The organism is Mesorhizobium sp. SARCC-RB16n, from assembly GCF_008520305.1.
In the GTDB taxonomy this organism is placed as follows: domain Bacteria; phylum Pseudomonadota; class Alphaproteobacteria; order Rhizobiales; family Rhizobiaceae; genus Mesorhizobium.
In genome coordinates, this window is record NZ_ML703254.1 from 1 (window position 1) to 166,481 (window position 166,481).

At 60.5% G+C, this 166,481-nt stretch carries 169 protein-coding genes and 9 pseudogenes; 82 read left to right on the forward strand and 96 right to left on the reverse strand.

Annotated features, from left to right (window positions below; genetic code table 11):
- From C7I87_RS02020 to C7I87_RS02050, 6 genes and pseudogenes are all read right to left on the reverse strand, one after another.
- Positions 1 to 196: pseudogene (locus C7I87_RS02020) on the reverse strand (Na/Pi cotransporter family protein); the annotation flags it as partial.
- 536 nt (positions 197 to 732) lie between these two features.
- Positions 733 to 1,494 carry a CDP-diacylglycerol diphosphatase gene (locus C7I87_RS02025; RefSeq protein ID WP_188393690.1) on the reverse strand — a complete coding sequence of 254 codons (762 nt, stop codon included), beginning with the start codon at positions 1,492 to 1,494 and terminating at the stop codon, positions 733 to 735.
- A gap of 54 nt (positions 1,495 to 1,548) precedes the next feature.
- Positions 1,549 to 1,833 (reverse strand): IS66 family transposase, encoded by a 285-nt coding sequence (locus tag C7I87_RS02030; RefSeq protein WP_149902636.1) that lies wholly within the window; start codon positions 1,831 to 1,833, stop codon positions 1,549 to 1,551.
- Between the two features lie 261 nt (positions 1,834 to 2,094).
- Positions 2,095 to 2,408, reverse strand: a pseudogene (locus C7I87_RS02040) (IS5/IS1182 family transposase); the annotation flags it as partial.
- Between the two features lie 29 nt (positions 2,409 to 2,437).
- Positions 2,438 to 3,334 (reverse strand): alpha/beta fold hydrolase, encoded by an 897-nt coding sequence (locus tag C7I87_RS02045; RefSeq protein ID WP_149902637.1) that lies wholly within the window; start codon positions 3,332 to 3,334, stop codon positions 2,438 to 2,440.
- Positions 3,335 to 3,532: 198 nt separating this feature from the next.
- Positions 3,533 to 4,669: an epoxide hydrolase family protein gene (locus tag C7I87_RS02050; protein WP_149902638.1), complete on the reverse strand. Its 1,137-nt coding sequence runs from the start codon at positions 4,667 to 4,669 to the stop codon at positions 3,533 to 3,535.
- 160 nt (positions 4,670 to 4,829) lie between these two features.
- Between C7I87_RS02050 and C7I87_RS02055 the strand changes: the two genes are divergently transcribed.
- From C7I87_RS02055 to C7I87_RS02065, 3 genes are all read left to right on the forward strand, one after another.
- Positions 4,830 to 5,735: a LysR family transcriptional regulator gene (locus tag C7I87_RS02055; protein WP_149902639.1), complete on the forward strand. Its 906-nt coding sequence runs from the start codon at positions 4,830 to 4,832 to the stop codon at positions 5,733 to 5,735.
- A 1,126-nt stretch (positions 5,736 to 6,861) separates the two neighbouring features.
- Positions 6,862 to 7,155: a DUF1236 domain-containing protein gene (locus C7I87_RS02060; protein ID WP_149902640.1), complete on the forward strand. Its 294-nt coding sequence runs from the start codon at positions 6,862 to 6,864 to the stop codon at positions 7,153 to 7,155.
- Between the two features lie 374 nt (positions 7,156 to 7,529).
- Positions 7,530 to 7,916, forward strand: a complete 387-nt coding sequence (locus C7I87_RS02065) for a low affinity iron permease family protein (RefSeq protein ID WP_373424609.1) — start codon at positions 7,530 to 7,532, stop codon at positions 7,914 to 7,916.
- A 1,039-nt stretch (positions 7,917 to 8,955) separates the two neighbouring features.
- On the opposite strand, the gene C7I87_RS02075 is transcribed toward C7I87_RS02065, so the two are convergent.
- Genes C7I87_RS02075 through C7I87_RS02135 form a run of 13 tightly spaced genes read right to left on the reverse strand, consistent with a single transcriptional unit; the run spans position 8,956 to position 21,675 of the window.
- Positions 8,956 to 10,920: a type IV secretory system conjugative DNA transfer family protein gene (locus C7I87_RS02075; RefSeq protein ID WP_149902643.1), complete on the reverse strand. Its 1,965-nt coding sequence runs from the start codon at positions 10,918 to 10,920 to the stop codon at positions 8,956 to 8,958.
- 2 nt (positions 10,921 to 10,922) lie between these two features.
- On the reverse strand, positions 10,923 to 11,942 hold the full coding sequence (gene virB11, locus C7I87_RS02080) for a P-type DNA transfer ATPase VirB11 (protein ID WP_149902644.1): 1,020 nt from the start codon (positions 11,940 to 11,942) through the stop codon (positions 10,923 to 10,925).
- Positions 11,923 to 13,143 carry a type IV secretion system protein VirB10 gene (gene virB10 / locus C7I87_RS02085; RefSeq protein ID WP_149902774.1) on the reverse strand — a complete coding sequence of 407 codons (1,221 nt, stop codon included), beginning with the start codon at positions 13,141 to 13,143 and terminating at the stop codon, positions 11,923 to 11,925. The genes virB11 and virB10 overlap by 20 nt, the downstream gene beginning before the upstream one ends.
- Positions 13,143 to 13,955, reverse strand: coding sequence for a TrbG/VirB9 family P-type conjugative transfer protein (locus C7I87_RS02090; protein ID WP_149902645.1), 813 nt, complete (start codon positions 13,953 to 13,955; stop codon positions 13,143 to 13,145). Before C7I87_RS02090 ends, virB10 begins: the two co-directional genes overlap by 1 nt.
- Entirely contained in the window at positions 13,955 to 14,647 is a 693-nt protein-coding gene (locus C7I87_RS02095) for a VirB8 family type IV secretion system protein (RefSeq protein WP_149902646.1), read from the reverse strand. Before C7I87_RS02095 ends, C7I87_RS02090 begins: the two co-directional genes overlap by 1 nt.
- 47 nt (positions 14,648 to 14,694) lie before the next feature.
- The gene (locus tag C7I87_RS02100) at positions 14,695 to 15,696 is read right to left on the reverse strand and encodes a TrbL/VirB6 family protein (RefSeq protein WP_149902647.1); all 1,002 of its coding nucleotides are present in this window, start codon (positions 15,694 to 15,696) and stop codon (positions 14,695 to 14,697) included.
- A 9-nt stretch (positions 15,697 to 15,705) separates the two neighbouring features.
- The gene (locus tag C7I87_RS02105) at positions 15,706 to 15,903 is read right to left on the reverse strand and encodes a hypothetical protein (RefSeq protein ID WP_246696140.1); all 198 of its coding nucleotides are present in this window, start codon (positions 15,901 to 15,903) and stop codon (positions 15,706 to 15,708) included.
- Positions 15,904 to 15,926: 23 nt separating this feature from the next.
- Positions 15,927 to 16,625, reverse strand: coding sequence for a type IV secretion system protein (locus C7I87_RS02110; protein WP_149902649.1), 699 nt, complete (start codon positions 16,623 to 16,625; stop codon positions 15,927 to 15,929).
- 13 nt (positions 16,626 to 16,638) lie between these two features.
- Positions 16,639 to 17,706 (reverse strand): lytic transglycosylase domain-containing protein, encoded by a 1,068-nt coding sequence (locus C7I87_RS02115; protein WP_149902650.1) that lies wholly within the window; start codon positions 17,704 to 17,706, stop codon positions 16,639 to 16,641.
- Entirely contained in the window at positions 17,703 to 20,117 is a 2,415-nt protein-coding gene (locus C7I87_RS02120; protein WP_149902651.1) for a VirB4 family type IV secretion/conjugal transfer ATPase, read from the reverse strand. Before C7I87_RS02120 ends, C7I87_RS02115 begins: the two co-directional genes overlap by 4 nt.
- A gap of 2 nt (positions 20,118 to 20,119) precedes the next feature.
- Positions 20,120 to 20,422 carry a VirB3 family type IV secretion system protein gene (locus C7I87_RS02125; protein ID WP_149902652.1) on the reverse strand — a complete coding sequence of 101 codons (303 nt, stop codon included), beginning with the start codon at positions 20,420 to 20,422 and terminating at the stop codon, positions 20,120 to 20,122.
- 2 nt (positions 20,423 to 20,424) lie between these two features.
- Positions 20,425 to 20,727, reverse strand: a complete 303-nt coding sequence (locus C7I87_RS02130) for a TrbC/VirB2 family type IV secretion system protein (RefSeq protein ID WP_149902775.1) — start codon at positions 20,725 to 20,727, stop codon at positions 20,425 to 20,427.
- A 48-nt stretch (positions 20,728 to 20,775) separates the two neighbouring features.
- Positions 20,776 to 21,675, reverse strand: a complete 900-nt coding sequence (locus C7I87_RS02135) for a lytic transglycosylase domain-containing protein (RefSeq protein WP_246696141.1) — start codon at positions 21,673 to 21,675, stop codon at positions 20,776 to 20,778.
- Between the two features lie 150 nt (positions 21,676 to 21,825).
- On the opposite strand from C7I87_RS02135, the gene C7I87_RS02140 reads away from it, so the two are divergent.
- Positions 21,826 to 22,431: a hypothetical protein gene (locus C7I87_RS02140; RefSeq protein WP_149902777.1), complete on the forward strand. Its 606-nt coding sequence runs from the start codon at positions 21,826 to 21,828 to the stop codon at positions 22,429 to 22,431.
- Positions 22,428 to 22,958 carry a thermonuclease family protein gene (locus tag C7I87_RS02145; RefSeq protein WP_149902653.1) on the forward strand — a complete coding sequence of 177 codons (531 nt, stop codon included), beginning with the start codon at positions 22,428 to 22,430 and terminating at the stop codon, positions 22,956 to 22,958. Before C7I87_RS02140 ends, C7I87_RS02145 begins: the two co-directional genes overlap by 4 nt.
- 632 nt (positions 22,959 to 23,590) lie before the next feature.
- Here C7I87_RS02145 and C7I87_RS35050 read toward each other — a convergent pair.
- The 4 genes from C7I87_RS35050 to C7I87_RS02170 all read right to left on the reverse strand — a co-directional run bounded on the left by C7I87_RS35050 (position 23,591) and on the right by C7I87_RS02170 (position 26,493).
- On the reverse strand, positions 23,591 to 23,761 hold the full coding sequence (locus tag C7I87_RS35050; RefSeq protein ID WP_188393691.1) for a hypothetical protein: 171 nt from the start codon (positions 23,759 to 23,761) through the stop codon (positions 23,591 to 23,593).
- 901 nt (positions 23,762 to 24,662) lie between these two features.
- Complete coding sequence (locus tag C7I87_RS02160; protein WP_149902655.1) at positions 24,663 to 25,229, reverse strand: acyl-homoserine-lactone synthase; 567 nt, start codon at positions 25,227 to 25,229, stop codon at positions 24,663 to 24,665.
- An 88-nt stretch (positions 25,230 to 25,317) separates the two neighbouring features.
- On the reverse strand, positions 25,318 to 26,040 hold the full coding sequence (locus C7I87_RS02165; protein WP_188393693.1) for an autoinducer binding domain-containing protein: 723 nt from the start codon (positions 26,038 to 26,040) through the stop codon (positions 25,318 to 25,320).
- Between the two features lie 171 nt (positions 26,041 to 26,211).
- Entirely contained in the window at positions 26,212 to 26,493 is a 282-nt protein-coding gene (locus C7I87_RS02170; RefSeq protein ID WP_149902657.1) for a hypothetical protein, read from the reverse strand.
- A 413-nt stretch (positions 26,494 to 26,906) separates the two neighbouring features.
- On the opposite strand from C7I87_RS02170, the gene C7I87_RS02175 reads away from it, so the two are divergent.
- The 8 genes from C7I87_RS02175 (at position 26,907) to C7I87_RS02210 (ending at position 34,652) form a co-directional block, all read left to right on the forward strand.
- Positions 26,907 to 27,611 carry a response regulator transcription factor gene (locus C7I87_RS02175; RefSeq protein ID WP_246696142.1) on the forward strand — a complete coding sequence of 235 codons (705 nt, stop codon included), beginning with the start codon at positions 26,907 to 26,909 and terminating at the stop codon, positions 27,609 to 27,611.
- A gap of 150 nt (positions 27,612 to 27,761) precedes the next feature.
- A complete protein-coding gene (locus tag C7I87_RS02180; RefSeq protein WP_246696143.1) occupies positions 27,762 to 28,118 on the forward strand; it encodes a hypothetical protein in 357 nt (118 codons plus the stop codon).
- Between the two features lie 11 nt (positions 28,119 to 28,129).
- Positions 28,130 to 28,690: a type II toxin-antitoxin system VapC family toxin gene (locus C7I87_RS02185; RefSeq protein ID WP_149902659.1), complete on the forward strand. Its 561-nt coding sequence runs from the start codon at positions 28,130 to 28,132 to the stop codon at positions 28,688 to 28,690.
- A 310-nt stretch (positions 28,691 to 29,000) separates the two neighbouring features.
- Positions 29,001 to 30,257, forward strand: coding sequence for an aminotransferase class I/II-fold pyridoxal phosphate-dependent enzyme (locus C7I87_RS02190; protein ID WP_149902660.1), 1,257 nt, complete (start codon positions 29,001 to 29,003; stop codon positions 30,255 to 30,257).
- A 101-nt stretch (positions 30,258 to 30,358) separates the two neighbouring features.
- On the forward strand, positions 30,359 to 31,696 hold the full coding sequence (locus C7I87_RS02195) for an aspartate aminotransferase family protein (protein WP_149902661.1): 1,338 nt from the start codon (positions 30,359 to 30,361) through the stop codon (positions 31,694 to 31,696).
- Between the two features lie 9 nt (positions 31,697 to 31,705).
- Positions 31,706 to 32,632, forward strand: coding sequence for a DMT family transporter (locus C7I87_RS02200; RefSeq protein ID WP_149902662.1), 927 nt, complete (start codon positions 31,706 to 31,708; stop codon positions 32,630 to 32,632).
- Between the two features lie 23 nt (positions 32,633 to 32,655).
- A complete protein-coding gene (locus tag C7I87_RS02205) occupies positions 32,656 to 33,219 on the forward strand; it encodes a GNAT family N-acetyltransferase (protein ID WP_149902663.1) in 564 nt (187 codons plus the stop codon).
- 38 nt (positions 33,220 to 33,257) lie between these two features.
- The gene (locus tag C7I87_RS02210; RefSeq protein WP_149902664.1) at positions 33,258 to 34,652 is read left to right on the forward strand and encodes an amidohydrolase family protein; all 1,395 of its coding nucleotides are present in this window, start codon (positions 33,258 to 33,260) and stop codon (positions 34,650 to 34,652) included.
- Between the two features lie 8 nt (positions 34,653 to 34,660).
- On the opposite strand, the gene C7I87_RS02215 is transcribed toward C7I87_RS02210, so the two are convergent.
- The 5 genes from C7I87_RS02215 to C7I87_RS02235 form a co-directional block, all read right to left on the reverse strand.
- A complete protein-coding gene (locus tag C7I87_RS02215; protein WP_149902665.1) occupies positions 34,661 to 36,076 on the reverse strand; it encodes an amidohydrolase family protein in 1,416 nt (471 codons plus the stop codon).
- A gap of 48 nt (positions 36,077 to 36,124) precedes the next feature.
- Positions 36,125 to 36,904 (reverse strand): 3-oxoacyl-ACP reductase FabG, encoded by a 780-nt coding sequence (gene fabG / locus C7I87_RS02220; RefSeq protein WP_149902666.1) that lies wholly within the window; start codon positions 36,902 to 36,904, stop codon positions 36,125 to 36,127.
- Positions 36,904 to 38,640: an acetolactate synthase catalytic subunit gene (locus C7I87_RS02225; RefSeq protein ID WP_149902779.1), complete on the reverse strand. Its 1,737-nt coding sequence runs from the start codon at positions 38,638 to 38,640 to the stop codon at positions 36,904 to 36,906. The genes fabG and C7I87_RS02225 overlap by 1 nt, the downstream gene beginning before the upstream one ends.
- Positions 38,641 to 38,645: 5 nt before the next feature.
- The gene (locus tag C7I87_RS02230; protein ID WP_149902667.1) at positions 38,646 to 40,016 is read right to left on the reverse strand and encodes an aspartate aminotransferase family protein; all 1,371 of its coding nucleotides are present in this window, start codon (positions 40,014 to 40,016) and stop codon (positions 38,646 to 38,648) included.
- A gap of 96 nt (positions 40,017 to 40,112) precedes the next feature.
- Complete coding sequence (locus C7I87_RS02235) at positions 40,113 to 40,841, reverse strand: GntR family transcriptional regulator (RefSeq protein WP_149902668.1); 729 nt, start codon at positions 40,839 to 40,841, stop codon at positions 40,113 to 40,115.
- Between the two features lie 96 nt (positions 40,842 to 40,937).
- On the opposite strand from C7I87_RS02235, the gene C7I87_RS02240 reads away from it, so the two are divergent.
- From C7I87_RS02240 to C7I87_RS02260, 5 genes are all read left to right on the forward strand, one after another.
- A complete protein-coding gene (locus C7I87_RS02240; RefSeq protein WP_149902669.1) occupies positions 40,938 to 42,212 on the forward strand; it encodes an extracellular solute-binding protein in 1,275 nt (424 codons plus the stop codon).
- Positions 42,213 to 42,307: 95 nt separating this feature from the next.
- Positions 42,308 to 43,411 (forward strand): ABC transporter ATP-binding protein, encoded by a 1,104-nt coding sequence (locus C7I87_RS02245; protein ID WP_149902780.1) that lies wholly within the window; start codon positions 42,308 to 42,310, stop codon positions 43,409 to 43,411.
- Positions 43,412 to 43,413: 2 nt separating this feature from the next.
- Positions 43,414 to 44,301: an ABC transporter permease gene (locus tag C7I87_RS02250; protein WP_149902670.1), complete on the forward strand. Its 888-nt coding sequence runs from the start codon at positions 43,414 to 43,416 to the stop codon at positions 44,299 to 44,301.
- A 46-nt stretch (positions 44,302 to 44,347) separates the two neighbouring features.
- Complete coding sequence (locus C7I87_RS02255; RefSeq protein ID WP_246696158.1) at positions 44,348 to 45,145, forward strand: ABC transporter permease; 798 nt, start codon at positions 44,348 to 44,350, stop codon at positions 45,143 to 45,145.
- Between the two features lie 61 nt (positions 45,146 to 45,206).
- Complete coding sequence (locus C7I87_RS02260) at positions 45,207 to 46,766, forward strand: M81 family metallopeptidase (protein WP_149902671.1); 1,560 nt, start codon at positions 45,207 to 45,209, stop codon at positions 46,764 to 46,766.
- Between the two features lie 14 nt (positions 46,767 to 46,780).
- Here C7I87_RS02260 and C7I87_RS02265 read toward each other — a convergent pair whose 3' ends face one another.
- The 5 genes and pseudogenes from C7I87_RS02265 to C7I87_RS36675 all read right to left on the reverse strand — a co-directional run.
- Positions 46,781 to 47,689, reverse strand: coding sequence for a nucleotidyltransferase and HEPN domain-containing protein (locus tag C7I87_RS02265; protein WP_149902782.1), 909 nt, complete (start codon positions 47,687 to 47,689; stop codon positions 46,781 to 46,783).
- Complete coding sequence (locus C7I87_RS02270; RefSeq protein ID WP_149902672.1) at positions 47,661 to 47,891, reverse strand: hypothetical protein; 231 nt, start codon at positions 47,889 to 47,891, stop codon at positions 47,661 to 47,663. The genes C7I87_RS02265 and C7I87_RS02270 overlap by 29 nt, the downstream gene beginning before the upstream one ends.
- A gap of 249 nt (positions 47,892 to 48,140) precedes the next feature.
- A complete protein-coding gene (locus C7I87_RS02275; protein WP_149902673.1) occupies positions 48,141 to 50,969 on the reverse strand; it encodes a relaxase/mobilization nuclease domain-containing protein in 2,829 nt (942 codons plus the stop codon).
- Positions 50,969 to 51,151, reverse strand: a complete 183-nt coding sequence (locus C7I87_RS35765; RefSeq protein WP_246696145.1) for a plasmid mobilization relaxosome protein MobC — start codon at positions 51,149 to 51,151, stop codon at positions 50,969 to 50,971. Before C7I87_RS35765 ends, C7I87_RS02275 begins: the two co-directional genes overlap by 1 nt.
- Positions 51,152 to 51,261: 110 nt before the next feature.
- Positions 51,262 to 51,366: pseudogene (locus C7I87_RS36675) on the reverse strand (hypothetical protein); the annotation flags it as partial.
- Positions 51,367 to 51,630: 264 nt separating this feature from the next.
- On the opposite strand from C7I87_RS36675, the gene C7I87_RS02285 reads away from it, so the two are divergent.
- From C7I87_RS02285 to C7I87_RS02300, 4 genes are all read left to right on the forward strand, one after another.
- Positions 51,631 to 52,332, forward strand: a complete 702-nt coding sequence (locus tag C7I87_RS02285; RefSeq protein ID WP_149902674.1) for a ParA family protein — start codon at positions 51,631 to 51,633, stop codon at positions 52,330 to 52,332.
- A gap of 32 nt (positions 52,333 to 52,364) precedes the next feature.
- A complete protein-coding gene (locus tag C7I87_RS02290) occupies positions 52,365 to 52,670 on the forward strand; it encodes a hypothetical protein (RefSeq protein ID WP_246696146.1) in 306 nt (101 codons plus the stop codon).
- A 91-nt stretch (positions 52,671 to 52,761) separates the two neighbouring features.
- Positions 52,762 to 53,340 (forward strand): helix-turn-helix domain-containing protein, encoded by a 579-nt coding sequence (locus C7I87_RS02295; RefSeq protein ID WP_246696147.1) that lies wholly within the window; start codon positions 52,762 to 52,764, stop codon positions 53,338 to 53,340.
- A gap of 215 nt (positions 53,341 to 53,555) precedes the next feature.
- Positions 53,556 to 53,810: a WGR domain-containing protein gene (locus C7I87_RS02300; RefSeq protein ID WP_149902676.1), complete on the forward strand. Its 255-nt coding sequence runs from the start codon at positions 53,556 to 53,558 to the stop codon at positions 53,808 to 53,810.
- A 53-nt stretch (positions 53,811 to 53,863) separates the two neighbouring features.
- On the opposite strand, the gene C7I87_RS02305 is transcribed toward C7I87_RS02300, so the two are convergent.
- From C7I87_RS02305 to C7I87_RS35545, 3 genes are all read right to left on the reverse strand, one after another.
- Positions 53,864 to 54,190, reverse strand: a complete 327-nt coding sequence (locus C7I87_RS02305; RefSeq protein WP_149902677.1) for a hypothetical protein — start codon at positions 54,188 to 54,190, stop codon at positions 53,864 to 53,866.
- 68 nt (positions 54,191 to 54,258) lie between these two features.
- On the reverse strand, positions 54,259 to 54,582 hold the full coding sequence (locus C7I87_RS02310; RefSeq protein WP_149902678.1) for a DUF736 domain-containing protein: 324 nt from the start codon (positions 54,580 to 54,582) through the stop codon (positions 54,259 to 54,261).
- 96 nt (positions 54,583 to 54,678) lie between these two features.
- Positions 54,679 to 54,987, reverse strand: coding sequence for a hypothetical protein (locus C7I87_RS35545; protein WP_210250611.1), 309 nt, complete (start codon positions 54,985 to 54,987; stop codon positions 54,679 to 54,681).
- Between the two features lie 420 nt (positions 54,988 to 55,407).
- Here C7I87_RS35545 and C7I87_RS35060 point away from each other — a divergent pair, with 420 nt between their 5' ends.
- From C7I87_RS35060 to C7I87_RS02325, 3 genes are read left to right on the forward strand one after another with little or no spacing between them, the layout of a single operon-like run.
- Positions 55,408 to 55,623 carry a hypothetical protein gene (locus C7I87_RS35060; protein WP_188393694.1) on the forward strand — a complete coding sequence of 72 codons (216 nt, stop codon included), beginning with the start codon at positions 55,408 to 55,410 and terminating at the stop codon, positions 55,621 to 55,623.
- Between the two features lie 47 nt (positions 55,624 to 55,670).
- On the forward strand, positions 55,671 to 55,859 hold the full coding sequence (locus C7I87_RS02320; RefSeq protein WP_149902679.1) for a hypothetical protein: 189 nt from the start codon (positions 55,671 to 55,673) through the stop codon (positions 55,857 to 55,859).
- Between the two features lie 6 nt (positions 55,860 to 55,865).
- Positions 55,866 to 56,153: a hypothetical protein gene (locus tag C7I87_RS02325; RefSeq protein ID WP_188393695.1), complete on the forward strand. Its 288-nt coding sequence runs from the start codon at positions 55,866 to 55,868 to the stop codon at positions 56,151 to 56,153.
- On the opposite strand, the gene C7I87_RS02330 is transcribed toward C7I87_RS02325, so the two are convergent.
- Both C7I87_RS02330 and C7I87_RS02335 read right to left on the reverse strand, forming a co-directional pair.
- Positions 56,107 to 56,826 carry an SOS response-associated peptidase gene (locus C7I87_RS02330; RefSeq protein ID WP_149902680.1) on the reverse strand — a complete coding sequence of 240 codons (720 nt, stop codon included), beginning with the start codon at positions 56,824 to 56,826 and terminating at the stop codon, positions 56,107 to 56,109. The two genes, C7I87_RS02325 and C7I87_RS02330, sit on opposite strands and share 47 nt — an antisense overlap.
- Before the next feature lie 73 nt (positions 56,827 to 56,899).
- On the reverse strand, positions 56,900 to 57,121 hold the full coding sequence (locus tag C7I87_RS02335) for a DUF768 domain-containing protein (RefSeq protein ID WP_149902681.1): 222 nt from the start codon (positions 57,119 to 57,121) through the stop codon (positions 56,900 to 56,902).
- 97 nt (positions 57,122 to 57,218) lie between these two features.
- On the opposite strand from C7I87_RS02335, the gene C7I87_RS02340 reads away from it, so the two are divergent.
- The gene (locus C7I87_RS02340) at positions 57,219 to 57,461 is read left to right on the forward strand and encodes a DUF6894 family protein (protein ID WP_149902682.1); all 243 of its coding nucleotides are present in this window, start codon (positions 57,219 to 57,221) and stop codon (positions 57,459 to 57,461) included.
- A gap of 5 nt (positions 57,462 to 57,466) precedes the next feature.
- On the opposite strand, the gene C7I87_RS02345 is transcribed toward C7I87_RS02340, so the two are convergent.
- Entirely contained in the window at positions 57,467 to 58,345 is an 879-nt protein-coding gene (locus tag C7I87_RS02345) for an ATP-dependent DNA ligase (RefSeq protein WP_149902683.1), read from the reverse strand.
- A 189-nt stretch (positions 58,346 to 58,534) separates the two neighbouring features.
- Here C7I87_RS02345 and C7I87_RS36680 point away from each other — a divergent pair, with 189 nt between their 5' ends.
- From C7I87_RS36680 to C7I87_RS35065, 3 genes are all read left to right on the forward strand, one after another.
- Positions 58,535 to 58,714: a hypothetical protein gene (locus C7I87_RS36680; RefSeq protein ID WP_373424606.1), complete on the forward strand. Its 180-nt coding sequence runs from the start codon at positions 58,535 to 58,537 to the stop codon at positions 58,712 to 58,714.
- 456 nt (positions 58,715 to 59,170) lie between these two features.
- Positions 59,171 to 59,464, forward strand: coding sequence for a hypothetical protein (locus tag C7I87_RS02355; protein ID WP_246696148.1), 294 nt, complete (start codon positions 59,171 to 59,173; stop codon positions 59,462 to 59,464).
- 2,082 nt (positions 59,465 to 61,546) lie between these two features.
- Positions 61,547 to 61,717, forward strand: a complete 171-nt coding sequence (locus tag C7I87_RS35065; RefSeq protein WP_188393696.1) for a hypothetical protein — start codon at positions 61,547 to 61,549, stop codon at positions 61,715 to 61,717.
- A gap of 9 nt (positions 61,718 to 61,726) precedes the next feature.
- Here C7I87_RS35065 and C7I87_RS02365 read toward each other — a convergent pair whose 3' ends face one another.
- Positions 61,727 to 61,996, reverse strand: coding sequence for a hypothetical protein (locus C7I87_RS02365; RefSeq protein ID WP_149902684.1), 270 nt, complete (start codon positions 61,994 to 61,996; stop codon positions 61,727 to 61,729).
- Positions 61,997 to 62,286: 290 nt separating this feature from the next.
- Positions 62,287 to 63,177: an ATP-dependent DNA ligase gene (locus tag C7I87_RS02370; protein WP_149902685.1), complete on the reverse strand. Its 891-nt coding sequence runs from the start codon at positions 63,175 to 63,177 to the stop codon at positions 62,287 to 62,289.
- An 83-nt stretch (positions 63,178 to 63,260) separates the two neighbouring features.
- Between C7I87_RS02370 and C7I87_RS02375 the strand changes: the two genes are divergently transcribed.
- On the forward strand, positions 63,261 to 63,479 hold the full coding sequence (locus C7I87_RS02375) for a hypothetical protein (RefSeq protein ID WP_149902686.1): 219 nt from the start codon (positions 63,261 to 63,263) through the stop codon (positions 63,477 to 63,479).
- A gap of 395 nt (positions 63,480 to 63,874) precedes the next feature.
- Positions 63,875 to 64,243, forward strand: coding sequence for a hypothetical protein (locus tag C7I87_RS02380; protein ID WP_149902687.1), 369 nt, complete (start codon positions 63,875 to 63,877; stop codon positions 64,241 to 64,243).
- 42 nt (positions 64,244 to 64,285) lie between these two features.
- Here the strand turns inward: C7I87_RS02380 and C7I87_RS02385 are convergent, their stop codons facing one another.
- Both C7I87_RS02385 and C7I87_RS02390 read right to left on the reverse strand, forming a co-directional pair.
- Complete coding sequence (locus C7I87_RS02385) at positions 64,286 to 64,723, reverse strand: response regulator (protein ID WP_246696149.1); 438 nt, start codon at positions 64,721 to 64,723, stop codon at positions 64,286 to 64,288.
- Positions 64,724 to 65,068: 345 nt separating this feature from the next.
- Positions 65,069 to 65,288, reverse strand: a pseudogene (locus C7I87_RS02390) (hypothetical protein).
- Positions 65,289 to 65,952: 664 nt separating this feature from the next.
- Here C7I87_RS02390 and C7I87_RS02395 point away from each other — a divergent pair.
- Complete coding sequence (locus tag C7I87_RS02395; RefSeq protein WP_149902688.1) at positions 65,953 to 66,423, forward strand: hypothetical protein; 471 nt, start codon at positions 65,953 to 65,955, stop codon at positions 66,421 to 66,423.
- Positions 66,424 to 66,683: 260 nt separating this feature from the next.
- Here C7I87_RS02395 and C7I87_RS02400 read toward each other — a convergent pair whose 3' ends face one another.
- The 7 genes from C7I87_RS02400 to C7I87_RS02430 form a co-directional block, all read right to left on the reverse strand.
- Positions 66,684 to 66,974 carry a hypothetical protein gene (locus C7I87_RS02400; protein WP_149902689.1) on the reverse strand — a complete coding sequence of 97 codons (291 nt, stop codon included), beginning with the start codon at positions 66,972 to 66,974 and terminating at the stop codon, positions 66,684 to 66,686.
- A gap of 25 nt (positions 66,975 to 66,999) precedes the next feature.
- Positions 67,000 to 67,626 carry a hypothetical protein gene (locus tag C7I87_RS02405; RefSeq protein WP_149902690.1) on the reverse strand — a complete coding sequence of 209 codons (627 nt, stop codon included), beginning with the start codon at positions 67,624 to 67,626 and terminating at the stop codon, positions 67,000 to 67,002.
- A gap of 133 nt (positions 67,627 to 67,759) precedes the next feature.
- Complete coding sequence (locus C7I87_RS02410; protein WP_149902691.1) at positions 67,760 to 68,350, reverse strand: GNAT family N-acetyltransferase; 591 nt, start codon at positions 68,348 to 68,350, stop codon at positions 67,760 to 67,762.
- Positions 68,347 to 68,787 carry a GNAT family N-acetyltransferase gene (locus C7I87_RS02415; RefSeq protein ID WP_188393698.1) on the reverse strand — a complete coding sequence of 147 codons (441 nt, stop codon included), beginning with the start codon at positions 68,785 to 68,787 and terminating at the stop codon, positions 68,347 to 68,349. The genes C7I87_RS02410 and C7I87_RS02415 overlap by 4 nt, the downstream gene beginning before the upstream one ends.
- Positions 68,784 to 69,389 carry a DoxX family protein gene (locus C7I87_RS02420; protein WP_306440420.1) on the reverse strand — a complete coding sequence of 202 codons (606 nt, stop codon included), beginning with the start codon at positions 69,387 to 69,389 and terminating at the stop codon, positions 68,784 to 68,786. The genes C7I87_RS02415 and C7I87_RS02420 overlap by 4 nt, the downstream gene beginning before the upstream one ends.
- A 253-nt stretch (positions 69,390 to 69,642) precedes the next feature.
- Positions 69,643 to 70,254 carry an ATP-dependent DNA ligase gene (locus C7I87_RS02425; RefSeq protein ID WP_246696150.1) on the reverse strand — a complete coding sequence of 204 codons (612 nt, stop codon included), beginning with the start codon at positions 70,252 to 70,254 and terminating at the stop codon, positions 69,643 to 69,645.
- Between the two features lie 212 nt (positions 70,255 to 70,466).
- Positions 70,467 to 70,688, reverse strand: coding sequence for a hypothetical protein (locus tag C7I87_RS02430; RefSeq protein WP_149902693.1), 222 nt, complete (start codon positions 70,686 to 70,688; stop codon positions 70,467 to 70,469).
- Positions 70,689 to 71,034: 346 nt separating this feature from the next.
- Between C7I87_RS02430 and C7I87_RS02440 the strand changes: the two genes are divergently transcribed.
- Both C7I87_RS02440 and C7I87_RS02445 read left to right on the forward strand, forming a co-directional pair.
- The gene (locus tag C7I87_RS02440; RefSeq protein WP_140761770.1) at positions 71,035 to 71,238 is read left to right on the forward strand and encodes a CsbD family protein; all 204 of its coding nucleotides are present in this window, start codon (positions 71,035 to 71,037) and stop codon (positions 71,236 to 71,238) included.
- A gap of 72 nt (positions 71,239 to 71,310) precedes the next feature.
- A complete protein-coding gene (locus C7I87_RS02445; RefSeq protein WP_149902695.1) occupies positions 71,311 to 71,499 on the forward strand; it encodes a hypothetical protein in 189 nt (62 codons plus the stop codon).
- Positions 71,500 to 71,508: 9 nt separating this feature from the next.
- On the opposite strand, the gene C7I87_RS02450 is transcribed toward C7I87_RS02445, so the two are convergent.
- Complete coding sequence (locus C7I87_RS02450) at positions 71,509 to 71,691, reverse strand: DUF768 domain-containing protein (RefSeq protein WP_149902787.1); 183 nt, start codon at positions 71,689 to 71,691, stop codon at positions 71,509 to 71,511.
- Between the two features lie 140 nt (positions 71,692 to 71,831).
- Between C7I87_RS02450 and C7I87_RS02455 the strand changes: the two genes are divergently transcribed.
- Together C7I87_RS02455 and C7I87_RS02460 are read left to right on the forward strand one after the other, a co-directional pair.
- Entirely contained in the window at positions 71,832 to 72,035 is a 204-nt protein-coding gene (locus C7I87_RS02455) for a hypothetical protein (protein WP_149902696.1), read from the forward strand.
- A gap of 319 nt (positions 72,036 to 72,354) precedes the next feature.
- Positions 72,355 to 72,573 (forward strand): hypothetical protein, encoded by a 219-nt coding sequence (locus tag C7I87_RS02460; RefSeq protein WP_149902697.1) that lies wholly within the window; start codon positions 72,355 to 72,357, stop codon positions 72,571 to 72,573.
- Between the two features lie 199 nt (positions 72,574 to 72,772).
- Here C7I87_RS02460 and C7I87_RS36685 read toward each other — a convergent pair whose 3' ends face one another.
- Positions 72,773 to 73,003 (reverse strand): hypothetical protein, encoded by a 231-nt coding sequence (locus C7I87_RS36685; RefSeq protein ID WP_246696151.1) that lies wholly within the window; start codon positions 73,001 to 73,003, stop codon positions 72,773 to 72,775.
- A 47-nt stretch (positions 73,004 to 73,050) separates the two neighbouring features.
- Between C7I87_RS36685 and C7I87_RS02470 the strand changes: the two genes are divergently transcribed.
- The 3 genes and pseudogenes from C7I87_RS02470 (at position 73,051) to C7I87_RS02480 (ending at position 74,811) form a co-directional block, all read left to right on the forward strand.
- Positions 73,051 to 73,740, forward strand: coding sequence for a PIG-L deacetylase family protein (locus tag C7I87_RS02470; RefSeq protein WP_149902698.1), 690 nt, complete (start codon positions 73,051 to 73,053; stop codon positions 73,738 to 73,740).
- A gap of 493 nt (positions 73,741 to 74,233) precedes the next feature.
- Positions 74,234 to 74,509, forward strand: a pseudogene (locus C7I87_RS35775) (type II toxin-antitoxin system RelE/ParE family toxin).
- Between the two features lie 2 nt (positions 74,510 to 74,511).
- The gene (locus C7I87_RS02480) at positions 74,512 to 74,811 is read left to right on the forward strand and encodes an addiction module antidote protein (RefSeq protein WP_149902699.1); all 300 of its coding nucleotides are present in this window, start codon (positions 74,512 to 74,514) and stop codon (positions 74,809 to 74,811) included.
- 179 nt (positions 74,812 to 74,990) lie between these two features.
- Here the strand turns inward: C7I87_RS02480 and C7I87_RS02485 are convergent, their stop codons facing one another.
- Together C7I87_RS02485 and sbmA are read right to left on the reverse strand one after the other, a co-directional pair.
- Positions 74,991 to 75,524 (reverse strand): DUF1036 domain-containing protein, encoded by a 534-nt coding sequence (locus C7I87_RS02485; RefSeq protein ID WP_149902700.1) that lies wholly within the window; start codon positions 75,522 to 75,524, stop codon positions 74,991 to 74,993.
- A gap of 446 nt (positions 75,525 to 75,970) precedes the next feature.
- A complete protein-coding gene (gene sbmA, locus C7I87_RS02490; RefSeq protein ID WP_149902701.1) occupies positions 75,971 to 77,227 on the reverse strand; it encodes a peptide antibiotic transporter SbmA in 1,257 nt (418 codons plus the stop codon).
- Positions 77,228 to 77,936: 709 nt separating this feature from the next.
- Between sbmA and C7I87_RS02500 the strand changes: the two genes are divergently transcribed.
- A complete protein-coding gene (locus C7I87_RS02500) occupies positions 77,937 to 78,974 on the forward strand; it encodes an SDR family oxidoreductase (RefSeq protein WP_149902702.1) in 1,038 nt (345 codons plus the stop codon).
- A 25-nt stretch (positions 78,975 to 78,999) separates the two neighbouring features.
- Positions 79,000 to 80,781 (forward strand): thiamine pyrophosphate-requiring protein, encoded by a 1,782-nt coding sequence (locus tag C7I87_RS02505; RefSeq protein WP_149902703.1) that lies wholly within the window; start codon positions 79,000 to 79,002, stop codon positions 80,779 to 80,781.
- 932 nt (positions 80,782 to 81,713) lie between these two features.
- On the opposite strand, the gene C7I87_RS02515 is transcribed toward C7I87_RS02505, so the two are convergent.
- Entirely contained in the window at positions 81,714 to 82,253 is a 540-nt protein-coding gene (locus C7I87_RS02515; RefSeq protein ID WP_246696152.1) for a response regulator, read from the reverse strand.
- Positions 82,208 to 85,120, reverse strand: a complete 2,913-nt coding sequence (locus C7I87_RS02520) for a PAS domain S-box protein (protein WP_149902704.1) — start codon at positions 85,118 to 85,120, stop codon at positions 82,208 to 82,210. Before C7I87_RS02520 ends, C7I87_RS02515 begins: the two co-directional genes overlap by 46 nt.
- Before the next feature lie 338 nt (positions 85,121 to 85,458).
- Between C7I87_RS02520 and C7I87_RS02525 the strand changes: the two genes are divergently transcribed.
- From C7I87_RS02525 to C7I87_RS02550, 6 genes are all read left to right on the forward strand, one after another.
- On the forward strand, positions 85,459 to 86,208 hold the full coding sequence (locus tag C7I87_RS02525; protein WP_149902705.1) for a gluconate 2-dehydrogenase subunit 3 family protein: 750 nt from the start codon (positions 85,459 to 85,461) through the stop codon (positions 86,206 to 86,208).
- A gap of 5 nt (positions 86,209 to 86,213) precedes the next feature.
- The gene (locus C7I87_RS02530) at positions 86,214 to 87,980 is read left to right on the forward strand and encodes a GMC family oxidoreductase (protein ID WP_149902706.1); all 1,767 of its coding nucleotides are present in this window, start codon (positions 86,214 to 86,216) and stop codon (positions 87,978 to 87,980) included.
- Complete coding sequence (locus C7I87_RS02535) at positions 87,977 to 89,230, forward strand: c-type cytochrome (RefSeq protein WP_188393699.1); 1,254 nt, start codon at positions 87,977 to 87,979, stop codon at positions 89,228 to 89,230. The genes C7I87_RS02530 and C7I87_RS02535 overlap by 4 nt, the downstream gene beginning before the upstream one ends.
- A 128-nt stretch (positions 89,231 to 89,358) precedes the next feature.
- Positions 89,359 to 90,849, forward strand: a complete 1,491-nt coding sequence (locus tag C7I87_RS02540) for an ATPase domain-containing protein (protein WP_149902707.1) — start codon at positions 89,359 to 89,361, stop codon at positions 90,847 to 90,849.
- A complete protein-coding gene (locus C7I87_RS02545) occupies positions 90,849 to 91,889 on the forward strand; it encodes a sensor histidine kinase (RefSeq protein WP_373424607.1) in 1,041 nt (346 codons plus the stop codon). The genes C7I87_RS02540 and C7I87_RS02545 overlap by 1 nt, the downstream gene beginning before the upstream one ends.
- Positions 91,890 to 91,974: 85 nt before the next feature.
- Positions 91,975 to 93,057, forward strand: coding sequence for a sensor histidine kinase (locus C7I87_RS02550; RefSeq protein ID WP_149902709.1), 1,083 nt, complete (start codon positions 91,975 to 91,977; stop codon positions 93,055 to 93,057).
- A 123-nt stretch (positions 93,058 to 93,180) separates the two neighbouring features.
- Here C7I87_RS02550 and C7I87_RS02555 read toward each other — a convergent pair whose 3' ends face one another.
- From C7I87_RS02555 to C7I87_RS02575, 4 genes are all read right to left on the reverse strand, one after another.
- Positions 93,181 to 94,020, reverse strand: a complete 840-nt coding sequence (locus tag C7I87_RS02555) for a DUF3618 domain-containing protein (protein WP_149902710.1) — start codon at positions 94,018 to 94,020, stop codon at positions 93,181 to 93,183.
- Positions 94,017 to 94,409 carry a phage holin family protein gene (locus C7I87_RS02560; protein WP_149902711.1) on the reverse strand — a complete coding sequence of 131 codons (393 nt, stop codon included), beginning with the start codon at positions 94,407 to 94,409 and terminating at the stop codon, positions 94,017 to 94,019. Before C7I87_RS02560 ends, C7I87_RS02555 begins: the two co-directional genes overlap by 4 nt.
- Positions 94,406 to 95,017, reverse strand: coding sequence for a hypothetical protein (locus tag C7I87_RS02565; protein ID WP_149902712.1), 612 nt, complete (start codon positions 95,015 to 95,017; stop codon positions 94,406 to 94,408). The genes C7I87_RS02560 and C7I87_RS02565 overlap by 4 nt, the downstream gene beginning before the upstream one ends.
- A gap of 601 nt (positions 95,018 to 95,618) precedes the next feature.
- The gene (locus C7I87_RS02575) at positions 95,619 to 96,536 is read right to left on the reverse strand and encodes a glycoside hydrolase family protein (protein WP_188393700.1); all 918 of its coding nucleotides are present in this window, start codon (positions 96,534 to 96,536) and stop codon (positions 95,619 to 95,621) included.
- Positions 96,537 to 96,892: 356 nt separating this feature from the next.
- Between C7I87_RS02575 and C7I87_RS02580 the strand changes: the two genes are divergently transcribed.
- Both C7I87_RS02580 and glf read left to right on the forward strand, forming a co-directional pair.
- Positions 96,893 to 98,065 carry a glycosyltransferase gene (locus C7I87_RS02580; protein WP_149902714.1) on the forward strand — a complete coding sequence of 391 codons (1,173 nt, stop codon included), beginning with the start codon at positions 96,893 to 96,895 and terminating at the stop codon, positions 98,063 to 98,065.
- A 2-nt stretch (positions 98,066 to 98,067) separates the two neighbouring features.
- Positions 98,068 to 99,228, forward strand: a complete 1,161-nt coding sequence (gene glf, locus C7I87_RS02585) for a UDP-galactopyranose mutase (RefSeq protein WP_149902715.1) — start codon at positions 98,068 to 98,070, stop codon at positions 99,226 to 99,228.
- 86 nt (positions 99,229 to 99,314) lie between these two features.
- Here the strand turns inward: glf and C7I87_RS02590 are convergent, their stop codons facing one another.
- Positions 99,315 to 100,484: a glycoside hydrolase family 26 protein gene (locus C7I87_RS02590; protein WP_149902716.1), complete on the reverse strand. Its 1,170-nt coding sequence runs from the start codon at positions 100,482 to 100,484 to the stop codon at positions 99,315 to 99,317.
- Positions 100,485 to 100,794: 310 nt separating this feature from the next.
- Between C7I87_RS02590 and C7I87_RS02595 the strand changes: the two genes are divergently transcribed.
- The gene (locus C7I87_RS02595) at positions 100,795 to 101,664 is read left to right on the forward strand and encodes an MBL fold metallo-hydrolase (RefSeq protein WP_149902717.1); all 870 of its coding nucleotides are present in this window, start codon (positions 100,795 to 100,797) and stop codon (positions 101,662 to 101,664) included.
- A 304-nt stretch (positions 101,665 to 101,968) separates the two neighbouring features.
- A pseudogene (gene cyoD / locus C7I87_RS02600) lies at positions 101,969 to 102,370 on the forward strand (cytochrome o ubiquinol oxidase subunit IV).
- A 315-nt stretch (positions 102,371 to 102,685) separates the two neighbouring features.
- On the opposite strand, the gene C7I87_RS02605 reads toward cyoD, so the two are convergent.
- Positions 102,686 to 106,027: a DEAD/DEAH box helicase gene (locus tag C7I87_RS02605; protein ID WP_188393701.1), complete on the reverse strand. Its 3,342-nt coding sequence runs from the start codon at positions 106,025 to 106,027 to the stop codon at positions 102,686 to 102,688.
- Between the two features lie 336 nt (positions 106,028 to 106,363).
- On the opposite strand from C7I87_RS02605, the gene C7I87_RS02610 reads away from it, so the two are divergent.
- The 4 genes from C7I87_RS02610 to C7I87_RS02625 all read left to right on the forward strand — a co-directional run bounded on the left by C7I87_RS02610 (position 106,364) and on the right by C7I87_RS02625 (position 108,738).
- Positions 106,364 to 107,098 (forward strand): Crp/Fnr family transcriptional regulator, encoded by a 735-nt coding sequence (locus C7I87_RS02610; RefSeq protein ID WP_149902719.1) that lies wholly within the window; start codon positions 106,364 to 106,366, stop codon positions 107,096 to 107,098.
- 18 nt (positions 107,099 to 107,116) lie between these two features.
- Positions 107,117 to 107,353, forward strand: coding sequence for a DUF6894 family protein (locus C7I87_RS02615; protein ID WP_149902720.1), 237 nt, complete (start codon positions 107,117 to 107,119; stop codon positions 107,351 to 107,353).
- A 343-nt stretch (positions 107,354 to 107,696) separates the two neighbouring features.
- Entirely contained in the window at positions 107,697 to 108,290 is a 594-nt protein-coding gene (locus tag C7I87_RS02620; RefSeq protein ID WP_149902721.1) for a sigma factor, read from the forward strand.
- A gap of 193 nt (positions 108,291 to 108,483) precedes the next feature.
- Entirely contained in the window at positions 108,484 to 108,738 is a 255-nt protein-coding gene (locus C7I87_RS02625) for a hypothetical protein (RefSeq protein ID WP_149902722.1), read from the forward strand.
- Between the two features lie 17 nt (positions 108,739 to 108,755).
- Here the strand turns inward: C7I87_RS02625 and C7I87_RS02630 are convergent, their stop codons facing one another.
- The 4 genes from C7I87_RS02630 to C7I87_RS02645 form a co-directional block, all read right to left on the reverse strand.
- The gene (locus C7I87_RS02630) at positions 108,756 to 108,944 is read right to left on the reverse strand and encodes a hypothetical protein (RefSeq protein WP_149902723.1); all 189 of its coding nucleotides are present in this window, start codon (positions 108,942 to 108,944) and stop codon (positions 108,756 to 108,758) included.
- 501 nt (positions 108,945 to 109,445) lie between these two features.
- Positions 109,446 to 109,976, reverse strand: coding sequence for a DUF1003 domain-containing protein (locus tag C7I87_RS02635; RefSeq protein WP_149902724.1), 531 nt, complete (start codon positions 109,974 to 109,976; stop codon positions 109,446 to 109,448).
- A gap of 29 nt (positions 109,977 to 110,005) precedes the next feature.
- Positions 110,006 to 110,977, reverse strand: coding sequence for an alpha/beta fold hydrolase (locus tag C7I87_RS02640; protein ID WP_149902725.1), 972 nt, complete (start codon positions 110,975 to 110,977; stop codon positions 110,006 to 110,008).
- Between the two features lie 87 nt (positions 110,978 to 111,064).
- Positions 111,065 to 112,012, reverse strand: a complete 948-nt coding sequence (locus C7I87_RS02645; RefSeq protein ID WP_149902726.1) for an NAD(P)/FAD-dependent oxidoreductase — start codon at positions 112,010 to 112,012, stop codon at positions 111,065 to 111,067.
- A gap of 285 nt (positions 112,013 to 112,297) precedes the next feature.
- On the opposite strand from C7I87_RS02645, the pseudogene xth reads away from it, so the two are divergent.
- Positions 112,298 to 113,081: pseudogene (gene xth / locus C7I87_RS02650) on the forward strand (exodeoxyribonuclease III).
- A gap of 132 nt (positions 113,082 to 113,213) precedes the next feature.
- On the opposite strand, the gene C7I87_RS02655 reads toward xth, so the two are convergent.
- From C7I87_RS02655 to C7I87_RS02670, 4 genes are all read right to left on the reverse strand, one after another.
- On the reverse strand, positions 113,214 to 113,456 hold the full coding sequence (locus tag C7I87_RS02655) for a hypothetical protein (protein ID WP_149902727.1): 243 nt from the start codon (positions 113,454 to 113,456) through the stop codon (positions 113,214 to 113,216).
- 338 nt (positions 113,457 to 113,794) lie between these two features.
- On the reverse strand, positions 113,795 to 114,253 hold the full coding sequence (locus C7I87_RS36390; protein WP_306440417.1) for an ArsR/SmtB family transcription factor: 459 nt from the start codon (positions 114,251 to 114,253) through the stop codon (positions 113,795 to 113,797).
- A gap of 333 nt (positions 114,254 to 114,586) precedes the next feature.
- Positions 114,587 to 115,189 (reverse strand): general stress protein, encoded by a 603-nt coding sequence (locus C7I87_RS02665; RefSeq protein WP_149902729.1) that lies wholly within the window; start codon positions 115,187 to 115,189, stop codon positions 114,587 to 114,589.
- Between the two features lie 21 nt (positions 115,190 to 115,210).
- Positions 115,211 to 115,954: a DUF4142 domain-containing protein gene (locus C7I87_RS02670; RefSeq protein WP_149902730.1), complete on the reverse strand. Its 744-nt coding sequence runs from the start codon at positions 115,952 to 115,954 to the stop codon at positions 115,211 to 115,213.
- A 312-nt stretch (positions 115,955 to 116,266) separates the two neighbouring features.
- On the opposite strand from C7I87_RS02670, the gene C7I87_RS02675 reads away from it, so the two are divergent.
- A complete protein-coding gene (locus C7I87_RS02675) occupies positions 116,267 to 116,485 on the forward strand; it encodes a DUF982 domain-containing protein (RefSeq protein WP_246696162.1) in 219 nt (72 codons plus the stop codon).
- A 22-nt stretch (positions 116,486 to 116,507) separates the two neighbouring features.
- Positions 116,508 to 116,837 (forward strand): hypothetical protein, encoded by a 330-nt coding sequence (locus C7I87_RS02680; protein WP_149902732.1) that lies wholly within the window; start codon positions 116,508 to 116,510, stop codon positions 116,835 to 116,837.
- Between the two features lie 214 nt (positions 116,838 to 117,051).
- Here the strand turns inward: C7I87_RS02680 and C7I87_RS02685 are convergent, their stop codons facing one another.
- Entirely contained in the window at positions 117,052 to 117,279 is a 228-nt protein-coding gene (locus tag C7I87_RS02685) for a hypothetical protein (RefSeq protein ID WP_188393702.1), read from the reverse strand.
- 215 nt (positions 117,280 to 117,494) lie between these two features.
- Entirely contained in the window at positions 117,495 to 117,713 is a 219-nt protein-coding gene (locus C7I87_RS02690; protein WP_149902733.1) for a hypothetical protein, read from the reverse strand.
- Positions 117,714 to 117,924: 211 nt separating this feature from the next.
- Between C7I87_RS02690 and C7I87_RS02695 the strand changes: the two genes are divergently transcribed.
- Positions 117,925 to 120,225, forward strand: coding sequence for an FdhF/YdeP family oxidoreductase (locus C7I87_RS02695; RefSeq protein ID WP_149902734.1), 2,301 nt, complete (start codon positions 117,925 to 117,927; stop codon positions 120,223 to 120,225).
- 96 nt (positions 120,226 to 120,321) lie between these two features.
- Here the strand turns inward: C7I87_RS02695 and C7I87_RS02700 are convergent, their stop codons facing one another.
- From C7I87_RS02700 to C7I87_RS02715, 4 genes are all read right to left on the reverse strand, one after another.
- Complete coding sequence (locus tag C7I87_RS02700) at positions 120,322 to 120,546, reverse strand: hypothetical protein (protein WP_149902735.1); 225 nt, start codon at positions 120,544 to 120,546, stop codon at positions 120,322 to 120,324.
- Complete coding sequence (locus C7I87_RS02705) at positions 120,543 to 120,809, reverse strand: hypothetical protein (RefSeq protein ID WP_149902736.1); 267 nt, start codon at positions 120,807 to 120,809, stop codon at positions 120,543 to 120,545. Before C7I87_RS02705 ends, C7I87_RS02700 begins: the two co-directional genes overlap by 4 nt.
- 691 nt (positions 120,810 to 121,500) lie before the next feature.
- Positions 121,501 to 121,878: a response regulator gene (locus tag C7I87_RS02710; protein ID WP_149902737.1), complete on the reverse strand. Its 378-nt coding sequence runs from the start codon at positions 121,876 to 121,878 to the stop codon at positions 121,501 to 121,503.
- On the reverse strand, positions 121,875 to 125,018 hold the full coding sequence (locus C7I87_RS02715; protein WP_188393709.1) for a CheR family methyltransferase: 3,144 nt from the start codon (positions 125,016 to 125,018) through the stop codon (positions 121,875 to 121,877). The genes C7I87_RS02710 and C7I87_RS02715 overlap by 4 nt, the downstream gene beginning before the upstream one ends.
- 291 nt (positions 125,019 to 125,309) lie before the next feature.
- On the opposite strand from C7I87_RS02715, the gene C7I87_RS02720 reads away from it, so the two are divergent.
- Positions 125,310 to 125,903 carry a response regulator gene (locus C7I87_RS02720; RefSeq protein ID WP_188393703.1) on the forward strand — a complete coding sequence of 198 codons (594 nt, stop codon included), beginning with the start codon at positions 125,310 to 125,312 and terminating at the stop codon, positions 125,901 to 125,903.
- Positions 125,904 to 125,939: 36 nt separating this feature from the next.
- Here C7I87_RS02720 and C7I87_RS02725 read toward each other — a convergent pair whose 3' ends face one another.
- Both C7I87_RS02725 and C7I87_RS02730 read right to left on the reverse strand, forming a co-directional pair.
- Entirely contained in the window at positions 125,940 to 126,968 is a 1,029-nt protein-coding gene (locus tag C7I87_RS02725; protein ID WP_210250612.1) for an SDR family oxidoreductase, read from the reverse strand.
- Between the two features lie 137 nt (positions 126,969 to 127,105).
- Positions 127,106 to 127,378: a hypothetical protein gene (locus C7I87_RS02730; protein WP_149902739.1), complete on the reverse strand. Its 273-nt coding sequence runs from the start codon at positions 127,376 to 127,378 to the stop codon at positions 127,106 to 127,108.
- Positions 127,379 to 127,582: 204 nt separating this feature from the next.
- On the opposite strand from C7I87_RS02730, the gene C7I87_RS02735 reads away from it, so the two are divergent.
- The 9 genes from C7I87_RS02735 (at position 127,583) to C7I87_RS02775 (ending at position 136,789) form a co-directional block, all read left to right on the forward strand.
- Complete coding sequence (locus C7I87_RS02735; RefSeq protein ID WP_149902740.1) at positions 127,583 to 128,689, forward strand: NAD-dependent epimerase/dehydratase family protein; 1,107 nt, start codon at positions 127,583 to 127,585, stop codon at positions 128,687 to 128,689.
- The gene (locus C7I87_RS02740) at positions 128,686 to 129,765 is read left to right on the forward strand and encodes a GDP-mannose 4,6-dehydratase (RefSeq protein WP_149902741.1); all 1,080 of its coding nucleotides are present in this window, start codon (positions 128,686 to 128,688) and stop codon (positions 129,763 to 129,765) included. The genes C7I87_RS02735 and C7I87_RS02740 overlap by 4 nt, the downstream gene beginning before the upstream one ends.
- Positions 129,762 to 131,054: a TIGR04295 family B12-binding domain-containing radical SAM protein gene (locus tag C7I87_RS02745; protein ID WP_149902742.1), complete on the forward strand. Its 1,293-nt coding sequence runs from the start codon at positions 129,762 to 129,764 to the stop codon at positions 131,052 to 131,054. The genes C7I87_RS02740 and C7I87_RS02745 overlap by 4 nt, the downstream gene beginning before the upstream one ends.
- Positions 131,039 to 132,139 (forward strand): glycosyltransferase family 4 protein, encoded by a 1,101-nt coding sequence (locus C7I87_RS02750; protein ID WP_149902743.1) that lies wholly within the window; start codon positions 131,039 to 131,041, stop codon positions 132,137 to 132,139. Before C7I87_RS02745 ends, C7I87_RS02750 begins: the two co-directional genes overlap by 16 nt.
- Positions 132,140 to 132,141: 2 nt before the next feature.
- Entirely contained in the window at positions 132,142 to 133,272 is a 1,131-nt protein-coding gene (locus C7I87_RS02755; protein ID WP_149902744.1) for a CgeB family protein, read from the forward strand.
- On the forward strand, positions 133,269 to 134,363 hold the full coding sequence (locus tag C7I87_RS02760) for a CgeB family protein (protein ID WP_149902745.1): 1,095 nt from the start codon (positions 133,269 to 133,271) through the stop codon (positions 134,361 to 134,363). The genes C7I87_RS02755 and C7I87_RS02760 overlap by 4 nt, the downstream gene beginning before the upstream one ends.
- Positions 134,360 to 135,463, forward strand: a complete 1,104-nt coding sequence (locus C7I87_RS02765) for a CgeB family protein (protein WP_149902746.1) — start codon at positions 134,360 to 134,362, stop codon at positions 135,461 to 135,463. Before C7I87_RS02760 ends, C7I87_RS02765 begins: the two co-directional genes overlap by 4 nt.
- Positions 135,464 to 135,486: 23 nt before the next feature.
- A complete protein-coding gene (locus C7I87_RS02770; protein ID WP_149902747.1) occupies positions 135,487 to 136,533 on the forward strand; it encodes a UDP-glucuronic acid decarboxylase family protein in 1,047 nt (348 codons plus the stop codon).
- A gap of 70 nt (positions 136,534 to 136,603) precedes the next feature.
- Positions 136,604 to 136,789, forward strand: a complete 186-nt coding sequence (locus tag C7I87_RS02775; protein WP_149902748.1) for a hypothetical protein — start codon at positions 136,604 to 136,606, stop codon at positions 136,787 to 136,789.
- Between the two features lie 9 nt (positions 136,790 to 136,798).
- Here the strand turns inward: C7I87_RS02775 and C7I87_RS02780 are convergent, their stop codons facing one another.
- Positions 136,799 to 138,541 (reverse strand): hypothetical protein, encoded by a 1,743-nt coding sequence (locus tag C7I87_RS02780; RefSeq protein ID WP_149902749.1) that lies wholly within the window; start codon positions 138,539 to 138,541, stop codon positions 136,799 to 136,801.
- A gap of 176 nt (positions 138,542 to 138,717) precedes the next feature.
- Between C7I87_RS02780 and C7I87_RS02785 the strand changes: the two genes are divergently transcribed.
- From C7I87_RS02785 to C7I87_RS02835, 11 genes and pseudogenes are all read left to right on the forward strand, one after another.
- A complete protein-coding gene (locus tag C7I87_RS02785) occupies positions 138,718 to 139,821 on the forward strand; it encodes an inositol-3-phosphate synthase (protein ID WP_149902750.1) in 1,104 nt (367 codons plus the stop codon).
- Complete coding sequence (locus C7I87_RS02790) at positions 139,818 to 140,414, forward strand: histidine phosphatase family protein (RefSeq protein ID WP_149902751.1); 597 nt, start codon at positions 139,818 to 139,820, stop codon at positions 140,412 to 140,414. The genes C7I87_RS02785 and C7I87_RS02790 overlap by 4 nt, the downstream gene beginning before the upstream one ends.
- A gap of 14 nt (positions 140,415 to 140,428) precedes the next feature.
- Positions 140,429 to 141,529 (forward strand): CgeB family protein, encoded by a 1,101-nt coding sequence (locus tag C7I87_RS02795; RefSeq protein WP_149902752.1) that lies wholly within the window; start codon positions 140,429 to 140,431, stop codon positions 141,527 to 141,529.
- Positions 141,529 to 142,332 (forward strand): sugar phosphate nucleotidyltransferase, encoded by an 804-nt coding sequence (locus C7I87_RS02800; protein WP_149902753.1) that lies wholly within the window; start codon positions 141,529 to 141,531, stop codon positions 142,330 to 142,332. Before C7I87_RS02795 ends, C7I87_RS02800 begins: the two co-directional genes overlap by 1 nt.
- Before the next feature lie 2 nt (positions 142,333 to 142,334).
- Positions 142,335 to 143,093 (forward strand): TIGR04290 family methyltransferase, encoded by a 759-nt coding sequence (locus C7I87_RS02805; RefSeq protein ID WP_149902754.1) that lies wholly within the window; start codon positions 142,335 to 142,337, stop codon positions 143,091 to 143,093.
- Positions 143,086 to 144,018, forward strand: coding sequence for a glycoside hydrolase 5 family protein (locus tag C7I87_RS02810; protein WP_149902755.1), 933 nt, complete (start codon positions 143,086 to 143,088; stop codon positions 144,016 to 144,018). The genes C7I87_RS02805 and C7I87_RS02810 overlap by 8 nt, the downstream gene beginning before the upstream one ends.
- A gap of 105 nt (positions 144,019 to 144,123) precedes the next feature.
- Positions 144,124 to 145,185, forward strand: a complete 1,062-nt coding sequence (locus C7I87_RS02815; protein WP_149902756.1) for a glycosyltransferase family 4 protein — start codon at positions 144,124 to 144,126, stop codon at positions 145,183 to 145,185.
- An 8-nt stretch (positions 145,186 to 145,193) separates the two neighbouring features.
- The gene (locus C7I87_RS02820) at positions 145,194 to 146,174 is read left to right on the forward strand and encodes a GNAT family N-acetyltransferase (protein ID WP_246696153.1); all 981 of its coding nucleotides are present in this window, start codon (positions 145,194 to 145,196) and stop codon (positions 146,172 to 146,174) included.
- A 319-nt stretch (positions 146,175 to 146,493) separates the two neighbouring features.
- Positions 146,494 to 147,177 (forward strand): class I SAM-dependent methyltransferase, encoded by a 684-nt coding sequence (locus C7I87_RS02825; RefSeq protein WP_246696154.1) that lies wholly within the window; start codon positions 146,494 to 146,496, stop codon positions 147,175 to 147,177.
- 1 nt (position 147,178) lies between these two features.
- Positions 147,179 to 147,374 (forward strand): annotated as a pseudogene (locus C7I87_RS36690) (hypothetical protein).
- 159 nt (positions 147,375 to 147,533) lie between these two features.
- Positions 147,534 to 147,713 (forward strand): hypothetical protein, encoded by a 180-nt coding sequence (locus C7I87_RS02835; RefSeq protein WP_149902758.1) that lies wholly within the window; start codon positions 147,534 to 147,536, stop codon positions 147,711 to 147,713.
- On the opposite strand, the gene C7I87_RS02840 is transcribed toward C7I87_RS02835, so the two are convergent.
- The gene (locus C7I87_RS02840; protein ID WP_149902759.1) at positions 147,714 to 148,277 is read right to left on the reverse strand and encodes a sigma-70 family RNA polymerase sigma factor; all 564 of its coding nucleotides are present in this window, start codon (positions 148,275 to 148,277) and stop codon (positions 147,714 to 147,716) included.
- A gap of 141 nt (positions 148,278 to 148,418) precedes the next feature.
- The gene (locus C7I87_RS35075) at positions 148,419 to 148,562 is read right to left on the reverse strand and encodes a hypothetical protein (protein WP_188393704.1); all 144 of its coding nucleotides are present in this window, start codon (positions 148,560 to 148,562) and stop codon (positions 148,419 to 148,421) included.
- On the opposite strand from C7I87_RS35075, the gene C7I87_RS02845 reads away from it, so the two are divergent.
- Complete coding sequence (locus tag C7I87_RS02845) at positions 148,561 to 150,672, forward strand: catalase (RefSeq protein ID WP_149902760.1); 2,112 nt, start codon at positions 148,561 to 148,563, stop codon at positions 150,670 to 150,672. The two genes, C7I87_RS35075 and C7I87_RS02845, sit on opposite strands and share 2 nt — an antisense overlap.
- 72 nt (positions 150,673 to 150,744) lie before the next feature.
- On the opposite strand, the gene C7I87_RS02850 is transcribed toward C7I87_RS02845, so the two are convergent.
- The 11 genes from C7I87_RS02850 to iolE form a co-directional block, all read right to left on the reverse strand.
- Positions 150,745 to 151,239, reverse strand: coding sequence for a hypothetical protein (locus C7I87_RS02850; protein WP_149902761.1), 495 nt, complete (start codon positions 151,237 to 151,239; stop codon positions 150,745 to 150,747).
- Positions 151,240 to 151,967: 728 nt separating this feature from the next.
- Positions 151,968 to 152,288 (reverse strand): hypothetical protein, encoded by a 321-nt coding sequence (locus C7I87_RS02855; protein WP_149902762.1) that lies wholly within the window; start codon positions 152,286 to 152,288, stop codon positions 151,968 to 151,970.
- Positions 152,289 to 153,111: 823 nt separating this feature from the next.
- A complete protein-coding gene (locus C7I87_RS02860; protein WP_149902763.1) occupies positions 153,112 to 153,294 on the reverse strand; it encodes a CsbD family protein in 183 nt (60 codons plus the stop codon).
- Positions 153,295 to 153,777: 483 nt separating this feature from the next.
- Positions 153,778 to 154,053, reverse strand: a complete 276-nt coding sequence (locus C7I87_RS02865) for a DUF6894 family protein (RefSeq protein WP_149902764.1) — start codon at positions 154,051 to 154,053, stop codon at positions 153,778 to 153,780.
- A 227-nt stretch (positions 154,054 to 154,280) separates the two neighbouring features.
- A complete protein-coding gene (locus C7I87_RS02870) occupies positions 154,281 to 155,219 on the reverse strand; it encodes a sugar phosphate isomerase/epimerase family protein (protein ID WP_149902765.1) in 939 nt (312 codons plus the stop codon).
- A gap of 25 nt (positions 155,220 to 155,244) precedes the next feature.
- Positions 155,245 to 156,237, reverse strand: a complete 993-nt coding sequence (gene iolG, locus C7I87_RS02875) for an inositol 2-dehydrogenase (RefSeq protein WP_149902766.1) — start codon at positions 156,235 to 156,237, stop codon at positions 155,245 to 155,247.
- A 94-nt stretch (positions 156,238 to 156,331) separates the two neighbouring features.
- Positions 156,332 to 157,150 carry a carbohydrate ABC transporter permease gene (locus C7I87_RS02880; RefSeq protein ID WP_149902767.1) on the reverse strand — a complete coding sequence of 273 codons (819 nt, stop codon included), beginning with the start codon at positions 157,148 to 157,150 and terminating at the stop codon, positions 156,332 to 156,334.
- On the reverse strand, positions 157,147 to 158,040 hold the full coding sequence (locus C7I87_RS02885; RefSeq protein ID WP_149902768.1) for a carbohydrate ABC transporter permease: 894 nt from the start codon (positions 158,038 to 158,040) through the stop codon (positions 157,147 to 157,149). The genes C7I87_RS02880 and C7I87_RS02885 overlap by 4 nt, the downstream gene beginning before the upstream one ends.
- Positions 158,041 to 158,054: 14 nt before the next feature.
- Positions 158,055 to 159,374: an extracellular solute-binding protein gene (locus tag C7I87_RS02890; RefSeq protein WP_188393705.1), complete on the reverse strand. Its 1,320-nt coding sequence runs from the start codon at positions 159,372 to 159,374 to the stop codon at positions 158,055 to 158,057.
- Position 159,375: 1 nt separating this feature from the next.
- The gene (locus C7I87_RS02895) at positions 159,376 to 160,467 is read right to left on the reverse strand and encodes an ABC transporter ATP-binding protein (protein WP_149902770.1); all 1,092 of its coding nucleotides are present in this window, start codon (positions 160,465 to 160,467) and stop codon (positions 159,376 to 159,378) included.
- Positions 160,468 to 160,495: 28 nt separating this feature from the next.
- A complete protein-coding gene (gene iolE / locus C7I87_RS02900; RefSeq protein WP_149902771.1) occupies positions 160,496 to 161,404 on the reverse strand; it encodes a myo-inosose-2 dehydratase in 909 nt (302 codons plus the stop codon).
- 261 nt (positions 161,405 to 161,665) lie between these two features.
- On the opposite strand from iolE, the gene C7I87_RS02905 reads away from it, so the two are divergent.
- Positions 161,666 to 163,108, forward strand: a complete 1,443-nt coding sequence (locus tag C7I87_RS02905; RefSeq protein WP_246696155.1) for a rhizopine catabolism transcriptional regulator MocR — start codon at positions 161,666 to 161,668, stop codon at positions 163,106 to 163,108.
- 212 nt (positions 163,109 to 163,320) lie between these two features.
- On the opposite strand, the gene C7I87_RS02910 is transcribed toward C7I87_RS02905, so the two are convergent.
- The 4 genes and pseudogenes from C7I87_RS02910 to C7I87_RS02920 all read right to left on the reverse strand — a co-directional run bounded on the left by C7I87_RS02910 (position 163,321) and on the right by C7I87_RS02920 (position 166,248).
- Positions 163,321 to 164,142, reverse strand: a complete 822-nt coding sequence (locus C7I87_RS02910) for a non-homologous end joining protein Ku (RefSeq protein ID WP_149902795.1) — start codon at positions 164,140 to 164,142, stop codon at positions 163,321 to 163,323.
- A 556-nt stretch (positions 164,143 to 164,698) separates the two neighbouring features.
- Positions 164,699 to 164,848, reverse strand: coding sequence for a hypothetical protein (locus tag C7I87_RS35080; protein WP_188393706.1), 150 nt, complete (start codon positions 164,846 to 164,848; stop codon positions 164,699 to 164,701).
- Between the two features lie 468 nt (positions 164,849 to 165,316).
- Positions 165,317 to 165,445: pseudogene (locus C7I87_RS02915) on the reverse strand (IS5/IS1182 family transposase); the annotation flags it as partial.
- A 434-nt stretch (positions 165,446 to 165,879) separates the two neighbouring features.
- On the reverse strand, positions 165,880 to 166,248 hold the full coding sequence (locus tag C7I87_RS02920; protein ID WP_149902773.1) for a hypothetical protein: 369 nt from the start codon (positions 166,246 to 166,248) through the stop codon (positions 165,880 to 165,882).
- Positions 166,249 to 166,481 lie beyond the last annotated feature (233 nt).

The window sequence follows — 166,481 nt, forward strand, 5'->3', positions numbered from 1 at the left end:
CGGTCGAGCTTTGCAGCGCGATCGCGAGGCCCGTTCCAGCCAGCACCGCCATGACCGGATTGCGCATGGTGGCGCGGAGCCTGTGGCGCAGCACGTCGCCATAAGCGCGCTCGACGCCGGTCTTGACCATGCGGGTGGCAAACAGCATCAGCGCGACCGCGCCGGCCAGATGCAGAAGGACGACCGAGCCGCTCATGCCGGGCCACGCAGCCAGACAGCAGCCAGCGCCGTGGCCGCCATGACAGCAAAGGGGAAGATGACGGCGCGAGTCATGGACATTGCAAGCATCGACAATACCCCGATTACTTTTAGCCGGCCAATCAATTTTGTCCAATGCACGTGGTCAAATTCGTGATGCCGGATCAATCACGTGCGGAGCAACCGCAGATATAATCCGGCGCGATCAGCACCAACATTACGCAGAGTGTGAGTTTCAGCTTGTCCATGCTCGGTTAGGTAGGCGGTGAATGCCACGAGGTCCCAATTCCATGATCTCCGGTCCAAAATAATTGGAACTTTTGCTGAAGTAGCGTTCGGCAATTCGAGAGGATGCGATCGCACACCGTCGGCGAACGGCTAGACGAATCATTCATCGGCGCGACGATGCAATCTTTCGGGATGAGTAGGCCAATGTCGTCTTGTCAGCTGCACCGTCCCCCAGACCTACGTTGCCGCAAGGGATTCAGCTCAGCCCGGGAATACCCATGGTCGATCTCGTGCCGATGTCAAACATCAGCGCGAAGTGCATTTGTGATCGAGGAGGCGCTCGCCTGCCTGTCCTAAGTTCGCCAGAATGTAGAAGCCGGGCTTCGCGTCAGCAAGCGTTGCACCGACGACTATGACGTTCAAGTCCTCTATGGCGCGTAGCGCGTGAGGCAATCCGCTCACAACGAGGCCGACCACATTGGTAGTTCGCAGATCCGGCTTGTCGACTGCCATTATCCAATAAGGTCGCCCTTTCAACATGATAGGAGATGGTTGCCAAGGCGCGGCTGTCTTCGGCCCGCCCAGGGCAAGCGTCCTTTCCACGGACTTCGACAAGCAATCGACATGAATGTGCATTTGGTCCTGGGACCGCTCGGTTCGGGAATTCACCGCCAGGCCAATGGCTGATCGTGGCAGGCTATGTCCGAGTTTCGCTTCAACTTTCCATCGCGCTTCCCATGCCTCGCTCCAAAGTTGGGCGCCGGCAGTAGAACGGGCAAGTGGGCTCTCTAAGCCCGTGACCGCAGAAATCGGGGTCAGGAGAAACTCGGTTCGCTGCAGAGGTGATTTGATGAGGGTCCATCCAAACTCCCCGTCCTGGGGAAGGATGACCTCCTCGCAAGGAAAGGCCGCGCCATAATGCACACTTGTGAGGGCGCAGATGCGCACCGCCTCCCACAGCACCTCGCGTTTGAAGGAAGCGCAGGCGACTGTAGCTGACACTCCCATCAGCAATACCACCATCAGTCGAAGCCACCTGTCCCCGGCGAAGAAGCCCTGCATCGCCATTGATATCAATCCTGTACCTGAGCACGCGAGCATCCGTTACATTGGTTTGAGTCATCATACGATCGCTGGGCGCATGGCGCCAATGAGATGCAGCACTCGGCCGCAGCCCTTACAGGTTGTGTCATCGATATCGAGCCGAACATTCTCACGCGGCAGATGATCGGGCAGGGGTTTGTGGTCAGACGGCAGGTTGTGCTGCTGTCTCCCTACACGCGGACCGCGCTCCTCCTCGCGAGCGATATCGGCGTCAAGCTCTTCCAATGCGAGCGCCTGGTCGGGATCGAGCTGCTTGGAGCGGCGGCCGAACTGACGCTGCAGCTGCTTGATGATGAATTTCATTTGACCGATTTTGCCATCGCGGTGCTCAACGAGTGCCGTCGCGCACGAGATGCTGCAGAAGAGCCGGTTCGCTGGGCAGTTTGTGGAGGTCGAGCCGCATATCCAATTCTACTCGAATCGGCTGATTCGAAGAAGCGGCTTGGCCCGATTCAATGTAGATTTGTTGCACTTTTCAGCCGGCCAGAAGCGGTCGCCAGAAGCGCTCCGGCGCACGTCGGTCGATGCCTTCGATGAGCATCGCAAGTTGCGCCGGCGATAGCGTCACCGAGCCGAGCCGCCAGGCTCGGCCAGGCCGGCCACCTGCCCGGCGACCATGATCCATCCGAACACCTCCTCAATGCGTTTGCGGATGCGCTGGCTGACGGCATAGCCGCCGTGCCGCGTCGTGCCCCGTCGATCGCCGAACGACGGCCGTTGGTGTTCTGCGCCACGTGTGGCGTCACCTTCATCGCGCGCAACTCGTTGATGAAGTCCTCAATGTCATAGACCTTGTCGGCGCCGAGCGTGATTGCCTGCGGCCTGTCGGCATAGGCTTCGATCATGTGCAGCGCCGCCACCCGTTCGGCATGCCCGTTGCAAATCCCCGGTGTTGGAACCAAGGACTTTACAGCCAGCTGCGGAGCTTGATGATCGCATCGGCAAATTGCTCAGGCTCTTGCTGCGGCACGTTATGTCCTGCGGCCACGATGCGGTGCTCATGCATTCCGGCGAACAGTCCCGCATGGTCCGCGGTCCCGCCGGGTTTGAGCGGGTCGGCAGAACCGTCGATCGTCACCGCCGCTACAGTTATCGGGGGCTTCTGCGCCAGACGGGCTTCGAGAGTCTGCAGCGCCGAGTCGCCTTTCTCCAGGCCAAAGATCCACCGGTAGGCATGGATCACGACGTCAACGAAGTCGGGATTGTCGAAGGACACCGCCGATCGGTCGAATGTCGCCTCAGCGAAATGCCAGCCAGGTGACCATTCGTACCAAAGCAGCCTGCACAATTCGCGCCGATGCGCGGTCAGGCACTTGCGCCCGCGTTCGCTCTGAAAGAGATGTTGATACCAGAAGACGCGCTCAAGCGATGCGGAGACCGGATTGCGTTGTGCGTCCACGTCAATGATGTCGTAGCCCGCATAGCAGACGAGCCCGCCGACGCGTTCCGGCCAAAGCGCCGCCGCTACGCAGGAGGCGTTGCCGCCCCAATCAAAGCCGGCGAGGATCGGACGGTTCAGTTCGAGCACCTCGGCAAGCTGAATGACGTCGAGACCGCGCGCAGCCTGTTGCCCATTGCGCATGGTATTGGCGGAAATGAAGCTCGTCGATCCGAATCCTCGCGCGTAGGGGACAATAACCCTCGCGCCGGCACCGGCTAGGATCGGCGCCACTTGCTCGAAGGCATGCACGTCATATGGGAAGCCGTGCGACAGGATCACCGGCCAACCATTGGCCGGGCCCTGCTCGAAGTAGGCGATCCGCAGAGTTTCCGTCTGGGCGATTCTTGCCGGTTGCTCAGTCATTGAACTGTCCTTTCGAAGTGCGGGGGCGCCGGTCACCTCAGCGTCGGCCCGAGGTTTGGTGTCTCAAGGCGGGGTCGATCACAGCAACCGGGGCGCGGCGAGGTTCAACAATTTCAAACCACGAGGAGCTTCGAATTTGCGCCGGACCGGTGCGATTGCATCAGCCGTTACCTGCGCAGTCGGCGTGCAGTTCCGAACTCAGGACCGCCCTCGCATCACCTTGGCAATGAAGGCTCGAAGATCTGCCAACATCAGCGCAGGTTCTTCCAGAGCAGCGAAGTGGCCGCCTCTCGGCATATCGGTCCAATGAACGACGTTGTAGGTCTTCTCTACGAACGAGCGAGGCGTGGGCAGAAACACGGGGTCAGGAAATGCCGCGACACCCATCGGTGCTCGCACATGCGTGCCGGACGGAAGCCATTCCGATCCTTCGAGCCGCTTGCCGTGATAAATCCAAGTTGAGGTAACGACCGAGGGCGGTGCGACATAGAGCATTATGTTTGTGAGCAGTTGCTCTTCGGAAAATTTGCTCCAGATGTCCGGGCTGCCGTCGGCAAGCTTGGGCAGGTCCGCCCATTTACCGAATTTCTCGAGTATCCACCCGGCCGCGCCCACGGGACTGTCGGCCATCGCCACGCCCAGCGTTTGCGGACGTGTCTCCTGCTCATGATTGTAGCCGGTTTCCCAATCAAGGATTGCGGCGCGACGGGCCATAAAATCCCTTTCCTCGGCCGATGTCGCCGCGTCCTTGGGAAAGATGCTGACCATATTAATGTGGAAGCCGAGCAGCGCGTCAGGTCGCTCGTTGGCGATCCAGCTCGCGATATGCGCGCCCCAGTCACCGCCTTGGACAACATAGCGGGTTCGCCTGAACAACTGAACCATTAGCTGGTGCATGAGCTCAGCGGCCCGACGCGGGCCAATTACCTCGGTAATCGGGGTCGAGAATGCAAAGCCGGGGAGCGACGGGACGATTACATCGTGTCCGTCCGACGAAAGAGGATCCAGCAGTGGCTCGAACTCCAAGTAAGAGCCGGGCCACCCGTGGAGAAGTAGAACGGGCGGCTTCGAGCCGTCACCGCGCTTATGCAGGTAGTGAATGCGCTCGCCCTGGATTTCGGTCGTAAAGTTCGGCAAGCGGTTCAGGCGGCGCTCGACATCACGCCAGTCGAAATCGTTCTGCCAGTAGACGACGAGCCGCCTCAGGTCTTCGACGCCTACACCTGCCGACCATCCACCCGCGTCTGGAAGCTGATTCCAATCGTAGCCCGCAATCTTGGTCGCGATGGCAGCCAGCCTCTCCTCGGGTATGTTGATGGCGTAGGGGGCAACCATGGCGTTCTCCCGATCGCAGGTGTTCGGTGCCAAGGCCCGAGGAAATGGCTTTCCATACGGAAGAACTTGCACTGATTGATCCTTCCGCTGCAAAGATGGGGTATAGAATGCGAAAGTGTAGGGCCGGCTTCCGCAGAAGACCTTTGCATAGAGCGCACAAATGAGCTTTTCCCCGGATTGGGGCAGTGATCTGGAGCTGTTCACACTCGTGGTCGATGCCGGGAGTTTCTCCGCCGCGGCTCGGCGCCTCAACCTTGTGCCCTCGTCGGTTTCGCGAGCAATCGATCGGATAGAGACTCGGCTTGGGGTTCGGCTGCTACTCAGGACCACACGTTCTCTCACTGTCACGCCGGAGGGGGCGACGTATCTATCAGGCGCGCGAAGGATTCTCGCTGACTTCCGCGAAACCGAGGAGTTGGTGTCCAATCAAAGTTCACCGCGCGGGCGGCTGCGCGTGAGCACCTCTATTCTCTACGGCCGAATGTTCCTGGTGCCGGTTCTCGGCGACTTCATTCGGCGATATCCCGACATCTTGCTGGACGTTAGCCTGACCGATACAGTCGTCGACATTGCCGGAGGGCAAGCGGACGTGGGCGTTCGATTCGGTCCGCTTTCCGATGGAGCCCTGACGACGCGGAAACTCGGTGAGACCCATAAGGTAATCGTCGCCTCGCCTAATTACCTCTCGCGGCGCGGAACGCCCAAAGTTCCGGAAGATCTGCTTGAGCATGATTGTCTGGGATTCAATTTTAGACGCGCTGCACCCACTTGGCCCTTCCGCAAAAACGGCCGCGACTATTCACTGACGATCAAGGGGAGTGTCGAGTCGAACAATGGGGAAACGCTCGGTCAACTCGCGTCAGAGGGTGTTGGCATCACCCGGGTTGGGACCGAGACAGTTCAGGATCAAATTCGATCAGGCGCGCTCGTGCCACTGTTGGAAGAGTTCAATCCCGGTGACGTCGAGGAGATCAATGCGGTGTTTGTCGGCGGATCGCATACCCCGGTTCGCGTCCGTCGTTTCGTAGATTATCTGGTAGAAGCCTTGCGGCAGCCACCCATTTAATGTCAGCCATACAGGATGGCCTTTGCCGGTGCGTAACCCTGCTTTGCCGATCGTAGGTTCGCGGCGCGGACCAAGACTTCTTCTCGCGCACGGATGGCTTTGCCGTCCTGACCGCTCGCTTCCTACCCCATTCAGGCAGCCCTGTGATGATCTGAGGCACGGCACTCCCAGGGCTGACCAATCGGTGGCACTATCGCCGGTCAGGTGGATCACCGGCAAAATGGGACTGACGCTTCGCATGTGACGAGCGACTTCCCAGCCGGTAGGGCCATCTCCAAGTCTTGTGTCTGTTACGACGGCCGTAATCCGTTGGGGGCCACGATCAAGGGCCGCAAGGGCATCAACCCCTCTGGAGACACCAATCACCTCAAAACCGACTTCGACAAGCGAGGTTTCGACGTCAAGGAGGACGACGCTTGCGTCTTCTATCTTCTACAACCAGGATGAGCCCTGCCACTTGACCTCGGTCCAACTCTATCGACGGATTGGCCCAGCTGACGGGCGGAGCTTAAATTGGTTCCTCATCACGCGACGCGGGGCAGGACGCCCGCCACAGCGGCCTAGATCGTCGCCTTGTTGTGGGAGGCGATAGTCTCTTGTTATTTCAACGACTTACGGAAGTTCCATAAGATAGATTACGCAACATCGTCTTGTAGGAGCTAAGTTAAAATGTCCGGGTTTGGCAAAGTAGGAATGTCGCTCCTGCTTGTGCGCTGCCACTTAACATTGGTCGCCTCACCGAGGGTTGGTTAGAGGGCTCTCTCGCCACCTTGCGAGCAGCGGGAGAGCCCTATCGGCGCAGGAAGGGACATAGCTGCGCAGATATCGTTGGCAGCTCTCGTCAAACAAGAACCAAGCCGACAGGAAGTAGTCGCCACCGCGTATTCCGGTGCGAGCAACCAGCGTGCTGGCCAATGTTTTCCGTGAGCTTCCTCCTAAATTGCGACGATTAACGGCGCCAGTCGTCGGACGGTTCCTCGCCTTCACCAAAGCAAGACCTTTGCAGGTTGGTGCCTGGGTCCGAAGTCCGAGTTTGGTAAGGCCTAAGTCCCAGCCTCGGAACATCTCGGATTTGGACACGTTGGGTCCCGGGCAATTGTGCCCGAGCTCTCAGGAAGGTTTTCATATGAGAATGCATTTAATCGCTGCATCGTTTCTGCTCCTTGCCTCTGTCGGCGCGGCGGCGGCCCAGGACGTCGTTGTCGCCCCTGAGCAGGACACGGTCATTCAGGAGTACGTGCACAAGCAGCCCCTCGCTTCTGTGGAAGTTCCCGGCGTTGAACTCAACGTCGGCACTGCCCTTCCCGACACCGTCGAGCTTCGCGAAGTTCCCAACGTCAAGTACCGCTACGTCGTGGTCCACAACCGGACAGTTCTCGTGGACCCGGGCACCCGGAAAATCATAAAGGTCTATAACTGAGCAAAGTGTTGTAGGCCCGTCGCTGCCAAGGCGACGGGCCGCACCCAATTCAGGCGGTGAAGGCATTGGCAAAGACATTCTCACGGGCGATCGCCGATATGAGCTTCCTAGGGCGCGGGGCACCAGTGTTGTAATCCCCCCGGCACGTCAGCGCTCGGCCTGCCGACCATCAACGTTGGGCCCTAGGGCCGCGACTACCATTGCTCGAGCGGACGCACGCGCCTTACACGTTCAAAACTTTACCGAACCTTATCGACCGGATCAGCCGCAATATCAGCTAGCATAGGTTCTTTGGGCAGAAGTCTCTTTCGAGACACTGCAGGAACCAAAGGCGCTGCCGCAGATTGCGCTGAGACTGCAAACGCTTGATGAGGATGCCCATGGAGAAAACGTTCAATCACCTGGCCAGCGCGGTTGCTCATGCCACCGGCCGCCCATGGGCGTTCGCGCTGTGCCTCGCCTCGGTCATCGTCTGGGCGGGCACTGGCCCGATCTACCATTATTCCGAGACCTGGCAGTTGGTGATCAACACCGGTACCACGATTGTCACCTTCCTGATGGTGTTCCTCATCCAGAACACGCAAAACCGGGACGGCGCGGCCATTCAGGCCAAGCTTGATGAACTGATCCGTTCGGGTGCCGGAAAAAATGACTTTATCGGAATTGAGCATCTTACGGAAGCCGAGGTCGAGGAGTTTAGATCATTGTGCGCGCGTGCCAAGGACCTCAAGACCCGGGATACCAGCGCAGCAAACGCCTAATTCGCCTCCGTTATCCGATTTCAATGATCCGCCGTTTTCGGGCTTCGCGCGCTTTGGGACAGGCCTGGGCGCCTTCCGTGCGGCACCGGGCTTCGCTTGCCGTACGAGTACATCCGAAGTCCAGCGGGCTCGGGCGGAAGCCTGCGGCTAAGCCGGCGAAGAGCACAGGGAAAAAGCGCTCGACCCGGTGACTGCGCATCCCTGCCCATTTTGCACGAGCTCCGATGTAAGGCCATACGTGACAGTCGAGGCGCGAGTAGTGGTGAATGCGACCACGGTGGTGCATCCGGCCCTGTCTGCATCGACCAATTAAACGCGGTTAGAAGCTGGAATCGGCGTCCCGCCACACCTGATCAGGATAGGGATTGACGGCTGTGTCCAGCAAGCATTGTCAATCCGCCGAAACGTGATGTTGAGACTCGGGTGTGGAAGTGTATCATTTTAACACAATCGTCAATTTGTAGACTCCCGCGATGCATCGGCAGCTAGTGTCTCCGTCCAGGCTAAGGGCGGGAAAGCAGCGAACCCGGGAGGAAAACGATGTCTGTCCAAAAAGGCGACTTTCGAACGAACAGAGCCGACTATTTGATCGCCGCGACGAAAGGCCGATCGGCCGTTGAACTCGGCCGCGATGAGATACTGGAAAGGAAATCTTTGTGGCTACGAGATCCGCGTACCGCCAGATTCGGCGCGAATCCGCGTGATAGCGCTCCGGGGTCGAGAGCCAGACCCCGCGGCAATTAGCGGCTCTGGTACTTCCGACACACCCTGCCTTTGTGCAACCCAGCTTCGTCCTTATGGATGCCTGCCGATCATTCCGGCAGGGGCGTATATTTGTCGTCAGCCGGTGCCGTGTTTCGTTTCCGAGCCCCCGCCGGTTAGGCCAAGTGGCACGCCACCAAACCCGACGGCTACCGGGGCGCTCCCGTATCGGAACCAACTAGACCGCTTGCACGACACCCTAGCGCAATGAGGCGTGCACCATAGACCCTGCCGTGCATGCCATAGTACATGCTCCATCACCGAGGCCGGAAGGGGATTATCCCGTCTCCAGCCCGAGTTCCGGTCCGGCATCTGGTACCGTCTCGTCGAATATTGCCGACCAGTCCCTCCCTCCTCTCCGGAATTTGAGAGCTCTCGACCTGATAGCAAGAGTCTTCAATCTCCGCGCAGCCGAATCGAAGCGAGCTTCGATTGCCTGCACTGTCTGCACTCCGCGCACCAATCCCTCAGAGTTGCCATTTCCTTTTGATGCGTCAGCAGGCACGGTCGAATATCGTTGGCTGGATGAAACTTCGCCGGTCTCACCCGAATTCTCATATGTCTCGGTCGTCGCAGGAACGGCCCTTCGCGGAAGGAATTCCATTGCCGGCACGGAAGGAACGTGGCTGCGTGAGAAAGCCTCTATCTCGCGGAAAGGCTTCGTCGCGAAGAAGCGCAGCTTGTCAGCAAGGATCGGGTTCTGTCCCTCGACAAGCACGAGCATCTTATCGGAGGGGAGCTGACGGACTTCCTGCGGCATTAGCAAGTCCCGCTCTCTTAGCTGCTCCACCTTGGTGCGGCGATGAAGACCCATCAACTCGATCGTTCGCGACTCGGTCTTGTAGCGAACTGTGCGCCGACCAAGGCTTTTTGAGACGGCCTCGGCAGTCGCTTGATCGTTCGCACCAAGGACAAGCTGATAGCCGCAGTTTCCCATCAGGGAATGCCGCGCGGTCTCGCCGTAGATCTCGTCCAGGTTTTTCAGATCCTGGACGATGAAGGCCATCTTGATGTTGTAGCCGGCAACATAGGGCAGCTTGCTGGTGATCTCGCTGAGCTTCTTCAGTTGGCGGAACTCATCGAGGAGGAAATAGACCTGCAGCGGTCGCCGATCCTGCTCGAGCAGCAGTGTGTCGAGCGTCTGCTGGACGAAGAGCGCAAGCAAGGGCTTCAGCAATGTGACGTCGGTGATGTTCGGCGCCAGATAGATCGAGATAGGCCTGTACTTCAGGGCACGCAAATCCATATCTGTCACTGACGTCGCCGCGATCACGCGCTCGTTGCGGAAGGGCCGCAGGGCCTTCTGGATATCAAGCAAAGCGGACGCTGCGGTTCGCTCGGAAAGCGCAACATAGGCGTTGAAGCTCTCGACGGTGAAGCGAGAGAGGTTCGGCTCCTTTTCCTTGATGAGGGCCATGAGAGCCTGCAGGTTCGTTCCGCTGTTGAAGAAAGCCGTTACCTCGCCAAGATTGCGCCGGCCGCTGTAGAAGACGCTTTCGTTGATGTAGCTGATTGCGCCGGCCATTACCTGCTGGGCGGTCGCCTGCCAGATCGAATTTTCGGAGTCGACGCTTTCGGGAATCAGAATGTTGGCGATGTTTTGGATATCGGTCGTGCGGTCACCGCGGTCGGGGCGGATGAAATCGAGCGGATTGTAGCGGTGCGTGCGATCCGAACCAGGCGCGAAGAGGAAGACCTGGTTGCCTTTCGATTTTCGGTAGCCGGCCGTCGACCGGAAAATCTCCCCCTTGAGGTCGGTGACGATCATTGATCCTTCATGGGTGAGCGCGTTCGGAATGACGTAGCAAGCACCCTTCCCTGAGCGGGTCGGTCCGATGACCAGGTGATGCCGCTCGTCATCGACGCGCAGGATCTGGCGGCTGAAACGCCCGAGAATGTGCCCTCTGCGGCGAAACCATTTGCCGCGGCAAAGCGATGCTAAGTTCTGAAAATGCGCATCGCCAAGGGGGTTGGATACTGGCCGAAGACCGACATAGGCAACAATGAAAGCGATGAAAAGCGCGGGGACGGCGGCTCCGAGACCGACCCGCTGGAGCACCGGATTGTCGGCATAGAGCGCGAGCTGCTGAACAGGTGCCCACGGGTTCCTGGTGATCGTGGCCTCGATGACGCGAGCGTCGCCGTAGAGAAGCTTCAACGCCAGGCCATAGCCAAGCAGCCAGATGGCGAATGCGATCGCCAGACAAAACCCGAGATAGACGAGGCGCAGGGTGCCGGTCATGGTCATTCCATGCGCGCGAAGAAGATCTCTGACACGCCGCGGCGGCCGCCGTCGCGGCGAAGCTGAATGACGATCGGGATGACGCTTCGGATATAGGAGATCAGGTCAGCTTTTGGATAGGCGGCGGAAAGGCCCGACTGCATGACCATCATGGCAAGCTGCTCGTAAGCGCCGAGCGGGGTATCGGCATGCACCGTCGTCATCGAGCCTGGATGTCCGGTGTTGATTGCTCGAAGGAAAGAGAAGGCTTCCGATCCCCTCACCTCGCCGACGAACAAGCGATCCGGGCGCATGCGAAGCGAGGCCTCGAGCAGGCTCTGGATTGTCACACTGGCGGTGCCCTGGTCGCCCTTCGATGCCAAAAGATGTACCGAGTTGGCTTGGGGAGGAAACAACTCCCGCGTGTCTTCCAGCGTAACGATGCGTTCGCGGCTGTCGACTGACTTGAGGCAGGCATTGAGGAAGGTCGTCTTACCGCTCGAGGTGCCGCCGCTGATGAGGATCGAGACGCGATTGGCGATCGCTGACCGGACGAAGCCGTGGACATCCTCTGCGCGGAGGAGCCGGATCAGTTCGCGGTCGATATCACTCACACCACCGATGGCAACGGAAACCCGCTCGAACGCACCGTTATCGCGATAGTCGTCCAGGCTGAAATCGCTGACGACTTGCTTGCGCAGCGAGACGGCGCCGCCGTCGGGTGCCGCCGGCGGCAGCACGACCTGGATGCGCTCGCCCGTCGGCAAAGCAGCGCTCAAGATCGGGTTGGTGGGACTGATAAACTGGTTTGTCGAGGCCGCCACGCGCTCGCCGATGTTGACGATCTCTGCCGTCGTCAGCTCGGGAACGGAAAAGAACGCCATATGCTTGTCGCCTAGCCGCTCGACATAGACATGGCCCGGACGGTTGATCGAGACCTCCACGACACGAGGGTCATTGAGGAACGGCTTCAGCGGCTCCAGCGCGCGGTAGAGAAAATAATGGCGATCGTTGCGGCCGAACTCAGTTGAGACCACGTTCATGACGAATCTCCTTGAGCGCTTCGGATAAGGGGTCATCGTAGAGCGCCGAGAAGTCGAGGTCTTGGCGCGCGAATACGAATATGCGTTCGCCTTGAGCGACGCTGATGGTCGGCGGAATCTTGAGACTGTCGCTAAGCGCCTGATCGGCCATGTCGGAAAGGGTCTGGGCGAGCGTGGTGCGGGCGATGTCCTCGGCACGCTGACCGTCGTCGCTTTTATCGGTCGCGAATTGACTGCCGAAGCCGGTCAGATAGCTCGCGCCGCCACCGACGATCGAAAGCAGGATGGCGGCGCCGAAGCGCTCCCGGAACTTGTTGTCGATCCGTCCGGTCAGGCCGGAACGGCCGAGGCTGTCGGCACCGATGGAATCGAGGCGAACGCTGACGCCGTCATCGCGAAGCATGCGCGTCCAGATCACGAAGATCCGCTTCTGGCCGCGCACGATGTCCGACTGATATTCGCCGATGAGGCGCGTGCCGGTCGGAATGAGGACGCGCCTACCATCGAAGGAATAGATGTCCTGCGAGACGATGGCGCGGATCTGGCCGGGCAGGTCGCTGACGATCGCAGTCTCCAGGATGCCGGGGATCAGCGTTCCTTCCGGCACCAGGGCGTCGATGCGATCGATCTTCCGGGCCTTTGCCGCGCGGTCGCCGAGGCTGATCGCTGCCGCCAGGAATTTGCTGTTGCGATCCTCACCGGCGACGGTGGCGCCCTGCCCTTCCGTGGCTGCCGATCCGAGCTGGTCGCGGCTCGAACCATTGTTGTCGAAGACGACCATGTTCGAGCGGTAGCGCTTCGGGAATTGATCATCCGGCGGGACCGCTGCCGTTTCGGGGGTGCGTGTGGCCGCGGGCGGAGGCGGAACGTTGAACTCCGTGGTATCGGAATGCTTTTCCTCCTTCGCCGGTGGCGGAGGTGGCGGGGGCAGCTGAATGATCTGGGGCTCAATTGGCTTTGGCTGCGGCTCACCATCGCGAACAAACGATGGCGGCCGAAACGTTGTGGTGGAGAACTCCTCGTCACCGGCGAGAATGTCGCGCTGCTGCGGCCGCCCGCCGGCGACGACGAAGTAGCCTGCAATCATGCCGGCCAGGATGAGAGTACCACCGCCGATCAACTGCTTGCGCCGAACGGTTCTGTCGGAGATTGTCGGCTCATCACTGCTAGCCAAGGCCACAAGCTCGGGGCTGCGCTGGATCAATTGCCACTCCTGCTGCGCTTGATCGCGTGGGGATCCTCTTCCGGTCCAAGAACGTCAGGATCAGGGGCGCCAAAATCGGGTTTTCTGAGATTGAAGATGCAGACCCATTGGTCGCCGTCGCGCAGCGTGAACTGCGTAGCGGTCCCGTCGACGACGATGTAGTCGCCCTCCTTGCGGAAATTCTCGAGTGTCTCGGAGAAGTCCGAGTTGACGGCAAAGATCGCCGGCACGCGACGGTCGAACTTGAAGAAAGTCTTTGCGCCGTCGTCGAAGACCATCAGTGGCTTGAGCCGTCCATCGCCCGAGAAGGAATAGTCGATATTGACGTTGGCCTTGTCGATGCCGGCAATGTTCGGCCAGGCCGCGCGCTGCTCGGCTTCCTTGCGCAAGGAAACGTTGAGGTTCTTCTCAGCATAGATGAAGCGGATGCCGAAGACCTCCCTAGCCGCTTCCGGCGCGTTGTCGCGCAGCTCGAGATAGTAGATGCGCTTGGTTGTGACCACGTTCATGTTGGTGGTGGCGTTCTTTGCGATCGGCTTGACGAAAAGGATGTTGCCCTTCTCCGCGGGGACGACCTGCCAGCTGTCGGTGTCGCCAAGCGAGATCGTCTGGAACTTCTCGTCCTCGTCGAAAATGAGCATGGTGGAGATGCCATAGGTGGCAAGGACCTGGACGACGTTGTTCTCCTGATAGACGACGCTGGTGATACGCCGATCAAGGGCCCCGCCCTTCGGCATCTGCGCCGCATTTGCCACCGAGCCGAGTACTGAAAGACACAACGCCGTGGCGAGGATTATCTGCGTCCCCATCACTCGCTCCCCGGCGTCACGGTCTCCTGGTCGCGCCGGTAGCTGGTGACCTGGAAGCCGAGCGGGTTCTCGAAGCGCCACTCGTTCTTGATCGGCGTGTCGGTGTAGCGGAAGCGGACGACGGAGATCCAATGCCGGTCGATTGTCTCGGTCTCGCTCTTCTCGGTGGTGGAGAAGCGCACGATCGCCGTCGATCTGTTGGGGAAGCTGACCGATTTGATGTCGACCAGCACCCGCTTCAGCCTGCCATAAACCTTGGCAGGGTTGTGCGGACTGGCGGCGCTGTAGAGCGCTTGCAGCTCGCGCGCGGCATCGCCAGTCGAAAGAAGGGCGGCGATCCCGAAGTTTTCGTCTATCGCATATGGGTCGTAGGCTTCGCGGTTGCGGATATAGCGCACGACATTGGCCTGAGTTACCGCCTCCTGCTCGGTGAGGTTGGCGGGCCGCGTCAGGCCCGACTTCACCTCGATGAAGCCGGTGTTCTTGTCGACCTCTACCAAGTAAGGCTCGAAGCTCTTCAGCGGCAGCATCAGCACGACGGCGACGAGGCTGAACGCCGCGATACCCGCAAAAACCAGGGCGAAGAACCAGGCAACGCGGCTGGAGCGATTTGCCCGTTTGATGATCTCGGCCTCCCAGATCTCTCCTTCCTGGAAGTACGATCGTAGTCTGTCGTCGGTGCTGTCTGCCATGCTTTCCGTCGAGGTTGGTTCGGCGATCATCGGTATCGTTCGATAGTCTATCCGGGCGTTCCGGTGGCCATGATCGCCCGCTGCATCGCGTCGCGCGCAAGCGTGCGCGGCGGATGAAGTTGCGCCTGCACCCTGTGGACGGCGGCCTGCATCTGACGCGAGGACGTACCGATCGTCATGCGCCCGAGCATGATGCCGCGGTCGGTGATGGCGCGTGATCGATGGCCGATTGGTGGGGCCAGACCGCCGACTATGCCTTGGGCGAGCGACTGGATCTGGATGAGAACGAAGGAGCCTGCGAGACAAAGCATGATAAAGGCGGCGAAATCGCTGAGCTTCAGTTCCCGATTGCCGGAAATCGCGTTGATCTTCGTGAGTTCGGGCGCCATCGCCGCGATCAGGAAGGCGGCGATGACATAGACGAAGAGCGGGATCAGCGCATAAAGCAGTGACTGATTCAGCCAACCGATCGCGTAGTTGCGTGTCGGATTGAAGAACATGCAGGAGATGAAGATCGGTGCGGTGCCAAGCAACACCCACAGGATCACCTTGGCAAGGACCAGGACGCCGAGCGCGATAGCCACGAAGAGCCCGGCGAAGACCATGATCCCCATGCCGATCAGCGCCGGGAGCACCGAAAAATAGCCGGCCTGTTCGGAAAAGGTTGAGGCCGCAACATTGGCCGTCTTCCAAATCTGCGAAAGCCCGTTGGTCGGCTCCGTGACGCCGGTACCCGAGGCGGCCAGCACCGCGCGGCCGGCAGCCTCCGGCACCTTCGTCAGCCAGTCATAGATGAGTGCATCGAAATTGGACCAGGTGCCGACAAGGATGAATATGATGATGACGCGGGCTAGACGGCTGATAATCTCGACGACGCTCAGCCGGGAGGTTCCTAGAAAAAGTTGCGTTCCATAGAACAGAACGACTAGAACGAAGAGCAGCCTCAACAGCGGCTCGATGTCCTTGGCTAACGCCTCGTATGCGCGATGCGAAAAATTCTCGCCGGATGCATCGATGCGCTGCAGCAGCTCTCCAATAAAATCCTCCACCGCCCTGCCCTACTCCGGTTGATTTGCGCGACTATCGATCGCCGCAAGCGCAGCGGTGCCATCCGGGTTGACCAGTCGCATGGAACCACACTCGGTACGGGTATCCTCGGCATAGCCGGTGAGATTGGCCGGCCGCTTGCACGGCGCGGCCTTCTCCTTGGGCGTGCCGCAGCCTCCTGAGACAACTGTGATTGCGAGAACGATCATACCCGTCAAAATCCTCGCCTTGCTCATTTGTAGGTGAGCGCTTTTCTGGTGTTGGAGATGTCGGTGAGCTTGCGCTGATTGTCGGCCTGCAGCGACTGCACGGCGCCGTTCATGGTCCCGATCATCTCGTTAAGCGTGAGACCGGTCTGCACCTGGAGCTGCGTATTCTGATCGATCGAACCCTTGATGTCCTTCGAGCTGCCGATCCCCTGCCCCGCACTTTCGAGCGCCGACCGCCGGGTCTCGACCGCCTGCTGCGAGCCCGTGATCAGCGCCGAAACGCCAAGGACGGTCTTCACCAGCTCCTGATAGGACTTGTCGCTGGCGAACGAGCTGTCGTCCTTGCCCGAAAGCGACTTCACCAGCTGAAGCCCGTTCACGAAGAGCGTCGCCGCCTTGGCGATCTCAGGCCCCATCGAGCCGAAATTGGGCGTGCCGCTCTGCAGGAGGCTATCGAAGGACGGCATCGAGGTGACGCTGAAGCCCTTGCCGATCGCGATATCCTTCAGCGACGCGGCATCGCTGCCGCGGTCGCCGGTAACCGCCTGCAGCGTCTTATCGACCGTCGTCAGAATATCCCTGTTGGTGTCGAGGATCTTGGCGGTCTTCTCGGCAGTGTCCTTGGCGACCGCGTAATTTGTCTTGTCGATCACCGGAATGTCGGCATGCGCCACCGTCGTACCGATGGCGGTCGTGGCGACGAGAGCGAGAAAGCATTTCATAGAGGGCCTCCGATCATTGGGGGACGAGGAGCAGCTCGGCGTTTTTTTCGGTTTTCTTGACGCACGCCTTCGCCTTGGAATCCCAGAAGAGACCAGTGCGATCGTCACAGAAGCCTGTAACGTCTTGCGAACTTTCGCCGCCGCCGTCCTGATAGCGGCCCGAGCGGCTGGCTCCCGAAATGTCGCTCAGGGTAACCGCGTTTCTGGAATTGACGAGATCGGCGAAGATGGCCCCCAGCGCGACCAGACGGTTCAGCATGTCTATGTTGGCGTTGCGGGCGCCGGAGTTCTGGCCCCAGCTGTCCTGCACCGTGCCGGTTGCGGTTGCGCCGAACTGCTCGAACCAGGATGCGATATCACCTGACCCATCGCCTGTGGCCCTCGATAGACCCATGGCGTTGACGGTGCTTGAGCGCATGCCGTCATAGGCTGTGCTCGTACCGCCATAGTTCAGCGGAATGCCCGACTTGTCGGATCCGCCAAAGGCCGGCAGCCATTTCTGGGTAATGTTGCGGACATAATCCTGCGTTTCGCGAAACGGCGGGACGCCGCCATAGCTCTCGACATTGCCCGACCCGGAGTTATAGGCGGCAAGCGCCAAGAAGACGTTGCTATCGAAGCGTCGCAGCTGCTCCTTGAAGTAGCGCGCGCCACCGCGCAGGTTTTGCTCTATGTTGTAGGGATTGACGCCGAGATCCGCGGCTGTGCCCGGCATAAGCTGGGTTAGGCCGATCGCGCCGGCCCCGGATTTGGCGCAAGGGTTGAAGCGGCTCTCCTGATAGACCAGCGCCAGGAACTGGTTCTCGCCTATCCCCTCCTCCCGCGCCACGCGCCGCACCAGGCCGGCGATCGAGGGGTTGGCGTTGGCTGCCGCGACCGGGTCATCCTTGCGGCCGGGTCGATAGACCGCGCAGGTAACGCTCTCATTGTTCGTGTAGCGGTCACGGTCGACCTTGTCGATCTCGGTGGTCTTGTCGTTGTGATCCCGGCGTTCATCCAGCACGGTCCCGTCGATAGTCGGTATGTCGGCCGCAGTAGGTGTGCTCAGAAGGATAAGCATGAGAGGGAGACGTCGAATCATGTCGCTCTCCCCCAGCCGCAGAATTCGGAGAGCCATGCCCCCGGGTCCTCGCCTAAACGCGCCCTCAGCGCCGCGCAGGCCTCGATGGTGTCCTTGCGCCCGGACAGGACCTTGACGATGTCTGGCATCGCCGAGAGGTCCAACCGGGCGATGACGGAATCGTTGCCGTGCTTGATGAGGAAGGTCCGCCGCTCCGGCGGCGTGTTGCGGATAAAGGAGAATTCCTTGGCTGTCAGCCCGAAGCGACGGATGTAGCTTTCCTCATCCGCGCGCGGATTCGGAAAGTGCAGGTTTGTCGCGGATTGCTCGATCAGCGTATGTGACTGAGGCGCCTTCGCAATGTCGGCGGCGGATTGGGTGCCAAAGCCGACGATACCGTTCAGCTTGCGGATCGTCTTCATCTTATCGACGATGTAACTGGAGAAGGCTGGGTCCTGCAGCAGCTTCCAGCCCTCGTCCATGAAGATCAGGACAGGATTGCCGGTGAGCAACTCGTCGATGCGGTGAAAGAGGTACATCAGCGCCGGCGTGCGCACGTCGGCATTGTCGAGGACGTGCGTCGTGTCGAAGCCGAAGATGCGCCGGCCGGAAAAGGACAGCGCATCGCGCGGCGCGTTGAACAGCCAAGCCTTCTCGCCTTCGAACCAGGGCCTCAGCCGCGATTTCAGGTCGTTGGCCTCCGAGCGCGACCGCCCCATGAGAAGTCCGGAAAGATTGGCGAGGGTCCGCTGTTCAAGGGGCTCCTGGCAGATGCGGCCAATCGCCCGCTCGAGTGTGTCTTCCTCTTCCTGAGCGAAGCCGCGGCCGTCGGCGGGCTGCAGCATGGCCTTCAAAAGGCGGAGCAGGAACTCGCGGTTGGCGGCGGTGTTTTCCAGCTGAAGCGGATTGAAGCCGGTCGCCTGCCCCGGCTGCAGGACCTCGTAGTTGCCGCCGATGGCCCGTATGAAGATCGAGGCGCCTTCGTCCTTATCGAAGAAGACGGCTCTCGGCTCGGGCGCGACGCGAAACGCCTGCGCGAGCAGGAAGGTGAGCGCGACGGTCTTGCCAGACCCCGTCGGGCCGGTGACCAGGAAATGGCCGACGTCGCGCTGATGAAAGTTAAACCAGTAGGGCGTCTGCGACGTCGTCTCCAGGATCGAGATCGGCCGACCCCAATGCATGCCTGACGTCCTCCCTGTCGCAAAATTGTGGAGGGAAGAAAAGCCGGCGAAATTGGTGCTCGACAGCATGCAGGAGCGGGCTATGTAGGTGTGATTGCCGGGAAGCTGCGCCCAGAACGAGGCCTCCATGTTGAGGTCTTCGCGCAGCCAGTTGACGTTCATGTCGGTGAGGCAGGCGCCGAGTTCCGACACGGCTTTGTCCAGCCCGGTCAGATCGCCCGACAGGCAAAGCAGGCTGAAATGGTGGTAGCCGAAGACGGCCTCCTGGTTGAGGAGGCTATTCAGGGCAAAGTCGATGTCGGTCTCGACCGTGCTGCCCGCCTCATCGGAGGCGCGGATCTGCCGCTGCAGACGCGAGATCCGTTCCTGTGCGACCGGCTTGTCGGCCAGCGTGAAGGACTGGGTGAGGATGAACTCGTGGTTGACCTGCAGCAGCCCGTCGAGCATGCCAGGACCCGAAAACGGCGGATATTCCTTGATCGACAGCATGGCGCCGAAGCGATTGTCGGTCTCCGTCGGTCCTTGCGCTAGCAAGGTCCGCCTGGAGAAGTGCAGCCGCGATGTTCCGACGTAGCTCCGGATCCCCATCCGTGGCAGGCGCATCGGCCGCGACAGGCCGCAGGTCAGTATGGCGTTGAAGAAAGCGCATGGCTCTGAATAAGGCTCGCCGTCGCGATAGGTGATGCCAAGACCACGCGCACCGTATTTCTGCAACTCGCGCGTGACGTTGCCGATGACCTCTTCCAGTTCGTTTATGCGTTCATGCGTGCGCTGTTGACGAACTTCCGGTCTGGCAGATCGATCGAACAGCCGTGAAATCGCCTCGGCGCTTCCAAGCGGCCCGCGCATGCCGGCCCGCACGATTGTGAGGTACAGCTCGTTTGTGAACATGCGCTTCTCGCGAAGCGCCGCCATATAGCGTCCATTGAGAAGATCGCAGAAGGGATCGGGGAATGACCCACCAAGCTCCGGTTTGACTTGGCTGCGGATGACCGTCGACCAAAGGGAATAGCGGCTTGATCCGAGCGCCCTGATCAAGGTGTTCTGGACGCTGGCCCGCATATTGAGCTCGGCCTGGTCCTCGGTCTGGAAGAACAGACCATCGAGCTTAATCACGGAGAGCACCGAGCCGCTTTCGAGACCGATCACGGTGTCGGAGAGATGCCGCATATAGGGAATGTGCGTCGCGATCGACCGTTCACGCCGATGCTCGCGTCCAAAGCCCAGCTCATTCGCAACGACGCTCAACATGATCATGGTCCGTAGGAGTTCGTGCCCCAGAACAGCTTGTTCGGCGTGCGGGGTGTGCGGCGGCCGGCGACCTGGGCGAGGTCTAGGATACGGATGTCGCGGCTGGTGAGGGCAAAGAGCGCCAGATAGGCGACCGGCGCGATGGCCGCGGCCCAGAAGCTGGTCGTCACCAGGAATGCGATCAGGGTTACGCCAATGATGAGATAGAAGGCGGTGAGCGGAATGCCCCACATCATCGGCGGCCGCGTCAAGCCAATTACCAGCGGCGTCAGATAAGGCTTGTCGTCAGACGTCTCGTTGTTCATGCTCACTTCCCGACCGCCGAGATCATCTGGTCGACGATCGCCGGCGCGCCAAAGACCAGGCCGATGCCGATGACGACGGCGCCGGCGGTAAACCAGGAGAGGCGACCGGCGAAGGCGAGGAAGCCGAGACCGATGACCGCGATTATCGCGAGCAGCCGCCCGAATGGTCCGGTGATGAAATCCACGATCATCTGCACGGCGGTCTCGAGTGGTGCGAAAGCGCCTGACGTCTGGGCAACGGCCGGTTCAGCGGCCGTGACAGCCAGTGCCGCAACGATCAGCAGAAGAAATGCGGGCCGCGCCATTGGCGACGCGAAATTCGGGACGATCTGGTTCTTCATGTCGGCCTCCTTCTAGAATTGCATGACGCCGCCAACCCACCGGCGGTCTTCTCCGGTGGCCAGCACGCCGGTCTCCGCACTGTCGTCAGTCTTCGGGTACGAGGACACTTTCCTGCCACCGTCCTTCGGTCGCGGCGTTTGCAGACCGAGCTGGCGATTGACCACCTTGACGACGAAGCGGACGGTTTCCGGGAACGGCGGGATGCCGCCATATTTCTGCACGTTGGCTTCACCGGCGTTATAGGCGGCAGCCACGATCAGCGGATTGCGATAGGTCTCGAACAGCGATTTGAGGAACCGCACACCACCATCGATGTTCTCGGCAGGATCGCAGATGTCTGCCACGCCGAGAAACGCCGCCGTCGAGGGCATAAGCTGCATTGGTCCGCGCGCGCCCTTGGGCGAGTTGCGATCGCGGTCCAGCTGGCTCTCCGTTGTCGCGATCGCGAGCGCAAAGTCGGGATCCACCCCATGGCGTCGCGCCACCCCGACAACCAGCTGGGCGATCTGTGAAGTTGTCAGCGGTGAAGGGCCACAAGAGTATCCGGTTCCGGTCAATGAAAAGTCAAATTGACTATGTTCGTCAACGCTGCCATCGCTGCTTACGGCGACGTTTTCCCCTTCTGCACGGCGAACCGCTAGCGGAGTGTCGGACAGTTGGACGTTGCCATCGCTTCCGACGATATATTGCCTGCCCCTATCGACCCAACGGTTGCGAAAAACGGTGTCGACCGCGGCTGGAAAGGCGGCGGAATTCGCAAGCAGTTTCGAATGGCTGGGAGATTCTGCTTCCTTATCGAGTTGTCCGGCGGCTGAAGAAGCAGGCACGGCGAAATGCAAGTTCGCGACCGTGAGCAGGACCTGCGCCGCTGCGAGGCGCCATGCTTGGGAGTGAATGCGGGTGCGGGCCAATGCAGGTCATCCAAAGCTAACAGCGCCGAATAATGAATCGGTATGACAGAACAAAAAGAATGTCAATTTGCCCATGATTTTTTCTTGCAGCAAGCGTGCGAAAAGAGCAGATTGCGATCAGCGACTACGCGATTGCGGAGGATGGTTGGTATGAAACGATGCCTTTGCAGCCTTGGTCTTTCCTTGGCGATGGCTATGCCGGCTCTCGCAGCCGGACCTGTCGATCAGGCCTACATTCGCTCGCTTGCGGCACCGGGAAAGACGGTGCTGGTCATCGAGTACTATGACGGCACGGGCGGCGTGGGCGACCGCACGGGCTTCGCTTCAGCAAGCGGGTTCAAGGCGGTCTCGCCCACCGATTTCGCGGCCAACGACAAGATCACAATTCATCTCTTCGGCATCGACCCGTGCGACGGGAACATGGTGAACCGCCGTGAGAATTTCGCCGGCAGCTGCGCTGATTATGCCGAGCGTGGGCTCTCGACGCTGTTGAAGTCACCGAAGGTTATCTATTGCCGGGCCTTCGTCAGCGAAGCCAACGCCCCGGTCCAGGATGCGACCTGCTATGGCTACTACAACTACCCCGGCAGCCTCGACACGGTCGACATGTTCGAGGAGCAGCTCGTCTCGCTTGGTACGCATCGGATCGCAAAGAAGGCGGACGGCAGTCTCGCGCGGCCCGATCTCGAACAAGCCGAAAAGATCGGCCGCGGCGGGTACGGTATGTGGGCCGATCCCAGGATCAAAGCCCAATGAGGGTCCTTGCCGTCCTCATCGCCGTTTCCCTCTCGGGGCCTGCCGCCACCGCGCCGGCAGGGTATTTTGATCTGCGGCCCGGGGTGGCACTCGAAAGTGGCGACAGCTGGACGGATGGCGGCGTGAGATACCATCTCTACGGCGTCCAAGCCTGCCTGCGCGGCACGTTTTATACGGATCGATCCGGCCATCGCGCCGATTGCGGCGAAGCCTCTTTGGCCGTCCTGGCGGCATTCATTGCCGATACCAGGCCCGTTTGCGCACCCGTGGCCACCATCGGCAACGTCGCCCACGTTGTCTGCTACGCCTCGGTCGGCGCCGACCGGCTGGATCTCGGCAATCTGGTGGTTACGTCTGGCTACGCTTTTGCGGCACTGCAGCCAGACGGCCTGCCCTATTCTCCCGCCTATGCCGTTGCCGAGCAGGTCGCCCGCGAAAAACATGCCGGTCTCTGGCAGTTCAAGGATGTGCAATACCCCGCAATCTTGCTTGGCCGTGCCGCAGCGGGAAATTCGAGAGACCGATGAGAACCCGAACGACCTGGTTGGCTTGGCTGCTCGCGACGTCAGTCGCCTTACCCTCCCCTTGCTGGCCAGCCGACGCCGTTGGGCTGGAGACGGCGCCGCAGGCGATCAACGAGTCTGTTTCAAGAATGATCGTCGGTCGGGTGGCGGTGATCGATGGGCGCACTCTCTGGTTCCCGCGATCAGCGCAAAAAGTCCGCCTCGCCGGTATCGATGCCTGCGAACTGCCGCAATGGACCTTCGATCCTACGCGATACGGCAAGAGCACCCTCAAGCCCGTACCGTGCGGATCCCTCGCCAGAGCTTGGCTGAAACGCACGGTGAGCGATAGCCGGGTGACGTGCACGGCGAACGCTTTCGATTCAGACGGCGGCTATATGGGACTTGCTCCGCGCGTGGACACGACGTCGCTGTCGAAATGCTCCGTGTTGGCTGGGCACGGGTAAACTCCTCCTCCTCTCCGGGGTACGTCCGTTGGCAAAACTACGCGATGGCCGCTCGCCATGGCATGTGGGCCACCTACGTCCTCGACATGGATGAGTGGCGCGCCGGGGCAGTCGATCGAACGCTGCAAAGGCAACCGATCGCCGACTTCAATCTGCTGTCGGAACGAAAGCGCGAGATCGCTCCGCCGTTCATAGACGCGCGGAAACGACCGACGCAAACCGACCGGTAAATTGTGCATGTTCAGGAGGCAGGATCATGCGGCTCATCAAATCCATCACCACGGTCGCGGCGATGGCAGTCATTTCACCTTCAGTGGCTAGCGAATGGGGATGCGAAGTTTTGCTATGTGCATCGTCCACGAGTCCTTCCTGGCACGGGGTCCCCGCCTGCCACCCGCCAATGGAACGGCTTATTGCCGCCATGGCCAGTTGGGGGTTTTCGTGGCCGACCTGTCCCGAGGCTGGAACCGGCAAACCGGGCTATGAAAAATACGCCGATTGCCCGGCTGGTTGGATCGTGGGGCACAGCGAAGTCCGGCATGGAAGCCGCAGCGAGCCGAATCTCTGCGTCAAACACAGCGGGGATTGCGGTCGACGCGACGGATGCCGCGAGACGGCCTCGATCGTGAGGCCAGTACGTGACGACCCCTATTATTTCGACATTCCGGCCGATAGCGGGCCGGCAGCGAGACATTGGTTCAATCTACGGCACTAGCCATCGATCCCAATCCGAGCGCACTTCGATCGCAACTACGAAGTTGAGGCGGCCGGTTCGCAGTGCTATCGGCCAACTTTTCCTAGCAATTCACCGAGTCGCCCTTTGAACTTGGCCACGCTAGCGACGATTTCGGAGACATCGCCGTCCTGCATTGTTTTTGGTCGCGCGAATATCGCAGCGATCACGTAGAGGGATTTTTGCTCAGCCTCTAACATGGTGCGAGCCTGACGCTGAGCCAGATGTCGCCACGCGGTCCGTTCGAGAAACCGACTAATCTTTAACCCGGTCAAGATCGCAATGTTATGCAGGGCGCTGGTGCCGAGCCTATCCCTTCGCCTGGAGAACCAACTTGCACTTAGCAGCGAGCGTCGATGCAGCTCGATACACCAAGCCATGCCACCAAGTCTGCCAAGACGTCTGAACAAAGTCTGTATTTTGAATTGCTGGTTCATTCACGAATAGGCGATCTCGCGACAATCGATCGCGACCGAACATAGATCATTGGTTGCGTGGCAGGTCGCGCTGGTCTGTTTCGCATGAATGTCAGCTGTCCCAGCCGATTGCGCGGCCCGACGCCGAAGCCTCCTGAATGTCGATCTGCGCTGCGGCGAGTTGCATGCCGGCGGTTTCGACAAACGACCCAAGCAGTTGGTAGCGAAAGCGGGCGGCGTCGAAGCGTGACAGCCATTCAGGCTCAATGACGCTGGTGAGACTGGTTATGCCAAGGAGCTGGCACGCCCCTGGGACGGAGCCGATCAATTGCCGGAAGAGACTTCCTCCGCGATAGCCCTCTCTTATGAAGAACCGCGACCATTCGTGGATCTCGCGCCCACGCGGCACCGGTCCGTCGACCAGATGTGAAAAACGATCCTGCAGAAGGTGGGGGGCGGTCGTCGGCAATAATCTGTATCCGCCGACGACGCCACCGTCGTCGAGCGCGAGCACGTAAATGGTCTGCGGCGTATCATAAGCGTCGATCTCGCGCCTGTCGGGTCGGGCGATCGCTGACCACCCGCGTTCGCCAACAAATATCTCGTGACGCAACCTGTAGTGCTCTTCAAGGAGATCCTGATGGCGGGGGTCGGCGCTCCCGGTGATGAGGCGAATCATGATGGCTGCCACTCCTGTTGGAGCGACATTCACCGTGAGGCACCTGCGCCGCCATGGCCATCCTTAGCCATTGACGCACAGGCTCCGTTCAGCCGGCTATCTCCATCGCGGTTAAAGCCCTGGCGACGGCCTGTGTGCGGGTGACAGAGCCCGTTTTCCGCATGGCGCCGGCGATGTGCTTGTTGACAGTGGAGTCGGATATCCCGAGGATCCGGGAAATCTCCCATGCCGTCTTGCCCTCTGACACCCACATCAGAACTTCACGTTCTCGCTCCGAAAGCATCAAACCTTTAGGCCGGCGCTTATGGTCGACCAGCAACTGGAGCCTGCTTGCGAAGGTAAGAGAAAGAACGTTCAGGGGTCCGATGGCATTTGTCTCGGTGATCGGCACTTCTCCTGCGAGCGAAATGCAGCCGGCGAGCGCGTTGCGCACAGGAATGGGTACACATACGCCGTCCCTGAGGCCGGCATCGGCTGCTTCCATCATGATGCGGTCGCTGGCGGGGCCTAACGCACTGGCGCGTAGCCTAGCCTCGTTCCAGGTGAAGGGCGTGCTGAGCACATTGGAAGCAATCGCGACCGGATCGCGCTTGATATAATCGCGCGAGACATAGTGCGACATCCAGTCTTCAGGCCAGAAGCGCTCTAGAACCAGATTTTCGAAACGCTGCCCGCGGCCCGGCAAGCCCGTGACTATGAAGTGGCTGAACCCGAAATGGTCGATTGCCGTGCGATAAAGGCCGACTAGTGCCTCCATGCTGGTGGCGTTAGCCAGCTGCAGTGCGTTGTGAAGCACTTGCGCGGTATTCATTGCCTCGCTCCCTCGCATGAACGCCACGGAAACTACGGGAGCTTTGTTATGTAAGCCCGCTGGAATTATTTTTAGCCTATGGAAGCTATGACGCAAGCTGAAGTTGCACAGGCCTCGATGCTGCAACAATAATCGGGCGAGATGCGTCTTTAGTCTTCCTTGCCGCAGTGGTTACGGAGCGGCCGGCCCAACATCATCCGACCGGCGAGCTTTCTGCATTGGAGGCTCATCTCTCTCCTGCTGTCTTAGTTGCGAAAAGACAGTGAACCAAAATTGAAAATCGTCCTCGCGACCGGCATAGCGCGCGGTAAAGGCCGCGGACGCGGCTGCGAGCGATGCCTTCGAACCGTAAAGGCCAACAGCCGCATCTACAGCTTCAGAGGGACTGCCGAAATGCCACAATGTCAACGGATTGCCGCCTGCCAGTATGTCCTCGTAATCGTTCTGTGCCATGCCAAAATCTCCCGCGGGTTGCGTCCGGCGCGGGCGGAGGGAGCCTTAAGGCCGGACGTTGAAACCCACGGAAATGAGCCACAGTCTCGGGCGTTTGCCCGGACGTTTCGTGCCGTCCCTGGCCTTGCGATTGAGGCGCGGCATCGATGCCGTTAAGCCCCACTGGCGTCAGTGACTATTTCAGATCGATGCTGCAAAGGCAAATCGCAGGTAGTGTTCCGGACCCGGAAAATCGTTCCGAGAAGGTGGTAATTCTACCACCTATGCCGCTGCCGCCGATTGCGCTAACCGTGGGCGCTGACTGTGTCATCTATTAGCTGGTTAACCAGAGAGGGTGGCAGAGTTCCGGCGAGAAGAGAACGCCCGTGCGCTCTCGCATGTCAGGACCCGCTCGCCTTCGACTGGGAGCGGGCATGCCGATGGAACCTGTGGCGATTATCTGCTCACAAGACGCAGAACTCTATATTATCCTCGATTACATCCTAAGTCTCGACGGATACAAAACCGTTCTCGCCGGCAATGTCGAGGAGGCGGCGGAACGGACCAGGGAAACGTCGCCCGCAGCCATCATTTTAGACTGTCGCCGAGGCGGGCTTCCGGTTGCCGCGTTGTGCGATCGACTGAAGCAGGACCCGGCGACCCGCGCTGTATTGACTATCGCGCTAATCGCACCGGGCGCGGAAGACCAGCATATCGCGCTTTTGAAAGCAGGCGTGGACGACAGCCTCGTGCGGCCTTTGGTACCGGCAAAGCTGATTGCCTCCCTGCGCTCGAAGCGAACGGCGGAGGCTCGCAGCAATGTCGGCCACCGCGTTCTCATCTTCGGCGACATGGAGATGCGCTCCGAAAGCTTTCGTGTCCGGCGTGGTGAAAGCGAAATCCAGCTCGGCGCGATCGAATTCCGTTTGTTGCGACACCTGCTCGAAAATCCAGGCGGAACTTTCAGTCGCGAGGACCTGATCGCCGTTGCCTGGCCAAACAATATTCATGTCAGCGCCCGTACGGTAGACGTGCATGTAAGCCGGCTGCGCAAATCGCTGCTGAGGCTTAGCCTTGGTGGGGTCATCCGGACGGTCCGGTCCGCAGGCTACATGCTTGATTACAAGAACGGTCCCTGAGCGACAGAACCGTTGTCGCGTTGGGGGCGACCGGAGGTAAGCGCCTGCTGGCGCTTCAGCGATCAAAACGAGTTCGCAAGTGACACGGCTGCTCGCATCTGTTATGTTCGACAAAATAACGAAAATGGCTAACAACGGGGAGATAGTGGTATGACCAAGACGCTGAAAAGGCCGTCGTCATCGACGGCTCCGCAGCAGCGCCTCGTCGCGAAAAAGAAGCGCACCCGGAGTCTCGCCAACAACGACATGCCGCGCGAGCAGAAGTTTGTCGTTCGGCAGACGCTTCGTGCTGCCATTCGCAAAGGCCTGATCGGCTCTAAGGACGAGCGGATCACCGCGCGTTTGAGCCATGCCCTCATCGAGCAGGCCAAGCGCCAGACGGGTATTGAGGGCGACACCGAGCTGCTTGAATTCGCTCTCGCGAATGTTGCGCTCGAGGACAACTTTCCCGCAACCATGAACAAGCTCGCGGGAACCATCGATCCAGACATCAAGCTCGGCTTCTGATTGAGGTTTGAGTGTCAGAATTCGATGTTGAAGCAGCCCTTCGCTCGCTGCGTGGCTTTCCAACCAAAACACTTGCTCGCCGACCTGATGATCAACTGCCCTTCGTGAACGAGGGCGAGCTCGGTGGGCAGACCCTCTTGCTCGACACCTGTGTGTACATCGACAGGCTCCAAGGCAGAGCCCCTGCGTTGGTTAAGCAGATCATGGACGCTCGGCACAATAACCATTCATCTGTCTGCATCCAGGAGTTGGCCCATACGCTTGGTGTCCTGAAGCCCGACGATCCCCGCACCGCAGCCGTGCATAAGGCCCTGTCCGAGCTCATCCGATCGATGCCCGGGCACCGAATCCTTACGCCCGATGCCGACGTCCTAGGCCGCGCTGCTATTATGAGTGGGGTGCTCTGTCGCCTGCAAGGCTACCAAAACGACCGGAAGCTGCGCTGCCTGCATGACTGCACTCTTTATCTGCAGGCATCGAAATCGGGGCTGGTCCTGTTGACTCGGAACATCGCCGACTACGACTTCTGCCGACAACTCGTCCCTACTGGCAAGGTCCTTTTCTACAGATAGCGCCACATCTGCGTTCGCACCCCAAGATCTCGAAATAGCCATTCGCCGTAAACGGCTGAATGGGATGGTGGTCTGCTGCCAAAATCGTGATGGTTTGTTTTGATGGATGGCCCGCCCTCAAGCCTTTTCCAGCGCAATTGTGACGCCTGCCGCCACAATTATTCAACGATCACGCAAAAACTCTTAATATTAATTCACGCACAAAATACAGATTTTAGCGTATTACCAGCTTTAACAAAGATTTTTCAATAAACCGACTGGATTGACTAGCCTCCTTCTACAATTTCTAATTTGTGAAAGGAAATTTTCGATGAAAACAACAGAGGCTTCAGGCGGTGGGCGCACCGGTCGTTTCCGCAACACCGCTTCGGTGATCGATCGGACGCGATTGTATTTCGAAGAGGCTCACCGCCGCGGGCTCATGGCCGTTTATGGCCGCTCTGTGCCGGGGAGGGCTATATCGCTGACGGGAGGGGAGCGCAGAGGCAATACCATCACAGACTACGTGCGTTGTTCCTACCTCGGCCTGGACAATCATCCAGCCATCGTCGCCGGCGCAATTGGCGCAATAGAACAGTATGGAGCACTCCACTGGTCGTGTGCGCGTACGCGGCTGAACTTCGCACTCATAGGCGATCTTGAGGAGACGCTTTCCCAACTTTTTCGGGCACGCGTCATTGCGTATTCAACGGTCATGGTCGCCAATATGGGCGCGCTGCCTATCATTGCCTCCGGCCATCTGACGCGCGGGCAGAGACCCGTGATGGTCTTCGACCGCCTTGCCCATGCCTCGCTTGCCTTCCACAAGCCAGTGGTGGCGGAGGAGACGCAAGTCGAGGCAATTTCTCACAACGATCTCGATGCCTTGGAGCAGATTTGCCGTAAGCATCCGGTCGTCGCCTATGTGTGCGACGGCGTCTATTCGATGGGCGGCTTCGCGCCGATCGGAGGGCTTCTTCAATTGCAGGAGAAGTACGGGCTTTTTCTCTACATCGATGACGCGCACGGAATTTCGCTGTTTGGCGACAATGGTGAAGGCTTTGCGCGCTCGCTATTGCCGCGTGACCTCGGCGAGCGGACCATCGTCGCGGCCTCGCTCGGCAAGGGCTTCGGCGCGTCGGGTGGCATGCTCATGCTTGGAACGGCGCGTCAGGAAACTCTGTTTCGCCGCTACTCGATGCCACATGCGTTCTCGGCTTCGCCGAACGTCGCAGCCATCGGCGCCGCCCTCGCCTCGGCCGACATTCACCGCACCACCGAGCTCCAGACGCGCCAAGGCCGTTTGGCAGAGCGCATTGCCTTCTTCGACGAGCGCATCGATACGGATCAGCGCAACACACCCTTGCCCATTCGTATGATCAAGGTGGGCGACGAACTCGCCTCCATCGATTTCGCCGAGCGGCTGCTCGATGAGGGCTACTACACCTCCGTGACATTCTTCCCGACGGTTGCCCACGGCCACGCCGGCATACGGATCTGCCTGACCGCAAGCCATGACCTGACGGACTTAGAACGGCTCTGCGCCAAGATCCTGAGCTACGGACAACAAACACTGACTGCGGCCTGAGCCACCCACATCATCGAAGCCGACAACTCGGCTCACATCGAGGCAGCTCTTCTCCGAACGAAGTCTCATCCGGACGACACTGACTACTGGAGGTTCGAATCATGGCCAGCCATGACAAACTTGCGATCTCCCGCCTTGCGCATGAGCGTGCCAAGAAGGTCATGCCAGGAGGCAACACGCGCAGCAGCGTCTATGAGACGCCCTTTCCGCTTTATCTGGCAGCAGGAAAGGGAGCGTATGTGACCGACATCGACGGGAACTCCTACCTGGATTTCCAGAACAATTTCACGGCGCTGATCCACGGTTATGGCCACAGCGATGTCAATGCGGCCCTCGCGGCGCAAATCGGCAAGGGGCTCAGTTTCGCCAATCCGACTGAGTGCGAGATCGATCTCGCCGAGATCGTTTGCGCAAGAGTGCCCTTCTTCGAGCAGGTGCGCTTTACAAACACCGGATCGGAAGCGGTGATGATGGCCATCAAGGCAGCACGCGCCATCACCGGGCGCCCGAAGATCGCCAAGTGTGAAGGCGCCTATCACGGCAATCACGACTTTGTGGAAACGAGTTTGGATCCCGCTCCTGCCGACTGGCAAACGAGAGCCGCAGAAGCAAAGGCATACAACCGAGGGACCCCGGAGTCCGTCTTGGGCGAAGTGATTGTCATTCCGTTCAACGACGTTGTTGCGACGAAGCTGGTCCTGGAGCGCCACAAGCAGACGCTGGCATGCGTTATCATCGATCCGCTTCCATCGCGGGTCGGGCTTGTGCCCGCTGATCTCGCATATCTGCGTTTTCTGCGCGAGTTCACGGACCGCCACGGAATTCTGCTCATTTCGGATGAAGTTCTGAGTTTCCGGCTGAGCTATCGCGGGGCGATCGCCACCTACGGGATTGAACCGGACCTATGCACCTTCGGCAAGATCGTTGGCGGCGGCCTGCCGATTGGCGCCGTTGCCGGCCGAGCCGAGACGATGCGGGTATTTGACCCCAGCCGTGGCAAACCGCCCGTCTCACAGGCCGGCACCTTCACCGCCAATCCACTGAGTATGGTGGCGGGGGCTGCCGCCATGCGCGCCCTGACCGAAGTCGAGATCGAGCGGCTCAATGCTCTCGGAGCACAAACGCGGTCTGAACTTAACCAAGCGCTCGCCGCCTCCGACATAGGAGGTCATGTTACCGGCGCCGGTTCTCTGTTTTGCATATTCATCGGTGATAGGGACGTGAAGGACTACGCAAGCGCCTATCATGCCTGGCAGCAAAGGCAGCGCCTCTCCCAGTTGATCTCGTTCTGTCGCGACGAAGGGGTTCTGCTTTCGCGCATCGGTCTGGGCGCCCTCTCCACTCCCATGGCTGACGCCGAGATCGCAGCGCTGGTCGTCCGGTTCGGTCGGGCTTTGGCCAGGCTTGCAGACACAGCGCTTTCCCCCGCCGTCGCATGAGGCTGGAGAATGACGGACATGAAGAGCGCCCTTGCCGCTGCGAGCGACCGCTTTTCGCTCCTGGCCTACTGCCTGCTTGCCCTCGTCTCCATTTGGTGGGCGGGCTCCTATCTTCTGATTAAGATTGCCGTTGTCGATGTGCCGCCAGCGACGCTTGCCACGGCAAGGCTCCTGATCGCGTCCTCCGTGTTGCTCGTCTGGCTGAGGCTCAGCCGTGCGGGCTCGCTTCCCTCGAAGCTCGGTTCATGGGCCGGTTATGCCCGGATTGCGCTGTTCGGCCACGCTCTTCCCCTTTATCTCATCGCTTGGGCATCGATGACCGTGCCGGTCCGCGAAATGGCGATCCTGGTTGCCACTACCCCTCTCTTCGCAGCGTTCTTTGCCCATGTTTCGCAGCGCGAGTGGCCGTCGAGCGCGACCGTCTTCGGTCTATTGGTTGGCTTTTTCGGTCTAGCCGCATTCCTGGGCCATTCCGCGGGATCCATTTTGCACTCGAACGCGAGCGCGGCACCGCGTCTGGCCCTTTTTGCCGCAGCCGCAAGCTATGCTCTATCCAGTAGCTCGGTGGCCCGGCTGAAGGACGCAAATGCCATCGTGACGGGAACGGCAGTGATGATCTGCGCCATTCCCATGCTGCTGCCGCTGAGCCTGGCCTTCGAGCGTCCTTGGGCGATCGCCCCGACGGCTCCCGCTCTCACAGCCCTGCTGCTGCTTGGCGTGATGTCCACGGCAGTGGTCTACGTCGCCTACTATCGACTGATAAGACTGAGCGGGCCTGCCTTCGCCAGCATGCATCACTACCTTGTTCCGGCTGCAAGCATCACGCTTGGCGCGGTATTTTTGGATGAAAGATTAGATCTAGACCAGATCGCATTCATGACGCCGGTAATCGCGAGCGTCTTCATTGCGCGCGGATTGATATCACGAAAATTGTGACCCGACTTTTAGGGAGAACGATCATGCCTGTGCTTGAGACGCCACGACTTTCCATGCGCCCCGTGGCTATGTCGGACTTCGAAGCCATTCATCGCCTTCATACCGATCCTCTTGTCGTGCAATCGCTGTTTTCCGGAGAGCCTCCATCGCGCGAGAGCACGGGCGAAAAGGTCGAGCTATATGTGCGTGACTGGCAGCAGAACGGCTTCGGCTTTTTCTCGGTGTTCCTGAGAGGAAATTTACAGGAGCAAAGCGAGTTCGCCGGCCGGGCAGGCTTGCGCCGCTTCGAGGACACGAGCGATGTCGAATACGGCCTTTGCCTGTTTGGCCATATTGTCGGTCGCGGGCTCGGCCCAGAACTCGGCCGGGCGATCCTGCGCCACGCATTCGAGGAACTCGGTCTGGAGCGCGTGGTCGCGCTGATCCGGCCGGAGAACGAGCGTGCTGTTCGCGCGGCGCAAAAGATTGGGTTCAGCCACGTCGAAGATCGACGACATGGCGACCGCGTGAAGGGCTTCTACGACGTGCGCCCAAGCCAGTACGGAGTCGCCCTGAAGACCAGTGGATCCGGGAGGCATGCGAGCTGAACTCGGGCGCCCGTTCGCCTGTAACATGGAGAGAACTCATGAACATGGTCACCACGGACATCGGTGAGAAGCAGGTTTGCGATCTCGTTGTTCACAACGCAGTGCTTCTGACGGTCGATGAAGCGGACCGGGTTATCGCGAACGGCGCCATCGCGGTTCGTGACGGCGCGATTGCTGCCGTCGGCGCCGCTCAGGACATCCTCGCCAGGTACAATCCCCGGCGGTTCCTCGATGCCGGCGGCGGTATTGTCCATCCAGGATTCATCGACGCTCACGTTCATATTTCCCAGTACACTTCTCGCAGCGTTCTCTCCTGCATGGAGGGAACCGGCGTGACGATGGGTGACTGGAAGAGCGCGCTTACGCCAGAAGATGAGCACGCCAGCGCAGCCCTGGCAGCCATGGACTACCTCAAGAGCGGTTACACCGGTTTCGTCGACCCAGGGACGATCTTCTCGCCGGACGCAGTCGCGTCGGTGGCGGAAGAATTCGGTATTCGCATATGGCTGACCGACCCTTATGTCGCTGACGCCGGCGTGGAGCTCAAGAAGCACTTTCCGGAACTTGTCAGCGATTCGTTTCTTGCCCGCTGGCCGAAAAATCAGGAGGAAGCCTTTCGCCGCCTGGGCTCTCAACTTTTTCGGAACAAAGAGCGGAACAGTCTCGTGAGGGCCTTTATCGGTCTTTATGGCGAAGGCACGGATTCTGAAGGGCTGTTTCGCGCCGCCTTCGACCTCGCCCGCCAGCACGGCGTGCAGATGCAGGAGCATCTGGGCTACTCGCCCCTCCCATACCGTCAGCGGGAATCCGCATTTGGGGTAAGCATGATGCAGCACATGTCCGAAGAGGGCCTTCTCAACGGCCATGTCACCTTTGTGCACATGAACGCTGTCCACGGCGGCGACGTCCCGATCCTGGCGGCGCATGAGGTCGGCATCGTATGGTGCCCTTACGGGCAACTTCAAATGCTCGGCCGAGGCGGCGCCGAAGGCCGGATGGTGGAATTGCACCGCGCAGGCGTAAAGGTCGGCATCGCCAGCGACATTCCTCGCGCTGTCCATTTCAGCGGCCTCGGATCATTGGCCGCGGTCACTGCCGCGGCAACGGGCCTGGCTGCGTCGGGCCGCGAAATCCTGCGCATGCGCACGAGTGGATCCGCGGCCACGGTAGGCGCCGCCTCGGAGCTCGGCAGCCTCGAAGTCGGAAAGCGCGCCGATTTCGTGGTCCGCAGGCCAGACGTCTCCGAAAATCTAGGGCGCGATTACGCCCTGGAATTCGCGGTCATTGCCGATGCCAACAGTATCGAGTTCGTTTTCGTCAACGGCGAATGCGTCGTAAGCCAGGGCGAGGTCCTGCGCGCCGACGATCATGCCGTGATTTCTCGCGCCCGGGATTCGGTGCGCGGACTTGCCGCCCGCATTGGCCTTGCCTAACGAGTGCCTCAGGCGCGAACGCCAATTCGGGAAGCGAGCGATCGTGCCGATCGATGCGCGTCGGCGACAATGGCGCCCGCGTCCAGATTGGCGACCTGCCCGCGGTCAACGACTTGGCGGCCGCCGACGAACACGGCTTCGACCGTGTCGCGACCGCCTATCACAGCCATTTCAAGCGCTGGATCGAAGCCGAAATTGACGGACGTGGTGGGGCACCGGACGACGAAATCGGCGCGCTTGCCGAGCTCAAGGCTGCCCAGATCTCCCTCGGCGCCGACGGTTGCAGCGGCACCGTGGGTGCGCATCCGCAGGATTTCACGTGGCGTTGCCGGCCGTCCAGAAGCCGCGGCCGCGGACATCGCCAGCGTTCCGAGCGCGTCGAAATCCGCGACCCGGGGGATGTCGCTTGCAATGCCGACGGCCACGCCCGACCGCTGCAGTTCAACCATGCGCGCCTGTGCATCGGGTTGCCCGAGCATCTGCAACTGGCCCCATGGGCACCAGACAACGCGCACCCCATGCTTGGAGAGAAGGGAAATCTCGTCTTCGCGAACCAGGTTCATGTGGACAAAAGTTACATGCGGAGCCAGGAAGCCGCGTTCCTCGAACCATTTCAGCAGCGGCCGCCTCAGCATTAGCTCCCGCTTGCGCTGAAAGGCGGGAAGGTATCCAAGATGCTCTTGCAGCCGCACACCATGACCCTGGGCTAGGTCGAATGCGGCTTTGTAGAGTTCTGGCGAGTCGGTCGCCTCGCCGTAGAGACCCACAAAAGCCTTTACCAGGCTATCCGGATCTCTGTTTCGAAAAAGCTGCGACCCCAGTCTCTTCAGCGCTTCGTCCTGAGTTCTTGGCCAGCGCGCAAGAAAATTCGGGCTGACCAGTTCAGGCAGATTTTCGGCCAGCGCCTCGGCACCGTCAGCGACATAGGGATCGGTGAGCCAGATGCGAATGCCAGCTTCGTCCGCGACAGCCGCGACCGCGTCCGGCGAAAAAATGGTGCCGGGATCGACGAACCCCGTATACCCACATTTCAGGTAGTCGAGAGAGGCCAGAAGCGCGCTCGCATGCTCATCTTCGGGCGTCAGCGCGCCTTTCCAGTGCCCCATCGTAACGGAGGTCCCTTCCATCAAGGGCAGGACGCTGCGCGCCGTGTATTGGGAGATATGGACATGGGGGTCGATGAAGCCCGGATGGACCACCCCACCGTTCGCATCGTACAGCGTATCCGAGGTGTAATGGCCGAAGATCCGCGCTTGGGCGTCGAGTGCGGCAATGCGCCCGTCTCGCACGGCAAAGGCGCCGTCGACAACGACGCGATTATGCGCATCGATCGTGAGGATCGTGGCATTGTGGACAATGAGATCACAGCGTTGTGGTTGCCCTGACTCGGACGGTTCTTTGAAGGTGGTGGTTGAGATGGGCATGATACGGTTCCGAGATAGATCAGCGGTGTCGAAGGCGACCTAAAGGACTTACGGCGGCGTGAATTCACCGCCGTTGAGGTCGAGCACCGCGCCATTCACGAAGTCGGCGTCCGGCGCCACTAGGAACGCGACGGCGCGAGCAACGTCCTCTGGCCGACCTAGACGGCCAATGGGTATGCGCGCCAGCGATTCCTTGTTGATGGGCGACTCCGTGGGACCCGCCATATCGGTGACGATGCGACCGGGCGTAATCGTGTTGGCCGTGATGCCAAATTGCGAGTATTCGCTCACGATAGAGCGCGCCAGGCCGACAAGGCCGCTTTTGGATGCCGTGTAGGCGGCGCCAGCGATCCGCGGCATCGTTCGACCGGCGAGCGAACCGATGAAGACGATGCGCCCGTATCGACGCTCGGCCATGGTAGGCAGCACGCATTGGCAGCAAACCAGCGCACCTGTTAAATTGATCGCCAAGACTTCGTGCCATTCGGCGAGGTCGATTTCTTCGATGGGAACGCGCCCGCCATTGCGTTTCGGGGAGTATCCGGCATTGCAGACGAGGACCGCCGGCCCCGGCCAATCCGCTTTGAGATCTGTGAAGAATCCACGCACGGCCTCTGGATCGCGTAGATCGACAACCGCGGATCGTACGCGCTCGTTCCCATAAGAACCGGCCAAGGCGCGGGTGGATGTCGCAACCCGATCCGGCTGCTGACTGAAGAAGGCCACACGGTAGCCGGCCCGCAGGAGGGCATCGGCGCTTGCAAAGCCTATGCCGCTTGAGGCGCCGGTGATGACAGCAACCGGTATCTCGTCGCCGAGCTCCACCATCAGACCTCCTCCATGAGAGCGCGAGACGGTTCAGACCGGTCGAGTGTTCCATCAAAGAGAGACAACGGCGGGTGGGCATCGGGGTCCGTGACGATGTCGATCAACCAGGGTCCGTCTTCAGAAAGTGCGCGTCGAAGCGCGGGGAGAATGTCCTCCTGATGTTCGACTTTTATGGCGTTGCAGCCACATGCGCTGGCAATCGCGGCATGGTCGACCGGTGCGAAGTGGCAAGCGCTGGTGTATTGGCCAAATTTCACGGTTTCGGCATCCTTCTGATAGCCGAGGACGCCGTTGTTAAGGACGATGACAGTGAGGTCGATGCCAAGGCGTACCATTGTTTCAAGCTCCGCCCAGGAGTGGGCAAATCCGCCATCGCCGACCAAGGCGATAACGGGCGCGTCGAAGTCAGCGAGTTTTGCGCCAATGGCCATGGGCAGCCCCCAGCCAAGACCGGCGAGGCCACGCGGCGTGAGGAAGCGCTGACCCGCTTTCAAGGCGGTGAGTTGGCCGACCACCCACATCGAAGAATAGCTGGCATCCGCCACCACCGTCGTCTGGGGCGTAAGGCAGCTCTGGAGCTCCATCATGATGCGCTCAGGGCGAAGCAGCGCAGCGTTGCGCGCCAAAATCGCGCCGCGATCTGCTTCAAACGCAGCACGCACTTGCGCGATTTTTCCCTCCAGTTGATCGCGTCCCGCCAGGCGATGCGAAAGGTCACGGCAATTGAGCATCTCCGACAGGGCTACCAGCGTCTCCGCCGCATCGCCGACGAGACGGAGCGCCTCGTAGTTACGGCCGATCTCGACTGGATCGACATCGAGGTGAATGATGCGGGCGGAGCGGGGAATCGAGCGCCAGCTGTCAGTTCCGTTCTGATTGGTGCGCGTCCCGACAAGCAGGATCACATCCGCCTCTTCCAGAAAGCGTCTCGAATGGCGCCCCAATGATCCTGGCCCGTTGAGCGGGCCAAGCACGCCCAGCGAAAGTGGGTGGGTTTCATCCACGGCCCCCTTGCCCATGGGGGTCGTCATCACGGGCAAGTTTGCCAAGTCCTGCAGGCGAGCAAGCGCCTGCGGAGCACCGGTCGTCAGGGCCCCGCCGCCGGCCATGACGACAGGCTGGCGCGCCTCTGCCAGCAGCTCCACTGCCGCAGAAATGGCTGCATCGCCTGGGCGCGATCTGTCGATTGGCCATGAGCCGAGCGCCGCCAGGCGCGGATGCCCAGTTTCGGGCGCAATCTCCCGCAACAAATCCGCGGGCAGCAACAACACTGCTGGACCAGGCCGACCACTGCCCGCCGCTGCGAAGGCGGCATCGACATAGTCATCCACGCGGTCCGCGGTAATGATGCGCCTGACCCATTTGGCGCAGGCCTGGAACAGGGCTATGTGATCGAGTTCCTGAAAAGCGTTGCGATCGAGATAGGGGCGCTCCACCTCCTGGACGAGCGCCACGATTGGCACGCTTGCCTTCAGCGCTTCGGCGAGTGGCGGAACCAGCAACGTAGCCGCCGGGCCGTTCTGGGCTGCGACCACGGAAATGCGGCCGGATCGTCGGGCATATCCATCGGCCATTGCGCCGCCCATATTCTCTTGGCGGTAGGCGATCTGGCGAATACCAACCGCCTCGGCCGCCAGGATGACCGCCGACGGAAGACTTTGCGCGAAAATGAGCTCAACGCCGTGGCGTTTTAAGGCCTTGGCGATACGCATGGCGACGGTTTCGGCACAAGGCATGGACATTACGATATCTCCTCAAGGAGCGCGGAATTTTCGGCAAGAAATGTTTCAAGGGCGGCGGCGATCGCATCGACCTCCGCGTCGCCCATGGACGTCGAAAGACAGGCCGCCGCGCCAACTGGCAGAACGATGCCGTGCGCCGCGAAAAATCGCGACATCTCTTTCAGGACCTTGGCTTCGGCAGGGCTCAAATGCGCTTCCCGGAATTCGCGCGGAGGCGTCGGCTTCGGGTGAAGGCGGAAGAGCGAAGCCGCCCCGGTAATGCTAAGCGGCGCATTAGCCCGTGCAATGGCGTCCACCAAACGGCCGCGCAGTCCGTCACCCAACCGTTCAAGCCGGGCGAAGGCAATTTGATCGAGGGCGTTCATCGCGGCGTGGCCAGCCACCATCGAGATCGGGTTCGCGGAAAATGTCCCCCCTTGCGGAAGCAACGGGCGGCCGCGGCTGCCGTCGAACACGCTCATGACGTCACCCAGACCACCGACCGCTCCAATCGGGAAGCCGCCTCCGATAATCTTACCCAAGGCGAACAGGTCCGGCCGTAGGCCATAGCGCGCCGCGGCGCCGCGATAGTCCTGACGAAAATTGAGGACCTCATCGCTGATAATGAGAATCCCGTGCTCGCGTGCCGTTTCCTGGAGTGCGGAAACGAATTCCGGTGCGGGAGCGATCAGTCCGGCACGGCTCGGCATCGGATCGATCAGCACGGCGGCGATGTCACTGCCGTGCCGCGACAGCAACTGACGCGCTCCAGCTGGATCGTTGAACCGAAGCACCACCACCTCGTCGAGCACCGAAGCCGGCATGCCGCGGTAATAAGGCGTCGCCGCCGGGCGATCCGGGGGTCCCCAGTTATCCGGCACGCTTGTCTGAGCGACCTCCACCCAATCATAGGCACCGTGATAGGCGCCTTCGATCTTGGCGATCCGGGATCGTCCGGTGAACGCGCGGGCTGCCTTGATGGCGAACATGACGGCTTCCGTGCCTGTATTGACGAAGCGGATGCGCTCGAGCCGAGGCACGCGGGCGCATAAGAGGGAGGCGAGCTCGACTTCCGCCTCCGTAGGGTTGGCAAAGCAGGTGCCGTTCCTCATCTGGCTTTCGACAGCTGCGCGCACCGGTTCAAAACCATGCCCGTGAATGAGCGTGGTGAAGTTCAGATTGAGGTCGAGGAAGCGTCTTCCGTCGACATCGATCAGATAGGCTCCCTCTGCGCGGGCAATGTAGCGGGGAACCGGATCCCGTTCGATGGTGACGCGTGTCGTGCCATCCGGGAAGACGGCATGAGCGCGCTCAAACAACGCATGTGAAAGCGGTCCACATGAGGACGCGGCTGCTTGTATCCTTCGTGAACTGGCCGGGACAGGGACCACACCTCGCCTCCATGATCGGTCGCCGCATCGAGCGATGCGGCCTTAGGAATACGGCGTGAGGAAAAGCAGATTTTGAAATTTGATGCAACAAAAAAATTAGGAACGCGATTCTCCACCCTGCTCCCCGACAGCAGCGAGTTGCGAGGACAAGCGCCGGTAGCCGCTGCGGATGTCGTTTTCGATTGCCCCTCGCACCGCCGCGGGATCGCGGTCATGCAATCCTCGCAAAGCCCACAAATGGTTGGAAACGCCCGTGCGCGACTGCGCGAACTCCGGATAGAGGCCATTAAACGCCGGTCCCATGCGAAGCCACAACGATTCAATGATGGTAACGAGCCGACGCATGCCGGAGCGGCGATAGATCAGGAAGTGAAAATCCTTGTTGGCATCGAGCACATCCGTGTATCGCCCTTCGTCCAGGCCACGATTGATGCGCTCCTGTAGGTTTTCCAATTCGTGGATCTCCGCCTCGGTCACGTGGTTGGTGGCCTGCTCGGCCGCCAGGCCCTCCAAGGAAAGGCGAATTGCCGTGATCTCGTCGAGGTCTGGAAGGCTCAGATAAGGCACGATGACGGTTTTGGGGCCGGCGTTGATCAGTCCTCCCTCCCCGATCAGCCGTGTGATGGCATCACGTGCCGGCGTGGTACTGACCTCGAGGACTTGGGCGACCGAACGAAGCGTAAGCTTGGTGCCTGGCTGCATCGCTCCTCGAATAAGCGAGTCTTTCAAGGTCGCGTAGGCGCTCTCGCCAAGGCTGCTGTGCCGATCAATCGGAGCAAGATCGCCTAGAAGCGCTTCCTTCCCTTTTTTTGGCGCAGCAAACATCGGTGAACCATCCATCCTGTCATGCGTGCGATCGAGAAGCTATGAGCCCCCCGCCCGATTCGCTGCGAAATTGCGGCTAAACCCTAGTCTTGGGGCGTGCCCTGCGCCAGAGGGCGACAACGAGGGTTTCGGCGGCTTGACAAAAGTATGAATGGTTTGTTACACCAAATTTCATATTTTAAAAAGGACGACACATTCAGCCACGCAGCACCGGGAGGATGGACAATGGGCAAATTGCAAATCGAGGGAGCGCCGATAGACAGGCGCAAAATGCTTAGCCTAGCCGCTGAGGCGGTGGCGGCCGCGAGCGTTGGCCTGACATGGCCCGAGCTTGTCATGGCTGCCCCTTTGGATGAACTCGTCGAACGCGCACGCCAGGCTGGCGAGCGACAAGTGGTGGTGGCCGGCGGCACCGGCGCCTATGGGGATCTTGTCAAGAAACACTTCTATCTACCGTTCACGGAAGCCACGGGCATAGAGGTGGTCGCCACCGGCGGCGGCTATGGCGAGAAGCTCGCCAAGCTAAAGGCGATGGCATCGGTTGGAAAGGTCGAATGGGACGTCATTACCCTTTCGATCGACTCGCTCGCCCCAGACGTCACGACCCTGCTTCGCGACCTTGGTGATTGCGCCGGCTTGCCGGACGTTGTCAGCCAGGGTGTCGACGGTTCGTGTCTGCGCGAGGGCGTGATGTTTGATATCGGAGGCGGCGTCCTTGCTTTCGACAAACGCAGCTTTCCCGAAGGCCAGGCACAGCCGGCAAGCTGGGCGGATTTTTGGGATGTGAAGGTCTTCCCTGGACCGAGGGCGCTGCCGAACATCGGCAATCCGTGGTGGGCATTGATTGCGGCGCTTGAGGCGGATGGCGTGAGCCGAGATGCGCTGTTCCCGCTGGACATCAATCGCGCCTTTCGCAAGCTGGACGAGATCAAGCCGCACGTCACTGTATGGTGGAAGAGTGGCGACCAGAGCCAGCAGATCTTTCGCACGCGCGAAGTGGCGATGGCTATGCTGTTTTCGGGCCGCGCTTTCCGGCTGCGCAGCGAGGGAATTCCGCTCGGCATCACCTGGAACGGTGCGCCTCTGGACGCGGCGTTTTGGGCCGTGACCAGAGCGGCTCTGCATCCAAACGCCGCGCTTGCGCTGCTCGATTTCATCTACACGCGACCGAAAGCGCATGCCGAATTCGCGGCGGAGTCTTTCGGCTCGACGGCCCAGCGCGGAGCCCTCGATTTCCTGCCAGCGGACGCCAAGCTTTCAAGCGTGCTGCAGCCAGCCAACTGGTCAAACATCGTTCGTGTCGACCGCGGATGGCTTGCTGCAAACCGCGAGAAGGTCTTGCAGCTCTGGAGCACATGGATCGCAAGCTGAACTGTTTTCTGAATGCCAGGACTGCCGGAACCCTTGGCCTTGGCAATCCTAAGATGTTGTCCCTGAACTTGGGACTTTTTGGAGGTAGCCGAGCAGTGGATGGAGCAAGTGTTTCGGTTCAGGGGCTAGGCAAGCGGTACGGCGCGGTTCGCGCCGTGAAGGCGCTGGGCATCGAGGTTCGTTCCGGCGAGTTCCTCTCGCTGCTGGGACCATCAGGGTCCGGCAAGACGACACTCCTTATGATGATTGCCGGCTTCGAGATGCCAACTGAGGGCGCGATCCGGATTGGCGATCGGGACGTGACCTATGTTGCGCCGAACCGGCGCAATATCGGCATGGTGTTCCAGCGGTACGCGCTATTTCCCCACATGACGGTAGCCGACAACGTCGCCTTTCCGCTGCGCATGCGCAAAGTTGTGAAAGCCGAGATAGCGCGTCGCGTCGCCGACGCCCTCGCGCTGGTGCAACTTCAAGACTTTGGCAAACGTCTGCCGAGCGAGCTGTCGGGTGGCCAACAACAGCGCGTTGCGGTGGCGCGCGCTCTGGTGTTCGAGCCGCCCGTACTTCTCATGGATGAGCCACTGGGCGCGCTCGACAAGAAGCTGCGTGAGCAGATGCAAATCGAGATAAAGCGCCTGCAGCGGCGATTGGGTGTGACCGTCATCTATGTGACTCACGATCAGGAGGAGGCGCTCACCATGTCGGACCGTATCGCAGTGATGCGCAACGGCTCGCTGGAGCAGATCGGTTCACCGATCGCGCTCTATGACAACCCCGCCACGCCATTTGTGGCCGATTTCGTCGGTAAGACGAACTTCCTGGAAGCTGTTTGTCACAGCTGCAACGGAACCGGTCTGGAGTTCGGCCTTGGCCAAAGCGGCTTCATTCACCTGAAAGAATGCCCGCCCACCCTGCCGTCGCCGCCCCGGCCAGGCGACAAAATACGTCTGGCCGTGCGCCCGGAGCAGATACGAATCTTGCGTCTGGGAGACAGCGATAGGCCGCCGCTCAACGGCGTCGTTGAGGCCATAATATTTGTCGGCTCATTCCGCACGTTTTTGGTGCGGCTTGCCGGAGGCGAGCTCGTCCATGTCCAGGCCGGCACGGATCATGGCATGGCGTATCCGCAAGAAGGCGAGCGCGTCGGCCTGACCATACCAAGCCAGGCAGTGCAGGTCTTTCCTGATCGGAGGCAGTGACGATGCACGCCAAACCGTCCGCGGAGGGTTCTCTTGGGAGCCGCCCAACTTCGGCGAGGGAATATGGGCCGGTGCTGTCGCTGCTTCTCGTCAGTCCACTTGTCCTGCTTCTCGTCGGGGGTTTCCTTTATCCGGTCGGAAAGCTCTTTTGGGGCAGTATCTTCGTTCCGGAAGCGTCGTTTGCGAATTACGCGCGCATCCTGCAGGAGCCGCTGTTCCTGCTTGTCCTGCGGCGGACGTTCGAGATCGGCTTCGTCGTTACCGCTCTCGCCTTGCTGCTCGGCTATCCCGTGGCTCTGGCGATGGCGCGCGTTCCAGGGCGCGCGGCAATACTGATCGCCGCTTGCGTTCTCATCCCGTTATGGACGAGCGTTCTCGTTCGCTCCTATGCATGGATTGTGCTCCTCCAGCGCAATGGGGTCGTGAACAATGCACTGATCGAGACAGGGCTGACCGACACGCCGTTGCGGCTTCTCTATACACAAGGCGCCGTGATCGCGGCAATGACGCAGGTGCTGCTGCCCTTCATGATCTTGCCGATCTATTCAGTGGTCCGCAACATTCCCGACGACCTTGTAAGGGCGGCGCGCAATCTCGGTGCCGGCAGCCTCCTGGCCTTCGTTCGCGTCACGCTGCCACTGAGCCTTCCCGGCGTGACGGCAGGAGTGCTCATCACCTTCATTTTGTCGCTCGGGTTCTACATCACGCCAGCGCTCGTTGGCGGGCCAAGCACGCTCATGATGTCTACTTTGATTGGCCAGCAGACGACGGAACTCCTTGACTGGCCGTTCGCAGGAGCGCTGGCCGCCATTCTGCTGCTCGCCACGCTCCTTCTGGTCATTGTCTTCCGACGCACGCTGGCATTCAACAAGGGGTTCAAACTTGGCTAACGCTGACCTAGTTCTTTCTGAACGTGCCGTTCGAGGAAAAGGCCATATCGTCAACAGTGCGGCTGCATTTCTGGCAGCGCTGGCGATCGGGCTGATCCTGTTCTTCCTTCTGCTGCCGACGCTCATCGTCATCCCGATGTCCATCGGCACCTCACCCTACATTGAGTTCCCGCCACGGGGGCTCACCTTCAAGTGGTACGAGGCGTATTTCAGCGATCCGGACTGGATGGCGGCGACCTGGTTCAGCGTTCGCATTGCGGTTGCGACAACAATGTCGGCCACGGTCATCGGAACGCTTGCTGCCGTCGCTTTGGTTCGGGGCCGGCTGCCTGGCAAGGAGTTCCTGCAGGCGTTCACCCTGGCTCCCCTGATCGTTCCCCACATCGTCATAGCCGTGGCGCTCTATCTAGTCTTCGCCCCGCTTGGTCTGACCGGCAGTTTCTACGGGTTCGTCATTGCCCATTCGATGCTCGCGGTGCCCTATGTGGTGATCACGGTCAGCGCTGCCCTCCAGCGCTTTGACCAGAACCTCGAGCTCGCGGCGCTCAATTGCGGCGCCACGCGACTGCAGGCGTTCCTTCATGTCGTGCTGCCGAATATACGGCCCGGCGTCGCCGCGGGTGCCGTCTTCGCCTTCCTCGCCTCTTTCGATGAGGCAACTGTCGCCTTTTTCATTTCGGGGATCGAGGGCAAGACCATCACGCGCAAGATGTTCGAAGACATCGATTTCAATCTGACGCCGGTCATCGCGGCGGTTTCGACCGTTCTCACCCTGGTCTCGCTCGTCCTCATGAGCTCGATCGAGATCGCGCGACAGCGCAGCGGGAACGGCCGCCTCGGCTGAAGCACCTGGGCGTCAATTGCGCCGTCGCGCCCGAAGTGTGAGACAAATTGGAGCGAGAACTATGCCCGAACCGAAACATCGCCCCAGGAAACAATTCGCCCGTCCACGTATCCTAGTCGGGCGCTTCTTTCATGAATCGCACAGTTTTAGCCCGCAGATTACTTCGAGCGACCGTTTCGAAATCAGGCAGGGCGAAGGGCTGATTGCACACGCAAGGCTGTCCGGGACCACCCTTGGCGGCATCGTCAATCGGACCGAGGAACTTGGTTACGAGGCGGTCCCCACGGTTTCGGCCGTTGCTCCACCCGGCGGTCTCGTGGATCACGACTTTTATGTTCAGATTCGCGACAGGCTGATCGCTCTGGCACGCCAGGAGAAATACGACGCCATCGCGCTTGAATTGCATGGCGCCATGGCAACGGCCGAACTTCCCGACGCGGAAGGGGATCTTCTTACGCGATTGCGCGAGGCGGTTGGATCGCATGTTCCGATTGGTATCGGCCTCGATCTGCACGCCCACGTCACGCATTCCATGCTGCGGTCGGTCGACATCTGCATTGCATGCAAGGAGAACCCGCATTCCGACGTGGTTTCCTGTGGCGAGCGCGTTGTCGACTGCGTGGCAGCCGTTCTCGATGGTGAGCTTGAGCCGGTTCTCACCATGGCCAAGGTACCCATGATCCTGCCGGGTGCTGCTGAAACCGGTGCCGGCCCGCTTGCCGAGCTTCATGCGCGTGCGCGGGCCCTTGCCAAGGGGCATCCGCAGATCCGGGACATCTCCCTGTTCAATGTCTATCCTCATGCCGACGACGCCGATATTGGCCAGGCAGTGGTCGTGCTGACGGATGGTCCGAGTAGGCTGGCGCATGCGGTTGCGACGGAACTCGCCCAGCTCTTTTGGTCCTGGCGCAAGCACTTTCGGGACGATCTTCTTACGATCGATGGTGCCCTTGATCTCGTTGCGCGAGATGCCAGCCGGCGCCCATACATTCTCGCCGACATGGGCGATCGGGTTCTGGCCGGAGCGCCTGGCGACAGCATTGCTATCATTGAACGCGCGCTGGCTCGGGGCGATCGCCTGCGCGGTGCCATACCTCTGACTGATCCTGAGAGTGTCGAGACCGCCACAACGGCCAGGCCCGGCGCGCATGTCACGCTCGACATTGGCGGCCGCATGACACCGGGGTTCGCGCCTCTCACGGTTTCCGGCTTTGTCGCAGACGTAGGTGACGGCCGCTTCGTGATAACGGGCCCGTTCGGTGCCGGCGAAGAGTCGTCACTCGGGCGTACCGCGGTGCTCGTTGTCGATGACCGGCTAAGCATCCTTCTGACAAGCAAGCCGGGCCTCACACACGACCCGGCAGCCTTTGTAAGCCAGGGCATCGATGTCGCTGCCCAGGATTTCGTCGTCGTGAAATCCGGCTATCACTTCAAGCTGAATTTCGCCAAGATCGGCACGCCGCTGAGCGTCGCAACGCCGGGAATTGGCTACTACACCCCAAGGCTACTGCAGCGCAAGAAGGCCAGATTCTGGCCCGAGCACGAAATCTCCGAACCTCAGATCAGGTCCGTTGTATATGGCAAATCCGTGAGGGTGGCGACAGCACTGAGCGACCATTAAAAGCATCCCGGGCGTCAACCGCCGGCGGCTTCCTTCAGCCGTGTCAGGTGGGCTTGGCAGATCTCTTTCACGAGCCTGTGCAGTTCGTCAGTGCGCCCCCCGAGCCAGACAAGCGCTTCCTCACTGATCGCGTAATGCTTGGAGTAGCGGGCTTTGACATAGGCTTCGTTGAGCGTGTTGAACCACGCGCGGTAGCGCTGCTGGTCGCGCGGCCATGCTTCGGCGAGCCGCCGGTCTTGCTCCTCTGCAAGCGCCCGGAGGAATGTGAGTTTGTGAGATGGCGGACTGTAATTTGTGAACACTAAGAGAAGCGCTGCATAGGTGTTCTCAATTGCCTGATGTAGCTGAAAAGACGCGTTCTTCAGCCGTCCTTTCTCCAGCGCAAACCTAAAGGCGTCAAGAAAGTCTCGTGCGCCCGGTATGCGATCATCAAAATGCTCTTCGGCAAACTTATAGGCAGCCGCAGGCGTAATCGCCTTCGGCTCGGCGAGCGGCTCTTCGTCGAGCTCGTAGAGCACGATGCCGTCGCGGCGAATGTCGGTGAAGAAATACTGTCCCTCGCGCAGCGCCGTGTTCACCTCTCGCCGTGAATGTGTGATGAAGCTGGTCGGCGTCTTGATGCCCCTGTCGCGTATGAGCCGGTCCTTTGCCTTGTACCAGTACGCGAAGTCCGCGAGCTTGCGGTTGTTGACGACGATCAGCAGGTCGTAGTCCGATCGGTAGCCTTTCATCGTGTGCGGCTCGTCGACCCAATCGCCGCGCGCATAGGAGCCGAACAGGATGATCTTCAGGATACGGCCCTTTTTCTTGAACTCGGCCGTGCCGTTGTCCAGCGCATCGTCGAACTCCTCGTGCAGGATATCGACAATCCGGCCGAGCTCGCCCTGCTTGTGCTCAGGCAGATGATCGATGCTGGTCTTCATCATTGCGGGGTGTTGCGATCCGGATCGAGAGAAAGAGGACGGCTCTAACGCTTCTGTCATCGCCGCCGGTTAAGGAAAGTTCGCCAATGAAGGGAATGCCTCTCTCATCGATCAGCGACGATGCCTTATTGGGTTGTGCTGCGCAACCTTCGCGGTTGGAATAGTGGGCCATATCTGGCGCGTGTTTCAGGATCTCTTTCACGAGGCGTTCCAATGGGATGACGACTAGCCCAAGAGCCAGTCTCGAATTGGCAGGAGCAAGCTTTCGAGCATTTCATAGGCGCGCAGCAGGCAAGTCTCCACAGCACCCAGCTGATGTCCGAAATAAATCATGGGACCAATCACGATCAGAGCCCATAGCGCGAGTCCCACAGAACCGTCTGGGCGATCCGAACTCTCGTCAGGCGGTGGAAGTGGGTTGACGTGCCAATGCTGCTTCATTGTTTAAGACCTAGCGTTCCCGGTCTTCAAGCGTGCGATGATGGCGTTCTTCGACTTCGCGCTCCAATTCGCGTAGCCGCGGAACTTGCTGCTGCGGTGGATCCGCCCTGTGGTCCTGGGTCATCCGCGCGGTACGATCGCCCGACTCGGACGGTCGGGTTGCCTCGCGTACATTCTCGTGAGGTCCTCGTTCAGCTTCTGCGCGACGCCGGCTTTCCAAGTGGATTTCGTTGTTGAGGTCGTGTCTGATCGTTGCCCTGCTACGGATATAGCCGTTGCCGTCGAGAGCGGCCCGGGCCGCTTCCCGCAGCAGATCCGCATGTCTGATTTCGGCCTCCCTCAGCCCCGCAATCCGAGCGACACCCTCGGCTTCGCCTTCCACACGACCAGACCTCACCGTCGAACGAATGTCCCGCGCTTCAAGCTCATAATAACGATGGACATCTCTCTTTGCGGCGTCGATCTGGGCGAACAACGCGTCGCCGGCGCGAACCGCCTGCGCGTCATGTTGCCTCGCGGGGAGGTTCCGTGTGGGATCGTACATATCGAACGCCCGACGGGAAGCTTGGACCTGAGCCTCGTCGTTCATTACCTGAAGCAGGTTTTGCTCTCCCTTTGATCGCTCGTAGAGATAGGTGTTCCCGTCAAGGGCTTCCCGGGCGTATCGGTGGAGCAAGGTGTCATATCGATTTGACGCCGCAAAATACTCAGCGTGAACGGCTGCACGTTCATCATCGGATATGTCAGCGCGGAAATACTCGGACGAGTATCTGTCGGTCGCGCGATCAAGCGAGTGGAAAGCAGCATCGTACTCCGCCAGCATCTCGTCTCCTTCACGCACCGCACTCTCGCCATGGCGAGCGACTGCATCATCGAACGGGCTGTCCCGAGACGTGCTTGGCTGCCCATCGTTGTGCTGCTGATCCCGATCGGTGCTCGGTCTTCCTTCGATCCGTTTCTCGCCATCGTCGCGCTCGGTCGGCTGAAATCCACCCACCTCCTGAAGATGCTGCTCGTCCCAGGTGGAAGTCTGTTTGCCATTGTCATCGCGATCAGCCTCGACAGGCTTAATCCCACCCTGTCGTTCTGAAAGTTCGAGATATTCGCGGCGAATGTTCACCACCTCGCGCGCGGTCGCGGCGACCTCGTCGAATTCCTTGCGCTCGGCGGGCTCGATCGAAGCTTCGACAGCTGCCAGCACGGCTTCAACACGCTTTCCATAAGCCTCGAATTCTGGTCGCGTCATCGCGCGCATGGGAGTCTCTCCGGCTCCGATCACCTTATCAAGCTCTATCATATTGGCATTCAGATTTGTAGGGATGAGCGACTTATCAAATTTATTGATGTCGATTTGACTTTCTCGTAGTGCCGCCTGTAGCCGGCCGATCTGCTCGGCAGCGAACTCGGAAACGGCCTTGTCGGAATGCGAGCGCACGACCTCGCCCCAGGCCTGCGCCGCTTCGACGGCATACCCGACGCTGCGCTCCGATCGTGCCGCAGAGTGCCGGTTGGCGCGCTTGGCATCGTAACGGGCCTGTGCGGCGCGGCTTGTGCCTTCATGCTCGGTTCGCCCGACATAGCTCACCGCCCGCGCCTGATTGCGGCCATAGGCCGGCGGGCTGGCAAGATCGCGCCGGTCGGTGAGCTCCATGTCAATGCGATGCTCGCGCGCTTTCTCGGCCATCAAAGCACGCCATTGCCGAAACACCTGCGGGCTGGTCTGGATCCGCTCGCCTGTCTCAGAGCGAATGGTGACGATGGCATGGGCGTGGATGTGCGGCCGCCGACCGCCCTGCCCTGTCCCCTTCGGGTCATCGGCAGGATCGTGGAGCGCAAAAATATAGCGATGTCCACCAAACTGCTCGCCGAGAAAATCGCGCACCGCGCCTTGGAATGCTGTCGCATTCGTTCCGGCGCGCGCCGAGACGATGAGATGCATGACGTCCCTCCCCTTACGGCTGTGCAGTTCGCGCCGCCACTCCTTCTGAACCAGATCGCCCGCCTGATCGAACGTCTGGATCGCCCGGCCCGTCTCGTCCTGGACGTCGCCTTGCGCGCGCTCAACGAGCTCCCGTACCCGCGCCGTCGCGAACTCAACGCCGTTGCCATGACCGCGGAACCGGAAACGGGCTTCCACTTCACAGCCGACCTCGGAATTCTCAAACCTCTCCTGGGCAATGCCTGCTGCCTTGGCGTCAGCAGTCAGGCGCTCGCCGTTCCGGTCACGCAGCACGACTACCCCACGTGCCTCGATCTCGCCGGCATTCCCCTTCTCGACGGCATAAACAAAACGCCGGTCTCCAAAGCCCGCGCTCAGTATCTCGTGAACGAGTTCCTGCCTGCCACGGCCGACGGGCGGGTCGGCAATCGTAACCGCAAAGATGCCGACATCGCGGCTGGCGGCCCGGTTGTCGAATAGATGCTCCCAATCGCCGCGCTGTTCGGCGAGCGCCGCCTTTCCGGTGATGTGTTCGCCCCTCTCATTCTCTACCGGCAATTCCCCTCCGCGCGAGGCGTAGCTCATCATTGCAGCCGCCCGAACGCCGCCACCATAGGAGGCAAGCTTGACTACAGCCGGCTGGCTTCCCCGCGCAAGCGCCGCGAATCGGACAGACATCGGCCGAGCAGTTCCGCCCCGGAAGGCGGCACCGCTTCCGCCGCCGGGCCTCCTGCCGCCGCGCTGTCGCCGACCAGCGCCCTCCGCCGGCAGATGCGCCGCCCCTCCCCTTCGCGGTCTGTCCCAGTCGATCCCCTCATGCTCGCCCATTTGCAACTCGTGCAGCAGTGTAGCGCGCCGGCGCTCCCAATCCCGTTCGAAGGCCCCGAGAAAAAACTCCATCAGGCCGCCTCGCCACGCCGGGCAGCACCGGCGCGCTTCGTCATGGACGCGAGTTCCGCGGCCACGGTGATGGCTATCGCACGGGCGTCGTCGATCGCTCCCGTGAGATCCGAACCCTCCGCCGCCCGACTTGCGTTGAGGGCACGGGCGATCTGGTTGAGATTGCCGCCGACGGCGCGCATGTCCTGGACTCGATGATCGCCCGGTCTTGCTTGCTCATAAACGGTCGGACACCGGCGCCTTCCAACGAGAGTGATCGCATAAAGCTCGAAACCGAAAGTCCGGCCCGTTCCGCCGCGCCTTCTACAGCCGACATTTCATCGTCGGAAAAGCGGATGTGGGCGACCCTTTCCCGCCGGGCGGGCTTCCTGGGAGGCGATCCGTTCGACGGCGTCATCGATGATCCTTTTGGCTTTGCGGCCGCAGGCCGCGGATCGAGGGCTTGTCCCTCGATTGTCAGGAAAAATGTATCACATTTTACCGTATCCTGCCAACCAAAAAGACATCAGAATTACGTACTTTTTGGCAAATCGTCATTTTTCTATGGTCAATATGACCTCACATTTCTATATTCATCTGAGCCTTGAGTCACATGAATCCACATTCGTGCAAACGCGGACTCGTGTGTGAATAGAAACACATTTTTATAGGAGGAGGCAGAATGCCGACCGTGATCTCCGCGATCAATGGCAAGGGAGGCGCAGGCAAAACCACCGCTCTCATGAACATCGCCGGCGAGTATGCCCTTCGAGGTCGAGCCGTGGCGATGATCGACATGGATGCGCGAAGCAATCTGACCAAGTGGTGGAGCGACTGCCGGGAGAAGGAAGCCCAGGCTGAGCGCATCGATGTCGTTGGCCACAAGACGGCCAAGGCGGTCGGCACTTATCTGGATCGCGCAGGCGCCGGCTTCGACTACATTCTGATCGACACGCCGGGCGAGGACACGGCGATCGTCGATCCGGTGGTTGGATGGTCCGATCTTGTCATCTCGCCGGTCCAGGCATCGAAACGGGAGGTACTCGGCGCGATCGACTGTTTTGAATCCGTCCTGCGCGTCAACGAGGCGCTCGGCCGCGGCTGCCGTCATGGTGTGCTGCGGACGCGGGTCTCGTTGACCGTGCGCCACACCGAACTTTATCGGAAGATCCGGCCGATCATGGAGGACAAGGTCGGAACCTATCTCTTCCGGACCGAGGTGATGGAGCGCAACGTGTACAAGGATATCCAGAACGGCATCGGGACCTTGCAGATGCAGGAACTGACGGAAGCTATCGCGAAGGCACGTCGGGAGACGCAAGGCGTTGTGAAGGAGATCGACGAGCTTCTGGGCGCTGATGGAGAGAGGGGGGGCGGTCGGTGAGCGGAAAAGAGCATCTATCGCTCGATGAGTTCGTGACCGCTCCCAAAAAGAAGGTCGCTGTCGACGTGCCGGACGCGCACGCGCCTGAGACAGATGCGAGGCTGCCGGCGCCTCCGGCCAACAAGGCGGATGCCGATATCAGTGTCCGTCAGGAGGCGAGAAAGGCGCTGCGGCGGGTGAAACGGGAGCGCGTGAAAGGGGAGAGCTTTTTCGTCAATGTGAGCCTTGATCGGCGGACCAAGCGCCGGCTGAAGCTGGCATCGTTCAATGCGGAGACATCGATGCAGGCGATCATCGAGGCGGCGGTCGTCAAATATCTCGACGAGATTGGCGCTTGATAGGCCGATCGGGTTCCAGGTTCCAGGCTCCCGGCTCGCTGTCCAAGGACATTTGATCGGAGGGCCTGTTTGCTGCTAGGCTGATGTCAAATTGGTCCTGATTTCACAGTGGAAGGACCAATGGGGAGAAGACACGCGTCATAGCGAGGTGTTTTCACGGCAACAGGAGCGGGCCAAAGCCTTCGCCATGGCGATCAAGGACGTCCAGAAATATATCGACGAATGTGGGCTCGTCGAAACGAGCGACGAAGAATCGGAGAAACCGATCTATCGAAAGCCAGGTTTCGAGGGCATTCGAAGCTTCCGCGAGATGGAGCAGATATTCAGCCAGTTCATCCGCGAGCATCGCGACACAAAGCGGCTCAATCGCGCCCAGGTCGGCATGATGGTCGGACTGCATGAGACGATTTTCGCGCGCTATGAGCGGGCGTTTTCGAAGCTGCATGCGACGCGGCTGATCCACCTTTGCGAAATCCTCGACTGTTCGCCGGTGGAGATGATCCACGCCGCCGCCCCGCATTTATTCGGCGAAAGCCGAAAGGAGGCCGACGACAAGCTGAAGCTCGTGCTGCGCATTCTGGACATGCCCGCCTCGACGGCATCCAGCCTGCTCAGCATGATCGAAGGTCTGGTGGGGGAAGACAGAAGCTCCGAGCAGCCATCGAGGTAGCGGGCAAAGACGCCGACTGGCGCGGCGAGAGGGATCGTCGCCGGCGGCCGAGAGGGCGAAGCCGGCTCCGGGAGCGGCGGCACGCCGTAAGTTGAGCCCGACCGCCAAGGTGCCTTTCCCAAAGCTAACCACGCATCAGAATCGTGAATCGATGAAGCCGGACTGATTCATCGAACTCGTTGGACGAGATGGATATAAGTGGCGAATGTCGTGTCATGCCGACAGATGCCGCGACGACACGTCTCCACCGCATCGATCCCGCGTGCAACATGGCACGGTACTATAGCTTGTCGACAACGCCGAGCCTATTTGGCGACATCTGTGTTGTACGGGAGTGGGGGAGGATCGGCCGGCCGGGCCGTATCCGTATCGACCTCTACGGGGAAGCAGAGGAGGCTCACGCGGCTCGGTTGGTGATCGAGCACGTCAAGCGGCGACGCGGCTATCGTGATGTGTCAGGGAATGGCTGACGATCGGGACATCATCGGCGCGACTGCAAAACGCCTGCCCTCCTGTCCAGTGATTATTCGAAGTGCGGCTTTCGCAGAGGTTCGCCGAGACAGCCGCCGTGGCGTGGCCGGCCGGCGTGTTTCGCCTTGTCGGCCGCGAGTTGCGCGGCGACTTCCTCGGCAATCGGCGCGAAGTCGTACCCTTTGGCAAAGGCTGCTGCGTGCAGGGCGACAATCGTGTCGAAGTCCCGCTCGTATGTGCCGAGCCACAGCGCCGGTTCGTCGGTCTCTTCGTGGGGGAACGCCTGCAGGAAATAGGTTTGCAGCGGCGGGTCGTACCCGATGATGGCCTCGGGGTCCGAGCGGCCGCGTCCGGTGACGGTGATGGTATAGCGGCTCATCATAGCCTCCTTGTTCCGGAAAGTGAGGTGAAGGGGCCGGCCCTTTCGACGCCGGCCCCTCGTGGCTGTCACTGCGGGTTGTTCCAGAGGATGACCTTCTTGTTCTCCTCGCCGCCCGGGGCGGGAGCGAGATTGCCGAAGATGACGCCGATCTCGGGAGCTTCCAGTTTGACCGAGAGGTACTCCTCGCCCGAACGCTGGGAGACGCGGTGCCAGCCGGCTCCGATCTCGAAGCCTGTGCGCTTGTTGACGATCCGGTAGTCGGGGGCGTCCTCGCGCGACTTGTTGGGGTTGGGGATGAGGGTGATCGGAGCGTTGACCCGGAGCGTGGCGAAGACGCCTTCCATCGAGCCGTCCGCCTTGGTGGTGAGGTTTGCGATCGTGGTGGCCATGGTAGTTCTCCTTCGGTTGCATCGGGACCATTCCCGATGGCGCCAAAGGAGAGGGCCGTCCTGCTGCGGTCATCGCGACGAAAATTCCGGAAAATTCTATTTGCCGAAAAAAGTGCGGGCAGGCCCTTCGCCTGCCCGCTGATAAAACAGGAATCGAATTTTCCTGAATTTTCGCCGCGTGTACCCCCAGCGGGGGTTGACCGCACAAAGCAGGCGGTCGTCTACAAAGGCGACATGAAACGGGAATGGCCCCGGATGCAGCAGATGGACAAGAACCCAGGCCGCCATCGCAGGCTGCCCACTCAACCCTGCCGGATCGCAGGAACATGCTTGCCCCGCCAGGTCATGTCGCCGCAATACCTCGAATAGCAGCACGGCGCGTGAACCGCCTTGCGTGCCCGCCATGGCAGGACCGCGTTTCGAGATCGAAGCCGGATGGTAGCGAACCTCACAAACAGGCAGTGGCGATGCCTCGCGGCCAAGTTGGATGACCTTGCAAGACCGCATGTTCGGTACGTTGCACCTGCTTCAGATAAAGACGGATGAGGATGATCATCTTCACACGCCCCGCTGCCTCGAGTGGACCGGCGTCGAAAGGGCCGGCCCCGGACGTTCACAGCATAGTTGAGGCGCGCGGCTCACGCATATCGGATCGGGCCTGCCGGTGGACCGCGTGGACATCATCCTGGCAACGCCCAGACGCTCATCCGGTGTCATGCGGGCCGCGAGCCGATCATTCTCCCCGGAACCGTTCCGTATACCAGGTGATCTTACCTCAACCTTCATCGGCCTGTGAATCATCAGGCTCTTGGGAAGGTGCTCGGGATGAAACTCCAGCAGCGTGATCTTCACTTGCGGCTTACACCGGTTACAGTCGAATTTCAGCTTCAGCGGGTCGACGCCGCCTCCATAGACCATCATCAGATCAGCCGATCTGCAGTAGCGGACATTCCCGCAACTGCATTCCACCTTCACAAGCATGTTGTGCCGGGTCGCCTTTCCCAGGGTGTCGATCGGATCGTGCGCCATGAGAACGAATAAGGAACAAATTTCTTGCCCGTCAAGACGTCTTGTGGAATCTATCCAGCATGAGCGACGAACCTACCAAGCTTGCCGACGGCATGACGTCGGTATCGCGCCAGCGCGCCACAGTGCTGGGTCACGTCTGCGAGCGCAAGGGATGCATCAGGTATGCAGGCTTCGGTTTTGCCCGGCCGGGCCAGGAACCGCACTGGTTCTGTTTCGAGCATCGCGGCGATGGCGAGCGGTATTTGTGAGGTACGATGGCTGAGAAAGCGAATGATGAAATGCTGCCGCCGGTGCGCGGATGCACGCTCGACGTGGATGACAAGGATATGCCGAGGTCGTGCCTGGTAGGACTGTTGACCGAAGAGGGCACCAAATCCTTTACACTGAACGAGCATGGCGCACGCACCATGATGCTTGCGCTGCAGACGTTTCTCGACCTTGTCGCCGCCAACAAGACAGAAAACCTGTCGACCGCGCGCAATCGAACTGAGCCGATCAGACGTCGAACAAGTCTGAAGGCCCCAGCCCGATCTCGTCGATGATGTCGGGCGTGTTGTTTCGTGGCGAACCGACCTTGCTGTCGATCGGCCACATCTTCATCAGGTCGGACGGGAACGGCTTCATCAGGTCGCGCGGATCCTGCTCCGGTCCAAGCCAGCGCATGTAGTCGGCCGGCGCCAGGATGACCGGCATGCGGTCGTGGATGGTCGCCATCAGTTCGTTCGGCTCACAGGTGGCAATGGCAAAGGTCCGGATCAATTCGCCCGTCACCTTGTCGGAGTATTCCTCCCAGATCCCGGCCATGGCAAAGGGCTCGCCGGATTTCATGGCGACGGCATAGGGCTGTTTCTTCTTCCCCGAGGCGTCGAGCTTCTGCCATTCGAAATAACCGTCCACAGGCACAAGGCAACGGCGCGCCGCATAGGCCTTCTTGAACATGCCATTGCTGGCAATCGTCTCGCATCGCGCATTGACCGGAGGCGGCCGGCCGCCGCCCTCCCTCGCCCAACCAGGTACGAGACCCCAACGGGCGGAGACAAAGCCGGCCATGCTGGTCGACAGCTCTTCACGGATAACGATCGGATAAGTCAGGCTCGGCGCGCCATTCCAGAGCGGAAAGCTGTTGCCCAGGCGCTCGACTTCGCCAGGATGGGCGAACTCAAACCTCCGCATCATGTCAGGGATTGTGGTCTTTACGAAAACGCGTCCGCACATTTCGGAGCCGGCCTCGTCACGTCGGGGAAGATCAAAATGGGAACACAATGGGAACGAGTCAAGGCAATCATTCTCACTCCGGCAGACCCGGATCGAAGTGCCCAATCGCATCGAGGATGGTGCGATAAAGGCTGTCCACCTCCTCATCGATCTCGACCCGCTTTTTGCCGAGCGACTTGGCATCGGCAATGAGCTTGTCGGTCAATTCATCAACCGAGATGACATCCGCCTTGGCTGTTTCGGGAACGTTGTTGGCAATCCATTGGTCCAGAAAATTGATGCCGCGTGCGCTCATCAATCAACAATCTGCCAACGAATATTAGGTTCCGCTTGCGCTGCAAGCCGCTGGAATCGTGGGGAACAAAAGACAAGAACGCAGGTTCGTCTAGGCTATGCCGCTTTACTTCTTCGATACAATCGAGAATGGCCAGATCACCCGCGACGATCTGGGCGTAGACATGAGCCCGGCCGACATGCGCCGGGAGGCGAAGCGCCTGCTGCCTTCACTCGTGATAGAGCATTCTCTGCCGGCCGACCTCAATGACTTTGCGGTATGGGTCCGTGACGACACCGGGCGTTGCGTCTATGAGGCTAGCCTAACGCTGGTCACAAGGTCGCTGTCTGCGCCAGCGTAACCCTTTCAGTCAGACGACGGCAGCGGTTCCTCATCTCTGAAATCCTGCAGCGAGGCGTGGCGCAAATCCTCGTCGCCGCGCAAGTGCTTCACGCGCCCGATGATACCGGGCTTCACCCATAGCGTCGCCGGCCGTTTCATGCCCCTGGGCGCCGGACCGGCGTGCTCTTGGACGCGCTTCCATAGCCGTTCTCGGATGGCATGGCTCGAGTTGATGAAGGCCGAGCCGACATACTGCCCCGTCGTCCGATCGGCCATAAGGGCAAAAGCCGGCTTCCCGGGCTCCCGCTCGACGCCTAGCAGTTCGTATTCCTCGACCGTGTAGCACTTCGCCTTCAGCCAGTTGGTCGACGGGCCGCTGCGGTATTTGCTGTCGCGGCGCTTTGACACCATGCCCTCCAGGCCAGCCTGTTCGGCAAGGTGGAAGATGGCGCTCGCCTCCCCGGGTAGCGCCTGGCTGAATTGGATGCGCTGTTCCTCGGGGATCATCTCGGTAAGGACCTCGCGTCGGTCTTCCAGCGGCATGTCGCGCAGATCGTGGCCGTTGACGTGGAGGAGATCAAACGCAACGAAATACAAGTCATGCTGCCGGCTGGTGATGGCCTTGCGCAGGGCACCGAAGTCCGACAGGCCTGCGTCGTTTAACACGATGATCTCGCCGTCTATGATGGCGCTCTCGACATCGAGGCCAGCGGCGGCTTTGGCGAGATCTCGGTATTTGTCCGTCCAGTCGAGACCGCGACGCGTGAAGATCCGCACGCCGGTCTCATCCTTGATGATCTGCGAGCGGTAGCCATCGAACTTGATCTCGTGAATCCAGCCTGCTCCCTCGGGAGGCTTCTCAACCAAGGTCGGCAACAGAGGAGCGACAAACTTCAAACGCATGCACGAGACTCGCGGAGCCGCGATTCAATTAGCATGCCCTTAATTAGTTCCGGAAAAATTTAACGGTTCGTTGACCGCGCTGTCCTAATTTGGAACAGCGCGGTCAAACCCAACCGGACTGCGCGGGCGGCTCCGGCATAACACCCGCCGCAAAGTCGGAGCCGCCACCCTACCTTCTAAATACCAGCAATGGTTGAATCAACAGTTACCGAACGTGCCTTCCGGTACGTCGTCCAGGTCGTTAGACTTGTCTCAATCCGCCAAGCCCGTATCATGATGAACGATCGCATCCAGGATCGCTTCATAGACGCTGCCGGTGTCTTCCTCGATCTCGTCACTGCCGATTCCGACCACTTTGGCGCCGGCTAGACTAAAAGCTTCTGGGTCAACTCTGCGAGATAAATCAGCCCGACCGTCTTGGGAACGTTGTTGCCTATCCACCGGTCCAAGAAGTTTATGCCGCGCGTGCTCATTGCCAGGCCTCCGAAAAGTGATGGCCCGCGCCTGCCCAACCCTTGGGCGCGCGCCGACCGAGTTTTGGAGGGAACTTGGTCAGCGGCAGTCAACACCGGCTGCCGGCGATTCAGTTAGCACTCGCTAGAATAGTTCCGAAGCTTCAAACTACGGCGCAACAAACCACGGTGCGCCACGTTGCCCACCACACCATCGGAATGAGGCGACGATGACGAAGTACCAGGTGGAAGAGATTTACGGCGACACGGTGGTTTCATCGGGCACCGTCGTGGAGAACGATCCCATGAAAGCGCCGAAGCGACGGCGGGACAAAGGGTCTCGCCGCGGGCACTACAGGATCATTGGTTCCGGGTGGTCGATGAAGATCAAGCTGCCGTATACGAGTACAGCTTGGTCGGACCCGACGAGCGGGTAGACCTCTTGGAATTGACGAAGTTATCCGACCTCGGTCCGCCGATCCCTGGCAAGGTGCATGGACCTGAACTCGCCAAGGAGCAGGATCATTTCTACAATTGTCCCGAATGCGGTCAGCCGGTTGATCAACGAGATTTTCGTCAGGTGTTCTGGCATGAAGAACCCGGCCATGCGCCGCTGGATCCGCAAGATGGCGCAACGATCCTTTTATTCCCAGGGCTGCGGAAATAACTCCCCTGTGCAGCCGGGGGAAAAAGCCGCTGGTGGACAAGCCGACATGAGTTGCGCGGGACGAATTCGCGTTCCGTGAAGAGCAGCATCGGCAGCTCACGATCACGCCGCTTGACGCCCATTCGTCAGGCGCTACGTTTGCCACCCGGCGGACCTATCGGACGCCACCGGCCGGCGCTCATTCTAAACCCCGAAGTCCCCCCGCCTACTGAGCTCCGGCCGACCTTAAAGGCGGCCGTTCTCGGTATCAACCGACGTTTGAATCGTTCTGAGTGCTGCTAAATAGGGCAATTAAAATCTGGCTGTTGGAGGCCGCTATGACGGAGGGCCGTCCAGACCTCGCGCGGGCGGTGGTTGACGCCAGTTTCCTGTCTCAGCACCGCTCCAGGGCCTACATTACCTCAATTCGTGCTGACATAGCTCAAATCCGCCGGGCAATCGCCGCGTCTCACGAGCTTCTGAAGCGGCATCGCCAGCCCAAGCTAGACGAGGCGCTCAGAGATGAGCGGCACCTGTGTCCGCGTTCCATGCAGAAATTGTCCAGTCTGTGTTTCGAACCTTGGTGACGGAAACTAACGTGCCCCCATGTGAATGGCGCAACCTGGCTAGGAGCCTCATCTTGGAGCTTACCGGGTGCGAGCGCGTCGACGCTGCCTTGGTGGATTGGGATCATCAGGAGGTAAGGGGGGCCGCCATGGGGTGGCGGGGAAGCGGGCCCCGCCAGGGGGAGCCCGACCAGCAGCGGCGAGCTGCCCTCTTTCAAACCTGCCGAACATTCAAGTTCCCACATCGCGCACAAAAAGCCCGCCGGCCGGAGCCAGCGGGCAGCTGACAGAAGTGGAGGGGGCCGCCGGGACTAAGCGGCCGGCTCACGAACCTTTGTCTGTGACACATGTTCCAGCTGGCAATAAAAAAAACCCGCCACTGAGGGGACGGTGGCGGATTCTGTTTGAAAGCTGATCTCAGCTCTCTTGCGCCTCTAACTGAGGGGGAGGTGTTATGGGCGCCAGGGAATGAACTAGGGCCAACAGAAAGTGTTCCAGACGGAAACAAAAAGGGCCGCCGGCGGGAGCCAGCAGGCAGCTGACAGAGTGGAGGGACGCCCGGAGTGAGGCGTCCGGCTCAGAATCTTTGTCTGTGGATATTGAGGCCCGCGCCCCACCCAACAAAGGGGCGCGGGCCGGCCAGCGTCGCGAAAAGACCCAGACGCGCCGCCGCCTTGGCCCGAACTTGCGACTGGTCGAGCTGTTCCCGACAGAACACTAAAAAAGCCCGCCGGCCGGAGCCAGCGGGCAGCTGACCGAAGGAGAGAGCCGTCCAGGGAAGGCGGCCCGCTCCCGAACACTTGGCTGTGACACATGTTCCAGCCGGATAAAAAACCCGCCAGGGCGGGGCCCCCGGCGGGCAAGGCTTCTGGAGTACAGGCGCCCAGTCAGCATAGTTCAACGCCGGACGGAGCAGTTGGTTGCCATTGGGAGGCCCGCGAAGCGCAGCTGCGGCTGAAACCCAAAAAAGATCCCCACCGGCCGAAGCCGATGGGGAGACTGGAAATGATGAGAAGAATGCTGGCCGGCAGGCGCAGCCGGTGCCGCGACCGGAGGAAGCTTCGCGGTGCTTGCCGCGATCGCTGCGGTGTTGGCATCGATGATCTCGGCGACGGCGTTGAGTACTTCCTCGCTGTCACCTGGGGTGGCGCTTCCGATGCCGGCGGCTACAGTTGCCTAAACAGCGGTGGTGTTCGCAGGGACGTCAGCGGTCTGAGCGGCGGCCGAGGCGTTCAGACGGTTCCAAAGCTGTGGGGGTCCTTCGAGCAGCGAATACAACAGCTCGTGAGTGTGCTGGAGCATCCGTTTCAGTTCTTGGTTGGAGCTCATTTGGGTTCGCTCCGGGATCGGGGGGTTACTCAGGGGGAACGCTTACTGGTACGGTCTTCGGACAAGGGGAAGAGACCCCGCGCTGGTGCAGTTGGCGGTCCTAGCCATCGGCCCGAATAGGGCGTAGGCTTCTGTGGTCGTCCGTGCACAACCGGCAATCGGACGCTTGAAAGAGAACACCAGGCTTTCGCCCAACGGGAGGAAAGCCATGTCCGACGAGCGAGATTGCGAGCTTCACGCCGCCAAGGAAAAGCACGCCAGCTGGCTTGTAGCCAAAACGGGCATCACCCATAGCCAGGCTCGCGAGCTTATCGATTTGCTTGGCGTTGGCAGTCTGTCATCGCTGGTGCGCGAAGCGCTCCTGCTCACGAAAAAGTAGCCGAATGGATCAGGGCTGCTGGGGCAGAGAGCTTGCTTCAGCTCGCTTCTGCGGGGAGATGGCGTCGATCTTCTGAGAAAGCACCTCGACCTTGGTTGACAGGCCGTGGACGCGGTCGCGCATGCCATCGATTTTGGTGCCGAGCATCTGGAGGTATTGGTCCATCCGCAGGTTGGTCTGCGTCAAGCCGCGCTCGACGACATTCATCCGGAAGGAAGGGTCGACAAAAGTTGAAGTTGCTGGCGGATGTCTTCCGAGTTTTTGTCGGAGGCCGTTCATGTTTGCGCCAGCGGTTGCCGTGGGTGCCGATCGACCAAAGCCATTTCCCGGCACTTGGCGGATGCTGCTGGCCCCGAATGCGGCCGATGCTGTCAGAGCCCAGGAAGTTTGCCGAGAAGTCATACGGCGCGGTCTGCCCGCCAATGACGGTGCGCCCCCAATCAAGCCAGAGGCGCGCACCGCGCTCGCGGACCGCCCTCCCAGCCTCCACGATGGTGGCGAAGGTTCCGATCACGTCGTCGCCGTCGTGCACCTCAAAAGCTCCGTCAACTTCACGGACCTTCAATCGATCAGACGGCATCGTCCTTTTCCCGCATATCCTGCACCGAAGCGTGGCGCAGCTTCGATTCGCCGCGAAGGTACCGCACGCTGGCCGTGATGCCAGGGCCTACCCATTCAACGTCGTCGACAACGGCAGTGGGAACGCCGGGTGGTTGCCGAGCTCTCGCCTGTTCCACGCGCCGCCATAGCCGTTCCTTGATGGAGCGGTTTACCGCGATCGCTGCCTTGCCGACATACTTCCCATCCTTCGCGAACAGGCCCTCGGTGATCTTCCCCGGCTCGCGCTTGATACCCAAGAGTTCGAAATCGGCCACGTCCCAGCATTTCGTCTTGACCCAGTAATCAGTCTTGCCGCTGTGGTAGGCCGCGCTCTGCCGCTTCGAGACGATGCCTTCCAGCCCCATCTTGTCGGTCGCCGCGTAGAATTCGGCGCCATTTCCCGCGACATGCTGGCTGTATTGGATCATGCCGGTGGCCGGCTTGACCAGCTCCCACAACTGCGCCTTGCGCTCGACCGCCGGCAAGGTCCCCAGATCATGCCCGTCAAGGTGCATGATATCGAAGGCGACAAAGGCCAGCAGCTCGGCGTTCCAGGCCATACGAGAATGCATGGCGTGAAAGTTCGGCCGGCCGTCGGGCTCGGGCGCGATCATCTCGCCGTCGATGATGAAGGATTTCGCGGCGAGCTTTTCAGCGGCATCGATGACGGGCCAGTAGCGCTTCGACCAGTCGATGCCGGTCCTGGTGACGGCGCGCGCGCCGGCCCAGTCCAGGATGAGCTGCGTCCGGAAGCCATCATATTTGATCTCGTGCAGCCAATCGTCGCTGACTGGCGCTTCGAGCACCAGGATCGGTTCCTGCGGCTTAATGAACTTCAAACGCGCTGCGGCATTACTCATGCACGCTACTCCGGCCGCGATTCAAGGGCTGAGCCACGATTCAGTTCCGGAACATTTTAGCTAATTTGAATGTTCGAAAGGCTATGACAAAGCTTTCAGACCTTGGAACATCAATCCCCGGCAAGCGGCACGAAGGCGAGCCCGATGATGAGGACGAAAACTTCTATAAGTGCGAGATCTGCGGACAGCGGCTCGACGTGCGCGATCTGCGTCAGGTGATGTCGCACGAGCAGCCGAGCCATGAACCACTGGACCCGCAAGATGGCGCAACGATCCTTTTATTCCCAAGGCTGCGGAAATAACTCCCCTGTGCAGCACCCATAAACCCGCAAGACACACGGAAGAAGCCGCTGGTGGACAAGCCGCGTGAGTGGTGCGGGGACGAGCTTTCCGTGAAGAGCAGCATCGGCAGCTCATCATCACGCCCGCTTGACGCCCATTCGTCGGGCGCTACATTGCCACGCGGCGGACCTATCGGACGCCAGCGGCCGGCGCTCATTCTAGACCCTGAAGTTCCCCCCGCCCACTGAGCGCCGGCCGACCTTTTTCGATCAGCTCCCGAGATAGGCGCACCTATCGCGCCCCAGGCCGCGGCCGGCGGAAAGGCTGCCTTTCTTGGTATGAAACCGACATTTGAATCGATCGGGGACCGGGTTTAAATAAATGTACTTTCAATCTTGGCTATTGGGAGGTAGCTATGATCGAAGTCCGCACAGACGTCGCGCGTGCGATGATCGACGCCACGTTCGTCTCTCAGCACCGCTCTATAAATGACATCGCCGCAATTCGCCGCGATCTAGACCAATCCCGCCGTGCAATCGCAGCATCACGCAACCTTCTAAAGCGGTTACGCCAGCGCAAGGCGGACGAGGCGCTCAGGGAGCCTGAGAAGTGCCGAGTGTCCGCGTTCCATGCAGAAATTGCCCAGTCTGTGTTTCGAACCTTGGTGACGGAAACTAACGTGCCCCCGTGTGAATGGCGCAACCTGGCTAGGAGCCTCATCTTCGAGCTTACCGGGTGCGAGCGCGTTGACGCTGCCTTGCTGGATTGGATCATCAGGAAGTAAGGCGCCGACCACCCGCGACATGGCTCAACAACGACTTTGTTGTCACCCACTTGGTTCGTTTGTCGAATGTTGCTGATTGAGCAGCATGGACAAGGCCGTGATGATCTGAGGTAGAGCGAACGGCTTCGTGATCATGATGCTTTCCGGGACACCCTCTGCGCCCCAATGGGTGGCGCTGTCCCCGCTGATATAGATCACCGGCATCATCGCATTCGCTTGCCGCACATGCCGGGCCACTTCCCAACCTGATTTGCCCTCACCGAGCCGGATATCAGAGATCAACGCGTTGAATGACCCAGGGTCGGCATCAAAGCTTGAGATCGCTTGCGCAGCGCTATTCGCACCCACAACTTTGAAGCCTGATTCCTCAAGCGCACCTTCGAGGTCGAGCAATATCATTGGTTCGTCATCAACGACCAGAACCAGCCCATTCATCATGAAAATTGAACCCCGTTGGCGCAGTGAACGGGCAGAGGCCATTTTAGTTCCGATTAAAAGCCGTGGGCCTGCGTCACTGGCGGCGAAGCGGGCCCGGCCAGGTTTGGGGGACCTGACCGGCAGCAGGGGAGCTGCCGCCTTTCGAACCTGCCGAGAAATGCCAAGTTCCCACATACCGACAAAAGGCCCGCCAGCCGGAGCCGGTGGGCAGCCCTTCGAAGCTGCTCAGCGCCTCCTGAACGACGGCGACGGCCCTGCCCGGCCGTCGTGCTGCCGAGCCGCGAGATGACGAACGCGCTCTTTGGACCCGCGCCGATCCACAAAGCCGAGGCGCTGGCCAAGGCGATCATTGCCACCGTCGAGAAGCTGACTACCGCCGTCAGACGGCTAGTCCGGCAAACCGGGTTCGAAATGAACTATGGCATCGAGGATGGTGGGTAGAGACTGTCGACTTCCTTATCGATCTCCGCTCGCTTGATGCCGACCTCCTTGGCATCGGCGAGGAGCTTGTCCGTGAGTTCGACAACGGAGATGACGTCCGCTTTAGTGGTCTCGGGACGTTGTTGGCGATCCATTGGTCCAGGAAGTTGACGCCGCGTGTGCTCATTCCGAGACAAGTCGCTCGGCGATATTAGGTTCCGCTCATGGGGCCTTGCGCGCTGGCGGGGTTCGCGTCCTTTGGATTGCCGCCGGCTCGCCTATCCATCGCCGCCTGCAAACGTGCAGCGGCCACAAGGATGCTGTCCGGTATCGGTGTTGGGGGACCGGCTTGGATCATGGTCGGATTAACATTTGTTAGTCCGAATGTCCCCCGCTCCGTGGGCCCGCCTCGGGATGGCGGGGGAGGCGGGCCCGGCCAGGTGGTTGGGACATCCTGACCAGCAGCACGGGGGCTGCCTCCTTTCGAACCTGCCGAGAAATACCCGGTTCCCACGTAGCGCACAAAAAGCCCGCCGGCGGAATGAGGCCCGCGCCCCATCCCAACAAAGGGGCGCGGGCCCGCCAGCGTCGCGAAAGGGCGCGCCGCCGCCTTCGCCCGAACTTGCGACTAGTCGAGCTGTTCCCGACCCGAACTAAAAAGCCCGCCGGCCGGAGCCAGCGGGCAGTTGACAGAGGGAGGGCCGCCAGGAGTAGGCGGCCGGCTCCCGAACCTTTCTCTCTGACATATGTTCCAGCCCCGGCAGAAAGCCATTGACGGCAACGCCGCCCCACATCTTGCCAGCCGATCAGACCGATGTCACTGATTGTGCTTTCATGGGCAAGGGAAAGACATGAGCCGTCTACTGGTTAGCGCCCTCGGAATCATCAACAGCATTGTCGCCCTAATATTGGTGCTGTCAGGCGCCGGATTGGGGAAGATTTTGTTAGCGGCCTACGGTCCCAATGCCCGTGGCGATATCATCGGTGGAATACTCGGCGGCGTCGTCGCTGCGATCTTCTGTGGCGGCTTGGCTGCGCTGCTGCTGATCGAGTCCCATCTGCGCCTCATAGCCAACGATGTGCGCCAGCATCAGCGTGTTGAGGCCTCGAGGGCGAAGGCGGCTAGAAATGCAGCCAAGGCAGAAGCCGCCACTGCTAAAGCGGCGGTAAAGGCCGAAGCAGCGGCTGCGAAGGCGGCAGCAAAGGCCTCGCCTGTTGCAAGGCTTGGAGCGGGAACAGCAGTCCAAACCGACATGGAATGTTTCGCTATATGCGCTGTTCGACCGTGCTTTCGTACGCGCGACCGACCACGAGGAATATAAATCCGATGAGAAACGTCAGCCCACTGCGCGCTAAGACGACGAACGACAGCAATTCATACCCTGACACTGCCGCGTTTTGACGATATATGTGACTGCCATCCTTCCCTCCTGAACCGATCCGCGCCGGCCAATCTCAATAGACCGAAAGGGGGCGGATCTTGGCAACCCGCAAGGCCTAGGCAGGTGCGTCAGCGGCTGAAATGCAAAAAGATCCCCACCGGCCGAAGCCGATGGGGAGACTGGAAATGATGAGAAGAATGCTAGGCGGCCGGCGCGGCCGGTGCCGCGACGGGAGAAAGCTTCGCGGTGGTTGCCGCGATCGCTGCGGTGTTGGCGTCGATGATGTCGGCGACGGCGTTGAGCGCTTCCTCGCTGTCAGCGGGGGTGGCGCTTCCGATGCCGGCAACTACAGCTGCCTCGGCAGCGGCGGTGTTCGCAGTGACGGCGACGGTCTGAGCGGCCGCTGAGGCGTTCAGGGTCCTTTCGAGCAGCGAATACACCAGCTCACGAGTGTGCTGGAGCATCCGTTTCAGTTCTTGGTTGGAGCTCATTTGGGTTCGCTCCGGGATCGGGGGGTTACTCAGGGGGAACGCTTACTGGTACAAATGTTTGGCACGCGGCACGGGCTGCTTGTGATGGATCATTGCTGCAGGGCAGAGAGCCGGCTTCAGCTCGCTTCTGTGGGGAAATGGCGTCGATCTTCTGAGAAAGCACCTCGACCTTGGTTGACAGGCCGTGGACGCGGTCGCGCATGCCATCGATTTTGGTGCCGAGCATCTGAAGGTATTGGTCCATCCGCAAGTTGGTCTGCGTCAAGCCCCCCTCGACGACATTCATCCGGAAAGGAAGGGTCGACAACTGTTGAAGTTGCTGGCGGATGTCTTCCGAGTTTTGTCGGAGGCCGCCATGTTTGCGCCAGCGGTTGTCGTGGGTGCCGATCGACCAAAGCCATTTCCCGGCACTTGGCGGCTGGCCCCGAATGCGGCCGATGCTGTCAGAGCCCAGGAAGCTTGCCGAGAAGTCATACGGCGCGGTCTGCCCGCCAATGACGGTGCGCCCCCAATCAAGCCAGAGGCGCGCACCGCGCTCGCGGACCGCCCTCCTAGCCTCGACGATGGTGGCGAAGGTTCCGATCACGTCGTCGCCGTCGTGCACCTCAAAAGCTCCGTCTACTTCGCGGACCCTCAATCGATCAGCCGGCATCGTCCTTTTCCCGCACGTCCTGCACAAGAAGCGTGTCGCAGTTCGATTCGCCGGCAGCCGTTCCACGGCCGCGACGACATCAACAGCGCTTCGACCAGTCGTTGCCGGTCCTGGTATGAGCCCGGGCTCCATTCTAATCGAAGATCAGGTGGGTGCGAAAGCTAGCGTTACGGGCGGCGTCTCGACCAGCAGCCGCGATTGAAGCGTTAGATTTCAAGGGGAGGCGCATGGCGCAACGGCGGCTTGCAGGCATCCCGTGCTCGACCTCCCGGAGCAGAACTTGGCGAAGCCGCTCTCCCGTTTGCGCATCATCCAGCATCAGAAAACCCAGCGTCCTGTAAAATGGCGCATTCCAGTTCACGTCTCGGAATGTCGTCAGGGTGATCGCTGCAACGTGACGCTCCTTCGCATTCGTGATTGCATTCTCAAGCAAGGCGCGCCCAATACCAGAGCGTTGTCGTTCAAGGCGAACGGCGAGTTCCCAGATGTGCAATGTGTCGTCCTGGATCTCCGCGCTTAGGAACGCGACCGGCCCGTCGTCCTGCTCCACCGCAACCCAGCACGTGCCCTTGGCGACGAGTTCACGGTGCCGCTCGATGGTCTGGTTGTCGTCATCCGCGATCCAGGCAAGTTCGGCAATTTCACGGTAAGCCTCACCAGCCGATTGTTCGATATCTGGTAGTGCGTCCGCGTCAGCTTCTTGCGCAATTCGAATGGTGATCATCGAGTTGCCGTAGTGGCCTCTAGGGTTCTGCAGAGAATGACGTTGGAGTTTCCCTCGGGCCAATCTGCAAACTCAGCTACACGCACGAAACCGGCTTTTTCATACATTCCTGGCGCCTGGAAATCATGGCTCTGCACCCAAATCCGCCGAACGCCTCGAGCAGCGGCCTCGCCGGCGAACGCGTTCAACAGCTCTCGCGCATAGCCGCGTCCCCTAAACGCCTCAGCGATCCACATCTGTTTGAGTTCGGAAGTGCCTGCCCAGGAATATCCTGTTGCGACACCAACGATGCATCCAAGCTCGTCGCGGATCACAAAGCCAAGGCCCTGGGCGTCATCGCGCCCAACAGCATGCCGGTTGTAGGCGTAGATACTGTCTTCGATGGCGTCGATTTCAATCGCCGAAATATGGTGCTGGGGTTGGGTAAGCATGGTCATCTCGATCGCTCGATTCTCTTGGGCCGAGGCAAGACCGCCTCAAGCGATAAACGGCCAGGACCGCCGACCGCAAGCGTTGCCAGGCCGGCCAGGTAAAGCAGGATGATCTCGTAGCCGACGGGCCCGAATCGGATTCCTGCTGACGTCACTTCGGCAAACTTCACCGAGAAGAATCCATATTGGGAATGGACCGTGAACAATGCGGTCAAAAGCACGATCGCCATCGGCACGCTGACGAGCGGAATAAATACGCCCGCCAGCACGGCACCGCCGCCGACAAGTTCAACCAGCGTCGTCAGCCATGCCAGCAATTGCGGCAGGGGCACTCCCAGCGTCTGAAGCACGACGCCAAAGCCTTCCGGCCCCCTGCTTAGTTTGGCGTAGCCATGGGCCAGGAAACCGAAGCCAACGATTAACCTTATAGGCAGCGGAGCCCACCCGGCAGCGGCGCTGGATGCAGCTTTTGTTTTTTTGAGACGAGTCGACGAATGTGCATTGGAGGTAGACTTTCTTCGAGTTCGATGTGCGTGACGTCGGCGCGTCTGAATTCGCCGAAGTGGCGGTACAGAAGCGGCAGTGTGTGTTATTCGCCCAATCGCGATAGAGCGTTACGGGGCCTTACAGGAAGTTGACCGACTTGAACTTTCCAGGCCAGGGCGGGTTCAACTCGCCCCGTCATTGATGGACTGCACCTAAGCGTGGCGCAGCTTCGATTCGCCGCGAAGACGCCGCACGCTGGCCTTGATGCCAGGACCGACCCATTCAACGTCGTCGACCACGGCAGTGGGAGCGCCGGGCGGTTGCCCCGCCCTCGCCTCTTGCAGGCGCCGCCTAACCGGTCCTTGATGGAGCGGTTTACCGCAAGCGCTGCCTTGCCGACATACTTCCCGTCCTTCGCGAACAGGCCTTCGGTGATCTTGCCCGGGTCGCGCTTGATGCCCAAGAGTTCGAAATCGGCCACGTCCCAGCATTTCGTCTTGACCCAGGAACCGGTCTTGCCGCTGTGATAGGACGCATTAGCCGTTTCGAGACGATGCCTTCCAGGTCGATTTTGTCGGCCGCCGCGCAGAATTCGGCGCCGTTCCCCTCGACATGCTGGCTGTATTGGATGATGCCGGTGGCCGGCTTTACCAGGTCCCACAACATCGCCTTGCGCTCGATCGCCGGCAAGACGCGCAGATCCTGCCCGTCCAGGTGCATGATATCGAAGGCCACGAATGCCAGCAGCTCGGCTTTCCAGGCCATGCGGGAATGCATGGCATGAAAGTTCGGGCGGCCGTCTGGCTCGGCAGCGATCATCTCGCCGTCTATGATGAAGGATTTCGCGGAGAGCTTTTCAGCCACATCGATCACCGGCCAATAGCGCTTTGACCAGTGATGCCGGTCCTGGTGAAGGCGCGCGCCCCGGCCCAATCGAGGTGAGTTGGGTGCGGAAGCCATCGTACTTGATCTCGTGTAGCCGGTCATCGCACGGGCGCCTCGAGCACGGTTTCCTGCGGCTTGACGAACTTGAGCCGGGGTTCGGCGTTTCGCATGCACTCGGTAGCCCAACGCGAACTCAAAAGCCCGCACGACTGGTCGACGAGGCTTCGTAGGTAGCCCCGCGTTGCCATCATAGAGAAGCTGCAAGGCCGCCCACTGCCAAGCAGGGACGGCCTTTGCTGCGAGAGTCGATCAGTTTACTTGCAGGCCGGCAGTTCCTTCATCGCCTTTTCGGCATCGGCCTGGGTGCTATACGTCTGCTTGCCGGCATCCGTCTGTTTTGTGCCGTCGGGCTTTGTGGTCACTACCTCACACTTTTTCGTCGCTGCATCCATGGCCACCCAATATTCCGTGGCTGCAAACGCAGGAATGCTGAAAAGAGCGACAAGTGCACCAGCTATTGCGACTTTGCTTACCATTGCTACCTCCATTCAATGTCAGCCCCCAAAGGGGCAGGTAGGCCTAGGTTCCGGCCCTGCTCAGAATCAGGGCGCGATGGCTGCTTTGGTTCCCTCGCATTTTAGCAGAATTGTATATAAACGTCGTTGATGAAGCCGGCGGCGCTAACCATCATCAGAAGGACGATTGAGGAGCACTGCCCGCCTGGCGTTCTGCCGTGCGAAGAGATGGTGAACGGGCTCTATGGCCCAGGGTTGATGGATGAGGCGGCGCGCTGTCGGGCGCTGGAATTTGGGAAACCGTTTCGGTTGGAACTTCGCGCCAGAGCGCCCGTTTGCCTGTTGTGTTCAACAGGAGATCACGGACATGGATTGGAACCGCGTTGAAGGAAACTGGAAGCAGGTCAAAGGCAAGGTGAAGGAAAAATGGGGCAAGCTCACCGACGATGATCTCGACCGCATCGCCGGCAAGCGCGACCAGCTCGAAGGCAAGATCCAGGAACGCTACGGCCTCGAGAAGGACCGCGTCCGTCGAGATGTCGATGACTGGTATAGCATGCAGAGCTGGTAAATCCTTACCGCCCGCAGATGGGACGCTGCGGTAACGCAGCGTCCTGCTTTTCGTCTGGCATCCTCCGGCCGCATGACGAAGCTTTCAGGCCTTGGACCGCCCATCAAGGGTAAGCCGCACGAGCCCACCGACGAGGGCGACCATTTCTATCAGGCAAGATCTGCGGACAGGCCGGTCGACATGCGCGATCTGCGTCAGGTGATTTGGCACGAACAGCCGCGCCACAAGCCGCTGAAGCCGGAACTCGTCAAAGACCCTTGAAGGGTACGCCTACTCTGTGAAGCCGGGATCATAATGCACGATCGCATCGAGTATGGTGCGGTAGAGGCTGTCTACCTCGTCGTCGATCTCCTCCCAATTGATGCCGATCGCCTTGGCGACGGCGATAAGCTTGTGCGTCAGCTCGTCGACCGAGATGACGTCCGCGTTGGCGGTTTCGGGGCGTTGCCACAGGTGCTCATTCCGACATAAGTCGCGCGGGGAATTTTAGATTCCGCTCATGGTGACCCACCGAAGCGCCGGGCGATGCCAACCGGAACCAAAGCGCAATATGACGATTTCCTAATGGAAGGGAACGCAACGGACGCAAGACAATGGCTGAAATTTTGGAGCTCGAGCTTGCCAAGGCCAGGCTGAGTGTGAACCAAGCTGAATCCGAACTCACTCGTCTCGAACGGATGCTGGACAAGCGATATGGCGTGAGCATCGACATTGCCCTTTGTGACACCATACGAAACGCGCAAAGACGGGTCGCTGAAGCCAGAGAGCAGCTGATGAAGGTCAAGTCTGGCGCCTAAGCTCGCCCCTGGCTGATGCCGTCCGACAAACGTAAGCGAAGGTTCGCTTATCGCCCTTGGTCTCCGCGACACGCACCCAGTGTTCCTCCTGGCGCCATAATGTGACAGGCTTGCCGACGTATGCCTGGGCCGCCTTGAAGGGGAGCTGCGCATGAGCATGCGCCAAGACACAACCGATTCCCCGGCCATGATCTCAACCCGATATTCCGGCATGTCGCGCCCCCGCGATTGCTAAAACAGCGATTGCTATACCGCGATTCGATCAGCTTTAGCTAAAGTGTTCCGGGAACTTTTACCATGGCGGGATGTTGCTGGCCCCATGACGAAGCTTTCAGACCTTGGACCGCCCATCAAAGGCAAACGGCACGACGGCGAGCCCGCCGACGAGGGCGAACATTTCTATAAGTGCAAGATCTGCGGACAGCCGGTCGACATGCGCGACCTGCGTCAGGTGATGTGGCACGAGCAGCCGAGCCATGAACCACTGGATCCGCAAGATGGCGCAACGATCCTTTTATTCCCAAGGCTGCGGAAATAACTCCCCTGTACAGCACCCATAAACCCGCAAGACACACGGAAGAAGCCGCTGGTGGACAAGCCGACATGAGTTGCGCGGGGACGAGCTTTCCGTGAAGAGCAGCATCGGCAGCTCATCATCACGCCCGCTTGACGCCCATTCGTCGGGCGCTACATTGCCACGCGGCGGACCTATCGGACGCCAGCGGCCGGCGCTCATTCTAGACTCTGAAGCCCCCCGCCCACTGAGCGCCGGCCGACCTTTTTCGATCAGCTCCCGAGATAGGCGCACATATCGCGTCCCACGCCGCGGAAAGGCTGCCTTTCTTGGTATCAAACCGACAACAGCCGGCAAACAAGGTGGCGAAGAAGCCGATCTCGAACACCGTGAATTGGCCGCCCAGGCTCTTGATAACGGCATCACTGCCCGAATAGCTTGCATAGGCGATCAAGGCGAGCAGATTCCGTTCGTCACGTTTTCATTTCCGGGGAGAGAGCGTTGAAGATACTGGCGCTCGGTGCGCATCCCGACGACATCGAGATCTTCATGTTCGGTACGATGGCCGCCTATGCCGCGCAAGGCGCAGAACTCATTTTTGCCGTGGCCACCGATGGTGCCAGGGGCGGCAAGAGCGATCCCGGCGTTCTGGCTCGTGTCCGCCGTGAAGAAGCGACGGCGGCGGCCGCATTGCTCGGGGCGACGTCGCGCTTCCTCGACTTTCCCGATGGCGGGCTGGTGGCGGATGCGGCGCTGATCGATGCGCTGAAAACGCTGATCAGCGAGATCGGGCCGGATCTCGCGGTCACGCACGCGCCCAACGACTATCACCCCGACCATCGCGCGCTTTCGGACGGCGTGCGCATCGCCGCTTCGTTCGGCGTCCCGGTTCTGCACGCCGACACGATGGGCGGCACCGGGTTCTCGCCGACGCACTATGTCGATATTTCCGCCCATGCCGACATCAAGGCCAAAGCGATCCTCATGCACCAGTCGCAGGACCCGGATCGCTTCGTCGATATCGCCCGGACGCAGAACCTTTTTCGCTCGGGCCAATGCAACGGCGCGCAAGGTTCGCGGGCCGAAGCCTTCCGCTTCGAGCCGATATTTCCCTTCGCCGACATCCGCGCGCTGCTGCCGCCGGCGCCGCCGATCCGGACGGTGATGGTGAGCACCAAGCGGGTCGACTGAACCCGGGACGACGCTGCGAGGCGGGATCGGAATCAGCCAACAGGGCTTCACACTCCGCGCTCATCCGACCGCCGCGCGGCGCTTTTCCCAACGTTTTCAGACACCGGTGCAAACATGTTGCGGCGCAGATAAAGGTACTTACAATCTTAGTTATTGGGAGGTAACTAGGAGGGCGCGGGCTGGCCAGCGTCGCGAAAAGACCCGGACGCGCCGCCGCCTTCGCCCGAACTTGCGACCAGTCGAGCGTTTCCCGACCCGAACACTAAAAAGCCCGCGGCCGGAGCCAGCGGGCAGGGATCTAGGGAAAGCCGCCGGAAGTGGTGCGGCCCGCTCCCCGAACTCTTGGTGTGGAATACATGTTCCAGCTACCATTGGTGAGCCGAGGGCTCGGCTCTGGGGCGCGCTGGGGTGGGGAACAGAGACTAAGCAGCCCCGTTCCCTGCCGCATTGGTTTTCAATTACGACCTTGCCAAATCGTATCCCATAGGATACAATTAGGTATGATCGACGTCATCAAAACATCTTTGACGCACGGTTCGAGAGGCTTCGTGACAGCAGGGCGAAGGCCCGCATCAGCCGCGTCGGGGGCAACCTGGGCGATGCCAAGTTCTTCGACGGCGTCGGCGAACTTCGCATAGACTACGGACCGGGCTACCGCATTTAGTTTTTGAAGCGCGGCAACGTTGTCGTGATCCTGCTGTGCGGCGGCGGCAAGAGCAGCCAGAGCCGCGACATCAAACGCGCGCTGGATATCGCAAGGGAGGTTTAGAATTGGCAATCACGACCAGCAAATGGGACGCCGCCGAATTCCTCGACGAGGAGGCGATCGTCGCCTATCTTGACGCTGTCATGGAGGAAGGCGACCTCCACTTCCTATGCAAGGCGCTCGGCGATGTCGCCCGATCCAAGGGCATGACGGAAGTCGCCAAGAAAACCGGCATGTCTCGCGAAAGCCTCTACAAGGCACTCAGCGAGAAGGGGAACCCCTCCCTTGCCACGGTTGTGTCAGTGCTCGCCGCGATGGGGCTTCGCCTGTCCCTTGTCCCGCGCGAGCATGAGCGCGCGGCCTGATCAGCTGATCACTTGATGACCGGCTTGGAGACGCACCAGCAACCCGGTTCCTCACCAGGTAGGATGAGGCGCAGGCGGAGCATGTATCACGGCAAGTTGCGCGCCGTCCGGGATGGTCATGGGCATCTGGCCCTGCTCGAATGTAGGGACCAAAGACGACGAGCCACAGGCACGTACAGCTATTTGTTCGCGCTCGCGTCGGCATCGGCGTTGTGGGTGGCCTGTGTGACGTCGTTTCCGTTGGCCTCGATGGTCAGGGTCTCATTCAATTCGGGAGTCATTTCGATTGACCGGGCAAACCCGACCATTTTCGCGCCCGGATCGCCAGGCTTCTCCGGTTTTTCATTTAGATTGTTGATGAAATTGAAGGAGTTGGTGGCGACCCACATCTGTTTGTCCGGATGGACCGATCCCCACATATTCTTTTGCTTGGAGCCCCCGCCCACGTCGAATTCATCGGTTTCCGCATAGTACCAAAACACCGAAAGATGAAGTGCACTGTCGAATTGGTCGCAAACATTCGGAGCTAGAGCCAGCCACCCTCTCGAAATGTATGACTCATCATAGCCGGGCTGGGCATAAGCTATCGAAAAATAAACAGTTTGGGAAAAATTGTTGCAAATTTTGATGGCCGCTTCAGCTCGTCCCGCAGAAATCGCGGTGAGGAAAGCTAGCACGACGAACTTCACAACGGCGGACATCATGGCACCCATGGGACCGAACTGTTTCTATAAGCTCCTGCTGTATTAGCTCCAAGTCAAGCGCCTTCCGGGACGAGCTCTACATCGTCACGGGATAGGCCAAGAGGGGCCCGATGCGGGGCATCAGGACGGTGAGGCTGTTTATTCGTCCGGTCTTCAACCTCACATGAGACAAGCCGGCCGCCCCCTTACGGCGTGAGCCTACGTCTGAACGACAGGGCGGGCGGGTGGTTCTTCGACGACCGGAAAGGATCAAAGAATGCTGCAACTCCCCTCCGCAAGGGTGACCGCACGCTCCACTTCGTGAACCTCAACCGCTACCAGCGCGAAGGCGAGCCCGCCCGCGGATGTTGACCCTTGCAACGAAAAATCTCAGCTCGAAGTATAGAGACAATCGCGCCGGTGGTTGCCGGACGGCGGGTCTTGCGGCGGACAACGGTGATGGTCGCAAGCCCAGGTCACCAGGGAGTCTCGAATGGATCCTCGCGGAAGCGCCGGTCAATCTTGGGCAAGCGTTCGCCCTGGATACTGGCATCGAGGCCGCGCAGGCGCTTGTAGATGGATAAGAGTTCCACGATCACCGTCCAAGAATTGACCAGGAACTGCATAGACGTACGCACTTGCAGGAAGGCGTTCAGAATCTGGTTCATGGAACCCAGCGTGATCTTGCCGGCCACAATATTTGGTCCCAGCACGACGTAGGGGAAGATGTTGTCTACCTGTAAATAGGTCAGTCGAGCAACGTTGAAGTAAACGTAGTTGAGATAAAGACGAAAGTAATTGCGCCGGATATGCGAGAAGAGTTCCGCGACGGTCGCCGGCTGCGCCCGCTTGGCGCTATCCTCGCCATGAACAAGCTCCTTGCGGTAAGCCGCCTCAACCCTTTGGTTACGAAATTGTAGCCCTGGCAAGCGGATGCCGACGAAAGCGAGGAAACCCGTTCCGAAAATTGACCAGACGACAACGGCGATGACGAGTGCATAGGGCACGTGCCCAATGAGCGGCAGTTCGGTGACATCGGCGGAGAGACGGATCAGGACGGGCAGGAAGGCGACCAGCGTCATGACGGACTCGATGAAATTGATGCCCAGGCTTTCTATTGTCGAGGCGAAGCGCATGGTGTCGTCTTGCACCCGCTGCGAGGCACCTTCGGTGGTGCGCAGCCGGCCCCAATGCGCCATGTAGTGGCTGTTCATGGCCGTACGCCAGCGGAAGATGTAGTGACTAGCGAGGAAGCGCGTCAGCACGCCGACGCCGACACCGACGCCGACAATCCCCGCGAGCCCGCCGATCTTTGTGTAGAACTCGACCAATGTGACAGGCGACGATCTGGACAAGGCGGCCTGGATCAGATTGTAAAAAGGTCCGTACCAATTGTTGATCGCGACGCTGGCCTCAACCTGAATGTAGTTGGTGAAAATGATGAGGGCGGAACCGAGAATGGACCAGAGCGCCCAAGGGTGCGGCGCCATAACGATCCAGAATGCCGCGAATATCCCTGCTGCGGCCGCGAAATAGATGTCGAACCAAAGAAATGGCCCGGACCAGAAATACGAGGCATCGACCCGTGGCGTCGTTCCGGGCGGAAGCGGCGGCAGGCCTATAGACGCGCCCGCGTCCTTGCCGACGACATACCACAGCGTCATGGCGAGGACGGTCCACAAAAAAGCTGAGAGGAAGAACAGGCGCGGCCTGGGGAAGAACGATACGAACACGAGAGACTCTCCTTCAACTGCGTAACGCGAAAGCGCCATCTGACGCGGGCGCACAACGCTCCCGAAGGGGATGACTTGACGGGTGGCGGAGCCAGGGTGAGATAGAGCGATCGAGCGACGGCCGACCACCCAATCTAACAAAACCGCCTTCAGCTTGCGCTTCACTCCGGGATTGGTTTGCTTCAGGCTGCCGGACATGTCGTTCAGCAAGTTCGGGCGCCATTCTATGGACCTCTGCCTGCAGTCTAAGGACATGCCCCATCCGAATAGCCGCGTTGATTATGGACGGCGGGGTTCCTCTCGGCCGTATGTATTGGTCATCAGCTTCACGTTGTCGTGTTTCGCCGGCATTGGATCGACTTAGATTACCTGCGCATCGGCCAATTTGGTGCCGGCCGTCGACCAAGACAGCCTGCGCGCTCCAGCTAGCCTCCTCGCCCGGTAGATAATCGCCGCGTTTGAGGATCAGGATGCGCTTTCCGATTGGCGCGAGCGCATGGGCGAGCGAAGCACACCCTAGGCGGCTGCCGATGGCGATCAGATCATAGTGTTCAAGCAACCCATCCTCCCGGCGGCAAGGCGGCGCTTAGCGGTTGGTTCATCCCCAACGGTGCGCTACGCCAAGTTTCCGCGGGGGGCCATTTTCGCCATTAGGCCCGGAACAACACTCCCGACCCGTCGTTAGATGGCCATATCCAGGAGAAGATGTATGGCCAAGGTGGTGGTGATCACAGGTGCCGGCGCGGGCGTCGGTCGCGCCACCGTCGAGGAGTTTGCTCGACAGGGCTTCGATGTCGGCCTGCTTTCGCGTGATGCCGCACGGCTTGAGCGGGCAGCCAATGATGTGCGGCGGTACGGCGTAAACGCGCTGCCGATTCCGACGGATGTCGCTGATCCTGCCGCGGTTGAGGCGGCCGCGGATCGGGTCGAAGCGGAGCTCGGTCCAATCGACATTTGGGTCAATGTCGCGATGGCGACGATATTTTCCCCCGTCGCCAAGCTGACAGCCGAAGAGGTCGAGCGCGGCACCAAGGTGACTTACCTTGGACAGGTGCATGGCATGATGACGGCGCTGAAGAGAATGCGCGTGCGCAATCGCGGCACCATCGTCAACGTCGGGTCCGCACTGGCGTATCGTTCCGTGCCGCTGCAATCGGTTTACTGCGGCGCCAAAGCAGCGATCAGGGGTTTCACTGACAGTCTGCGTTCCGAGATCATCCACGATAAGCTTGATGTACACCTGACGATGGTCGATCTGCCTGCGGTCAATACGCCGCAATTCGACTGGGCGCTCAACAAGATGGGGCGCAAGGCCAAGCCAGTCGCGCCGATCTTCGAACCCGAAGTGCCGGCACGCGCGATTTTCTTCGCCGCCACACACAAGCGACGTGACGTCTGGGTAGGCTGGTCGACAGTCAAGGCGATCCTCGCCAACCGCATCGCGCCGGGGCTGATCGACCGCTATCTCGCCAAGGCTGGCTATTCCGGACAACTTGCCGATCGCCCTACCGCTCCGAACGCTCCAGCGAACCTGTTCAAGCCCGTTTCCGGTGACTATTCGGCGCACGGCCGCTTTGACGCCCAGTCACGCGACCGAAGCTGGGAAATGTTTACGGATCGCCACAAGGCATCGGTCATCGCGGTCACCGCGATTGGACTTGCTGTCGTGGCGCTTCGGGCTGCAAAACGCCTGGATGGTTGGAAGCACAACTCGGATGGGCCCAGGACAGGACGGCGAGGCCGCTGACGACTTTAACCGCCGAGGAAATCCAATGTCTCAGAACGTCGCAGAATTCGTCTGGAAGCGCATTAACGAGTGGCGCCTATCGCGGGTCTATGGATATCCCGGCGATGGCGTTGGCGGGCTGGACGTCGCTCTCGAAAAGGCCAAGAGTTACATGGATTACGTTCAGGTCCGCCACGAGGAAATGGCTGCGTTCATGGCTTCGGCGCATGCCAAGTTCACGGGACAGGTAGGCCTCTGCTTTGCAACCTCGGGGCCGGGCGCCATCCATCTCCTGAATGGCCTTTACGATGCGAAGATGGATCACGTGCCGGTTGTCGCGATCGTCGGACAGCAGGCGCGTTCGGCATTGGGCGCAAATTACCAGCAGGAGGTCGATCTGCAGAACCTGTTCGCCGACGTCACCGAGTATGTGGTGACCGCGGTGGTTCCCACGCAGGTTCGCACCTGCATCGATCGCGCCGTGCGGATCGCGCAGGCCAAGCGCGCGGTCACCTGCGTCATCATTCCCAATGATCTGCAGGAGCTCGAATACGAGGATGCGCCGATGGCTCATGGCGCGACGCACACAGGCATCGGTTTTCCCGGAGCCGCGACGGTCCCGGACATCGAAGATACCAAGAAGGCGGCCGAGATCCTCAACAGCGGCAAGAAGGTCGCGATCCTGGTCGGTGCGGGCGCGCTGCATGCGACCGACGAGGTCATGGCAGTGGCCAACCGACTCAATGCCGGCGTCGCCAAGGCACTGCTTGGCAAGGCCGCATTGCCCGACGACCTGCCGTTCGTCACCGGTTCTCTCGGCCTGCTCGGCACCAAGCCGAGTTGGGACCTGATGAAGCAGTGCGACACATTTTTGATGGTGGGATCGGCCTTCCCTTACAGCGAATTCCTGCCCAAGCCGGGCAGCGCGCGCGGCGTCCAGATTGATATTGACGGCGCCAACCTCTCGCTGCGCTATCCAATGGAATACAGCCTCATCGGCGATAGCAAACACACCTTGGCCGCCCTCCTGCCGCTGCTCGAGCAGAACGAGAACGAGACCTGGCGACGCGGCATCGAGAAAAACGTCTCTGAATGGTGGGAGACGCTCAAGGATCGCGCCATGGAGCCTGCCGATCCGGTCAATCCCCAGCGCATTTTCCACGAGCTTTCTGCGCGGCTTCCGGACGACGTCATCATGACAGGCGATTCAGGTTCAGTTGCTAACTGGTATGCCCGCGATATCCGGATGAGGCGCGGCATGATGGGTTCGCTTTCGGGAGGCCTCGCTTCGTTGGGGGCCGCCACACCCTATGCGCTCGCCGCCAAGATGGCCTATCCCGATCGGCCCGTGATCGGCTTCATTGGCGACGGCGCCATGCAGATGAACGGGCTCAACGTGATGATCACGGCGAGCAAATATTGGCGGAGCTGGTCCAATCCGCGGTTCATCGTGATGGTTCTCAACAACCAGGACCTGAACCAAGTGACCTGGGAGGAGCGCGTGCAACTTGGCGATGGCAAGACGGCGCTAACCCAGACAATCCCCGACTTTGCCTATCACAAGTATGCCGAACTGCTCGGATTCAAGGGCATCTACTGCGATGATCCCGAACAGATCGGTCCGGCATGGGACGAGGCGCTGGCTTCCGACCGCCCTGTCATCATGAACATGAAGGCCGATCCGAACGTGCCGCCGCTGCCGCCGCACATCACCCTCAAGGATGCCAAGAATTTCATGACGATGATGGCTGACGAGCCCGAACTCGCCAGCGTCATCAAGAATAGCGCGAAGCAGATGCTGGCCGGGGTTTTGCCGGGCAATGAGTGAGCCATGTTCGGCACACGTGAGCGGCGGCGCGATCCACTTGAGCCCGGGTCAGTCGTGAAGATGCCGGTCGCGGCACGTTCATCGCGGCGGGAGGAGATCGCCCGGGTTTCCGGTCGACCCGAGGCTGCTTGCGGCCGGCGATCACAACGGCTCGACCTATTTCGAACACGCCCGCTTTACCGCGGCGGTGCGCGGACAAGGCAAGGTGGAGGTGACCTTGCAGGACGGCTGGTGGGCCGTCGTCATGGGCCTAGCCGCTGAGAGATCGGCTCGCGAAGGCCGTGCCGTTAACCTCGCCGGGAGTTCACGTTGCCAACTTAGGGAGTGCTGCCCCGGCAAGATGGCGTCCAGCGGCCACCATCATTTTCAAGCCGGCCACGGCCAAATATTCTCATTCGTTCGTTGCTCGAATATCCGATGGCGGGTTCGAGTCCAAAACGCCGGGCCAACCAATTTAACTTATGCCGGCCTGAAAATCTCCGGAAAACCGCTGATCTACAACATATCTACTGAATCGGGTTTCGCTATTGGCCTGATCTGATGATTGCCGCGATTGGCGTGACAGGATGGCTTTGCACGAATTGCCGTATCGCCCAACGCCCTTTCACGACCGCAACAGGCCCTTGGCGTACTAGACATTTCAAAAAGAAAGCTAGCTGTGGGCCGGTTCATCTTCGCCGCACCGACCCGTCGCGGAACATGCGGCGCTTCTCCGTTTGGCAAGGGGCTATTTGAGCGTATGGTTACTGCTGGCTGGGATCAGCTCCGACGCCGTGCATTATTTATATTTGCTTTTTTCGGATTTTCCGCAAATGTGTGTCACAATAGGTGTCTCAATATGTAGCACACGCCGATCCCACTTCTCAGGCACAACACAAGTATTGGCCGTCCCAGCCGCCGCTATCTAGTGCCAGGCTGGCGAACCTCGCGCCTCAGTTCTGTTGGTCGAGCTCTTGAAAGCCATTTCGGATGGCTTCAACCAGCACCATTATCGAGTAGGGCTTTTGCACCCAGCCAAGGGGCCTTGCCGCTTCGGCGCGCAGCTTCATCTCGTGGTCGCCATGCGCCGTTGTGAATATGCTTCGTATGCCGTGGTTCCGATAAAGTTCCAGCGCGGCATCAATTCCGTCCCGCTTTCCCAGCAAGCGTATATCCATGAGAACAAGGGCTGGCCTCGTCGAGAGCGCGATGCTGACAGCTTGGTCGGCGCTGACCGCCGTCCCTGCCAGCGAGAACCCCGCCGCGGTCAGTCCGGCTTCCGTGTCGAGCGCGATCAGGTAATCGTCTTCGACAATCAATATCGAACGACCGGCCGTGCGCGTTGCCTGGCCGGCGCTTATGTCGTCTCGCGAGAATGCCAGCTGGGGCTTGAATGCTCGGTCGAACCTTCCGGCGGAGCTTACCTTGGTCATCGCGGTTTCCGGTCTCAACGCCGATCTCCAGCGGGGCTTGAGGGAAATGTCACAGCGCATCGACATGGGTCTCGACGAACCTCGAAACTGCCGCCGATCTGGCGGGCCAGCCCCTCGACCAGCCGCAGTCCCGAGGACGTCTCGCGCACAGAGTTCAAGTCGAAACCAGGGCCTTCATCCTCGACCACCAGCAAATTGCCCTCGCCCTTTTTTCTGATGCTGACGTGGACGGTCCCGCCGATCCTGCCGTTCAGGCCATATTTCACCGCATTCGTCAAAAGCTCGTTGACGACGAGGGCAAGCGGCATTGCCACGTCGTTGGGCAATTGGATGCTGTCGGCTTCACAAACCAGCCGTACATTCTGCGGGAACATCTGCTTGGCGGTTTCGCAAACGGCCCCGAGGAAAGGTTGCGCGCTGAAGTTTCCGGCGTCGGCGGTATCGTAAAGGACGCGCTGTGCGGCCGCCATCGTGGCAACCCGTTTGCTTGCCTCCTCGAGTATGTCGCGAGCTTCCGTGCTCTGGCTCGTCCTTGCCGCAACCGAAAGCAGGGACTTCAGCATCATCATGTTGTTCTTGACGCGATGGTTGAGCTCATCGAGCAGGATCCGCTGTTGGGTCTCTGCCTGCTTTCGCTCGCTGACATCGACCAGCATGTTGATGCCGCCGATGACATTCCCATTCGCATCCCGCATCGGGGTCGGATAGGGGATAAACGGGATCCTGCTTCCGTCTGGCCGCTCGGCTACCGCTTCATATCCGCGAACCGGCCGGCCTTCCCTCAAGGAGATCGCCATCGGGCATTGATCGTGAGGAAGCGGCGTACCATCCGGCCAGTAGAGCTTCCAGGTCACGCACCATTCGTCACTGCCGATCACAGGGATTCGCCCCGCAAGTTCCACCGCCGCTTCGTTGAAATAAGTGATCTTGCCATCGCGATCGGTGGTGTAGATCGCGGCAGGAATGGCGGCGAGCAGATCCTGAAGGTGGCGCTGGCTGTCGCGCACCTTGGCTTCGGCTATTTTTTGATCGGTTATATCCCGGGCGATCTTGGAAGCGCCGACGACACGGCCGGTTGCGTCTCGCACCGGCGATATTGTGAGGGAAATATCCACCAGCGTCCCGTCCTTGCGGCGGCGCACTGTTTCGAAGTGGTCGACGAGTTCACCCCTGCGGATGCGGCCCAAGATCAGCGGTTCCTCGTCCAGCCGGTCGTCCGGAATGACAATGGTGATGGGCTTGCCGACCACCTCCGCGGCCGAATAGCCGAACAGGCGTTCGGCGCCCCGGTTCCAGGTGGAGATGATGCCGTTGAGATCCTTGCTGACGATCGCATCATGGGATGACTCGACGATCGCTGCCAATCGCTGGGCGGCATTCTGCGCCTTCAGGCGCTCGATCCCGAAGCCAAGCTGGCGAGCGATGGTCCTGGCGACTTCGACCTGGTCTGCCGAGCAATCCCATGGGTGGTCGAAGTAGGCCATGAATTTGCCAAGCAGTCGCCCGCCTTCCGTTATCGGAACGAAGCAAACCGCGCCAATGCCCTCGGCTAGGATTGTTTGCTTCAATTGGTCCGGAAGCTCGGCTTTTTGCATATCGCCCAGGCAGATCGGCTGAGGATCGGTGCAGTCTGCCGCCCAGGGCGAGTGACCTTCGACAGCGGTGCGATAGACGTCAGAAAGGCCGCGCCAGGCGACGAACTTCATGATCCCGTCGTTTAGCAGCAGGATCGAAGCGCGCTGACATCCCAGCGCACGCTGGATCGCGTCGAGCGCAGGCTCATGGACGTCAGCCGGCGTGCGGGCATGCTGCAGCATTTCGGTGAATTGATGCAGTGCGCCCTGCTCTTTCGCCCTTTGGGCGAGTGTCGCCTCTATCTGCTTGCGCTCGCTGATGTCGTGCTGCACGCGCACCGCATAGCGGAACTTCCCCTGGTCGTCGAAGATGCTGGAGGAGGTCACGAGCGCCCACAGAAGCGACCCTTCCTTGCAGACGAACCGCTTTTCTATTGTGTAGCTTTTGATTTCGCCAGCGACCTGACGCATGTATTGAGCTCGATCGGCGTCGACATCGGCGGCGAAGGTTCGATCGAAAATCGACCTTCCAGCCAGTTCCTCCGGCGCATAGCCCAAAAGACCGCAGAAATACGCATTCACTCGAAGCAGCCGGCCTTCGGCATCTGTTTCCACGATGCCGACCCCAGCGCTGTAGTAGGTGGCGGCAAGGCGCTGCTCGTGCTCGCGTAGCAACTCTTCCGCTTTGACCCTTTCGGTGACGTCGATGGAAATGCAACGCGTGTTGAGGAACCGCCCGCCGGCCGCACGCACGTTGGAGGTGATCTCAACCCAACGCATGGAGCCATCCTTGGCTCGCAGCCTGGCGCGGTAATGTTGAAGATCCTCGCCCCGGGAGAGCCGGCTCAAAATGTCGTCGATTACGGCGGGATCGGCGTGAAAATCCCGAATGCTGCGGCCGACATAATCGTCAGCCGTGTAGCCGAGCATATCCAGTTCGGCGCGGTTGGCGCGCAGGATGGTTCCGTCATTCGCCACTAGGTGGAGAGGGACTGCCGCATTCTCGAAGAAATCCTCAAGTTCGTGGGTTACGACAAGATCGGAATCCTGCCGTTCGCGGCTGTTCTCGTCGGCAAGGAAGCCCCCCGCGAAGGCTTCGGCGCCCAAAACTCTTTGTTCCATACAGTTCCCCTTCAACCGAATTAAATTCGTGGGCCGAAAAAAAGTTCCAAGATCAATAACGAACTTATCAACCCGTTGAAAAGGAGCCGAATGGCGGCCCCCTACCGCGAACGATCCATTCCACCGACCTGGAGCGATCCACGGACGGGTGGCAAGTGCGGCTGCGCCGTTTGACAAGCAGGCGGGGCTGAACCGTCGTTTGCCTGAAGGTTGCGATAACCGAAGCTGCATCAGTGGCCGCTACCAGCACGATCCCAGAGGGGAGTTCGGCAACGTCAGGCATGAATCCAAGGCGACACCTGCCGCAATTGAAAGATCATTCATGGCGGCCTCGGGTTCGGTCTGATCCGGACACGTAGTGCCCTGAGGCCTCACTGGAACCGCCGGCGTGAAGGAGTTCGAGTAATTCGAAGCGGAGATGTGCCTGGAGCAGATCCGGGTGGAATTCGGGTGCGCGCTAGCCGATCTGGTCGCGCCACTATCTTCCTGATCACAAACGCGTCAGCGGCGGAACATTTCGAGGTGGAGAAAGTTCGGCCCAATTAGCCGTCAGCGCTGGAATTTCCGCCATGAAGCCGAACCTGTTGAGCCGCCGTCTATTTCTCACAGCAGGCGCTTCAGTCACAGCATCGGCCACGCTAGGTGTGGCTTCGGCGCGAGAAGTCAAAGGCGGCGACGGTGACAGATGGCTGCCACATCAGGCGGACGCGCCAAACCCGCTCGAATCGCCTGACTATAAATTCTTCACGACCGACGAAGTCGCCTTTGTCGAAGCCGCGACCGAAAGGCTGATCCCCGAGGATGCCCTTGGCCCGGGAGCCCGCGCTTGTGGTGTACCCCTGTTCATCGACCATCAACTCGCTGGCGCCTATGGGCGCGGCGGCAGCTGGTACATGCAAGGCCCCTGGGACAAGGGCGAGGACACGCAAGGCTACCAATCGCGAATGACGCCATCCGCGCTCTATCGCGCGGCGATCGCCGCGATTGATCAGCATGTAGTCGCTTCGCAAGGCGGCAGACGTTTCGCGGAGCTTTCGCCCGAAACACAGGATGCGCTCCTGTCCGATCTTGAGAAGGGCAAGCTTGATCTCGGCGGTGTTGATGCCAAGACGTTCTTCAAAATGTTGTGGCTGAACACAAAAGAGGGCATGTTCAGCGATCCCATTTATGGCGGCAACAAGGAGATGGCGGGCTGGAAGATGCTCGGCTTTCCAGGCGCGCGTTACAATTATCTCGACTGGGTCGATCGCCACGGGGACCGCTACGATCAGCCCCCCGTTGGTATTCGCGGTCGCCCTGCCTGGGACAGCAAGGGATAGGCCCAGTGGCTCAAAAGCTTCCTTCGGTTGATGTCTTGCTGGTCGGATTCGGCTGGACAGGCGCCATCATGGCACAGGAACTGACCGAGGCTGGCCTGGAGGTTCTTGCGATCGAACGCGGCAGTTGGCGGGAAACCAGCACGGATTTTGCCCCGACCTTCATCCAGGACGAGCTGCGCTATCGCTACCATGGTCATCTGTTCGAGCAGACCGCCCAGGAGACGCTGACCTTCCGCAATACGTCCGACCAGAAGGCGCTCCCTATGCGGCGCCTAGGGTCATTCTTACCCGGAACCGGGGTCGGAGGGTCGATCCTACACTGGAATGGTCAGGCCTGGCGGTTCCTGCCTTACGACTTCGAGATCCGCAGCCAAACTATTGCCCGCTATGGCGAAGGCATGGTCCCGCAGGACATGACGCTTCAGGATTGGGGTGTCACCTACGACGAGCTCGAGCCATACTATACGCGCTGGGAGGACCTGTGCGGGATCGCCGGTCAGGCCGGGAACGTGAAAGGACAGAAGCAATCGGGCGGGAACCCCTTCGAGGGGCGACGTTCCAAGGCCTACCCCACGCCGCCGATGAAGCAGACCTATGGACCGACGTTGTTTGCAGAAGCGGCGGGGTCGATGGGGCTGCATCCGTTCCCATGCCCTTCGGCGAACATGTCACAGGCCTATACCAACCCGCTCGGTGTCAGCTTGGCGCCCTGCACCTATTGCGGGTTCTGTGAGAAGTTCGGCTGCGGCAACTATTCCAAGGCAAGCGCACAGACGACGATCTTGCCCGTCTTGATGCAGAAGAAAAACTTTAGTCTTCGCACCGAAAGCGAGGTCACCGCCATCAATCTAGATGGCTCGCGCAAACATGCCACGGGTGTTAGCTACGTCGACATGCACGGCAACGAGTACGAGCAGCCCGCCGACCTTGTGGTCGTGTGCGCCTACATCACGCACAACGTGCATCTGTTGATGGCCTCCGGAATCGGGACGATCTACGACCCAGGTACCGGGCGGGGAACGCTCGGCAAGAACTATTGTTATCAGATCACCCCTTCGGTGGACGTTTTCCTTGGCGACAAGATCCTCAATCCCTTTGTCGGGGCTGGCGCTTTGGGCATGATCGTCGACGATTGGAACGGCGATAACTTCGACCATAGCGGGCTAGGCTTCATCCACGGCGGCTACATTGCCGGCTACGTGACCACCGGGCGGCCGATCGAGACCGAACTCCTGCCGGAAGGCACCCCAAAATGGGGCGCCAAATGGAAGAAGGCCTTCATCGGTAACTATCTGACCTCCATGTCGGTTTCGTTGATGGGTGCGGTGATGCCGAACGCGGCAAACCACCTCGACCTTGATCCAAGCTATCGGGACGTCTACGGCCGACCGCTGATGCGCATGACCTACGACTTCAAGCAGAACGAATTGAAGATGCAGGATTTCACCATGGCCAAGATGGTCGACATAGCAAAGGCGATGAAACCGCGCGAGATCAAGAAGTCGCCACGGGGGCCGCATTATGACATTGAGCCGTATCAGTCGACGCACAACACAGGTGGCGCCATCATGGGCGCGACTCCCCAGCAAAGCCTGGTGAACCGATATCTGCAGCATTGGGACGTGCCTAACCTGTTCGTGGTCGGCGCCAGCGCCTTTCCGCACAACAGCGGATACAATCCGACCGGGACAGTGAGCGCACTGGCGCTTTGGGCGGCGGACGCGATCCGCAACCAGTATCTCAAGCACACAGGCCCTCTGGTGCAGACATGAGCAAGCAGACGCTCCTAGCCATGATCGCAGGCACCGCCTTGATTGGCGGGTGGTTGATTTTTTCCGGCTCATTCGCCCACGCGCAGATCGGGGACTTTGCCAGGCAGGAGCGCGGCCGCTTACTGGCGGCAGCCGGCGATTGCGTCGCCTGCCACACGGCCGACGGCGGCAAGCCGTTCGCCGGCGACAGGCCTATCGAGACGCCCTTCGGTACCATCTACTCAGCCAACATCACCCCCGACGCCGAGACGGGCATCGGCGCGTGGACCGAGGAGCAATTCTACCGCGCAATGCACGTGGGTCTAGCCGCGGACGGCCACCGTCTCTATCCGGCATTTCCCTATCCCTGGTTCACCAAGGTTTCGCGCGCTGACGTCGATGACATTCGCGCTTATCTGCGTACGCTCGAGCCGGTCCGGTCGAAGGCGCGCCCGAATGAGTTTACATGGCCGCTGAACCATCGGATCTCCATGGCGGGATGGAACGAACTGTTCTTCACGCCTGGTGAATTCCAACCTGACAAACGGCAGTCGGCCGAGTGGAACCGCGGCGCGTACCTGGTGGAAGGTCTCGGTCACTGCGGGGCCTGCCACACACCCAAGAACATGTTCGGCTCAGCCAAGGCGGACCAGATGTACCAGGGCGGGAAAATCCAGAATTGGTTTGCGCCGAGCCTGGCAGGTGACCGGCGTGCGGGCCTGGGATCGTGGGACAGAGACGACATAGCCCGATTTCTCAAGACCGGCCGTAATGACCGCACCACGGCCTATGGACCGATGGCCGAGGTGATCAAAGATTCGACATCCAAAATGAGCGACGAAGATTTGCAGGCGATCGCGACTTACCTGAAGTCACTTCCGGCTACCGCTCTGCAAAGCCCGGAGGCTCCAAACCAGGACGTCGTTCGCACCGGACAGGCGATCTATGAAGACCAATGCTCTGCTTGCCACCAGTCGGGGGGCGTCGGCGTCAAAGGGCTCTTTCCGTCGCTCAAAGCGGACGCGATCGTACAGTCCGATCAACCGCTATCTGCTTTACGTATCATCCTCAACGGCGGGCACGCTGCGTCCATGCCCGGAAGTCCGAACTCCCTGGCGATGCCGTCATTCGGATGGAAACTTTCGGATGGCCAGATCGCGTCAGTCGCTACCTACGTCCGGAACGCCTGGGGCAACAAGGCAAGCGCGGTGAGCTCAGACGAGGTACGAGACCTGCGCAAGTCGGTCGAGTCTGCCACGAGCTCATATTAGGTGTTCTGCGCCATGCCCCGGCGCCCTAACAAGAGCGGTCAAAGAGCACGTTTGTCTCGGAGCGCTTCCGACTGCGGAACCATCGGAACGCACACCCGTTACGGTGTTCACGAAACGCGAGGGACAACGTGGACAGAGAAGACGATGCGTCGCCAGTTGCTTCCGGCGTCGAAGGCCTCGACTATGTGCTGCGAGGTGGCTATGCGAAGTTCCGCTCGCATCTCGTCGAGGGCAGGCCTGGATCCGGCAAGACGACGATCGGACTGCAGTTCCTGATCGAGGGCGCCCACAAGGGCGAGACGTGCCTTTACATCACACTCTCGGAGAGCAAGCGCGAACTGTTGTCGGTTGCCAGCCGCCATGGCTGGGATCTGAGCGGCATCGAGATCCTCGAGCTGGTGCCGCCCGAGCTCAGCCTCGACCCCTCTCAGTTGCAGACTCTGGTGCATTCGTCCGACCTGGAGCTTGGCGAAACCGTGCAGGCGGCGCTTGCCGAGATCGAACGCATCAAGCCGGACCGTGTGGTATTCGATTCGCTGTCGGAGATCCGGCTGCTGTCGCAAGGTTCGTTGCGCTACCGCAGGCAGGTGCTGGCGCTGAAAAGCTTCTTTCTGCTCAACAACGCCACCGTTCTGCTGCTCGACGACCTGACCGCCGAGCATGACGATCTCAACTTGCATTCGATTAGCCATGGCGTGATCCGGATGGAGCAGCTGTCGCCGGCTTATGGCGGCGAAAGACGCCGCCTGCGTGTTATCAAGATGCGCGGCGTGCAGATCCGCGGCGGCTTCCACGATTTCGCCATCCGGCCGGGCGGCGTGGTGGTGTTTCCGCGGCTTGTCGCCGCCGAGCATGACCTGGGCGAGCACGGCACGCCGGCGATGAGCGAGAGCTCCCTCGACGCACTGGTCGGTGGCGGTCTCGATCGCGGTACAAGCACATTGCTGATGGGTCCTTCCGGCGTCGGCAAATCGAGCATCGCCTGCATGTACGCCCATGCGGCACTTACCCGTGACGAGAGGGTACTGGTGCTTTTGTTCGACGAAACCAAGCGCATATTCCTCGCGAGGGCGGCTGGCCTGGGCATGGACTTCGCGCATTATTTCGATAACGGCTCGCTTCTTCTCGAGCAGATCGATCCGGCCGAGCTTTCGCCTGGTGAATTGTCGGCGCGCATCCAGTCGGGGGTGGAGCAATCCGGCGTCAAGATCGTCGTCATCGACAGCCTCACCGGCTACCTCAATGCCCTGTCCGAGGAGCAGCATCTATTGTTGCAGATGCACGAGATCCTGACCTATCTGAACCAGAAGGGCGTGGTCACCATCCTGCTTCTGGCCAATCACGGACTGATCGGCCACATGGCCGCGCCTGTGGACATGACGTATTTGTGCGATGCCATCATGCTGCTACGGTTCTTCGAAAGCGGCGGGCGCCTGCGCCGCGCCATCTCGGTGGTCAAGAAGCGTGTCGGTCCGCACGAGGATACCATCCGCGAGTTCAAGGTCAGCGGCACCGGCGTTATTGTAGGCGAGCCGTTGGACGAGTTTCGCGGCATCCTGACCGGCGTGCCATTTTTCGACGGCAAGCCGTCCGATCTCCTCAGGGACGAGCCATCGTGATGCCAGCGGAGCCCTCGGTGCTCGTGCTGACTCCGGTCGGACGCGACGCCCGGATCGCCGCCTCGATTCTTGCGGCGAGCAAGATCGAGGCGCACATCTGCACCTCGCTCGAGGACACCTTGCCGTTGCTGGATCAGGCCCAGTGCCTGGTGGTTGCCGAGGAGGCGCTGATCAATGCGGATCGAACCCGGCTTGCGGCGTGGCTCGAAGGCCAGCCGGCATGGTCGGATTTTCCGATCGTGCTTTTGGTGATGCGCGGAACCGATTTCGACAAGAGGCTGGCCTTTCTCGATCGTTATCTCATCGTGCTGGAGAGGCCATTGCTGGCGTCGAGCCTGACCAATTCCGTACGCTCGGCGCTGCGCGCCCGAGCGCGCCAGCTCGAGGTCAAATCCTATATCGAACAGAAGCAGGAGGTCGCGGACCGGCAGAAGCTTCTGATCCGCGAGTTGCATCACCGCGTCAAGAACACACTCGCCAATGTGCGGGCAATGATGGGAGCAACAGCCAGGTCAAGCGGCAGCATCGAGGATTTCATGAAGGACTTCTCGGCCCGGATCGTCTCCCTGGCCGACACGCACTCAATGCTGACCGATGATTATTGGCAGACAGCCTCATTGCACAAACTGCTGGAGCGGGAGCTTCGTCACTACGAGACACCAGACACGCCTCGGATCGTGGTGGAAGGTCCCGAGGTCGCACTGGTCGCCGACATCGCGATCCCGGTCGGCATGGCGTTCCATGAACTTGCCTCCAACTCTTCCAAGTTCGGCGCACTGTCGCACCCGCTCGGCCGGCTCGAGGTGCGCTGGTCGGTGGGCAGGGCAGGCGACGACCAGGTCGTCAATCTCGATTGGAATGAACGCGACGGACCCAAGGTCGAGCCGCCCGCGCGGCGCGGTTTCGGCACGACACTGCTGGAGAAGGTGGTGGCCGTCCAATGCAACGCCAGCATCAAGCTGAACTATCTTCGCGACGGCCTGCATTTCACCATGGCGCTGCCGTTGCGTGCGACGAGGCTGGTGCCGGCCTACTCCTGATGCCGCTGAAAGTGCCGCTTTGGCGATAGCTCGCGCATCGCTTCACTGATATTGGTGCAGTCTAGAAAACGTCTGGACGCAGCATATGACATCGAATTCAGATAAGGCGGAAACGGTCGAGCAGCTGCTGGAAACGCCGGACCTTGCCAGCGCGCTGGAAAGCGAACAGTTCAAGAAGTTCCTCGACCAGGTGCCGATTGCAATCGCCGTCTCGGATCTCAGCGGACAGGAACGTGTCGTCTATGCCAATCCGGAGTTCGAGAAGCTGTCCGGCCTGAAGGCGGCCATGCTCGCCCAGAAGCATTGGGCGGCACTTTCCGGCATTGGCCTGCACCAGCAGAAGGACCGAGCGCTGTCCGGTGCGGTGGTCGACGAGACCGATTTCGTCGGTACGTTCCGGCTGGAGCGGGCCGAGGACAGCCCTGCCATCGTCGACGTCTATTCCAACGTCATCGAGAATGACAACGGCAAGGCGTGCTTCCGGCTGGTGGCATTGGTCGACGTCTCGGCCCATGGCGAGACCGAAGATGCGCGCTCGATCGAAGAGCGCGTCCGCGAGAAGGACACGCTGTTGCGGGAATTGCAGCACCGGGTGAAGAACAATCTGCAGATGATCACTGCCCTGATCCGCCTTGAAACGCGCAATGCGACCGAACCGGACCGCAAGCGCTTCGAAAGACTGGCCGGCCGCGTCGACGCCCTGGCCATTCTTTATCAGACGCTGTCGGGCGAGGAGCACAAGGAGGAAGTCGATCTCGGCGTGTATCTCAGCCAGATCGCGTCCGCCGTAATGGCCTCGCATGCTGTCGAGGGCATTCGCCTCGACATGAAGGTTGATACCTACCCGGTTTCGGTCAACGTTGCCATGCCTGCTGGCCTGGTGGTCAACGAACTGCTGACCAACGCGCTAAAACATGCATTTCGCGGGCGTGACAGCGGCACGATCACCCTGCACAGCGTCGTTAACGGCGATGGCTGCCGCGTCGTCGTCGCCGATGACGGAATCGGGTTGCCGGAAGGCGAGAGCTGGCCCAAGCAGGGCAAGCTCGGCGCGCTCATCGCGCAATCGCTGACAGAGAACGCCAAGGCTGAGTTCGACGTGACTTCCAGCGCTGACGCGGGCACCCGGGTCACCATCGTGTTCAAGCGTTCTGCCGCGGCAGCGTAGATTGGATTGCAACCGAAATGGTTCGTCTGCTCCCGCCTTGAGCTTAGTCCGCGTGCCTTGAGCCGTGGCAAGGTTGCGCCGACGTTCCGCTCGCGCCGATGGCTGCGGGTGGGGCCCAGACACCTACGATTTTCGCTCTGAAGGAGGCGAAAACCGTTCACGTACGGACTGCTCCGTCGTGTCGGCCGCGGACTTGACCATGTCACCAATTTGGTCGGCAACGGTTCCTGTTCTTGTGTCTTGTCGCCCGGCTTCCTGCTTGATCGTGTCGTAGGCTTCTGCGGCAACCTGCTTGGCCTGGTCGAGGCCTTGCTCGAGCATGGTCTCCGACGTGTTGCGAAGCTTCTCGCCATAGGCACCCAGTTGCTCATCCTCCATTGCGGTGTGGGGCAGCATCGCACCGATCGCGGCGCCGATGGCGAGACCGACTGCTGCAACGGCCAAAGGCTGATCATTCAATAACTCCTGTGCCGAGCGGCTGGCTTTCGCAGCCATGTCGCTAGCCGTCGATCCTGCACCAGCGGCATTGCTCGTCAGTCCTTCTGCGGCGCCCTTTGCCGCGCTCGATAGGGCGCTTCCAACGCTGCTTGCGGCTGACGAGACCGATCCAGCAGCGTCGGAGATCGTGCCGCTCAAGCCCCTGCCCTCCGCCTCGTCACGCCCAACGGGCCGAGTAGGCGCGGCGTAACCGGCGGGGCCGCGGCTGCCGTTCGACGGACCACTGCCCAGCATCAGCCACGCCAGACCGGCGCCCACCATGGTCACGGGCAGAGGATTGTCCCTGACCTGCGTTCTCAGATTGTTGAGCATGGCCGAACTCTCTCCTCCGGAGAAGATGCCGGTGAATTCGTCCAGCAATTGTCCCGGTGTCATCTTGCCTCGAATGGATTCGGCGGTTTCCACCACCCTGGCGCGCGCGGCCTCCGCCTCGCGTTCAAGTTCGGCTGCGGATTTCTCGGTCATCTCACTTGTTCCTTGATCACATTCGCGTCGCGCCTGAGCTGTTCCTGCGTCCGGTCGGGAGTAAGTTCGGAAGGCGCCATGCTCGCCGTCCCGGTGCGAAGCAGGATGACGCCAACAATTGCCACCACCACGCCGACCAGCAGGGAGGACCACCCGGCGCCCAGCCCTGCCCGAGTTAATGCGATGACCAGGGCTTGGAGCAGCACGATCAGAGCCGCCAGCAGGCAGATTGCTCCGCCCAGCACCTCGGCGGCGCCAGCTCCCGTCTTGGCAAGCTTTTCTGAAAGCTCCGCCCGCAGAAGCCTGGCTTCAGTTTGCACGAGCGTAGTGACGTTTTGGGCCAAGTCGGTCACCAGGGTCGCGAGGCTGGGATTGTCCTGAGTGTTCATCTGTCTTGCTCCGCATGCTGCGTGGCCAGATCGTCATCGGTGCGGTCATATCCTCGGGACCCGTCCGTCGACCCATCAGCGGATCGAACGGTCTGCGAGTTGGCTTCTCCCGAGGCATTCCGAGATGCTTCGGGGCTTATCGGAGGGGAGGCTTTGATGAACCGTCCAAGCGCCAATCCGGCCAATACGGAGCCGGCAAGCAGGACACCGGGGTTTTGCCGGCCAAAGGACTGCACATCCTCTAGCACCTGGCCGAACGGTTTTTGTTTCAATGAAGAGGAAAGCCGCTCCAGGCCACCAGCGGCGTCCAAGGCAAATTTCGATGCTGTCCTTTCATCATGGTTGGCCAGATGATCGCTGGCCGCGCGCAGCGCCCCGCCCAACGCCGCCAAGCTCGATCCGATATCGCGCTGCGCCTCCTCCGCCTTGTCGGACATGACCTGCGTGGCTTCTGTCGCGTAACCGCCAGCCCTGCGGGTCAGTTCGTCGCGAGCATCGTGAAGCAACTCGCTCGCTCGCTCTTTTTCCCGGCCAAGTCTATCGGAAACATCACTTGTCGCCTTGTCGAAATCAGCGGGTTTACGGCCCTGGCCGTCATTACGTTGCATGGGTCACCTAGTGAAAACCGAGGAAGGAGAGGACCGCGAGCACGACAACGACGAGGCCGATAAGGTAGATGACACTGTTCATGGCACGTTCCTCCGTGGCCTTCCAACTTCGAGGGACCAGTGATGTTCCATGGACAACGAGCTTTCTGCGATCCAGGGGAATGAGGGAGAACTCGACTGGGACATCGCACGAGGAGTCCCGCGGCGCCGTTCCTGAATGGCGAGCCAGTTCTCCAGCACAACTGCCGATCGCCATCTCTTCGCCCCGCCTTTTGGACGTGATCGATAGCTGTGCGATCGCAAGGTTGCTATTCGTTCGACGTCCTGCCGCATCTGCGCCAGGCTCCTTCGGCGGGGCCCGTCCTGATCGGCGAGCAGCCGCGTTCAAGTACAGGCGACACAAAGCGAACCGGCCGAGTTCGGCCGCCCCTGCTTGGAACGAGGTTTTATGGGTGATTGACAGTTTGAACCCGGCCGCCTCGGCCCGAGCGCATTCAGCCTGAGCAGCCGATTAATTTAGACCCGCATCATCGTGCTCACGGACGCAACACGGCGAAGGCCCTGGCCGGCTGAGCGCTGTTGGCGCTAAATTGGCAGGGGATCATGCTACCTTGGAAAACAGAGCGACGTCACATCTGGCCAAGCCGTAGCGCCACCGATGATCGGTCGCGGCAACCCGGCTTTGGTAGAACAGTGAAAGTTGGCTGCCTTCTATCATGACAGTCGAATGGCCATTCTCTCCGGGTTGGCCTGGTTCGAGCACCGGGCCGATCGACACGTAAGGTCCAGCGACGTCGTCCGCGATGGCGAAAAACACGCGCTGACGGTTCCCACGAAGGCCGTTTGGGAGAAAGCAAGTGGCGTTCAGAAGTACGCGGCCATCTGGTAACTCGACGAGCTGCGCACCCTCTATGCCCCATTCATAGTCGGGATCCTCTCTCGTATTGTGATGAGGAACATCAGCATGATCGAGGATCTTGCCTATCCGCTTCCACGGACCGAACCACGAGTCGGACTGGCTGCGTGCGAGATAGATGTCGGGCTGTGGCACCCTGTTGAATTTTGGCATGGCAGAGTAAGCGAGATAGCGCTTGCCGCCGATGACCGCGGGGTGCGGATCGTAGATGCCATCCTCCTCGGTGTCGGGGATGGCGAGAATGGCCGGGGTGAGAACCACCCAATGGAAGCCGTCGTTGGAAACCGCATGCTCGCAACGGCCACCGGATTTCATGAACTCGGTCTGGATGAACATGTGGAAGACGCCACTTTCGTGGATGACGCCCGGAGCCGCGACCCCCGTCCCGTTGATAGGAAGCTCGATCGCTTCGTGCTCGGTCCAAGGCCCATAAAGGTCGGGTGCCGTCGCGTGCAGGATCCTCCACGTCTCGGTCGTTACCGTCCCGCTTGAACCGAAGACATGCCACAGCCTTCCATCGAAGACGGGGCATGGGTCCTTGAGGTCATCCACGATCTGCGGATGAAACAGCGGAAACACGTTCGTATCGAATTCGATCTTCATGTCAGTCCCGGGATTTGCCCTTGCCCTCGGATCGATCAGTGATGCAGGCGAATCAAGTTGATGTCCTGGACAGCTTATAGCCAGCGAGTTCAACACAAATACGGCGAAGGCGGTTGTCCACCAGCAAACCCTGATCGGGAAGGCGTCCGATGACCAGACACCCGCGGCACCATTGTGCCCGCGCGCCATCGCTTGCGTCCGTCCATCCAAGCAGCGACGGAAGCTCTTTGTTTCACCTTGGAACAACTCACCTGCACGAAAGTTAGGAGCTGAAACCGAAGTGTAGTTTCCCCTCATCCACGATTAACAAATGTTAGTCGCAACACAAACGACCGTCTATAAAAAGGAATATCTCAATGGAAGCAGCCTTGAGCAGGGCAACCGCCAGTAAAAATACTGGCAGGCAAAATCTTCTGGTTTGCTTCTCCCATTTAAGATGGAATTTTGTTCATCAGCGCCCGCAGCATATCCTCACACTGGCGTCCGTGAAGCAGAGAGTTGTCTACTTTGAAGAACCCCTTTTCGAAGAACTTCCACAGCCGCTGATGCGGAAGAGCGAGGCCTCGCCAAACATTCTGATTGTGACACCAGTGCTCCCGCTCGGCACGTCGGCCGCCAAAGCAGATGCCGTGCAGCGGAGATTTGTCCAGCAGACAATCGCTTCTATGCCGCACACCCGGCTTATTGCTTGGTATTACACGCCGATGGCTCTTCGCTTCACTGAGTACCTTGAGCCCGACATATGTGTCTATGATTGCATGGACGAGCTCTCCGCGTTCAAGAACGCGCCGCCCGAACTCGGCCAGATGGAAAGGGCGCTTCTGCGCCGCGCCGATCTCGTTTTCACAGGCGGCCTAAGCCTGTTCGAGAACAAACGTCATCTGCATCATGCGATCTTTCCCTTCCCGAGCAGCATCGATGTGAACCACTTTCACAAGGCAAGAAAGCCGGGCAAAGACCCAGCCGATCAGGCCGGAATTCCTCACCCGAGGATAGGATATTTCGGCGTCATCGACGAACGGCTGGATGTCGATCTTGTGGCTCAAGCGGCGGAGACCATGCCGGACCTGCATTTCGTGATGCTCGGCCCGGTGATCAAGATCGACCCTGCAGACCTGCCCCAGGCCGAAAATCTTCACTGGCTGGGCGGGAAAGCCTACCGCGATCTGCCCGACTACCTGCGCCATTGGGATGCGGGCTGGATGCCGTTCGCACTCAATGAAGCGACCCGGTTCATCAGCCCTACCAAGACGCCGGAGTTCCTGGCAGCGGGCCTGCCGGTGATCTCGACGGCGATCGTCGATGTGGTGCGCAGCTACGGCGCTGCTGGGCTGGTGGAAATCGCGGACAGCGACGATCTGGAAACCAAGCTCCGCTCGGCTCTTTCGCGACCGCGTCAGATGCTCCAGCAAGAAGTCGACGCCTATCTTGCGAACATGTCCTGGGAGCGAACATGGAATGCCATGGCGGCTCACATCGAGCGCGCCCATGAGCGCAAGAAGGTCGTCCCTCTTCGCAGGAGCGCATAACCATGTTCGATTGGCTGGTGGTGGGAGCGGGTTTTGCCGGCAGCGTGCTTGCCGAAAGAATAGGCTCGCAGCGTCACGAGAGCGTTCTGCTGGTCGATCGCCGCGGCCATGTCGGCGGCAACGCGTACGATTGTTACAACGAAGCCGGCATCCTCATCCACCGCTACGGTCCGCATATCTTTCACACCAACAGCCAAGCGATCGTGGACTATCTGTCGCAATTCACCGAGTGGCGGTCATACGAGCACAGGGTGTTGGCGGCGGTGGACGGGAAACTGGTTCCCATCCCGATCAATCTCGACACGATCAACCGCCTTTACGGGATGGACCTGACCTCGGCACAGCTGGAGGATTTCTTCGCGTCGCGACGCGAGACTGTGGAGGACGTTCGCACGGCCGAGGACGTCGTTGTCAGCACCGTCGGACGTGAGCTCTATGAGAAATTTTTCCGTGGCTACACAAGGAAGCAATGGGGCGTCGATCCCAGCCAATTGAGCAAATCGGTGACAGCACGAGTGCCGACCAGGACCAACCGCGACGACCGCTATTTCAGCGACAGCTTCCAGAAAATGCCGGCCGGCGGATACACAAGGATGTTCGAACGCATGCTCGATCATCCGAACATCAAGATCATGCTGCAGACCGATTTCCGAGAAATTCGTGAGAAGATTCCGTTCAGGCGCATGATCTATACCGGCCCAATCGATGAATATTTCGGGTGGCAGCTCGGGCACCTTCCCTATCGCTCGCTGCGTTTCGAGCACGTTACACTCGACTGCGAGCAGTTTCAGCCGGTCGCCGTCGTCAATTATCCGCAGACGCAGGATTACACTCGCATCACGGAATACAAACATCTCACCGGCCAGCAGAACTCGCGGACCAGCCTGACCTACGAATATCCTACTGATATCGGGGATCCGTACTACCCGGTGCCGCGAGCCGAAAACGAAGCGCTTTACAAGCGCTATGAAGCACTCTCCGCAACCTGTCCGGACGTGTGGTTCGTCGGCCGCCTGGCGACATACCGCTACTACAACATGGATCAGGTGGTCGGACAGGCTCTGGCAACTTTCGCTCGCATTCAAAAAAGTCTTCCGGAATGGGCAAGCCCGGGCAAGATGTTGGCGGACTTGGCGGTAAACTCCCCTGCACACGGGGGCTAAAGTGGCTGGGAACCCGCAGAGAACTCATCCAACACCGCAAGGCGGCGCCATGACAGGCGCCCTCCCCGTGGTGTTGCCGGCCGCCTTCAGCGCGTCGGGCTCGGCTCGAACAGATATTGCTGACGGACCAGTTCGTCCGCGATTGGCTGGCGCAGACGCCGCGTGCCATCGGCCTGGATGACCGAAAACAGCCCCACCTCCGCATGTCGGGAGTTATCCCACCCGGGATAGGCGGTTATCGGGTACAGGCAAATACCCTCGACCGGCGCTTCGAAGCTCATCGCCGCACGCACCTCGTCGCAGACGTAGTGGAGCCAAGCCGGCCCGCCGGATCCCTCCGAGCCGGTCTCGGCGATGAACAGCGGCTTGCCATATCGATGAGCGACCTCGATCACCATTTCCGACAGAGCACGGTACTCGTGGTGGCCCATCGGGATGGTCGGACCATTTATGTACCATTGATTGTGCGGATAGAAATTCAGGCCAACGGCGTCGACAACATCTTCGCTCCCGCCCAACTCCTGTTCAACGCGGCCCAGCAACATGTCGTAAGCCTCGAACTGTCCCAGTCGGGCGTTTTCGGCCCGGCGCCGTTCGCCGCGGGTCCGGTCGCGAGGAGCGATATGGATGAGCGGCTCGGCCCAGACAAATCTGCATGCTGGGTCGACGTCCCGCATTGCACGAACACCCGCGATGGCAGCCTTGACGAGATGCCGCTTGAACCATCCCCGTTTGTTCGGCCCCACGCGCGGAAAATAGCCAACCTCAACAGCCCAGGCAAAGAAGGAGATCTCGTTGATTGGACACAACAGAGGCGATGTTCCGGTAATCGAGCGGTGCACCCTCACGGCTTCCGCCGCGAACGAGGCATAGGCGTCGATGAAATGGATCGACCCTTGATCGATGTGGTCCGGGGATCCGTAGTGGAAGATGTCCCAGATGACCTGGACACCTGCCGTTTGGGCTGCCTCGACCATAGGCGCCCAACTTGACCAATCATAGGTTCCGGGAGCGGTTTCGATCAGGTGCCAGCGCAGCCCGTCGCGGATGGTGCGAAGGCCAAGTTCGGCACAGCCGCGGTAGTCGCCCAAGGCATGCAAATTATGCGAGGTCGCACGAATAAGGTCGAGGCGAACGCCGTCCTTGCGCCGGTGCGAGGAGCACTCAAAGCCTGCCATGAAAAAACTGGCAAAGCGCGAAGCTCCGGCACCCGAAGCATCCACCTCCTGCCCATCCCTGCATCCCGCCTCGTTCATTCGAAGTCTCCTTTGGACAGTCGGCTTCGCACTGGGCCGCCTTGCTCGGAACGGGAATCGGCTGCCGAATGGCGCATCCGATCGGCCAAGCCGTATCCCATTGCTCAGTTCAGCAAAAACCTCTCGTCCCCGCGCGCAGGTAGAGCCAAACCGATTGATCCAGGCTTTGTTCCGGTGGTCGACCGTCCGGGAGCTGAGTGGCGGATGGCGAAATCAGGAACAAGGTGGGCCGAACCAAGTTCGGGGCCAAGTAGCGCCGGCATCGCTTAATTCGACCGGCTCGTCGGCAACAACAGAGGCACGGGATCATATGACCGTTCAAATTCGACTTACCGATATCGACCATGCCCGGCGCGAGGATCGTGGCGACGGCGCCTGGAGCATCGCACCAGATCTGGGCTATTTGCGGCTGGCAATCGTCAATGTCGTGTTCTTCGGCGCACCGGGTAGCGGAGACCGGAAGTGGGTGCTGATCGATACAGGTTTGCCGACATCCCGGAGCAGCATCCTTGCGGTCGCGGAAAAGCGCTTTGCGACGGACGCGCGGCCGGCCGCGATAATCTTGACGCACGGCCATTTCGACCACGTGGGAACGGTTCTGGACCTTGCGAAAATATGGGATGTGCCTGTCTTCGCACACCCACTCGAGCGCCCCTATCTGGACGGAACCGCGTCCTATCCGCCACCGGACCCCTGGGTGGGGGGTGGACTGATGGCATTGCTTTCACCGCTCTTTCCACGCGGGCCGATCGATCTTGGCAACCACTTGGTATCCTTGCCTGCCGACGGATCGATCCCCGGGATGCCCGGATGGCAATGGTTGCACACGCCAGGACACGCCCCCGGCCATATCTCGCTGTGGCGGGAGGAAGACCGGTTGCTGATCGTGGGGGACGCCTTCATCACCACGGGTCAGGAGTCGGTGTATGAAGTCGCCGTTCAGGATCTCGAGATGCACGGTCCGCCACGCTATTTCACGCCCGACTGGGATGCGGCGGAACGATCCGTGAAGCGCCTGGCCGCACTGAAGCCGCAGATGGTCATCAGCGGACACGGCGCGGCGGCTGCGGGCGTGGGCATGCGCCAAGCTCTCGACAGCCTGGCCGATCGGTTCAGGGAGTTCGCCGTGCCGCCGAAAATGAAATTCGTGCGCGAGCCAGCGACGGTCCCCAACAGCTGAGCCTATCGGGGCCGCATCGCTCTACTGCTTCGAACATCCGCCGGTATTGAACTGGCTTCGCCGCTCGAAACCGGTCAAGACGGAGCGCCGGCGGAACAAGCGTTTGGAGGCCTCAGTTAGGGCACTCATTGGGAGGCCGGCGACGCCCCTCTGCATCAGAGGAGCAGAGCGCGAGAAGGAAGCGGCGTACGGCCTATTGAGATGCCGCGCAACAGTCCGACGCGCTTCGTTGCCGCCTTTTCAGCACGCTCTTCGGCTTCGCGCTGATCTCGCGCACCCTGGTCTAGCTGCTAGGAGCATCGCCATGACCGACATCGAGAGCGAGATGCAGGACCGCCGCGATTCAGCACCGGGCGAGGAACGCACAACCGAGCACGAAATTGCGGGGGGCCTTTCGGGCTACCTGCTCGGCTTCGGCTTGGCCATCCTACTGACGGTTGCGTCGTTCCTGGCGGCTCAGTACAGTCTGATCTACCAGCCAGCGGTAATTTCGGCCCTGGTGGTGCTCGCTGTCGCATAGATGGGCGTGCATCTTGTCTTCTTCCTGCACCTGACGACCGGGCCGGACAACACCAACAACGTCCTTGCCCTTGCCTTCGGCGTGTTGATCGTGGCGCTGGTGGTTTTGGGCTCAGTCTGGATCATGGCCCATCTGGATCAGAACATGGCAACCATGACGGCCCATCAAGCCGGAGTGATGCCTTGAGCGAACTGCGGGCGCGCGCCCCGGCGCGCCCGCAGTTGAATCCGTTCGCCTCGTGGAAGCCGCCAACCTTATTAGGAAAGAGCGCGATGCGTTTCAGCCGGAACATTGGTTTCGGCAGCAAGTTCGAACGCCATCGAAACAACAGGCACGCAGTAGATGGGCGCCAAGATCAATCACTTCGTGAAGGATATCCTTGTGGAGGTCTCTGAAATGCTTCCGGCCGGGACTCAAAGAGAAAAGACGTCAACTGACACACTACCCATCGAGGCGCCGAACTTTCCCCATGATCTGGAACCGGTGATCCGAGCGACCCCATCATCCTTGGCGCCGGCTCGGCTGGGCCGCACGCAAGGCGCCGAGCACCGAGCGGACGGCATCGACGTCTGAGCCGCGGGGCTGGGTCGCTGACCTGAAAATCAACCGACCGTGGCGGAACTCGAATCTCGGTGCGTTCTCGAAGCGCCATTCCGATGCCACCGATTTCTTACGGAAGGTGATCGCGATGGCTTCGGGTCCCACATCGATCTTGCTGACGCCCAGTTCCGCCGCGACTATGCGCAACCTACTGAGTTCCAGCAAATCCGCGACTTCGCCGGGCATATCTCCAAACCGGTCCTCGAGCTCTTCGCCGAATGCGTCGACATCCGCCTCGGAGGTCATGCGAGACAGCCTGGCATAAAGACCGACACGCACCGTGGGCTCGCTAACGTAGCTTTCAGGAAAGGCCCCATTTCCCGTGCCGTTGATGTCGGCAAGCTGCTTGTCGGGATCGGCCGTTCCCCCTGCTAACGAGACCGCCCGCTCCAGCAAATGCTGATAGAGATCCGTTCCGATCAGCTTCATGTGCCCGGCTTGATCTTCGCCGAAGAGGTCTCCTGCCCCGCGCAGGTCGAGGTCCCTTTGGCTGATCGCCAGTCCGGAGCCAAGTCGATCGAGCGCAATCATGGTTGAAAGTCGAGCTTTTGTGCCTTCGGCCAGTTCGACGCCAGGCTCGGTCAGAAGAAAGGCAATGGCCTGCACCGCTCCCCTTCCGACCCGACCGCGAAGCTGGTGCAACTGCGCCAGACCGAATCTGTCCGCCCGCCAGATCACAATGGTGTTGGCGCGGGGTACGTCGAGGCCGCTCTCGATGATGTCTGTGCTCAACAGGACGTCGCCGTCGCCGTCACCGAATCCCACCATGATCTCGTCCAGCTGTTTCCCTTTCATTTCGCCATGCGCCGTCACAACCGCGAGTTCCGGCACCAGTCTGTCTAGCTGCTCGCCAACCGGATATATGTCCTCGATGCGAGGAACCACCACGAAGCTCTGCCCGCCCCGGCGAAATTCGCGCAAAAGGGCGGCTCTTACCGAAGCTGGATGGAAAGGCGCCAGGATCGTGCGGACGGGACGTCTTTTGGCGGGGGGAGAGTTGAGCACACTGACCTCCTGGACACCCGACATCACCGATTGCAGCGTCCGGGGTATCGGCGTGGCGCTCATGCTCAGTGTATGAAGGCGGGGCGCCATGTTCCGCAGCGCCCGCTTAAACTTGACGCCGAACCGGTGCTCTTCGTCTATCACCAGCAGTCCGAGATTGGCGAAGCTGACGCTTTTGGCCGCCAGGGCCTGGGTACCCACAACCACCGCGACCTGACCGCTCCGCAGCCGCTCTTTGACCGTTCTCGCCTCCGCCACTCCGATCATTCTTGAAAGGTGGGCGACCTCGAGGCCAGTTTCCGCAAACCGGCGGCTGAACGTCTCATGGTGCTGCCGTGCCAGCACTGTTGTCGGCGCTATGACCGCAACCTGCTTTCCGCAGAGGGCGGCGGCGGCGGCGGCACGCAGGGCCACCTCAGTCTTGCCGAAGCCGACGTCGCCGCAGACAAGCCGGTTCATTGTTCTTCCGGACGACAAGTCGTCGAGCACGTCGCGGATGGCGGCAGCCTGGTCGGGAGTCTCAGTATAGGGAAATTTCGCGGCAAACCGCGCCAGGTCCGAGCGGGAGGGTTTCATGATCTCGGCTGGCTGGCTGGATCTGGCTTTGGCAAGGCCCACCAGGCGCCTGGCTAGCCTGTCGATCTCGCGCAGCGCAGCCTTGCGTCGGCTGAGCCACCCGTCGCTGTTCAAGCGATCGAGCGGCACGGCATCGGGTTCCGAGCCGTAGCGCCATATCCGCCCAAATTCATCGACCGGAACCAGCAACGACGCCCCGTCATGATATTCTAGCCTGACGATATCCCGTTGCTGGCCGGCCAAATCGACCTGTTCGACCGCCGCCAAGACAGCCAGGCCATGATCCTCATGCGCGACGACATCGCCAATGCGCAACTCGGGTTCGAGCAGGCTGGTGGCCGCGCTGCCATTTGCCTTCAAGGCAGGACCAAATAGGTCGGTCGCGGTCACGACCGCGATCCAGGATTGCTCGTCGACAAACCCGTCATCGAGAACGATTTCGGCCTTGAGAAGAGAGCCCCTTGCGGCCGAACGGATTTGCGGCCAGTCCGCCGCGGCTTCCATCCGCCGACCAAGCTTCCGATCGAGCAGAAGATCCGCTCGCTTCAGTTCAGGAGCCTCTCCCGTGAACACCACACTGACGCCAGACCTTGTCTGCCTTTCCACAAACTCGGCGAATTGATCTCGGGATCGCACTTGCTGATAGAATTTGGGAACTCGGGTGGCGGAAACAGTAGGACTTGTTCTGCAGCGTTTACGAACTGCAGCGTCCCATTCCTCACGCGACAGGTAAAATTGTTCCGGCAAGCGTTTTGCTGGCCCGGCAACCTCCTGCCTGCCGCGATGTGCGTCTTCGATCAGGTCCAGGAACCGGTCGAGCGGCGGGCCTTCGAGCCCTTCTGGCAAGGAGACCGAGGCGCTGGATGCAAGATCGAAGAACGATGGCATACTGCCATACAAGGCGACAAGGCGTTCTTCCATCGAGGTCGCGCGCACGGCCGCCAACTCGGGATGGTTCCCCGTTTCAAAGATCAGTTCGGACGCGGGTCCAACCGTGATTGACTCACGCGATTGTTCGCTAAGCTGGCTGACCGGGTCGTATGTCCTGAGTTCTCGGATACAGCTATCCGGACCGAGGACAACACGAACCGGATGGTCGGCCCCGGCAGGGAAGATATCCATGAGATCGCCCCGAAAGGCTATCTCTCCGGGTTCATCGACTCTCTCATCGACACCGTATCCAACCGCCTCGGCTCTCGTTCGGAAATCATCCGGGTCGAACTTTTGTCCGGGCTCCAGAATTGTGAAGCCGCTGGCAACGACTGATGCAGGGGGCACCCGCTGCAGAGTTGTCTCGATCGACAGAACCACGACGCGCGGACGTTGGGGCTGGATTGCGATCTCCCTCAACGCGAGGAGCCTTTTCCCCATATTGGCGCGTGTCGGCCATACCCTGTCGTAGGGCAGGCAGTCCCAGGTGGGCAGGAAGATGATCTCCGCGCCCGGCAGAAACTGACGCAGAGCTCCAGCGATATCTTCAGCACTTCGTTCCGAGGCGGCTATGTGAACAATGTATTTGTTCGGATTGTCCTCCAGCGAGTCGGCCAGAGCCGCCGCGATTGCCGCAGAAGGCGAGACGCCCTGTTCTCTCGGAAGATCTCTGTCATTCGACGGGTGGTCGGTCTGCTCGATAATTTTCGTCCGCGAAATAGGTCTGTTCACTGAAATCTCACCTTGCACCAGCGGGGAACGTGCGCGGAGCAACCCTGTTCCTGTGGTGTGCGCTAAAGTGCTCAGGCTAATGCATCTCGCCCGGAAGGGTCCTCGGTTGCGGGATGACGACATGCATAAAATCAGAAGCTTACAGCAGGTCGGGCGAATCCTATTCGCCGCGACATGCTGTAGTGGCCCCGCCTGCCCTCGGCGGCCGAGTCTGGCGCTCTTAGGACTTGAATCTCGTAGCGCCCAATTACGACGGCAGCCAATTCGGATCCCTTCACCGCTGGAACTTTTGGCGCGAATAAAAGTTCGGTACGCAACACCAGCTAGGTAGCCGTTTTGCCCCCCACCTCATCCTCGGATACACTTATCCGTAAGCTTCAGACCATCTCGGATATTCGAGAGGCTGATATCGCGGTTTTGAAGACCATACCGATTCAGGAGAAGGATTTTTCGGCCAGCCACGACCTGGTGCGTGAGGGCGACCGTCCCGTTTACTCGTTTGTCGTTCTGGATGGTTTGGTCGGTTCGACCAAATACACCGGCGATGGAAAGCGACAGATCACATCCTTCTTCGTCGCCGGGGACATTCCGGATCTGCATGGGCTGCATCTGTCGGTCATGGATTGTAATTTCTCGACCCTGACGCCAGCCCGAATGGGGTTCATGCGACACGACGTTCTACGCAACCTTTGCTACCAGCACCCTCGCATCGCTACCGCGTTCTGGCGGTCGACGCTGATCGACGCCGCAATATACAGGGAGTGGGTCACCAATGTTGGAAGACGTGAGGCCTATACCCGCATGGCTCACATTTTGTGCGAACTCATATTTCGCTTGAAATCGGTCGGACGCATTCAGGATCACGTCGCGGATATTCCCATAACGCAGGCAGCACTTGGCGACGCGTTGGGTCTGTCAACGGTCCACGTCAACCGGACGCTTCAGGAACTACGACGTGAAGGCCTCATCGCCACCACGGGGTCGAGAGTGCATGCAATCGACTGGCCGGGCCTCACTCACGCAGGAGACTTCGACACGACCTACCTGCACCAAGGGAACCCCGCAGCTTAGCGGTGACGGAAGCTCTCGATGGCACGTTTTTTCTTCGACAGCGGCGATCGCGATTTGGTTTTGCAGGATGAGATAGGTGTCGAATGCGCTGGCATCGAAGAGGTGCGACGTGCCGGATTCGAGGGCCTTGTCGATCTCACGAGAGACGCACTGAAAAGCGTCGACGGGCAGCAATTGTTCGTCGAGGTGCGTGATGAAAATGGCGACAAGATCCTGCGGTTGAGCCTCTCACTTCAGATCAGATCGTTGAGATAGATTCAAACGCCGATTTCGCTCCAGCCGACTGCAGCGTCGATGCGAAGAAAGTTGCTTCAGCGCGGCGCCCGCACCTCCGTTTGGCCAACGCGCCTGTCATCGGACGGCAGGGAGACGACACATCTCATCCTGTGACACCGTGTGATGCCTCGGGTGAACTTGGGTCTGGAAGTGGGTCGATCGTTTCAAGCAGGCGGATGCTTTAATCTATGTAAGTGCGCCAAACCGGCGACCTGATTAGTTGGATCGGTGCCGGGGGAGACACATCCGTCGGTTGTGGTCCCTTCACTGCGCCAGATCAGACCGACGGGAAGAGGGCCCACCTCTCGGAAGGATCGGTGTGATGGCTGAACACCGTCGCAAGCTCAACATATCGGGTCACGCTCTTGCGGAGCCGACACAGTCCCCTACCCCTCCTGGCAGTTCATCGCCACTAGCTCTTGGGGAACAGACGAGTCTGGTCGACCTTGTTCCGGCATTGCGGGCGTTCGCACGCTCGCTCTGCGGCAGCATCGACGAAGCTGACGACCTTGTCCGAGAAACGCTGATCAAAGCGATTGCGGGCCTCGAGGGCCTTGATGGAAGCCGAGTGAGGCCCTGGATCTTCGCAACCATGCGCAGGGTTTCTTTGGCCAGGCATGGAGGCGCGGCCCCTCAACCTCACGCGTCGTTTGGCTGCCTGTCGGAATCCTCTGCGACCAGCACCCCGGCCTATATGCAAGCCGGTCCAAAGATAGCTTGTGCCATTGACCGCCTGCCTGGCCCGGAGCGCGAGGCCACAGTTCTGGTTTGCATGCTCGGACTGTCGCATGAAGACGCCGCCGACATCTGCGATTGCGACACGGCCACGATCAAAGCCCGGATACGTGATGCAAGGACAAGTATGGCTGTCCTGTTGGGTGCCGAGACGAGCGCCGCGCCGGAGAAACCGAATTGAGGGGGCAACTGTGGTGTTTCAAGCCGGCTTCTTGGCAGTTTTTCATATGTCGGCAAATTAGGGAAAGCAGTCACGCAACCGTCCATCACTGGTGCAGGTAGCCGGTAGCTCGACCGCTGCGGTTTGTTATGCATGACGGGGAACCATGATGGAGCCGCCAAGTTCGACCCACGGATAAGCGCGAGTTCTCAACATGGAAGAAATCGGCAAGACGCAACAGAAGGCCATTGCCCGTCTCATACCTGAGTGGATTTCATCGGACGCCAGCCGTCGCCAGCTTCGCCAGTTGCTGGATCTGCCGACTGATGCGGACATGCCCCGCCAGCATCGGTCATTGCTTGACGAACTTGACCGCAGGCTCGACGAGCTTGCCTGCACGAAGACAAATCCGACAGGCACCCTATCGGGACGTGTATATTCCAGGACGGTCACGAGGCGGAAGCTCTGAAGACGGAAGACTAGTCGTCACCTTCCCAGCGGTTGTCGGGAAAGCTGTTCAAGTTCGTTCTCGTCCGTGATCCCGGCTTGATAATAAGCCAAGATGCGCGATGCGCGCTGTTCTCGCTCAGTTTCGGTCTCGTTTTTGAGATTGCTGCGTGCAAGGACGCGGCTCAGTACGGCAAGTTCTGATGGTATGAAGGCATCTCTATGCATCGCATCTCAACTCCCGCGCCATCCGCTTCGGAAGGGGCCGAGGCGGCCTGAAGCTGCAGATCCCAGCCTCGGGGCCGGAGAGCAAGGATTGTACAACAAGCATTGTCCGGCGCGCCCTAACGCTGGACAGGAAAGAATGTTCCGCAGGTCTTCGTAGAACGAAGCACAAGGCCAGATCGAACGGAGTAAGCTGCCCTGGTGAACAAGTCCGAGCCAAGCTCCGATCCGTAGATGGACGTTCCAGACCTTGGTGCGCGTTTAAACGTTGAGAAACCGGGGTGATGATCCTGTTGCTGCCAAGCACTGCGCCACCGCAACTTCGCGGCGGAGTCATGAAGGCCCGCCTCGACAAAGCCGAGACGGGCCGAAGCTGCTTGACAGCCTCCAGGCCAGACACGAGGGAGGAATGCAGGCCTGCAACCGAACCTTGAATTGCAGCGAATGTTCCTGGGGCTTAAGGAACACTCTTTGCGGCGGCCCGACGGGGCATCGTCTTTTAGCTCAAGGTTTCTCCCTATCCCCAGAAGCTTGCTGGATCTGCGTCATCACCTGACGGGGATCGACGTTCTCGGCCAGTTGCGACAGTTCCTCGTCGGCCGGTGTCGAGACGTCCAATCGCTCTGTCAAAGCAGCCACCATTTCGATGAGCCGCGTGGTTTCGTGCTCATTGAGAAGGCTGATCTGCAAATCCAGCTCCGCTCGGCGCTCGCTGTGTTCAGACATTCTGTTCTGATTGATGAGCACGAAAGTGGACAGGAAGATTGCCTCGACCGAGGCGGCCATGGCCAGGATGACGAAGGTCGGATCCCAAGCTGGGACGGCGGGAATGGCGCCAAGGTTTGCAACAATCCAGGCGACAAGAATTGCAAGGTGCAAATAGACAAAGGTCATGCTTCCCGCAAAGCGCGAAATCGCGCCTGCAATTCGCACCTGAAGGCCTTCATGCTCCTCCTGTTGTCGCCTGTGGTCGACCAGCGCCTGGATGTTCTGGTGAAGCACCGACTGCATGTCGGCTGAAGGTTGATCGGCCATATCAAAAGCCCGGATGTACCCGTCACTCGCTAAGTCGCGGCCGGCGGCCCCAAGGAGTGCCGCCCTGCAATCGTGTGCACCATGGCGACCACCGCCTGCGGAGCAGTCTGGTGAACCATATGGCCGGCGCCCGGAACCACTTCGAGGAGAGAGCCATCGACCTCCGCGTGCAGACGTCGTGCCTCCCCTTCCGCGTCGAACAGCTGGTCTTCAGATCCCGCGAGGATGCCGGTCGGCACGGCAATGTGCCCATAGCTGGCCTTCGTCAACAGGGCCGCAGCCAGCATCGAGGCCGACTCCGAACAAACCGCGCGCAGTTGGGAAGGGCGGCTGGCGATATCTTTTGCGACAGCGGCGAAGTCGGCCGCGACAGCCGCCGGATGAAAGATTTTCTGCATCGCCCAAGGCCAGGCAAACCTCACAAGCAGCGGCAGCAAGGTGTGGCGAAACGCGGTGCCGACGACCGGCAGAGCCGGAAGCGAGGCCAGCGCAAGATCGAGCCGGGGCGGCGGATAGTAATAGCCGGAGACCAGCACGATGCCGGCAATCGAAGGAGAATGCCTGCGCGCCAGTTCGAGGCCGATCCAAGCGCCCCACGAATGTCCAAGGACGAGATATTTCTCTATCCCCAGCCTGCCGGCGGCGGCATGTATAAGGTCGGCTTGCTCGCCAGCAGACCATCGCCTGCCGCGCGACCGTGAGCTTCGCCCGAAGCCCGGCCGATCAAATGCGAGTACATGGTGGGTCTTTGCCAGCTGATCGAAGATGCCGCTCGACTTGAAATCCTGCGCCATGGATCCGTTGCCATGCAGCAGAATGAGCGGCATGCCGGTGCCGGCTTCGATAAAATGAAGGCACAGGCCGTCAATCTCCATCACACGCCCATGTGCCGGGCCGGCAAGCGCCCGTTTGGCGCGAACGTGATTGTATCCGGCAAGTGCCGACAATGCGGCGACAATCAGAACGGTCGAGAGCTTCGGTCCATCCCTGTCGAACGCCATACCAATGCCTGTCAGGAACTGTCTTGTTCGGGTGCCGCCGACCCAACCTTCGGAGTGGCAGCTTGTTCCGCTAGGCAAAGATAATGCTTATAACCGGTTCAACCGGCTCGGAAGGGTAAGCTTTCCATGCGCGTTGGACGCGGCGATGGCAGCCTGTCCAAACGCGACGGCTATCTGGTTCAGCGCTTTTACAACGTCACCCATGGCGTACATGCCGTGGACGGAAGTCTGCTGGTGCTCACCGACTGTGACGTAGCCCTCCTCGCAACATCTCGCACCGACGGCCAGGGCGAGTTGGGAGCGCACCTTGCACCCCAATGCCGCGTAGACTGCATCGAAGCGGCATTTCGCTCCATCTTTCAAAATCGCCAGACAACCGTCCGCAGCCGGGCTCAGCCTGGCGAGAGTGTCACGAATGACTATCCCTCTTTCGCCAGCCGCACGGCGCGTGCTGGTTGAGAAGTCCGATGCCAGGGTTCCCAGTATCGTTACGCGTGATGTGAATCGAGTGAGGAAAACGGCCTCTTGGAAGGCTCTGTCACCTTGCCCGACGACCGCTATATTCCGGTCGATCACTTCATATCCGTCGCAGACCGGGCAAAGCCGGACAACACCTGCAGCAAGTGCCTCCCGCAGGCGAGGCAAGACGGGCGCCGTGTCGACAATTCCGGTGGCCAGGAAGACCTTGCGTGCGCGGATTGCCCCGATCGAGGTCTCAGCATCAAAGCCTCGGTCGCTGAGGGTCAGAGAAAAGACTTCACCCCGCATCAGGGTCGCTCCGTACAAGCTCGCGTGGCGTCGAAGCCGATCCAAAAGATCGGGACCACTTATCCCTTCGGGAAAGCCCGGACAGTTATGGCTGGTTGCGATCAGGGCGGCACGGGGATCGCCGGCATCGATCACCAGCACGCGATGGCGAAAACGGGCAAGATACTGAGCCGCGGTCAGCCCTGCCGGCCCGCCTCCGACGATCAGGACATCTTCGGCCTCCGCTGCCGGTCGACTGTGGTGGCTTTCACCTCTGGCTGGACGCATCAGGTGCGAACTGTTTGGTTCGTCCGATGTTCCAGTGCGGCCCGCGGACAGACCAAATTTGTACGGTTGCCTTCAGCCACCACCAAAAGACCTTCGACCCCGTTGTCTGTCACAGCTGTCTTTGCCCGGCGTCGAAACCTTCTTCGCTGTTGACGGTTAATTCTCATAGGCAAGATCAGTCCCCGACGACGGAGGGACGGGCCGCAGGCAATGCCGTGCAACACGGGCATTGCTGAGTTCGCCAACGGAGAGCGCCATCATGAACAGGTCGGATCAAAGCCGCAGATGATCCGGATCGCGACCTTCAATGTGAACGGTGTCAACGGTCGATTGCCGGTTCTGCTCAAATGGCTGGGTGAAACGCATTACGACATCGTTTGCCTTCAGGAATTGAAGACCTCGGACGAAAAGTTTCCAGCCGATGCCATCAGGAACGCCGGCTACGGAGCGATATGGCACGGGCAGAAGTCGTACAACGGCGTAGCCATTCTCGCTCGGGGCAGGCAGCCGCATGAACGCCGGCGCGGGTTGCCCGGTGACGCCGATGACACGCATAGCCGTTACATCGAGGCGGAGATCGACGGCATCGTCGTCGGTTGTCTGTATCTGCCCAACGGCAACCCGGCGCCTGGTCCCAAGTTCGACTACAAGCTCCGCTGGTTCGAGCGGCTGATCGATTACGGACGGCTCCTGATCAAGGAAACGCCCGCCAGCGTCCTCTGCGGCGACTATAACGTCGTGCCCGCGCCGATCGATGCCGCGATTCCGGCACGATGGCTGGGTGATGCCGTCTACTTCCCAGAGAGCCGGCGAGCTTACGCAGACATGCTTGCCGAGGGCTGGCTGGACGCCGTCAGGCTGATCCATCCCGAACGAGGCGTCTTACTGGCATTTTTCCTATCGTGGCGGTTACGACCGCAGCTCCGGCCTTCGGATGGATCATCTGCTCGTGAGCCCATCACTCATCAGCAGGCTGGGCGGGGCGGGCGTGGACGTACCGTTACGAGGATGGACCAAGCCAAGCGACCATGCGCCGGTCTGGATCGAACTTGACTGGCCCGCGAGCTGAGGAATCTGGACTTCAGCCCGCCCGCATGACGCCAGCCTCGTCTACTTCTTTGAACCGTGCCGAAACCTCCGACGTGGCGATCAGGCACCCGTTTCGAAAGGCTCGCGATGCTGCGCATCTGACCGTCCCAAGTCAGGCGGCGTTGCTGGCTTCCGTTTTCCAATCGCGCTGCCAACGCGCGCGCACGGCAATCATCAACATGGCGGATTCCATCATTCCGGTCTGGAAAAGCCTGATCAGCTCGCTGGCGATAGATTGGGCCGCCGCCGTTTCCGGCAGAATGGCAAACTCCTGGCAAATCGCGTCGAAAACCGTGCGAAGTGTCGCTAGATCATTCGGGTAGAGGGCATCGGTGCGAATGGGGCGGTCCAGCATCAAGCGTCTCCAAACAAGCGAGAGTGACGGTCTCCCGAGCAGCGGAACTCGTGCCCGCTGACCTCGCGCTTATGCGGCACCGCGCAACAGGTGTCGCTAACCTATGATGTACCGAGGGCAAATTTGTTGCACAAAAAGTCCAGTTTCGCATAGCCAACGTCGGCCGGCGCTGCGCGCCCCAAGGGCTGAAACTTCCTTAGTCAGCACGGGGAGCGCCGAAACGGGCAAGTGTCGCGCCTGCGAACGCGTTTGGTGGACGCAACAACACGATTGCAAATAGAATGATGCGCATGCAACGCCTCGTCGTGTGCCGCCCGGAGCCTGCTGGGAGTGTTCGATCATCCGGGGCGCCAGGAAGACGACCCGCTTCCCGATCTGAGCCCAGACCGCGATTTGCGGATCGGAAGTTTGTCGTTCTCAGCAAGGTCGCTGAGCAAGCGAACGACCGTTTTCGAGTGTTCCAACGTACAGGCATAATACCGCCATTTGGCTTCCGTGCGGTATTGGACGATCCCCAGTTTGGCCATACCGCTCAAATGCCGGGATAGGGCAGTCCGATTCCCGCCCACCAGAGAGACCAGGTCCGACACCGTTCTCTCACCTTCCATTAGTTGAATTACAATTAGCAACCGCTTGCTGAAGCCCATGGCTGCAAATAGCTTCGAAGCATCGGATAGCTGCCTTCGCGAAGGCCGGCCCTTAGATCGCGGGCGGCCGCGAAGGGCAGGACCTGCTTTGATTTCAGCGAGTCGCTGTCTCAGGTAAGTACTCAAGCCCGCCTCTCGGTATTCAGCCAAACGAAAAGCCCGCCGCTAAGGGTGGCGGGCTCTAAGTGAAAGCTGCTCGAACAACTCTCGGGCGCCTCCTAACAGGTAGCGTCGAGAGGCGCTCACCTGAACTTGGATGGCCTCAATACGTTCCACCGGTGATGCAAAAAACGCCGGACGGCGACGCTGGCACCTTCCGACCGAGCCTTTGACGATCAGCAAGCCGATTCACTGCCCAGAAGCCACACGGTGGCTTGCTGGGTAGGACTTATCCGAGCATTCCAATTAGCGATCTGGTCGATGCTTTGTAGGCCTCGTCCGCCACGCTTGTCGGAGTGTGGCGGCTAGGGGCGGGACTCGCTTTCAAGGCCGGTTGATTGAGCGGCCGCCGTCGCGATCCACGTCCCCCGGCACGTATTCGCCTGCATTGGCATCGAAGCCGGTCCAGCCGTCGGCCTCGTACATCCTGCGGCGTTCAGTCAGGTCGACCGATCGGGACTGGCCCAAAATCTCCTCGGCATTCGGGACGAGTTCGTCCTCCACCTTGGCCGTCACCAAGGTGCCGCCGCGGCGTACACCTTCCGCATAGACGTGTGCATCGCGCTCGGGCACGCCCGACTCCGTCAGAGCGCCGATGATACCGCCGGCCGCTCCACCGGCCACGGCACCAGCAACCGCCCCTGCGGCGGTGGCGGCGAGCCAACCGGCCGCGACCACCGGGCCGACACCGGGGATGGCCATCACGCCCAGTCCCGTGAGCAAGCCTCCGGCGCCGCCGATCACGGCTCCGATTCCCGCACCGCTGCCCGCGTCTTCGGCGGCCTCGGAATGGTTTGCGTCATACCAGTCATCCGAGTTGTTGGCGACGATGCTGATATTGGCACGTGGGACGCCCGTCGCCTCGAGCTCGCCGACCGCATCGGCCGCGTCGTCATAATTGTCGAACAGTCCGGTTACCGTCTTCATGTGATTTCTCCTGATCCATGCTCACTTGCTCGAGGCAACGACGTTGCCCTGGTAGTCGACCCCGACGTTGAGGTTTTCGCCTCCCTTGGCCGCCTGGCCACGCCAAATGCCCTGATCGTCCTTGGTAAGCTTCGACACGTTTGAATACCCCGCACCCTCGATCCGGCTCTTGGCCTGGGCTTCGGTGAAGCTGTTTGCGCCTGGCACGAGAGCGGCGGCATTGGGAGTATTGTCGGTCTTCACCGCCGGCGTTGTCGCCCCGGTGACGCCATCTTGCCCGGCGGCGATCTTTTCGATCGTCTGCTGGTGCATCTTCAAAGTACCGACCGTTTGCTGGGCGAAAGTCTTGAGCGCCGCGTTGTCACCTCCGCTGGCATAATCCTCAAACAGCTTGACGGCGTCGTCATGCGCCTTGCGCTGCATGTCGACATAGGCTGGATCGATCGGCGCCTGCGCGTTCTTGAGTTTGTCCAGGTCCGCTTGGTGCTGGGCGTCGAGCGCTGTCGGTACTTTCAATTTCTGTTGGCCGGCGACCGTTTCCAGCTTGGCGTTGGCCGCGCCGTGGTCACGGATCATCATCTGGGCAAAATCCTTGATGCGCTGGTCCTGGACCTTGTCAAGCGCAACCTGGCTAGACTCGACTTCGAACTTGCCGCCGACAGCGGCCTTGTCGACAAAGTCCTGGGCGCTGTCGGCAGCAAAGGCTGGCATTGCGAGAACAATCGAAGCAGCAGCGAGGGATGCAAGAAGATGTCGTGTTTTCATGGGCTTTGTCCTTGTCAGTGAGCGAATCCGCGCTCCCCTAACAAGCCAGGATGCGCTTTGTTCCGCTCGTGACGACGGGCCAGGCAGTGGCAAAAACCGTCGTGATGGCGCCTGGTTCCAGGCGCTGCTATTCGCCAGCCCTCTGGAACAAATCGACGATCGCCGAGTTGGAGGATCTGCGCGCTTCGTCCTCGTTGGGCAGGCTTTGTAGAGCAACAGGGCAGGTTGTAGGGGTACGTGCGTAAAGGCCAATTCAGAAAGCCGATCGTCATTCAGCTTGGCCGCATAGATCGCGATAGGGTTGTGGTCTCTGTGTCCGATGCCGCCGAAGTGCTGCTGCGGGACTGGCCAGAGCCGGCGTCCGAAATGCGTCTCGCAGCGATCAGGGCGTGTCTTGCGGTGATACGCGGAGAAAAGCCTCCAAGGACCGCACGGCAGGCGTTCATCGTTGCGGCCAAAGACGCCAGGATCCTGCTTGGCGAACAAATCGGACCTTTGACGCGGTGCGTTACGCAGCCGCGGATTCGATAGGGTCCCGTTTGAAGGAGAGGTCATGGCCAAGATGTCAAAACCCACGCCTGCCGCCACCAGAGGCGAGGTTCAGTCAGGAGCGACGCAGGACAAAACCCCGGGATTCGATCCCGCCATTGCTCCGCTGGAGACCGATGCCGAGGCGGCCGATACGCAAAATCCGATTGCCGGGGCAGAGCCACCACGTACCGGCCGGCCAAAATTCGAGAACGACACCAGCTTCGCCAATGCCATGCGGCCGGTCGAAAGCGAACCGGAACTGCGGCCCGGCAGCAACTGGCCGCTGTTGGTCATTGCAGCTGTCGTTTTGGTAGCGGCCGCGGTCTTTCTGGCCGCGAGCCTGATGCGCTGAGACACTGCGAGGCGCGTTGGGCCGTCAGTCCGTCCTGATCACCGCACCGACGTGATGGATTGCTGGCACCGAGGATTCCGTAATGATCTCATAGCCTGGATAGCGGTCCTGCCAGTCGCGATCATCGCGGCTTGGTTGTGGGTCGGCAGCCGTAGACCGGGCAACGAACGCGGGACTCAGCCCGCGCCCCACGCGATAGACCAGAACGGCTAGTTTAATCCTGCTCGGCTGGGCCTGCAGGGTTGTCGTTCCTGTATTCGCGGATCAGCCCGAGCACCTGACTTCTCACTGTCTCGCGCGCTTCGGGCTGAATGAAAGGCATCAGCCGGTCTACGGTTTCTACCACCGCCGGCGGCAGATCCGCAACCGCGTCGGTGAGCTCGCTACCATGTTCATACATGTTGTCCGTCAGCGTTTTGTCCAGATCGGAAAGGATGCCCATCAGCACACCCCAGGTCCGTGTTCTCACCCTCTAATAACGGCCATCCGGCAGAGATGTTCCGACGCAAGCGTTACGGACGGCTGAGACATCGCTTCCGATGAGCCTTCTTACCTGATCGGCGTTCTCGTGCTGGTAGCCCTTTCGATCCGGTTGTCCGTCTCCGGTTCCTGCTGCTGCAGGGGCCCCGATTCCTGCTGCTGTTTTGGGGCCGTCAATCACTGCTGCCCCGGCATCTCAGTATTTTCCTTAGGATTTTTCTGGACGCCTGCGGCCGGTGAAGTATCCGCCGGCGCATTGCCGCCCTGGTTCTGCTCAGGGGCTCGTTTCAGGGGCGAAGTGCGCCAGCCCATATCAACGTAGTGAAAGCCGATCAGGAAACCGACGATAATGACCGCGGCTATCACCAGCGAGATTACTGCGTTGCGTCGCTCCATCCTGCTGCTCCCTTCGCCTGCCGAACAGCCAATGACGAAAATGGTTCCACACGCGGGTGCGAACCGATGTCGAAGCACCGTAATCGCCCGTGCCAGCCTGGCAAGTCAGCATTGAGCGCGGTCGGATACGCAACCGACACTGGCTTCGCTGTCTCGGGAACAATCAAGGAGAGGCGAGGTTTGGTATTCGCATTCGCAAGGACGAGCTGGCATGAAACCTGCCGTTACCGACCACGTCGAAATCAAGAAATACGATCATCCGACGGGTGGATGGGGATCCTTGTCCTCCTTGATCCGCAAGGCATACGGCGAAGGCCTGCTGATGTCAGGAATATGGAGCACGCTGCTCAAGCAGAACAAGGCAGACGGCTACATGTGCGTTTCCTGCTCATGGGCCAAGCCAGCGGAGCCGCGGCCCTTCGAGTTCTGTGAAAACGGCGCCAAGGCCACCCTCTGGGACCAGACCAAGCTGCGCTGTGGCCCCGACTTCTTCGCACGACATTCGGTTACCGAACTGCTCGATTGGCCGGATCGCGACCTGGAAAAGCAAGGCAGGCTCACCGATCCGCTGCGCTACAACGCCGTCACCGATCGCTACGAGCCGATTTCCTGGGATGAAGCCTTTGCCGAGATCGGCATGGAACTCCGGCGCCTCGATCCGAAGTCGGTCGTCTTCTACACATCCGGCCGGGCCTCGCTGGAAGCTTCATTCATGTATCAGCTCTTCGCACGCGTCTACGGTTCGTCGAACCTGCCCGATTCTTCCAATATGTGTCACGAATCGACCTCCGTCGGACTTCCCGAGTCGATCGGCTCGCCGGTTGGGACAGTGCAGCTCGAAGACTTCTCCAAATGCGACATGATGTTCTTCTTCGGCCACAACACCGGCGTAACGGCGCCGCGGCTGTTGCACCCGCTGCAGGAAGCCCGCCAACGTAACGTGCCGGTGTTTACCTTCAACCCCTTACCGGAGCGAGGGCTCGAGCGCTTCAAGAACCCGCAGGATCCCGTCGAGATGTTGTCGCCGGGGCCTGGCACCAAGATGTCCAGCGACTTCTTCCAAGTCCGCAGCGGCGGCGACATCGCCGCAATGACCGGCATCGCCAAGGCGGTGCTGGCACTCGACGACGCCGCTCGGCAGCATGTAAATTCACGCGTCCTCGACGTCGAGTTCCTCGCCGAACACACGCACGGTTTTGCCGAATTCGAAGCCTATTTGCGCGCGGCCGAGTGGAAAGACATCGTCGCACGGTCGGGCATCGCGCGAGCGGATCTGGAGCGTGTTGCGGAAGTCTACAGCCGCTCCGACGCGGTAATCGGCAATTATGGGATGGGTCTGACGCAACACAGGCACGGGACCGAGAATGTCCAGATGCTATGCAATCTGCTGCTGATGCGCGGCAACATGGGAAAGCCCGGCGCCGGCATCTCGCCGCTTCGTGGTCACTCCAACGTCCAGGGCCAGCGCACGGTGGGCATATCCGAAAAGCCAGAGCTCGTTCCACTCGACAAGATCGCCGAATTCTATGCCTTCGAACCTCCGCGCGAGAAGGGCCTCGATACGGTCGAGACCTGCGAAGGCGTCATTGCCGGCTCGGTGAAGGGCTTCATCGGCCTGGGAGGCAATTTCGTCCGCGCGGTGCCCGAAACCGGCTTGGTCGAGAAAGCCTGGCGGCGACTCGGCCTGCATGTCGAAATCGCGACCAAGCTCAACCGCAGCCATCTCATCCCTGGGGCGGTAACTTATCTGTTGCCTTGCCTTTCGCGGCTCGAGAGAGACCGGCAGGCAAGCGGCGATCAAACCGTTTCCATGGAGGATTCCACGGCCTGTATCCATGGCTCATTTGGATCACGCCCCCCAGCTTCGCCAAATCTGCTTTCAGAGCCGAAGATAGTGGCCGAGTTGGCCAAGGCCACCGTACCGGGGTTGAGTTCAATCCCTTGGGACGAGTGGGTTGCCGATTACTCGCGCATTCGCGATGATATCGAGCGCTGCTTTCCCCAACATTTTCGCCAGTTCAACAAACGGTTCCTGACGCCGGGAGGATTTCATCGCGACATCAAGGCATCGAAGCGAATTTGGGAGACGCCGAACAAGAAGGCCAATTTCAAGCTGCCGACGACGCTCGAGACAAACCCCGACATCGATATATCGGGGCGCAAGGTCCTGACGCTGATGACGGTGCGTTCCAATGACCAGTTCAACACGACTGTCTACGGTTACGATGACAGGCTGCGCGGCATCCATGGCACACGCATGGTCTTGCTGATGAACGAGGCCGACATCCAGCGGTTCGGATTGAGTGCGGGGCAGCAGGTCGATCTTGAAACCCATGCGGATGACGGCGTGGAGCGGCGCGTGCGTGGCTTGCGGGTGACACCCTATTCCGTGCCTGAAGGCAACTGCGCCGGCTATTACCCAGAGCTCAATCCCCTGGTGCCTCTCTGGCATCGCGCCAAGACGGCTCACGTGCCGGCCGCGAAGTCGGTTCCGGTAAGAATTATTGGCTAAGCCAGAGCGGGCGTCCCCTTTGCAGCTTGGCTACGATGCGCGCCGACGGCATGAACCTGGGCAGGCAGCGGAGCCAACCCTGACCGCGGCTAGCCTCTAACCGCCAGATGGCTTTGGCGATGCCGGCTGGGTCGGCTGCGTGCCCTGCTGGTCCCCGCCCGTACTGGACTGGGCCGTCGGATTGGTATCCGTCGTCGGGTTTTTGTCGACCGGCTGGCTGTTCATCGTGTCCGTCTTGGATTTGACGGGGTCGGCATTGTTGTTGCAGGCCACCAAGCCGAGCAACGCCGCTACCGCACACAGTGACAACATCGCTCTCATGCCGGCTTTTCCTGGCTGAATTCGGGTGAAGCTGCCTCCAGGTGACCTATCCGGTCGAAGCGCACGGAAAGCCCCTGCTTGACGGCGCTTCTGGCCAGCAAATGATCCAGTTCGGTGTCTTCAATCGGGCTCCGAACAACCTGACGAATGGCTTTGCACGCGAGCTCGGTGGAGACAAAATCATACCTCCTGCTTCTGGCGAGAACATATTGTTCGACCAGCATCTTCACGCGCCTGAGCGCGATCTCATCGGCATAATGCATTTCGTTTCGTTCCTCCTGCGGGCCGAACTGCCGAACCGGTGCGTTGTTCCACCTCAATTCGAAACATGACCGCTAACCCAACTGAAAGCCCGCGCCTCCCACCAGGGAGTTGCGCGGGCTGATCAGGCTGAAGGGAACCCGATCGTGCCGCGTCAAACAAGGGGAGCGACGACGCCGCACGACACCGAACTTGCATCGACCGCAGTTGTTCCACTTTGCCCTCTTCGGGTTGTCGCGGCTGAAGGGAAAACCCACCTTTGGCCAAGGTCCGGAAGAGTGAGATCGACCCGTCCTTTGTGATCACGCAACCGATTTCGAAGCGGGACCCGCCCTCTGCAAGACGTCTCGCGACAGCAGGACGGCCGCGTCAAGGTGGTCATGCGAACGCATGACTGATCCACCATACGGGCCCTCGAGGCGCTCGTGCGGCTCTCGGCAGCGTGGTGTCGCTGCGGTCTCGGAACTTTCAATCGTGCTCGCGATTGACCTGCCTGCCGCACCCAAGGGGCGATGCCAACGACACGGACCTGGTGCAAGCCGGTGACGCCTAAGACCGCCGGCGCATCCCCGTCATCGAGCGTTCCGCTGGATAACCCGGTCCAATCGAAATGCCGACGGGCCACGCCAGGCGAGCACCCCGCCTAGGCCCACCGACAAACCGCTGGATTGTCCGCAACGGGCTGGCTTTAGGTCACGACCGTTTCCTGGCTGCGCGAAGCGACGCAAGGTCGGCCACGGCGGTGAGGATGGTCGCCTCGCTTGCGGGTTTTGCCACGAATTTGCAGTTTCGAAACGAGGCTGGAACGTCGCGCTCCCCAAATCCCGTTACGAACGCGAACGGAGTATCGCGAGCCAGCAAGACTTCCGCGACCGGCAGGCTGGACTCAGCGTTGAGTTGAATATCCAGCAACGCCACGTCGACCTTGTCCGCCTCGACAAGTTGAAGCGCGGCGGCAACGGTCGAAACAGGGCCGACCACCGGATAGCCCGCAGTACGTAGCACAGACGCGACGTCCACCGCGATCAGCCACTCGTCCTCCACCACCAGAACGCGAGGTCTATCGCTCACGGCGCGTTCCCATGGTTTGCCGAAAAGGCGATTTGGACCTCGAGACCGTCCTTGCGGAAGTAGGTCTCGACATGACCGCCGAGTCTGTAGCCGATTTCCCCCTTCAACAGGTTCAGGCCAAAGCCTTCGTTCAACGGCTCCTTGACAGGAGGGCCGTCCTTTTCGCGCCAGGCAAGCCTGAAACTGTCACCATCGACCGCCCATTTGACGCCGATCCTGCCTCGGGGCTTGGACAAGGCGCCATACTTGGCCGCATTGGTGGCCAGTTCATGGATGGCCATACTGAGGGAAAGCCCCTGTTGCGGGGCGAGCTTTACGTCGTCGCCATCAAGTTCGACCCGTTCGATGCCGAACGGTTCGAGTTCCTGATGGAGCAATTCCATGACCGACGCCTCCTTCCACCTTTCGCGGGTCAGCAGTCCGTAGGCCCGGGACATAGCATGCAGCCGACCGATCAATGCGTCCGCGAACGCTTCCTTCGTATCCGAACTGTCCCGCGTGCGGCTGGCGATGCTGGCGATCACCGCCAGCATATTCTTGACGCGATGGTTGAGCTCCGAGATGAGCACTTGCTGATGCTCTTCCGCGCGCGCCAGGGTGGTAACGTCCACCAGTGTCACCACGACGCCCTGTATCCTGTTGCCCTTGTCCCTGTAGGGGTTGATGCGGACCAAGTGAAACAGGCCTCTGGCATCGCGCGCAAGATGGTGGTTCAGGGTCTCGCCTGTCTCGAACACTTTGTCGATGTGCAGCTTCAACTCGGGATAATCGAGTTGGCTCGACAGATCCGTCAGCGGCCGGCCGACGTCGGAGGGGCGGAGACTGAAGAAGGACGAGGCCGCCGGCGTGAAGGTCCGCACCACAAGACTGCGGTCGAGAAAAATGGTTGCGATATCAGTGCTTTCGAACAGATTCCGCAAATCGCTGTTGGCGTGATCGAGCTCTTCTATCTTGCTGGTCAACTCCGCGTTGATCGTGTTGAGCTCTTCATTGAGCGACTGCATCTCTTCCTTGGAAGCTTCAAGTTCCTCATTGGTGGATTGCGCCTCTTCATTGACGGAGACAAGTTCCTCGTTCGAGGATTTCACCTCTTCGAGGGCCGTCTCGTATTCCTCTATGGTGGATTGAAGACGCTCTCTTGTGTCGCGCAGTTCCCGCTCGAGATCGGCGGTGCTGTCGCTGTCACGACTGCCGCCGTCCTCATCGGATCGGGCCTGCGCCGGTCCCGACGGCTCGAACAGGACAAGATAAAGCGGCTCACCATTGCCCTTCTCGGCAAGCGGTTCGATCGTCAGCCTGATCGGTTGCACGCGTTCGTCGTCTTCCTCGACGGCGAGGTTGTCCCGCACAACCGTGCGGCGTGTCGTCGTCGCCTCCCTCAATGCGGCGCGCAGGTCCAGCCGGAGCCCGCGGCGCGCCATCGTCAGCAACTGCCGGCTGGGGATACCTTGCGGCGCTTCGAGGTATCTGCCGGTCCTCGCCGAATAGTAGACGACGTCGCCTTCGGCGTTGACGAGGACATGCGGCGGCGCGAATCGCTCCAACACCTGCGCCTCGACAGCCTGACGCAGCGGATAGCCGACAGTTCCCTTCTTCAAGCCAGCGGTTTCGGCGGGAAAAACGCCGGAAGGAACATCGCCGATCAGGGCCGGCAGCCTGATGTGCGGCGAGATATGCTCCCGTGCCTGGAAGAGGCGATGTTTCTTGTCGACCGTGGCAAACAGACTTTCGTGCTGCCCGACGCTCTCAGACGTGCCGAGGAAAAGATAACCACCGGGCTTCAGCGCATAGTGGAAGACAGGAAGAACGCGGCTTTGAATGGCTGGGCCGAAATAGATCAGCAGGTTACGGCACGAAACCAAGTCCATGCGCGAGAAGGGCGGATCGCGGATGACGCTGTGTGGCGAGAAGATGCACAGTTCCCGGATTTCGTTGCTGAGGACGTAGCTTTCGCCATCGCCGTTGAAAAACCGCTGTTTGCGTTGCGGGGAAAGTCCTTGCATCAACGCTTCGGGATAGCGTGCCGCGCGCGCCACCGCCAGCGCCGGCTCATCTATGTCGGTGGCGAAAATCTGGACGCGAGGCACGGCCGAAAGCGTTTCCATGTGTTCACGCAGCAAGATGCCGATGGAGAACACCTCCTCACCCGTGGCGCAGCCGGGAACCCAGACCCTGACGGTATCGCTCGCCGTCTTGCCGTCGAACAGCCGTGGGATGATCTTTTGTTCGAGCAATTCGAAGGCGTCAGGATCGCGGAAGAAGTTGGTGACATTGATCAGCAGATCGCGAAACAGGTCCATCACCTCGCGAGGGTCCTTCTTCAGCCAATCGATATAGGCGCCGATGGATTGAATCTGGGCGATCTGCATGCGCCGCTTGATCCGGCGCAGGAATGTCTTGGTTTTATAACCTGAAAAGTCGTGACCGGAGTGGCTGCGCAAGATTCCGTATATCTGTTCGCGGACCTGATCCATGTCGGCCGTATGGACGTCCTCTTCATTCGCCAGCCCGTTTAGCGTGTCGAAGCCGCGGGTGTAAGCCTCCAGCTTCGCCCCAATCTCCTCGGCGGGCACGGCGACGTCGATGAGCCCGCTGGCAATGGCGCTCTGCGGCATATCGGGATTGCGCGGACCGTACCCGTCAGGCGCTTGCGCCACGGTGAGCCCGCCCCGCTCCTTGATGGCCTTGACGCCCAAGGTTCCATCGGAGTCACCGCCCGACAGAATTACGCCGACCGCGTATTCGCCCTGGTCGTCGGCCAGTGCGCTGAAGAAGATATCGACGGGTTTACGCTCCTGGGTGAGCCCATTGGGCCGCCTCAGGTGCAGCACGCCGTTTTCGATGACCAGAGTGACGTTTTCCGGCATCACATAGACGTGGTCGGGTTCAACAACCACGCCATCCTCCACCACCACGACAGGCATGTCGGTGTAGCGGTCGATAACCTCATGCAGCAGGCTGTTGCGCTTGGGGCTGAGGTGCGTGATGATCACGAACGCCATGCCGGGTTGGCTGGTGAGGCCCTTGAACAGCCCCTCCATCGCGGGGATGCCGCCTGCGGAGGCACCAATGCCAACGACGGGGAACTTGATCGGTCGGGCTATCACGGCATCTTCCCCTTTCGCCCGACCGATATGAATCCATTCTGATCCGACAGAGCACGACCATATAACGCGCAAGGACGGTGGAACAAGACGGCGGGGATGACGTTGACGCCAATATCCGTGGTGGTTCAATGACAAAACGATCTGCTGACTTGAAACTCCTGGCACCGACCGTGCCGGGAGCGCCTCAATTAATCGAAGGTCTCGACAGGCCCATCCCAGACCGCATGCTGGTGCTTGCGAAACGATTGCAGGCGGCCCTGGATGACAGAAGATGGGAAACACCCTGTCTGCATCCTAAACTCCGTTCGAAGAAGGGATGACGGCGTGCGCGAACTGCGGGGGCTGCATATTCTGATCGTCGAAGACGAATGGTCGATGGCGGGAGATCTCGCACGGTTTTTCAGCAACATGGGCGCTATCATCCTGGGCCCCGCGGCAACCGTCGAGCAGGCGTCTGAACATACCGATCGGGCTGAAGCTGCAATCCTGGATGTCAATCTCAACGGCCGACGTGTGTTTCCGATCGCGGACAAGTTGATGCGCCGCGGTATCCCCTTCGTGTTCTTCAGCGGCGACAACGACATCGCCATTCCCGAACATCTCCGCTATGTCAGCAATTTGCGAAAATCCTCGGGCAGCCAAGCCGTGTTCAATGCCCTTTTTCCGCAGGCGTCCGAGCGGCCGGGCATCTCCGTTCCATCCTCGCCCGACGATATCTTCGCGCTTTTGCCCAAACTGCGGCTTGCGGCACGTCTTCTGCTGGGAGACGTCAACGCATCGGACCGGCTGGTCGAACAGACCCTCGAGCAAGCGATCCGGGACGTCGACCACAGGCAGCTTGGCCAGTCCACCGAAAATTGGCTCAACGGCATCATGCGAGAGGTGGCGAAAGCCCGTGGCGCAAACCTCATGCATTGAAATTGTCCTCCTGGCCCGAAGTTTTGACCAACCCGGTCAAGGCCCGCCGCGCCCGCCCACTGCTCCGTAGACCTGGCCCGTGGCGTAGCTGTCTTCCTGCGAGGCCAGCAGCACGTAGATCGAAGCCAGTTCGCCGGGTTGTCCCGGCCTGCCCATCGGCGTATCGGACCCGAAGTGCGGCAGCTTGTCGGGAAATTGCCCGCCGCTCGGCTGCAACGGCGTCCAGATCGGGCCTGGGGCCACCGCATTGACACGAATGCCCTTCTTGGCCACCTGCTTGGCAAGGCTCTTGGTGAAATTCATGCCGCACGCCTTGGTCATGGCATAGTCGACGAGTGACTCGTCCGGATCATATGCATTGACCGAACTGGTGATAATGATCGAGGACCCCGCGTCCATGTGGCTGAGCGCAGCCTTGGTGATCCAGAACATGGCATAGACATTGGTCTTGAAAGTCCAGTCGAACGCTTCGGTGGTTACGTCGGCAAGATCCTTCTGAGGATGCTGGCGCGCTGCATTGCTGACCAATATGTCGAGGCCGCCGAGTTGCGCTGCGGCGTCATCGACCAGCTTCTTGCAAAACGCCTCGTCGCGAATATCGCCCGGCAGCGGCACCGCCTTTTGCCCGGCCGCCTCAATCAATTGGACAACTTCCCTGGCATCGGGCTCTTCAGCCGGCAAATAACCGAATGCAACGTCGGCTCCCTCGCGGGCAAACGCAATAGCCGCCGCTCGCCCCATGCCGGAATCGCCGCCTGTAATGAGGGCCTTGCGACCGGCGAGCCGGCCTGACCCTTTGTAGCTTTTTTCGCCATGATCGGGCCGTGGATCCATCTTGCCGGCAAGCCCCGGCCATTGCTGCAGCTGAGGCTTGAAGGGCGGTTGCGGGTACTGCGTCGTCGGATCCTGCTTCAGAGGCGACGAGGCCACGGCGGCGTTGCTCGCGGCACTGGCCTGTTGCACCTGGGTGGGCATTGCAAAAGCCGCCAGCGCACCGGTCGCCATCCCGCCAACCAGCCTCCGCCGGGATGTGCCCGCTGGGCGTGGGCTGCGATCGTCCGTCATATGCAACTCCTGTGTTCCGGCGCCTGATCCTGCGGATCGAGTCCTAGCTCAGTGCCCGAAGCAACGGGGTCATCGATTGTTCCAGCGAATTTCAAGATTTTCTGGGGTCCGACAGGGTCGGACCCAGGCCAGCCTTCTCAACCCTTGCGATCACGCTCGACGAATTTGTTGAAGCGGCTGGCCTTTCCGTCCCTGGTCTTTGCCTGATACAGGAAGGCCAGATCGTTTTCGTCGAATATCCGGAAGAACTCGTCCCAATCGACGGGGTCGAATGCTTCCTCGGGCTCGCCGAAGTCGATCCGCAGTATGCCGCCCTCGCCCTTGGTGCGAACCACCGCCGGCCGGCCCTGCCGCTCCTCGGCCCATTTGCGAATTTCGTCGTGATTGGTGGTCGTTTGAGACTGAGACATTGAAATCTCCCTTGATGATTGGCTTCGCCGTAGGGGCGTCATGGCGGCTTCGAGCGCTCTAACAGCTTACCGGCGGCAATGTTCCAGCATCGCGGGCCGATGGCGATGCGCTCGCTTCCGCGAAAGGAAGTTTGTTGAAGCACGGGGAACAAACCTTTTGCCCAGAAGTTCGGGGCGCCAAGGTCACTTGTCCGAGGAGTCGTCGTGAAACGCATATTGGTTACAGGAGGCTGCGGCTTCATTGGTCGACACGTCACACAAGAACTCATCGCTCACCATTTTTCGGTTCGCATTCTTGACGCCCTGCTGGAGCAGGTGCATGCGGGCGAGGCGGTTGCGCTTCCTGCCGGAGCCGAACTGATCAAGGGCGACATCCGCGACCGCGAGGCCCTTGCCGAGGCGCTGGAAGGCGTCGACGCGGTCATTCATCTGGCGTCGGAAGTCGGCGTCGGGCAATCGATGTACGAGATCGCGCGCTATGTCGGCACAAACGATCTCGGCACGGCGACGCTGCTCGAGGCGCTGATCAAACATCCAGTCGAGCGGATCGTCGTCGCCTCCTCGATGAGCGTCTATGGCGAAGGCCTCTATGCCACGCCCGATGGACGGCGCATCGACAATGCCAGGCGCAAGGCAAGCGACATCAAAAGCGGACAGTGGAATCCGTTGTCGCCAGAAGGCGAGCCCCTTTCGCCAGTGCCGACGGACGAAGAAAAACCGGTCGACCTCGCCTCGATCTATGCGCTGACAAAATACGCGCAGGAACGCGCCGTGCTGATCTTCGGCGAAGCGTACGGCATCGATGCGGTTGCGTTGCGCCTGTTCAATGTTTTCGGCGCCGGCCAGGCGCTGTCGAATCCCTATACCGGCGTGCTGGCCAACTTCGCTTCACGTCTGGCCAATGGGCAACGTCCGATGATCTTCGAGGACGGCGAACAGAAGCGCGATTTCGTTCATGTGCAGGACGTCGCCCGCGCCTTTCGCCTTGCGCTGCAGCAACGGCAGGCAAAGGGGCACGTCATCAATATCGGCAGCGGCCGGGCTTATACGATCAGCGAAGTCGCGCGATTGCTGGCGGAGGCCATGGGGATCCCGAACCGATCGCCCGAGCTGCTCGGCAAGGCGCGCTCCGGCGACATCCGCAACTGTTTCGCCGATATTTCCAAGGCACGTGAGCTGCTGGGTCTCGAACCGGGGCGCCGATTGGAGAATTCTCTCGGCGATTTCGTCTCCTGGGTGCGCAACACGACCGCCGTCGACCGCGGCGCCGAAATGAAGCGCGAGCTCGAAGAGCGCGGGTTGGTGTCATGAGCCCGGGCGCACGCAACCGTCGCGACGCCCCGGTCGCCATAGTCGGCGGCAGCGGCTTCATAGGATCAAACCTGGCCGACAGCCTGTTGTCGGACGGCGAGCCGGTGCTGGTGGTCGACAATTTCAGCCGTCCCGGCGTCGAACAGAACCTTGAATGGCTGACCCAGAAACACGGTGATCGCGTTACCGTCGAGACAATCGATGTGCGGGACGCCAACACGTTGGCACCCGTCTTGATGAGATCGAAGGCGATTTTCCATCTGGCCGCGCAAACGGCCGTCACCACCAGCCTGGTCCGGCCGGACGAGGATTTCGACATTAATCTTCGGGGAACGTTCAACGTGCTGGAAGCGGCGCGGCTGAGCGGCGAGCACATCCCGGTTGTTTTTGCCAGCACCAACAAGGTCTACGGCAGCCTTCCCGACGTCGCGGTTCGCGAGGACGGCGACCGCTACATAGCGTGCGACAGCGCCATCCAGGCCGGCGGCATCGATGAAGCCCGCCACCTGGATTTCTGCACACCCTATGGCTGCTCCAAGGGAGCGGCGGACCAGTATGTGCTCGACTATGCCAAATCCTACGGCATGCCCACGGCGGTGCTGCGGATGAGCTGCATCTACGGACCCCGCCAGTTTGGAACCGAGGACCAGGGCTGGGTAGCGCACTTCCTGCTCAGCGCCCTGGCAGGACGGCAAATCACCATCTACGGCGACGGCAGGCAGGTGCGAGACATCCTGCATGTCGCCGATGCGGTCGCCGCCTACAGGGCCGTGCTGGACCGGATCGACATCACCAAGGCCCAGGCATTCAATCTTGGCGGTGGGCCCGAAAATGCGCTCAGCCTGCGTATGCTGTTGAGTGAAATCGGCAGTCTGACTGGCCGCGAGCTCTCGGTTCGCCACGACGGGGAACGGACCGGCGACCAGCCGTTCTTCGTCGCCGATACCCGCAAGATCGAGACCGCGCTTGGCTGGAAGGCACACGTCGCTTGGCGCGAGGGCATTCGCGATCTCGCCGACTGGCTGCAGCACCACCGGCTCGAGGCCCGACCCGAAGCCGTGAGGTACGTCGCATGAGGATCGCGCTGGTCAACCCGTCCTGGATGTACGAAGACAGCATCTATTTCGGCTGCCGCCAGCCGCATCTGCCGCTGGAGTTCGGCTATTCGAAAGCCCTGCTCGAAGCGGCCGGCCATGAGGTGCTGCTGCTGGACGGCCAGTTGCAGAAGCTTGACAACGCAGGGCTCTGCGAACGTGTGGCTGATTTCGCGCCGGCAATGACGGTCGTCAGCACCGCGCCGACCTATCTGTTCTGGCGCTGCGCACCGCCGGAGTTGCGCGTGCCGGCCGATTTCCTCAATCGTCTCGCCGGGCGCGGCGGACGCACGGTCGCCGTCGGGCCGCATGGTTCGGCCACGCCGGCGCCGACTTTGCGCAAGCTTGGCGTCGACATTGTCGTGCGCGGCGAATGCGAGGAAGTCGTCGCGGATCTTGCCCGGCGCGACGATTGGAACGCGGTGCCTTCGACCGCTTACCTGCGGGACGCCAAGCTGGTTTCGACCGGCGGCGTCCATGCCAGCTTGTTTGTCGATCATCCGCCGCTTGAATGGCCATCCGACTGGATCGCCGCCCATTCGCATCACCATCACAGGTTCGATGACCAACAGCATGGGTTCGGGGCCGAGGTCGAGGCATCCCGCGGCTGTCCGTACAATTGCAGCTTCTGCGCCAAGATCGATTTCCGCGATGCCTATCGCCGCCGAAACCACGAAGCGGTGGTGGCCGAAATCGATCGTCTGATTGCCCAAGGCGTCGGCTACATCTACTTCATCGACGAAATCTTCCTACCGCAAAAAGCGTTGCTGGACGCGTTGGTCGCGCGCGATGTGAAATTTGGCGTACAGACCCGCATCGATCTGTGGAAACCCGAGCTCCTGGAATTGCTGGGCGCGGCGGGCTGCGTCTCCATCGAAGCCGGCCTCGAAAGCCTGACGGTGGAAGGGCGGGCGATGTTGGCCAAGCGCTGCCGGCTGGACACCGAGGAACTGGCCGCGCTGCTGGTCAAGGCCAGGCGCCACGTTCCCTTCGTTCAGGCAAATCTAATCGGTGTCGTCGAGGACGATCCTGCCCTTGTCGATTACTGGCGAGCCCATCTGATCGACAATGGCGTGTGGGCCAATGAACCCGTACCGCTTTATCCTTATCCGAGTTCGCCCAGCTATCGCGAGCTTTGGGGCGAACCCGATGATCTGGCCTGGGAGCGCGCCCATGACCATTACCTCGCATCGTTCCAGAAGTTCAGCGACATCCAGGAAAAGCGCCCGCGTCCGCTGGCGGAACTGGAGGCGGCATGTTGCGGACACTGAGGCCGCGCAGGCGCCGCATCCTGATGACCGTCGATGCCATGGGCGGAGTATGGCGCTATGCGCTTGATCTCGGCCGGGAGCTGGTCAAGGGCGGCGACAGCATCGTGTTCGCCGGCCTGGGGCCGCGACCATCCAGGCAACAGGCCGATGAGGCGCGGTCGTTCGCGACGCTCATCTGGCTGAACACTCCGCTGGATTGGATGACCCATGACGCCGGTGATCTCGACGCTCTCCCGGGGGAATTGCATGCGCCGCTACGTGACCACGCCATCGACCTCGTCCATCTCAACGCGCCGACGCAGGCAGTTGGGTTGGATGCTCCCTGCCCTGTCATAGTGGTCTCGCATTCATGCGTGACGACATGGTTTCGCGCCGTCAGGGGACAGGCATTGGATAGCGCATGGACCTGGCAGAAAGAGCGCAACAAGCGCGGCTTCGACAGCGCCGATGCCGTCATCGCGCCGAGCCGCAGCCATGCAGAGCTGCTCGAGACCTGCTATGGCCCGATCGCATGCCTCCACGTCGTTGGAAATGGCGCGCGTCCGGTCCCAGGTGTCGAACACCGCCAACTGCTGGTCTTTGCCGCCGGCCGCTGGTGGGACGAGGGAAAGAACGTGGTGGCGCTCGATCAGGCCGCCTCGTTGACGCAATGGCCCGTCTTTGCAGCCGGTTCGCTTCACGGCCCGAACAGCGAGCGCACCACCGTCAACAATGCCGTTCCTCTCGGAGCACTGCCGCATGACGAGGTGCGCTCCCTGATGGCCCGCGCCGGTATTTTCGTGTCTCCCTCGCTCTACGAACCGTTCGGCCTGGCGGCGCTGGAAGCGGCTATGTCGGCAACGCCCCTGGTGCTCTCTGACATCCCGACCTATCGTGAATTATGGGACAAGGCCGCGATGTTCTTCGATGCGCGCGACCCGCATGATCTCGCTGCCTGCATCAATCGTCTTTCCAGCGATACCGAGCATAGGCACGAGCTCGGCCGGGCAGCCCTTCGCCGAAGCCGCAGGTACACGTTGGGGAGGCAGGCAGCGGCGATGCGCGATGTCTATGAAAAGGCGGCGCTAGCCGCGGCGGAGCGCTGATCATGCGCTTTTTGTTCTACACTCACTCGCTCGTCTCCGACTGGAACCACGGCAATGCCCATTTCCTTCGGGGTGTCATCCGGGAGCTGGTGGGGCGTCGGCATCAGGCCATTGCTCTTGAGCCGGCGGACGGCTGGAGCCGGTCGAACCTGCTGGCCGAGAAGGGATCCTACGCGATCGAACGCTTCCGCAAGGACTTCCCCGAATTGATGCCGGTGACCTATGATACCGGGTTCGATCACGAGGCCTGGATCGCCGAGGCCGACGTGGTGATCGTCCACGAATGGACCGACCCGCAGCTTGTCGCTCGCATCGGCCGTGCCCGGGCGGGTGGCGGCAACTTCATCCTGCTGTTTCATGACACCCATCATCGGGCCGTGTCGGCCACGGAGGCCATTTCGGCGCTTCATCTGGAACATTATGACGGCATTCTCGCTTTTGGCGAAGCATTGCGCGAAAGCTACCTGCGCGCCGGCTGGGGTAAGCGTGTCTTCACCTGGCATGAAGCGGCTGATGATCGGCTTTTCAAGCCGCACCCGGAAATCCATCGCACTTCCGATCTGGTCTGGATCGGAAACTGGGGCGACGACGAGAGGACGGCCGAAATCCGGGAGTTCCTGATCGAACCGGTGCGCGATCTCGGTCTTCAGGCCACTGTTCACGGTGTCCGCTATCCCAACCCGGCACTAGCCGATTTGGCAGCCGCCGGTCTGCGCTACGAAGGGTGGATCGCCAATGCCGACGTGCCGAAGGCGTTCGCCGCGTATCGTGTCACGGTGCACATTCCGCGGCGCCCCTATCGTGAATACTTGCCCGGAATTCCGACAATCCGCATGTTCGAGGCACTCGCCTGCGGCATCCCGTTGATCTCGGCGCCATGGTCCGATGTCGAGCAGCTTTTCAGGCCCGGCGTCGACTTCCTGTTTGCCGAGGATGGCTCGCAAATGCGGCAACACCTTCGGGCGGTGCTGGCCGATCCCGATTTCGCGGCCTGCCTGGTGGCCTCGGGTCTTGAGACCATCCGCTCGCGGCACACCTGCCGTCACCGCGTCGACGAGTTGTTCGACGTGCTCTCGCACTGCACGAACCGGCATACCGCCCACACGACCGCCGCAAAGGAAGCCGCCGCATGAAGATCGCATTCTATGGATCGAGCCTTTTGTCGTCCTATTGGAACGGTGCCGCGACCTATTATCGTGGCTTGCTGAAGGCGCTTTCCAAACTGGGCTACGAAATCACCTTCTATGAGCCCGACGTTTATGACAGGCAGAAGAACCGGGACATCGAGGCGCCGGAATGGTGCACCGTCGTTGTTTACGAGGCGACCGGGCATGCGATGATGCAGGTGGCGGCGCGTGCCGCCGAAGCCGACATCGTCGTCAAGGCGAGCGGTGTCGGCTTCGAGGACGAGGCGCTGCTGCGCGCCGTGCTCAACCACGCCCGGAGCGACGCGCTGATCGTTTTCTGGGACGTGGACGCGCCGGCCACGCTCGCCCAGTTGCGCAACGAGCCGGACCACCCGCTGCATCGTGCGCTGCAAGAAATCGATCTTGTGTTGACCTATGGCGGCGGCGATCCCGTGGTCTGGGCCTATCGTGCCATGGCCGCGACCGAGTGCGTGCCAATCTACAATGCCCTCGATCCCGGAACGCACCACCCGGTCGCCAGCAATGCGCGTTTTGCTTGCGACCTGGCGTTCCTGGGAAACAGGCTGCCGGATCGTGAAGCGCGTGTCGAATCGTTCTTCCTCGATCCCGCGAGCCAACTGCCCCAACAACGTTTTCTGCTCGGCGGATCTGGCTGGGGCGACAAGCCGCTCCCCGCCAATGTCGACTGGCTCGGCCATGTCGGCACTCGCGATCACAATGCCTTCAATGTCACGCCGAAGGCCGTGCTGAACATCAGCCGCGACAGCATGGCCGCGAACGGGTTTTCACCAGCCACGCGTATCTTCGAGGCGGCAGGCGCCGGCGCTTGCCTGATCACCGATGCCTGGCTGGGCGTCGAGCAGTTCCTGAAACCCGGCGAGGAAATCCTTGTGGCGCGCGACGGCGGCGACGTCGCGGAGATCATGCAGGCGCTGACCCCTAGTCGGGCAAAGGCAATTGGCCAGGCCGCACTTCGCCGCGTTCTTGCTGAACATACCTATGCACTGCGGGCGGCCGTGGCCGATACCGTCTTCAAGCGGCATTTGACGCGCGGGACCGTGGAGGCGGCCGAATGACCAAGAAGCTGGACATCGTCTTTCTCGGCCTGTCGCTGTCCTCGTCCTGGGGAAACGGCCATGCCACCACTTTTCGAGGTCTGCTGAAAGGCCTCCACCAACTCGGCCACCGCGTGACTTTTCTGGAGCGCGATGTGCCGTGGTACGCCAACCACCGCGATTTGCGCGATCCAGATTTCTGTGCCTTGCGCTACTATGAAACCGTACAGGAACTGCAAGGCGACTATGCACGGTGCCTGCAACAGGCCGATGTCGTGGTGATCGGTTCTTTCGTGCCGGAAGGGCGCGCGGTCATCGACATCGTCGCTTCCCTTTGCAAAGGACAACTCTGCTTTTACGACATCGACACGCCTGTGACCCTGGCAAAGCTGTCGGCAGACGATTGCGACTATTTGAGATGGCGCCAGATCCCTTACTTCGACATCTATTTCTCTTTCACCGGCGGCCCGATGCTTACCGATCTGGCGCAGACCTTCGGCGCACGCCGCGCCGAACCGCTCTACTGTTCGGTCGATCCGGAACGGCACTACCGCACCCCGGATCCGATCCGCTGGGACCTCGGCTATCTCGGTACTTACAGCATGGACCGACAGGCCACGCTAAATGCGCTCCTGCTCGAGCCTGCACGGCGCATGCCGGATCGGCGTTTCATCGTGGCCGGCTCGCAATATCCCTCCGACATCGAGTGGCCCGACAATGTCGAGCGCATCGAACACTTGCCGCCGGCCGATCATGCCGCATTCTACAGCCGTCAGCGCTACACGCTGAACGTTACACGTAGTTCCATGATTGCCGCGGGATGGTCGCCCAGCGTGCGCCTTTTCGAAGCCGCCGCTTGTGGCACGCCGATCATTAGCGACCGCTGGCCAGGGCTCGACAGTTTCTTTCCCGCATCAACGATCCACACGGCCAAGAAGCCGGATGATGTCGTCGCCATCCTGGCTCGGGAATCGGCTCGGACACGTCTCGCCATGGCCGACCGGGCATGCAAACTCGTCCTTTCCTCCCACACCGGTGTGGCCCGGGCTCGCGAATTCATCACGGCGCTTACGCAAAAGGGGGCGGTGGTCCTCGATCTCGATATCGGAAGTGCAGCATGACTGGCAGACAGGAGAAAATCGCGATGCGACAAACAAAAAAAGCGCAAAGGGCAAAGACGGTGCTCGTCGCTGGTGGCGCGGGCTTCCTCGGTTCGCATCTTTGCGAAGCATTGTTACGCGATGGCTGGCGCGTGATCTGCGCCGACAATTTTCTTACCGGTCGCATGGAGAACCTCAACGCGATCATGGACCAGCCGGGTTTCCGGTTGATCGAGCAGGATATCTGCCGGCCATTGGACCTTGGTGAGCCAGTGGACCGCATCTTCAACCTGGCATGCGCCGCCTCGCCTCCGCGATACCAGGCCGATCCGATCCACACCACGCGAACCTGCGTCATCGGAACGTTGAACCTGCTCGAACTCGCCGCCCGGTACGATGCCCGATTGCTGCAGGCCTCCACGAGTGAAGTGTATGGCGATCCGGAACAACATCCGCAGAGGGAGGATTACGTCGGGCACGTGAACTGCACCGGCCCGCGCGCCTGCTACGACGAGGGCAAGCGCACCGCCGAAACACTTTGCTTCGACTATCTGAGAGCCGGCAAGGCCGACGTTCGCGTCGCGCGTATCTTCAACACCTACGGGCCGAGAATGGACCCGGCGGACGGTCGCATCGTATCGAACCTGATCATGCAGGCCCTTGAGAGACGCCCCCTGACGATCTTCGGTGACGGCCTGCAGACGCGATCTTTCTGCTACGTCTCCGATCTGATCGGTGGATTGATGCGTCTGATGGATATCGATCCCAATCCGGGCAAGCCGATCAATCTGGGCAATCCTGGAGAATTCACCATCATGCGACTGGCGGCATTGGTGAAGGCGATGACCGGCACCAAATCGGAGATGACGTTTCTGCCGCTGCCGCAAGACGATCCTCGACGCCGGCAGCCAGACATCTCGCGCGCAAAAGCGCTTCTCGGCTGGGTGCCGAGAGTGCCTCTCAACGAGGGGCTCGCGCAGACGATCGACTATTTCGCGTCGCTTGAGGGCGGACCGATCGGCGGTGAAATAGCAGGTCGCGCCACAAGGGCGATGCCCACGTCAGGCGGGCTGCAGAACCTCCCTGCCTGACGGCGGACCGCGGTCGTTTCGATATCCTGCGAAACATCCGCTCAGGCTTTCAGACATGGAGGACGTCCTCATGCAACCCAAGCGATCCTCTGCCGATATCGACAAGATGGCGGAACGGGAGACGGCTGCCTATTTGCGGCGAGCCTCGATCACCTATCTGGAGTGCTGCATCAGCCTGATGATGACGCATCTGCAGCGGGAAGAAGTGGTCACTATTCTCGAGCAGGAAGCAGACATGCTGCGAAGGCTGGATTGATGGGCACTGTCATGCCCCGGCCTTGTCCAGGAACCGTCTCAGTCCTGCCTGGTACCGGTTTGCCGTCTTCGTCAGCCTTGCTTTCTCCCCTCCACTCTCGGCTTGGGCAGCCAAGCTCCACAGCCCGAGCTGGAAGGCCAGGTAGCAAGGTTCGAAATAGCCGATAAGTCCGGCGTCGACGCGGTCAGGCATACCGCCGATCAAGGTCGCCGCTTCGCTCTCCGACAAACCATATTCGGCGCAGGTGCCGGCAATGTCCCATTCTATCGGCTGGCAGCCGATCAGATCGTGTCCTCGGCAGTGGTCGACAGCATCCGTCTTGATCAGCGCGCCATCGGAACCTACCAGAAACTCCCAAGGGTGAAGCCTGCCGTCGATCTCGACCCGTTCCAGCACCTGCGGGGGCGTCGGCTTCGAGAACCAGGTTCGCAGCCTCGCCGCCTGGTTTTCGCCCAAAGCCTCGGATGCATTGTGAACGGCCATCCGCGCGAGAGCGGACAATGATGCACCCGGTTCGTGGGTTCGCAGATTGGTCGCACGCCAGGCCAGGTAGCGTGTGAGCTCCGCGACAAGTCTCTGTCTGGGCAGCGGCCGCTGATCCATCGTGGTGCCGTCGTTCCACCGCTCAACCAGGAAACCGTGGCAGAGGCCGACGACTTGCGATCCGAATCCGGCCTGATGCAACATCGTGGCGGCTCGTATCTTGCGCATCCCGGTTTCGCCGAGGCCAACAAACTTGACATACCAGCGATCTTGACCCGCGGAGGCAAGGAACTTTCGCCGCTCGGTACAGCGTGCGCTCGGTGGCCAGCGCCTGTCGTCGGTGTAATGAAAGGTCCGCCACGCGCCGCCAGATATTTCGGTCAAACGCAATTCCGGTCTGCCGACCGCCTCGGCCACCCAATCGCGCAGCGCTGGAATTCGCGTGCTTTCGGGGAAGGTGCGGTCAAACGTCAACGCCACATGTTTGCGGCAGCGTGCCCATGTCTCCCGAATGTCCTGCGACGCTTCGGCGCCCGGCTCGCCCGAATGGCTGGGGAACAGGTGAATGCAGCCCGTTTCGATCCCCAGGTCCCGCAGCCAGGTGACGACTGCGTGGATCGAACTTCCCGACAGGCCGGGACCTTCGTCGACGACAGCGAAACGAGCCGACGGCTCGTTCCTCCAGGCATCGATCAACCGTGGATCGGCCTTGACGTGCCGACGGAAAGGATGGCCGATCGGACGCAGGCTGATCGGCGCCGGCGCACCGAGCGCGGCGGCCACCATGGCCGCAAGCCCCAGGCCGATGCTTCGGATGCCGATCACGCATGTGTTCGCATCAAGACCCGATCCCTGCGCCGCGCCCAGATAGCTCTCTGGATAAAGCGCATAATGCGCGTAACCCTCGGCAGATCCGGTCAAAACCTCTGCCTTGCAATCGAGAGCGGCCAGCATCTGGAGAAGTCGCGGGGCAATGTCACCGTCCACGCCGAAACCGCTTCGCCATGACTTCGCCACCTCTGCCGCAAGCCCGACCAACAAGTTGGCGCCTTGCTGTTGCGACGGCGAATTGGTGTCGACGCCCCGGGCCTTGAAGTCGGCATCGGCGAGCCCCTGAACCAGTTCCGACACGCTGACGAACAGCCCGACCAACGCAGCATGGCGCTGGATGCCGCGAGACATACGACCGAGGCTTTGGGCCAGTTGGATCGTTGCCTCTTGAAGCTGTTGCGCACTCTCGCTTCGCTTGTGGTCGCCGTAAACGATCATCTATCGATTCCCAATGCTTGCCGTGCAGCCAACGTGGCGGGTGCAGCTTCGATCCAGGCCGCCCCATGCAATCTCTCGGCCAGCCCCGCAATTTTTCGACGGCCAAAGGAACATTCCGGCACGGTGGCGGTTCGGCGCAAGGAACTTACCTTTGAGCAGCATAGGACGGCAGTTTCGTGGGATCGAAAAAAGTTCGTGTTGGTATCGTCGGAGTCGGCAATTGCGCATCCTCCCTGGTGCAGGGCCTCTCCTATTATCGCCACGCAAAAAGCAACGAGCCGATCCCGGGGCTGATGCATGCCGACCTGGGTGGCTATCACGTCGACGACATCGAAATTGTCTGCGCGTTCGATGTCGCCAAAAGCAAGGTTGGCCGCGACGTCGCGGAGGCGATCTACGCCGCTCCGAACAACACCTTCCGCTTTGCCGAGGCACCGACGACCGGCGTTCGCGTCGAACGTGGACCGACGCTTGACGGGATCGGCAAATATTTGCGCGACGAGATCGAAGAGGCACCCGAACCGGTTGCCAATGTCAGCGAGATCCTGCGCGACAGCGGAGCCGATGTGCTGGTGTCCTACTTGCCGGTGGGTTCGGAGGAGGCGACGCGCTTCTATGCCGAATGCGCGCTCGAGGCCGGCTGCGCCTTCGTCAATTGCATACCGGTTTTCATCGCCTCGCGTCCGGAATGGCGCCGGCGCTTCGAACAACGCGGGCTGCCGCTGGTCGGCGACGACATTAAGAGCCAGGTCGGCGCGACAATCGTGCACCGGCTGCTGGCCAATCTCTTTCGCGAGCGCGGCGTGCGCATCGATCGCACCTATCAGCTGAATTTCGGCGGCAACACCGATTTTCTCAACATGCTGGAACGCGAGCGGCTGGAATCGAAGAAGATCTCCAAGACGCAATCGGTGACCAGCCAGCTCGATGTTCCCCTCGAGCCGGGCAACATTCATGTCGGACCGAGCGATCATGTGCCTTGGCTCACCGACCGAAAATGGGCCTACATCCGCGTCGAAGGAACGACCTTCGGCGGCGTGCCGCTGAATGCTGAGCTCAAGCTGGAAGTGTGGGATTCGCCAAATTCAGCCGGCGTCGTAATCGACGCGGTGCGCTGCGCCAAGCTGGCGCTCGACCGCGGCATCGCCGGCGCGCTGACAGGCCCTTGCAGCTATTTCATGAAGTCGCCTCCCGAACAGTTCACCGACGCCGCGGCCCGACAGCGCACGCTCGCCTTCATCGCCGGCAAGGACGATCCTTTGCTGGATGCCGCGGAATGACGACGACATTCTTTTTGATCCGCCATGCGGCGCACGACAATGTCGGCTCCTATCTTGCCGGGCGCATGGCCGGTGTCTGCCTCGGCGAGGCCGGCAAGGCTCAAGCCGAGCACCTTGGAGGCCGCATGGCCCGAGAGACGATCGCGGCGATTCTATGCAGCCCGCGCGAGCGCACGCAGGAGACGGCGCTGCCAATCGCTCTCGCTTGCGGTGTCGGTGAAATCGCGATCTGCGCCGAACTCGACGAGATCGACTTCGGCGACTGGTCGGGCAAGACCTTCGATGAACTGAACGAGGACGCCGGTTGGCGTGCTTGGAACGACCAGCGGCAGGAGGCCAGGACGCCCAGCGGCGAGACCATGCTGGATGTCCAGCAGCGCATCGTCTCGCTGATGAACCGCGTGCGCGAGCTGCATCAGCACCAATGCGTCGCCCTGATTAGCCACGCCGATGTGATCAAGGCCGCCGTCTGCAAGGTGCTTGGCTTACCAGTCGGCGAGTGCTTTCGCTTCGACATCGATCCCGCCTCGATCACGACGATCGCGTCGGGCGACTGGGGCTCAAAGCTTCTGCGATTGAATGAAGCTGCCTGACGAGGAAATTCCCGATGCGGATGGTCATTTTCGGTCTCACCGTTACATCTTCATGGGGGAACGGCCATGCCACGCTGTGGCGCGGGTTGATCCGCGCCCTCGCCCAGCTGGGCTGGTCCATCACCTTTTTCGAACGCGACACTCCCTATTATGCGGGGACCCGTGATCTGGATCAGCTCGACGGCGGCAACGTCGTGATCTATCCGGACTGGGAGGACATCCGCCGCGTTGCCGAGCGGGCGATGTCGCAAGCGGATGTCGTCGTCGTCACCTCCTACTGCCCTGACGCCGTTGAGGCTTCGCGCCTGGCCCAGCAGGCAAGTCGCGGGCTGCGCGTCTTCTACGATCTCGATACTCCAGTCACGCTTGCCCGCGTCGAGCACGGTGAGCGCCCGCCCTATTTCGGGCCAGAGGGTCTTGCCGACTACGACCTCGTCCTGAGCTACACCGGCGGACCGGCGCTCGAGGCGCTGAAGACGGTGCTGAGCGCGCGCCGCGTGATGCCGCTCTACGGGCATGTCGATCCGGACCGGCACCGGCCGGCAGAGAAGCGAGCCGAATTCGCCGGTGATTTGTCCTATCTCGGGACCTATGCGGCGGATCGCCAGGCCGGCGTCGAAAAGCTGCTGGTCCGCCCGGCCGTGCGCCTGCCTGATCAGCGCTTCATCATTGGCGGCGCACAATATCCGCAGGAATTCCCGTGGAGCGAGAACATCTTTTTCGTCAGGCATCTGCCGCCCGCCGATCATCCGGCGTTCTTCTCGTCGTCACGGCTGACGCTGAACGTCACCCGGGAAGCCATGGCACAAAAGGGCTGGTGCCCGTCGGGACGGCTCTTCGAAGCGGCCGCGTGTGGGGCTGCCATCGTCACCGACGCATGGCCAGGCCTCGCGGACTTCTTCGAACCCGGCCGCGAAGTCCTGCTTGCGCATGACACGGATGACGTGGTCGCCGCGCTGCAATTGCCGGAGCTCGAGCTCGACGGCATCCGAAGGCGTGCTCGCGAACGGGTCTTGAGCGAGCACACTTCCGCCAGGCGCGCAGCGGTTCTGGATAAAATTCTGGCCGATGCCTCGCAAAATCCGGTCGGCGAACCGATGAGGGAAGCAGTCTGATGTTGGGCATCGTGCCCGCTGCCGGACGTGGCAGCCGCATCCAACCGCTCGGCTTCTCGAAGGAGCTGCTGCCGGTTGGCAGCCGAATCGACGGCCAGACCGAACGTCCCTGCGCGGTAAGCGAGTATCTGGTGCGGCGCATGGTCCAGGCCGGCGTCGATAAGATTTGCTTCATCATCGGATCGGGCAAATCCGACATTCTCGAATACTATGCTGCCGGCTATGGTGAGGCGGCAGCGCTCTTTGTGGTGCAGCCCAACCCCGTCGGTCTCTGCGATGCGATTTTCCGGGCAGCGCCGCTCGTGGCGCCCGACGAGGTCGTCCTGGTCGGCCTCCCAGATACGATCTGGTTTCCCGAGGACGGGTTCTGTTATTTGCCTGACGATCAGCTTTCATTTCTACTCTTCCCGGTTGATCGCCCGGAATTCTTCGACGCCGTCGTCACCGAGGATGACGAGCGCGTTATCGAAATCCAGGTCAAGCGACAGGATGCCTCCACGAACTGGGTTTGGGGCGCGTTCAAGATGCCCGGCCAGATCCTGCATCGGCTTGCGGTACTCTGGCGCGAGCGGGAAGGCCGTGACGAATACATCGGCACATTGATCAATGCCTACCTTGCGGCCGGCGGTGTGGCCTACGGTATTAAAGCAGGGTCCGCCTATGTCGATGTCGGCACTTTCAACGGCTATCGCACAGCCCTGCGGTTGCTTGAAAACGGCGTTCCATCCGCTCATCACCAGCCCCCAACGATAATGCCCGGCGCGCATTCGCATGTACCCGTCGTTCCGGGCGAAGGAGCGTGACCATGTTGCATTCCCATGCCGAAATCCGCCGGCGCATCGACGCGCTCGGCCCGTGGTTCCACAACATGGAACTGGCCGGCGTCGAAACCGCTCCCGACCACTTTCTCGGCAATTATCCACTGATCAAATGGCGCAAATTCGCCGATGCGATACCCGCCGATCTGGCCGGCATGACTGTGCTGGATATCGGCTGCAATGCCGGTTTCTATTCGATCGAGATGAAACGGCGAGGGGCCGCCCGCGTTCTCGGCATCGATTTCGACGAGGCCTATCTGGCGCAAGCCCGCTTTGCCGCCGAGATCGCGGACTGCGAGATCGAATTCCAGAAACTGTCGGTCTACGACGTTGGTGCCCTGCGCGAGACATTCGATGTCGTGCTGTTCATGGGGGTGCTTTACCATCTGCGCCACCCCTTGCTCGCGCTCGATCTGATCCGTGAGCATGTCGCCGGTGACCTGATGATCTTTCAGTCCATGCAACGCGGCAGCAAGGATCTGCCCGAGCTGGAAGAGAACTATCATTTCTGGACGCATGACCTGTTCGACCGGCCGGAATTTCCCAAGCTGCATTTCATCGAACACCGCTATGCCGACGACCCGACCAACTGGTGGATCCCGAACCGGGCTTGCACCGAAGCAATGCTGCGCAGCGCGGGTTTCGAGATCGTTCTGCATCCCGAGCAGGAGGTCTATTTCTGCCGTGCTGCTGGCGACCCGGTCGGCGGCGCGATTTATCCGTCGAAAGGAAAGCTCCATGATTGAAGCCGCGATGATCTGGAACGAGCCCAACAACAAATCGCATTGGGACCCAGAGCTCGACCCCGATTGGAGCCGCTTTGCCAGGATGGCAGTCCTGTCGGCGGGCGCGATCGCTTCGGAGAACCCGGCTCTGACAAAAGTGCTTGGCGGCATTTCGCCGATAGACCCCGGCTTTATCACGCGCATGAAGGAATACGGCGTGCTGGACCATGTCGACGCCGTCGCGGTGCACGGCTTTCCTCTCGACTGGAACCTGTGGCAAATCCAGGAATGGCCGCAGAAGATCGGCGAGATCGCCACCGTTACCGACCTCCCCATATGGGTCAGCGAGGTCGGCGTATCGACCTTCGGGGCCGAGGAAATACAGGTCTGGGGACTCAAGCGAACGGCCGAATTGCTGCTCGGCAGTGCACCACGCATCCAGTGGTACAGCCTCTATGACCTTCCGCGTGAATGGGAAGCAACGACGCGGCATCGCGAAGCGGAGGGATCCTCCTATTATCGTCACTTCCACATGGGGCTGCTGCGCCAGGACGGCACGCCGAAGCCGGCGCTCGAAGAATTCCTGCGCTACACACCCGCAATGGGGCTGGTGCAGTGGTTTCATTTCGAGGACCCGCGACTTGACGACGCCGTCGCCTGGATGAAGCGGCTCGGCGTCACCAACATGCGCACGGGCCTTTCCTGGGCCGACAGCTTCAGGCCGAATGCATTGAACTGGTTTGATCGACAGATGGAGGCACTCGCCGATTTCGATGTCACAGTCACTTTCTGCTTCACGCCTGAACATCGCGGAATGATGCCTCACCACACCAGCCCTCCACTGGTGCCCGAGGAATTCGCCGAGTTCTGTGCAGCGATGGTCCGCCGCTACGCGCCCGGTATGACGTCCACCTCGCTCCCGACCCAGCGGGCCTCGGCTGCGTGAGGCTTTGATGCGACCAGGTCCGCGATCATTGGATGCACCGGCCGGAGTGGAAGCTCACGGGCCCGCCGCCAATTCACTGCCTCTGGCACCGTGGCTCGGCCGGCCATGACACTCACTATCCTCAATGTCGCCTATTCCCTCGCGCCCGTCGGACCGGATGCGGTCGGCGGGGCCGAACAGGTTCTGTCGATGCTCGACCGGGCACTGGTCCGCGCGGGTCATCGGTCCATCGTCGTCGGCTGTCGGGGCTCCAGCGCAAGCGGCATCCTTGTGGAAACACCGGCGGAAAGCGGCGTGCTCGACGAGGCCGCCAAGAGCCGTGCGCAACAGGCTCATCGCGTCGCGATCGCTTCTGCCCGCGCCAGCTGGCCGATCGATGTGGTTCATCTGCATGGCATCGATTTCGACGCCTATCTGCCGGACGATGGCCCGACCTTGGTGACCCTTCACCTGCCTCTGGACTGGTATCGGACCGAGGCACTGTGCCCGACGCGCAACGACCTGTGGCTTCATGCGGTTTCGGCCGCCCAAGAGAAAACAGCGCCACCAGGCGCCAGACTGGCACCGCCCATTCCGAATGGCGTCGACATAGAGGCGTTCAGCCTGCTGCAACCGAAGCGCGACTTCGCACTGCTTCTTAGCCGGATCTGCCCGGAAAAGGGCATCCACCTGGCGCTGGACGCGGCCAAGCAAGCAGGTGTGCCGCTGGTTGTCGGCGGCAAGGTCTATCCTTATGAAACGCACACACGCTACTTTCGCGAAGAAGTCCAACCTCGCCTCGATGGGCGCCGCCGCTTCCTCGGTCCGCTCGGTTTCACTGCCAAGCGGCGCTTTCTCAGCGCAGCGCGCTGTCTGGTCATTCCTAGCCTTGCCGCCGAGACCAGCTCACTTGTCGCCATGGAGGCGCTGGCCTGCGGCACACCGGTGGTCGCCTTTCCGAATGGCGCGCTTCCCGATGTGATCGAGCACGGCAGGACCGGTTTTCTCGTCAACACGGTCGACGAGATGGCCCAGGCCATCGTTGCGGCGTCCAGCCTGGACGGCGAGACATGCCGGGCGGAGGCGCGGCGACGGTTTTCGCTGGAACGGATGATCTCGTCTTATATGGACGCCTATCAAGCGCTGGCGCGATTTGGCACCGATGCCGGCCGCCTCGCCTTCACATGAGCCAACTGGTGTTGCGCAGCGAGATCATCGATGACCCGGGGCAATTCGATACCCTTGCGCCACACTGGTGGAAACTGTGGGAGCAGAGTTCCTCGGCGACGCCGTTTCAGTCTCCCGCCTGGCTGGTGCCATGGTGGCGCACATTCGCGCCCGGCGACCTGGCGACGGTCGCGGTCTGGCGCGGAGGCGATCTGATAGGGCTGGCGCCGCTCTATCTCGAGCACGGGATCGCCGGCTCGAAATTGCTTCCGGTCGGCATTTCGCTCAGCGACTATCTGGACATCCTGTGCGTTCCCGGTACCGAAGCAACGGTCGTCGCCGCTATTGCCGAAAAGATCCTTTCAGTTGAATGGTCTCAATGGACCTTGTCGGATTTGCCGGAAGGCGGCGCCGGTCTTGCGATTTCACATCCCGATCTGAAGGCAGGGCGGCCAGCCGCTCATAGCGCTTGCCCCGTGCTTGCCATTGCCGGCGACGAAACCCTTGCGGGCTGCGTGCCTTCCCGACGCAGGCGCCAGCTGCGACGGGCGCGACAGGCTGCGTCCAGACGCGGCCGGATCGCGCTGTCGTCGGCACGAGGCAATCCGCAAACCTTCCTCGATCAGTTGATCCGCCTGCATGACGCACGCTGGGCAGGACGCGGAGGTGGCTTGTTGGCCGACGTCCCCGTAGAGCAATTCCACAGGCGCTCGCTTCCCTTGCTCGACGCTCGCGGTCTGGTCAGGTGCTGGCTGTTCGCGATCAACGGAAGGACGGTCGGCGCCTATTACGGCCTTCATCATCGCGGTCGTGCCTATGCCTATCTCGGCGGCTTCGACCCTGACTATGCCGAAGAGAGCCCAGGCGCGATCCTGATCGGCCACGCGATCGCGGAGTCGATCCGCGAAGGTGCGCGCGAGTTCGACTTCCTGCGCGGTCAGGAGGCCTACAAATATGGTTGGGGCGCCATCGATAAGTGGACCATGCGCAGGGTCTGGACGCGGAGCTGACGTCATGAGTGCAACCTGGCCGGAATCCGCCCAGCGCCGGAGAGCGATTAAATTAGCCGTCGAAGACTGCATGGCGGATGGCGTTTGCGCCGAAGCCGTCGTCGCCAGGCTGGCGCTTCATCCGCAGACGGGGATCAGGGCGGGGGAGCTGGCGGAGATCGTGCTGGATATCGTTCCGTCGGATTGGCGAGATGGGGAAAGACTGCAAGAGGTAGCCGGGCTGCTTCGCCGCAAACCAGGCTCCTTTGCCACGTTGCGAGCGACAGGCGCTGCCGTTCGGCACGCTCGCGACGACAACGAGACGGATGCCGCCGTCGTCATGCGGCTGGCCTCGAGCTTCGATGCGGCGGCAGCGATTTCGGGGACAGCAAGTGTCCAGCTCGCATCGCTTGGCGATGAGGACAGGCTGTCAGCCACGACCGACGAAATCGTTGCCTGGCTCGAGGAGCAGAACTTCACCGGCACCAGCCGGAATATTCTGGACATTGGTTGCGGCATCGGCCGTTTCGAGCATGCGCTTTCCAAATCCTTCAATCGGATGGTCGGCATCGATATATCCTCGCGGATGATATCCATTGCCTCCGAGCGGTGCGTCGCGCTGCGCAACGTCGAATTGCGGCAAACCTCCGGCCTCGATTTGGCCGAATTCGATGACAGCAGTTTCGATTGCGTGCTGGCGGTCGACAGCTTTCCTTATCTGGTTTTGGCCGGCATGGCTGAGCGGCATTTCGATGAGATTGCGCGCGTTCTGAAACGGCCAGGCTGGCTGGCCGTGCTGAACTATTCCTATCGCGGATCGTTTTTTTTGGACAGCGCCGATGTCAGTCGTCTGGCGGAAGCTCACCAATTGCGGGTTGTGATCAATGGCGAGAAGCCGTTTCGGTCATGGGATGGCGACGCTTTCCTGCTTACTCGTGGCGGCGGAACATTACTGCGCGACGCCAGTTCGGACACCGAACCAGAGGCACTGAAAAATGCCCTAATCCGAAGGAGGAAATCATGACATCCGGCTGCAAAAACATTTTGATCTGGGCGGCCAGGGCAAGGGTACCGGCGCCGGCGCGATGAAACCTGACCAAAAGATCGGAGAAAACGCCGTTCTCTCCAATCGTGACAAGAAACAGCACAGCGATGAGCGCGGACTGGACGGAGTGCGATCAATATCAGGATCATGTCGCGAACCAATTGCCGAAGGATTGAACGCCGCACCGCATTCTTGGCCCGCGCCACCGCAAGGCCAGGAAATAAACCTGTGCAAGCGCCGCTGGCAACCGTGCCAGGCGGTGGACATCGGCTTGTAATGTCGGGCATTTATCACCACACATAGATTAAGGGGCCGCTGTCTATCAAGGGAACATGATGTCTCGTTCGAGCGATGATACCGTGGTAGACCCGCGTGTCGGTTTGGCGATGGATCAGGAGATACATTCTCTCCTGTCTGCGATAGAGCAGGAGAAAATTCCGGACCGGCTGATGAAGCTGGCAATAGATCTGCAAAACGCGCTGGTCGAGAAGCGTCGGCGTGACGTGAAGAACTAACTATCCGCGCCTATCACCCTCGATGTCGAGTTGACCATCAGACAGATGATTTCGCCTTTCCATCAATGTCTGCAGCGAACTCTCCCCGAGCAATTCGAGGATGTTGGCGCGGGCACGGTTCAGTCGGCTTTTGACCGTCCCTACCGCGCAACCGCATATCTCGGCCGTTTCCTCATAGCTCACTCCCAGAACGCCGATCAGCATCAGAACCTCGCGTTGATGTTCGGGTAGCTTTTGAATGGCGCCGTGAACTTCCTTGCTCTGGACGCTCCATTCCTGCGTGGCTTCCGAAATCGGTCTGGAAGATGCACAGTCGAGCAGGCCTGGCGCTTCCCGGGCGGCGATCTTGATCCGCGTGTAGTAAGTATTGCGCATAATGGTGAAGAGCCACGACTTCATGCGTGTGCCAGGTTCGAACTTCTCGATGTTGGCGAGACCCTTGGTCAGTGTCTCCTGCACCAGATCGTCGGCATCGTCGGGGACACGGCAGAAAGTACGGGCGAAAGCCCGCAGGGCCGGTATCAGCTCAACGATGGAAACTTCATTTGTTTCCTGGTCGGCCAAGATGTAGCCTCCGGATGACAATGGTCCAGCTCCGAGAAGAATGACTATATGAACGCAGCCCCTGCTAAATGCATGGAAGTTTGGTTCGTTCCTCTCGCTGGAGACAACTGTTCAGAAATTCCGCGCAGGTCGAAATAGCTGTCATTCCTCGGCGGATGCCATCTCCACAGATGACGCCTTTTTCGGTGCGCGCGCACCGGTTCTTTTTATGGGAACAAAGCCGCGCACCGCCAGTTTGATGCCCTGAGTACTTCTTTCCAGCATCAAATCGAGGATTCTGTTCATGGCCAAATCCGCCCGTCGCTCCGCTCGCCAATCGGCAAGTGGACTGGAACAGGATAGCGCGCGGGGAAACGGCGGGGAACTGCATCAGATCGCGGGGGGTGAGACGCCCACCTTGACCACGGCGCTCGGAATTCCTGTCTCCGATGATCAAAACACATTACGGGTCGGCGAACGCGGACCATCGCTGATCGAGGACTCTCATTTTCGCGAGAAGATTTTCCACTTTGACCATGAGCGCATCCCGGAAAGGGTGGTCCACGCCCGCGGCTATGGCGCCCATGGCTATTTCGAGACCTACGAGTCACTGGCCAAATACACACATGCCGATATTTTCCAGAGGGCCGGCGAAAAGACGCCAGCCTTCGTGCGGTTCTCGACGGTCGCGGGCAACAAAGGCTCGTTCGATCTCGCACGCGACGTGCGCGGCTTTGCGGTCAAACTCTATACCAAGGAGGGCAATTGGGATTTGGTCGGCAACAATATTCCGGTCTTCTTCATCCAGGACGCGATCAAGTTTCCCGATCTGATCCATGCCGCCAAACAGGAGCCGGACCGGGCCTTCCCTCAAGCCCAGACAGCGCACGATAATTTCTGGGACTTCATCAGCCTTATGCCGGAATCGATGCACATGGTGATGTGGATCATGTCGGATCGGGCGATCCCGCGCTCCTTCCGCTTCATGCAGGGCTTTGGCGTGCACACGTTCCGCTTCGTCAACGCGAAAGAGGAATCCACCTTCGTCAAATTCATCTGGAAGCCAAAGCTCGGCATGCAATCGGTGGTCTGGAACGAAGCGGTCAAGATCAATGGCGCCGATCCCGACTTTCATCGTCGCGATCTGTGGGACGCCATCCAGTCCGGCAATTTCCCGGAATGGGAGTTGACGGTGCAACTGTTCGATCAGGCATTTGCCGACAGCTTCGATTTCGACATTCTTGATGCAACAAAGATCATTCCGGAAGAGGTACTCAAACCCGTCCCGGTCGGGCGGCTGGTGCTCGACCGGATGCCGGATAATTTCTTCGCCGAGACCGAGCAGGTTGCCTTCATGACGCAGAACGTGCCGCCCGGAATCGACTTCTCCAACGATCCGCTTCTGCAGGGCCGCAACTTCTCCTACCTCGACACACAGTTGAAACGGCTGGGCAGCCCGAACTTTACCCATCTCCCGATCAATGCGCCGAAGTGCCCGTTCGCCCATTTCCAACAGGATGGGCACATGGCCATGCGCAATCCGGTCGGTCGCGCCAACTATGAACCGAATTCATGGAGGCTAGGACCGCGCGAGGATCCGCAACGCGGCTTCCGTTCCTTCGCCGTTGCCGAAGAAGGGCAGAAGGTGCGCCTGCGGGCGGAAAGCTTCGCCGATCACTACAGCCAGGCCCGGCAATTTTTCAACAGCCAGACACCACCGGAGCAACGTCACATCGCGATGGCGCTGACGTTCGAATTAAGCAAGGTCCAGGCACCCGCGATTCGCGAACGCATGGTTTCGCATCTGCTGAACATCGACGAAACCCTGGCGACCACCGTGGCTGGCAAGCTCGGCATTCGCGATATGCCCGAACCCGCGGAGGCACCCGTTCCGACGCGCGACGACCTGCCGCCGTCGCCGGCGCTCAGCATCATTGAAAACGGGCCGGACAGTTTCAAAGGCCGCAAAGTCGGCGTCTTGCTCAGCAACGGAGCCGACGCTGCACTGTTTGAACAACTCCGCTGCGCTATCGAAGCGGAAGGCGCGGTGATGGAGGTGGTTGCGCCCAAGGTGGGTGGCGTCGACGCGGCTGACGGCACCCACATCGAGGCCAGGCACATGATCGACGGCGGCCCGTCTGTCTTGTTCGACGCCGTGGTGCTGCTCCTCTCCGAGGAAGGTGCCGAGATGCTGCTCAACGAGGCGGCCGCGAAGGACTTTGTGTCCGATGCCTTCGCGCATTGCAAGTTCATCGGCTTCACACCGGCAGCCGAGCCTCTCCTGGCCAAGACGGGCGTCGCTCCCGATGCCGATGAGGGCCTGATAGGGCTTGATACCGCAGCTTCCGTGAAGACATTTGTGCAGGCCTGCCGCAAACTGCGGCTTTGGGCGCGGGAGGCGGCCGTCAAGCTTTGATGGCACGGAATGAACTGACGCCGCCGCGCGTCTGCGGCCTCGGTCACCGTCAAGCCTCAATTGGGAAGCGACCTATGATTGGCTGTCGTTCCCAGCCGCCTGTCGTCGCTGCTTTTGCAGGACCTCGTCGGTCCCGACCAGCTTCTTTGCTCGGCCCGGAATGGTGGTGGACACCACCGCGGGCGGGTCGCTTGCCGGAAAAGAATCCTCCAATCCTGCCTGCAGTTGATCCTCGAGCGTCTGAGGTTCTTCCGAGCGGCCGTGCGTTCTGCGCGTGTCCATCTTCTCCAGGGGCTGTTTCTTCTTTGGCGAATCGTTCGCTTCCCGGATCAAGGCATAAAGCTGCTCGATCGCGAATTCCTTCATCGTTTCGAAATCGGGCCGATCGTCCTTCGTCGCCTCGATCTGAACGACCATGGCCTTCTCGAACCGCTCAAGGCTTTCACCGCCACCGGCGTGGGAAAGCCGCAGCAATGCTTCGTGCAGCATTATCGGGGTGAAGTGAGCTGCCGCTTCCAGTTTGAGCTGCCGCAGACGGTCCGCAGTGGCGGCCTGGAATTTTGACATGGCGGTGTCCTCTCTCTCACAATCGTCTTAACGACGGCTGATCGCCGATGTTCCCCCACACCTGAACACACTTCGTATCCAGCGAACTATGGACCAAGCTTGGTGCCAGACCGGCCGACGCCTCCCATGATGTTGCGGTTGCTGGTCATGATGAGCGGGGGGTTCCCGGCAAGGTACCCGGCGGCCGCTTTCCAACATGTCACGATTTTCTTGTGACGAAGGAACCAACTCGGGATTCACCGGTTCGGCCCAATCCACCGGAGCTTTCCTGACAGGCCCTGCCGGAGACGCCGGGTCACGAACGCATTGAGGATCGCGCGTGAGCCGGCCAAATCGATGATGGATGCATAGGACAGCGAAATCCATCCAGGAGGGCCAGGACACCGAGGGCGTGCCATGAGCTTCGACGCACTCTTCTCGACCTCTATCCGGGAATTTCGTGACATCCGCCACAGCCATTGCGGATCATCGCCGGGACGCGCGGTCAGTCCGCACCAACGCCTGCAGGATGGTGGTTTCTCGTAGACTGTTGCTGTGAACGAAGCCGGCGGCATAGACTGCCGAGGCAACGACCACAGCCGCCGATACGCCTGCCACCCATAGAAGGCGAACGGCGCCTGCCTGACGGCCTGTCGGCTTATCTGCGCCTACTCATTCCAGTAAGAACGCCGCCCGATTAGTCGCCCCGGGGACAAGGACGACTTGGGGCGGCGCTCCGAGCCAACGGCTCATTTGTTGCAGTTCTGCATGTTCGACGTTGTCGCACCCGAGGCGGTGTTGTTGTCGATGTCGTTGCCCGCGGCATCCTTGCAGCGGTCCGCCATGCCGTTCGGCGCGGTTGTCGAATTGGTTGCGTTCGGGTCAGTGGGCGTTACCGATCCACCAGAGCCAGTGCCGGTGCCAGTGCCGGTCCCATTGCCGCCATTCATGCCACTGGAGGTGCCGGACGTCGAGCCTGAACCGTTGGATCCGGTACCGTTCGACTGAGCCATGGCCGAGGTAGCCAGAGCGGCCGCAAGCACCGTGGCGGAGAGAAGTTTTGCAATCATGGAGAATCTCCTTTGGTTGTGGTGTACTGCCTCCACCAAACCAGTCGTTCCCTGATATGTTCCGGATGAAACATGTCTTCGGCGGGATTCTTATGGTTTTTGGCGATCGATTGATGATGGTCCTCGCACCCACTACGCGTTGACGCCGGCGCCGGATCAGGGCACCAGTGGTGATGCCCAACGCGGCCGAGGCCTCAAATCAGGCGCGGCTTCAACGGCTTGTGAGTGCGCGAAATTTATGTTGCCTGGGAAACCAGGTTCCGCGGCAAACAGGACGCTACGGCGGACAAGGCGCGCGGCTTATTTTCTCAACATCGGCTCTGTTCGTGCCTGGGGCAGCCATTGAGCTTAGCCGAAGCCATTCCATTCTCTGTAAACCGACAACACCGGAGCACAGGCGTCGTCGTGACTTTCGTCCGGAAAATAAGGGACAGGCGTGACGAGTATGCCCGATTGCGGTGACCAACACCTTGCTTGGATCGGTCATCATCCGTTCATCTCGGATTTCGACGCCTATTCGCGCTTGAGGACGGGCGGCAGCTCTAGATGAAGCATCGAAGGCGATTGGGATTCGGCCTGAGGCGGGCTGATGATCAACGCCGCAGGCGATCTCAATCTATTTACCTGCGATTGGGGTTGTCCAAGCGCTCGCCCTTCTGCCTTCCTGAGACGGCAGGTCGAATAAGTTTCGAGTGTGGCGCGGCAAGCGTCGGCGGTTGCGCAATTGAGGGGGTGAGTTTCCGGTGACACTTGGGCGCCCGAAGTTGTGTCTATCTTCGGGACGTCTGTCGCGGCTTTCCCCACCGCTTCGTCAGCCCGGCGTTCAATCCTTCAAAGCGTCCCGAACCGCGTCCTTTGCCTTGCCAACCCCTTTTTGCAGGCTCCCTTCAGCCTTGTCGGCAGCTCCGTCAGCGCGAAGTTTGTCGTCGCCCGTGGCCTTTCCGACCTTATCCTTTATCTCGCCGCGCAGCTTCTTAGCTGAGCCCTTGATTTCATCCTTGTGCATGATCTTCTCCTCTTTGGTCAAAACCAAACTATGCGCTACCTGAAAAGTTCCAGAGGAGCAGGATCGGAATAGCCACGCGCTCGCGCGACAAGGAAAAGAGGCAAGTTGAGTAGTTCCGCGATCTGGCGCGGCAGATCGAAACGGTCAATTCCGAAAAGCCGTTGAATGAGGCACTTAAGAAAGTGGCGAAGGCGCCGCCGCCAAAAGGCGACAATTCGAAAAAGGCTGGTGATCGGTAATGTGACCCTACGTTATCGACAGGCTGTTAACAGGATAGAGCCTCCCTTACGGCTCGATAGCGCCTGACTTGCCGGCAAGCCGATCTAGGAGCTTGCGGGATTCCTCGATTACGCGGCGCGTCTCTTCTATGTCTGAGCGCAATTCCTCAACATGTGCAACCGCCCGTTGCTGATAGAGACGCGCGCTCACATTGAAGTAATCGTGAGGCTCCCACGGTTCCATGGCTCCAGTCTATGCCGTTGTTCAGGCGTGGCTGTCCGGCGATGATAGCGAAGCACACGACGAACGTTCCGCCTCGACATTGAAAACGATGCTCGCTCGAAAAACCGAATCGCCGCCCTCATCGCGCACCACAATCACCATTTTGTGGTGATCGCCATCTGGAAGCGCATCCCTTGTCATCTCTGCGAGGGCTCTAATCGCTTCATACCTGACAGCGGGAATGTGCTGACACCCCTTGCCCTCATAGTCGTGGAAAATGGTTCCGTTGTCATCGACGTCGAAACCATAGAGCGCCATCGCGGAACTCCAGGAGAATAGTCCGGCCTGCTCGCGAGTGACGCAGGAGTTCGCAGGCCGGACCATCTGCCGGCTTTTGAGGGACTGGCCGGTGACTGTTAGAACGTGCGCCCTAGCGGGCCTGGGCGCAATGGCATGTCCGAAGGCGTACAAATTCCGTGCCGACCTGTCATCGACAGAATCCGGTTGAGTATACAATCGCCGGCCTTAACGTCCTCTACGGATGATTAAGAAAGGTTGATTGCGACGTTGCGCAGCAGCGCAACGGATTTCCGCATTCCTTCCATCGGGGTCAGCATCATGTCCTCGTGCTCGATTGACAAGACGTCGTCGTAGCCGACCTGCTTGAGCGCGGTACAGAACTGCCGCCACCAGGTCTCACCGTGACCGTAACCGAGTGTGATGTAATTCCAGGCTCGTTCGGCATATAGGTTTGGTGGACGTGGATCCAGCGTGCCGTCGATGGCCGCGGCGATGGGCTCGATCCGTGTATCCTTGGCGTGGACATAGTAGATTGCCGAGGCGAGCGTGCGAACGGCGGCAATCGGATCCGCCCCCATCCACAGCGGGTGACTGGGATCATAGTTGGCGCCGACCGTCTCTCCGACAGCGTTACGCAGCTTGAACAAAGTCTGGACATTGTACACGGCCTGATGTCCATGCAGTTCCAGGCATAGTTTGTGAATGCCGAGGTTGTTGGAAAACGCGACGAGGTCGCGCCAGTAGGGAATTATCCGCTCTTCCCACTGGTAGCGCTGGATCTCGAGGCATTCCGGTGGCCAATCGGTGATGATCCAGTTCGGGTGAGCGTCACCTGGTCCGCCCGGCAGGCCCGACATCATGACTACACGATCGATCTCCATCAGGCCGGCCAGCCGAATGGTGTCCTGTGTCACGCCATGATGGACCTTCCCATGCGGACCCGGGTGCAGCGGATTGCCCGAGCAGTTGAGCGCTGCAATCGTCAGCCCGTGATCCCGGATCTTGGCGACGAACTCCTTGCGCGTGGCAGCGCTCGCGAGCATGGCCTGCAGATTGATGTGGGGCGCCGACGACCAGTTGCCGCAGGCGAACTCCAATGTCTGAAGTCCAAGTTCGGCCGCGGCGGCTAACATCTGGTCGAATGAGAGGTCGCCGAGGCTGTCCGTAATCATCCCGATCTTCATCTGGAAGCTCCTCCTGTCGATTGTACTAAAATCTGACGGTCTCGAACCTGCCCGACTTGGCGGAGGCAAGCGCTGCCTCGCACAGGATCATGGCCTTGCGGCCGTCGCTTGCCGTGACGTCGGGCCGTCGCCCTGTTTCGACGCAGCTGATGAAATGATCGATCTCGGCGGCATAGGACTCGGCATAGCGCTCAACGAAGAAGTAATAGGGCTTGTCGCGCGATGTCGCCTTTGCGCCTGATATCTCGACCGATGTCGGCAGTCTGTTGCCGGCCCGCAGCATCCCATCCGCGCCATGTACCTCGATGCGCTGGTCGTAGCCGTAGGCCGCCCTGACGCTGTTGTTGATGTGACATTGCCGGCCGGACGCGGTGCGCAGCACGAACATCGCGGTGTCATAGTCCCCCAGCTTGGCATATTGCGGCGCGACAAGTGACGACCCGGTCGCGAAGAGCTTGACCGGCTCCTCGCCCAACAGGTTTCGTGCCATGTCGAAGTCGTGGATGGTCATCTCCCGGAAGACGCCCCCTCCTCCAGCCAGCGCTTCCTCGGTTTCCGGTTCGGGATCCCGGCTGGTGATGATGACCTGTTCAACGGCGCCGATCTCGCCTTGCGCCAGGCGCGCCTTCAGCGCCCGAAAACTCGGGTCGAACCGACGGTTGAACCCGATCTGAAACGGCACACCTGCCTTCTCGACAGCCGCCAGGCATTGGTCCGTGCGCTCGAGATCAAGATCGATCGGCTTTTCGCAGAAGATCGCCTTGCCGTTGGCGGCCGCGGCCATGGCCAGATCCGCATGCGTTCTCGTTGCCGAAGCGATGAACACCATGCGGATCGATGGGTCATTCATCACGATCTGGGTATCGGCGATCTCGGCTCCTGTCAGGGCAGAGACCTTCGAGGCCGCCTCGGTGTTCGGATCGACGATGTAGCGCAGGCGCACGCGGGGATGGCGCGCCAGATTGCCTGCGTGCACCTGGCCGATGAGGCCCGCTCCAAATAGACAGACATCGATCATGCGTTTGATTTCCCTGAAACGCCACGTGGTGCCGAGCTGCCATGTTCGTGGCCGAGGCGACTTGATTGAGGTGGGTGGCTGCCGGGTCGCGTCGTCATTTCACGGCTCCCATGGTCAGCCCGCGAACCAGATGGCGCTGCACCAGCAGCGCGAAGAAGACGATCGGCAACGCGCCGATGACGCCGGCCGCCGACATCGAGGCCCAGTCGGTGTCAATGCGGCCGATCAGCGTGGCGGTGCCGCGCGGCATCGTCATCGCCCGGGGCGTGGCCGTCAGAGCCAGCGCGAACAGGAATTCATTGAAGGTGACCAGCACGGCAAAGATGGCGGTCGCGGCGAGGCCGGGTGCCGCCAGCGGTAAGGTGATGCGCCGGAACGCACCGAAACGGGAATCGCCGTCGACCATGGCGGCTTCCTCGAGATCCACGGGGATCTCCCGAAAGAAGCTCTCCATCATCCAGACGCAGAAGGTGATGTTGAACGCGGTGTAGGTGGCGATCAAACCCACCCAGCTGTCGAGCAGGCCGAGCTTGAGCATCAGCAGGTAGACCGGGATCAGGATGACGACCGGCGGCACGATGCGCAGCGTCAGCAGGAACAATCCGATCTTGCGCTCCATCGCGAAAGGCAGGCGAAAGCGCGCGATCGCATAGGCGCCCATCGCGCCGGCCACCAGGGCGATCGCAACGGAGAAGAACGTCACCACCAGCGAGTTGGTCAGATAGGCGCCAAACTGCTTCTGCGTGAACAGCTTGACGTAATTGTCCAGTGTCGGAACATGCGGATAAAGCGTGCCTTCCTGGGTGATTTCGCGATTGGACTTCAGCGATGTCGAGACCAGCCAGTAGATGGGCAACAGCACGATGGCCAGCACCGCGCTCATCACCCCGATGCGGGTCAGATGACTGTTCATGATGCGTCCACCCTGCGCAAAAGCCTCACGGCGCTGAAGGCCAGCGCAAGCACGACCAGTCCGATCGTGACGAAAAGTGCTGCCGCATAGCCCGTCTGCTGGAACTTGAAGGCAGTGTCGTAGCCATAGATCGAGACCAGCCGCGTCGCCTCGCCCGGTCCGCCCCGGGTGAGCACGAACACCTGGTCGAACGTGCCGAAGGCGTCGATCGTTCGAAGCACGATCGCGATCGCCAGCACGGGCCGCATCATCGGAAAGGTCAAGTCGGCAAACACCCGCCAGTTGCCGGCGCCGTCGACGCGGGCGGCCTCGAAGGGTTCGTGCGGCAGCGACTGCAGGCCGGCCAGGAGGATCAGGAACATCAATGGCGTCCATTCCCAGACATCGAGAACGACAAGGCCGAAGAAGGCCTTGACGGGGCTGCCGAGGATTTGCACCTGGCCGCCGCCCGTCCACTCAGAGATTGCCGTCAGCATACCGGCGTCGCTGGCATAGATCAGCCTGAAGACGATGGCGACGACGACCGGCGTGATCACCATCGGGATGATCAGAATCGTCCTGAGCAAGCGGATGCCACGAAATTCGCGCAGGCAGAAGAGCGCCAGGGCAAAGCCCAGGATCGCCTCGAAGGTGACCGACAGGGCGACGAATTCGATCGTCACCCAGAGCGCGTTCAGAAACTGCGGATCGCTCCATAGCTTGATGTAGTTCTGCATGCCGACATCGGCGACGACCGACCCATAGCGATAGGCCTTGGTGCTGGCGCGCAGGCCGTCCCACAAGGGATAGACGAGCACGCCGAGCACGATCAACAGGCCCGGCGCCAGCATCAGATAAGGGAGGGCGAGGTCGAGCCCCGCCCCCTGCAGACGGTATTTGCGGCTCCGCATCCCGCCATTTCCCACTAGTAGTAGCCGACCGAAGACAAGTAGTCCTTGACCTGCTTGGCGGCATTGTCCAATGCCGCGCCGCCACCCGAGCCGGCCTGCAGCGCCTTGTTGAGTTCGATGCCGAGTAGTTCCTCGACCTTGGCCCAGTCGGGCGTGCGCGGGCGCGGCAGCGCGCCGGCGTCGAGCTGCTGCAAGGCAACAGGGATCAGCCGGTTGCCTGGCTTGGCAATGCCGAAGGCGCTGCGCTTGACCGGAATGGAACCTGCTTCCGAGAGCTTGGCCTGGATGTCGGCGCTGACATACCACTTCAGGAATTCGACCGAATTGGCCTTGTTGGGCGCCGATTTCGGAATGCCGGCGATGAAGATGCCCATCTGGGCGATCGCCGCGGTCTGCTTCGGCACGATGCCGAAATCGAGCTTGCCCGCCACCTTGGTCTGTGTCGGATCGTCGGCCTTCAGCGCATTGCCGGAATACTGGATGATGGCGCCTGCTTCGCCGCCCAGGATCGCCGCACCTTCCTGGTCCGAGTCGAATTCGACGACGCCGCTCGGCGCGTTCTGCTTCATGGTGCCGACGAAGAATTCGGCGGAGGCCTTGCCTTCGGCGGAATTGAAGACCGGGTTCCATTTGTCGTCGAAGAAGGAGCCACCAAATGACAGGAAGACCGGGTACCAGCTGGTCACGATCGGATTCCCGGAAACGCCGCGGAACACGACCGGATATTTGATCTTGCCCGCTGCCACGCCTTCCTTGCCCTTGGCGATGACCTCGTCCCAGGTTTTCGGCGCGCCGCTCGTGTAGACATCGTTGCGGTAGGTCAGCGTCTGCAGATCGCCGACGAACGGCACGCAGATCAGCGTCGGCGCGGCAGTTTCAAAACCCTTCACGCGCGGCCCTTTCTGGGGCGGCCAGTAGCCCATGTCGATCATCGAGCCGATCCAATCCTTGTCGCCGCCGTCGATGCCGGCCGCGCCGAGATTCTCAAGCACATTGGCCGCGCCGAACTGCGGCACCCATGGATCGTCGAGAAGGTAGAGATCGTACTGGCCGGCGCTGTTCTTGGCGTCGGCGAACCACTTCTCCAGCGTCACGCCGTATTCATCCTCCAGGAATTCGATATCGAAGCCGGCATCCTTGGCCAGCGGGATGATCTTCTGCTTGAACGGCGTCAGGCCGCCATCGGCGAAAGCGCCGATGATCACCTTCTTGCCGGCCGCGCTCGCCGGGACGGGCAGGCCGATTGCGGTAAGGGCGGTGGTGGCAAGCGCCAGGCCAAGTCCTCCCTTGAGTACGGAGCGGCGAGTAAGTCTGCTTCTGCTGGACTGCGTCATTTCACTCTCCATCACTGTTGACCCTGTGGACGGCCGTCAGGCCGGCCGAATTGAAGAAGCATGCGTTCGACACATCAAAAGTGACCGCGATGTTGGCGCCGACCGCGCCCCTGAAGTCGCGGCCAGCGCGGACAGAGACATTGCCGCCGCCAAGGCGGACGTTGACCAACGTCTCGTTGCCCATGGGTTCGACGACATAGATCTCGCCGGGCAGTGCGTTGGGCGCGCCTGGCTCTGAAACGCTCATGTCTTCCGGCCGCAGGCCGGTCTCGACCACTTGCGCCGCGCGGCACGCCGCAAGCCGGGCGGCGGGAATCGCAACCGGAGTTCCGCCGATCGCGATGCCTTGGTCGGCCAGTATGACTGGAAGGATGTTCATCGGTGGATTGCCGACGAAGGTGGCGACGAAACGGTTGGCCGGGCGGTCGTATATGTCGGTTGGCGCCGCCATCTGCTGCAGCTCCCCGCCGTGCATCACCGCGACGAAGTCCGCCATGGTCAAGGCCTCGACCTGGTCGTGGGTGACATAGAGGGTGGTTGCGCCGAGCCGCTGGCAAAGCCGCTTGATCTCGCCGCGCATGGTCAAGCGCAACCTTGCGTCCAGGTTCGACAGCGGCTCGTCCATGAGGAAGGCCGCGGGATCGCGAACGATTGCGCGCGCTAGCGCCACGCGCTGCCTCTGGCCACCGGAGAGCTGGCGCGGCAGGCGATCAAGCAGGTGCCCGATCTCGAGAACCGCCGCGACCTCGTCGATCTTGACGCGACGCTCGGCATCCGGCATGCCGCGGATCCACAAGGGATAGCCGATGTTCTCGCCGACCGTCATTTGCGGATAGAGCGCGTAACTCTGGAAGACCATGGCGATATCGCGGTCGCGCGGCTGCAGCCGGGTAACGTCACGCTCGCCGATGAAGAGCTTGCCGGCGCTCGGCATGTCGAGACCGGCAAGGACGCGCAACGCCGTCGTCTTGCCGCAACCCGAAGGACCGAGCAGGGCCAGGAACATGTGGTCGGGGACGGCAAGGTCAAGTGAACGCAAGACGTTCAGCGCGCCATAGTTCTTGACCACACTTTGGTAAAGGACAGAACTCATTGCCGCTCCCCGGCGCGCCGTAAGTGTATCAGGTCTCCCGTTCCTTGACCTCGAAACCGGCATTGAGGGCCAGATCGCGCAGGTTGCGATAGCCCATCGTCGCATAGGTGAGCGGGTGGGCCTTGGCCGGATCCTGTTCGGCCTCGACCACCAGCCAGCCGGCATAGCCATTGTCGGCGAGCAGCCGCAAAAGCGTCAAATAGTCGATGGACCCATCTCCGGGCACGGTGAAGATGCCTTCCATCACCGCGCCCATGAAGCTCATATCCAGGGCGCGAGCGCGCTTCAGCACATCCGGTCGCACATCCTTGCAGTGCACGTGGACGACGCGGCCGACATGCCGCCGCAGCAACGTCTCGGGATCGCCGCCGGAAAACACGCAATGGCCGGTGTCATAGAGGAGGCCGACGGCTTGCCCTGAGCCGGCCATCAGCCTGCCGATCTCGTGATCCGTCTCGACGATGGTGCCCATGTGGTGGTGAAAGGCCATGCCAACGCCAAAATCGGCGAACCGTTCAGCCAGTCGCGTTATCTTGTTGCCGTAGGACTTCCACTCGTCGTCGGCAAGCTTGGGACGCTGCGAGATCGGATCGTGAATGGCGCCATGGCGGCCGCGCGACGTATCGGCGTAGACGACGTGTTTGGCGCCTAGGTCGCGCAGCAGCGTCAAATGCGGCAGGATGGCGTCGAATTCCTCCTCGACTTCCTTTTCGCAGATCCGACCATCGTACCAGCCCGAGACCAGTTCAAGGCCATGGGTCGCGAGAACCGCGGCCAGCGCCTTGCTGGCACGCGGGAACTTGCCGCCGAGTTCCGTTCCCGCGTAGCCGGCTTCGGCCGTTTCGGAAAGGCAGACCTCGAGTGGCGTATCCCCGCCGAGTTCGGGCACGTCGTCATTGCTCCAGGTAATCGGATTTATGCCTATGCGGACAGCCATCATCGTTCCTCATCGGACAGGCCGGACCAGTTGCTGGCGCGCCTCCGAAGCCACTCAGGTCGGTGAAGGCGCTTGTGGTCTGTCTGGGCCCGTTGTCCCCTCTTTCATTTAAGCGCCGATCTGTCTCCATCGCGAGAGCCAGTTCGGTGAGAAGTGAAGGTGCCAGTTTCACTTCGCGCGCCGCTCATCTAAGCTCGATCCGCTCTCATAGCGCGAGGCTTGTCCATGCAGGTATCGAGGCGAAAGCGCCAAGGCTTTCCGATGGATGCGCTGATCATCGATCGGACAATCGATGAACCCATCCATCGCCAGCTCTACAGGCAGATTGCCGCGATGATCCGTGGGCGTCGCCTGGCGCCCGGATCGGAATTGCCATCGACGCGCGCGCTGGCCGAGGATCTGGGCCTCGCCCGTAATACTATCGTCGGTGCGTATGACCAGTTGGCGACGGAAGGCTATCTTGCAAGCCGGCAGGGCGCGCGCCCGGTGGTCGTCGACCTGCCCGTGAACTCGACCGATCAAGGCAGCAAACCCGTGGCCACGGCAATCCATCGCCCGCTTTCCAGGCGTGGCGAAAGCCTGATGCAGCAACCCTTCCATCACGGATCGCCGGGACGCTTTGCCTTTCATCCGGGCATGCCGGACCCGCAAAACTTCCCGTTTGGCGTCTGGGGCAGGCTGCTCGCACGCCGGGCAACGTTTGGCGCCGACATGTTGTTCGGCACCTATCATGTGACCGGCCTGCCGGCGCTCAAGGAAGCGATTGCCGGCTACCTGATCTCGGCCAGGGGGGTGCGGTGTTCTCCCGAACAGATCGTCGTAACGACAGGGGCGCAGGCCGCGTTCGATCTGCTGGCGCGTCTGCTGCTCGATCCCGGCGACACGGTCTGGCTGGAGGAACCGGGTTATTACGCGGCCAAGGCGACCTTCACCGTCGCTGGCGCCAAAATTGTGCCGCTTGTGGTCGACCGCGATGGCTGGCAGATGAGCCAGCCCGAGATTTCACCGCGCCTGATCTATGTGACGCCCGCCTGCCAGCATCCCTTGGGGATCACGATGCGCATGGACCAGCGGCTGCGGTTGTTTGAAATCGCCGAGCGCAACAATTCCTGGATCATCGAAGATGATTTCGACGGCGAGTACAGATTTCAGGGAAGGCCGGTCCCAGCCATACAGAGCATGGATTACGCTGACCGGGTCATCTATGTCGGCACTTTTGCCAAGTTGCTGTTTCCGGCGCTCAGGCTGGGGTTCATGGTCTTGCCCGCCGCCTTGTGCGAGGGCATTCCGCATGCGCTGAGCACCACTGGGCAGTTCGCACCCCTCCTGCTGCAGGCGGCGCTGGCCGATTTCATCGATGAAGGCCACATGACCCGCCACCTCAAGCGCATGCGGCGCATCTACGCCGAGCGCCGGAAGTTTTTCTACGAATTGTGCCAGACCGAACTGGCCGATCACATGACCCTTTCGGCGGCGGAAGCCGGAATCCAGGTCGTTGCTTCGCTTCACGTAAGTTGCGACGATCGGGCGGTTGTGCAATGCGCCGACAAATTCGGTGTCAACGCATCGCCGCTTTCGAAATATTACTGGGCATCGTCCGGCAATGGTCTGGTGCTTGGCTATGCCGCCTGCAACAGGGCCGAGAGCGAAGCGGGTATCCGACGCCTGCGCCAGGCTATCGAGCACGTGCGGAGTTTGTCATGAGCCCGACTGCCTGCCATAAAGCGGTGGTTGCCCCTCGACATCGGCATCGAGCAAGCATCACCTCGAAATCCTCAGCCGTGGTTGCCGAACTTGGCTACGACTTGAGTATCATCTGAGAACCATCCTTGAGGCCGCGGGCCGATCGCGCCAAGCTGCGGCATTGCGACGGAACGGCGGCAGAGCAAATGCCGAGCGGCGGATTACGCAGCATTCTACGCCGACTTTCGGCCCTTGGAATTGGCGCTGCCCTTAATGCCCTCCTTGGCCAGGCTCTTGCGAAGCACCGAGGCCAGGTCGATGACGTTCTCTTTTGGCGCCGGCGCCGGCTTGGGCAGGGCTTTGCCTTTGCGCTTGGCGTCGATCATGGCGATCAAGGCGTCCTCATATGTGTCTTCGAACTTCGATGGATCGAACTTGGTGACCTTCTTGTCGATCAGCAGCCCGGCGATCTCAAGAAGGTCTTCGTCGTATTTGGGGCTTTCCAAGCCATTGAACACGGACTTTTCCGACGTCATCTCGTTGTGAGTGCGCAGCTCGGTCAGCAGCATCCCGTTTTGGAAGGGTTGGATCAGCACCTCCCGGCCGCGCTGGTAGAGCACCACGCAAGAGCGCGCAGCCACGCGCTTGCTGGCCATCGCGTCGCGAAGAACGCAAAAGGCTTCGAGGGAAGCGCCGTCCGCCGGGATCAGGTAATAGGGCTTTTCCAGATATCGGGTGTCGACGTCTTCGATGGCGACAAATGAATCGACCTCGAGGGTGTGGGCCGATGTCAGCTTGAGTTTCTTGATCTCGTCCGGTTCGACCTTGATGAAATGGTCCTTGTCCACCTCGTAACCCTTGACCTGGTGTTCGCTCTCAACGACATCGCCGGTCTCTTCATCCACATACGCGCTTTTGACAGGCAGGCCATCTTTACGGTTCAAAATCTTGAAATGGATTTTGGAGGCCTCGCTGGTCGCACCGACAATCTTCACGCCGCACGAAACCGACCCGACCTTCAGGAAACCCTTCCAAACTGCTCGAGGTGCCACCATGAACCTTGCTCCCTGCCTCCAGTCAGTAAGAACACACGAAACCACCACCCGTTCCGCCGGCACACCAGGGCTCCGCCACGCGGTCGCCATCGGGCTGGTTTTAGCGACAGCGGTGGCATTGCTGCCAATCACGCCGCGGGGCATGGTCCGAATGAAGTGTTATTAGGCACTCTATCAGGCAAAGGCGAAAGGCCGAGGAAGTTGGACGGCGTATGAACCTGAAGCGGCTGCGGTCGCTACGAGGCGCAGGTGAGCTCCGTGGTTCGAATGCCCTCAAAGCGCCTTCTGTTGGAATACGCTGCCATCATCGCGATGATCGAATTTGCGGTATGGCTCACGACCAGAATTGAACTGACCATAATGGTTTGACGCAGTTCAAGCAGAGGTCATCGAGCGGGTCAGCGGCCAGCTTAGGCTTTTGGTAGTCTTCTTCATAGGCATTCCGCCGGTTGGCTACTTTGTTTAGGTTATCGTGGGCGGGCTTTCTGGACCGCGTCGCCGATCGAAAGACCGAACGTATGGGCGCCCTCCTCCAGGCCGGTCTAACGATGGGGCCTTATAGATTTGGGCGGCTCGTCGCCATAACATTTAAAAGCAGCAAGCAAGCCGCCACCGATACGACGCCGACGAGAAGTTCGTTCGGGGTCAGTCCAAGAAAATGGACGAAATCAAAAGCCAACACCACTTCCATCGCGATACCGATCATGGATTTGGAAACATCGCCTGAGAGAGAACCCTTAGAGAACCCTAATGTTCCGATATTGACTCTCTGCCCCCCTGTGGGGCGCTCACGCAGAGCGATACACCGGGTGGGCTGTGGCGTAGTTTCGAGGGGATCGGCAGCTCATGGTTTCACGCCTTCGGCTTCAGCGGACACGGCTTCCAGCTCAGCCGGCGCGGGCTCATGCCATGGCCGAACTCAATCATTAACCGCTTCAGCCGCATCGCCAGAAGGTCAGTGGGCTCTGATAGGTCCAGATGACTAGGGCCGGCAACATAAATCACCCCGCCCTCGTAGTCATTGCGACCAGCATCTCGATTAGGAGCGGGTGCTTTCCAGAGAGCACACAGTCCATCACAACCATAAGTGTCTGTCAGGCAGGCCAGGGGTCATACCCGGCAAAGCGCCTGCAAAAGCAGCTGCTTGCCCGGCGGAAAGACGGCCGCCCCACCCTCGCTCCAACGCGGAAAGCGCCTCATTCACAATCGCCCTAACACCGCGCAACGGATGGTCGCGCCGCACCCGAGCCCCGAGAGCGACGTAGCTGAACAGTTCGCCCGTCTGTCCGTCCCCCTGCACGATTCACTCCGACCTCTTCATGGTCTGAGCGAATCGCGAACCTGAGACTGTGGCGAGCCCCTTTTTCGGGCAGGACGCTATGATAGTATGCTTTTGCAGCCTTGATCTAGGTGATCAGGCGGGCCTTCTGCCCACGTCAGTGGCAAGTCACTAACTCGCAACTCGGGAGAGCGCGCGATTGGTTCTGCTGCTGGTGAGGTTCTCGGCTCGTCTATTCGAATGAAGCCAGCCCGACGCTTACAATGCTATTGTTCTGTAAGCTGGCGACGATTCCAAGTCGGCGGTGTCGCCACCAGCCAGGCTCGGCAATGAGTCCCCCTCAACCCGCCGGGCCTCCTATTGTATATGCCTGACATGCTGAGTAGCTCGTACATGTCAAAGGCCCCGGTGCAGACTAAAGCGCCGGGGCTTCGTTCGTTCCATGCTGTGGAAGCGCGTTACCTCTTAATGATCCAATCGACCAAGGCACTTTCAACCCGCTCGCAGTCGGTAAACTCGTAGACGAGGCTCGTAGCCAGATTGCGCCATTCGCTTTTGGACACGCTCCCTTCCGAGACCAAATCCTTAAAGACGTTGCGCAGAATGTCCGCGTCGAACGCGGATACCCGGTGCCACTCAGCCTCTCTGACAGCCTCGTCTATGTTACGCTGGCGAAAACGCTTTAGAAGCTCATGCGACGCGGCGATTGCACGCCGGGTTTGAGCTATGTCACCACGAATTGAGGCAATGTAGGCCCTAGAGCGGTGCTGAGACTGGAAGCTGGCGTCAACCACCGCCTGCGCCAAGGCTGTACGACCTTCGATCATAGCTACCTCCCAATGGCTAAGAGTTTAGGTACCTATGTAAATCGGCTCTCCAAGCTGTTCAACGTCGGTTTGATGCGAGGAAAGCGGTGCCAGTCTGTCTATGGCTGGCTATCGTCAGGCGGATAGAGCTGTCGGGCCTCAACCGGCGACTGCCGGCAGGCAGTCCGCCCAAGACCTGCTTTAGGCTCATCGGGCATCAACGGGCACTGTATGGTTTGCGTCGAGGGTACAGA

Excerpts from the sequence above, each read along its gene's own strand:
- C7I87_RS02520 (WP_149902704.1), bottom strand. The coding sequence starts at position 85,120 with ATGCAGCTTCGGTTATCGCAACCTTCAGGCAAACGACGGTTCAGCCCC.
- C7I87_RS02275 (WP_149902673.1), bottom strand. The coding sequence starts at position 50,969 with ATGGAGTTTTTTCTCGGGGCCTTCGAACGGGATTGGGAGCGCCGGCGC.
- C7I87_RS02670 (WP_149902730.1), bottom strand. The coding sequence starts at position 115,954 with ATGAAAACACGACATCTTCTTGCATCCCTCGCTGCTGCTTCGATTGTT.
- C7I87_RS02235 (WP_149902668.1), bottom strand. The coding sequence starts at position 40,841 with ATGTTTGCTGCGCCAAAAAAAGGGAAGGAAGCGCTTCTAGGCGATCTT.
- C7I87_RS02685 (WP_188393702.1), bottom strand. The coding sequence starts at position 117,279 with ATGGGCATCCTTTCCGATCTGGACAAAACGCTGACGGACAACATGTAT.
- C7I87_RS02865 (WP_149902764.1), bottom strand. The coding sequence starts at position 154,053 with ATGGCGCTCTATGGTTTCGACGTCGATGACAACGGAACCATTTTCCAC.
- C7I87_RS35765 (WP_246696145.1), bottom strand. The coding sequence starts at position 51,151 with ATGCGCGCCGTCGGCGGCAATCTCAACCAGATCGCCCGTGCCCTCAAC.
- C7I87_RS02445 (WP_149902695.1), top strand. The coding sequence starts at position 71,311 with ATGACGAAGCTTTCAGGCCTTGGACCGCCCATCAAGGGTAAGCCGCAC.
- C7I87_RS02325 (WP_188393695.1), top strand. The coding sequence starts at position 55,866 with ATGGCTGAGAAAGCGAATGATGAAATGCTGCCGCCGGTGCGCGGATGC.
- C7I87_RS02075 (WP_149902643.1), bottom strand. The coding sequence starts at position 10,920 with ATGACCGGCACCCTGCGCCTCGTCTATCTCGGGTTTTGTCTGGCGATC.
- C7I87_RS02780 (WP_149902749.1), bottom strand. The coding sequence starts at position 138,541 with ATGATCGTTTACGGCGACCACAAGCGAAGCGAGAGTGCGCAACAGCTT.
- C7I87_RS02500 (WP_149902702.1), top strand. The coding sequence starts at position 77,937 with ATGGCCAAGGTGGTGGTGATCACAGGTGCCGGCGCGGGCGTCGGTCGC.
- C7I87_RS02125 (WP_149902652.1), bottom strand. The coding sequence starts at position 20,422 with ATGAACAACGAGACGTCTGACGACAAGCCTTATCTGACGCCGCTGGTA.
- C7I87_RS02440 (WP_140761770.1), top strand. The coding sequence starts at position 71,035 with ATGGATTGGAACCGCGTTGAAGGAAACTGGAAGCAGGTCAAAGGCAAG.
- C7I87_RS02790 (WP_149902751.1), top strand. The coding sequence starts at position 139,818 with ATGACGACGACATTCTTTTTGATCCGCCATGCGGCGCACGACAATGTC.
- C7I87_RS02395 (WP_149902688.1), top strand. The coding sequence starts at position 65,953 with ATGAGCCGTCTACTGGTTAGCGCCCTCGGAATCATCAACAGCATTGTC.
- C7I87_RS02560 (WP_149902711.1), bottom strand. The coding sequence starts at position 94,409 with ATGAACACTCAGGACAATCCCAGCCTCGCGACCCTGGTGACCGACTTG.
- C7I87_RS02095 (WP_149902646.1), bottom strand. The coding sequence starts at position 14,647 with ATGGCAGACAGCACCGACGACAGACTACGATCGTACTTCCAGGAAGGA.
- C7I87_RS02705 (WP_149902736.1), bottom strand. The coding sequence starts at position 120,809 with ATGCATTATGCCGATGAGATCGCGCTCAGGCGCGTGAAGATGCTGGTC.
- C7I87_RS02065 (WP_373424609.1), top strand. The coding sequence starts at position 7,530 with ATGCCCATGGAGAAAACGTTCAATCACCTGGCCAGCGCGGTTGCTCAT.
- C7I87_RS02180 (WP_246696143.1), top strand. The coding sequence starts at position 27,762 with ATGACCAAGACGCTGAAAAGGCCGTCGTCATCGACGGCTCCGCAGCAG.
- C7I87_RS02260 (WP_149902671.1), top strand. The coding sequence starts at position 45,207 with ATGCCCGAACCGAAACATCGCCCCAGGAAACAATTCGCCCGTCCACGT.
- C7I87_RS02775 (WP_149902748.1), top strand. The coding sequence starts at position 136,604 with ATGCAACCCAAGCGATCCTCTGCCGATATCGACAAGATGGCGGAACGG.
- C7I87_RS02805 (WP_149902754.1), top strand. The coding sequence starts at position 142,335 with ATGTTGCATTCCCATGCCGAAATCCGCCGGCGCATCGACGCGCTCGGC.
- C7I87_RS02695 (WP_149902734.1), top strand. The coding sequence starts at position 117,925 with ATGAAACCTGCCGTTACCGACCACGTCGAAATCAAGAAATACGATCAT.
- C7I87_RS02090 (WP_149902645.1), bottom strand. The coding sequence starts at position 13,955 with ATGGGGACGCAGATAATCCTCGCCACGGCGTTGTGTCTTTCAGTACTC.
- C7I87_RS02330 (WP_149902680.1), bottom strand. The coding sequence starts at position 56,826 with ATGTGCGGACGCGTTTTCGTAAAGACCACAATCCCTGACATGATGCGG.
- C7I87_RS02635 (WP_149902724.1), bottom strand. The coding sequence starts at position 109,976 with ATGGCCGATCAACCTTCAGCCGACATGCAGTCGGTGCTTCACCAGAAC.
- C7I87_RS02485 (WP_149902700.1), bottom strand. The coding sequence starts at position 75,524 with ATGGGTGCCATGATGTCCGCCGTTGTGAAGTTCGTCGTGCTAGCTTTC.
- C7I87_RS02215 (WP_149902665.1), bottom strand. The coding sequence starts at position 36,076 with ATGCCCATCTCAACCACCACCTTCAAAGAACCGTCCGAGTCAGGGCAA.
- C7I87_RS02580 (WP_149902714.1), top strand. The coding sequence starts at position 96,893 with ATGGAAGCAGCCTTGAGCAGGGCAACCGCCAGTAAAAATACTGGCAGG.
- C7I87_RS02030 (WP_149902636.1), bottom strand. The coding sequence starts at position 1,833 with ATGAAATTCATCATCAAGCAGCTGCAGCGTCAGTTCGGCCGCCGCTCC.
- C7I87_RS02515 (WP_246696152.1), bottom strand. The coding sequence starts at position 82,253 with ATGCGCTGTGACATTTCCCTCAAGCCCCGCTGGAGATCGGCGTTGAGA.
- C7I87_RS02535 (WP_188393699.1), top strand. The coding sequence starts at position 87,977 with ATGAGCAAGCAGACGCTCCTAGCCATGATCGCAGGCACCGCCTTGATT.
- C7I87_RS02145 (WP_149902653.1), top strand. The coding sequence starts at position 22,428 with ATGAGGGTCCTTGCCGTCCTCATCGCCGTTTCCCTCTCGGGGCCTGCC.
- C7I87_RS02025 (WP_188393690.1), bottom strand. The coding sequence starts at position 1,494 with ATGGCGATGCAGGGCTTCTTCGCCGGGGACAGGTGGCTTCGACTGATG.
- C7I87_RS02550 (WP_149902709.1), top strand. The coding sequence starts at position 91,975 with ATGACATCGAATTCAGATAAGGCGGAAACGGTCGAGCAGCTGCTGGAA.
- C7I87_RS02045 (WP_149902637.1), bottom strand. The coding sequence starts at position 3,334 with ATGACTGAGCAACCGGCAAGAATCGCCCAGACGGAAACTCTGCGGATC.
- C7I87_RS02890 (WP_188393705.1), bottom strand. The coding sequence starts at position 159,374 with ATGACGCAGTCCAGCAGAAGCAGACTTACTCGCCGCTCCGTACTCAAG.
- C7I87_RS35075 (WP_188393704.1), bottom strand. The coding sequence starts at position 148,562 with ATGAACAGAATCCTCGATTTGATGCTGGAAAGAAGTACTCAGGGCATC.
- C7I87_RS02620 (WP_149902721.1), top strand. The coding sequence starts at position 107,697 with ATGGCTGAACACCGTCGCAAGCTCAACATATCGGGTCACGCTCTTGCG.
- C7I87_RS02815 (WP_149902756.1), top strand. The coding sequence starts at position 144,124 with ATGACACTCACTATCCTCAATGTCGCCTATTCCCTCGCGCCCGTCGGA.
- iolE (WP_149902771.1), bottom strand. The coding sequence starts at position 161,404 with ATGGCTGTCCGCATAGGCATAAATCCGATTACCTGGAGCAATGACGAC.
- C7I87_RS02730 (WP_149902739.1), bottom strand. The coding sequence starts at position 127,378 with ATGTCTCAGTCTCAAACGACCACCAATCACGACGAAATTCGCAAATGG.
- C7I87_RS02120 (WP_149902651.1), bottom strand. The coding sequence starts at position 20,117 with ATGTTGAGCGTCGTTGCGAATGAGCTGGGCTTTGGACGCGAGCATCGG.
- C7I87_RS02305 (WP_149902677.1), bottom strand. The coding sequence starts at position 54,190 with ATGAGCCGCTATACCATCACCGTCACCGGACGCGGCCGCTCGGACCCC.
- C7I87_RS02800 (WP_149902753.1), top strand. The coding sequence starts at position 141,529 with ATGTTGGGCATCGTGCCCGCTGCCGGACGTGGCAGCCGCATCCAACCG.
- fabG (WP_149902666.1), bottom strand. The coding sequence starts at position 36,904 with ATGGTGGAGCTCGGCGACGAGATACCGGTTGCTGTCATCACCGGCGCC.
- C7I87_RS02370 (WP_149902685.1), bottom strand. The coding sequence starts at position 63,177 with ATGAGTAATGCCGCAGCGCGTTTGAAGTTCATTAAGCCGCAGGAACCG.
- C7I87_RS35065 (WP_188393696.1), top strand. The coding sequence starts at position 61,547 with ATGTCCGACGAGCGAGATTGCGAGCTTCACGCCGCCAAGGAAAAGCAC.
- C7I87_RS02880 (WP_149902767.1), bottom strand. The coding sequence starts at position 157,150 with ATGAACAGTCATCTGACCCGCATCGGGGTGATGAGCGCGGTGCTGGCC.
- C7I87_RS02760 (WP_149902745.1), top strand. The coding sequence starts at position 133,269 with ATGAAGATCGCATTCTATGGATCGAGCCTTTTGTCGTCCTATTGGAAC.
- C7I87_RS02335 (WP_149902681.1), bottom strand. The coding sequence starts at position 57,121 with ATGAGCGCACGCGGCATCAATTTTCTGGACCAATGGATTGCCAACAAC.
- C7I87_RS02750 (WP_149902743.1), top strand. The coding sequence starts at position 131,039 with ATGTTGCGGACACTGAGGCCGCGCAGGCGCCGCATCCTGATGACCGTC.
- C7I87_RS02855 (WP_149902762.1), bottom strand. The coding sequence starts at position 152,288 with ATGATTGCAAAACTTCTCTCCGCCACGGTGCTTGCGGCCGCTCTGGCT.
- C7I87_RS02055 (WP_149902639.1), top strand. The coding sequence starts at position 4,830 with ATGAGCTTTTCCCCGGATTGGGGCAGTGATCTGGAGCTGTTCACACTC.
- C7I87_RS35080 (WP_188393706.1), bottom strand. The coding sequence starts at position 164,848 with ATGATCGGTATCGCGATGGAAGTGGTGTTGGCTTTTGATTTCGTCCAT.
- C7I87_RS02895 (WP_149902770.1), bottom strand. The coding sequence starts at position 160,467 with ATGAGTTCTGTCCTTTACCAAAGTGTGGTCAAGAACTATGGCGCGCTG.
- C7I87_RS02340 (WP_149902682.1), top strand. The coding sequence starts at position 57,219 with ATGCCGCTTTACTTCTTCGATACAATCGAGAATGGCCAGATCACCCGC.
- C7I87_RS02595 (WP_149902717.1), top strand. The coding sequence starts at position 100,795 with ATGACCGTTCAAATTCGACTTACCGATATCGACCATGCCCGGCGCGAG.
- C7I87_RS02615 (WP_149902720.1), top strand. The coding sequence starts at position 107,117 with ATGGCACGTTTTTTCTTCGACAGCGGCGATCGCGATTTGGTTTTGCAG.
- C7I87_RS02505 (WP_149902703.1), top strand. The coding sequence starts at position 79,000 with ATGTCTCAGAACGTCGCAGAATTCGTCTGGAAGCGCATTAACGAGTGG.
- C7I87_RS02460 (WP_149902697.1), top strand. The coding sequence starts at position 72,355 with ATGACGAAGCTTTCAGACCTTGGACCGCCCATCAAAGGCAAACGGCAC.
- C7I87_RS02765 (WP_149902746.1), top strand. The coding sequence starts at position 134,360 with ATGACCAAGAAGCTGGACATCGTCTTTCTCGGCCTGTCGCTGTCCTCG.
- C7I87_RS02755 (WP_149902744.1), top strand. The coding sequence starts at position 132,142 with ATGCGCTTTTTGTTCTACACTCACTCGCTCGTCTCCGACTGGAACCAC.
- C7I87_RS02410 (WP_149902691.1), bottom strand. The coding sequence starts at position 68,350 with ATGATCACCATTCGAATTGCGCAAGAAGCTGACGCGGACGCACTACCA.
- C7I87_RS02920 (WP_149902773.1), bottom strand. The coding sequence starts at position 166,248 with ATGATCGAAGGTCGTACAGCCTTGGCGCAGGCGGTGGTTGACGCCAGC.
- C7I87_RS02430 (WP_149902693.1), bottom strand. The coding sequence starts at position 70,688 with ATGGTAAGCAAAGTCGCAATAGCTGGTGCACTTGTCGCTCTTTTCAGC.
- C7I87_RS02910 (WP_149902795.1), bottom strand. The coding sequence starts at position 164,142 with ATGGTGGCACCTCGAGCAGTTTGGAAGGGTTTCCTGAAGGTCGGGTCG.
- glf (WP_149902715.1), top strand. The coding sequence starts at position 98,068 with ATGTTCGATTGGCTGGTGGTGGGAGCGGGTTTTGCCGGCAGCGTGCTT.
- C7I87_RS02770 (WP_149902747.1), top strand. The coding sequence starts at position 135,487 with ATGCGACAAACAAAAAAAGCGCAAAGGGCAAAGACGGTGCTCGTCGCT.
- C7I87_RS02405 (WP_149902690.1), bottom strand. The coding sequence starts at position 67,626 with ATGCCGGCTGATCGATTGAGGGTCCGCGAAGTAGACGGAGCTTTTGAG.
- C7I87_RS02160 (WP_149902655.1), bottom strand. The coding sequence starts at position 25,229 with ATGATTCGCCTCATCACCGGGAGCGCCGACCCCCGCCATCAGGATCTC.
- C7I87_RS36680 (WP_373424606.1), top strand. The coding sequence starts at position 58,535 with ATGGTTGAATCAACAGTTACCGAACGTGCCTTCCGGTACGTCGTCCAG.
- C7I87_RS02190 (WP_149902660.1), top strand. The coding sequence starts at position 29,001 with ATGAAAACAACAGAGGCTTCAGGCGGTGGGCGCACCGGTCGTTTCCGC.
- C7I87_RS02365 (WP_149902684.1), bottom strand. The coding sequence starts at position 61,996 with ATGAACGGCCTCCGACAAAAACTCGGAAGACATCCGCCAGCAACTTCA.
- C7I87_RS02555 (WP_149902710.1), bottom strand. The coding sequence starts at position 94,020 with ATGACCGAGAAATCCGCAGCCGAACTTGAACGCGAGGCGGAGGCCGCG.
- C7I87_RS02375 (WP_149902686.1), top strand. The coding sequence starts at position 63,261 with ATGACAAAGCTTTCAGACCTTGGAACATCAATCCCCGGCAAGCGGCAC.
- C7I87_RS02545 (WP_373424607.1), top strand. The coding sequence starts at position 90,849 with ATGCCAGCGGAGCCCTCGGTGCTCGTGCTGACTCCGGTCGGACGCGAC.
- C7I87_RS02105 (WP_246696140.1), bottom strand. The coding sequence starts at position 15,903 with ATGATCGTTCTCGCAATCACAGTTGTCTCAGGAGGCTGCGGCACGCCC.
- C7I87_RS02115 (WP_149902650.1), bottom strand. The coding sequence starts at position 17,706 with ATGATTCGACGTCTCCCTCTCATGCTTATCCTTCTGAGCACACCTACT.
- C7I87_RS02700 (WP_149902735.1), bottom strand. The coding sequence starts at position 120,546 with ATGAGAGCGATGTTGTCACTGTGTGCGGTAGCGGCGTTGCTCGGCTTG.
- C7I87_RS02565 (WP_149902712.1), bottom strand. The coding sequence starts at position 95,017 with ATGCAACGTAATGACGGCCAGGGCCGTAAACCCGCTGATTTCGACAAG.
- C7I87_RS02170 (WP_149902657.1), bottom strand. The coding sequence starts at position 26,493 with ATGGCACAGAACGATTACGAGGACATACTGGCAGGCGGCAATCCGTTG.
- C7I87_RS02050 (WP_149902638.1), bottom strand. The coding sequence starts at position 4,669 with ATGGTTGCCCCCTACGCCATCAACATACCCGAGGAGAGGCTGGCTGCC.
- C7I87_RS02425 (WP_246696150.1), bottom strand. The coding sequence starts at position 70,254 with ATGACCGGCTACACGAGATCAAGTACGATGGCTTCCGCACCCAACTCA.
- C7I87_RS02825 (WP_246696154.1), top strand. The coding sequence starts at position 146,494 with ATGCGGCTGGCCTCGAGCTTCGATGCGGCGGCAGCGATTTCGGGGACA.
- C7I87_RS02175 (WP_246696142.1), top strand. The coding sequence starts at position 26,907 with ATGCCGATGGAACCTGTGGCGATTATCTGCTCACAAGACGCAGAACTC.
- C7I87_RS02455 (WP_149902696.1), top strand. The coding sequence starts at position 71,832 with ATGGCTGAAATTTTGGAGCTCGAGCTTGCCAAGGCCAGGCTGAGTGTG.
- C7I87_RS02385 (WP_246696149.1), bottom strand. The coding sequence starts at position 64,723 with ATGGCCTCTGCCCGTTCACTGCGCCAACGGGGTTCAATTTTCATGATG.
- C7I87_RS02655 (WP_149902727.1), bottom strand. The coding sequence starts at position 113,456 with ATGCTGGACCGCCCCATTCGCACCGATGCCCTCTACCCGAATGATCTA.
- iolG (WP_149902766.1), bottom strand. The coding sequence starts at position 156,237 with ATGATCGATGTCTGTCTATTTGGAGCGGGCCTCATCGGCCAGGTGCAC.
- C7I87_RS02590 (WP_149902716.1), bottom strand. The coding sequence starts at position 100,484 with ATGAACGAGGCGGGATGCAGGGATGGGCAGGAGGTGGATGCTTCGGGT.
- C7I87_RS02165 (WP_188393693.1), bottom strand. The coding sequence starts at position 26,040 with ATGAATACCGCGCAAGTGCTTCACAACGCACTGCAGCTGGCTAACGCC.
- C7I87_RS02575 (WP_188393700.1), bottom strand. The coding sequence starts at position 96,536 with ATGAAGATCGAATTCGATACGAACGTGTTTCCGCTGTTTCATCCGCAG.
- C7I87_RS02860 (WP_149902763.1), bottom strand. The coding sequence starts at position 153,294 with ATGCACAAGGATGAAATCAAGGGCTCAGCTAAGAAGCTGCGCGGCGAG.
- C7I87_RS02725 (WP_210250612.1), bottom strand. The coding sequence starts at position 126,968 with ATGACGGACGATCGCAGCCCACGCCCAGCGGGCACATCCCGGCGGAGG.
- virB11 (WP_149902644.1), bottom strand. The coding sequence starts at position 11,942 with ATGAACGTGGTCTCAACTGAGTTCGGCCGCAACGATCGCCATTATTTT.
- C7I87_RS02680 (WP_149902732.1), top strand. The coding sequence starts at position 116,508 with ATGGCCAAGATGTCAAAACCCACGCCTGCCGCCACCAGAGGCGAGGTT.
- C7I87_RS02250 (WP_149902670.1), top strand. The coding sequence starts at position 43,414 with ATGCACGCCAAACCGTCCGCGGAGGGTTCTCTTGGGAGCCGCCCAACT.
- C7I87_RS02885 (WP_149902768.1), bottom strand. The coding sequence starts at position 158,040 with ATGCGGAGCCGCAAATACCGTCTGCAGGGGGCGGGGCTCGACCTCGCC.
- C7I87_RS02265 (WP_149902782.1), bottom strand. The coding sequence starts at position 47,689 with ATGAAGACCAGCATCGATCATCTGCCTGAGCACAAGCAGGGCGAGCTC.
- C7I87_RS02870 (WP_149902765.1), bottom strand. The coding sequence starts at position 155,219 with ATGAAGATCGGGATGATTACGGACAGCCTCGGCGACCTCTCATTCGAC.
- C7I87_RS02140 (WP_149902777.1), top strand. The coding sequence starts at position 21,826 with ATGAAACGATGCCTTTGCAGCCTTGGTCTTTCCTTGGCGATGGCTATG.
- C7I87_RS02845 (WP_149902760.1), top strand. The coding sequence starts at position 148,561 with ATGGCCAAATCCGCCCGTCGCTCCGCTCGCCAATCGGCAAGTGGACTG.
- C7I87_RS02625 (WP_149902722.1), top strand. The coding sequence starts at position 108,484 with ATGGAAGAAATCGGCAAGACGCAACAGAAGGCCATTGCCCGTCTCATA.
- C7I87_RS02745 (WP_149902742.1), top strand. The coding sequence starts at position 129,762 with ATGAGGATCGCGCTGGTCAACCCGTCCTGGATGTACGAAGACAGCATC.
- C7I87_RS35060 (WP_188393694.1), top strand. The coding sequence starts at position 55,408 with ATGAAACTCCAGCAGCGTGATCTTCACTTGCGGCTTACACCGGTTACA.
- C7I87_RS02345 (WP_149902683.1), bottom strand. The coding sequence starts at position 58,345 with ATGCGTTTGAAGTTTGTCGCTCCTCTGTTGCCGACCTTGGTTGAGAAG.
- C7I87_RS02195 (WP_149902661.1), top strand. The coding sequence starts at position 30,359 with ATGGCCAGCCATGACAAACTTGCGATCTCCCGCCTTGCGCATGAGCGT.
- C7I87_RS02795 (WP_149902752.1), top strand. The coding sequence starts at position 140,429 with ATGCGGATGGTCATTTTCGGTCTCACCGTTACATCTTCATGGGGGAAC.
- C7I87_RS02415 (WP_188393698.1), bottom strand. The coding sequence starts at position 68,787 with ATGACCATGCTTACCCAACCCCAGCACCATATTTCGGCGATTGAAATC.
- C7I87_RS02640 (WP_149902725.1), bottom strand. The coding sequence starts at position 110,977 with ATGGCGTTCGACAGGGATGGACCGAAGCTCTCGACCGTTCTGATTGTC.
- C7I87_RS02200 (WP_149902662.1), top strand. The coding sequence starts at position 31,706 with ATGACGGACATGAAGAGCGCCCTTGCCGCTGCGAGCGACCGCTTTTCG.
- C7I87_RS02285 (WP_149902674.1), top strand. The coding sequence starts at position 51,631 with ATGCCGACCGTGATCTCCGCGATCAATGGCAAGGGAGGCGCAGGCAAA.
- C7I87_RS02300 (WP_149902676.1), top strand. The coding sequence starts at position 53,556 with ATGCCGACAGATGCCGCGACGACACGTCTCCACCGCATCGATCCCGCG.
- C7I87_RS02835 (WP_149902758.1), top strand. The coding sequence starts at position 147,534 with ATGTCTCGTTCGAGCGATGATACCGTGGTAGACCCGCGTGTCGGTTTG.
- C7I87_RS02850 (WP_149902761.1), bottom strand. The coding sequence starts at position 151,239 with ATGTCAAAATTCCAGGCCGCCACTGCGGACCGTCTGCGGCAGCTCAAA.
- C7I87_RS02400 (WP_149902689.1), bottom strand. The coding sequence starts at position 66,974 with ATGAGCTCCAACCAAGAACTGAAACGGATGCTCCAGCACACTCGTGAG.
- C7I87_RS02525 (WP_149902705.1), top strand. The coding sequence starts at position 85,459 with ATGAAGCCGAACCTGTTGAGCCGCCGTCTATTTCTCACAGCAGGCGCT.
- C7I87_RS02740 (WP_149902741.1), top strand. The coding sequence starts at position 128,686 with ATGAGCCCGGGCGCACGCAACCGTCGCGACGCCCCGGTCGCCATAGTC.
- C7I87_RS02665 (WP_149902729.1), bottom strand. The coding sequence starts at position 115,189 with ATGAAGACGGTAACCGGACTGTTCGACAATTATGACGACGCGGCCGAT.
- C7I87_RS02630 (WP_149902723.1), bottom strand. The coding sequence starts at position 108,944 with ATGCATAGAGATGCCTTCATACCATCAGAACTTGCCGTACTGAGCCGC.
- C7I87_RS02320 (WP_149902679.1), top strand. The coding sequence starts at position 55,671 with ATGAGCGACGAACCTACCAAGCTTGCCGACGGCATGACGTCGGTATCG.
- C7I87_RS35545 (WP_210250611.1), bottom strand. The coding sequence starts at position 54,987 with ATGGCGGGCACGCAAGGCGGTTCACGCGCCGTGCTGCTATTCGAGGTA.
- C7I87_RS02205 (WP_149902663.1), top strand. The coding sequence starts at position 32,656 with ATGCCTGTGCTTGAGACGCCACGACTTTCCATGCGCCCCGTGGCTATG.
- C7I87_RS02905 (WP_246696155.1), top strand. The coding sequence starts at position 161,666 with ATGGATGCGCTGATCATCGATCGGACAATCGATGAACCCATCCATCGC.
- C7I87_RS02110 (WP_149902649.1), bottom strand. The coding sequence starts at position 16,625 with ATGAAATGCTTTCTCGCTCTCGTCGCCACGACCGCCATCGGTACGACG.
- C7I87_RS02810 (WP_149902755.1), top strand. The coding sequence starts at position 143,086 with ATGATTGAAGCCGCGATGATCTGGAACGAGCCCAACAACAAATCGCAT.
- C7I87_RS02060 (WP_149902640.1), top strand. The coding sequence starts at position 6,862 with ATGAGAATGCATTTAATCGCTGCATCGTTTCTGCTCCTTGCCTCTGTC.
- C7I87_RS02130 (WP_149902775.1), bottom strand. The coding sequence starts at position 20,727 with ATGGCGCGGCCCGCATTTCTTCTGCTGATCGTTGCGGCACTGGCTGTC.
- C7I87_RS02310 (WP_149902678.1), bottom strand. The coding sequence starts at position 54,582 with ATGGCCACCACGATCGCAAACCTCACCACCAAGGCGGACGGCTCGATG.
- C7I87_RS02380 (WP_149902687.1), top strand. The coding sequence starts at position 63,875 with ATGATCGAAGTCCGCACAGACGTCGCGCGTGCGATGATCGACGCCACG.
- C7I87_RS02690 (WP_149902733.1), bottom strand. The coding sequence starts at position 117,713 with ATGGAGCGACGCAACGCAGTAATCTCGCTGGTGATAGCCGCGGTCATT.
- C7I87_RS02225 (WP_149902779.1), bottom strand. The coding sequence starts at position 38,640 with ATGCCTTGTGCCGAAACCGTCGCCATGCGTATCGCCAAGGCCTTAAAA.
- C7I87_RS02645 (WP_149902726.1), bottom strand. The coding sequence starts at position 112,012 with ATGCGTCCAGCCAGAGGTGAAAGCCACCACAGTCGACCGGCAGCGGAG.
- C7I87_RS02210 (WP_149902664.1), top strand. The coding sequence starts at position 33,258 with ATGAACATGGTCACCACGGACATCGGTGAGAAGCAGGTTTGCGATCTC.